Annotated in this window: 144 protein-coding genes, 5 tRNA genes and 1 pseudogene (1 of these 150 running past the window's edge); 98 read left to right on the top strand and 52 right to left on the bottom strand. The window is 69.8% G+C overall.

Features of this window, described 5'->3' with window-relative positions:
- Positions 1-52: 52 nt before the first annotated feature.
- The 3 genes from H6A07_RS01790 to H6A07_RS01780 are packed head-to-tail and all read right to left on the bottom strand — an operon-like array spanning position 53 to position 4,927.
- Positions 53-2,317, bottom strand: coding sequence for a glycogen/starch/alpha-glucan phosphorylase (locus tag H6A07_RS01790; RefSeq protein WP_204812740.1), 2,265 nt, complete (start codon positions 2,315-2,317; stop codon positions 53-55).
- Positions 2,318-2,319: 2 nt separating this feature from the next.
- Complete coding sequence (gene malQ / locus H6A07_RS01785) at positions 2,320-3,879, bottom strand: 4-alpha-glucanotransferase (RefSeq protein WP_204812737.1); 1,560 nt, start codon at positions 3,877-3,879, stop codon at positions 2,320-2,322.
- 46 nt (positions 3,880-3,925) lie between these two features.
- On the bottom strand, positions 3,926-4,927 hold the full coding sequence (locus tag H6A07_RS01780; RefSeq protein ID WP_204812736.1) for a LacI family DNA-binding transcriptional regulator: 1,002 nt from the start codon (positions 4,925-4,927) through the stop codon (positions 3,926-3,928).
- Positions 4,928-5,520: 593 nt separating this feature from the next.
- Between H6A07_RS01780 and H6A07_RS01775 the strand changes: the two genes are divergently transcribed.
- Both H6A07_RS01775 and H6A07_RS01770 read left to right on the top strand, forming a co-directional pair.
- The gene (locus tag H6A07_RS01775) at positions 5,521-7,098 is read left to right on the top strand and encodes a UDP-glucose--hexose-1-phosphate uridylyltransferase (RefSeq protein ID WP_204812733.1); all 1,578 of its coding nucleotides are present in this window, start codon (positions 5,521-5,523) and stop codon (positions 7,096-7,098) included.
- Positions 7,099-7,144: 46 nt separating this feature from the next.
- On the top strand, positions 7,145-8,392 hold the full coding sequence (locus tag H6A07_RS01770; RefSeq protein WP_204812731.1) for a galactokinase: 1,248 nt from the start codon (positions 7,145-7,147) through the stop codon (positions 8,390-8,392).
- 452 nt (positions 8,393-8,844) lie between these two features.
- Here the strand turns inward: H6A07_RS01770 and H6A07_RS01765 are convergent, their stop codons facing one another.
- On the bottom strand, positions 8,845-9,822 hold the full coding sequence (locus tag H6A07_RS01765; protein WP_204812729.1) for a hypothetical protein: 978 nt from the start codon (positions 9,820-9,822) through the stop codon (positions 8,845-8,847).
- 291 nt (positions 9,823-10,113) lie between these two features.
- Here H6A07_RS01765 and H6A07_RS01760 point away from each other — a divergent pair, with 291 nt between their 5' ends.
- Positions 10,114-12,558, top strand: a complete 2,445-nt coding sequence (locus H6A07_RS01760) for an InlB B-repeat-containing protein (protein WP_204812727.1) — start codon at positions 10,114-10,116, stop codon at positions 12,556-12,558.
- Between the two features lie 220 nt (positions 12,559-12,778).
- On the opposite strand, the gene H6A07_RS01755 is transcribed toward H6A07_RS01760, so the two are convergent.
- Together H6A07_RS01755 and H6A07_RS01750 are read right to left on the bottom strand one after the other, a co-directional pair.
- Positions 12,779-13,420: a metallophosphoesterase family protein gene (locus tag H6A07_RS01755; RefSeq protein WP_204812726.1), complete on the bottom strand. Its 642-nt coding sequence runs from the start codon at positions 13,418-13,420 to the stop codon at positions 12,779-12,781.
- 12 nt (positions 13,421-13,432) lie between these two features.
- On the bottom strand, positions 13,433-15,394 hold the full coding sequence (locus H6A07_RS01750; protein ID WP_204812724.1) for a BMP family ABC transporter substrate-binding protein: 1,962 nt from the start codon (positions 15,392-15,394) through the stop codon (positions 13,433-13,435).
- 104 nt (positions 15,395-15,498) lie between these two features.
- On the opposite strand from H6A07_RS01750, the gene H6A07_RS01745 reads away from it, so the two are divergent.
- The 4 genes from H6A07_RS01745 to H6A07_RS01730 all read left to right on the top strand — a co-directional run bounded on the left by H6A07_RS01745 (position 15,499) and on the right by H6A07_RS01730 (position 22,873).
- Positions 15,499-16,440: a CPBP family intramembrane glutamic endopeptidase gene (locus H6A07_RS01745; RefSeq protein ID WP_204812713.1), complete on the top strand. Its 942-nt coding sequence runs from the start codon at positions 15,499-15,501 to the stop codon at positions 16,438-16,440.
- 185 nt (positions 16,441-16,625) lie between these two features.
- The gene (gene gltB / locus H6A07_RS01740) at positions 16,626-21,218 is read left to right on the top strand and encodes a glutamate synthase large subunit (protein ID WP_204812711.1); all 4,593 of its coding nucleotides are present in this window, start codon (positions 16,626-16,628) and stop codon (positions 21,216-21,218) included.
- A gap of 1 nt (position 21,219) precedes the next feature.
- Positions 21,220-22,686 carry a glutamate synthase subunit beta gene (locus H6A07_RS01735; RefSeq protein WP_204812709.1) on the top strand — a complete coding sequence of 489 codons (1,467 nt, stop codon included), beginning with the start codon at positions 21,220-21,222 and terminating at the stop codon, positions 22,684-22,686.
- Between the two features lies 1 nt (position 22,687).
- Positions 22,688-22,873, top strand: coding sequence for a hypothetical protein (locus H6A07_RS01730; RefSeq protein WP_204812707.1), 186 nt, complete (start codon positions 22,688-22,690; stop codon positions 22,871-22,873).
- Between the two features lie 281 nt (positions 22,874-23,154).
- On the opposite strand, the gene H6A07_RS01725 is transcribed toward H6A07_RS01730, so the two are convergent.
- The 3 genes from H6A07_RS01725 to polA all read right to left on the bottom strand — a co-directional run bounded on the left by H6A07_RS01725 (position 23,155) and on the right by polA (position 27,378).
- Positions 23,155-24,087 (bottom strand): zinc dependent phospholipase C family protein, encoded by a 933-nt coding sequence (locus tag H6A07_RS01725; protein WP_204812705.1) that lies wholly within the window; start codon positions 24,085-24,087, stop codon positions 23,155-23,157.
- A 73-nt stretch (positions 24,088-24,160) separates the two neighbouring features.
- Positions 24,161-24,637 carry a ribonuclease HI gene (gene rnhA, locus H6A07_RS01720; protein ID WP_204812803.1) on the bottom strand — a complete coding sequence of 159 codons (477 nt, stop codon included), beginning with the start codon at positions 24,635-24,637 and terminating at the stop codon, positions 24,161-24,163.
- Between the two features lie 56 nt (positions 24,638-24,693).
- Positions 24,694-27,378: a DNA polymerase I gene (polA, locus tag H6A07_RS01715; protein WP_204812703.1), complete on the bottom strand. Its 2,685-nt coding sequence runs from the start codon at positions 27,376-27,378 to the stop codon at positions 24,694-24,696.
- A 352-nt stretch (positions 27,379-27,730) separates the two neighbouring features.
- On the opposite strand from polA, the gene H6A07_RS01710 reads away from it, so the two are divergent.
- Positions 27,731-29,821, top strand: a complete 2,091-nt coding sequence (locus tag H6A07_RS01710; RefSeq protein WP_204812701.1) for a glutamine synthetase III family protein — start codon at positions 27,731-27,733, stop codon at positions 29,819-29,821.
- Between the two features lie 101 nt (positions 29,822-29,922).
- Here the strand turns inward: H6A07_RS01710 and H6A07_RS01705 are convergent, their stop codons facing one another.
- Positions 29,923-30,660, bottom strand: coding sequence for an HAD family hydrolase (locus tag H6A07_RS01705; RefSeq protein ID WP_204812699.1), 738 nt, complete (start codon positions 30,658-30,660; stop codon positions 29,923-29,925).
- A gap of 252 nt (positions 30,661-30,912) precedes the next feature.
- On the opposite strand from H6A07_RS01705, the gene rpsA reads away from it, so the two are divergent.
- From rpsA to H6A07_RS01670, 7 genes are all read left to right on the top strand, one after another.
- Positions 30,913-32,088 (top strand): 30S ribosomal protein S1, encoded by a 1,176-nt coding sequence (gene rpsA, locus H6A07_RS01700; RefSeq protein ID WP_204812697.1) that lies wholly within the window; start codon positions 30,913-30,915, stop codon positions 32,086-32,088.
- Between the two features lie 148 nt (positions 32,089-32,236).
- Positions 32,237-32,647, top strand: coding sequence for a hypothetical protein (locus H6A07_RS01695; protein ID WP_204812695.1), 411 nt, complete (start codon positions 32,237-32,239; stop codon positions 32,645-32,647).
- Positions 32,648-32,737: 90 nt separating this feature from the next.
- The gene (locus H6A07_RS01690) at positions 32,738-33,775 is read left to right on the top strand and encodes an ABC transporter substrate-binding protein (RefSeq protein ID WP_204812694.1); all 1,038 of its coding nucleotides are present in this window, start codon (positions 32,738-32,740) and stop codon (positions 33,773-33,775) included.
- Between the two features lie 2 nt (positions 33,776-33,777).
- A complete protein-coding gene (locus H6A07_RS01685; protein WP_204812693.1) occupies positions 33,778-34,569 on the top strand; it encodes an ABC transporter permease in 792 nt (263 codons plus the stop codon).
- Positions 34,566-35,207: an ATP-binding cassette domain-containing protein gene (locus H6A07_RS01680; RefSeq protein WP_342636531.1), complete on the top strand. Its 642-nt coding sequence runs from the start codon at positions 34,566-34,568 to the stop codon at positions 35,205-35,207. Before H6A07_RS01685 ends, H6A07_RS01680 begins: the two co-directional genes overlap by 4 nt.
- Positions 35,208-35,583: 376 nt before the next feature.
- A complete protein-coding gene (coaE, locus tag H6A07_RS01675; RefSeq protein ID WP_342636534.1) occupies positions 35,584-36,180 on the top strand; it encodes a dephospho-CoA kinase in 597 nt (198 codons plus the stop codon).
- Positions 36,167-36,811, top strand: coding sequence for a lytic transglycosylase domain-containing protein (locus H6A07_RS01670; RefSeq protein ID WP_204812686.1), 645 nt, complete (start codon positions 36,167-36,169; stop codon positions 36,809-36,811). Before coaE ends, H6A07_RS01670 begins: the two co-directional genes overlap by 14 nt.
- Here the strand turns inward: H6A07_RS01670 and H6A07_RS01665 are convergent.
- Positions 36,798-39,074, bottom strand: a complete 2,277-nt coding sequence (locus H6A07_RS01665) for a tetratricopeptide repeat protein (RefSeq protein ID WP_204812684.1) — start codon at positions 39,072-39,074, stop codon at positions 36,798-36,800. The two genes, H6A07_RS01670 and H6A07_RS01665, sit on opposite strands and share 14 nt — an antisense overlap.
- A gap of 140 nt (positions 39,075-39,214) precedes the next feature.
- On the opposite strand from H6A07_RS01665, the gene uvrB reads away from it, so the two are divergent.
- Both uvrB and H6A07_RS01655 read left to right on the top strand, forming a co-directional pair.
- The gene (uvrB, locus tag H6A07_RS01660; RefSeq protein WP_204812793.1) at positions 39,215-41,434 is read left to right on the top strand and encodes an excinuclease ABC subunit UvrB; all 2,220 of its coding nucleotides are present in this window, start codon (positions 39,215-39,217) and stop codon (positions 41,432-41,434) included.
- Positions 41,435-41,453: 19 nt separating this feature from the next.
- Positions 41,454-42,605, top strand: a complete 1,152-nt coding sequence (locus tag H6A07_RS01655; RefSeq protein ID WP_204812681.1) for a DUF2974 domain-containing protein — start codon at positions 41,454-41,456, stop codon at positions 42,603-42,605.
- Here H6A07_RS01655 and H6A07_RS01650 read toward each other — a convergent pair.
- The 3 genes from H6A07_RS01650 to H6A07_RS01640 all read right to left on the bottom strand — a co-directional run bounded on the left by H6A07_RS01650 (position 42,602) and on the right by H6A07_RS01640 (position 46,430).
- Positions 42,602-44,224 (bottom strand): NAD(P)/FAD-dependent oxidoreductase, encoded by a 1,623-nt coding sequence (locus H6A07_RS01650; RefSeq protein WP_204812679.1) that lies wholly within the window; start codon positions 44,222-44,224, stop codon positions 42,602-42,604. The genes H6A07_RS01655 and H6A07_RS01650 overlap by 4 nt on opposite strands.
- A gap of 141 nt (positions 44,225-44,365) precedes the next feature.
- Complete coding sequence (locus H6A07_RS01645) at positions 44,366-45,553, bottom strand: NAD(P)/FAD-dependent oxidoreductase (RefSeq protein ID WP_342636530.1); 1,188 nt, start codon at positions 45,551-45,553, stop codon at positions 44,366-44,368.
- Between the two features lies 1 nt (position 45,554).
- A complete protein-coding gene (locus H6A07_RS01640) occupies positions 45,555-46,430 on the bottom strand; it encodes an Mrp/NBP35 family ATP-binding protein (protein WP_204812677.1) in 876 nt (291 codons plus the stop codon).
- Between the two features lie 108 nt (positions 46,431-46,538).
- Here H6A07_RS01640 and H6A07_RS01635 point away from each other — a divergent pair, with 108 nt between their 5' ends.
- The 3 genes from H6A07_RS01635 to ybaK all read left to right on the top strand — a co-directional run bounded on the left by H6A07_RS01635 (position 46,539) and on the right by ybaK (position 51,290).
- Positions 46,539-47,615: an MBL fold metallo-hydrolase gene (locus H6A07_RS01635; protein WP_204812675.1), complete on the top strand. Its 1,077-nt coding sequence runs from the start codon at positions 46,539-46,541 to the stop codon at positions 47,613-47,615.
- A 296-nt stretch (positions 47,616-47,911) separates the two neighbouring features.
- Positions 47,912-50,785 carry an excinuclease ABC subunit UvrA gene (gene uvrA, locus H6A07_RS01630; protein WP_204812665.1) on the top strand — a complete coding sequence of 958 codons (2,874 nt, stop codon included), beginning with the start codon at positions 47,912-47,914 and terminating at the stop codon, positions 50,783-50,785.
- 4 nt (positions 50,786-50,789) lie between these two features.
- The gene (gene ybaK / locus H6A07_RS01625) at positions 50,790-51,290 is read left to right on the top strand and encodes a Cys-tRNA(Pro) deacylase (protein ID WP_204812657.1); all 501 of its coding nucleotides are present in this window, start codon (positions 50,790-50,792) and stop codon (positions 51,288-51,290) included.
- Here ybaK and murJ read toward each other — a convergent pair.
- Positions 51,287-52,957: a murein biosynthesis integral membrane protein MurJ gene (gene murJ, locus H6A07_RS01620; protein WP_342636529.1), complete on the bottom strand. Its 1,671-nt coding sequence runs from the start codon at positions 52,955-52,957 to the stop codon at positions 51,287-51,289. The two genes, ybaK and murJ, sit on opposite strands and share 4 nt — an antisense overlap.
- A 179-nt stretch (positions 52,958-53,136) precedes the next feature.
- Complete coding sequence (locus H6A07_RS01615) at positions 53,137-53,409, bottom strand: ribbon-helix-helix protein, CopG family (protein WP_204812656.1); 273 nt, start codon at positions 53,407-53,409, stop codon at positions 53,137-53,139.
- Positions 53,410-53,461: 52 nt separating this feature from the next.
- Here H6A07_RS01615 and H6A07_RS01610 point away from each other — a divergent pair, with 52 nt between their 5' ends.
- Positions 53,462-53,725, top strand: coding sequence for a hypothetical protein (locus tag H6A07_RS01610; protein WP_204812652.1), 264 nt, complete (start codon positions 53,462-53,464; stop codon positions 53,723-53,725).
- A 59-nt stretch (positions 53,726-53,784) separates the two neighbouring features.
- On the opposite strand, the gene H6A07_RS01605 is transcribed toward H6A07_RS01610, so the two are convergent.
- Positions 53,785-54,240, bottom strand: coding sequence for a hypothetical protein (locus H6A07_RS01605; RefSeq protein WP_204812651.1), 456 nt, complete (start codon positions 54,238-54,240; stop codon positions 53,785-53,787).
- Positions 54,241-54,555: 315 nt separating this feature from the next.
- On the opposite strand from H6A07_RS01605, the gene hisG reads away from it, so the two are divergent.
- From hisG to H6A07_RS01390, 43 genes are all read left to right on the top strand, one after another.
- Positions 54,556-56,223 (top strand): ATP phosphoribosyltransferase, encoded by a 1,668-nt coding sequence (gene hisG, locus H6A07_RS01600; RefSeq protein WP_342636528.1) that lies wholly within the window; start codon positions 54,556-54,558, stop codon positions 56,221-56,223.
- Positions 56,220-57,605, top strand: coding sequence for a histidinol dehydrogenase (gene hisD / locus H6A07_RS01595; RefSeq protein WP_204812649.1), 1,386 nt, complete (start codon positions 56,220-56,222; stop codon positions 57,603-57,605). Before hisG ends, hisD begins: the two co-directional genes overlap by 4 nt.
- Positions 57,606-57,607: 2 nt before the next feature.
- On the top strand, positions 57,608-58,699 hold the full coding sequence (gene hisC, locus H6A07_RS01590) for a histidinol-phosphate transaminase (protein ID WP_204812647.1): 1,092 nt from the start codon (positions 57,608-57,610) through the stop codon (positions 58,697-58,699).
- Positions 58,696-59,283 carry an imidazoleglycerol-phosphate dehydratase HisB gene (gene hisB / locus H6A07_RS01585; RefSeq protein WP_204812645.1) on the top strand — a complete coding sequence of 196 codons (588 nt, stop codon included), beginning with the start codon at positions 58,696-58,698 and terminating at the stop codon, positions 59,281-59,283. Before hisC ends, hisB begins: the two co-directional genes overlap by 4 nt.
- Positions 59,283-59,963 carry an imidazole glycerol phosphate synthase subunit HisH gene (gene hisH / locus H6A07_RS01580; protein ID WP_204812643.1) on the top strand — a complete coding sequence of 227 codons (681 nt, stop codon included), beginning with the start codon at positions 59,283-59,285 and terminating at the stop codon, positions 59,961-59,963. The genes hisB and hisH overlap by 1 nt, the downstream gene beginning before the upstream one ends.
- Positions 59,964-60,076: 113 nt before the next feature.
- Positions 60,077-60,811 (top strand): HisA/HisF-related TIM barrel protein, encoded by a 735-nt coding sequence (locus tag H6A07_RS01575; RefSeq protein ID WP_204812641.1) that lies wholly within the window; start codon positions 60,077-60,079, stop codon positions 60,809-60,811.
- A 186-nt stretch (positions 60,812-60,997) separates the two neighbouring features.
- Positions 60,998-61,165 (top strand): antitoxin VbhA family protein, encoded by a 168-nt coding sequence (locus tag H6A07_RS01570; protein WP_204812639.1) that lies wholly within the window; start codon positions 60,998-61,000, stop codon positions 61,163-61,165.
- Entirely contained in the window at positions 61,155-61,814 is a 660-nt protein-coding gene (locus H6A07_RS01565) for a Fic/DOC family protein (protein WP_204812637.1), read from the top strand. Before H6A07_RS01570 ends, H6A07_RS01565 begins: the two co-directional genes overlap by 11 nt.
- A 44-nt stretch (positions 61,815-61,858) precedes the next feature.
- Positions 61,859-63,043: an aldo/keto reductase gene (locus H6A07_RS01560; RefSeq protein ID WP_204812635.1), complete on the top strand. Its 1,185-nt coding sequence runs from the start codon at positions 61,859-61,861 to the stop codon at positions 63,041-63,043.
- 194 nt (positions 63,044-63,237) lie between these two features.
- Positions 63,238-64,005 carry an imidazole glycerol phosphate synthase subunit HisF gene (gene hisF, locus H6A07_RS01555; protein ID WP_204812632.1) on the top strand — a complete coding sequence of 256 codons (768 nt, stop codon included), beginning with the start codon at positions 63,238-63,240 and terminating at the stop codon, positions 64,003-64,005.
- Positions 64,006-64,065: 60 nt separating this feature from the next.
- On the top strand, positions 64,066-64,452 hold the full coding sequence (gene hisI / locus H6A07_RS01550; protein WP_204812630.1) for a phosphoribosyl-AMP cyclohydrolase: 387 nt from the start codon (positions 64,066-64,068) through the stop codon (positions 64,450-64,452).
- Between the two features lie 2 nt (positions 64,453-64,454).
- Entirely contained in the window at positions 64,455-64,772 is a 318-nt protein-coding gene (hisE, locus tag H6A07_RS01545) for a phosphoribosyl-ATP diphosphatase (RefSeq protein ID WP_204812628.1), read from the top strand.
- A gap of 103 nt (positions 64,773-64,875) precedes the next feature.
- Positions 64,876-66,084, top strand: coding sequence for a coiled-coil domain-containing protein (locus H6A07_RS01540; protein WP_204812626.1), 1,209 nt, complete (start codon positions 64,876-64,878; stop codon positions 66,082-66,084).
- Between the two features lie 78 nt (positions 66,085-66,162).
- Entirely contained in the window at positions 66,163-67,428 is a 1,266-nt protein-coding gene (locus H6A07_RS01535) for a carboxylate--amine ligase (RefSeq protein WP_204812624.1), read from the top strand.
- Positions 67,421-69,379 carry an excinuclease ABC subunit UvrC gene (gene uvrC / locus H6A07_RS01530; protein ID WP_204812623.1) on the top strand — a complete coding sequence of 653 codons (1,959 nt, stop codon included), beginning with the start codon at positions 67,421-67,423 and terminating at the stop codon, positions 69,377-69,379. Before H6A07_RS01535 ends, uvrC begins: the two co-directional genes overlap by 8 nt.
- A gap of 224 nt (positions 69,380-69,603) precedes the next feature.
- A complete protein-coding gene (locus H6A07_RS01525; RefSeq protein WP_204812622.1) occupies positions 69,604-70,896 on the top strand; it encodes a leucine-rich repeat domain-containing protein in 1,293 nt (430 codons plus the stop codon).
- Positions 70,897-70,903: 7 nt separating this feature from the next.
- A complete protein-coding gene (locus tag H6A07_RS01520; RefSeq protein WP_204812621.1) occupies positions 70,904-71,302 on the top strand; it encodes a hypothetical protein in 399 nt (132 codons plus the stop codon).
- 104 nt (positions 71,303-71,406) lie between these two features.
- Positions 71,407-72,486: a Gfo/Idh/MocA family protein gene (locus H6A07_RS01515; RefSeq protein ID WP_204812620.1), complete on the top strand. Its 1,080-nt coding sequence runs from the start codon at positions 71,407-71,409 to the stop codon at positions 72,484-72,486.
- A 59-nt stretch (positions 72,487-72,545) separates the two neighbouring features.
- Positions 72,546-73,472, top strand: a complete 927-nt coding sequence (rapZ, locus tag H6A07_RS01510) for an RNase adapter RapZ (RefSeq protein WP_204812619.1) — start codon at positions 72,546-72,548, stop codon at positions 73,470-73,472.
- A gap of 7 nt (positions 73,473-73,479) precedes the next feature.
- On the top strand, positions 73,480-74,433 hold the full coding sequence (gene whiA / locus H6A07_RS01505; protein ID WP_204812618.1) for a DNA-binding protein WhiA: 954 nt from the start codon (positions 73,480-73,482) through the stop codon (positions 74,431-74,433).
- Positions 74,434-74,660: 227 nt separating this feature from the next.
- Positions 74,661-75,686 carry a type I glyceraldehyde-3-phosphate dehydrogenase gene (gap, locus tag H6A07_RS01500; protein WP_075279897.1) on the top strand — a complete coding sequence of 342 codons (1,026 nt, stop codon included), beginning with the start codon at positions 74,661-74,663 and terminating at the stop codon, positions 75,684-75,686.
- 97 nt (positions 75,687-75,783) lie between these two features.
- Entirely contained in the window at positions 75,784-76,974 is a 1,191-nt protein-coding gene (locus H6A07_RS01495; protein WP_204812617.1) for a phosphoglycerate kinase, read from the top strand.
- Positions 76,967-77,734, top strand: a complete 768-nt coding sequence (tpiA, locus tag H6A07_RS01490) for a triose-phosphate isomerase (protein ID WP_204812616.1) — start codon at positions 76,967-76,969, stop codon at positions 77,732-77,734. The genes H6A07_RS01495 and tpiA overlap by 8 nt, the downstream gene beginning before the upstream one ends.
- 239 nt (positions 77,735-77,973) lie before the next feature.
- Positions 77,974-78,225: a preprotein translocase subunit SecG gene (gene secG, locus H6A07_RS10150; protein WP_342636527.1), complete on the top strand. Its 252-nt coding sequence runs from the start codon at positions 77,974-77,976 to the stop codon at positions 78,223-78,225.
- 244 nt (positions 78,226-78,469) lie between these two features.
- On the top strand, positions 78,470-80,143 hold the full coding sequence (locus H6A07_RS01480; RefSeq protein ID WP_204812612.1) for an ABC transporter substrate-binding protein: 1,674 nt from the start codon (positions 78,470-78,472) through the stop codon (positions 80,141-80,143).
- 127 nt (positions 80,144-80,270) lie between these two features.
- Positions 80,271-81,308, top strand: a complete 1,038-nt coding sequence (locus H6A07_RS01475; RefSeq protein ID WP_204812610.1) for an ABC transporter permease — start codon at positions 80,271-80,273, stop codon at positions 81,306-81,308.
- 11 nt (positions 81,309-81,319) lie between these two features.
- The gene (locus tag H6A07_RS01470) at positions 81,320-82,273 is read left to right on the top strand and encodes an ABC transporter permease (protein WP_204812609.1); all 954 of its coding nucleotides are present in this window, start codon (positions 81,320-81,322) and stop codon (positions 82,271-82,273) included.
- Complete coding sequence (locus H6A07_RS01465; RefSeq protein ID WP_204812608.1) at positions 82,273-83,400, top strand: ABC transporter ATP-binding protein; 1,128 nt, start codon at positions 82,273-82,275, stop codon at positions 83,398-83,400. Before H6A07_RS01470 ends, H6A07_RS01465 begins: the two co-directional genes overlap by 1 nt.
- Positions 83,400-84,425, top strand: a complete 1,026-nt coding sequence (locus H6A07_RS01460; protein WP_204812607.1) for an ABC transporter ATP-binding protein — start codon at positions 83,400-83,402, stop codon at positions 84,423-84,425. Before H6A07_RS01465 ends, H6A07_RS01460 begins: the two co-directional genes overlap by 1 nt.
- 266 nt (positions 84,426-84,691) lie before the next feature.
- Positions 84,692-84,782, top strand: a tRNA-Leu gene (locus H6A07_RS01455).
- Positions 84,783-84,928: 146 nt separating this feature from the next.
- Entirely contained in the window at positions 84,929-87,184 is a 2,256-nt protein-coding gene (locus tag H6A07_RS01450) for a SpoIIE family protein phosphatase (RefSeq protein ID WP_204812606.1), read from the top strand.
- 30 nt (positions 87,185-87,214) lie between these two features.
- On the top strand, positions 87,215-87,970 hold the full coding sequence (locus H6A07_RS01445) for an anti-sigma factor antagonist (RefSeq protein WP_204812605.1): 756 nt from the start codon (positions 87,215-87,217) through the stop codon (positions 87,968-87,970).
- Positions 87,971-88,058: 88 nt separating this feature from the next.
- A tRNA-Gly gene (locus tag H6A07_RS01440) sits at positions 88,059-88,134 on the top strand.
- A 37-nt stretch (positions 88,135-88,171) separates the two neighbouring features.
- Positions 88,172-88,245: transfer RNA gene (locus H6A07_RS01435), tRNA-Cys, on the top strand.
- Between the two features lie 265 nt (positions 88,246-88,510).
- Positions 88,511-88,586 (top strand) — tRNA-Gly (locus H6A07_RS01430).
- Between the two features lie 87 nt (positions 88,587-88,673).
- On the top strand, positions 88,674-89,651 hold the full coding sequence (locus H6A07_RS01425; protein ID WP_204812604.1) for a putative ABC transporter permease: 978 nt from the start codon (positions 88,674-88,676) through the stop codon (positions 89,649-89,651).
- Entirely contained in the window at positions 89,648-90,850 is a 1,203-nt protein-coding gene (locus H6A07_RS01420; RefSeq protein WP_204812602.1) for an aminotransferase class V-fold PLP-dependent enzyme, read from the top strand. The genes H6A07_RS01425 and H6A07_RS01420 overlap by 4 nt, the downstream gene beginning before the upstream one ends.
- Entirely contained in the window at positions 90,850-91,896 is a 1,047-nt protein-coding gene (gene mnmA / locus H6A07_RS01415) for a tRNA 2-thiouridine(34) synthase MnmA (RefSeq protein WP_204812601.1), read from the top strand. The genes H6A07_RS01420 and mnmA overlap by 1 nt, the downstream gene beginning before the upstream one ends.
- An 88-nt stretch (positions 91,897-91,984) precedes the next feature.
- Positions 91,985-92,470: a YbaK/EbsC family protein gene (locus H6A07_RS01410; RefSeq protein ID WP_204812600.1), complete on the top strand. Its 486-nt coding sequence runs from the start codon at positions 91,985-91,987 to the stop codon at positions 92,468-92,470.
- A gap of 92 nt (positions 92,471-92,562) precedes the next feature.
- Positions 92,563-93,918, top strand: a complete 1,356-nt coding sequence (locus H6A07_RS01405; protein WP_342636526.1) for a lysylphosphatidylglycerol synthase transmembrane domain-containing protein — start codon at positions 92,563-92,565, stop codon at positions 93,916-93,918.
- A 115-nt stretch (positions 93,919-94,033) separates the two neighbouring features.
- Positions 94,034-94,108, top strand: a tRNA-Val gene (locus H6A07_RS01400).
- Positions 94,109-94,218: 110 nt separating this feature from the next.
- Positions 94,219-95,322 (top strand): DNA cytosine methyltransferase, encoded by a 1,104-nt coding sequence (locus tag H6A07_RS01395; RefSeq protein ID WP_204812598.1) that lies wholly within the window; start codon positions 94,219-94,221, stop codon positions 95,320-95,322.
- Positions 95,303-95,938, top strand: a complete 636-nt coding sequence (locus H6A07_RS01390; protein WP_204812597.1) for an Eco29kI family restriction endonuclease — start codon at positions 95,303-95,305, stop codon at positions 95,936-95,938. The genes H6A07_RS01395 and H6A07_RS01390 overlap by 20 nt, the downstream gene beginning before the upstream one ends.
- Positions 95,939-95,990: 52 nt before the next feature.
- Here the strand turns inward: H6A07_RS01390 and H6A07_RS01385 are convergent, their stop codons facing one another.
- Together H6A07_RS01385 and H6A07_RS01380 are read right to left on the bottom strand one after the other, a co-directional pair.
- Complete coding sequence (locus H6A07_RS01385; protein WP_204812596.1) at positions 95,991-98,075, bottom strand: LTA synthase family protein; 2,085 nt, start codon at positions 98,073-98,075, stop codon at positions 95,991-95,993.
- A 124-nt stretch (positions 98,076-98,199) separates the two neighbouring features.
- Positions 98,200-100,326 (bottom strand): LTA synthase family protein, encoded by a 2,127-nt coding sequence (locus tag H6A07_RS01380; protein WP_204812594.1) that lies wholly within the window; start codon positions 100,324-100,326, stop codon positions 98,200-98,202.
- Between the two features lie 205 nt (positions 100,327-100,531).
- On the opposite strand from H6A07_RS01380, the pseudogene H6A07_RS01375 reads away from it, so the two are divergent.
- A pseudogene (locus tag H6A07_RS01375) lies at positions 100,532-100,822 on the top strand (peptide chain release factor-like protein); the annotation flags it as partial.
- 10 nt (positions 100,823-100,832) lie between these two features.
- Here the strand turns inward: H6A07_RS01375 and H6A07_RS01370 are convergent.
- Complete coding sequence (locus H6A07_RS01370) at positions 100,833-101,303, bottom strand: hypothetical protein (RefSeq protein WP_204812590.1); 471 nt, start codon at positions 101,301-101,303, stop codon at positions 100,833-100,835.
- A 152-nt stretch (positions 101,304-101,455) separates the two neighbouring features.
- On the opposite strand from H6A07_RS01370, the gene H6A07_RS01365 reads away from it, so the two are divergent.
- The 7 genes from H6A07_RS01365 (at position 101,456) to H6A07_RS01335 (ending at position 107,307) form a co-directional block, all read left to right on the top strand.
- Positions 101,456-103,447 (top strand): BglG family transcription antiterminator, encoded by a 1,992-nt coding sequence (locus tag H6A07_RS01365; RefSeq protein ID WP_204812588.1) that lies wholly within the window; start codon positions 101,456-101,458, stop codon positions 103,445-103,447.
- A gap of 65 nt (positions 103,448-103,512) precedes the next feature.
- The gene (locus H6A07_RS01360; RefSeq protein ID WP_204812586.1) at positions 103,513-103,947 is read left to right on the top strand and encodes a PTS sugar transporter subunit IIA; all 435 of its coding nucleotides are present in this window, start codon (positions 103,513-103,515) and stop codon (positions 103,945-103,947) included.
- 43 nt (positions 103,948-103,990) lie between these two features.
- Positions 103,991-104,281, top strand: a complete 291-nt coding sequence (locus H6A07_RS01355) for a PTS sugar transporter subunit IIB (RefSeq protein ID WP_204812584.1) — start codon at positions 103,991-103,993, stop codon at positions 104,279-104,281.
- 55 nt (positions 104,282-104,336) lie between these two features.
- Entirely contained in the window at positions 104,337-105,629 is a 1,293-nt protein-coding gene (locus H6A07_RS01350; RefSeq protein ID WP_204812582.1) for a PTS ascorbate transporter subunit IIC, read from the top strand.
- 98 nt (positions 105,630-105,727) lie between these two features.
- The gene (locus H6A07_RS01345) at positions 105,728-106,471 is read left to right on the top strand and encodes an SIS domain-containing protein (protein WP_204812581.1); all 744 of its coding nucleotides are present in this window, start codon (positions 105,728-105,730) and stop codon (positions 106,469-106,471) included.
- Between the two features lie 73 nt (positions 106,472-106,544).
- Positions 106,545-106,895: a hypothetical protein gene (locus H6A07_RS01340; RefSeq protein ID WP_204812580.1), complete on the top strand. Its 351-nt coding sequence runs from the start codon at positions 106,545-106,547 to the stop codon at positions 106,893-106,895.
- A gap of 208 nt (positions 106,896-107,103) precedes the next feature.
- Positions 107,104-107,307 carry a hypothetical protein gene (locus tag H6A07_RS01335; protein WP_204812579.1) on the top strand — a complete coding sequence of 68 codons (204 nt, stop codon included), beginning with the start codon at positions 107,104-107,106 and terminating at the stop codon, positions 107,305-107,307.
- A gap of 123 nt (positions 107,308-107,430) precedes the next feature.
- Here H6A07_RS01335 and H6A07_RS01330 read toward each other — a convergent pair whose 3' ends face one another.
- The 6 genes from H6A07_RS01330 to H6A07_RS01305 form a co-directional block, all read right to left on the bottom strand.
- Complete coding sequence (locus H6A07_RS01330) at positions 107,431-108,135, bottom strand: helix-turn-helix domain-containing protein (protein ID WP_239470959.1); 705 nt, start codon at positions 108,133-108,135, stop codon at positions 107,431-107,433.
- On the bottom strand, positions 108,107-108,778 hold the full coding sequence (locus H6A07_RS01325) for a DUF3990 domain-containing protein (RefSeq protein WP_204812578.1): 672 nt from the start codon (positions 108,776-108,778) through the stop codon (positions 108,107-108,109). The genes H6A07_RS01330 and H6A07_RS01325 overlap by 29 nt, the downstream gene beginning before the upstream one ends.
- 216 nt (positions 108,779-108,994) lie before the next feature.
- Entirely contained in the window at positions 108,995-110,767 is a 1,773-nt protein-coding gene (locus H6A07_RS01320) for an ABC transporter ATP-binding protein (protein WP_204812577.1), read from the bottom strand.
- On the bottom strand, positions 110,764-112,500 hold the full coding sequence (locus H6A07_RS01315) for an ABC transporter ATP-binding protein (RefSeq protein ID WP_204812576.1): 1,737 nt from the start codon (positions 112,498-112,500) through the stop codon (positions 110,764-110,766). The genes H6A07_RS01320 and H6A07_RS01315 overlap by 4 nt, the downstream gene beginning before the upstream one ends.
- 120 nt (positions 112,501-112,620) lie before the next feature.
- A complete protein-coding gene (locus tag H6A07_RS01310) occupies positions 112,621-115,416 on the bottom strand; it encodes a molybdopterin-dependent oxidoreductase (protein ID WP_204812575.1) in 2,796 nt (931 codons plus the stop codon).
- 2 nt (positions 115,417-115,418) lie between these two features.
- Positions 115,419-116,231, bottom strand: a complete 813-nt coding sequence (locus tag H6A07_RS01305) for an FAD binding domain-containing protein (protein WP_204812573.1) — start codon at positions 116,229-116,231, stop codon at positions 115,419-115,421.
- Between the two features lie 411 nt (positions 116,232-116,642).
- On the opposite strand from H6A07_RS01305, the gene H6A07_RS01300 reads away from it, so the two are divergent.
- From H6A07_RS01300 to H6A07_RS01285, 4 genes are read left to right on the top strand one after another with little or no spacing between them, the layout of a single operon-like run.
- Complete coding sequence (locus H6A07_RS01300; protein ID WP_204812570.1) at positions 116,643-117,476, top strand: ATP-binding cassette domain-containing protein; 834 nt, start codon at positions 116,643-116,645, stop codon at positions 117,474-117,476.
- A complete protein-coding gene (locus tag H6A07_RS01295; protein WP_204812565.1) occupies positions 117,467-118,282 on the top strand; it encodes an ATP-binding cassette domain-containing protein in 816 nt (271 codons plus the stop codon). Before H6A07_RS01300 ends, H6A07_RS01295 begins: the two co-directional genes overlap by 10 nt.
- Entirely contained in the window at positions 118,279-119,001 is a 723-nt protein-coding gene (locus H6A07_RS01290) for an energy-coupling factor transporter transmembrane component T family protein (RefSeq protein ID WP_204812562.1), read from the top strand. The genes H6A07_RS01295 and H6A07_RS01290 overlap by 4 nt, the downstream gene beginning before the upstream one ends.
- Positions 118,998-119,534, top strand: coding sequence for an ECF transporter S component (locus H6A07_RS01285; RefSeq protein ID WP_204812560.1), 537 nt, complete (start codon positions 118,998-119,000; stop codon positions 119,532-119,534). The genes H6A07_RS01290 and H6A07_RS01285 overlap by 4 nt, the downstream gene beginning before the upstream one ends.
- Positions 119,535-119,549: 15 nt before the next feature.
- Here H6A07_RS01285 and H6A07_RS01280 read toward each other — a convergent pair whose 3' ends face one another.
- Both H6A07_RS01280 and H6A07_RS01275 read right to left on the bottom strand, forming a co-directional pair.
- Positions 119,550-120,761 (bottom strand): MFS transporter, encoded by a 1,212-nt coding sequence (locus tag H6A07_RS01280; RefSeq protein WP_204812558.1) that lies wholly within the window; start codon positions 120,759-120,761, stop codon positions 119,550-119,552.
- On the bottom strand, positions 120,758-123,727 hold the full coding sequence (locus H6A07_RS01275) for a glycoside hydrolase family 2 TIM barrel-domain containing protein (RefSeq protein WP_204812555.1): 2,970 nt from the start codon (positions 123,725-123,727) through the stop codon (positions 120,758-120,760). The genes H6A07_RS01280 and H6A07_RS01275 overlap by 4 nt, the downstream gene beginning before the upstream one ends.
- Positions 123,728-123,858: 131 nt before the next feature.
- On the opposite strand from H6A07_RS01275, the gene H6A07_RS01270 reads away from it, so the two are divergent.
- Together H6A07_RS01270 and H6A07_RS01265 are read left to right on the top strand one after the other, a co-directional pair.
- A complete protein-coding gene (locus tag H6A07_RS01270) occupies positions 123,859-125,076 on the top strand; it encodes a glycoside hydrolase family 3 protein (RefSeq protein ID WP_342636525.1) in 1,218 nt (405 codons plus the stop codon).
- Positions 125,077-125,123: 47 nt separating this feature from the next.
- Entirely contained in the window at positions 125,124-125,921 is a 798-nt protein-coding gene (locus H6A07_RS01265; protein ID WP_204812783.1) for a lectin-like protein, read from the top strand.
- A gap of 3 nt (positions 125,922-125,924) precedes the next feature.
- Here H6A07_RS01265 and H6A07_RS01260 read toward each other — a convergent pair whose 3' ends face one another.
- The 4 genes from H6A07_RS01260 to H6A07_RS01245 form a co-directional block, all read right to left on the bottom strand.
- Positions 125,925-127,838: a heavy metal translocating P-type ATPase gene (locus H6A07_RS01260; RefSeq protein ID WP_204812552.1), complete on the bottom strand. Its 1,914-nt coding sequence runs from the start codon at positions 127,836-127,838 to the stop codon at positions 125,925-125,927.
- Positions 127,839-127,912: 74 nt separating this feature from the next.
- Complete coding sequence (locus H6A07_RS01255) at positions 127,913-128,131, bottom strand: cation transporter (protein WP_204812551.1); 219 nt, start codon at positions 128,129-128,131, stop codon at positions 127,913-127,915.
- 9 nt (positions 128,132-128,140) lie between these two features.
- Positions 128,141-128,452 carry an ArsR/SmtB family transcription factor gene (locus tag H6A07_RS01250; RefSeq protein ID WP_239470956.1) on the bottom strand — a complete coding sequence of 104 codons (312 nt, stop codon included), beginning with the start codon at positions 128,450-128,452 and terminating at the stop codon, positions 128,141-128,143.
- Between the two features lie 232 nt (positions 128,453-128,684).
- Entirely contained in the window at positions 128,685-129,263 is a 579-nt protein-coding gene (locus H6A07_RS01245) for a xanthine phosphoribosyltransferase (RefSeq protein WP_204812549.1), read from the bottom strand.
- A 297-nt stretch (positions 129,264-129,560) separates the two neighbouring features.
- Between H6A07_RS01245 and H6A07_RS01240 the strand changes: the two genes are divergently transcribed.
- Positions 129,561-130,607: a hypothetical protein gene (locus tag H6A07_RS01240; protein ID WP_204812548.1), complete on the top strand. Its 1,047-nt coding sequence runs from the start codon at positions 129,561-129,563 to the stop codon at positions 130,605-130,607.
- Between the two features lie 148 nt (positions 130,608-130,755).
- Here the strand turns inward: H6A07_RS01240 and H6A07_RS01235 are convergent, their stop codons facing one another.
- From H6A07_RS01235 to H6A07_RS01225, 3 genes are all read right to left on the bottom strand, one after another.
- Positions 130,756-131,730, bottom strand: coding sequence for a hypothetical protein (locus H6A07_RS01235; protein ID WP_239470955.1), 975 nt, complete (start codon positions 131,728-131,730; stop codon positions 130,756-130,758).
- A 24-nt stretch (positions 131,731-131,754) separates the two neighbouring features.
- Positions 131,755-133,122, bottom strand: a complete 1,368-nt coding sequence (locus tag H6A07_RS01230; protein WP_204812541.1) for an APC family permease — start codon at positions 133,120-133,122, stop codon at positions 131,755-131,757.
- A 110-nt stretch (positions 133,123-133,232) separates the two neighbouring features.
- Complete coding sequence (locus H6A07_RS01225) at positions 133,233-134,255, bottom strand: hypothetical protein (RefSeq protein ID WP_204812539.1); 1,023 nt, start codon at positions 134,253-134,255, stop codon at positions 133,233-133,235.
- A gap of 97 nt (positions 134,256-134,352) precedes the next feature.
- Between H6A07_RS01225 and H6A07_RS01220 the strand changes: the two genes are divergently transcribed.
- Positions 134,353-135,309, top strand: coding sequence for an SPFH domain-containing protein (locus H6A07_RS01220; protein ID WP_204812537.1), 957 nt, complete (start codon positions 134,353-134,355; stop codon positions 135,307-135,309).
- A gap of 105 nt (positions 135,310-135,414) precedes the next feature.
- Positions 135,415-136,065 carry an HAD family hydrolase gene (locus H6A07_RS01215; RefSeq protein ID WP_204812535.1) on the top strand — a complete coding sequence of 217 codons (651 nt, stop codon included), beginning with the start codon at positions 135,415-135,417 and terminating at the stop codon, positions 136,063-136,065.
- Between the two features lie 75 nt (positions 136,066-136,140).
- Here the strand turns inward: H6A07_RS01215 and H6A07_RS01210 are convergent, their stop codons facing one another.
- From H6A07_RS01210 to H6A07_RS01195, 4 genes are all read right to left on the bottom strand, one after another.
- Positions 136,141-139,137: an ABC transporter permease gene (locus H6A07_RS01210; protein WP_204812533.1), complete on the bottom strand. Its 2,997-nt coding sequence runs from the start codon at positions 139,135-139,137 to the stop codon at positions 136,141-136,143.
- Between the two features lie 2 nt (positions 139,138-139,139).
- Positions 139,140-139,820, bottom strand: a complete 681-nt coding sequence (locus H6A07_RS01205; RefSeq protein WP_204812530.1) for an ABC transporter ATP-binding protein — start codon at positions 139,818-139,820, stop codon at positions 139,140-139,142.
- Between the two features lie 79 nt (positions 139,821-139,899).
- Complete coding sequence (locus tag H6A07_RS01200; protein WP_239470954.1) at positions 139,900-140,928, bottom strand: sensor histidine kinase; 1,029 nt, start codon at positions 140,926-140,928, stop codon at positions 139,900-139,902.
- Between the two features lie 20 nt (positions 140,929-140,948).
- A complete protein-coding gene (locus tag H6A07_RS01195; protein WP_204812528.1) occupies positions 140,949-141,629 on the bottom strand; it encodes a response regulator transcription factor in 681 nt (226 codons plus the stop codon).
- A 191-nt stretch (positions 141,630-141,820) separates the two neighbouring features.
- On the opposite strand from H6A07_RS01195, the gene H6A07_RS01190 reads away from it, so the two are divergent.
- Positions 141,821-143,629: a carbon starvation CstA family protein gene (locus H6A07_RS01190; protein WP_204812526.1), complete on the top strand. Its 1,809-nt coding sequence runs from the start codon at positions 141,821-141,823 to the stop codon at positions 143,627-143,629.
- Between the two features lie 187 nt (positions 143,630-143,816).
- On the opposite strand, the gene H6A07_RS01185 is transcribed toward H6A07_RS01190, so the two are convergent.
- Positions 143,817-145,217 (bottom strand): TrpB-like pyridoxal phosphate-dependent enzyme, encoded by a 1,401-nt coding sequence (locus H6A07_RS01185; RefSeq protein ID WP_204812524.1) that lies wholly within the window; start codon positions 145,215-145,217, stop codon positions 143,817-143,819.
- Between the two features lie 228 nt (positions 145,218-145,445).
- Positions 145,446-146,123, bottom strand: a complete 678-nt coding sequence (locus H6A07_RS01180) for a M48 family metallopeptidase (RefSeq protein WP_204812522.1) — start codon at positions 146,121-146,123, stop codon at positions 145,446-145,448.
- A gap of 132 nt (positions 146,124-146,255) precedes the next feature.
- Here H6A07_RS01180 and H6A07_RS01175 point away from each other — a divergent pair, with 132 nt between their 5' ends.
- Entirely contained in the window at positions 146,256-147,659 is a 1,404-nt protein-coding gene (locus H6A07_RS01175) for an FtsX-like permease family protein (protein ID WP_204812520.1), read from the top strand.
- 141 nt (positions 147,660-147,800) lie between these two features.
- Here H6A07_RS01175 and H6A07_RS01170 read toward each other — a convergent pair whose 3' ends face one another.
- Genes H6A07_RS01170 through H6A07_RS01160 form a run of 3 tightly spaced genes read right to left on the bottom strand, consistent with a single transcriptional unit; the run spans position 147,801 to position 152,018 of the window.
- Positions 147,801-148,472 (bottom strand): HAD-IA family hydrolase, encoded by a 672-nt coding sequence (locus H6A07_RS01170; RefSeq protein WP_204812518.1) that lies wholly within the window; start codon positions 148,470-148,472, stop codon positions 147,801-147,803.
- The gene (locus H6A07_RS01165) at positions 148,469-150,703 is read right to left on the bottom strand and encodes a hypothetical protein (protein WP_204812516.1); all 2,235 of its coding nucleotides are present in this window, start codon (positions 150,701-150,703) and stop codon (positions 148,469-148,471) included. Before H6A07_RS01165 ends, H6A07_RS01170 begins: the two co-directional genes overlap by 4 nt.
- Positions 150,704-150,734: 31 nt before the next feature.
- Positions 150,735-152,018, bottom strand: a complete 1,284-nt coding sequence (locus H6A07_RS01160) for a DUF1015 domain-containing protein (RefSeq protein ID WP_204812514.1) — start codon at positions 152,016-152,018, stop codon at positions 150,735-150,737.
- A gap of 126 nt (positions 152,019-152,144) precedes the next feature.
- Here H6A07_RS01160 and H6A07_RS01155 point away from each other — a divergent pair, with 126 nt between their 5' ends.
- From H6A07_RS01155 to H6A07_RS01140, 4 genes are all read left to right on the top strand, one after another.
- Positions 152,145-152,816, top strand: coding sequence for an HAD family hydrolase (locus H6A07_RS01155; RefSeq protein ID WP_204812512.1), 672 nt, complete (start codon positions 152,145-152,147; stop codon positions 152,814-152,816).
- Positions 152,817-152,925: 109 nt separating this feature from the next.
- A complete protein-coding gene (locus H6A07_RS01150) occupies positions 152,926-153,273 on the top strand; it encodes a phasin family protein (RefSeq protein WP_204812510.1) in 348 nt (115 codons plus the stop codon).
- Between the two features lie 6 nt (positions 153,274-153,279).
- Positions 153,280-155,127 (top strand): ABC1 kinase family protein, encoded by a 1,848-nt coding sequence (locus H6A07_RS01145; RefSeq protein WP_342636524.1) that lies wholly within the window; start codon positions 153,280-153,282, stop codon positions 155,125-155,127.
- A gap of 51 nt (positions 155,128-155,178) precedes the next feature.
- On the top strand, positions 155,179-155,769 hold the full coding sequence (locus H6A07_RS01140) for an HdeD family acid-resistance protein (protein WP_204812508.1): 591 nt from the start codon (positions 155,179-155,181) through the stop codon (positions 155,767-155,769).
- Between the two features lie 597 nt (positions 155,770-156,366).
- Here the strand turns inward: H6A07_RS01140 and H6A07_RS01135 are convergent.
- The 4 genes from H6A07_RS01135 to H6A07_RS01120 all read right to left on the bottom strand — a co-directional run bounded on the left by H6A07_RS01135 (position 156,367) and on the right by H6A07_RS01120 (position 162,282).
- Positions 156,367-157,461 carry a hypothetical protein gene (locus H6A07_RS01135; protein WP_204812506.1) on the bottom strand — a complete coding sequence of 365 codons (1,095 nt, stop codon included), beginning with the start codon at positions 157,459-157,461 and terminating at the stop codon, positions 156,367-156,369.
- 600 nt (positions 157,462-158,061) lie between these two features.
- Positions 158,062-159,996, bottom strand: coding sequence for an ABC transporter ATP-binding protein (locus H6A07_RS01130; RefSeq protein WP_204812505.1), 1,935 nt, complete (start codon positions 159,994-159,996; stop codon positions 158,062-158,064).
- Positions 159,986-161,779: an ABC transporter ATP-binding protein gene (locus H6A07_RS01125; protein WP_440589986.1), complete on the bottom strand. Its 1,794-nt coding sequence runs from the start codon at positions 161,777-161,779 to the stop codon at positions 159,986-159,988. The genes H6A07_RS01130 and H6A07_RS01125 overlap by 11 nt, the downstream gene beginning before the upstream one ends.
- A gap of 35 nt (positions 161,780-161,814) precedes the next feature.
- Positions 161,815-162,282, bottom strand: a complete 468-nt coding sequence (locus H6A07_RS01120; protein ID WP_342636523.1) for a MarR family winged helix-turn-helix transcriptional regulator — start codon at positions 162,280-162,282, stop codon at positions 161,815-161,817.
- Between the two features lie 622 nt (positions 162,283-162,904).
- Between H6A07_RS01120 and H6A07_RS01115 the strand changes: the two genes are divergently transcribed.
- Complete coding sequence (locus H6A07_RS01115; protein ID WP_204812503.1) at positions 162,905-163,738, top strand: zinc ribbon domain-containing protein; 834 nt, start codon at positions 162,905-162,907, stop codon at positions 163,736-163,738.
- Positions 163,739-163,854: 116 nt separating this feature from the next.
- Here H6A07_RS01115 and H6A07_RS01110 read toward each other — a convergent pair whose 3' ends face one another.
- Both H6A07_RS01110 and H6A07_RS01105 read right to left on the bottom strand, forming a co-directional pair.
- On the bottom strand, positions 163,855-165,879 hold the full coding sequence (locus tag H6A07_RS01110) for an ABC transporter ATP-binding protein (protein WP_204812502.1): 2,025 nt from the start codon (positions 165,877-165,879) through the stop codon (positions 163,855-163,857).
- The gene (locus tag H6A07_RS01105; RefSeq protein ID WP_204812501.1) at positions 165,869-167,725 is read right to left on the bottom strand and encodes an ABC transporter ATP-binding protein; all 1,857 of its coding nucleotides are present in this window, start codon (positions 167,723-167,725) and stop codon (positions 165,869-165,871) included. Before H6A07_RS01105 ends, H6A07_RS01110 begins: the two co-directional genes overlap by 11 nt.
- A 356-nt stretch (positions 167,726-168,081) precedes the next feature.
- Between H6A07_RS01105 and H6A07_RS01100 the strand changes: the two genes are divergently transcribed.
- The 10 genes from H6A07_RS01100 (at position 168,082) to H6A07_RS01055 (ending at position 177,060) form a co-directional block, all read left to right on the top strand.
- Entirely contained in the window at positions 168,082-169,035 is a 954-nt protein-coding gene (locus H6A07_RS01100; protein ID WP_204812496.1) for a phosphate ABC transporter substrate-binding protein, read from the top strand.
- Between the two features lie 82 nt (positions 169,036-169,117).
- Positions 169,118-170,017, top strand: coding sequence for a phosphate ABC transporter permease subunit PstC (gene pstC / locus H6A07_RS01095; RefSeq protein WP_204812494.1), 900 nt, complete (start codon positions 169,118-169,120; stop codon positions 170,015-170,017).
- Positions 170,010-170,921 (top strand): phosphate ABC transporter permease PstA, encoded by a 912-nt coding sequence (pstA, locus tag H6A07_RS01090; protein WP_204812492.1) that lies wholly within the window; start codon positions 170,010-170,012, stop codon positions 170,919-170,921. Before pstC ends, pstA begins: the two co-directional genes overlap by 8 nt.
- Positions 170,918-171,724 carry a phosphate ABC transporter ATP-binding protein gene (locus H6A07_RS01085; RefSeq protein ID WP_204812490.1) on the top strand — a complete coding sequence of 269 codons (807 nt, stop codon included), beginning with the start codon at positions 170,918-170,920 and terminating at the stop codon, positions 171,722-171,724. The genes pstA and H6A07_RS01085 overlap by 4 nt, the downstream gene beginning before the upstream one ends.
- A gap of 8 nt (positions 171,725-171,732) precedes the next feature.
- Positions 171,733-172,527 carry a phosphate ABC transporter ATP-binding protein PstB gene (pstB, locus tag H6A07_RS01080; RefSeq protein ID WP_204812488.1) on the top strand — a complete coding sequence of 265 codons (795 nt, stop codon included), beginning with the start codon at positions 171,733-171,735 and terminating at the stop codon, positions 172,525-172,527.
- Positions 172,527-173,216, top strand: coding sequence for a phosphate signaling complex PhoU family protein (locus tag H6A07_RS01075; RefSeq protein WP_204812486.1), 690 nt, complete (start codon positions 172,527-172,529; stop codon positions 173,214-173,216). Before pstB ends, H6A07_RS01075 begins: the two co-directional genes overlap by 1 nt.
- A gap of 42 nt (positions 173,217-173,258) precedes the next feature.
- Positions 173,259-173,939, top strand: coding sequence for a response regulator transcription factor (locus tag H6A07_RS01070; RefSeq protein ID WP_204812484.1), 681 nt, complete (start codon positions 173,259-173,261; stop codon positions 173,937-173,939).
- Positions 173,940-173,948: 9 nt separating this feature from the next.
- Positions 173,949-175,346, top strand: a complete 1,398-nt coding sequence (locus H6A07_RS10350) for an ATP-binding protein (protein ID WP_204812482.1) — start codon at positions 173,949-173,951, stop codon at positions 175,344-175,346.
- A 204-nt stretch (positions 175,347-175,550) separates the two neighbouring features.
- The gene (locus H6A07_RS01060; protein WP_204812480.1) at positions 175,551-176,057 is read left to right on the top strand and encodes an RNA polymerase sigma factor; all 507 of its coding nucleotides are present in this window, start codon (positions 175,551-175,553) and stop codon (positions 176,055-176,057) included.
- Complete coding sequence (locus H6A07_RS01055) at positions 176,041-177,060, top strand: DUF4179 domain-containing protein (RefSeq protein ID WP_204812478.1); 1,020 nt, start codon at positions 176,041-176,043, stop codon at positions 177,058-177,060. Before H6A07_RS01060 ends, H6A07_RS01055 begins: the two co-directional genes overlap by 17 nt.
- 60 nt (positions 177,061-177,120) lie before the next feature.
- On the opposite strand, the gene H6A07_RS01050 is transcribed toward H6A07_RS01055, so the two are convergent.
- Positions 177,121-178,614 (bottom strand): alpha/beta fold hydrolase, encoded by a 1,494-nt coding sequence (locus tag H6A07_RS01050; protein WP_204812476.1) that lies wholly within the window; start codon positions 178,612-178,614, stop codon positions 177,121-177,123.
- 148 nt (positions 178,615-178,762) lie between these two features.
- A protein-coding gene (locus H6A07_RS01045; RefSeq protein ID WP_204812475.1) for a class I tRNA ligase family protein crosses the window boundary here: on the bottom strand, positions 178,763-178,784 show its end. The gene runs 2,003 nt beyond the window's last position; only the last 22 of its 2,025 coding nucleotides appear in the window; its start codon lies beyond the right edge, outside the window — the gene reads right to left on this strand; the stop codon is at positions 178,763-178,765.

Raw genomic sequence — 178,784 nt, 5'->3', positions numbered from 1 at the left:
GGGAGGCAGGGGGTGGGGGCGGGTCCGGCGAGAAGAACGTCGCCCCCCGTCCCTACGAGAGGTGCCAGATGTCGCGGTCGTACTCGCGGATGGTGCGGTCGGACGAGAAGAACCCGGATTTCGCCACGTTCACAAGGGCCTTCTCGCCCCAGGCGGCGCGGTCCTCGTAGTCGGCGAGGCAGCGCTCCTTCACTGCCACGTAGTCGCGCGCGTCGAGCAGCGCCATGAAGTAGTCCTTGGCCACGAAGTCCCGGTAGACGCGAGTGAGGCAGCCCGCGTCGCCGCAGGCGAGGAGCTCCGGCGAGCAGATGAAGTCCAGCACCTCCGCGAGCTCGCCGTCCTGCTGCCAGTAGTCCCAGGGCCGGTAGTCGCCGCGCGCATAGAGGCCGATCACGTCCTCGGAGGAGCGGCCGAAGAGGTAGATGTTCTCGTGCCCCACGAGGTCGGCGATCTCCACGTTGGCGCCGTCGAGCGTGCCGAGCGTGACCGCGCCGTTGGCCATGAACTTCATGTTGGAGGTGCCGCTCGCCTCCTTGGACGCAAGGGAGATCTGCTCGGAGACGTCCGCTGCGGGGATGAGGTGCTCGGCGGCCGTGACGTTGTAGTTCTCCACGAAGACCAGGCGCAGCCACGGCGAGACCTGCGGGTCCTCCGCGATGAGCCTCCCCAGGGCCAGAAGCAGCGCGATCGTGTCCTTGGCCAGGGCGTAGGCCGGGGCCGCCTTTGCGCCAAAGACCATCGTGACCGGCCGGTTGGGAACGTTTCCACGCTTGATCTGCAGGTACTTCCAGATGGCGTAGAGGGCGTTCATCTGCTGGCGCTTGTACTGGTGCATGCGCTTGACCTGGATGTCGAGGACGGAGTGCGGGTCAATCTGGATGCCCTGCTCGGCGGCGAGCCACGCGGCCAGGCGCTTCTTGTTGGCCACCTTCACGTCGAGCAGGCTCCGCACGAAGACGGCGTCATCGCGCAGGGCGAGCAGGTCCTCGAGGCGCGCGGCGTCGCGCTTCCAGGCGTCGCCGATCGCGTCGGTCACGAGCTCGGCGAGCGCGGGGTTGCAGCCCATGAGCCAGCGGCGGAAGGTGACGCCGTTCGTCTTGTTGGAGAACTTGCCCGGGTAGAGCTCGGCGAAGGGGCGCATCTCGGACTCCACGAGGATCTGCGTGTGGAGCGCCGCCACGCCGTTCACCGCGTGCGAGAAGTGCACGTCCAGGTTGGCCATGTGCACGACGTCGCCGCCGTCGATCACGGCGAGGCCGTCGTTGTCCGTGCGGGTGCGGGCGAGCGCGTCCAGCTGCCGGATCACGGGCACGATGCCGGGCGCCACCTGCTCGAGGTAGCGCATGGGCCACGTCTCCAGCGCCTCGGCGAGGATCGTGTGGTTGGTGTAGGCACAGGTGCGCTCCACGATGTCGGCCGCGTCCTCGAAGGAGACGCCGCGCTCCATGAGCAGGCGCACGAGCTCGGGGATCACCATCGAGGGGTGGGTGTCGTTGATGTGGACGGCCACGTGGTCGGCCAGCTCCTCCGGCGCGAAGCCGCGCTCCTCGAGCTCCGCCAGGATGAGCTGGGCGCCGGCGGAGACCATGAAGTACTGCTGGTAGACGCGCAGCAGCCGACCGTCCTCGTCGGAGTCGTCTGGGTAGAGGAAGCTCGTGAGGCTGTGGGCCACGTCGCGCTTGTCGAAGGCGATGCCATGCTCCGGGGCGCTCGCCGGGTCCTCCACGTCAAAGAGGTGCAGGCGGTTCACCACGCCGTTCTCGTAGCCGGGGACCTCGATGTCGTACATCCGCGCGGTGAGGGGCCCAAAGCCAAAGGGCACCGAGAAGGACCTGCCGCTGTCAAGCAGCCAGGACTCGGGCTCAATCCAGGGGTTGGGCTCCTCGCGCTGGACGCCGGCCGTGAGGTCCTGCCGGAAGAGACCGTAGTGGTAGTTGAGGCCCACGCCGTCGCCGGGAAGCCCGAGCGAGGCGATCGAGTCGAGGAAGCACGCGGCGAGCCGGCCGAGGCCGCCGTTGCCGAGCGAGGGCTCCGGCTCGCAGTCCTCCACGGCCGCGAGCGAGGTGCCGTGCGCGGCGAGGACGCGCTCGACCTCGTCGGCGAGGCCGAGGTTCACCAGGTTGGCGTGAAGCAGCCGCCCCACGAGGAACTCGGCGGAGAAGTAGTACAGCTTGCGGTCGCCGGCGGCGGGCGCCAGCTCGTGCTCGACGTCGCGCGTGGCGCGCAGCAGGGCGCAGAAGACCTGCTGGTTGCTGGCGTCGTCGAGGGAGGTCCCCATGTCGGCGAGTACCTGGTTCAGGCGGTTCTCGAAGTCCATCTCTAGCGTCCTCCGTTCTTCTCGGATTTCTCGTTCTTCTCAGGCGAGCCCGCAGGCTTCGGGGCCCGCCGCGCGGGCAGGCGGTGGTAGAGCTCCATCTGGCGGTGGATGCGCGCGGCCAGCTCGTCGGTCGCAAAGTCCGGCTCGGCGCGCCAGCACCAGTTGCCGCCGAGCGTGGAGGGCGTGTTCATGCGCGCCTCGCTGCCCAGGCCCAGGAGGTCCTGCATCTGGACCACGGCGAGCTCGGAGGCGCTGGCCCAGATGCCGCGCATCATGCCCCAGCCCTCGCCCTCGGCGGCGTCCAGGTGCAGGTACTCGCGAGCGACCCGGGCGTCCTTCTCGGGCGCGGTGGCGAGCCAGCCGAGCGCGGTGTCGTTGTCGTGCGTGCCGACGTAGGCCACGCTGTTCACGGGGTACGCGTACGGGAGGTAGGTCTCGTCGCCGGCCTCGGAGTCGCGCGTGTCGAAGGCGAACTCGAGCACCTTCATGCCGGGAAAGTCCGAGTCCGCCAGGAGCTGGCGCACGGAGTCCGTGAGGTAGCCGAGGTCCTCGGCCACGATCTCGCAGGGGCCCAGGCGCTGCTCCAGGGTGCGGAAGAGCTCGATGCCGGGGCCCTTGCGCCAGCGGCCGTCCGCAGCGGTGACGGCGGTGGCGGGGATCGCGAAGTAGGAGTCAAAGCCGCGGAAGTGGTCGATCCGCAGGATGTCGTACCTACGCAGCTGCGCGGCGATGCGGTCGCACCACCACTCGTAACCGTCCGCCTTCATGCGGTCCCAGGCAAAGAGCGGGTTGCCCCAGAGCTGCCCGATCGCGGAGAAGCCGTCGGGCGGCACGCCGGCGATCTCGTCGGGGACGAGCTCGTCGTTCAGCTGGAACTGCTCGGGGCGCGCCCACACGTCCGCGCTGTCGAGCGCCACGTAGAAGGGCAGGTCACCCATGATCTGCACCCCGGTCGCGGTCGTCTCGGCGCGCAGGCGCTCCCACTGGCGGAAGAAGAGGCACTGGACGGCCTTCCAGAAGCGGACGTCGTCGGCGAGCTGGTCGCGCGCGGCCGCGAGCGCGGCGTGCTCGCGGTGGCGGAGCGGGCGCTCCCAGGTGACCCAGGAGGCGCCGCCGTGCGCGTCCTTCTCGGCCATGAAGAGGGCGTAGTCGTCAAGCCAGGCGTGCTCGTGCTCGCAGAAGGCGGCGAGCTCCGCGGCGTGCTCGCGCTCTAGACGGCGCGCCGCGTGGCGCAGCACGCCAAAGCGGTTGCGCCAGAGCGCGCCGTAGTCCACGCGCGTCGGGTCCGTGCCCCAGTCGAGCCCCGCGTACTCGCTGCGGCGCAGCAGTCCCTCCTCGGCCAGGTCGTCCAGGTCGATCAGGTAGGGGTTGCCGGCGTAGGTTGAGAACGACTGGTACGGGGAGTCGCCGTAGCTCGTGGGCACCACGGGCAGCACCTGCCACACCGCCGTCCCCGAGCGGGCGAGAAACGCCACGAAGTCTCGGGCTGCCGCACCGAGGGTGCCCACGCCCCAGGGGGAGGGGAGCGACGTCACGGGCATGAGGATGCCGCCAGATCTCACATCTCTTCCTTTCTCGAAAACTTGCCTAAAAGGGGTCAAGCCCCTTTTAGGCAACACGGACGCTCTCGCGCTCCATGAGCTCGAAGGGGACCACCTCGTGGGCCGCCGTGCCGCCGGCCATCAGGTCCAGCAGGAGCTGCGCGGCGCGCCGGCCAAGGAGCTCGGAGCCCTGACGGATGGTCGTGATCCGGGGCACGGAGAACTGCGAGAAGGACGTGTCGTCAAAGCCCACGAGGGAGAGGTCGCCCGGCACGGAGAGCCCGGCGTCGGCGATGGCGCGCAGGGCCCCGAAGGCGAGGACGTCGCCGAGCGCGAAGACGGCGGTGAGGTCGGGCGCGCGGTCGAGCAGGCGGCGCGTGGCGTCGTAGCCTGCGGCCTCGAGAAACGGGCACGGCTCGTAGTCGCGCTCGTAGTCGAGGGCGGCGCCGTGCTCGGCGAGGGCGCGCTCGACCCCGCTCAGGCGCTGAGCCGCCACGCTGTTGGCGTCGCGGTCCCCGCCGACGACGCCGATGCGTCGGTGCCCGCGCTCCCAGAGGTGCCCGACCGCGCGCGCGGCGGCGGCCTCGTTGTCGATGGTCACGCTGGAGAGGTTGGGAAAGCCGAGGTCTGCTGCCGAGTTGGTCACGAGGACGCTGGGAACCTCGATCTCATGGAAGGACTCGGCAAAGTAGCGCGGCTCGCCGCCGAGAAAGACCATCCCCTTGGGGCGTCGGCTCTGCTGGTAGTCGATCGCGGCGCGCACCTCGCGGGAGTCGTCGTCCAGGTAGGTGACCGCAATCTCCTCCTCGGCCGCGGCGAGGCTCGCCTGGAGGGGGCCGATGATGTCGTCAAAGAGGCGGTTGCCCACGCCCATCACAAAGACCACGACCGGCGTCTGCTGGCGCATCTTGAGGTAGCGCGCGTTGGAGTTGGGCTCGTAGCCGCACTCGGCCATGACCGCCAGGATGCGCTTGCGGGCGCGGTCGCTGACGTTGGGCTGGTCGTTGATGACGCGCGAGACGGTGCCCACGCCGTAGCCCGACCTCGCCGCGATGTCCCGGATGTCCATGTCGCCTCGCTCTCTCAGATTGGAAACGTTTCCAGTCGCTGAGACAGATATACCACGCGCGGGCGAGAAGAACGGCGACGTTGCAAAAAATCCGCTGGCGGGCGAAAAGCTACCGTCCGCCGGCGCGGACGGGGTGGCGCGGCCGGGCTCGTCCGCGAATCGGCGCCCTTGTCGCGGGACGTTCTAGAAATCGCCGTTCTTGTCGCAGCGCGCTCCAGGAATCGGCGCTCTTGTTGCGGCAAGCTCTAAGAATCGGCGCCCTTGTCGCAACGCATTCTAAGAATCGGCGCCCGTGCGGCAGTCGAGGCCCCTCCCGTGGTGCGCGGGCGCCGATTCTCGGACGCACCCGGAGCAACCCCGCCAATTCCCGGACGCGTCCGCGCCAACGTCCCCGATTCCCGGATCCGCCTGCGCCAACGTCCCGAATTCCCGGACCACCCCGGAACAACGTCGCCAATTCCCGGACCGGTCCGCGTGCGGGAGGCGCCGCGCCGCTGGCCGCAACCCCGCGTCCGGGCCGGTGCGGATGCGGTATCGTTTTCAAGCAAGTGAGCCGATTTGTTTCGGGCGGACGCCCGAGGAGGGAGCGCGCAATGGCCGATGATCGCTCTGGAGCGGTGGAGAGGGGAGTCGCCGATCTTGTCGCCTACGCGCTTGACCGGGGGCTCATTGGCGAGGAGGACGTGACCTACGCCGCCAACCTCATGCTCGACGCGCTCTCCTACGAGCCCGAGGGCTCGTTCGTCCCGCGCGAGGCCGTCGCTGCCGCGCGCACCGCCGAGGCGCGCCCCGAGCTCGAGGTCATTCTCGCCGGCCTGCTGGACGACGCGGTGGCCCGGGGCGTCTGCGACCCGGGCATCGCCAGCCGCGACCTCCTGGACACGCGCCTCATGGGCTGCGTCACCCCGCGCCCGAGCGAGGTCGTCCGCGAGTTCTGGCACCGCTACGACGAGTCCCCCGAGGCCGCTACGGACTACTTCTACGCGCTCGCCCAGGACACCGACTACATCCGTCGCTACCGCATCGCGCGCGACCGCAAGTGGGTCGCGTCCACGCGCTACGGCGACCTGGACATCACGATCAACCTCTCCAAGCCCGAGAAGGACCCCAAGGCCATCGCCGCCGCGCTGGAGAAGCAGAAGGCGGGCGGCGCCGAGCCCTACCCGCGCTGCCAGCTCTGCCCGGAGAACCTGGGCTACGCCGGCCGGCTCGACCACCCCGCGCGCGAGACCATCCGCCTCATCCCGCTCACGCTGGCGGGCGAGCCGTGGTACCTGCAGTACAGCCCCTACGTCTACTACAACGAGCACTGCATCGTGCTGTCCGAGAAGCACGTCCCCATGCAGATCAGCCGGACCACGTTCCAGCGGCTCTTCGAGTTCGTTGAGAAGTTCCCGCACTACACCGTGGGCTCCAACGCCGACCTGCCCATCGTTGGCGGCTCCATCCTCACCCACGAGCACTACCAGGGCGGCCGCTACGAGTTCGCGATGGCGCGCGCCGGCGTGCGCGAGAAGATCGCATTCGAGGGCTTTGACGACGTCCGCGCGCAGATCGTGGACTGGCCGATGTCGGTGATTCGCCTGGACGGCGCCGACCCCGCGCGCCTCGTGGAGCTGGCCGACAAGATCCTCACCGCCTGGCGCGGCTACACCGACGAGACCGTGGGCGTGCTCGCCGAGACCGACGGCACCCCGCACAACACGATCACCCCGATCGCGCGCCGTCGCGGGGACGACTTTGAGCTGGACCTTGTGCTGCGCAACAACCGCACCACCGAGGAGTACCCGCTCGGCATCTTCCACCCGCACCAGGAGCTGCACCACATTAAGAAGGAGAACATCGGCCTCATCGAGGTCATGGGCCTGGCGGTGCTGCCGGCGCGCCTGCTCGGCGAGATGGACCGTCTCGAGCAGGTCATCCTCGCCGGCGAGGACCCGGCGGGCGTGCCCGAGGTCGCGAGCCACGCGCCGTGGGCGGCCGAGGTACTGCAGCGCCACCCGGAGTTCCAGCCGCAGAACGTGGCCGGGGCGGACGCGGCGGTGCTGCACGCCGTGATCGAGGACGAGATCGGCCAGGTCTTTGCGCAGGTGCTCGAGTGCTGCGCGGTCTTCGCTGACGACGAGGAGGGCAGGGCGGCGTTCGCGCGCTTTGTCGCGACCGTCTGCTAGGTGGAAAAGGGACTGTCCCTTTTCCACATACGAAAGGAGATCACCCATGGGAGTTCCCACGACCGACGCGCTGACCACGGTCTACGGCGAGGACGCCGCGCGCGCCGCCGAGCGCCTCGCCGAGCTGGCCGCGCGCTATGACGAGGCCTTCGGCGCCGGCGACCCGGAGTTCTTCACGGCCTCCGGCCGCACGGAGATCATCGGCAACCACACGGACCACAACGGCGGCAAGATTCTCGCCGCCTCCATCACGATGGACAGCATCGCTGCGGCCCAGCGCACGGATGACGGCATCGTGACCATCTGGAGCGAGGGCTACCCCGAGGCCATCGTCGTGGACACCAACGCCATCGACAGGATCGCCCACGGCGGCGGCTCCACCACGCTCGTGGCCGGCATGCTCGAGGCCACCGTCAAGCGCGGCTTCAAGATCGGCGGCTTCAACGCCGTGGCGTCCTCCGAGGTCATCCCGTCTGCGGGCGTGAGCTCCTCGGCCTCGTTCGAGATGCTCGTCTGCGAGATCGTGAACCACCTCTACAACGACGACGCCATCGACCGCGCCGACTATGCGCGCATCGGCCAGTACGCGGAGAACGTCTGGTGGGACAAGGCCTCCGGCCTCATGGACCAGATGGCCTGCGCCGTGGGCGGCACGATCCTTCTGGACTTCTCGGACGGCGTGAAGTACGAGAAGGTCGACTTCGGCTTTGACGAGCTGGGCTGCGACCTCGTGATCGTGAACACCGGCAAGGGCCACGCCGACCTCTCCGCCGAGTACTCCTCCGTGCCCAACGAGATGCACGCCGTGGCGGCCGAGCTGGGTGTCAAGAACCTCTGCGACTCGAGCGAGGACGCGGTGCTCGCGCGCCTCTCCGAGCTGCGCGAGAAGTGCGGCGACCGCGCGGTGCTGCGCGCCCTGCACTACTTCGAGGAGGTCAAGCGCGTCGAGGCTGCGGAGGCCGCGATCAACGCGGGCGAGAAGGACCGCGTGCTCGACCTCATCACCGCCTCCGGCCGCAGCTCCTGGGAGTGGCTGCAGAACGCCGTGGTCCCGGGTATGCCCGAGGAGGAGCCCATCCCGATGGCGCTCGCCCTCACGGAGCTCTACCTGCGCAAGATCGGCGCGGGCGTCTGCCGTCTGCACGGCGGTGGCTTCGCGGGCGTCATCATGTGCGTGATCCCCAAGGCCGAGACCGCCGGCTACGTGGACTACATGGCCGGCTACTTCGGCCGCGAGAACGTCTACCTCACCAACATCCGCCAGACGGGCGCCGCCTGCCTGGGGAAGGCGTAGGCGGAGGCATGCTCTTCTCGACATACTCGCTCGTTCGGGCGGCGGCGCGGTCTCGGCTGCGTCGCCGCCCTTCTGTGCGGTTACATACCGGCGCACCCCGTTCGAGGCATCTTCTCGCCGAGTGTACGAAAGTCCGCGCAACGTTGCGCCAAATCGGTACTTCTCACTGACGTTTTCCCAGTTGAGAAGCTCTGAGACGGGGACGGGCGCCGGGAGTTTCGTACACCCGGCGAGAAGAGCACATGAGCCCCGTTCGCCGATGCGGTATCGAACATGTAACGTTTGTCTATTGAGCGATTGGCAGGAGGAGGTACAATTTTCGCATGTCTGAATGGCGTGGGCGGATGCACGCGTCATTCCGTTTGCTCATATGCCCGTGTTGGGGTACCGAGAGAAAGGCGAGAGACATGAGAAGAAGCATCAGGGGGGGGGTATGCTGGCTCTCGCTTGCCCTAGCAGCTAGCATGGCCCTGGGGGCGGTCCCCGCCCTCGCCGAGACGACTGCGGAAGACCTGGGCGAGGTCACGGTCGAGCAGCAGTCGGTCCCCGAGGACGAGAAGGACGTCGAGCCCCGCGCTGCGGGTGCGCTGTATGTGAGCGCCTCCGGCAGTGACGAGACCGGCACGGGCAGCGATGACGCCCCGTACGCATCGCTTGCCAAGGCGGTGGAGGAGGCGCAGAGCGGCGATACGGTCGAGCTGCTCTCGAACGTTGAGGCCAGCCGGCTTGCGCTTGTTAGCGGCAAGATCCTTACGATTGACGGCAATGGCTACGAAGTCACCCGTGCAGAAGGATTCGAACGTGCGCAGGACCAGGGCCGCGGCGGGTATCATTCCGCGATTATCGAGGTCGCTAATCAGTCTGAGCTTACGCTTGTCGACATCACGCTGAACGACAAGTTCCTTCACGAGGAGGACGACTATAGCCTCGCGGGTTCGAGTGCCGAGGACAACACCGGTAAGGTGCAGGATGGCATCATTGCATCCTACGGTGATGGCGGCTCGACCATCATCCTCGGCAACGGCGCCACGCTGAAGAACTTCGGCGGCCTTTCCGCCGTGTACATCACCGGTGAGAACGGCGAGGGCGCCACGCTTGTCATGCAGTCTGGCAGCAAGATTTGCGACGACAATCTCGGTACGCGTGCGGGTGGCTACGCTGCAGTCTTCAACCATGGCGGCACGTTCACGGCCGAGCAGGGCTCCTCGATTGAGGGCATCGACGGACGCGCGATTTTCGCCGACAACGGCGGTGTGACCACGTTCGCTGGAACCATCAAGAACATTACGTCGAGCGAAAAGGTTAAAAGCCCGGTTGACGCCGGCGTTGCATACTACGGAAGCGGTAATACCAAGTTCACCTTGGCTTCCGGCGGTGTTATCGAGAGCATAAACTCGCACGACAACACCGGGTCGGATTCTGTGCTGCACCTGATTAGCTGCACCTTTACGACGGAGCAGGGCTCTGAGATTCGCAACATCTCGCCTTCCGGGATTGCCGACATGAATGGTGCGACGGTTGATCTCGGCGGTTCTATCTCGAACGTGAATGCTAAGGACGTACTTTTCCGTATGCGCGGTACGCAGGGTGCGTTCTATCTTCGTAAGACGGGCAGCATTAAGGAGTGCGCAGCGGACACTGCCGTTGTCTATTTGAACGGCGGCAAGCCAACCGTCGAGATCGCTGGCACTATCGAGGATGTCAGCCCAACGGTGTTTTTCATGTCTAACAACGGTTCGCGCAAGGACGGCAGCATTACGCTGACGGAGACGGGCGTTATCACGAACGTCACCGGTTACGGTATGCGACTCGAGGATCCGTCCAATGTAACTATTGCCGGTACGATTACCAACTGCTCGAGCTATGCCCTACAGTATTACCCCAAGAGCAACCAGTCACTATTGACGATTAAAAGCACCGCAACCATCGAGGACAACAACGATGGTGGGGCTCAGGTTCGTGCGCAGAACACGCTTCCTGCAACCGATGCGCAGGAGCACATCGTGCTTGAGCCGGGTGGTCTTGACGGCAACACTACGGTTGACCTTACTGCTTTTGACGTGACGCTTGATTCCGATTACGAGAACATCAAGCTTGGAAATGCGAGCAGCTCGGCGGCAACTGCCATTAAAGATGCCGTTGCAAGCCAGTGCGCCGATTGGACCGTCGTCGGGTCGAGTGCCGCTTGGGTTCAGCCGTCGACAAGCGAGGTGCATTTTACTGCGTCCCGTAGTTCCTACATGAAGAAGACTGCCCTGTTCGCTGCGCTTATTCCCCTTAACGAGGACGGAACGCCGGTCAGTGGGGCAGAGGTCATCCTTCAGGAGGTCGAGAACTCCGATCCCGTTGATGTGACGCTTACAGGTCTTACCGCTGGCCAGTCTTACGCGATGATGTTCGTCAACAACAATGAGTACACGCTCGCACCTGACGACGTCACCATCTATACCGGCGGTGGTCAGGGTCAGGAGACCTCGGACAACGGCTTTCCTGCGCTGACGCTCACAAACTGCTTGGATGACATTGAGACGCTTGAGGTGGATGGCCAGCCGGTCGACTCCGGCGACCTCATGGGCGAGCTGCTCCAGCTCTTCACGGTGACCTACACCGACGCCGAGGGCAACCCCGTCACCAATGACGCCGAGGCCGGCGAGTACACCATGACCCTCCAGTGGGCCAAAGGCGAGCATGAGGTTCGCATCAACGGCAACGACGTTGCGGACGAGTTCGGCACGGGCGTGCTTACCGTGCGCTATGTCGAGAACATCGACGAGGCCATCGACGGCACGAACACCCACGAGCTGCTGGACGACGAGCCGACCGAGCTCGTGGAGCATGCCGAGGCCATTGCCAACGAAAGCCCGCTGCCGGGGTTGTTTAAGACTGAGTTCTACACCAACGACGACGAGGACCGCCAGGTCGCGGCCGACGGCATCCAGATCCTTGACGACGACCTCCTCGTCGACGAGGACGGCACCGACCGTCAGTACCTTCTCGAGCAGCGCGCCGTCGACGAGGGCGTCCTTCCCGCGCTGGGCGAGGGTCAGGCCTATCGCTTCGACTTCCACTACCTCGACCTCGTCGACGCCTACAACGGCAACGCCTGGGTCTCCGCCAGCTACGGCACCACGGTGTACCTGCCGTACCCCGACGAGATGACCTATGACGAGGCGAAGTACATCAACTTCACCGTGGTGCACTATCCCGAGCTGCACCGCGAGTACGGATTCTCCGGCGAGGCCGAGGTCGTGCCCGCCATCGAGGCCTGCGTCCCCGAGGTCGTCGAGGCTGAGTGCACGCCGCAGGGCATCAAGTTCAACGTTCCTCGTGAGGGCTTCTCGCCGTACGCCATCGTGTGGCAGACCGACGCCCGCACCATCACCGCCAAGGCCGACGAGGGCAGCACGGTGACCCCGGCGGGCACGTTCACCGTCTCCGTCGAGGAGGGAAAGACCTTCTCCATCGAGGCGAAGGAGAACTACGCCATCGCCGACGTCACCCTGAACGGGGTCTCGGTGCTCGATCAGGTGAAGGACGGAACCTTCACCGTCCCGGCGAGCGAGGAGAACCAGGAGCTCGTGGTCACGTCCCGCTCGACGCTCCACACCATCACCGCCACGGCGGGCGAGGGCGGCACCATCACGCCGTCCGGTGACGTGACGGTGTCCGAGGGCGACGGCCAGACCTTCACCATCACGCCGAACGAGGGCTACGCCATCGCCGACGTCAAGGTCGACGGCGAGTCCGTGGGCCGGGTGGACTCCTACGCCTTCGACGGCGTGACCGAGGACCACAGCATCGAGGCCACCTTCGAGACCGAGTCCGCAGCTCCCCACGAGCACGTCTGGTCCGACTGGAAGTGCGACGGAGAGACCCACTGGAAGGTCTGCGAGGTCTGCGGCGCCGTCTCCGAGAGGGCGGAGCACACCTTTGGCGACTGGGAGCAGGTGAGCGGGGCCACCGAGTCCGAGAAGGGCCAGTGGGTGCGCACCTGCACCGTTTGCGGCTACGAGCAGCATGGCACGACGCCCGCGACGGAACCCGACGGCTCTGGCATGCCGGGGACTGGCGACCGCACCCCGACGGTGCTGACCGGCGTCCTGGCGGCGTGTGGCGCGGCGCTGGTGGCGGGCACGGTGATCTACCGCAGGCGTCACGACGGCTAGCGGCAGACGTCCCTGATACCAGGAGCGGCCTCGTTCCCTCACGGAGGGAGCGGGGCCGCCTTCTTGTGCCGTCGTTCTTCTCAGTCGCACGTTCTTCTCGCCAGATTAACGCGCTCGATCAAGCACAACCTTCTATATCTGCAGATAAAAATAACGCGCTCGTACAATCGAGCGCGTTATTTTGTCGAGAGGAACCTGCGGCTGAGAAGAACGCGCGCCCCTACACGTTCTCGGGGCGGAAGAGGCCGCGGCGCTCGGGGATCGAGTCGTCGGGGAGGTCCAGCAGGTAGGAGCCGCAGGCGTTGACGATCGTGGCGCCGCTGGGGTGCTCGCGCACGCGCTCGATGCGGCCGTACTCCATGTGGACGTGGCCGTGCAGCAGGTAGCGCGGCCGCACGCGGTCGAGCAGTCGGTCGAACGCCTCGAACCCGCGGTGCGGCAGGTCGTCGAGGTCGCCGTAGCCGCGCGCCGGGGCGTGCGTCACGATCAGGTCCACCCCGCCCGAGGCCTGGGCGAGCAGCGCCATGCGCGCCGCCCTTCTCGCCATCTCCGCCTCGGTGAAGCCGTGGACCTGGTCGTTGTAGCGGATGGACCCGCCGAGCCCCATGACGCGCAGGCCACAGAAGTCGCGCACGTGGCCGTCGATGTCGATGCAGCCCTCGGGTGCGTGGCGCTCGTAGGCGGTGTCGTGGTTGCCCCATACGTAGAGCAGCGGCACGTTGGCGAGGGTGACGATGTGCTCGAGGTAGGTCGCGGGCAGGTCGCCGCAGGAGACGATCAGGTCCACGCCGGCCATGCGCTCGCGGTCGTAGTGGTCGTAGAGCCAGCTCTCCTCGGTGTCCGCTATGCAGAGAATCCTCACGTCCCGTGCCCCCTAGCGGCTCGTGTCCTTGAGCAGGACCGTCGCGGGGTCCACCGGGATCACGCCGGCGACCTCCACCTCCACGAGGCCGTCGCGGTCGAGCTCGTGCTGCTCGGGCAGGCGGCCCACCACGTTCTCGTTGAGCCAGCGCATGCGCACGATCTGCTCGCTCGTGAGCCGTCCCGCCTCCGGGCCCTGGACCACGTCGCCGCCCTGCGCCACGAGCTTGCCCGTGAACGGGTGCACGCGCCCCGAGAGCACCGACTGACGCAGCACGTCCACGAGCATGCGCTGCCCGCGCGGCAGCTCGTCGGAAAGGCTCACGTCCAGTACGCCGGCGGACATGCCCCACCAGTAGTTGAGCGACTGGCCCGCGACCTTCTCGCCCTCCCGCTTCCAGGTGTCGTTGCGGATGGAGCGGACCAGCATCTCGTAGTAGCGCCCCCACTTCCAGACGGGCTCGGCGAGATGGGTCTCCGCGCCGCTCTCCTCCACGCGGTAGAGGCCCCAGGACTCCTTGGGCGCGAGCGGGTTGGCGTAGTCGCGCCCGGAGATGATGTGGACGCCCTCCTCCTTGAGCTCGCGGCGCCAGTCGTAGTCCTTGGCCGAGAACCACTTGAGGTGGACCGTGACGTAGGGGTCCACCATCTGGGCGCCGATCGCGAAGGCGTTGATCTCCGCTACCGTGGAGAAGACCGGCGACTCCGCGACGTAGCCCACCTTGTGGTGGCCCGCCAGGCTCGCCGCGAGCGCGCCGAGCAGGAACTTGGCCTCGTACATGCGACCGTAGAAGCCGCGCACGGCGCTGTGCGAGAGGCTCACGGAGCAGTTGAGGTAGGCCGGCCCGGGGTGCTCGGCTGCGGCGCGCGTGACCTGGCGCATCTGCGAGGGCGAGCAGGTGATCACGAGGTCCGCCCCGTGCCCCACGGCCTCCTCGACGGCCTGGTCGAAGGCGGCGTCGGAGCTGCGGTCGGTGAAGGCGCGCGTCTCCACGGTGCCGCCCAGGCGCTCCTCGAGCCTTCGGCGGCCGCGCTCGTGCAGCGAGATCCAGCCCGATGAGAGCGGGTTGCGGTCGTAGATGAAGGCCACGCGGAAGGGCTTGGCGAGCACGGCCTTCTTGGCGAGGTTCTTGAGCTTGGGCAGCGGCGCGGTGTGCTCGGTGTTGGGGTCCTCGAGGTAGGCCCGAGCGCCCTCGCCCTGCGTGACCACGAACTCGCCCCAGACCTTGCCGACCTCGGCGTCCACCTGCGACGGCGTGAGGCCGCGCGCGTGCGAGAAGCCATAGATCGTGATATAGGTAAGCAGGGCGTCGCCGATCTGCAGGTCGAGCGCGTCGCCGCCCCGGGCGCGCCACGACGCGGAGAAGCTGTCGAAGAGCGAGCGCAGGTCGCGCACGTCGTCCTCGGGCCACGGCTCGTCGAGGTCGCGGTCGAGAAGGGCCGCGAGGCGCGCGTAGAAGCCCTCCTCGGAGGAGATGATGCCGTAGATGGGGCACACGCGGTAGAAGCGCGTGAACTCGTGATAGAGGCGCAGGGCCTTCTCGTCGGAGGGCATGGGCGTCACGCGCGTGATGTTTGCCAGGATCGTGGGCATGCCCAGGTAGCGCGAGACGCTCACGCGCTTGTTGCCCTCCTGCACGTAGAAGCGCTGCAGGTACTCGAAGACCACGATTGGGTCGCGCAGGCCCTCGGTGCGCTGGGAGTCGATGAGGTCGCTCCACTTCATCGCGAACTCGGAGGTGGGCTCGGCGATGGGAAGAAAGCCGCTCGAGAACATGTTCTGGCGGCCGCGCGTCTTGGTGCCGGCGATGAGCGAGAGGTCTATCTCCGTGAGGCCGACGGGAACCTCGCCCTGGTAGCCCTGGTTCTTGAGGATGTCGTCGAGGGCGGGGGGATAGGGGTAGCGACCGGCGGCGACGTCGCGCTCCACCTGCTTGAGGCCGAGCTTGCGTGCCTTGGCGTAGTCCTCGAGCATGGGGCTCCCTTCGTGGGCGGGACCGTTCTCACCCATGGTAGCGAATCGCCCGGACATCAATGCCCGGCACAACGGGTATGCTTGCGATATGACGGGAGGTCCACATGGCGCTCATCAGGACGCACAGGCAGGGGTGGGCGATCGCGCTCACGGCGGTCGGGTTCCTCGCGCTCTTCGTCGCGCCGAGCGTCCCGATGCTGCCCCTCCTGCTCGACCAGGCGCTGCAGCGCTTCCTGCTGTTCGCGCTCGTGGCGGCGTTCGTGGCGCTGCTCGGCGGCGGCCGCGCGCTCGTGCCGAGCGTGGCGGGGCTGCGCCGCGCCCTGCACGAGGGGCGCTACCCGGTGCTGCTCGCCCTGGGGCTGTGCGTCCTTGAGGTGACGGCCCTGCTCCGCGCGGCGGGTGCGGGCGAGGGAGCCTCCGTCTCCCCCTCGTGGGCGGCGGACCTCGTGGCGACGGCGCTGCTGTGCGCGGGCGTGGGCCTCTACGAGGAGGCGCTCTTCCGGGTGCTGCTCCTCGGCGGCCTGCTCTCGCGGCACGGGGGGACGCGCAACGGTGTGGTGGCGTCGGTGCTGGTCTCGTCCGTGGCCTTTGGCGCGGCCCACGTCGCTCTGTCCGCGTCGCTCGACCCGATCACGCTGGCCCAGATGCTGCTCAAGACCGCGCAGGCCGCCTTCATCGGCCTTCTGCTCGGCACCGTCTACGTGCGGACGCACAGCCTCCTCGGCGTCGCCGCCCTCCACGCCCTCGGGGACTTCCTGCTCATGGCGCCGCTCGCCGTGCTCGGTGGGCTGGAGGACTCCCTCGGGGGCTACGTGAGCGGGGGAGAGGGCGCCCTCGCCGTGGTCGCGGGCCTCTCGCTCGTGGCGAGCTACCTCGTGGTCGTGGCCCTCTACGTCCCGGCGGCGGTGCGCGCGTGGGAGCTGCTCGGGACCGCGCCGGTGCCGGAGGCGGGCCCGCTCTCGGAGAGCTGGGCCCCGCGTGCCGACGACGACGCGCGCCTCGCGGCGACCGACGACGCGCGTCCCGTCCGTCCGCGCGGGCTGTGAGCCCATCCCGTCTCGTCGCCCGCCGCCGGCCCAGCTCCGCGTTTCGCGCCCGTTACCGGAGCGCGTCGCGCGCGTGACCGCCGGGAAACGCGCGCGTGGCGAGCGCGTAGCAAGTTCGTCTCGCTTTTCTCGCCCGCCGACGGCGCGCCGTAGACTCGCCCTTGGAACCGAACGAGGGGAGTCACATGGAAAGCGGCCTCTATCGCGAGAGCTACGAGCATGACGCCTGCGGCATCGGCGCCATCGCACACCTGCACGGCGTCCGCAGCCACCAGACGCTCGACGACGCGCTCTCGGTGCTCGTGAACCTCGAGCACCGCGGCGGCAAGGGCCTCGAGAAGAATACCGGCGACGGCGCGGGCGTGCTCTTTCAGCTGCCGCACCGCTTCTTCCGCAAGGAGGCGCAGAAGGAGGGCCAGCTCCTGCCCGACGAGGGTGACTACGGCGTGGCCATGCTGTTCCTGCCGCACGACGACCCGGCGGGCGTCACGGCGGCGCGCCAGGTCTTCGAGCGTGGCTGCGCGGAGTGCGGCGTGCCGCTCATGTTCTGGCGCGCGGTGCCGGTTGACCCGCACGACCTGGGATCCACGGCGCAGGCCTGCATGCCCACGATCTACCAGGCGTTCCTGCGCCGCCCGGAGGACGTGGCGCGCGGCCTGGACTTCGAGCGCCGCCTCTACGTCTGCCGCCGCACGATCGAGCGCGCCGCCGACGCCACGCCCGCGCTCGCCGGCAAGATCTTCTACGTCTGCAGCATGTCCAGTCGCACGATCGTCTACAAGGGCATGCTCGTCGCCACCCAGATGCGTCGCTTCTACCTGGACCTGAACGACGCCGCCGTGGAGACGGCGCTCGCCCTCGTGCACTCGCGCTACTCCACCAACACGACGCCCTCCTGGGAGCGCGCGCACCCCAACCGCTACATCATCCACAACGGCGAGATCAACACCCTGCGCGGCAACGTGAGCTGGATCCGCGCGCGCGAGCCGAGCCTCTACTCCCCGGCGCTGGGCGCGGACCTGGCGCGCGTGCTGCCGATCATCAACCGCGAGGGCTCGGACTCCGCGATCCTGGACAACGTGCTCGAGTTTCTCGTCATGAACGGACGGCCGCTCGACCGCGCGGTCTCGCTCATGATGCCGGAGCCCTGGGACAAGAACCCCGCGCTCAGCGACAAGCGCCGCGCCTACGACGCCTACCAGTCCATGCTCATGGAGCCCTGGGACGGCCCCGCCGCGATCGTCTTCACCGACGGGCGCACGCTGGGCGCCGCGCTCGACCGGAACGGCCTGCGCCCCGCGCGCTACTACGTGACGCGCGACGACCGTCTGATCCTGGCCTCCGAGGTGGGCACCATCGACGTCGAGCCCGCCAACATCCTGCGCACGGGCTGTCTCGGCCCCGGCGAGATGCTCGAGGTCGACCCCGTGGCCGGCCGCGTCATCGGCAACGACGAGATCCGCGACCGCCTGGCCGGCGAGAAGCCCTACCGCGACTGGCTCGACGAGGAGACAATCGACGTCGCCGACCTGCCGGAGCCGCAGCCGGCGGAGGCGGAGGTGCCCGTGCCCGCCGACGCCCCGTCGCTCGCGGCGCGCCTCGCCGCCTACGGCTGGCACTACGACGACGTGGACGAGGTCGTGCGCCCGATGGCCGAGAAGGGCGCGGTGCCGCTGGCCTCGATGGGCGTGGACGCGCCGCTCGCCTGTCTCTCCACCAAGACGCGCTCGTTCTTCGACTACTTCAACCAGCTCTTCGCCCAGGTGACCAACCCGCCGATCGACGCCCTGCGCGAGAGCCTCGTCACGAGCACGGTGCTCTACCTCGGCAACCACGGCAACCTCCTCGAGGACTGCCGCGACTCCTGCCGCCTGGTGCGCCTGCCCGGCCCCATGCTCTCCCGTGCCGACTTCGAGCGCATCCGCGCGATCGACCGCGCAGGCTTCCGCGCGGAGACGGTGCGTGCGGTCTACCCGGCCGGCGGCGGCGAGGGCGCCCTCGAGCACGCCCTCGACGAGCTGGCCGTCGCGGCCGAGAAGGACGTGCGCTCCGGGGCCAACATCGTCGTGATCTCCGATCGCGCGGGCGCCGGCGAGACGCCGATCCCGTCGCTTCTGGCCCTCGGGTGCGTGCACAACCACCTCATCCGCTGCGGCCTGCGCACCCGCGCCGACCTCGTGGTGGAGACCGGCGACGCCATCTGCGCCCACGACTTCGCCTGCCTGGTCGGCTACTCGGCGAGCGGCATCTACCCCTACCTGGCGCACGACTGCATCGCCGACCTCTGCGCGCGCGGCGAGCTCTCCCTCGCTCCCGAGGAGGCCTGCGCCCGCTACGACCGCGCCGTCACGGCGGGCATCGTCTCCATCATGTCCAAGATGGGCATCTCCACGATGCAGGGCTACCACTCCGCGCAGATCTTCGAGATCCTGGGCCTCTCCGACGAGCTGGTCGAGAAGTACTTCACGTTCACGGCCACCCGCGTGGGCGGCCTCACGGTGGCCGACCTCCAGCGCGAGCTGGACGCCCGCGCCGCCGCGGCCCGCGCCCAGGCTGCCTCGCCCGCGCCCGACCAGCTCCCCACGCTCGGCCTCACCAAGTGGCGCCCGGGCGGCGAGGAGCACCTCATCGACCCGAAGGCCATCTACCTCCTGCAGCGCGCCTGTCGCGAGGGGGACTACGGCCTCTTCAAGGAGTTCTCCGCCTGGGTGCATCGCGGCGGGCGTGCCGTCACCCTGCGCGACCTCATGGACTTCTCGCCCGTCGGCGCGCCCGTGCCGCTCGACGAGGTGGAGCCCGCGAGCGAGATCGTCAAGCGCTTCAACACCGGTGCGATGAGCTACGGCTCGATCTCCCGCGAGCAGCACGAGTGCCTGGCCATCGCGATGAACCGCCTGCACGGGCGCTCCAACACCGGCGAGGGCGGCGAGGACCCGGCCCGCGAGACGGCGCTCCCGGGCGGCGACTCCGCGTGCTCGGCGATCAAGCAGGTGGCCTCGGGCCGCTTTGGCGTGACGAGCCGCTACCTCTCGAGCGCGATCGAGATCCAGATCAAGATGGCCCAGGGCGCCAAGCCCGGCGAGGGCGGCCACCTGCCCGGCCGCAAGGTCTATCCGTGGATCGCCGAGGTGCGCCAGTCCACGCCGGGCGTGGGGCTCATCTCGCCGCCGCCCCACCACGACATCTACTCGATCGAGGACCTCGCCGAGCTGATCTTTGACCTCAAGAACGCCAACCCCGGCGCGCGCATCTCCGTCAAGCTCTGCGCGCTCGCCGGCGTGGGCACCATCGCCACCGGCGTGGCCAAGGGCGGGGCCGACAAGATCCTCGTCTCCGGGCACAACGGCGGCACGGGCGCCGCCCCGCGTGACTCGATCTACCACGCGGGCATCCCCTTTGAGATCGGCCTCGCGGAGACCCAGCAGACGCTGCTGAGAAACGGCCTGCGCTCCCGCGTGGTGCTGGAGACCGACGGCAAGCTCATGAGCGGGCGCGACGTGGCGATCGCGGCGCTTCTCGGCGCCGAGGAGTTCGGCTTCGCCACGATGCCGCTCATCGCCTGCGGCTGCCTCATGCAGCGCGACTGCCAGCGCGACACCTGCCCGGCGGGCATCGCCACGCAGAACTGCGCGCTGCGCGGCCGCTTCGCGGGCCGGCCCGAGCACGTGGTGAACTACCTGACCTTCGTGGCCGAGGAGCTGCGCGAGGTCATGGCCGAGCTGGGCTTCCGCACGGTGGACGAGATGGTGGGCCGCGCGGACTGCCTGCGCCAGGTGCCGGTCGCCGGGGAGGCCAACTGGAAGGCCAACCGCCTGGACCTCTCCGACCTTCTCGCCTGCGCCGAGCCCGAGTTCGGGCGGCACGTCCCCGGCGCGGACGGCCGTCACTTCCTGCCCGAGATGGGCCCGGACCTGGAGCTCGACCGCACGCTCGACGCCACGCTCTTCGTGCCCTACACGGCCGAGGCCCGCGCGCACCTCACGCCGGTGCGCTTCCGCGCGGACATCGACAACGTCAACCGCTGCGTGGGCACGCTCCTGGGCAGCCACGTCACGCGGGCGCACCCGGAGGGCCTGCCCGAGGGCTCGATCACGGTGGACTGCGAGGGCTCGGCCGGCCAGAGCTTCGGCGCGTTCCTGCCGGCGGGCGTCACGCTCAACGTCTCCGGCGACGCCAACGACTACTTTGGCAAGGGGCTCTCGGGCGGCGTGCTGTCCGTGCGCCCGGCCGACGGCGCCACCTACAAGTTCGACGAGAACGTCATCGTGGGCAACGTGGCCTTCTACGGCGCTACGAGCGGACGGGGCTTTGTGAACGGACTCGCCGGCCAGCGCTTCTGTGTGCGCAACTCCGGCGCCACGGTGGTGGTGGAGGGCGTGGGCAACCACGGCTGCGAGTACATGACGGGCGGCTGCGTGGTGGTGCTCGGCGAGGTCGGCGCCAACTTCGCGGCCGGCATGTCGGGCGGGGTGGCCTACGTCTACGACCGCTTCGGCACGCTCGCGCGGCGCTGCAACACCGAGCTCGTGAACCTTGAGGAGCCGGACGCCCAGGACCTCGAGCTCGTGCGCTCGCTCGTGGAGGAGCACGTGCGGCGCACGGCGAGCCCGCGCGGCATCAAGCTGCTGTACCAGTTCGACGAGGCGTCGGCACACTTCGTGAAGGTGATTCCGCGCGACTACGAGCGCGTGCTCGCGCTGGTCGCCGAGGCCAAGGCTGCGGGCGCCACCCACGAGCAGGCGCTGAACCACGCATTCGACGCGATGAGGGAGGCCTAGGATGGGCAAGCCAGGAGCGTTTCTCACGGTGGGCCGGCGCGCCCACGACCTCAGGCCGGTCGCGGAGCGCACGCGCGACTGGGACGAGCTCTACGTGGAGCCGGACGAGGGCGTGCGCCGCGCGCAGGCGAGCCGCTGCATGATGTGCGGCGTCGCGTTCTGCCAGGCGGGCTTCGGCTTTGGCGGCGCGCGGCCGAGCGGCTGCCCGCTGCACAACCTCATCCCCGAGTGGAACGACCTCGTCTATCGGGGCCTCTGGCGCGAGGCCGCCGACCGCCTGGCGCTGACGTCGCCGCTGCCCGAGTTCACGAGCCGCGTGTGCCCGGCGCTCTGCGAGGCGGCCTGCAACCTGGGCTGTCACGGCGAGCCCGAGACGATTCACGACAACGAGCGCGCGATCTCGGACTGGGAGTGGGCGCACGGCGGCCCCCGGCGTTTCTCGCCCGCCGCACCGGACGCCCCGCGCGTGGCCGTGGTGGGCTCCGGGCCGGCCGGCCTTGCGGCGGCGTGGGAGCTCGCCCGGCGCGGGGCCCGCGTGACGGTCGTGGAGCGCGCCGACCGCGCGGGGGGCCTGCTCACCTACGGCATCCCCAACATGAAGCTCGAGAAGGACGTGGTCGCGCGCCGCGTGGCCCTCATGGAGGAGCTGGGGATCGAGTTCCGCCTGAACACGGACGCGGCCGAGAAGGACGTGGCGTCGGCGCTGCTTGCGGAGAGCGACGCCGTGGTCGTGGCGGCGGGCGCGCGCGTGCCGCGCGGCCTTGCGGCGAAGGGCTTTGACGCCGGCCGCGCGGCCGGCGGCGTGGTCTGGGCCGTGGACTACCTCGAGGCCGCCACGAGGGCGCTCCTCGACGGCGGCGAGCCGGCCGTGAGCGCGGCCGGGCGTGACGTGGTGGTTATCGGCGGCGGAGACACGGGCAACGACTGCCTGGGCACCGCCGTGCGCCAGGGCGCCCGCAGCGTGGCCCAGCTGGAGTTCCTGCCGCGTCCCGCCGAGCCGGGCCCGGGCGTCACGCGCTGGCCCGAGTGGCCCGCCACGCTCAAGACCGACTACGGCCAGGCCGAGGCCATCGAGCTCATGGGCGGTGAGATGCGCTCCTGGGGCGTGGACACGCTCGAGGTCCTTCTCGGCGCGGACGGCGCGGTGCGCGGCCTCGCCGTGGCCGACCTCGACTGGTCCGCCGGGCGCCCGGAGCGCGTGGAGGGCTCCGAGCGGGAGATTCCCGCGCAGCTCGTGCTCGTGGCGTGCGGCTTCGTGGGCCCGGAGCGCGGCGTGCTCGACGCTTTTGGCGTGGGCGCGGGCGAGCGCGGGCTGCCCGTGGTGGTGGCGGGGACGCATCGCGCCGCCGCCGAGGGGACGCCGGTCTACGTGGCCGGCGACGTGCGGACCGGCTCGTCGCTCGTGGTGAGCGCGATCGCCGACGCGATGTCCTGCGCGGGCGAGGTCGCCGAGGCGCTGGGGCTCTGACATGGGCGGCGCGGACGACAGGGGGGCCGGCATCGTCTGGCTCGAGGACGGCCGCGAGGTCGCCTTCGAGCCGGCCGGCGCCCGCCGTCCGTGGCTCGAGGAGTCGTCCGACTGGGGCGACGCCCCCGCCGCGCCCGAGGGGACCAAGCGCCCCGACGAGGAGCCGCCCGAGCTCGTCTGGCTGTGAGGGGCCGAGACGTCCTTCTCGCCCGCCGTTTCCGGTTCCGCCCCCGCACCCCGTTGCCCGTCACCCTACGTCGCCCCCCGGCTTGTCTGGGCAAACATCTGAAACTAACGGCTTTCAGGTTGCTTATGTGGGTCGCTCTGAGCCGGGGTTCTTCTCGCCAGCCGGGTTATCTGGGTCGAGATGATTCCAAATCTTTGCCCAGACAAGCCCGCGACGAAACGGGTCGCAGGCCAAAAGGGGCCGCAGGCCGAGAAGAGCCTGGGGCCGAGAAGAACCTCGGGTCAGTTGTCGGTGCCGGGGCGGCCGGAGAAGTCGAGGCCGGCTACGAGGTCGCGCAGCCGTCCCTCGTCTCCGCGGACGAAGGCCTCGGCGAGCGCGGGGTAGGCGAGCCGCGCCTCGTCGAAGAGGTCGGCAAAGCTGTCCGTGCGCGTCGCGCCCGTGAACGGGTGACGCCAGGCGCCGCGCTCGAGGTTGGCCGCCGCGCACTCGTCCGTTCGCCGCACGTAGTGGGCGGACGCCTGGAGGATCGAATGGGGCCGTACGAGCCGCTCCGTCGCGCCCAGAAGCCGCGCGCGCGCCGAGCCCGCCGGCTCGATCGCGCGGTAGAGGAGCTCGTAGTCGCGCACCGCCGCCGCATACTCGCCCGCGCCGACGGACGTCCCGTAGACCGAGAGCGCCACCTGCGAGAGCAGGGCCCCGCCCACGCGCTCGGTCCGCGCGGTGCGCATGAGGTTGCCGGCCGGCGGGCGCTCGTCGGTGGTGGCGCGTCGCTTCTCCCACAGGATCCAGGAGTCGAGGTCGGACTCGATGACGGCGTGGATCTCGCGGCCGGCTCCCTCGAGCCCGGCGCCCGCCGCCTCGAGCGCGCGCTGCTGTGCGACGATGAACGGGTGCGCCGCGCGGTCGAGCGCGTAGTGCCCCACGATGCCGAGCGCGAAGGCCCGCCCGACGCGCTCGTCGGCGCGGGGGAGGTGCGCCACCCCATCGCGCAGGGCCAGCAGTGTGCGCGTGACGCGCCCGCCCTGGATCTGCCGCGCGAGCTCGTGGCAGGCCGCAGCGCGGGAGGGGAGCGTCGAGAAGCGCGCGTAGAGCGGGTCGGGCCCCTGGTTGCCCAGCAGGAAGGCGAGCAGCTCCTCCTCGCCGGTGACGAGGCCGGCGGGCAGCCCGGAGACGATGTCCTCGCCGAAGATGTGGTGCGTGATGAGCGCGGGCATGGCTTCCCTTCCGACGCGTGGTTCTTCTCGGCAGCACCACTAGGGTAGCGCAATGGGGCGCGGGCGCGCGGGACTACCCCTCGAAGCCGGCGTCCTCCAGAAGGCCCGTCCCGTCGGCTGCGGCCGTCGCCAGCTCGTCGCAGCGCTCGTTCTCGGGGTGGCCCGCGTGGCCCTTGACCCAGACCCACGTGACGTCGTGCGGCTCGGCCGCCGCGATCAGGCGCCGCCAGAGGTCGACGTTCTTCACGGGCTGCTTGTTGGCCGTCTTCCAGCCGCGCCTCTGCCAGCCGGGAATCCACCCCTTGTTGAAGGCGTTGACCACGTACTGCGAGTCTGTCGTCATCGTGACCGCGCACGGCCGGCGCAGCGCCTCGAGCGCCGCGATCGCGCCCATGAGCTCCATGCGGTTGTTCGTCGTGCGCCGGTAGCCGGCCGAGAGCTCGCGCTCGTGGGCGCGCCCGTCGGGGTCGGTGTAGCGCAGCACGGTCCCGTAGCCGCCCGGGCCCGGGTTGCCGCGTGAGGAGCCGTCCGACCACGCCTCCACCCGCATTCTGTCAATCGGGGACTGTCCCCGATTGACAGACGAGAACTCAGTCCAGCTCGCCACTACTTGGCCTCCGCCCAGTTGGCGCCGTAGGAAACCTCGGCCACGAGCGGCACCTTGAGCTCCACGACGCCCTCCATCGTCTCGCGCACGAGCGCGCTCACAGCCTCGAGCTCCGCCTCCGGGACCTCCAGGTCCAGCTCGTCGTGGATCTGCAGGACGAGCTTGGAGGCCAGGCCCTCCTCGTGCAGGCGCCGCTCCACGCGCACCATCGCGATCTTGATGATGTCGGCGGCGGTGCCCTGCATCGGGTGGTTCATCGCCGTGCGCTCGCCAAAGGCCACGAGCTGGCGATTGCGCTGCTGGAACTCCTTGATGTGGCGCTTGCGGCCGTAGAGCGTGACCGCGTAGCCCAGCTCGTGCGCGCGCCGGACCGCGTCGTCCAGGAACGCGCGCACGCCGGGGTAGGCCTCGAAGTAGCGGTCGATCATCTCCTGCGCCTCGGCGCGCGGAATCTTGAGCGAGCTCGCCAGGCCAAAGGCCTGCTGCCCGTAGACGATGCCAAAGTTCACGGCCTTCGCGCGGCTGCGCAGCTGCGGCGTCACCTCGTCGAGCGGCACGCCAAAGACGCGCGCGGCCGTGGCGGCGTGGAAGTCGCGCCCCTCGCAGAAGGCGGCGATCAGGTGCTCGTCCCCGGAGAGGTGTGCGAGCAGCCTGAGCTCGATCTGCGAGTAGTCGCAGGCGAGAAACACGCTGCCCTCGGGCACGGTGAACGCCTGGCGCACGCGGTGGCCAAGCTCCGAGCGCGTGGGGATGTTCTGTAGGTTGGGGTCGGAGCTCGAGAGGCGCCCGGTGGCCGTGACCGTCTGGTTGAGCGTGGTGTGCACGCGCCCGTCGCCGCGCACGAGCGCGGGCAGGGCGTCGAGGTAGGTGCTCTTGATCTTGGAGCGCTCGCGGTAGTCCAGCACGTCGGCCACGATCTCGTGCTCGGCGGCGAGGTCGGCGAGCACCTTGGCGTTGGTCGAGTAGTAGCCGCGCTTGGTGCGCTTGAGCCCAAAGGTGGGCAGCCCCAGCACGTCGAAGAGGACGTGGGAGAGCTGCATGGGGGAGTCGATGTTGAAGGGCTCGCCGGCCGCGGCGTGGATCTTCTCGACCATGCCGGAGATCTCGGCGCCGAGCTCGGCGGACTGGGCGGCCAGCACGCGCGTGTCAACGGCCAGGCCAACGCGCTCCATCTCGGCGAGCACGGGCAGAAGCGGCATCTCCATCTCGTCGAAGAGGCGCTCGGAGCCGTCGGCGGCCAGTCGCTCGCGCAGCGGCCCCACCAGGTCGCGGGCGCGCACGGCGTCGAGCGCGGCCTCGGGGAGCTCCTCGGTCGCGGCGGGCAGCACGCGGCTCAGGTAGGTCTCGGCGAGCTCGGCGGGCGAGAAGGACCCGCGCTCGGAGTCCAGCAGGTAGGCGGCCACGGCCACGTCAAAGACGCGGGCCGGGTCCACCTCGCGCGGCGCCAGGCGCTCCGGCTCGCTGGAGTCGACGGGGGAGAGGACGTGCAGGAGCGCCTTGACGTCGGCGGCGGCAAGGCGCCCCGCGCGCAGGAGCCGCTCGAGCGCGTCGTCGGCGTCCGGGCCGTCGAAGCGGCAGATCTTCTCGCCCGCCGCCGCCCAGAGGGTGTGGGCCGTGCCAAAGAGCGCGCCCTCCGCGCGGTCGTCGTCGAGCGCGCAGCCGACCCAGGCGCCCTCCGCGATCGCGGCCTCCAGCGCCGAGGCGGCCTCGTCGCCGGAGACGGGGTCGGGCAGCGGGGCCGCCGGCGCCTCCTCGGCCTCGCTCTCGCCGAGCGCCGCGCGGGCCTCCGCCACGGCGCCCTCGCCGGCCAGCCGCACGAGGCGCGTGGTCATGCCGGTGAAGCCGAGCGCGGAGAAGGCGCGGGCCACCTCGGCGGGGTCGAAGGTGGGGAAGCGCGCGTCCGCGAGGTCCAGCTCGATCGGGGCGTCGGTGCGGATCGTGGCCACGCGGCGGCTCAGCAGCGCGTCGTCCACGTGCGCGCGGAGGTTCTCGCCCATCTTGCCCTTGACCTCGTCCGCGTGGGCGATGACCTCGTCGAGGCTGCCGTACTGCACGATCAGTGCCGCCGCCTTCTTGGGGCCGATGCCGGGCACGCCGGGGATGTTGTCGGAGGAGTCGCCCTTGAGGCCGTAGAAGTCCGGCACGAGCTCCGGCGTGATGCCGTGGTAGAGGTCCTCCACGCTCTCCGGGTCCATGATCTTGACCTCGGAGACGCCCTTCTGGGTGGAGACGATCTTCACGTGCTCGGTGGAGAGCTGGTACATGTCGCGGTCGCCGGTGAAGAGCAGCATCTCGTAGCCCGCCGCCTCGCCGCGGCGCGCCAGGGTGCCGAGGATGTCGTCGCCCTCCCAGCCCTCGAGCTCGGCCACCGGCACGTCGAGCGTGCGCAGCAGCTCCTTCACCATCGGGAACTGCTCGTGGAGCGCTGGGTCCATCGGCGGGCGCTGGGCCTTGTACTGGGGCAGCATCTCCATGCGCACGCGCGGCTTGCCCTTGTCGAAGGCGCAGATCACGCCGTCGGGGCGGAAGGTGTCCACCATCTTGATGAACATGTTGAAGAAGCCGAAGAGCGCGCCCGTGGAGCGGCCGTCTGGCGCCGTCATGGGCTGGCGGATCGCGTGGAAGGCGCGGTGCATGAGCGAGTTGCCGTCGATGACGGCGATGGTGCGGGCGACGTCTGACATGGGTCCTCCTCGTTGTCGTCACCTGATTGTAGGCGAGAAGGGCGACACAAACCCCCGGCGCCGCGCGCCCCGCGTTCTTCTCGTCCGTCCGCAAACCTCACAGGTGGTGCGAGTTTTCACGCCCTTACTTGGCTGACATAATCTCTAACTTGACACAAGAAGCACCACCTGTGAGGTTTTCACCCGCCGGGCGAGAAGGGCGCCCGCGCCGGGGCTCAATCTTCTCGCCATGAAATGGCTTTGAAGTTGCAACCAAACCACACCGCGCGCTTCACGCGGGCGCAACGGCTGTGAAACAATGGCCTCGTAGAGTATTCGGCCGTAAGCCACGACGCCAAGAGAAGGGGCGCACATGGGCAAGGACAGGGTCTCTCAGGAGTTCGGCAGCCTGCTGTTCACCGACGCGGTGATGCAGGAGCGGCTCCCCAAGCCGACGTACAAGGAGCTCCGCCAGGTCATCGACGACGGCAAGCCGCTCGACCTGGACATCGCCAACGAGGTCGCGCACGCGATGAAGGAGTGGGCGCTCGAGAAGGGCGCCACGCACTTCGCGCACTGGTTCCAGCCGCTCACGGGCATCACGTCCGAGAAGCACGACAGCTTCCTCACGCCGATTAACGACGGCACGATCCTGATGTCCTTCTCGGGCAAGGAGCTCGTCCAGGGCGAGCCGGACGCCTCGAGCTTCCCGTCCGGCGGCCTGCGCGCGACCTTCGAGGCGCGCGGCTACACCGCCTGGGACCCCACGAGCCCGGCCTTCATCAAGGACGAGGTTCTCTGCATCCCCACGGCCTTTGTCTCCTACACCGGCGAGGCGCTCGACAAGAAGACGCCGCTCCTGCGCTCACAGGTTGCTCTGGAGCAGCAGGCCAAGCGCGTGCTCGCGCTCTTTGGCCGCGAGCCCAAGCGCGTCTTCACCACGATCGGCCCGGAGCAGGAGTACTTCCTCGTGAAGGAGGAGGACTACGAGAAGCGCCCCGACCTCATCTACTGCGGCCGCACGCTCTTTGGCTGCGAGCCGGTCAAGGGCCAGGAGCTCGAGGAGCACTACTTCGGCGCCATCCGCCCCACGGTCAACGACTTCATGAAGGAGGTTGACGACGAGCTCTGGAAGCTCGGCATCCCGGTCAAGACCAAGCACAACGAGGTCGCGCCCGCCCAGCACGAGCTCGCGCCGATCTTCGAGCAGGGGTCGCTCGCCATCGACGACAACCTCCTCACGATGGAGAAGCTCAAGCTCATGGCCACGCGCCACGGCCTGGCCTGCCTGGAGCACGAGAAGCCCTTCGAGTACGTGAACGGCTCCGGAAAGCACAACAACTGGTCCATCTGCGCCGACGGCAAGAACCTGCTGGAGCCCGGCGCGGTGCCCTCCGAGAACCTGCAGTTCCTCGTCTTCCTGGCCGCGCTCGTGGCCGCCGTCGACGAGCACGCGGACCTGCTGCGCATGAGCGTGGCCTCCGCCGGCAACGACCACCGTCTCGGCGCCAACGAGGCGCCCCCGGCGATCATCTCCATCTTCCTGGGCGACCAGCTCCACGAGATCGTTGAGGCCCTGATCAACAAGGAGGAGCCGGAGGTCCACGAGGCCGAGCGCATGGACCTGGGCGTGCCCGCCCTGCCCGACCTCCTGCGCGACTCCACCGACCGCAACCGCACCTCGCCCTTCGCCTTCACGGGCAACAAGTTCGAGTTCCGCATGTGCGGCAGCCAGCAGAACCTCGCCGACCCCAACGTGGTCCTCAACACTGCGGTGGCCGAGCAGTGCGACCGCTTTGCGACCAAGCTCGAGGGCGTGCCGGCCGAGGAGTTCACCAACCTGGCGATGCGCTGGGTGCGCCACACCCTGCGCGACCACCAGCGCGTGCTCTTCGAGGGCAACGGCTACTCCGAGGAGTGGGAGGCCGAGGCCGAGCGCCGGGGCCTGCCCAACCTCAAGACCACGCCGGACGCGCTGCCCTGCATGATCAAGCCCGAGAACGTGGCGTTCTACGAGAAGTACCACGTGCTCGATGAGGCGGAGATCCGCGCCCGCTACGTCTCCAAGGCCGAGCAGTACGCCAAGCTCCTCAACATCGAGGCCAACACGATGGTCTACATGGCGCGCCACCTCTACGTGCCGGCGCTCTCCGACTACTCCGGCGACCTCGCCACGAGCGTGGCCACCAAGGCGGAGATCGGGATCGACGCCAAGGTCGAGAAGGACCTCGTGCGGGAGCTCACCGAGGGCATCGCGCGGATCGACGTCGCCGCGGCCGACCTCGAGGCCGCCAACGCCGCCGCGCGCGAGGTGGAGGACCCGCAGGCCCGCTGCGACGCCTACCGCGACGAGGTGCTGCCCGCGATGGACGCCCTGCGCGCGCCGGTCGACGCGATGGAGCAGATCTGTGGCGCCGACTACTGGCCCGTGCCCACCTACAACAAGATGCTCTTCTGGGTGTAGAGACTGGCCGCAACCCGGTTCGGGGCGCCCGGCGCGTGCGATGCGCGTCGGGCGCCCTCGTTCTTCTCGGCCGGCGGCCTTGCTGTGAGCGGTGGGCGCCCCTACGCGTCCTGCTCGTTCAGGCGGGCGAGAAGATCGGGCAGCTCGCGGGCGAGCCGCTCCATGGGGCCACGCCAGACGGCGTCCTTCGGCCGGGCGTGGCCCACGTAGGCCGTGCGCAGGCCGCAGCTCGGGCGCACGATGTCGCGCACGGCGTCGTTTCCCACCATGAGGCACTCCTCGAGGCGCACGCCCAGCTGGTTGGCGAACTCCTGGTAGTAGCGCACGCTCGGCTTGCAGCGCGTGGAGTTGGCGTAGGTGGAGATGAGCGCGAAGTCCTCCTCGGCCACGCCGGCCCAGCCCATGCGGGCGCGGTCGCAGGCGAGCGAGAAGGTCGGGTTGGTGGCGAGCGCGCAGACGAGCCCGGCGTCATGGACGGCCTCGATCGCCGCGCGGGCGCCCTCGACGGGCCGCGCGCCTACGAGCCCGCCGGAGAAGCCGGGCACGATCTGGGACTCGTAGTAGGTCATGAGGTCGGCGATCACCGGGTCGTCGAGCGGGATGCCGGTGGCCGCGTAGAAGGTCTGGTCAAAGAGCCGCTCGTTGGTGAGGGAGTCCTCGCGGTCCTGGGCGTCCATGGCGAGAAACGCGCGGACGTAGGGGACGCCGAGCGCGACGGGGCTCGTGCGGGCGGCGCTCGCGAGCAGGCGCGTGGCGCCGGCGACGTAGCGGGCGATGAACGCGGCGAGGTTGAGCCTCAGCAGCGTGTCGTCCAGGTCGAAGAGCACCGCCTTGATCACGCGCGCCTCCCTTCTCGCCCGTGCGGCCGTCCGGCGAAATCCGCCCACAGAAAATAGAGAATACCCGTTCCTCACGCTTGAAAAACAGGTGAGACAAACGCTATTCTAATGCGCGTGTGGGCAGAGGGCCCGCACGACCGTATCTGTCGGCCCCCGAGAGCATGTAAGTTTCCACGTAGACGCCACGATTTCAGGCACTGCAGGCAGCGACCATGACGACCGGGGCCCCGAAAGTTCGAAAGGGGTCCACTTTTGAGTGAGATTCAGAACTCGTCCATCTTTGCGCTGGACGACATCTCCGACGAGGAGATGAGCAACCTCATCGACGGCACCGTGACCGACTTCGACGAGGGTGGTCTGGTTACCGGCACCGTCGTGAAGATCGAGCGCGACGAGGTTCTGCTTGACATCGGCTACAAGTCCGAGGGCGTCATCCCCTCCCGCGAGCTCTCCATCCGCAAGGACGTCAACCCCGCCGACGTGGTCTCCATGGGCGAGGAGATCGAGGCGCTCGTCCTTCAGAAGGAGGACAAGGAGGGCCGTCTGGTCCTGTCCAAGAAGCGCGCCGAGTACGAGCGCGCCTGGAACGCCGTGGAGGAGAAGTTCAACTCCGGCGAGACCGTCGAGGGCGAGGTCATCGAGGTCGTCAAGGGCGGCCTGATTCTCGACATCGGCCTGCGCGGCTTCCTGCCCGCCTCCCTCGTCGACCTCCGTCGCGTCAAGGACCTCAACGCCTACCTCGGCACCCGCATCGAGGCCCGCGTCATCGAGATGGACCGCAACCGCAACAACGTCGTCCTCTCCCGCCGCGTCGTCCTCGAGGAGGCCCGCAAGGCCGAGCGCCAGGAGATCCTCTCCAAGCTCCAGGTCGGCATGCGCCTCAAGGGCACCGTCTCCTCGATCGTCGACTTCGGCGCCTTCGTCGACCTCGGCGGCATCGACGGCCTCGTGCACATCTCCGAGCTCTCCTGGAACCACGTCAACCACCCCTCCGAGGTCGTCAAGGTCGGCCAGGAGGTCGAGGTCCAGGTGCTCGACGTCGACCTCAACCGCGAGCGCATCTCCCTCGGCCTCAAGCAGACCACCGAGGACCCCTGGCGCACGCTCGTCAAGAAGTACCCGGTCGACGCCATCGTCGAGGGCACCGTCACCAAGCTCGTCACCTTCGGCGCGTTCGTCGACCTCGGCGAGGGCGTGGAGGGCCTCGTGCACATCTCCGAGATGGCCAAGCAGCACGTGGACCAGCCGTCCCAGGTCTGCTCCGTGGGCGACACCGTCCAGGTGAAGGTTATGGAGATCGACCTCGACCGTCGTCGCATCTCCCTGTCCATGAAGGCCGCCGCCGAGACCCTCGGCACCGAGGTCGAGGTCAAGCCGCTCCCCGAGAGCGACAAGCCTGCCGAGGACGAGGAGTCCGTCGAGGAGTAGTCCTTCTCGCCAGCGCGTTTTCTGAGAGCGGGGTCGCCTTCGGGTGGCCCCGCTTCTTCGTGGACAAGGGACGCGGGCGAGAAGGACGTGTACGCGCGACGAAAATGGGGTATGAGAGACTCGTTGGACGTCGCGAAGGGAACGGAACATGGCAGCAGGGGACTGGCAGCGCAAGGTGGCGGAGTGGCTGAGGGGACGGCAGGGGCCGGACGACCTGGCGGTCTTCTCGGTTGACCTCGCTGTCGTGATCGTGCTCGTGAACGTGTTCGCGCGCACGGGCTGGCTCGGCTGGGTGGCCCTCGCGCTCGTCGCGTACGCGATGTTCCGCATCCAGTCGAGAAACCTCGCGGCCCGCTCCCGCGAGAACGCGGCGTTCCTCAAGGCGCTCGGCCCCGCGCGCCCCTGGCTGCAAAACCCGCGCGCGGCGTGGGGCGAGCTGCGCGCGTACAAGCACGTCCGGTGCAGCTCGTGCAAGCAGAGGGTACGTGTGCCGCGCGGCAAGGGCAAGCTCCGCGTGACGTGCCCGCGCTGCAAGACCAAGTTCGAGGTGCGCTCGTAGGCCGCTCGGCGGTCGGCGCCCGGCCAGCGGGCGCGGCGAGCCCCCGAGTGCTATCGTGCTAATGGCATATCGACGACAGGGAGGCTCACCATGAGAGTTGACAGAAGGACGTTCCTCAGGATCGCCGGGGCCGGTGCGGCCTCGCTCGCGCTCGTCGCCTGCGACGGTACGGCCTCCGAGGACCAGGACCAGACCGCGACCGAGGAGGAGCCCGCCGCCGACCCGGTGGCCGTGCGCACCTCTGCCCTCAAGGGTCCGACCGCCATGGGCCTCGTCAAGTTCATGAGCGAGGCCGACGCCGGCGAGCTCACGGACAACGACTACGAGTTCCAGATCGTGGCCTCGCCGGACGAGGTGACCCCGCTCATCGCCAAGGGCGAGGTTGACATCGCGGCCGTGCCCGCCAACCTCGCGTCCGTCCTCTACAACAAGAACGACGCCGGCGTGCGCGTGATCGCGATCAACACCCTCGGCGTCCTCTACATCTGCGAGCTGGGCGACGCCATCCAGAGCGTGGCAGACCTCAAGGGCAAGACGATCTACGCCTCCGGCAAGGGCTCCACGCCCGAGTACGGCCTCCAGTACGTGCTCGAGAAGAACGGGCTCACCGTGGGCGAGGACGTGCAGATCGAGTGGAAGAGCGAGCACGCCGAGTGCGTGGCCGCGCTCGCGTCCGCCTCGGGCGAGGCCGTGGCGATGCTCCCGCAGCCCTTCGTGACCACCGCTCAGGTCCAAAACGACAAGATCCGCGTGGCGCTCGACCTCACCGAGGAGTGGGACAAGGTCCAGACCGGCGACGAGAAGAGCTCCATGATCACCGGCGTGGCCATCGTGCGCTCCGAGTTCGCCGACGAGAACCCCGCCGCCGTCGACGCCTTCCTCGGCCACTACGCCGAGTCCGTCGACTACGTGAACAGCGACGTCGAGGGTGCCGCGCAGCTCGTGGGCGACTACGACATCGTGCCGGCGGCCGTGGCCGAGAAGGCCATCCCCGAGTGCAACATCGTCTGCGTCACCGGCGCTGATATGAAGGAGCAGCTCTCCGGCTACCTGGCGGTCCTCGCCGACCAGAACGCCGAGGCCGTGGGCGGCTCGCTGCCCGGCGACGACTTCTACTACGGCGCCTAGGCTTGTCCGGCGCCAGCGACAGGGGAGACGAGAAGGGCGGGCGGCTCCGGACGTGGGCCGTCCGCCTCGTCTGCGTAGCCTTCTGGCTCGCGGCGTGGGAGGTCGCGGCGCGCGCGATCGACGCGCGGATCATCCTCGTGGGGCCGCTCGAGGTGCTGGCACGCCTCGCGGAGCTGGCGGGGACGGGGGAGTTCTGGGCATCGGTGGGCGTCTCGCTCGGACGGATCGGCGCCGGGTACGTGGCAGCGGTCGCGGCCGGCACCGCGCTCGCGGCGCTCGCGAGCCGCGTCCCGGTCGTTCGCGAGCTGCTCGCCCCGCTCATGGGCGCGATGAAGGCGGTGCCGGTGGCGTCGTTCGTGATCCTCGTGCTGCTGTGGGTGTCCTCGCGCTATCTCTCGGTCGTGATCGCCCTGGTCATGGCGCTGCCCGTCGTCTACACCAACGTGCTCGAGGGCATCCGTCAGACCGACCCGCGCCTGCTGGAGATGTGCGACGTCTTCCGCGTGCGCGGCTGGGACCGCGTCCGGCTGGTCTATGCCTCGCAGGTTCTGCCGTACTTCCGCGCCGCCGTGACGCTCGCGCTGGGGCTCTCCTGGAAGGCGGGCATCGCGGCCGAGGTCATCGGCCTGCCGGACTTCACGATCGGCGAGCACCTCTACGACGCCAAGGTCTACCTGGACACGCCCGACCTCTTTGCCTGGACCGTAGCGATCGTCGTGGCGTCCGTGGTGCTGGAGGCGCTCGTCACGCGCGGCATGGGACGTCTCATGGCTCGATGGGAGGCGCGACCGTGAGCGGGGGGTCCGCAGGCGGCGATCTTACGCTCGAGCTCCGCGCCGTCGAGAAGAGCTATGGCGAGCTGCGCGTCCTCAGGGGCGTGACCGCGCGCTTCGAGCCGGGGCGCGCGCACGTGCTCATGGGCCCCTCCGGCGCAGGCAAGACCACACTTCTGAGGCTGCTCGCGGGACTGGAGCGGCCGGACGCGGGCGAGGTCGTTCGCGGCGCGGGCGTGCGTCTCTCCATGACGTTCCAGGAGGACCGCCTCTGCGAGAACCTCACGGCCACGGCGAACATCCGCCTGCCAAGGGCGCGACTTTCCGGCGAGGCGCTCGCGCGCTTCCTCGCGTACGAGCGGGAGGCGCTCGCGGCCTGCGGGCTGCCCGTTGACGCGCGGCCCGTGCGCGAGCTCTCGGGCGGCCAGCGCCGGCGCGTGGCGATCCTGCGCTGCGTGCTGGCCGACGCCAACACCCTCCTCTTCGACGAGCCGCTCAAGGGCATGGACGAGAAGACCGTGGACGCCGTCATGGCCTTCGTGGGGCCGCTCCTTGCGGGGAAGACCGTCCTCTGGGCCACCCATGACGCGCGCGAGCTGCGCTTCTTCGACGGTCCCACCCTCTGGCGCGTCGAGGGCGGCCGCGTCTCCGCCTGCTAGCGCCGCGCGCCGATGCGCCTCCCTGCTCCACGAATCGCCGCCCTTGCCGCGGGGATTCTAGGAATTTCCACCCTTGTCCGGCGTCGATCTAGAGAATGCCGCCCTTGTCATGAGGCGTTCTAAAAAACGCCGTCCTTGTCTGGACTTTGGCCGCTTCAACCGGACAAGGGCGGCGATTACTAGAGTGACCTTTGGCAAGAGGGGATTTTCTTAGAACGCGCTCGGACAAAGGGGGCGTTTTCTAGAGACCATTGCGACAAGGGCGGCGATTCGCAGAAAGAGTGGGGACAAGGGCGGAAAATTCTAGACGTTCCGCCCTGCCGCGCATGTGCGATGATGGGTCCACGGTCCGAGAGGGAGGTCTGGGTTGTACACGGTGTTTCTCGCTGGGGGGACGGCGTCGGGGAAGTCGACGGTCGCGCGTGAGCTCGAGCGGCTCGGCGCGTGGCGCATCGACCTCGACGAGGTCTCGCGCGCCGTGCTCGCGCCGGGGACCGAGTGCCTGGCGGAGGTGTGCGACGCCTTCGGCGACGACCTCGTGGACCCGGAGACCGGCGAGCTCGACCGCGCCCTTCTCGCCCGCCGCGCCTTCGCGGACGCGGAGTCCGCCGAGCTGCTCGAGCTGATCGAGCTGCCCCACATCCGCGCGATGCTCGCCCGCATGCTCACCTCGGGCATCTGCGGCCAGCGCGAGCCGGTGTGCTGCGTGGTCGAGGTCCCGCTGCTCGACCGCGTGAAGCCCATGCTCGACCTCGCCGACGAGGTGGTCGCGGTGACATGCCCGCTCGAGGTCCGCCGCACGCGGGCGCAGAGGCGGGGCATGGACCCCGAGGACTTTGACCGGCGCGTGGCGCGCCAGCCCTCCGAGGAGTACCTGCGCTCCCACGCCACGACCGTGATCGACAACACGGCGGGCGAGAAGGACCTGCTCGAGCGGGTCCGCGCCTGGTGGGACGGCCATGGCTGGGCGTAGGCCGACGCCGCGCCGGAGGGCGCGCCCCACGCCCCGCAGGAGGGGCCGGCACGAGCGCCTCGCACGCTGGTATCGCGTGGTGCCCGTCGTCCTTCTCGCCGTCACGCTGGCCGTCGTGGCCGTGGTGGCCGCGACGCCGACGAGCCTCGGCCGCTACCTCGTCTATCCAGTGCACCACGCGGAGGCGATCGAGGAGGCGAGCGAGCGCCACGGCGTGGACCCGCTGCTCGTCTGCGCGGTCATCCAGTGCGAATCCGGATGGGACGAGGACGCGGTGTCCCCGGCGGGCGCGGTCGGCCTCATGCAGCTCATGCCGGTGGCGGCGGAGACCATGGTGGCGCAGGGCGTCGTGGACCCCGACCGGTGGGACCCTGCGCGCCTCGCGGACCCGGAGGTCAACATCGAGTACGGCTGTGCGACCCTTGCCTACCTGCAGGAGCACCTCTCGAGCATCGACGAGGCGATCGCCGCCTACAACGCCGGCATCGGCACCGTCCGGGGGTGGATCGCCGAGGGGCGCTCGATTCCCGAGGACATCGAGTACGCGGAGACGCGCGCCTACGTGGAGCGCGTGCGCGAGGCCTACGAGGGGTACCGGCGGAGCTATCCCAACGGGATCACGGGCGCATGAGCGAGCGACGGACGTCAAGCAGGGCGTCGTCGCGGACGAGCTCGCAGAGGTTTCCCGCGAGCGCGTAGGCGACGGGGAATATGCCGGCGTCGGTGGTGGCGACGAGGGCGTCGCGCGTCTGCCGGCGCATCTCGGCCACCCCTCCTACGGGCAGTCCGCCCCGGGTGAGCGCGGCCGTGACGTCGTCGTCGGGAAGCCTCTTCAAGTCGCCGTTTGCCGAGAGAAGGTCGTCCAGCTCCTCCTGCGCCAGCTCGGCCACCTCCGGGTGCAGGCTGATGGCCCGCTGGTAGCAGGCAACCGTGAGGTCGCCGCGCCCGAGCTTCCACTCCATGAAGGCGAGCCGATAGAAGCAGATGGCCAGGTCCCGGGGCGTCGAGGCGAAGCCGATCGTCTCCCTGAGGAGGTCGGCCGCCTCGAAGATGCGCGACTGGTCCTCCAGGACCCTCACCTTCATGAGCGCCGCGTCGGGGGTGACGGGCGCCACGCGCATGAGCTCCTCGGCGTGCGGCATCGCCTCCTCGGGCCGTCCGAGCAGGTTGAGGGCGCGGGCCGCGAGCGAGTGCGCCGCGTAGTACTCGTCGGGGACGAGCCGCACGGCGCGCCCGTCGTCCCGGAACGTGAGGTTGTAGCGGACGCGCTCGGGAAACGAGTTGAAGTAGCGATACACCGACGCGGTGTCGTCAAGGTAGATGCCCATGCCCGTGACGGGGGAGAGCGCCGCCTCGAGCTCGGCGAGAAGCTCCTCGAGCCGCGCGGGCGAGCACTCCTGAGCGAGCGCGGCGCGTGCCCGTTCCGTCACCGTGGCCAGCTCGCTCCCGTCGACGAAGAGCCGTCCGAGCTCGTCGGTTGCGGAGACGTCGACCCTGCCGTCGACGAGCGCCTTGCTCACGCGTCCGCACGCCTCGGCGACCGTGACGTCGGTCGTCCGGTCACGGAGCTCCACGAGAAGCATGACGGCTCCCTGCGTCGTGTCGCCGAGCTGCGGGGCCAGCTCCCGCCAGGCGCGGGCGCGCCCGGCCTTCTCCATGATGCCGAGGTCGGCGGCGCGGCGCGCCCCGCAGGCCTCGAGGAGCCGCCTCCCGGCGGGCGCGACGTCGAGCTCCACCTCCTGGTAGCGCTCCGGGGGAAAGAGCCGCTCGTCGTCGGGGGCGAGGTGGGGCTCCAGGGGTTCGGGCGCCCCCTCCGTCCCCGTGCGCGCCCGCAGGGCCGGGTCGGCGGGCAGGACCTCGACGTCCGTGCCCATGAGGCGGTCAAGCCGCTCGAGGGCCCCAGCGTCAAGGTCGAGCGAGACGAGCGTCTCGTCGTCACCATGGCCGCAGCTCACCACGACGCGCGTGAGCGCGGGGGAGGAGGTGAAGGCCGCCCGGGCCACCGCGAGCGCGACGCGCGCGGCGTAGCCCGTGAGAATCCGAACACGGGATGCCTCGTCCGCACTTACGGCCGAGAGGCACGCGGGTCCCGGCACGGTCAGGCGCGCGCAGAGGAGGCCGCACGCGACGTTCGCGTTGAAGGCGAGTCCCATGCGCACCGGCAGCGGCAGGTTCTCGAACGCGTCCGAGAAGCGCGCCCGGCAGGCCCACTCGCCGCGCGCGTCCGTCCCCTCGGTCAGGAAGTCCAGGAGCTCGCCGGCGGGGTCGTTCGCATCGTGCGCACGGGGGCGCAGGAGATGGGCGCCGGCGAGGACGGCGCGGGTGCGCTCCTCGAGGGCGGCCCCGGGCAGGCCGGGCCGACCCGCGAGGTCCTCGCTCAGGTTGAGCGCCACCTCGAGCGCCACGACGCGCTCGTGCGCCGTCTCGTCCGCGCCTGAGGGCTCGAGGAGCCACCAGCGGCCGCTGCGGTGGAGACGGTGGGCGCGTGCGACGGGAGAATCCGGCCAGTCCATGAGGCCCGTGCGGCGCAGCAGCTCCGGCAGCTCCCCGAAGCCGTCCCCGCCGTGGGCGACGATGTCGCGCAGCGTGGCCACGACGTCGTCGCTGTGGGCGAGCATGCCCTCGAGCACGGGCGCGCCCGAGGCGGTCCCGGCGGCGCCGGGCGCGGACGTGTCCTTCTTGCCCCGCGTCCCGTCCGAGCACAGGCGATAGAGGCCGTAGAGGGCCGCGAAGGCGCCCACGACGAGCACGCGCGCGCCGGCGCGCTGGTCGAGGCTGCCGGCGTCGTCGAGCGAGATGAGCAGCAGGAAGCCGGCGGCCGCGATGAGCGCGCCCACGGCGACCAGGGCGACGCCCGTCCGGTCCGGGCGCGACGTTCTTCTCGGCCTTCCCATGAAGCCCTCCGTTCGCGTGACTGACCCGATTCTACATGAAGGGCGGACACAAATCAGAAAGAATAAGAACACGTGTTTGTATTGCGAGAAATGGGGTACACTGCTGGAAACGACGAGAGGGGGCCGTGGTGGCGGAGGCGATGCAGACGGGCGTGCCGGAGCGCGTGGGCGGCGAGCTGGTGCGGTTTGGGCGCGAGGGCGCGGGCGAGCCGCTGACGGTCGTCTCGCCCTACGAGCCGGCTGGCGACCAGCCCCAGGCCATAGAGAAGCTGGCGGACGGTGTGGAGCGGGGCCTGCGCTACCAGACGCTCATGGGCGTCACGGGCTCGGGCAAGACCTACACGATGGCCAAGACCATCGAGAAGCTCAACCGTCCCACGCTGATCATGGAGCCCAACAAGACGCTCGCCGCGCAGGTGGCGAGCGAGATGCGCGAGCTCTTTCCCAACAACGCGGTGGTCTACTTCGTCTCCTACTACGACTACTACCAGCCCGAGGCCTACGTTCCCCAGACGGACACCTACATCGAGAAGGACGCCTCGATCAACGAGGAGGTTGAGAAGCTCCGTCACCAGGCCACCTCGAGCCTGCTCTCGCGCCGGGACGTCATCGTTGTGGCGTCGGTGAGCTGCATCTACGGCATCGGCAGCCCGCAGGACTACGCGGGGCTCGCGCCCAACGTGAGCAAGGACGAGCCGCTCGAGCGCGACGACCTCATCCGAGCGCTCATAGACATTCAGTACGACCGCAACGACTACGACCTCTCCCGAGGCACGTTCCGCGTGCGCGGGGACACCGTGGACGTTTATCCGCCCTACGCGGAGAACCCGCTGCGCATCTCCTTTTTCGGCGACGAGGTGGAGCTCATCGCCGAGGTGGACGGCGTCACGGGCGAGCTGGTGCGCGAGTATGACGCGATCCCCATCTGGCCCGCCTCGCACTACGTGACCGAGCGCCCCAAGGTCACGCACGCGCTCGAGACGATCAACGAGGAGCTCGAGCAGCGCGTGGCCGAGCTCAAGGCCAACGACATGCTGCTCGAGGCCCAACGCCTCGCCCAGCGCACGAGCTACGACCTCGAGATGCTCGAGACGATGGGCTACTGCAATGGCATCGAGAACTACTCGCGCCACCTCGACGGGCGCAAGGCGGGCGAGCCGCCCTACACACTCATCGACTACTTCCCCAAGGACATGGTCTGCATCATCGACGAGTCCCACGTCACGGTCCCGCAGATCCGCGGCATGTACGAGGGGGACCGCTCTCGCAAGGTCACGCTCGTCGACCACGGCTTCCGCCTGCCCTCCGCGCTCGACAACCGGCCGCTGCGCTTTGACGAGTTCGAGGCGCGCGTGCCGCAGTTCATCTACGTCTCGGCCACGCCCGGAGACTACGAGGAGTCGGTCTCCCAGCAGCAGGTTGAGCAGATCATCCGTCCCACGGGCCTGCTCGACCCCAAGGTGGACGTGCGTCCGGTGAACGGCCAGATCGACGACCTCATCGGCGAGATCAAGGAGCGCGTGGCGAAGAAGGAGCGCGTCCTCGTGACCACGCTCACCAAGCGCATGGCGGAGGACCTCACGGACCACCTGCTCGACGAGGGCGTTCGCGTGAACTACATGCACTCGGACACCGCCACGCTGGACCGCGTGGACATCATCCGCGACCTGCGCGTGGGAAAGATTGACGTGCTCGTGGGCATCAACCTCCTGCGCGAGGGCCTGGACATCCCCGAGGTCTCACTCGTGGCGATCCTGGACGCGGACAAGGAGGGGTTCCTGCGCAACCGGCGCTCGCTGATCCAGACCATGGGCCGCGCGGCGAGAAACGCCCAGGGCGAGGTCATCATGTACGCGGACACGATCACGGACTCCATGCGCGCCGCGATAGGGGAGACCAACCGCCGGCGTGCCCTGCAGGAAGCCTTCAACGAGGAGCACGGCATCGTGCCGCGCACGGTCAAGAAGTCGATCACGGACGTCTCCTCGTTCATCTCCGAGGCCGAGGCCACGCTCGAGGGCAAGACGCGCGACCGTCACGGAACGGGCAGCCACGGGGCCTTCGAGAGCCTCTCGGCGCACGAGGAGAGCGAGCAGACGGCGCGCTCTGTGGCCGCGGAGCTCGCGAGCCTCTCCAAGGAGGAGCTCGCCGACGTGCTCGACGCGCTCGAGGAGGAGATGGCCGCCGCGTCCGAGGCGATGGACTTCGAGGCCGCCGCGCGCATCCGCGACCAGATCGTGGAGATCCGCACGCGCGTGGAGGGCGGCAGCGCCGACGAGGTGATCGAGCGCCTCAAGGCCGGTGCCCGCAAGGGCAGCGCCCACGCCACCCGCCGCCGCTACCGCCCGCGGAAGAAGTAGGGGCACCATGGAACCTGGCATGGGACGGAGCGAGAAGAGCCTCTTCGGGTACCTCGCACGCGAGTTCGAGACCTTTGACGAGCGCCCTCTGGGCGAGGTGGACAGCCTCGTGCTGGCCTGCCTCTCCTACTATCGCTGGCCGGGCGAGGAGGTGCGCGGCCCGGAGGGACTGCCGGTGCGCGAGCTCTTTCGGGCCGAGTGCTTCGACGACATGACGAGGGGGCTCTGGGATCCCAACGGGCTCGTGCGGCTACTCGCGTCCGTCGCGGCGAGCCCGCGCTTCCGTGACGTCCGCGTCTGCGGCTACGTCGACGACTTCGACGAGTCCGCCGAGAAGCAGTTCTCGGCCTGCACCCTGCGTTTGCCCGCAGGCGGCACCTACGTCTCCTTCCGCGGCACGGACAACACGGTCGTGGGCTGGAAGGAGGACTTCAACATGGCGTTCGAGACGGGCGTGCCCTCCCAGCGTGCCGCGCTCGCCTATCTCGAGAGCGTGGCGTCCCTGGTGGAGGGGCCGCTCTATCTGGGAGGTCACTCCAAGGGAGGCAACCTTGCGGTGTACGCCGCCGTGTGCTGCCCGGAGGCGGTGGCGGCACGCATCACGAGGGCCTTCTCGCATGACGGGCCCGGCTTCACCAAGGAGGCGTTGGCGGATGCCAGCTGGCTGCGGCGTGCGCACCTCGTCTCCAAGACCGTCCCCCACTCGTCCGTGATCGGGATGCTCTTCGAGCGCCAGGAGGACTATGCCGTCGTGGCGTCATCCACGAGCGGCCTCATGCAGCACGACCCTTTCTCGTGGGTCGTCGAGGGCACGGGTTTCGTGTCCGAGGAGGCCATCGGGCACGGCGCGCGCCTCGTTGACAGGACGCTCAACGAGTGGATCGCGCGCATGACTCGGGAGGAGCGGGCGGCCTTTGTCGACGCGCTCTTCTCGGTCATCGGCGCCGCCGGGGCGGATACCTTTGGGGAGCTGGAGGGAAGCTGGCAGACCTCCGTTCCCGCGATGCTGCGCGAGCTCGGTGGCCTTGCGCCCGAGGAGCGCGGTGCGATCACGCGCGCCTTGGTGCTGCTCGTTCAAGCCGTCATGCCGGACGTCGAGCTCCCGCAGCTGCCCGAGTTCGAGCTCCCGGACCTCACGGCCCTTCTCCCCACGGGGACGTCGAAGGACTAGAGGCTCGCCACGATCTTCTCGGCGGCGAGGATGCCGTCGGTGGCGGCGCTCATGATGCCGCCCGCGTAGCCGGCGCCCTCGCCGACGGGCCAGAGGCCGCGCACGGAGAGGCTCTGGCCGTCGTCCCCGCGCGTTACGCGCACGGGCGAGCTCGAGCGGGTCTCCACGCCGGTGAGCACGGCGTCGGGCGCGTCAAAGCCGCGCAGTTTGCGCCCGAGGGCGGGGATCGCCTCTCGCAGCGTCTCGGCCACGTACGGAGGCAGGCAGGGAGCGACGTCGCCCCAGGCGACTCCGCGCGGGTAGGTGGGGGCCACGCGACCGCCGGACGAGCTGGGCGCGCCCTGGAGGAAGTCGCCGACGAGCTGCGCGGGCGCCACGTACGCGCCACCCCCTGCCGCAAAGGCCGCCCGCTCGCAGGCGCGCTGGAGCTCCACTCCGGCGAGCACGTCGTCGCCGGGCAGGTCCCCGGGGAAGACGTTGGCGAGCAGGCCCGAGTTTGCGTTCGTGCCGGCGCGGTCGGAGAGGCTCATGCCGTTGGTGCAGACGCCGCCCGGCTCGCTCGCGGCAGAGACCACGTAACCGCCGGGGCACATGCAGAACGAGAACGCACTGCGCCCGGAGGGAAGGTGGCAGGAGAGGCTGTAGGGGGCCGCGCCGAGCGCGGGATGGCCGGCGGCGGGCCCGTAGAGCGCCCGGTTGACGTCCGCCTGGAGATGCTCGATGCGCACCCCCATGGCAAAGGTCTTGCGCTCCATGGTGACGCCGCGCTCGCGCAGGAGCTCGAAGACGTCGCGCGCGGAATGGCCGCAGGCGAGGACCACGCAGCTCGCGTCCACGCGCTCCTCCCGCTCCGTTCCCTCCTCGCCTGTGGTCACGAGCGTGATGCCGCGCACGCGTCCGCCCGCGACGTCGAGGTCGCTCATGCGGCAGCGGGTGCGGACCTCGCCGCCCGCCTCCTCGATCTGGCGGACGATGTCGGTGACCACGCGGGGGAGCACGTCGCTTCCTATGTGGGGCTTGGCGTCCCAGAGAATCTGGGGCTGAGCCCCGGCCGCCGCGAAGGTCTCGAGGATGAGGCGGTGCGCGGGGCTCTTGGTGCCGGTCTGGAGCTTGCCGTCCGAGAAGGTCCCCGCGCCGCCGACGCCGAACTGGATGTTGCTCTCGCAGTCGAGCTCGCCGGTCTCGTTATGCCGGCATACGGCCTCCGCGCGCCGCGCGGCGTCGTCGCCGCGCTCGACGAGCAGCGGCTCGAGGCCGGCGCGCGCGAGAGAGAGCGCGCAGAAGAGCCCCGCGCAGCCGGCGCCCACGACGACGGGACGCCCTGCGGGGCGCCGCGTCACGGGGGCGGGGAAGGCGAACGGCGTCTCGTCCACGATGCGGACGCTCTTGTCGGCCGGAAGCCGCGTGCCCCCCGCGAGCTCCGCGCGCAGCGTGAAGGTGAGCTGGACGTTGCCGCGCCTGCGGGCGTCGATCGAGCGGCGGCGGCGCTCCACGTTCACGAGGTCCCTCTCGTCCACGTGCAGCTTGCGCGCCAGCGCGCGCCGACACGCCGCCAGCTCGCGCTCGTCGGTGCCGTCCAGCGCCCTGAGCGGCACGCGTATGCCTGAGACCTCGATCATCCGTCCTCCCGTTGCTCTCCCGTCAGCTTACCGTGCCGCGCACCCTGCCAGTTTCTCGAGACGGAGCATCTGCGGAAAACTGTCCGTAAAAATGGCGGCATTTTCCGCAGATGCTCCGCCTCGGCGAGCGCGCCCGGGGACTCAGCCCGTTGCCGCAGCGCCCGCCGCGGCGCCTGCCACGAGGCCGCTCTTCCATGCCCAGGCGAGGTTGAAGCCCCCGCAGGCGCCGTCCACGTCGAGCGCCTCGCCGCAGGCGAAGAGCCCGGGCGCCGCGCGCGCCATGAGCGTCGCCGGGTCGAACTGGCTCGTGACCAGCCCGCCGCGCGTCACCTGCGCGCGCTCCTGCTCGGCCGGGCCGCGCACGACGAGGCGCAGGTCACGGGCAAGCTCGAGCGAGCCCCCCAGCGCCTCGGCGATCACGGGGTCGAGAAGCCCGGCGAGCCCGCCCGCCCTCTCGGCGAGCCGCCGCGCCCGGTCCCCGTCGAGCCCGTCCGTCAGGTCGAGCGCGATCACGTCGCCCGCGCGCGCGACGCGCGAGAGGTCGAAGACCGCGATCCCCGAGAGCCCGTAGCCGCGGAAGAGCACCTCGCCCTCCTCGCGGGCCACCTCGGCGCCGTCGCACAGGAGCCGCGCGACCACGTGCGCGCGCCGGCCGTCCAACTCAGCGAGCGACACACCGTCGGGACTCTCGCACGCGAGCGGGCAGAGCACCGGCTCGTAGGGCGCGCACGCAAGGCCCAGCGAGCGGGTGAGCTCCTCGCCGCCGCCAACCGCGAGCACCAGGGAGCGTGCGGTCAGCGCGCCCGAGCTCACGCCCGCATACGAGACGCGCCAGCCGTCCCCCTCGCCTGCCAGGCCGACGACCTCGCGCGCGGCCGCCAGCACGGCTCCGGCCCTCCGGGCGCGCCCGAGCAGCACCGCGCGCACCGAGGCCGCCTGGCGCGAGAGGGGATAGAGGCGCCCGCCCTCCTCCTCGGCCCAGGCGAGGCCGCATTCCCCGAAGAACCCCAGCACGTCCTCGTCAAAGCGCGGCCCGCAGACGGCCTCGACGAACGCCGGGTCGTTGTAGCGCTCCCACGCGAGCCGCGCGTTGGAGAAATTGCAGCGGCCGTTGCCCGTGGCGAGGATCGTGCGCCCGCACTCGGGTGCGTGCTCGAGCACCACGACGGACGCGCCCGCCCCTGCGGCCGCGATCGCCGCCGCGAGGCCGGCCGCCCCGCCGCCGACCACGCAGACGTCGCAGCGCGCGGGGACGCGCACGGCCCCCGCAGCGGCCAGCGCCTCCTCGCGCGCCCGCGACCTCGAGGTTCTTCTCGGCCCGCGCGCCACGTTACTTGTCCTGGCCGTGCAGCGCGTCCATGAACTCGGCGGTGCGCACGACGGCCTCCACGGCGTCCGGCAAGAGGCCCTCGGGGAGCTTGCCCTCGAAGGTGCCCGTGTCGCAGGCCTCGGCGAGCGCGGCGTCCATCGGCAGCTGCCCCAGCGCGTCCACGTCGAAGGCCTGGGCGGTCTCCGCGAGGCGGCTCGGGCCGTAGGGGTAGATCCTCTCGCCGCAGTGCGGGCACTCCACGTAGGCCATGTTCTCCACGAGGCCGAGCACCGGCACGTTCATCATGTTGGCCATGTTCACGGCCTTGCCGACGACCATCTGCACCAGGTCCTGCGGCGAGCTCACGATGACCACGCCGTCCACGGGCAGCGACTGGAACACGGTGAGCGCCACGTCGCCCGTCCCCGGGGGCATGTCCACGAGCAGGTAGTCCAGCTCGCCCCAGGCGCAGTCCTCCCAGAACTGCTTGATCGCGCCGGCCACGACGGGACCGCGCCAGAGCACCGGATCGCTCTCGTGCTCCAGTACGAGGTTGGCGCTCATGACCTTGATGCCGCCCTTCGTGAGCACGGGGACGATGAGGTCGTCCACGCCGCGGGCGCGCGCGTCTGCGAGACCCATCATGCGCGGGATCGAGGGACCGGTGATGTCGGCGTCGAGGATGCCCACGCGAGCGCCGCGCCGCGCGAGCTCCACGGCCAGGATGCCGCAGACGAGCGACTTGCCCACGCCGCCCTTGCCCGACATCACTCCGATGACGTGGCGGATGTTGGAGTAGTCGTTCTGCTGGAAGCCGGCCGGCTCCTGGGGCTGCTTCTGGCCGTGCAGCACCTCGTCGACCTCCTGGCGAAGCTTGTCCTGCTCGTTCTGGTCCATGCCGTTCCTCTCGTCGTGGCCCGTGTTTGCTCGTGTCAATTCTAACCAAGGTCCCCCGGATGGGGCATACTGGCGAGAAGAACGGTGTCGCTCGGAGGGAGGCCGCACATGACAGGCGACGTACGCGACGCGGACTGGGGGCAGGGCTGCGGCGAGAACTGCTTCACGCTCGACGGGGACGGCTTCACCTGCCACCGGGTGCTCGAGGAGCCCGAGGTCTGGCGCGTCGAGCTGCTCATGCACGACACCTTCCTGCCGTCGGTGAACGCCTTCGTGGTCCGCGACGGCGACGAGACGCTCGTCGTGGACTCCGGGACGCCGGACGACTTCAACGACACGCGCCTCATGCGGGCGCTCCTGGGCCTGGGCGTGGACGCCGAGGACGTCAAGGTCTTCTTCACGCACGCCCACATCGACCACACCGGGCTCGCGCGCGAGCTCGCCGCCGCGGGCGCCCGCGTGGTGGTCCCGGAGGGCGTGCTCGCCGACATGCGCCGCTTCGCCGTGCCGGCCTGGCGCGAGACGATGGTGCGGCGCCTGTGCGCGGAGGGCTTTCCCGCCGTCGAGTCCGCCGAGCTCGCCGACGTCATCTGGGATCACGCGCGCAACTTCGAGGCCGAGAAGATCGCGTTCGAGACGGTGGCGGCCGGCGCGGCGCTGCGCTGCGGGCGCTGGGAGCTCGAGGTCGTGCCGACCCCCGGGCACACGCCGGGGCAGTGCGCGCTCTGGGAGCCGCGCACCCGCACGGCGTTTCTCGGCGACGCGGTGCTCTTCCTGTGCTCCACGTGCATCGGCTTCTGGGACGAGGGCGAGGACCCCATCGGGGAGCAGGTCGCCACGCTGCGGCGGCTCGCCGCGTGCGGCGTCGAGCACGCCTTCCTGGGCCACGGCCTGCAGGGCGGCCCGCTCGCCGTGCGGTGCGAGAAGAACGCCGACCACCACGAGCGCCGCAGCGCCCGCGCGCTGGAGGCGATCCGGCGCGAGCCGGGGCGGGCGGGCCGCGAGCTGGTGGGCGAGATGGGCTGGCGCCTGCACCCGCAGGACTGGGCCGCCACGCCGGCGCTCACGAGGTGGTTTCTCGCCTCCGAGAGCGTGGCGCACCTCGATCACCTCGTGGCGACGGGCGCCGTCCGCCGCGAGCCCGACGCCGCGGGCGTGCACCGCTACGTCGCTGCGGAACGGTAGGTTTCTCGGGGCGCCCCGGTGTTCCTCCGGGAAGTGCGCTGCGCGGAACTTCCCTGCGGAACACCGGGACGCCTACGGCAACCAATCTTTCGCAGCGAGCGGCGACGACGGGGACGCCCGGCTCGCGGCGCCCGGCGCGCCACTTCGGTGCTGCTCGGTACCTAGTTGTTGGAGGTGATGGGCTGGGGGCATTCCGTAGGGAGGTTCCGCGAAGCGCACCTCCCGGAGGAATGCCCCCAGCCCCCACGGGCTACAATTACAAGGTTGGTCCGGCCGGCACATCCGAGGAGGGTCCCATGGCCCACGATTCGATCGTCATCCGCGGCGCGCGCGAGCACAACCTCGCCGACGTCGACGTTGACATACCGCGCGACAAGCTCGTCGTCATCACCGGCCTCTCCGGCTCCGGCAAGTCCAGCCTCGCCTTCGACACGATCTACGCCGAGGGCCAGCGCCGCTACGTTGAGTCGCTCTCCAGCTACGCGCGCCAGTTCCTGGGGCAGATGGACAAGCCGGACCTGGACTCCATCGACGGCCTCTCGCCGGCGGTCTCGATCGACCAGAAGACCACGAGCCGCAACCCCCGCTCCACCGTGGGCACCGTGACGGAGATCTACGACTACCTGCGCCTGCTCTTCGCCCGTGTGGGCACGCCGCACTGCCCCGAGTGCGGGCGCGTGATCGAGCGCCAGACCACCGACCAGGTGGCCGACAAGGTCCTCGAGCGCGCGCAGGGCCGCCGCGCCCTGGTGCTGGCCCCGGTGGTCCTCGACCGCAAGGGCGAGTACACCAAGCTCTTCGAGGACCTGCGCCGCGAGGGCTTCAGCCGCGTCCGCATCGACGGCGAGGTGCGCGAGCTCGGCGACGAGGAGATCCGCCTGGAGAAGAAGAACCGCCACAACGTGGAGGTGGTCGTCGACCGCATCGTGGTGCGCGAGGGCTCGCTCGGCCGCATCGCCGAGGCCGTGGAGCAGGCGACCAAGCTCGCCGCCGGCCGCGTGGGCTTCTACCTCCTGCCCGACCGCGACGACCCCGAGCGCCTGCCCGGCGAGCTCCTCAGCTACTCGCTCGCCCTGGCCTGCCCCGAGCACGGCCACTCGATGGACGACCTCCAGCCGCGCGATTTCTCGTTCAACGCCCCCTACGGCGCCTGCCCGGACTGCGACGGCCTGGGCTTTCGCAAGGTCGTGGACGCCGAGGCCCTGATCGAGGACCCCACGCTCTCCGTCGCGGGCGGCGTCTTCGGCAGCCTCTTCGGCCACTCCAACTACTACCCGCAGGTGCTCGCCGCCGTCTGCCGCCACCTCGGCGTCTCGGAGGAGACGCCCTGGAAGGACCTCCCCAAGAAGGTCCAGTCCGCCCTTCTCGACGGCCTGGGCACGACTAAGGTCCGCGTGGACTACCTCACGCGCGACGGCCGCAACACGCACTGGTTCACCTCGTTCTCCGGCGTGCGCACGATCCTCTTTGACAAGTACCAGGAGACCACCTCGGAGACCATGCGCACGCACCTGGAGAAGTACATCCGCGAGGTGCCCTGCTCCACCTGTCACGGGGCCCGCCTCAAGCCGGAGATCCTCGCCGTCACGGTGGGCGAGAAGAACATCTGGGAGGTCTGCGAGCTCTCCTGCCGCGACGCGCTCGCCTTCTTCGAGGCGCTCGAGCTCACCGACCGTCAGCGCTTCATCGCGGGCGCCGTGGTGAAGGAGATCGTCGCGCGTCTGCGCTTCCTCGTGAACGTGGGCCTGGACTACCTCACGCTCAGCCGCGCCGCGGCCACGCTCTCCGGCGGCGAGGCCCAGCGCATCCGCCTGGCCACCCAGATCGGCGCCGGCCTCATGGGCGTGCTCTACATCCTCGACGAGCCCTCGATCGGCCTGCACCAGCGCGACAACAACCGCCTGATCGAGACCTTGAAGCGCTTGCGCGACCAGGGCAACACCGTGATCGTGGTCGAGCACGACGAGGACACGATCCGCGCCGCAGACTACGTGATCGACATGGGCCCCGGCGCCGGTGAGCTGGGCGGGCGCGTGGTCGCCGCCGGTACGCCGGATCAGATCGCCGCCTGCCCGGACTCCATCACGGGCGCCTACCTCACCGGCGCCCGCCAGATCCGTCTTCCGGAGAAGCGCCGCAACCCGCGCAAGGGCGCCATCAAGATCGTCGGCGCCTCGGCCAACAACCTCAAGAACGTGACCGCCAAGGTGGAGCTGGGCACGCTCACGGTGGTCACGGGCGTCTCGGGCTCGGGCAAGAGCTCGCTCGTCACCGACACGCTCGCGCCCGCGCTTACCAACGCGGTGCACCGCTCCAAGCGTCCCGTGGGCCCCTACAAGAAGCTCGAGGGCGTGGAGAAGATCGACAAGGTCATCGACATCGACCAGTCGCCGATCGGGCGCACGCCGCGCTCCAACCCGGCCACCTACATCGGGCTCTGGGACGACCTGCGCGCGCTCTTCGCGTCGCTGCCGGAGAGCCGCGCGCGCGGCTACAGCCCGGGGCGCTTCTCGTTCAACGTGCCCGGCGGCCGCTGCGAGGCCTGCAAGGGCGATGGTCAGATCAAGATCGAGATGAACTTCCTGCCGGACGTCTACGTGCCCTGCGAGGTCTGCCACGGCAAACGCTACAACCGCGAGACGCTCGAGGTCCTCTACCATGGCAAGTCCATCTCGGACGTGCTGGACATGACCGTCCATGAGGCGTTGGCCTTCTTCGCCAACATCCCGCGCATCAAGAACAAGCTCCAGACCCTCTATGACGTGGGCCTGGGCTACATCCACCTCGGCCAGCCCGCCACCACGCTCTCCGGCGGCGAGGCCCAGCGCGTCAAGCTCGCCAAGGAGCTGCACCGCCAGCAGACCGGCAGGACCTTCTACATCCTGGACGAGCCCACCACGGGCCTGCACTTCGAGGACGTGCGACAGCTCGTGGAGGTGCTCGAGAAGCTCGTTGACGCCGGCAACACGGTGCTGGTGATCGAGCACAACCTCGACGTCATCAAGATGGCCGACCGCGTGCTCGACATGGGCCCCGAGGGCGGCGACGGCGGCGGCATGGTGGTCGCCTACGGCACGCCCGAGAAGGTCGCGGAGGTCCCGGAGAGCTACACGGGCCAGTTCCTGCGCGAGATTCTCGCGCGCGACCGCGCCCGTCAGGCGGGGGAGTAGGCCCGTGGCGCGCCGGGAGAAGTTCCAGAAGACCAACGCGATGCGCGAGCTGGAGACGGCCGGCGTGCCCTTCTCGCACGTGACCTACGAGGTCGACGAGACGGACACCTCGAGCGAGCTCGGGCTGCACATAGCCCAGATGCTCGGCGAGGACCCGGCGGCGAGCTTCAAGACGCTCGTGTGCGTGACGCCGGCGGGCGGCCACGTGGTCTGCTGCCTGCCGGTGGCCGACGAGCTCGACCTCAAGAAGGCGGCTGCGGCGGCGGGCGAGAAGAGCCTCAGCCTGATGCATGTGCGCGACCTCGAGCCGGTCACGGGCTACGTGCGCGGCGGCTGCTCGCCGGTCGGCATGAAGAAGCGGTTTCCCACGCTCATCGACGAGACGGCCCAGCTCTTCGACGAGATCCACGTCTCGGGCGGGCGACGCGGCCTCAGCCTCACGCTCGCCCCGGACGACCTCGCGCGCTTCTGCGACGCCGCCCTCGCCGACATCGTACGGGGCTAGCGCCGCAGGACGCGCCGCGCCAGGCGCCGGATCATCTCCGCCTCCGGCACGTGCAGGAGCATGCCGCCGCCGTAGGTGACGAGGAGGGCGGGAACCCCCGCGAGCACGCAGTAGGCGGCCGAGCGGAGGAGCGAGCCCATGCAGTCCCCGACGACGGAGTCGAGGACGCGCAGAATGAGCGCCCCCACCAGTGCGCCCGCCAGGCCGAGCGCGAGCGCGCGCAGGGCGGAGGCAAGGAGGCCGCCGAGCCCGATGTGCCCGAGCGCCCGGTGAAGGCTCGCGAACATGACGACGCAGAGTGTGACGAAGAAGAGGGTCGAGGAGAAGGCGACGAAGTTCAGCCCGACGACGGGGGTGAACACCAGCAGCGTTACCACTTGGACGACGGCGGCCGCCGCGTTGGCAAAGGCGCACAGCATCATGCGCCGCATCGCCGAGGCGACCTTCTGCAGGTACATATAGACCGCGTAGAAGGGGAGCGAGATCGCGTACACGGCGAGATAGGAGGCCGTCATGGCGAGGGCCTCCTCGGAGAAGCTGCCCGCCGCGAGGATCGATATGAGGGGCACCGAGAAGACGATCAGGTAGAGCATGAAGGGGACCGAGAAGAACAGGATCTGCCCCGAACCCGAGACGATGCCGCGCGCGAATGACGTGCGGTCGTCACGTGCCCAGTAGTCGGAAAGCTCCGTGAACATGGCCGTGGTGATGGGGACCGTGAGGATGGAGTAGGGCAGCGTATACCACAGGCGCGAGTAGTAGGTGATCGAGGCGCCCGTGGCCTCGACGGAGAGCGCCGAGGTCGACTGGACCGAGGTGGTGACGAACGAGGCGACCACCACGGCGACGGAGGGGACGCCGATCCTGAGGGTCTCCTTCAGCAGAGGGTCGTGCAGGTCGATGCGGAAGCGCAGGCGGATGCCGTGGCGAAGCATCGGGGGGATCTGCAGGACGACCTGGACGGCCACCCCGAGCGGGTTGCCGAGCGCGAGCATGAGGAGCGCGAGCTGGGGGTTGGAGTCGGCGAGCGCGGCGTAGGCCAGGAAGGAGGCGGTGGTCACGAAGTTGTTGAAGATGGGAGCCGCCTGGCCCCAGAAGTAGTCGCGCTCGGCGTTGAGCACACCCGAGAAGATCGACGACAGGGCGTAGAGCACGACCTCGATCACGAAGAACCGGAAGAAGTAGACCGCGAGGTCGAAGTCGAACTCGTCGGTCGCGGTGAACGACTGCGTGTAGACCATCTGCGCGGCAAAGACGAACCCCAGGACGGCGACGGCGCCCATGACCACGAGCACGATGGAGACGAGGTTGGAGGTGTAGGCGCTCGCCCCCTCGGCGCCGGCGCGCTTCTTGACCGTCATGTAGACCGGAAGGAACGCCGTGGTCAGCATGCCGGCGGCGACGAGCTCGTAGAGCTGGTTGGGGAGGTTGTTGGCCACGGAGTAGCAGCTGGCCATCACCGTGACGCCGATGGCGTAGGCCTGGCCCCAGGTGCGCAGGAACCCGGTGAGGCGGCTCACGATCACCAGGACGCTCATCAGCGCCGCGCTGCGGCCGACCTGCTCCTGCGTGGCCGGCTCCGACGGGCCCTCGGGACGGGGCGTCCCGGCGTCGGCGGCCGTGGCCTCGACGGGCGTCGAGGACCTCATGTGCTTCGGCTGATACACGGACCCGTGGCCCACCTCTCGTCCCCCTTCGCGTCGGCGGCACAACGTTTTCATAGTGCCACCAACGCCCCTGCGGGCGAGGTCGCGGCCGAGAAGTACGGCCAGACTCCACACACGGCGCCCCGAGCCGGCTCCGGAGGGCACAGGACCGCTACGTCTCCTCTCCGGGTCGCATGAGGCTAGGCGCCGTCCTCGTCGAGGTCGCGCTCGATGAGCTGGCGCAGTCGCTGTGAGCGCGTCTGACCGTTCCTGGCCGCCTTCGCGTCAAAGGCGCGCACTTCCGACTCGGGCACCCTGACCCCGATGAGCTTGAGCTGCTCCGAGCTTATGCGCGGGCGCCCCACCAGCACGCGGCCCCATCTTCCAGGGAGCTCGCCGCGCTCGAAGCGCTCAGCCAGCTCTTCGATGTCCCGGTCGGTGAGGGCGTCGCCTCCCTGCGTGATGTACTCCACGATGCGCCTCCTCCAGTTCGCGCAGCACCTTCTTCGTCGGCGGGGTTCGGGCATGGTAGACCAGCGTGACCCCGTCCTCCAAGACGGTTCCGATCATTTCCAGAGCTCGACCGCGTCCGTCGTATCCCAGACCGACGAGCGTCGGTCGTGGCAGGTCGGCGCCGACGCGCTCGCCGATGGCGAAGGCGTCGAGCCAGGCCGTCCGCACGTCGAGGTCCGTGAGTTCCGGATGACGTCGATGGATGCGTTCATGGATCAGGATGAGTTCCTTCCTCATGGCGCACCTTTCGTTAAACAGAACGTTATACAAAAATAGAAGGAGGTGCAAGGGCAAGCCCGGCGGGCGGCGAGTCGCTGCCGCCCGCCGGGACCCGCTCAGTTGTGCACCACGAGCTCCTCGACGTGGCTGATGAAGATTCTCACGCCCCGTCCCGCGTCGGCCCCGAGCAGAAGGCCGCTCTCCGCGACCGAGGGCCGACCTCCCGTCCAGTCGTCCTCGGCGCCCGAGTCGCCCTCGTCCTCCCCCTCGCGCTCCCGGAGGTTCTCAAGGAGGGTCCGCTCGGCGTCCGTCACCTCGTCGGGGTCGTCCTCGCCCTCCTCGACCGTGGGGTCCGGCATGGAGACTCCGAGCGCGTAGACGTCGCTCAGAATCTGCTGCCGGCGCTCGATCGTGCGGTCGAGCACGAGGTTGCGGACCGCCTCGATCGTCTCGGGCTCGTCCACCTCCTCGGGCCTGAGCGCGATGACGATGGTGTCCTCAGGCGCGTCGTCCACCTCCCCCAGGCCTCCGCACGTCACGATCACGCGGGCCTCTTTCCAGTGCAGTGCCATCCTGTCTCCCTTCTCTCGCCCTATGGGGGTGCCGAGCGTAGCAGGGGAGGGCGCGACCCCGTCTTACGGGTGGCCGACGGGTGACTAACGGCGCAGCTTGGGCGTGGCGTGCACGCTCGTTGGTTCGAGAAGTTGTAGGCATGAGGCCTCTTCTCGCCCGCCGGCGGCGCGGCTTTCGCCCGTGGAGGATTTCGGCTCGTCTCCCGGCGCGCGGGGTGGCGCGGGCTCGTCCGTCCGCCGCCTTGCATCGTCACTTTAGTGTGCTAAAGTAGTCGGGGCAAAACCGAGACGGGTCCCGGCCCGAAGGGAGCACCTGTGATCGCAAAAACGCCGCGCGGATTCCGCGACATCCTTCCCCAGGAGGCGCTCGCCCGCGAGCGCATCTCCGACGTCGTGCGGGGGTGCTTCTCCGAGCACGGCTACCTCCCCGTGGAGACGCCGCTTCTCGAGGAGCGCTCCGCCCTCGAGCGCGGGGGCCGCATCAAGGACTCCGCCTTCCAGCTCTTTGACACCGACCAGACGCTGCTCATGTTGCGCCCCGACCTCACGCTGCCCGTCGCTCGCCTCGTGGCCGGCCGCGTGGCTGCCGGGGACCTCCCGGCCCGCCTGCGCTACAGCGCCCCGGTGGTCCGCGAGGAGCCGAGCCTGCGCGGCCAGCCGCGCCAGTTCACGCAGCTCGGCGTCGAGCTCGTGGCGCAGGACGGCACCGCCTCGGAGGCCGAGGTCGTGCGCCTGCTCGCGGAGACCCTCTCCATGCTCGAGGTTCCCGCGTGGCGCATCGTCTTCGGCTCGCCCGTGCCCGTGACGGCCCTGCTCGACGCCTGCTCGCCGAGCCCCGCGTTCTCCGAGCGCGTTCGCGACCTCGTCCACGAGTCCGACCTCGTCACGCTCGACGAGGTAATAGCCGCCGAGAAGGACCTCGACCCGACGGCCGGCCGCGCCCTCTCCGAGGTCTGCCGCATGGGCGGCGGCATCGAGGTGATCGCCCGGCTCGACGCCCTTCTCGCCGACGCCGGCGTGCCCGCCGCCGCGCGCGGCACCGCCGAGCTCGCGGCGCTCGCCGAGGAGCTCTCCGACCTCTTCGAGGCGGGCCGGCTCTCCTTTGACTTCTCGATCATCAACTCGTTCGACTACTACACCGGGATCATCTTCAAGGGCTACGCCGAGGGCATCGCCGCGAGCCTCGCCTCGGGCGGCCGCTACGACGCGGTCCTCGCCAACCTGGGCCGACCGGGCCTCGTGGCCTGCGGCTTCGCGCTCTCGCTCGAGCGCCTCCAGGAGGTCCTCGGCGAGCCGGGCGAGTCGGGCGTGGTGACGCCGGGCGTGCGCCTGGCCGAGCGGCCGCTGCGCGTCGCGGTGCCCAAGGGCTCGCTCTTCAAGGACACGGTGCGCGCGCTCGCGGCGGCGGGCCTGCCCACCGCAGAGCTGGAGAACCCGGGCCGGCGCCTCGTCGTGCGCGAGGGCGACGTGGAGTACGTGATCGTGCGCGCCCAGGACGCTCCGGCCTTCGTGGGCCACGGTGGCGCCGACTGCGGCTTCTGCGGCACGGACTCGCTCGTAGAGGCCGACCTCGACCTGCTCCAGCTCGTGGACATGGGCTACGGCGCGTGCCGCTTCGTCGTGGCGGAGCCGGCCGGCAGCGCCGGGGAGGCCGAGCGCAACTACGCCTGGCGCGGCACCGTGCGCGTGGCCACCAAGTACCCGCGCATCACGCAGCGCTACTACGACTCGATCGGCCAGCAGGTGGACATCGTCACGCTGCACGGTAACATCGAGCTGGGCCCGATCGTGGGCATGACCGACCGCATCGTGGACATCACCGCCACCGGCACCACGCTCGCCGAGAACGACCTCGTGATCGTCGACGAGGTCATGGCCTGCTCGGCGCGCTTCTTCGCCGGACCGGCGGCGTACCGCTGCGACCGCAGGATTCGCGACCTCGCCGCCCGTCTCGCCGAGGTTAGGAAGGGGAGTGCGTCATGAGGACGGTAACGCTCGAAGGGGGCGCGCGCCTCACCCAGGCCGACCTCAACCGCTCCGGGGTCCTCCCCGCCGAGGTCATGGACGCCGCCGAGAAGATCGTGGACGACGTCCGCGCGCGCGGCGACGCGGCGGTGCGCGACTACTGCCTGCGCTTCGACGGGGCGTGCCCGCGGGACTTCCGCGTGCCGGACGAGCTGGTGCGCGGCGCGCTCGACGTCGTGCCGGCGGAGTTCCTGGCCGCGCTCACCCGGGCGCGCGACCAGATCCGCGACTTCCACGAGCGCGAGCGCGAGCAGTCCTGGTTCACCACCCGCGCGGACGGCACGATGCTCGGCGTCAAGGTGACGCCCGTGGCCTCCGCTGCCGTCTACGTGCCCGGCGGCCGCGCCCAGTACCCCTCCACGGTCCTCATGGACACGATCCCGGCCAAGGTCGCAGGTGTCCCGCGCGTGGTCATGGTGACGCCGCCCCAGGCGGACGGCACGCTCTCCGCCTACACGCTCGCCGCTGCGGCGCTCGCGGGCGTTGACGAGGTCTACGCCGTGGGCGGCGCCCAGGCGATTGCCGCCGTGGCCTACGGCACCGAGTCCGTCCCGGCGGTCGAGAAGATCGTGGGGCCGGGCAACGCCTACGTGGCGGCCGCCAAGCGCTACGTCTCCGGCGACGTCGGCATCGACATGGTGGCCGGCCCCTCCGAGGTCTGCGTGCTCGCGGACGTCGAGGCCGCACCCGAGGTGGTGGCCGCCGACCTCATGGCCCAGGCCGAGCACGACCCGATGGCGAGCTGCTACCTCGTGACCTGCGACGCCGGCCTCGCCGAGCGCGTGGGGGCCGCCATCGAGACGCTCGTCTCCCAGAGCCCGCGCGAGAAGATCACCCGCGCGAGCCTCGCCGAGCGCGGCGTGGTCGTGGTCTGCGACACGCTCGACGCCGCCGTGGACGCGATCAACGTGATCGCCCCCGAGCACCTGGAGCTTCACTGCGCGGACGCGCTCGCCCTGCTCGGCCGCGTCCGCAACGCCGGCGCGATCTTCGTGGGCCCCTGGAGCTCCGAGCCCCTGGGCGACTACGTGGCCGGCCCCAACCACACGCTGCCCACCGGCGGCACCGCGCGCTGGGCCAACCCGCTCGGCGTCTACGACTTCCAGAAGCGCTCGAGCGTGATCTGCTACACGCCCGAGGGCCTGCTCGCGGACGCCCCCGCCACGCAGACCATCGCCCAGGCCGAGGGTCTCTGGGCCCACGCGCTCTCCGTGGGCATCCGTCGCCGCCTGGCCGAGGGAGGCGACCTCGACGTCGTGGACGTCCATCGCGTGGCCTGGCCGGAGGCGCTGTCGGCGCCGGTGGGCGTCCCGCTGCCCGGCTTCGAGCGGAGGAACTAGCCATGGCAAAGAAGTGCCTCGACGTGACGGCGCGCCTGCGGCCCGCGCTGCACGGCTTTGAGCCCTACGACCCGCGCTTCTCCCCCGTGCGCGTGAATCTCTCCGCGAACGAGAACACGCACCCGCTGCCGGCCGAGCTCGTCGAGGCCGTGCGCGACGCCGCGACCGCCACGCCGCTCAACCGCTATCCCGACCCGATGGCCAACGCCCTGCGCGACGCCCTGGCCGCGCGCCACGGCACGGACCGCGCCCACGTGATCGTGGGCAACGGCGGCGACGAGCTGCTCTTCAACCTGCTCTTCGCCTTCGGCGGCCCCGGGCGCGCGGTCGTCACGTGCCCGCCGGACTTTGCCGAGTACGCCAACTTCGCCGCGATGTGCGAGACGCCGGTCGTGGCCGTACCCCGCGACGCGGAGGACTTCTCCGTGGACGCCGAGGCCCTTCTCGCCGCCGCGCGTGGCGCGGCCCTCGTGATCCTCACGTCGCCGAACAACCCCACGGGCGGCCTTGCGGACCGCGCGCTCGTGGGGCGGCTGCTCGCCGAGACCGAGGCACTCGTGCTCGTGGACGAGGCGTATGTGGAGTTTGCCGGCGAGGACAAGAGCCTCGTGCCGCTCGTGGCGGACAATCCGCGCCTCGTCGCGCTGCGCACGCTCTCCAAGGCCTTCGCCCTCGCCGGCCTGCGCGTGGGCTACCTCGTGGCGGATCCGGCCGTCGTGGACGCCCTCGGGGCTGTCCGGCAGATATACTCGGTAGACGTGCTCGCGCAGGCGGTCGCGCTCGCCTTCGTGGAGCGGCGCGACCTCCTCGTCCCCGTGGTGGCCGACATCGTGGCCGAGCGGGAGCGGCTGGCCGCCGGGCTCGCGGGGCTGCCCGGGGTGCGCGTGTGGCCCTCCGCCGCCAACTTCGTGCTCGCGCGCGTGCCGAACGCCCACCGCACCTGGGAGCGGCTGCGCGACGAGCACTCGATCCTGGTGCGCGACTTCAGCTCCGCGCCGGGCACGCAGGACTGCCTGAGGCTCACCGTGGGCACGCGCGAGGAGAACGACGCCCTTCTCGACGCGCTCGCGGTGCTCACAAGGGAGGAATCATGACAAGGACCGCAAAGGCCGTGCGCGCCACGTCCGAGACGGACATCGGGCTCTCCGTGGACCTCGACGGCACAGGCGCCTACGACGTCGAGACCGGCGTGGGCTTCTTCGACCACATGCTCTGCGCGTTCGCGCGCCACTCGCTGATCGACCTCACGGTGCGCGTCAAGGGCGACACCGAGGTCGACGACCACCACACCGTGGAGGACACGGGCATCGTGCTTGGCCAGGCCCTGCGCGAGGCGCTCGGCGACAAGCGCGGGGTGCGCCGCTTCGGCTCGGTCCTGGTGCCGCTCGACGAGGCGCTGGTCCTGGCCGCCGTGGACCTCTCCGGGCGCGGCGGGCTCTACTGGGACGTGCCGATCGGTCCCGCCAAGGTGGGCACCTTCGACACCGAGCTCGCGCAGGAGTTCTTCGTCGGCCTCGCGCGCGAGGCGGGCATCACGCTCCACCTGCGGCTCGTTTGCGGCGAGAACGCGCATCACATCATCGAGGCCACGTTCAAGGCGGCGGCGCGGGCCCTGCGCGCGGCCGTCGAGAGCGACCCGCGCGTCGACGGCGTCCCCTCCACGAAGGGGGCGCTCTGATGGCGGCCAGCGGCACGGCGGCGCCGATCGTCGTCGTTGACTACCACAAGGGCAACCTGCGCTCCGTCGAGCGGGGGCTCGCGGACGCCGGCGGGACAGTCCTCGTGAGCGACGACCCCGCCACGATCGCCGGCGCGGCGGCGCTCGTGCTGCCCGGCGTGGGGAGCTTCGGCGACGCGATGGCGTACCTGCGCGAGAGCGGCGAGGACGAGGCGATTCTCGCCGCCCTGCGCCGGGGCGCGCCGTTTCTGGGCATCTGTCTGGGGCTGCAGCTCCTCTTTGACTACGGCACCGAGTCGGGCGACGGCGCGCCGGCCGCAGGCCTCGGCGTGCTGTCCGGCGGCGCCACGCGCCTGGAGTCCTCGCGCCTCAAGGTGCCCCACGTGGGCTGGGACGAGCTCGACCTCACGCCGCTCGGTCGCACGTGCCCGCTCTTCGAGGGCGTGGCCGAGGGCGCGCACGTCTACTTCACGCACTCCTACGCGCTCGCCGACGACGTGCCGGCCGAGGTCGTGACCGCGCGCACGCACTACGCGCGCAGCTTTGCCTCTGCGGTCTGGGACGGCGCCAACACCTACGGCGTGCAGTTCCACCCCGAGAAGAGCTCGGCGGTGGGCCTCCAGATCCTGCGCAACTTCGTCCGGCTGGCGGGCTCTGAGGGGAGCGCCCGCCCTAATTAACGTACATAATTTGCAATGTGCGTTATTTTTCCCTGCGGATATGTGTAGTTGAAGCAAAATATGTACGTTGTTTGCGACGGTCCGTCCGGCGACGCGACAAGGAGGAGCGCAACATGATCCTGTTCCCGGCGATCGACCTGGTGGGCGGGCGCGTGGTGCGGCTCGCGAACGGCGAGCGCTCCCGCATGGACGTCTACTCGGACGACCCGGCGGCGGTGGCCGAGAAGTTCCGTGACGCCGGGGCGAGCTGGGTGCACGTGGTGGACCTCTCCGCCACGCTCGAGGAGGACGAGGCGGCCCGCGCGGCCAACGACGCCGCGATCCGCGCGATCTGCGCCGTGGACGGCATCTCGGTGGACGCCGGCGGCGGGGTGCGCTCGATGGCGGCCGTGGAGCGCCTGGCCGCGCTCGGCGTGCGGCGCATCGCCATCGGCACGGCTCTCGTGCGCGACCCGGCCTTCGCCGAGTCGGCGGCCCGCGAGTTCGGCGAGCTCGTCGTGGCCGACGTCGCGGCGCGCGACGGTCAGGTGCGCGTGAACGGCTGGCGCGAGGGCGCGGCGCTCTCGGCCGACGAGCTCGTGGCGCGCCTCGCCGAGCTGGGCTACCGCCACCTGGTCTTCACCGACGTCGCGCGCGACGGCATGCGCTGCGGCGTCGACGCTGCGGCCTATCGCCACGTGGCCGAGGTCGCGGGCTTCCCCGTGGTAGCCTCGGGCGGCGTCGCGAGCCTGGACGACCTCCGCGCGCTCGCGGCCCTCGGGCCGGACGTCATCGAGGGCGCCATCACCGGCCGCGCCCTCTACGAGGGGTCCTTCTCGCTCGCGGACGCCCTCGCGGCATGCCGGTAGCGCACCCCTCGCGCTTTGCGTTCGAGGGCGTCTCATCCTATACAATCGACGTAGAGCCGGCGCTTGCTCGTAGTTTGCCTCAGGTTGGCCTGGACTCGAGTCGCTCAAAACGAAAAACGGCCCTCCCTGGGGACGTGCTCATATAGAGGGTATGAGGGGTTGACAGCTGTGGACCGCAGAAGACTTATGGAAGAGGCCATTCATTCGGGAGAGATGGAGGGCGCATACGTTTCCGATGAGTTCCGTGAGGACGCGGATGAGTACGTAAAGGGTGACATCTCCATCGAGGACCTGATGAAGAGGACAAAACGTCGCTGGAGAATTGACCGTAGGGAGTCCGCGCATGCCGGATAAGTTCGTCGACCCCTACCTCGATCCCGAGACCGGCGTTCTGAGCAACCTCGTTGGGGCAAGGACCTACGACGACCTCGCCCGAGCGGAGGGGGAGTTTGCATCGCTGCGAATGGGCGAGCTGATTGAGCGCGGGGATTTGCATCCTGCTGGCACGCTGGATGATTTCTGCCGCATTCACCACGCATTGTTCCAGGACATATATGCGTGGGCGGGGTGCGTCCGCACGGTCGAGATTCGCAAGAACGTGGACGGGGCGGAGTTCTTCTTGCCGTCGACCAACATCGCCATGGGAATGGAGTGGTCCCGCTCCGAGCTCCTTGGAGACAAGATGCTCAAGGGGCTGGAACGCTCGGCGTTCCTTGAGCGGCTTGCGTATCACTATGACAACTACAACTTCGTTCATCCGTTTCGCGAGGGCAACGGCAGGACACAACGTGTGTTCTGGACGTTGCTCTGTCACGATGCGGGATACGACCTTGACTGGCGGCTGGTCTCCGGCGAGGAGAATGACGAGGCGAGCCGCTCGGCGGCGGAGGACAGGGACTACTCACAGCTGATTCGCATGTTTTCCAAGATCGTCACACCGTGTGACCCGTCAGCTCCCATCAACCGAGAGCTCCTTGCCGCAAATCATCTGCATGAGGAGTGACGTTGCCAGAAACGGTGCTCGGGAGAGACGCGAGGGAGGTAGCCATGCAGTACCGCGTGAACCCCAGAAACGGCGAGCGCATCTCGGCGCTCGGGCTCGGGTGCATGCGCTTTCCGGGCGCGCTCGGCCGTCCCGACGCGCGCCAGGCGCGCCAGATCATCGCCCGTGCGGTCGAGCGGGGCATCAACTACCTGGACACTGCCTACCTCTACCCGGGCAACGAGGCCTGCGTGGGCGCCGCCCTCGAGGAGCTGGGCGTGCGCGACCGGGTGCTCGTGGCGACCAAGCTCCCGCACGGCTCGGTCCGCACCGCCGCCGACCTCGACCGCATCTTCGACGAGCAGCTGCGCCGCCTGCGCACGGACCACGTGGACTACTACCTCATCCACAACGTCACGAGCCCCGGCCAGTGGGAGCGCCTGCGCGGGCTGGGCGTCGAGGGCTGGGTCGCCCGCCAGCGCGACGCGGGCCGCATCCGGCAGATCGGCTTCTCCTACCACGGCAGCGCCGGGGACTTCCCCGTGGTCCTGGACGCCTATGACTGGGACTTCTGCCAGATCCAGTACAACTACGCGGGTGAGAGGTACCAGGCGGGCACCGCCGGCCTGCGCGCCGCAGCAGCGCGCGGCCTCGCGGTCTTTGTCATGGAGCCGCTCCTGGGCGGCCGCCTCGCCGACCGCCTGCCCGACCGTGCCCGGCGCATCCTCGACGCGGCCGCCACGCCCGAGCTGGCGACGCCTGCGGCCTGGGGCCTCAGCTGGGTGTGGGACCACCCCGAGGTGACGATGCTCCTCTCCGGCATGGCGGCGCCCGAGCAGGTCGAAGAGAACGCCGCCGTCGCCGAGCGGGCCCTCCCCGGCTCGCTCACGCCCGAGCAGCACGAGGTCATCGCGCGCGTGGTCGCCGAGTTCGAGCGCGCCAACCGCGTCCCCTGCACCGGCTGCAACTACTGCATGCCCTGCCCGCACGGCGTGAACATCCCAGGGTCCTTCTCGGCCTACAACGCGAGCTACGCGCACAGCTGGTTCACCGGCGCGTGGCAGTACTACGCCGCGAGCGCGGTCCGCACGGCGGAGCCCAGGCTCGTGAGCAACTGCGTCGGCTGCGGTGCCTGCACGCGCAAGTGCCCCCAGCACATCGACATCCCCGCGCTCCTCGCCGACGTGGGCCGCCGCTTCCAGCCGGGGCCCGTCGGCTGGGCCCTCAGGGCCTGGGCCCGCCGCCGCTGATCGTCCATGTTACGACCCGGGAGCGAGACGCCCCCTCACCCCCAACCTTCGGTAAGCTTGCCAACATGGACCCTCCGTGCGGCTGGGGCCTCGCCGTTCTTCTCGGCAGGGCGAGTCGCGCAGCGAGCGAACGCAGTGAGCGCCGAGCCGTGCGAGAGGTGCGGCGAGGCCCCGGACGGACCCGAAAGGAAGCCATGCTGACCAAGCGCGTCATCCCGTGTCTGGACGTCAAGGACGGCCGTGTGGTGAAGGGCGTCAACTTTGTGGGCCTGCGCGACGCGGGCGACCCCGTGGAGCTGGCCCGCAGATACGACCGCGAAGGCGCCGACGAGGTCGTCTTCCTGGACATCACCGCCACCTCCGACGATCGCGCCACCACGATCGAGCTCGCCAGCCGTGCCTCGGCGGAGCTGCGCATCCCCTACACGGTGGGCGGCGGCTTCCGTGACGTGGCGGGCTGCCGCACGATGATCGCGGCGGGCGCCGACAAGGTCTCGCTCAACTCGGCCGCCGTGCGCGACCCGAGCCTCATCACCGCCGCTGCCACCGCCTTTGGCTCCCAGGCCGTGATCTGCGCGATCGACGCCAAACGCGTGGGGCGCGAGGACCGCTGGGAGGTCTACCTGGCGGGCGGCCGAAAGGCCACGGGCATCGACGCGGTTGCCTGGGCCGAGGAGGCAGCCCGGCGCGGCGCGGGCGAGATCCTGCTCACGAGCATGGACCGCGACGGCACCAAGGACGGCTTTGATCTCGCGCTCACCCGCGCGGTCGCGCGCGCCGTGCCGATCCCGGTCATCGCGTCGGGCGGCGTGGGCACGCTCGAGCACTTCGCCGAGGGCATCCTGGAGGGGGAGGCGGACGCGGTCCTGGCCGCGAGCGTCTTCCACTTTGGCACGTTCACGGTTCGCCAGGTCAAGGAGTACATGGCCAGCCAGGGCATCCCGGTGCGCCTGGACTTCTGAGGTCCTTCTCGCCCAGCGGGTTTGCGGTCTCTGAAGTCAGACGAAAAGAGAGGGGACAAGATGGGAGATCAGTATGCGGGCGAGAAGGTCGAGCCGCTGGCGGCGGACGTCGCGAACGTGCGCTTCGACGAGCGCGGGCTGGTGCCCGCCGTGGTGCAGCAGGCGGGGACCGGCGAGGTCCTCATGGTGGCGTGGATGAGCGCGGAGTCGCTCGCCCTCACGCTCGAGACGGGGACCACCTGGTTCTGGAGCCGCAGTCGCTCCGAGCTCTGGAACAAGGGCGCCACCAGCGGCAATATGCAGCAGGTGCGGCGCGTGCTCGTGGACTGCGACGCCGACACGCTGCTCGTGGAGGTGGACTCGCCGGGGCCGGCGTGCCACACGGGGCACAGGAGCTGCTTCTTCCGGGAGCTTGTGGGAAACACGGACGAGAAGGACGGGGAGTAGACATGGGTGAGCGCACGGAGAACGTGGTCAACGGGGACCTGGGGGAGACCGTCGCCGGCCTCGCAGCGGTGATTCACTCCCGGGTTGACGCCTCGCCGGAGGAGTCGTACACGGCGCGGCTGCTCCAGGGCAAGGAGGACAGCCTCCTCAAGAAGCTCACCGAGGAGGCGACGGAGGTCGTGATGGCGTGCAAGGACCGCGACCACGACCACATCCGCTACGAGACCGCCGACCTCGTCTACCACCTGCTCGTCACGCTCGAGCGCTACGGCGTGACGCTCGAGGAGCTCGCCGGCGAGCTCGACGCCCGCAGGCACTAAGGGTCGCGCCCGCGCGTCTTTATGGATTGTGGAATGTTCCTCGTCGCGGGGCAGACTTGCTATGATGGCTAGAAGTCCTACATCCGCCACGGGAAGGTACTACATGAACCACATACGAGCTTTTTCCGCGTGCGCGCCCTCGCATCGTATCGCGCGTGGGGTCTTTACCGGGTCCATCGCCGTCGTCCTCGGCCTTTCCGGCATCTTCTCCGCACCCGCCGTCGCGGGCGCGGCCACGTCCGACGAGATCTCCGGGGAGCTGGCGACGGCCCAGCAGAAGCTCGACGACCTCACCTTCGAGCTCGAGCTCGCCCAGGCCAAGGCCGACGAGACCGAGACGCAGCTCACCGACACCCAGGATCAGATCTCCCAGCTCGAGGACCAGATCGCCGAGACCACCGAGGAGCTCGAGGACGCCCGTGCGGCGCTCTCCGACCACGTCTCCGACTTCTACAAGAGCGGCGGCGTCCTCTCCCTCACCGACCTGGTGCTCTCCTCGGGCTCCTTCGAGGAGCTGACCTCCAACATCTACTACGCCGGCAAGGTCGTCGACGCGGAGAACGAGCAGATCCAGAGCGTGCAGCAGCTCCAGGGCGAGCTCGAGGGCCAGCAGTCCGAGCTCTCCGAGCAGGAGAGCGAGCTCCAGGACCTGCTCGAGCAGCAGGAGGCCGACGCCGCGAGCCTCGCCTCGGCCCAGAGCGAGGCGCAGTCCTACGTCGACGGCCTCTCGAGCGAGCTCCAGGAGGCCCTCGCGGCCGAGCGCGCCGCCGAGGCCGAGCGCCAGCGGCAGGAGGCCGAGAGCATCGTCGCCGAGGACCCGCAGCAGCCCGCTCAGGGCGGCTCCGGCGGCGGCACCCCCTCCGGCGGTGCCCCGTCGGGCGGCGGGACGACCTCGGGCGGCGGCTCCTCGCAGGGGGGCTCCGGCAGCCTCTCCTCCTCGCAGCGCTCCACGATCGTGAGCGCGGCCAAGTCGCAGCTGGGTGTCTCCTACGTGCTGGGCGCGTGCAGCCCCGGCGTCGCCATGGACTGCTCGGGCCTCTCGAGCTACGCCTACGCGCAGGCGGGCATCTCCATCCCGCACCAGTCCGGCGCGCAGTACCGCATGGTCGTCAACGCCGGCAACCTCAAGTCCAGCGCCTCGTCGCTCTCTGCCGGCGACCTCGTGTTCTATCAGAGCGGCGGCGTCATCTACCACGTTGCGGTCTACATCGGCGGCGGGATGGTGTGCCACGCCAACGGCTACGGCTCGGGCGTCGTGATCACCTCCGTGTTCCTTGACAGCGGCTTCTGCGGAGGCGGGAGCCCCGTCTAGGGTTCTGACAGGCAGGTGCTGTCGGGCGGCGTGCCGTTTTGCGGCGCGCCGCCCCTGTTGACAAGATGAAGGGTGAGTATGAGCGTGAAGTTCCTCTCCGGTGAGGCCGAGGTTCGGGAGCGTCTGGTCCCCGTCGTCCTGGGCGCGGACATCCTGGGCTACAGCTACGTGCGCTGCTTCCACGAGACCTACGGCCTGCGCTCCATCGTGCTGGCCACGGCCGACGTCAAGGCCACGTCCTCGAGCCGGTTCTGTGACTATCGCATCGTCGACGGCGTGGACTCCGACGAGGTCCTTCTCGCCACGCTGGCGGGCATCGCGGACGAGCTCGATGGCCGGGGGAAGGTGGGCATGCTGGTCGGCAGCGGCGACTGGTACGCGCGCACGCTCTCGGCCCACAAGGTCGAGCTCTCCGAGCGGTTCTTCGTGCCCTACATCGACTTCTCGCTCCTCGACGACATCACCCAGAAGGAGCGCTTCTACGCGATCTGCGAGGAGCTGGGGATTCCCTATCCCAAGACGCTGCTCTTTGATTGCGCGGACCGGACGGCCCGCATCGATGCCAGCTCCCTGCGCTTCCCCGTGATCGCCAAGCCGTCCAACTCGGCGCGCTACCACTACGCGGAGTTCCCCGGCAAGAAGAAGATCTTCGAGGTGCGGACCCCCGAGGAGCTCGAGGAGATCTACCGCAACCTCCAGGCATCCTGCTACGACCGCGAGCTCATCGTCCAGGACTTCATCCCCGGGGGCGACGACGGCCTGCGCTCGATCACGATTTACGTCGACGCCACGGGCACGCCGGCCATGACCTGCATGGGGCGCGTCGTGCTGCAGGACCACGCGCCCCTTGCCATCGGAAACCCCGTCTGCATCCTCTCCGAGCGCGTCGAGAAGACCATCGAGGAGGCCTGCCGCTTCCTTACGCACGTGGGCTACCGAGGCTTCGCCAACTTTGACGTCAAGTATGACCCGCGTGACGGCGAGTACAAGTTCTTCGAGGTCAACACGCGCCCCGGGCGCAACACGTTCTACGTGGACCTCGCCGGGTCCAACTTCGTGCGCCTCATGGTGGAGGACTTCGTGCTCGGTCGCCGAATCGAGCCGCAGGACGCGACCAGGCCCTTCCTCTACACGTGCGTCCCGCCCTACGTGGTCAGGCGCACGGTGGCCGACCCCGAGCTGCGCGAGCGGACCCTGGAGATGTACCGTCGCGGCCTCGCCAAGTGCCCGCTCTTCTACAAGCCCGACACGCTCTCGCACGCGTTCTGGGCGGCGGTGACCTACTACCACCAGATCACCAAGTTCAAGCGCTACGTGTGGGACGCCGAGCCGCTCGATGTCTAGGCAGCAGGCGGGGGGCGCCCCCGGGGCCGACGACCACCTCGCCCTTCTCGCCGCCCGGGTGGCGCAGGTCCCGACCGACCCCGGCTGCTACCTGTGGAAGGACGCGAAGGGCGAGGTCGTCTACGTCGGCAAGGCCAAGAACCTGCGCGCGCGCATGCGCCAGTACGTGACGCTTCAGGACGACCGCGAGAAGATCCCGCTCATGATGCAGGTGGTCCGCGACTTCGACTACGTGGTCGTGGGCTCCGAGCACGAGGCGCTCGTGCTGGAGCGCAACCTCATCGCGCAGTACCACCCCTACTTCAACGTCGACTACAAGGACGACAAGAGCTACCCCTTCATCGCCATCACCGAGTCCGACGTCTTCCCCGCGATCAAGTACACGCGCGAGAAGCACCGCAAGGGCACGCGCTACTTCGGCCCCTACACCGACGCCCGCGCCGCGCGCGAGACCATCGACACGCTGCGTAAGGTCGTGCCCATCTGCATGGCCACCTGCGCGGAGTGGAAGCGCGCCAAGCGCGTCCTGGACCGCGACCCCTCGCAGGCCGCCGTCGCCAACATGGTGCTCGCGCAGCGCTGCCGCCCCTGCTTCGACTACCACGTGGGGCGCGGCCCGGGCGTGTGCGCCGGCATGATCGACACCGTGGAGTACGCGCGCCACGTGCGCCAGGTGGAGAGCTTCCTTGCCGGCAACCGCCGCCAGATCGTCGGCGAGCTGACCGACCAGATGCACGAGGCGGCCGCCAACCTCGACTTCGAGCGCGCGGGCCGGCTCAAGGCGCGCCTCGACGGCCTGGACGCGCTCGACGACCGCCAGCAGGTGGTCTTCTCGTCAAACGTGAGCGCGGACCTCATCGGCTTCTACCGCGAGGAGACCATCAGCTGCGCCTGCGTCTTCGTGGTGCGCGAGGGCCGCACCGTGCGCTCGGTCGAGTTCATCCTGGACAAGGGCCTCGACGTGGGCGAGGAGGAGCTCGTCGGCGGCTTCGTGAAGCGCTACTACGACGAGACGGCCGACGTCCCGGCCGAGGTGGACCTGGACTGCGAGCTCGCCGACGCCGAGGTCATCGAGGGCTGGCTCGCCGAGAAGCGCGGTCACGGCGTGCGCCTGCACCGCCCGCAGCGCGGCGAGAAGCGCCACCTGCTCGACATGGCCGCCGCCAACGCCCGCCACGCGCTCATGCGCTACATGGTCAAGACCGGCTACGCCGACGAGCGCACCAACCGGGCGCTGCTGCAGCTGGAGAGCGCGCTCGCGCTCGACGCTCCGCCGATGCGGATCGAGTGCTTCGACATCTCGACGCTCCACGGCCACTTCACCGTGGCCTCGATGGTGGTCTTCACCAACGGCCGGCCGGACAAGTCCCAGTACCGCCGCTTCAAGATCCAGACGCCGCTCACCGAGGCCAACGACTTCGTCTCCATGCAGGAGGTGCTGGGGCGGCGCTACGCCCCGAAGCGCATGGCCGACGAGCGCTTTGGGTCCCGTCCGGACCTGCTTGTGGTGGACGGCGGCAAGCCGCAGCTCACGGCCGCGATGGAGCAGCTCGCGGAGCTCGGCCTGGACATCCCGGTCTGCGGACTGGCCAAGTCCGACGAGGAGATCTTCGTGCCCTGGGACGATACGCCGGTCGTGCTGCCGAGCGGCTCGCCCTCGCTCTACCTGATCAAGCAGGTACGCGACGAGTCCCACCGCTTCGCGATCACCTTCCACCGGGAGCTGCGCGACAAGGCGATGACGCGCTCGGCGCTCGACGACGTCCCGGGCGTGGGCCCCAAGCGGCGGCGCGCCCTCATGAGGCGGTTCGGGTCCATGAAGCGGCTGCGCGCCGCGAGCGAGGAGGAGATCGCGGCCACGCCGGGCGTCCCGGCCGAGGTGGCGCGCGCCGTCTGGCAGACCCTGCGCGCCGCCGAGGAACTTGCCGAGAAACCCGTGGAAGGGGAGTAGCGAGCCGGGGTCCTTCTCGCCCGCCCGCCTTCGTGCCCCTCTCTCAATTACGCACAAAATCGTACATGTGCGTTGTTTCCACCTGCGGATATAAAAGCTTGTGCTTGATTCTGTGCGTTAATCGATGACGCGCTCGCGTGGACGCGCGGTCGAGAAGTTGCGCAACAGCCGCGTTGGGGCCGCACGCTAGAATGGGGCGAGCAATCGGACCGAGAGGGGTGCCCATGAGGTGTGCAAGCTGCGGAAGCACCATTCCTGACAACGCGAGGTTCTGCACGCGCTGCGGAGCGGCCGTCGCAGCCGGGTCCCATGCGGATGACCCCACGAGCCTCGGCCAGGGCACGTCTGGCGAGAAGTACGAGAAGCCCGCACGCCCCGGCCGCCGCCGGGCGGCGCTCGTCGCGGCCGCGGTCGTGGTGGTCGTCGCGGCGCTCGGCGTGGCCGCGTGGCTCCTGCTGCCGCACCTGCTCGGTCCCAAGATCGTGCTCGACCTCCAGGACGTGCCGGACGAGGCCTTCCGAGCCTACCTCGCGCAGAACGTGGACGTCGACGGCAACGGCGGGATCGACCAGGAGGAGGCTGACGCCGTCACGGCGATCGGCGACGCCTCGGCGGACGCGGTCGCGGGCAACGGCCTTGCCGGCCTCGGCGTCACCAGCCTGGAGGGCATCTCGACCTTCTCCAACCTCGCGCAGCTCGTCTGCGCCGGCAACCAGCTGACGGAGCTGGACCTCTCGGGGCTGACCAACCTCACGGCGCTGGACTGCTCCTCCAACCAGCTGGCGAGCCTCGACGTCTCCGGCCAGGCAAACCTCGCCGACCTCGACTGCTCCTCCAACCAGCTGACGGGCCTCGACCTCTCGGCCAACGGTGCCCTCGCGTCCGTCAGCTGTGACGGAAACGCGGGGCTTTCCTCCCTCGCGCTGCCCAAGGGCGACGTCCTGGGGACGGTGAGCGCCACCGGCTGCGGCCTGGAGAGCGTCGACCTCGCCGGCCTGTCCGGCCTCACCGACGTTCGCCTCGACGACGCCGTCCAGGTCTCGGGCGACGCCGCGACCGTGGACGACCAGACCCGTGACAACCTGGAGCTCCTCGCCGCGCTCTACAACTTTGGCGTGGAGCCCCGGGCCTGGCAGCAGACGATCTCCGTCGTCCGGGCACAGGCGGGCGACGTGACCGTCGACGCCCAGCTCGTGGCAATCGCGCTCACGCTGAGCGACACGTTCGCTCTGACGCACGGCGAGACGGGCCAGAGCGTCTCGGGCGACCCGCTGGGCGTGGCCGAGTCCCATGACCCCGGCTGGAGCTACACCCTGACCGACGACGGCGTGCGCGCGATTCTCTCGACCTACTACGGCTCGGCGCCCGATGACCTCTCCTACCTCCACAACGCCACCGACGCGCTCCTCTACGACGAGTCCACGGGCACCTGGACTGTGCGCGTGGGTACCGCCCCCCGTCGGCGAGACCGTCTGGACGGGCAACTTCACCTCGTATGGCACCTACCTCGCCTATGACCTGGCGATGCTCACCCTGCCTGGCACCGACGCGCCCCGCCTCTGCTACTACCACGTGGTCGCGCAGCGGAGCGACGCCAGCGTGCTCGGGTACCGTATGGTCTCGCTCGCGGCCGCGGGCGACCTCTCCGCGAGCTTCCCCGAGGCGGTGGCTGCCTACGACGACGCGATGTCGACGCCGGTCGTGCTCAGCGGGGAGTGGGACCAGCAGGGGACCACGCGCAACGTCATGTTCAATCCGGACGGGACCTGTTGGGTCAACATGGAGGAGGGACGCTGGACGAGCCCGGACTCCACGACCGTCATCGTTCTGGAGCCCGTGGAGATAACCTTCACGTACGACCCGGTCACGACCGACATGGTCGACCAGGACGGCAACGTGTGGTCGCACTACAGTTACATGTGAGTCATCTCTGCATGACATCATGAAGACGCGCGACAAAAACGGGGGCCGGCGGGGGATAATGGGCGAGAAGCCCGGAGAAGCCGTCTGACCTCAAAGGAGGCCCCATGCCCGAGAAGACCGCCGTTCCGCTCGACGCCGCAACCGCTGCCGCTGCCGCCTACGAGGCCGTGAAGGGCCGCCCGTTCCCGGACGACATCTTCACCGCGCCGCAGCTCACCTGGGCCGTCATCGGCTGCGGGGTGATCGCCAACCAGATGGCGGACGCCCTCGCCCTGGCCGGTCGCCGCATCCACGGCGTCGCCAACCGCACGCACGAGAAGGCCGTCGCCTTCGCGGAGCGCCACGGCGTCGAGCGCGTCTACGACACGGTCGAGGACCTCTACGCCGACCCGGCGGTGGACGCCGTCTACGTCACCACGCCGCACAACACGCACATCCGCTACCTGCGCGGCGCCCTCGCGGCGGGCAAGCACGTGCTCTGCGAGAAGTCCATCACGCTGAACTCCGCCGAGCTCGACGAGGCGCGCGAGCTGGCCGCCAAAAACGGCGTCGTCCTCATGGACGCCACGACGATCCTGCACATGCCGCTCTACGCCGAGCTGCTCCGCCGCGCCCGCTCCGGGGAGTTCGGCCGCATGCGGCTCGCGCAGGTCAACTTTGGCAGCTTCCGCGAGTACGGCGACTACTCGAGCCGCTTCTTCAACCCCGCGCTCGCCGGCGGCGCCCTACTCGACATCGGCGTCTACGCGCTCACCATCATGCGCGTCTTCATGGAGAGCCAGCCCACCGAGGTGGTCTCGCTCGGCAACCTCGCGGCGACCGGCGTGGACGAGGAGGGCGGCATCGTCTGCCGCAACGCCGAGGGCCAGCTCGGCGTGGTCTCGCTCACGCTGCACGCCAAGCAGCCCAAGCGTGCCGTCGTCGCCTTCGACCGCTGCTACCTCGAGGTGACGGGCTACCCCCGCGCCGACCGCGCGCAGATCGTCTGGACCGACGACGGCCGCACCGAGGAGGTGGCCGCCGGCGAGGAGGCCTACGCGCTCTGCTACGAGATGGCCGACCTCGAGGCCGCGGTGGCGGGCGACGCCGAGAAGCGCGTCCTGCTCGACTACGCCGCCGACGTCATGGAGCTCATGACGCGCCTGCGCGCCGACTGGGGCGTCGTCTACCCCGAGGAGCGGTAGCGCTCGGGCCTCGCGCCGGGCGGCGGGGTATACTAGGCGGGAGCCGAGAGGGGGGTCCCATGTCAGCAGACGGCCAGCAGATGCGCGCCGCGGAGGGTGCCGCGCGCGTGCCCGACGTCGTGGTGATCACGGGCATGAGCGGCTCCGGGCGCACCCAGGCCCTCCACGTCTTCGAGGACATGGGCTACTACTGCCTGGACAACCTGCCGCCGCGCCTGCTTCTGCAGCTCGCCGAGCTCGTGGGCATCAACTCGGGCGTGGGGCGCCACCTCGCCGTGACCTGCGACCTGCGCAGCCAGGGCCTCTTCGACGAGTTCGCGGAGTCCGTGACCCGCCTGCGCGAGCACGAGATCTCCTGCAGTGTGGTGTTTCTCGACACCTCCGACGAGGTCCTCATGCGCCGCTACGACGAGAACCGCCGCCGCCACCCGCTGGCCGCGCCGGGGGAGCCGCTCGGGCGCGCCATCGCCCGCGAGCGCGCCCAGCTCTCCGCCGTGCGCGACGCCGCCGACCTCGTGATCGACACGAGCCGCCTGCGCACCCGCGAGCTGCGCGCCCGCCTGCGCCGCGCCTTCTCCGAGCTCACCGACCAGCAGCTCATGGAGGTCTCGGTCTTCTCCTTCGGCTTCAAGCACGGCATGCCGGTCGAGGCGGACCTGATGATCGACGTGCGCTTCCTGCCCAACCCCTTCTACGACCCCGTCATGCGCACGCTCACGGGCAAGGACCAGCTGGTCGCGGACTTCGTGCTCAACAACCCCACGACCGAGAAGTTCATGGAGGCGTGGCAGCGCCTGCTCGACGTGGCCATGCCCGGCTACGTGACGGAGGGTAAGAGCCACCTCTCCATCGCCGTGGGCTGCACCGGCGGCCAGCACAGGAGCGTCGCCATCGCCGAGGCCACGGCCGCCTACCTCGAGAAGGGCGGCTACCACGTGAGCATCTCGCACCGCGACCTCGCGCTCGCCAACGTCCGGACGAGCTAGGGGCGCCATGTCGTTCACCGCCGAGGTCAAAGACGAGCTCTCCCGCGTGGAGCCCCCCTCGCGCGCGGCCGAGCTCGCGCAGCTCTCCGCGCTCGTGCGCATCTGCGGCACGCTGTCGTTCCACGGGTCGGGGCGCTACTCCATCCGCGTGGCCACCGAGACGGGCGCCGTGGCGCGCACGGTGATCAAGCTCACGCACAAGCTCTTCGACCTGGAGACCTCGCTCACGGTGCGCCGCTCGGTGCTGCACAAGACGCGCAACTACCTGATCGAGATGCCCGTGCAGGAGGGGCTCGACGCGGACCTTGTGCGCATGGGCATCCTCACGCCGGGGCGCGGCCTGAGCCCGGGCGTCCCCGCGGCGCTCGTCGCCAGCCCGGAGGCGCGTTCCGCCTACGTGCGCGGCGCCTTCATGGCGGGCGGCTTCATCGCGGACCCGCGCGGCGAGTTCCACCTGGAGATCGCGGTGACGGGGGAGGACTACGCGGCCGACCTGGTGCGCCTCGTCGGCTCGCTCGGCGCGGCCGCGCGCCTGAACCGGCGGCGCGGCGCCTTTGCCGTCTACCTCAAGAGCTACGACGACGTGAGCGCCCTGCTGCGGGGGATGGGCGCGCTCAGGACGGCGCGCTTCGTGGAGGTCGCGCGCGCCAAGAAGTCCGTCAAGAACGACGTCAACCGGCGCGTCAACGCCGAGATGGCCAACCAGGCGCGCTCGACGGGGGCGGCCGCCGAGCAGCTCGAGCTGATCGAGCGGGCGGAGCGCAGCGTCGGGCTCTCCGCGCTGCCGCCGGCGCTGCGGGAGTTCTGCCGCGCCCGGAGGGCCAACCCCGAGCTCAGCCTCGCGGCGCTCGGCGAGCGGCTCGACCCGCCCGCGTCCAAGTCCGCGATGTACCACCGCTTCCTGCGCCTGCAGGCGCTCGTGGAGGAGGCCGAGCGAGCGGCCGAGAAGAGCGCGGAATAGCGGCCGCACGTCCTTCTCGCTGCGCCCCGCACGTAGCCCCGTACGGGAACCATCTCACGTCAGCCGCCAAAATCTGAGCGCCCACCGCTCAAATTGCCGCCGTGTTTCAGATTGCGTTGTATGGTCCGTCTCGTGTGGGGTACACTATCGCTTGGCAAGGGCACGACGCCCATGTGTGCTTTGGTCCGCCGGGGAGGAGCCCCGACGGCCCCGTGAAAGGAGAAAGCATGGCAGTAAAGGTTGCTATCAACGGCTTTGGTCGCATCGGCCGTCTGGCGTTCCGTCAGATGTTCGGTCACGAGGGCTCCGAGATCGTTGCCATCAACGACCTCACCTCCCCGGACATGCTTGCCTACCTGCTGAAGTATGACACCACGCAGGGCAACTACGCCCGCGACCACAAGGTCGAGGCCGGCGAGGACTCCATCACCGTCGACGGCAAGAAGATCACCATCTACAAGGAGGCCGACGCCTCCAAGCTCCCCTGGGGCGAGCTCGGCGTTGACGTCGTCCTCGAGTGCACCGGCTTCTACACCTCCAAGGCCAAGGCCCAGGCCCACATCGACGCCGGCGCCAAGAAGGTCGTCATCTCCGCTCCCGCGGGCAACGACCTCCCCACGATCGTCTACAACGTCAACCACGAGCAGCTGACCGCCGATGACAACATCATCTCCGCTGCCTCCTGCACCACCAACTGCCTCGCCCCGATGGCCAAGGGCCTGAACGACTTCGCCCCGATCGTCTCCGGCATCATGACCACCATCCACGCCTACACCGGCGACCAGATGCCGCTCGACGGCCCGCAGCGCAAGGGCAACAAGCGTCGCTCCCGCGCCTGCGCGCAGAACATCGTCCCCAACTCCACGGGTGCCGCCAAGGCCATCGGCCTGGTCCTCCCGGAGCTCAACGGCAAGCTCATCGGTGCCGCCCAGCGCGTCCCGACGCCGACCGGCTCCATCACCAACCTCTACTGCGTGGTTGACAAGGTCGTCACCAAGGACGAGGTCAACGCCGCGATGAAGGCCTACGCCGAGACCATCCCCGAGACCTTCGCCTACAACGAGGACGACATCGTCTCCTCCGACATCATCGGCGAGACCCACGGCTCGATCTTCGACGCCACCCAGACCATGGTCCAGGACCTCGGCAACGGCCAGAGCCTCGTTCAGGTCACCTCTTGGTACGACAACGAGAACTCCTACACCTCCCAGATGGTCCGCACCATCAAGTACTTCGAGAAGTTCGTCGCGTAGCAACCGCTTCGCATCAGCTTCGCTCAGGGGTGCGGTCGCAGCTCACAGGGCCGCGGCCGCGCCCCTTTTCCGTAAGGTCCCGTAAGAAGGAGTGAACATGGCCTTCACCAAGAAGACCGTCCGCGACGCCGACGTCGCGGGCAAGCGCGTCCTCATGCGCGTGGACTTCAACGTCCCCCTGAAGGACGGCGTCGTGACCGACGACACCCGCGTCCGCGCCGCCATCCCCACGATCAAGTACCTCAAGGACAAGGGCGCCAAGATCATCCTCATGAGCCACCTCGGCCGCCCCAAGGGCGACGGCCCTGAGCCCGCCTTCTCCCTGAAGCCGGCCGCCGACAAGCTCGCCGAGCTCACCGGCTATGACGTGAAGTTCGTCGACGACACCTACGGCGAGAAGGCCAAGGCCGCCGTCGACGCCCTCCAGGACGGCGAGATCCTCGTCCTCGAGAACGTCCGCTTCGACAAGCGCGAGAAGAAGAACGACCCCGAGATCGCCAAGATCCTCGCGTCCTACGGCGACATCTTCGTGCTCGACGCCTTCGGCACCGCGCACCGCGCCCAGGGCTCCGTCGTGGGCCCCGCCGCGTACCTGCCCGCCTACGCCGGCTTCCTGCTCGAGAAGGAGGTCGACACCCTGACCTCCATCTTCGCCGAGCCCGAGCGCCCCTTCGTCGCCATCGTCGGCGGCTCCAAGGTGTCCTCCAAGATCGGCGTCCTCGATCACCTGATCGACTCCGCCGACACGCTGATCATCGGCGGCGGCATGGCCTACACCTTCTTCCTCGCGCAGGGCATGTCCGTCGGCATGTCCCTCAAGGAGGAGGACTGGGTCGAGCGCGCCGGCGAGATGCTGAAGAAGGCCGAGGAGAAGGGCGTCAAGATCCTGCTCCCCGTGGACAACCGCGTTGCCGACCACTTCGGCGAGGACGCCGTGCCGGAGATCGTCGCCTCCGACGCCATCCCCGACGACCGTGAGGGCATGGACATCGGTCCCGAGACCGAGAAGCTCTACGCCGAGGCCATCAAGGGCGCCAAGACCGTCTTCTGGAACGGCCCGATGGGCGTCTTCGAGTTTGACAACTTCGCCCACGGCACCGAGGCCGTCGCCCGCGCCATCGCGGACTCCGACTGCACCTCGATCATCGGCGGTGGCGACTCCGTCGCGGCCATCAACAAGTTCGGCCTGGCCGACAAGATGAGCTGGATCTCCACCGGCGGTGGCGCGTCCATGGAGCTCGTCGAGGGCAAGGCCCTGCCCGGAGTGGAGGCGCTTCTCGATGCGTAAGAGGATGATCGCTGGCAACTGGAAGATGAACAAGACCTACAGCGAGGGCGTCGTCCTCGCCCAGGGCCTTGCCGACGAGCTGGCCGGCGGCACCGGCGACGTTGACGTCGTCGTCTGCCCGCCCGCCGTCGACCTCAAGGGCGTCTCCGAGGTCATCGAGCAGACGAGCGCCCCGTTCGCGCTCGGCGCGCAGAACGTCTACTGGGAGGAGTCCGGCGCCTACACCGGCGAGACCGCTCCCAACATGCTCGAGGCCGTGGGTGCCACCCACTGCATCATCGGTCACTCCGAGCGCCGCGACTACTTCGGCGAGACGGACGAGGACGTGAACAAGAAGGCCAAGGCCCTCATGGCTCACGGCATCGTGCCCATCTCCTGCTGCGGCGAGTCCCTCGAGGTCCGCGAGGCCGGCAAGCACGTCGAGTTCGTCGTCGACCAGATCAAGAAGGACACCGAGGGCCTCACGATCACCGACCCCTCCAAGTACGTGATCGCCTACGAGCCCATCTGGGCCATCGGCACCGGCAAGACTGCCACGGCCGACGACGCCCAGGAGGTCTGCGGCGCCATCCGCGCGACCCTCGTCGAGGTCTTCGGCGAGGAGGTCGCCCAGGGCATCCGCGTCCTCTACGGCGGCTCCGCCAAGCCCGAGAACATCGCCGGCTTCCTGGAGAAGGAGGACGTCGACGGCGCGCTCGTCGGCGGCGCCTCCCTCAAGGCCGACAGCTTCGCCGCGATGGTCAAGAGCGCCATGGCGTAAAACTTGCTCAAAAGGGGTCAGACCCGTTTTAGGCAACTTTTTGGGGTCCGGGCTTCGGCTCGGGCCCTTTCTGTGGCGTAATTCGTATATTGGATACCCGAAAAACGGAAAAGGCGCAGGTCGAGAAGAACCGTGCCGCAGGAATGCGCGTCGAGTGTACGAAATTCCTCCCTGGAGCAGCGACCACGGCGGTGTGCTACCATAACCACTTGCTATGCAGCTGTCCTGAAGGAGCCCCTGTGAACCCGCTCAACATCGTCCTCACCGTTCTGCTCTTCCTCTCCGGCGCCCTCACCGTGATTCTCGTGCTCATGCACTCCGGCAAGGGCACCGGCGTCTCCGAGATGATCGCCTCCTCGCTCTACAACTCCGGCACCGGCTCGGGCGTGCTCGAGAAGAACCTCAACCGCCTCACGGTCATCACCGCGACGGTCTTTGTCGTCTGCGTCGTCGTCATGGCCGTGACGTTCCCGACCGGCAGGCTCGGCTAGCGCGCAGCACAGCGCCGCCCCGCGCCTGCGCCCAGGCGTCGCCCAAACCACAACAGATTGCGCCCCCGGACGCCCGTTATGCGGCATCTGGGGGCGTAAACGTTTCAGATGCGTGTCGGGACGGCCCTCCGATGCTTTTTTAGGGTAAAGTAAGCAGCCGTCAAGGTGGGCGCATCAGATGCCCACCCAGGCCGAGGGACGGGGCAAACGGTTTGCCCGCCTCGTTTACAGGAGGAGGAAAAGTATGGCTCAGGAGAAGATGGGTGGTGTCACTCGTCGCTCGTTCGTGAAGGGCGGCATCGCCGCCAGCGCGCTCGCGGCGCTTGCCGGCTGCGGCCAGAAGGGTGGCGGCGGCGCCGCCGAGGGTGGCGCCACGGGCGGCACCCTGCGTTACTACATCAACAACCCGGTCTGCATCGAGCCCTTCAACCTGCAGGAGGACCAGGGCACCCAGGTCGGCTTCCAGCTCTTTGACTCGCTGACGCAGTACGACTTCCAGAACAGCGAGCTCGTCCCGCTGGCCGCCGAGAGCTGGGACGTCAACGATGACGCCACCGAGTTCACCTTCCACCTCAAGGCCGCCAAGTTCCACGACGGCACTGACGTCAAGGCCGCCAACTGGAAGTACGGCTGGGAGCGCATCGTCAACCCCGCCACCAACCCCGACAGCCCGTCGGTGATCGGCTACCACCTCGCCATGATCGAGGGCTACGACGACCTCGCCGCCGGCAACGCCGAGGAGATGACGGGCCTCTCCTGCCCTGACGACTCCACGCTCGTCGTCAAGCTCTCCTACAGCTACGCTGACTTCCCCTACGTGGCCTCCCACCCGGCGCTGGCCCCCATCCCCGACTGCGCCAAGGACATGGACCAGGTCGACTTCGGCCTCGCGCCCGTGGGCAACGGCCCCTTCAAGATGGACGGCGAGTGGGTCGACGGTCAGTACATCAACATCGTCCGCTTTGACGACTACTACGGCGACAAGGCCATCCTCGACGGCGTCAACTTCATGATCCAGAAGGACGTGGAGACCGCCTACAAGGAGTTCCAGGCCGGCAACCTCGACGTCTCCGACGTCCCCGTGGCCTCCCTCAAGTCCGCTGCCGAGCAGTACGGCGAGTCCGAGGACGGCTACACCATGACCCCGGGCCACCAGTTCCTCAACGGCACCGAGCCCTCCACGTACTACCTGACCTGCAACGTGGTCGACGGCCCGTTCGCCGACGTGAACCTGCGTCACGCCGTGTCCCTGGCCATCAACCGTCAGGCCATCTGCGACACGCTCTTCAGCGGCTCCCGCACGCCGGCTGACAACATCGTCCCGCCCGGAATCGACGGCTACGAGGAGGGCGCGTGGGAGTACTCCCGCTACGACGTTGACGCCGCCAAGGAGATCCTCGACCAGTACTATCCCGCCGACGCCGACGGCAACCGCGGCCTGAACCTCGAGATCACCTCGAACCAGGACGGCGGCCACAAGGAGGTCATGGACTCCATCATCTCCGACCTCGCGGCCGTGGGCATCACCTGCGTCGCCAACACGCCGGACTGGGCCACCTGCCTCGACCTCTACCAGAAGCTGGACTACCAGTTCGGTCGTCTGGGCTGGGTCGCCGACTACCCGATCATGGACAACTTCCTCTACCCGCTGTTCTACACCGGCAACGGCGACAACCGCGCCGGCTACAGCAACCCGGACGTCGATGAGAAGCTCATGGCCGCCCGCTCCACCGTTGACGACGCCGAGCGCAAGGCCGCCCTCCAGGCCGTCAACAAGGAGATCGCCGAGGACATGCCGGTCATCCCGATCATGTTCTATACCCACACCATGGTCGGCGGCTCCAACGTGGCCACGCTGTACCTCGACCCGCAGAAGAAGGCCGACCTCTCCAAGGCCCAGCTCGTCAGCGCCGAGTAGCTTTGGCGAAGCGTAGCTTTGGTGAAGAAGGGCTTCTAAAGATATAATTTCGATTATATCTGTGCAGGGCGCCCGTCCTCGTGGATGGGCGCCCGCTTTTGATGGATTAGGCAGCAGGGAGTAGTCTATGGGGAAATACATATTGAAGCGCGTGCTTCAATTCATCCCTGTCTTCATCGGCGTGACGATCATCTTGTTCGCCATGAAGGCAATCGTGCCCGGTGACCCGATCTCGATGATCACCGGCGGTCGTGCCGTACCCGAGCAGACGCGTCTTCAGCTCGAGGTGCAGAACAACATGATCTACGGCAACGAGAACGGCCAGCCCATCTACGACGAGAACGGCGACACCATTCCCGTTCCCGTCTGGGAGCAGTACATCCGCTACATGGATGACCTTCTCCACGGCGACCTCGGCACCTCCTACTCCAAGAAGCGCCCGGTCACGGACATCTTCGCCGAGAAGTACCCCTACACCATCAAGCTCGCCGCCTGCGCCATCTGCCTCGAGGCGGTGATGGGCATCGGCGCCGGCCTCATCTCGGCCGTCAAGCGCTACTCGTTCTGGGACGTCCTCGTGACGCTCGTGACCTCGGTGCTCGTGGCCGTCCCGGCGTTCTGGCTCGGCATGATCTTGCAGCTGATATTTGGCATCTGGCTCAAGGACCTCACGGGCGGGGCCTTCTCGATGCCCATCTCCGGCGCCGGCAGCCCGAGCTCGCCGTACCAGGACTGGATGCACTACATCCTCCCGGCGTTCACGCTGGCCTCGGTCTCCACGGCCTACACCGCGCGCATCATGCGCTCGCAGCTGCTTGACGTCCTCAACCAGGACTACATCCGCACGGCCAAGGCCAAGGGCCTCTCCAACCGTGCGGTCATCCTGCACCACGCCCTCAAGAACGCGCTCATCCCCGTCGTGACCTACATCGGCATCGACTTCGGTGCGATGATGGCGGGCGCCATCCTCACCGAGACGGTCTTCAACTGGCCCGGCGTGGGCTACGAGATCTACCGCGCCATCTCGGCGCGCGACTGGCCGCTCGTCATGGGCGGCGTCACGATCATCATCGTGGTGGTCATGATCATCAACCTCATCGTCGACATCAGCTATGCCTTCCTTGATCCTCGCATCAGGCTGGGTAGCAGCAAGAGCGAAGACTAGGAGGGCGGAACATGCTGTATCCGAGTCCCACCCAGCGTCTGGGGATGGAGGCCACGGCGGACGCCGCGGCTCAGGAGCACGACAAGGGCAGCGGCACGTCGCGCACGCTCTGGGGCGACGCCTGGAAGCGCCTGCGCCAGAACAAGCTCGCGATCATCGCCGCGTGCTGGATCATCTTCGTCGCCCTCGTCGCCATCACGGCCGACCTCTGGGCGCCCCAGCTGCTCGGCTCGCCCACGGCGGCCGACACCACGCAGATGGCCACGCAGTCGCTGCTGCCGCCGTCGCTCGACCACCCGTTCGGCACGGACGTCACCGGTCGTGACATCCTCGTCCGCGTGATCTACGGCGCGCGCATCTCGCTGACCATCGGTCTTCTCGCCACCGCGATCTCCACGGCCATCGGCCTCGTGATGGGCGCCCTCGCCGCGTACTACGGCGGCATCTGGGACACCATCATCATGCGCGCAGCGGACATCTTCCTGGCCTTCCCGTACGTGCTCTTCGTCCTGTGCCTGATCGCGGCCCTGGGGCAGAGCATCACGAACGTCTTCGTGGCCATCGGCATCCTGGGCTGGCCGAGCATCGCCCGCGTCTTCCGCTCCGCGATCCTCTCGGTCAAGGAGAACGACTACGTGGACGCCGCCCGCGCGATGGGCGCTTCCGACGCGCGCATCATCGCCCGCCACATCTTCCCCAACTCCGTGGCCTCCATCGTGGTCTACGCGACGATGAACATCGGCTCCGCCATCCTGTCCGAGGCGGCCATCTCCTTCCTCGGCATGGGCGTCCAGCCGCCCAACCCCTCCTGGGGCATCATGATCCAGGACGGTCAGGCCTACCTCATGACGGCGCCCTGGCTCATGATCATGCCGGGTCTCGCGATCCTCTCTACCGTGCTCGCCTTCACGCTGCTCGGTGACGGTCTGCGCGACGCCCTCGACGTCAAGATGAAGGATGCATGATGGCAAAGAAGAAGAACGATTACGTCGACCTCAAGACGCAGCCCATCCCCGAGGGCCAGCACCTGCTCGAGGTCGACAACCTCAAGATGTTTTTCCACACCGAGGACGGCGTGGTCAAGGCCGTCAACGGCGTCTCCTACACGCTCGACCGAGGCGAGACCCTGGGCGTGGTGGGCGAGTCCGGCTCCGGCAAGTCCGTGACGCACATGACCATCATGGGCCTCATCGACATGCCCCCGGGAAAGATCGAGGGCGGCGACGTCCGCTACCGCGGCCGCTCGCTTCTGGAGATGAGCGAGCAGGAGATGCAGCACATCCGCGGCAACGACATCGCGATGATCTTCCAGGACCCCATGACCTCCCTGAACCCGGTCTACAAGATCGGCCGTCAGGTGGGGGAGGGCCTGCGCCTGCACCGCGGCTACTCCAAGAAGGAGGCCCTCGCGCGCGCGACCGAGCTCCTGCGCCTGGTGGGCATCCCGTCCCCGGAGAAGCGCGTCAACGAGTACCCGCACCAGTTCTCCGGCGGCATGCGCCAGCGCGTCATGATCGCCATGGCGCTGGCCTGCGACCCTGACATCCTCATCGCCGACGAGCCCACCACGGCCCTGGACGTGACCATCCAGGCCCAGATTATCGAGCTCATGAAGGAGATGCAGGAGAAGAACGGCAACGCGATCATCATGATCACCCACGACCTGGGCGTCGTCGCCGACATGGCCGACAAGATCATGGTCATGTACGCCGGCCGTCCCGTGGAGTTCGGCACCGCCGACGAGATCTTCTACGAGAGCCGCCACCCCTACACCTGGGGCCTCATCCGCTCGATCCCCGAGCAGGCGATCGACGAGAAGAAGCCGCTCACGCCGATTCACGGCAACCCGCCGTCGCTCGTGAACCTGCCCTCCGGCTGCCCGTTCGCGCCGAGGTGCCCCTACGCCGTGGACATCTGCCACCAGAAGGAGCCCGAGCACATCGTCACCGAGTCCGGCCACTACTCGGCCTGCCACTTCGCGGACGACCCCGAGTTCCTCAAGTTCGCGCCCGACACGTCGCGTTCGCGCGGCAAGATCGCCACGGGCATGCCCGACACGCTCGACGTGACCCCGAAGGGAGGCGAGGCCTAATGGTCGACACCACGAAGGAGCCGCTGCTCAAGGTCGAGCACCTTTCCAAGGAGTTCCCCGCCGAGGCGGGCATGATCGCCGGGCGCTTCTCCAAGCGCGTGGTCTCCGCCGTCAAGGACATCTCGTTCGAGATCTACCCCGGCGAGACCTTCGGCCTGGTCGGCGAGTCCGGCTGCGGCAAGTCCACCACCGGCCGCTCGATCATGCGCCTCACCAACCCCACGGCGGGCCACGTGTACTTCCAGGGCAAAGACGTCGCGAAGATGAACAACAAGGAGCTCAAGGCCATGCGCCGCGAGATGCAGTTCGTCTTCCAGGACCCGCAGGCCTCGCTTAACCCGCGCATGACGATCGGCGAGATCGTCTCCGAGCCGATGACCATCCACGGCATCGGCACCAAGGAGGAGCGCATCGAGCGCGTCCGCGAACTGCTCGACGTCGTGGGCCTGAACCCGGAGCACATCAACCGCTACCCGCACGAGTTCTCCGGCGGCCAGCGCCAGCGCATCGGCATCGCCCGCGCCTTCGCGCTGCGCCCCAAGCTCATCATCTGCGACGAGCCGGTCTCCGCGCTCGACGTGTCCATCCAGGCGCAGGTGCTGAACCTGCTCAAGGACTTGCAGGACCACTTTGGCACCGCGTACCTCTTCATCGCGCATGACCTCTCCGTGGTCCAGCACATCTCCGACCGAGTGGCGGTGATGTACCTCGGCAAGATCGTGGAGATCTCCGACTGGAAGACCCTCTACACCGAGCCGCACCACCCCTACACGCAGTCGCTGCTCTCGGCCGTGCCGGTGCCAGACCCGGACGTCCAGAAGACCCGCAAGCGCATCATTCTGCCGGGCGACCCGCCCTCGCCGATCGACCCGCCGACGGGCTGCCGCTTCCACACGCGCTGCCCGATCGCCCAGGCGCACTGCTCCGAGGAGGAGCCGACGCTGCGCGAGGTCGCCCCGGGCCACCTCTGCGCGTGCCACTGCGCGGCCGTGAACCCGATCAAGGAGACCTCGATCGAGCTGTAGCCGCACGCTTGTATTGCGTTCCCGTGGAGGCGGGGTCGGGTTCGTCCCGGCCCCGCCTTTCTCGTGCGGCCGTGGCGCTGCGCTGCCGGCTCAGGTGGAGCAAACCGACGTTCTTCTCGCCAGACTGCGTACAAAACGTCTGAATGGCCCACCTGAGCGCTGTCGGCGGAGCGCACCGGCGCCGGCCGAGAAATTCCTCAAAATTGGGGCTTGCGCGTGGGAGGGGACTGGTGCATACTACTCCTTGCGCGAAAGCGCAGTGACAAGTCGGAGTGGCGGAATTGGCAGACGCGCTAGCTTGAGGTGCTAGTGACTGACTAAAAGGTCGTGCGGGTTCAAGTCCCGCCTCCGACACCACGAAAGCAGACGGGCCCCGTAAGGGGTCCGTTTTCGTATAGGTACGGCCTGCTCCCAAGAATCGGTGCCCCTGTACGGCGAGAAGAACGTTGCCCCCTGCGCGCCGTGGTACGCTAGCCAAAACGGACCGCGTGGAGGGGGCCTGCATGGCACAGGGCGCACTGAGCCGGCGCGTCGAGGGCATCGGGGAGGGGAGCGTCGTCGGGACGCTCGCCAAGCTCCTGCAGCTCAGTTGCGAGGCCGTGCTGGTCTTTGACGGCTCCGGGCGCGTCCTTCTGGCCAACGAGGAGGCATCCGAGCTCTTCCGCGCCCCCGAGGGGCTCGTGGGCTCCGACGTCCGCCTGCTCTTCCCCACGGGAGACGAGGGGGACGCCGCGGGGCCCTTCTCGGCTGCCGCGCTGCCCTTCCCGGTCGACGGGACGGCGGCGCGTTCCGTCTGCGCCGGCGCCTCGGGACGGGCCGTCTCCGTGCGCGTGCGCTGCGACACCGTCCGCGCCCCGGGCGAGACGTACCTGCTGCTGGCGCTCCCCGCAGACACGGGCGAGCTCGCCGACCGCGAGACGGAGCGCACGATCGCCGACCTGCGCCGCGCCAACCACCGGCTCTCGGGCACGCTGAACATCGTCCTGGACACGATCGACGCCGACGACCTCCAGGCGCTCTTCGGGCGCGTCCTCGAGGAGATCACGGACACCATGGAGGCCGACGGCACCCTCGTCTACCTCTCCGAGGCGGACGGCTTTCGCCTGCGCGGCGTCTCGAGCTCGCTGCTCGAGGAGCGCCCGGCGCGCTTCATGCCGTTCGGGCGCAGCATCGAGCGCGTCGCGGTGCGCGACGGGCGGACCGTGCGCCTGCGCGTGGTCGCGCCCGACGCGGGTGCGCTGCGACAGGGCCGCCTCACCGCGCGCGACGTCGTGAACGAGGAGACCCACGAGGTCCTGCGCGTGCGGACCTCGATGCTGCCGCCCTTCACGAGCTTCATGGTCGTGCCCGTGTGGTTCGGCGGGCACGTCATCTCGATCATCGAGGTCGGCTGGAGGCGCCTGCGCCCGATGCCCAAGGAGGACGCGCGCCTGCTCGACTCCGTGGCGCACTACCTCTCGGTCCAGCTGGCGAGCGCCTTCACCGCGCTCCGGTCGCAGCGGGCCGACGAGCTCGCCTCCCTCGAGACCGAGCTGCGCGAGGAGCTCCTCGACGCCGCCACGGCGGGGGAGGGGGCCGGCGCGCTCGACCGCCTGGACGACGTCCTGCGCGAGGTCGCCGACGAGCTCGACGCGGCCCTCGTCCCCGTGCACGCGGGCGGCGACGACGCCCTCGCGGTGGCCGACCTGCCCCTCAACGGCCCCCGGGAGCTCCCCGTCCGCCTGCGCGAGCTCACGGCCGACCACGCCTTCGACGGCGTGGCGGTGGTGCCGGTGCCCCCTGAAAGCGAGCTCTCCGCCACCCTGCGCGACCTCGGCGAGCCGTGCGTGGGCGCCCTGCTCGACCTCGGCGAGCCGGCGGGGCCGCAGCGCTACGCCCTGCTGCTGCGCCCGGACGGCGCGGAGCCGCTCGACGAGCTGGAGGCGGAGTTTTTGGCCGACCTCGTCTCGGACGTCTGCGACATCGCGCGCGGCGAGGCGGCGCGCGAGCAGGACAAGCGCATCGCGCAGGCGCTCCAGACGGGCATGAGAAACGAGCTGCAGGACGTGGACGGCATCACCGCCGAGGCGGTCTACTCGTCGGCCACGGCCTCGGCCTCGGTCGGCGGCGACTTCTACGACCTGATCCGCCTGCCGGGGCGGCGCGCCTGCGTGATCATGGGCGACGTCTCTGGCAAGGGCGTGGAGGCCGCCTCGGTCTCCGCCGCCGTCAAGACCGCGCTTGGGGCCTACGCCTGGGAGGGCCTCGCGCCCGCGCGCATGGTCCGCTCGCTCAACGAGTTCCTCCTGGGCTTCTCGCGCCTCGAGACCTTCGCCACGCTCTTCGTGGGCCTGATAGACCTCGACGGGGGTACGATCCGCTACTGCTCAGCCGGCCACCCGCCCGCGTTCATGGTGAGCGCCGACGCGAGCGAGATCTCCGCCCTGAACGTCCAGTCCGGCGTGGTGGGGGCCTTCCACGACATCGCGTACCAGGACGGCGTCGCCCGCATCCACGCAGGGGACGTGCTGCTGCTCTACACCGACGGCACGACCGAGGCGCGCGACCCGTCGGGGGAGTTCTTCGGCGAGGACGGCCTGCGCGAGGCGGCGATGCGCGAGTCGGCGGGCGAGAAGCCCTTCGAGGGCTTCGTGGAGCGCCTGCTGGCGACGCTCGACGCCTTCACCGGCAACCGGCTCGAGGATGACGTGGCCATCGTGGCGCTGCGCTTCGACGAGGTGGGGCTCGCGCCGGCCGAGAAGGGCGGCGCGCGGCGTTAGGCATCCGGCCGCGCGGGGAATAAGGACCACATGTCCGGCTCCGTGAACATAGCCATCGTTCCCGTGGAGGGAGACCTCGACGTCACGAGCACGCCCGCCGTGCGTCGGCGCATCGAGCGCCTCGCGGCGCACGGCTGCCGGCGCATCTTCGTGAACATGGCGGACGTGGGCTACGTGGACTCCGCCGGCCTGGGGCTCATCCTCTCGGAGCTGCGCCACCTGCGGCGGCTGGGCGGCCTGCTCTCGCTCATCAACGTCTCCGACCAGTTGTACCTTGCGCTGCGGCGCATGCGCATGCTCGACTTCATGCCCGTGCGGCGCGCCCGCGCCGTCTCGCGGGTCACGAGCCTCGACCCCTCGGTGCTCCCGCTGCGGCGCATGACGTTTCGCGTGGACGAGCGCACGCTCTCCGAGGCGCGCGAGCGCGTGGGCGAGCTGCTGGCCACGATGCCCTTCTCGCCGGACGACGTCTTTGACATGAAGCTCGCCTGCGGGGAGGCCCTCGGCAACGCCGTCGACCACACCTGCGAGGGGGGCGTGCTCGTCACGGTGGTGGCCTATCCCGACCGGGCGCTCGTGGAGGTCTCCGACTGCGGGTGCGGCTTCGAGGTCCCCGACGACGGCGAGCTCCCCGAGACGGGCGCGTTCGCCGAGCGCGGGCGCGGGATCAAGCTCATGCGCCTGCTCGTCGACTCGGTGAGCATCTCGCTCAAGCGGGCGGGGGAGGGGACCGTGGTGCGCCTCGTGAAGCTGGTCCGGCCCGAGAAGCGCGCCCCGGCATGCTAGGCACGCTGCGGATTCATCGTTTCTCCATCTCCGGGCAAACCAAGGCTTGCGCGAGCGGCCCCCGGCCCGTATAGTATTCCCTGCTTTTGCGGGCTTAGCGCAGTTGGTAGCGCGCAACCTTGCCAAGGTTGAGGTCGCGGGTTCGAACCCCGTAGCCCGCTCCATGCACCCTCCGGCCGATTCCCTCGGCCTTTTTCATACGGCGAAGTGGCCAAGTGGTAAGGCACGGGCCTGCAAAGCCCTGACCCCCGGTTCGAATCCGGGCTTCGCCTCCAGAACGTGACGGGCGCCCCCAGTGGGCGCCCTTTTCCGTGCCGCTGCGGCTGATGCCCCTCTGCTCCCGCGATTAACGTGCTCAATCATACAAGCGCGTAATTTCCACCTGCTGATATAGAAAGTTGTGCTGAATCGAGCGCGTTATCTCGGGCGAGATGGACGGTGCGGCCGAGAGGGCCGCGCCGGGCGAGAAGAACGTCGGGCCGCCGTCCAAATTTTCGCTTGCGTCCGGGCGGACGTTCCCGTATCATTACTCCTTGCGTCGCGGGCTTAGCGCAGTTGGTAGCGCGCAACCTTGCCAAGGTTGAGGTCGCGGGTTCGAACCCCGTAGCCCGCTCCAGAAACTCTCGAGGGCCGGTCATGTACCGGCCCTCTTTGTTATGCTTGAGGGGTTGTCGCACGACCGTTTCGAGGAGCCGCTGCACCCATGTTTCTCTCCCTCATCTTCGTGGCGTTTCTCTTTGCCGTGATCCAGGGGTTCGTGCGCGTGGTCGTCTTCTTCTGGGAGTGGCTGTCGCGCGGGGACCAGCTCGGGGAGGAGAGCGTCGAGCGCGCCGAGAGCGCCCTCGAGGAGTCCGAGGACGTCCTCGAGCGCGAGCTCGCCCGCGCCGAGCGTGAGCGCGGCCTGGGGCGCCTGTTCGCCCGCTGGCACGCCTCGCACGAGGCCATCGACGAGTACCTCGACCACCTGCATCTGGGCTGGTACCAGGCCGTCATCATCTTCTTCCTCGGCTCGATGGCGGGCCTGCTCATCGAGGAGGTCTGGATGCTCGTGAGCTCCGGCCTCACCGAGAGCCGCGTGGGCCTCGTGTGGGGGCCCTTCTCGCCGCTCTACGGCCTGGGCGCGGTGCTGCTCACGTGGATGAGCTTCTTCCTGCGCTCGCGCGGGGCGCGCGGCTGGCAGGTGTTTCTCGTCTCCGCGCTCGTGGGCGGCGTGCTGGAGCAGTTCGCGGGATGGTCCATGTCCACGTTCTTTGACGCGGAGTCCTGGACCTACCTCGGGCTGCCCGACCACATCACGCAGTGGGTCGCATGGCGCTTCCTCGTGGCGTGGGGCGTGCTGGGGCTCGTGTGGTGCCGCGCCGTCATGCCGCGCCTGCTCTACCAGATCGGCATGCCCACCACGCGCCGCCAGGCGGTCTTCGTGACCCTCGTGGCCATCTACCTGGTGGCTGACGTGGCGATGACGCTCGTGTGCTTTGACCGCAAGACCGCGCGCGACGCGGGCGTGCCGCCGGCCAACGCCTTCGAGCAGTGGGTGGACACCAACTACGACGACGAGTTCATCTCGAGCCGCTTCCAGAACCTCAAGATCGGCGACCGGCGCGACCTCGTGGACGAGAACGGCAACATCGTGCTGGACGAGAACGGCAACGCGGTGAGCCGGGGCGGTGAGCGCCCGTGACGCGCGAGGTCTACCTGGACTACGCGGCGGCCACGCCGGTCGACCCGGAGGTCGCGGCCGTGATGGTGCCCTACCTCACGGAGCGCTTCTGGAATCCGTCGGCGCCCTACGCGCGCGCCCGCGAGGTGCGCGACGACGTGGAGCGCGCCCGCGGCACCGTGGCGCGGCTCATCGGCGCGCGCCCGGACTGCCTCACGTTCACGGCGGGCGCCACGGAGGCGAACAACCTCGCCTTCGCGGCGGTGGAGGGCCACGTGGTCGTGGACGCGATCGAGCACGAGAGCGTGCTCGCCTGCGCCGGCACGCACGCCCGTCGCACGGTGCGCGTGGGGCCGGACGGCCTCGTGGACCCGGCGGCGGTGGCGCGCGCGATCCGGCCGGACACCGAGCTCGTTTCGGTGGAGCTCGCCAACGGCGAGATCGGCTGCGTGCAGCCCGTGCGGGAGATCTCGCGCGTGGTGGCGGCCGAGCGCGCGCGGCGCCTGGAGGCCGGGGAGACGACACCCATCTACCTGCACTCGGACGCCTCGCAGGCGGCGGGCGCCCTCTCGGTGAACGTGGCCACGCTGGGCGTGGACCTGCTCACGCTCTCCGCCGCCAAGATTTACGGCCCCAAGCAGGTGGGCGTGCTCTGGGCCTCCGAGGACGTGCGGCTGCGCCCGCTCGTCTACGGCGGTGGCCAGGAGGGCGGTGTGCGCTCGGGCACGGAGAACGTGGCCGGCATCGTGGGGTTCGCGAGGGCGCTGGAGCTCGCGAGCGAGCGGCGCGGCGAGGAGGCCCGTCGGCTCGCGGGCCTGCGGGAGCGGCTGCTGGAGGGGCTTCTCGCCCGCGTGCCGTCAATGGTGGTGAGCGGTCCTGCGAACCCCAGGCGGCGGCTGCCGGGCCTGCTGCACGTGTCCTTCTCGGGCGTGGAGGCGCGCCGGCTCGTGATTGCGCTCGAGCGCGCGGGGGTCTCCGTGGGCACGGGCTCGGCCTGCGCGGCCAGCCGCATGCGCGTGAGTCACGTGCTGGAGGCCATCGGCATGCCGCGCGCGCTCGCGGAGGGCAGCCTGCGCCTCACGCTGGGGCGCGGCACCACCGAGGAGGACGTTGACTACGCCGCGGGCGCCATCGCGGAGGCCGTGCGGGCGGAGGCGGCGCGCACGGGCCTTACCGACGCGGGCATGGCTGCGCTCGCCGGCGACTGGGGGCACCGCTGATGGCGCGCGTCTTCTGCGGGCTCTCGGGCGGCGTGGACTCCGCGCTCGCGGCGGCGCTGCTGGTGGAGGCCGGCCACGACGTGACGGCCGTCTACATGCGCAACTGGTCGCGCGACCTGCCGGGCTTTCGGTGCCCGTGGGCGCGCGAGCTCGCGGACGCGGAGCGCGTGGCCGTGACGCTGGGGATCGACCTCGAGGTCTGGGACTGCGAGGCCGAGTACAAGGCCACAGTCGTGGACTACCTCGTGGACGCCTACGCGCACGGCCGCACGCCCAACCCGGACGTCATGTGCAACCAGACGGTCAAGTTCGGGACCTTCCTCGAGCGCGCGCTCGCGGCCGGGGCGGACTTTGTGGCGACGGGCCACTACGGGCGCGTGGAGCGCGGCGAGGACGGGCGCACGCGCCTGCTGCGCGCCCGCGACGAGCACAAGGACCAGACGTACTTCCTCTGGCGCGTGGGCGAGGAGGCCCTGGCGCGCACGCTCCTTCCCGTGGGCGAGATCCGCGACAAGGCCGAGGTGCGCCGGATGTGCGCCGAGCGCGGCCTGGGCGTGGAGAACAAGCCGGACTCCGACGGCATCTGCTTCGTGGGGCCGGTGGGCATCCGCACGTTTCTTCTGGACGCGCTCGAGCGGCGCGCCGGGGACGTGGTGGAGTGGGAGACCGGGCGCGTGCTCGGGCGCCACGACGGCGCGTTCCTCTTCACGGTGGGGCAGCGGCGCGGCCTTGACCTCGGCGGCGGTCCCGCTCGCTACGTGGTCAGGACGGACGTCGAGAAGAACGTGGTGTACGTGACGGCGGACCGGATGAGCCCGGCGCTCTTCACGCGGGAGATGGCCCTTGACGACGTGCGCTGGATCTCCGGCGAGGCGCCCGCGCCGGGCCGCTATCTGGTGCGGACGCGCCACACGGGGGAGCTCCGCGAGGCGGAGCTCGATGGCGCCGTGTTGCGCTTCGAAGAACCGGTGCGCCGCGTGGCGCCCGGCCAGTCCGCCGTGGTCTACGATGGCCCTCGCTGCCTCGGCGGCGGCATCGTCTGTTAATTGGGGACAGTCCCCAATTAACAGAAACGATTGATATAACTAATTTGTGGGAATTGGGGACTGTCCCCAATTAACAGGGGGGGGAGCCATGTCGATCGAGAGGGCCCGCGCGCACCTCGCGCAGTTCGGCGCGGACGCGCGCATCCGCGAGTTCGAGGAGTCGAGCGCCACGGTGGAGCTCGCGGCGGCGGCCGTGGGCACCGAGCCCGCGCGCATCGCCAAGACGCTCAGCTTCATGGTGGGGGGGACGCCCACGCTGATCGTCTTCGCCGGAGACGCCCGCGTCAACAACCCGGCCTTCAAGGCGACCTTCCACACCAAGGCCAAGATGCTCACGCCCGACCAGGCCGAGCAGCTGATCGGCCACGCGGTGGGCGGCGTGTGCCCGTTCGGCGTGGAGCCGGGGGTGGACGTGTTTCTCGACGAGTCGCTCAGGCGCTTCGAGACCGTGTGGCCGGCCGCCGGCAGCTCCAACTCCGCGATCGAGCTCACCCTGGACGAGCTCGAGCGCTTCTCCGGCGCACGGGGCTGGGTCGACGTGGCCAAGGGCTGGAGAGACGAAGAATTGCCGTAGACGCGCCGCCGGCGGGCCGCGAGCGCGCGCTCCCCTTCCCCGCGCGTTACACTTGACTGACTGGACCCATGACGCACGCGACGGGAGCGCACGTGGCAGCAGACGAGAAGAGCCCCAAGAAGGCCAGCGCGGCGGCCAAGACCAAGAAGGTCCCGCTGAAGGTCTCCGCCGTGCGCACGGTCTCGCCCGAGGACAGCGCTGCCGACAAGAAGTCAATGGGGCAGGTGCGCACGACCTTCATCTTCCTGGGCTTCGTGGCACTGGCCTATGCCGCCTACCTGGTCTTCTCCGGTCAGGTCGACGAGTTCGTGACGTCGCTCGCCGGCGTGGACCTGACCTGGATCGCGGCGGGCGTGGTCTGCTTCCTCTTCTACTACGTCTTTGGCGTGCTGGCCTATGCGCTCTCGATCATCGCTGACCCGGACAACCCCGTGGGCATCCGCGACCTCATGAGCGTGGAGGCCTCCGGCGTCTTCTTCATGCGCCTGACACCCAACAGCGCGGGCGCCCCGCCGGCGCAGATCTACCGCCTCACGCGCGCGGGCCTGTCGGTGGGCGAGGCGAGCGCCCTCAACTTCACGCGCACGGTGCTCTACGAGGCGGGCGAGGGCGTCTTCGCGGCGATCATGCTCGTCTTCTGCGGGGGCTACTTCTACGAGACCTTCGGCGACGTCACGCTGATCGGCCTCTTCCTCTTTGGCTTCAAGGTGGTGCAGGTGGGCGCGATGCTCTTCCTGTGCCTGTTCCCCAAGCCGGTCGTGGCGATCGGCAACTGGGCGCTGCGCTTCGCCAACCGGCGCGGCTGGCTCAAGGACGAGAAGTACGAGAGCGCTTACGAGATGGTCAACACGCAGGTGGTCAAGTTCTCTGCCGCCTTCAAGCGCTCCGCGAAAAACGTCCGCGAGATGCTGCTCACGATGGCGGTGACGCTGCTGCAGCTCGGCTGCATGTACGCGCTGCCGTGGTTCGTGCTGCGCTCCTTCGGCGAGCCGGCGGACTTCCTGATCTGCCTGGCGTCCGGCTCCATGCTGGAGCTGCTGATCAACGCGGTGCCGCTGCCGGGCGGCGCGGGCGGCGCCGAGGTGGGCTTCGCGATCCTGTTCCAGGGCATGTACGGCGTGCACACCACGGCCGGCTTCGTGATCTGGCGCGCCGTGGAGTACCTGCTGCCGGTGCTGATCGCCGCGCCGTGCATGGGCATGCGCTCCAAGAGCGGCGAGAGCCTCAACCGCCGCTGGAACCGCGCGCGCAAGAAGATCGTGGGCCTCGTGAGCGGGCGGGGCTCCGGCAGGCGCGTGGCGGCGCGCGGCGGCGTCACCGTGAGGCCCGGGGCCAAGAAGAAGGTCGTGGTGTCCGGCGGCGGCGCGAAGGCGGGCGGCTCCGACGTCCAGGCGCGCATCGCAGCCGGCAAGGCGGCCGCCGCCAAGAAGGACGCCGCCGAGAAGTAGGGGCGCGGGCGTTTTGGCCGATCTCTCAGAATCTCGAAATTTGTGCTTGCGCTCCGGGCGGGTTCCTTGCTAATATATCCCTCGCGCTGCGGTCCCCAAGCAGTGCGGAACATACGGGCGTTTAGCTCAGGGGGAGAGCGCTTCCCTGACACGGAAGAGGTCACAAGTTCAAATCTTGTAACGCCCACCAAACTCTCGCAGGTCGGAGGCAGCTGCTTCCGATCTGTTTTTGTACGCGCCCTCTGTCCGGGGCCTCACGTATGATGGAGCTGGTTCGGTCCGCGTGGATGGAGGCGAACGATGGACGCCAACGGCAACCTCACCGCCGTCGAGCTTTTCGCCGGCGCTGGCGGCCTTCTGCTCGGCACCTCCCTTGCGGGGTTCAGGCACCTTGCCGCCGCCGAGTGGGAGCACAACTGCTGCAACACCCTTCGCCTCAATCAGGAGAAGGGCTACCCTCTCATCGACGGCGACATGCGGATCATCGAGGGCGACGTCCGCGACGTGGACTGGTCGTTTCTGCCGGACGACATCGACCTTCTCGCCGGCGGGCCGCCCTGCCAGCCGTTCTCCCTGGGCGGGCTGGCCCGCGCCGAGGCCGACAAGCGCGACATGTTCCCCGCCTACACCGCCGTCCTCGCCGAGCTGAGGCCGCGTGCGTTCATCTGCGAGAACGTCAAGGGGCTCACGCGCGAGTCCTTCCATCAGTACTACGAGTACATCCTCCTGCGGCTCCAGCACCCCTCGCTCTCCAGGCGAGCGGGGGAGACGTGGGAGCAGCACGCCGTCCGTCTGTCCCGCACCCATACGAGCGCCGACCATGAGGCCGTGCGGTACGAGGTCGTCCCGACCGTCATCGACGCCGCCGACTACGGCGTGCCCCAGCATCGCCATCGCGTCATCATCGTCGGCTTCCGCTCCGACGTCGAGGCCTCCTGGGCCTTCCCGGAGCGCACCCACGGGCGCGGCCGGCTGCCGTGGGTCACGCTCGGCGAGGCGATCGAGGGCGTCCCCGCGCTCAACAACGAGTCTCGCGGCGGCGAGGCCCGGTCGTATCCCGGTCACACCGGCTCGCCGCTCGACAGGCCCAGCAAGACCATCAAGGCGGGCGTCCACGGCGTCCCCGGCGGCGAGAACACCATCAGGTTCGACGACGGCTCGCTGCGCTACATGACCGTGCGCGAGGCCGCGCGCGTCCAGACGTTCCCGGACGGCTACGAGTTCACAGGCGCATGGAGCGAGGGCATGCGCCAGATCGGCAACGCCGTTCCCGTCGAGCTCGCCCGGGTGGTCGCCTCCTCCGTCGCGTGCGCCCTGCGCGAGGACACGGCGCGCAGGTGGTTCGACGACGCCCTCACGTCCGGGCCGTGCGAGGAGGTCAGACATGAAGCCGCGCTCGTATAACCCGCTCGACTACGCCTCCCTCTCGGAGTCGCTCGCCCGCGAGCTGATGAGCTCCGAGCTGATGCCGCTCGCCGACATCGAGCGGTTCTACGGGGACGGCGTCTACGCCCTCTTCTACAGCGGCGACTTCCCCGCCTATCGGGAGCTCTCGGGCGTCAACCTCGCCGACCCCGGCACGTTTCCCATCTACATCGGCAAGGCGAGCCCCAAGACCCTGACGGGCAACGAGCTGGACACCAGCGCCGTCGACACGCCGAGGGCCGGCACCCGTCTCTACGACCGCGTGGCGAGCGACCATCGCGCGTCGATCGAGGCGGCCACCAACCTGAGGGTCGAGGACTTCTCGTGCCGCATGCTCGTCCTCAACGCGGTCTGGGTGCCCCTCACGGAGTCGGCCCTCATCGCCCGCTACGTGCCGGTGTGGAACTCGATCGTGCCCGGCTTTGGCAACCACGCTCCCGGCAGGGGCCGCGCCGCGGGCAAGATCTCCCGCTGGGACATCCTCCATCCGGGGCGGGGTCGTGAGACCGCGACGGCGCCGACGGTCACCTTCGAGCAGATCTGCGAGGAGGTCGAGGCGGCCATCCACGAGCGCGTCAGGCTGCTCGGCCTCTAGGGAAGCGCAGGACCCCGCCCCCTGAGCGCACGCCCCGGGCGCGCCGCGCGGGCTAGCTCACGAGCCGGCCGAACTCCAGGTACGTGATCGTCTGCAGGTCCGCGTAGGCCTCCGACACCGTGGCCGCCTCGTCGAGCGGGACCCAGGTTCCCTCGAGGTCGCGGACGCCCATGGCAGTGACGGCCGGGAGCGTCTCGCTGGCGACCACCTGGGCCTTCTGAAGGTCGGTCATGGGGGCTCCCACCGCGTCGAGCGCGAGCGCCGTCACGTACGAGATGCCCGCGTCGCGCGTGGGGCTGTCCTGGTCCGCGCCGGCGACGTCGTAGTTGGCCCAGACCATGTAGGTGGTCTCGTAGAGGCGCGTCTCGTGCTCGTAGCCGCTCTCCCCGGGATGGAGGGCGTCGTTGACGAAGGGCGCACAGTACGGCTCGTGGTCGCCGAGAAAGACCACGACCACCGGGCGGTCGAGCTCCTCGAGCTCGGCGAGAAACTCCTCGAGCGCGCGGTCGGACTCCTCGATGCAGGCGAGGTACTCGCTGAGCTGGGCGTTCTCCTCCTCGGTGAGCCCGTCGATGGAGTATTGGGGCACCTCTCCGAGGTTGTTCTGCGCGTAGCCGGAGTGGTTCTGCATCGTGAGGTCGAGGACGAACTGCGGCTGGTCGCTCGACTCCAGCACCTCGAGCACCTTGTCGTAGGTGGCGGCGTCGGAGACGCCGCTGTGGAACCACTCGTCGCCCGCGAAGTCCTCGGCGGAGAGGTAGGTGTCAAACCCGAGGCCCGCGTAGGCGGTCAGACGGTTGTAGTTGTTGGGGTTGTTGGGGTGCATGGCCGTGGTCGCGTAGCCGAGGTCCCTGAACTGCTGGACCACGCTCGGCCCCAGGCTCAGGTCATAGAGGGAGAAGGGGTACTTCCCCTCGCCCACGTAGGCGAGCGAGACGCCAGTGAGCAGCTCGAACTCCGAGTTCGCGGTGCCGCCGCCTGTGGTGGAGACGGAAAGCGCGCCGCGCAGCAGGTCGTCGTCACGGGAGTTGTAGCGCTCGGGGCCGGCGTAGCCCCACGGCTCGCCGCCGAGCGAGTTGAGGTCGGCGAAGGTCTCGTTGACCACGTAGACGACCGAGGGCTGCAGCTCGCTGAACTGCTCCTCGGCTGCCTTGCGGCTCTCCGAGGCGCCGCGCGTCTCGTCGTAGGCGGCGACGTAGGAGGCCTCGAGCTTCTCGGCGGCCTCGTCGGAGTAGCCCTCGGGCACCTCGATCGCGAGGTCCTGCGTCACGGCGACGAACGCGGGGAGAAACCCGTGCGTGTGGTAAGTCCAGACCGTGTTCCAGTAGCTGATCTCCACCCCGAGGTCCTCGTAGGACGGCAGCGCCACGCCGAGCGCGACGGCGAGGGCGCAGGCGAGGCCGGCGGCGACGTTGCGCAGCGCCGTGTGGGGGTGCGCGTCGGCCTGCGCGGCGGGGAAGACGGGCATGAGCGAGCTCACGGCCACGCAGAGCAGCCAGCACGAGAGGCCGAGAAGAACCTGCCCGCTGACCACGTAGACGTAGCCCCCGCTCACGGCGGCGGCGGTGCCGAGGACGAGCAGGTCGGTCGGCAGGATCGCGGCGCCCTTGAAGGACATGACGAAGAACTCCGCGATGCCGACAATGACGAGGACCGTGGAGAGGGCCGCGACGCCCGCGCCGCGCCGCTGGAGGAGGAAGTAGAGCGCGAGGTCGGCCCCCAGGATGAGCGCGCACTCCAGCAGCGCGAACTGGGGGAGGATCGTGTCGGCGTCAACGGCGGAGGGCAGCTCGAGCGCGACGAAGGCGAGCGCCGTGCAGAGGAGCAACGAGCCGACGAAGGCGGCGGCGCGCACGCGAGCCCCCTTGGCGGCGAGCGCCGACCGCACGCGGTCGCGCCCGAGCGCGCACGCGCCCGCGACGAGCGCCGCCGCGCAGAAGGCCACGATCTCGGCGCGTCCCTCGTGGTAGAGGTCGAGGCCGAGCCACGCGGCGAGCCACACGAGCGCGAGCACGGGCACGGCGAGCCACGCGACGGTCGCGGGGCGCGGCCGCCCGTCGCGGCGGGCGAGCAGGACCGTGCCGGCGACGAGTGCGGCGAGCGAGAGCAGGGGGGCGAGGAGGCGAAGGCTGATCATGGGGCTTTCCTGACGACGGGTTTACGAACCCCTTATCATACGGGACCCGTGTCAAAAACGTGTGCAGGCTCGCCCGCGCGCGTCGCCCCGATGCGCCCGGACCGCGCCGTCCTTCTCGCCCGTGCTATCCCAGCTCGCTCGCGAACTCGAGGTAGGTGATCTGCGCCATGTCGTCATAGGCTGAGGGCAGCGCGTCCTCGTCGTCGATCGCGACCCAGGCCCCGTCGTCCAGCTGGGCGCCCGCCAGGCTCAGCAGGGGAATCTCCTCGCTGGCCACGAGCTGCGCCTTCTGGAAGTCCGTGAGCGGCGCGCCGATGGCCTCGAGCGTCGCCGCAGAGAGGTAGGAGATGCTTGCGTGCGCACGCCCGTCGCCCTGCGCGCCTGCGACTCCGGCCACGTCGTAGTTGGTCCAGACGGAGTAGGTGGTCTCGTAGAGGCGCCGGTTGCGCGTGAGGGCGTCCTCGTTGGTGCCGTAGAGGGCGTCGCAGAGGTCCCGCGAGAGCTTGGGCTGATGGTCGCCAAAGAACACGACGATCACGGGCCGGTCGAGCCCCTCGAGCTCGGCGAGGAACTCCGCGAGCGCGCGGTCGGACTCCTCGATGCAGGCGAGGTACTCGCTGAGCTGGGCGTTCTGCGCCTCGTCGAGCCCCTCGACGGCGTACCGGGGGACCTCCCCTATGTTGTTCTGGTCGTAGCCGGAGTGGTTCTGCATGGTGACGTCAAAGATGAGCTGGGGGCCGTCGTCCTGCTCCAGCAGCTCGAGGACCCTGTCGTAGGTCTCCTCGTCCGAGACGCCGCTGTGAAACCGCTCGGCGCCCTCGAAGTCGTCGATCGTGAGGAAGCGGTCGAAGCCGAGCGCCTCGTAGACGCGGCCGCGGTTCCAGTTGCTCGTGAGGTTGGGGTGGATTGCGGTGGTCGCGTAGCCAAGCTCGGAGAACTGGCGCACCAGGCTGGGCGCCCCGGAGAGGTCGTAGAGCGAGTAGGGGTACTTACCGTCGCCGAGGTAGGGGAGCGAGACGCCGGTCAGGAACTCGAACTCCGTGTTGCAGGTCGCGGCGCCGTGGACGGAGACGAGGAGCTCGCCGGTCATGAGGCGGTCCGTGGCCGCGTTGTAGCGCGTCGGCCCCTCGTAGCCCCAGGAGGCGCCGTCGAGGAGGCTGAGGTCGGCGAAGGTCTCGTTCATGATGCAGACGACCGTAGGCCGCAGCTCGTCGAACTGCGCCTCGGCTGCGGCGCGGCCTGCGTCTAGGCCGCGGGTCTCGTCGTAACGCGCGGCGTAGGAGCGCTCCAGTTCGGCGGCGCCCTCGGCCGCGTAGCCCTCGGGCATCGGCACGGGAAGATCCTGCGCGACGGCGACGAACGTGGTGAGGAAGCCCTGCCGGCGGTAGTAGTCGAGCGAGTACCAGTAGTACATCCCCAGGCCCAGGTCGTCAAAGTAGCTGGGCACGGTGACGCCGGTGACGAGCGCGGCGAGAAGGGCGGCGGAGGCGGCGAGGTTGGCGCCGACGCGCCGGGCGCGGGCACGGAGGGTCGTCGCCCCCGGCGCCGCCGGCACTACGAGCGCCGAGGCCGCTGCGGCGAGCAGCAGGCAGGCGAGGCCGAGGATGACGCCCCCGTCCACGGCGTAGACGTAGCCGCCGCTCACGGCCGCCGCAGTCCCGAGAACGAAGAGGTCGTTGGGCAGGATGGCGGCGCCCTTGAAGGTCGCGACGAAGAACTGCGCGAGGCCGACGAAAAAGCAGGCGCCGACCCCCAGCGCCACGCCCGCGCCGTGCCGCTGGAAGAGGAAGAGCAGGCACGCCAGCGCCGCGAGGATGAGGAGGCACTCGATCAGGGCAAACCTACGGACCATCTCGGGCAGGAGGGTGTTGTAGGGCAGTTCGAGCGCCAGGAAGCCGAGCGCCGTGCAGGCGAGAAGGACGCCCGTGCCGAGAAGGGCGCGCACGAGCCGGACCCGCGCGCCGCGCCGCTCTGCCCACGCGTCGACGGCCGCGAGCGCCCGGCGGCGGCCCAGCGCCGAGGCGGCCGCCACGAGCGCCGCGCCGTCCAGCGCGACCAGCTCGGCGGCACCGCCCCGGTAGAGCCCGAGCGTGCACCACGCGCAGGCGGCCGCGAGCGCGACGAGGGGCACGGCGAGCCAGCAGAGGTCGCTCAGGCGCGGCCGGCTCCCGGCGCGGGCGAGGCGGAGGGCGGACACGACGACGGCGGCGACGGCCGCCAGGGGAACGAGGGCCAGAGGCGATGCGGGCATGGGCGTCCTTGTGGTCAGGTTACTGAAAACTTGCGGGAGGGCCCATGATACGGGCTCCGCGTCAAGAACGTGCGCAGGCCGGGCGACCCGCGTCCGGCGGCTCTGCTAGGATGGCCCCATGAGCGGAGCAGACCTGACATATCGCGACTACGCCGCCTTCGCGCGGATGAGCGCCGAGGAGATCGCGCGCGACTGCGAGGTGCAGACGTTCCATGCCTCGGGCCCCGGGGGCCAGGGCGTGAACACGGCCGACTCCGCCGTGCGCATGCGCCACGTGCCGACCGGGATCGTGGTGGTGTCGCGTGAGGAGCGCAGCCAGCTGCGCAACCGCGAGCGCTGCGTCGAGAAGATCCTCGAGGCCTGCCGCCGGCGCTCCCGCCCGCCGCGCCCGCGCAAGAGGACGCACGTCTCCGCCGCGCAGAAGCGCAGGCGGCTGGAGGCCAAGCGCGCCCGCAGTAAGGTGAAGCAGCTCCGCCGCCGCGTGGAGGGGGAGTAGGGCCCGGCGCCTATCCCACGCTTCCGAGCCAGCGGCGCACGTCGGACCCTGCGGTCACGAGCAGCACCGCCCCGGCGACCGCCGCGACGGCGGAGAGCGCCCAGAGGTCGAACGCGACGTCGAAGGGGGCCAGCTGCACGGGGAACATCACCCGCCCGCCGACCTCCGGGTCCAGGCCGAGCATCGTGAGCACGAGGGTCGCCACGGCGACAAAGACCGCGAACACGGCGGCCATGCCGAAGAGCATCCGGCTCATGAGCGCCACGCTCGTCCGCGACGCCTCGCGCGCGGCCTCGCTTCTGTGCGCGAGGGCGCGCAGGTTGAGCGCGCGCCGGCGCATGACCAGGTAGCCCGTCAGCACCACGAACGCGAGTATCAGGTAGAACAGAGCGAAGATCCCCACGCAGGGGTTGAGCGCGCAGAGCAGCATCGCTCCGCACAGAAGGCCGAACCCCGCCCAGAACGTCCGTGACTGTCGCATGTCCCCGCCCCTCTCGCCGTGGTCGTCTCACACATGGTAGCCCCGGAGGCCCCCGCCCCGGGGGCAAGTAAGATAATTGCCGCAGCCGCTGCGCCCTTTTGCCATTGAAGCGCCCCGTGCCTCCCGCCACGATGGATTCGAGGAGGGCCGAGATGATCGAGCTGAGCAGACGACAGAAGGCGTGCCTGCGGTACCTGAGCCGACGGGACGACCACGTCACGACCGCCCTTCTCGCCCATCGTCTGGGCGTGTCGGAGCGAACCGTGCGCTCCGACCTCGGCGTCGTAGGGGCGTACGTGCGCGAGCGGGGTGCCGAGCTCGACCGCGTCCCGGGCCTCGGGGTTCGCGTGGTGGCCGGAGACGCCGCCCGCGACGCCCTTCTCGCCGCGCTCGACGAGCCCGACACCGCCTATCCGGACCGCGAGGACCGCGTCGTGGCGGCGGCGGTCCTGCTGCTCGTGCGCCCCACGGTCACCTTCCAGCAGATCGCCGAGCTCTGCGGCGTGAGCAGGCAGACCGTCGTCGCGCAGTGCGACGACGTGGCCGCGCTCTTCGGGGCGTCGGGCATCGAGCTCTGCCGCGAGCAGGGCGTGGGGTCCTTCCTGCGGGGGCCCGAGCTCGAGATGCGCCACTGCCTCACGAGGCTCGTCACCCGCGAGGACGCGCGCGACGTCGCGCGGCCGATCGCGCGCCGCGAGCTCGCGCCCGACCACCTCGCGCGCGCCGAGCGCCTGGTCGCGGACATCGAGCGTCTTCAGGGTGCCTCCTTCGTCGACGGCGACGCGCTCGTCATCTCCCTTGCGTACGCGATCGAGCGCGTCGCCGCCGGCAGGGTCATAGCCGAGTCGGCCGCCGTCCCGCAGGCCCCGGCCGCCCCGGCGGACGAGGTCGCGAGCGCCCCGGAAGCTACGGACGACCTCTTCCTCCGCTCGCTGAGCGAGCTCTTGTGCGACGCCTTCGACCGGCCGCAGGAGCGCCGCTACGCGGGCTCGCTCGTCTTCGCGCAGCGCACCACGAGCGTGGGCGCCATGCACCGCGTCCCGCCCGCGACCGACGACGAGGCGGCCCAGATCTCGCGCGACCTCATCGCGGCCCTGCGCGAGCTGCACGTGATCGACGAGGGCGCCCTCCAGCACCTCATCGACGGCCTCACCACGCACCTGCGCGCCGCCATCTACCGGTGCCGCAACGACATCCAGGTGGAGAGCGAGCTCCCGCGCCAGCTCATGGCCTCCATCTCGCTGCTCTACGACTTCACGCGCGAGCAGATGCGCCTCGCCGAGCGGCGCTACGGCATCAGCCTCAACGAGGCGGAGATCGCCTACGTCGCGATGTACCTCGACGCCATCTACGAGTCGAGCGCCCGGGACTCCGTGGTCCTCAAGGTGCTCTTCGTGTGTCCCTTCGGGCTGGCGTCGAGCTCGGTGCTCATGACGCGGCTCTCCTACGCGCTCGCGGAGTGCACCGTCGTGGGGCCCATGACCGAGGCCGAGGCGCGCGACTACGTGGCGAGAAACCCCGTGGACCTCGTCGTCTCCACCACGGACTGCCGTCTGCCCGACGTCCCGGTGATGACCGTGGACCCGCTGCTGCGCCAGTCGGAGATCGAGCGCGTCAAGAGCCAGATCATGCAGCTCTCCTACTCCAAGGTCTGCTCGCACTTCCTGCGCTCGTACGCGACCACGGGACCGGACGAGGACGTCATGCACCACGTGCGGGACTTCGTGCGCCCGGAGGACGTCCGCGTGGGCGTGGACTGCGACGACTGGCGCGAGGCCATCAGCGTCGCCGCCCGGCCGCTGCTGGAGCGCGGCGCCATCGAGGAGCGCTACGTGGAGCGCATGGTCGCGGCGGTCGAGGACTTTGGCCCCTACATGGTGCTCACGCCCCGCACGGCGTACGTGCACGCGGGCATGGCCGACGGCGCGCGCGAGAACTGCGCCTCGGTGCTGGTGCTGAGCCATGACGTGCCCTTCGGGCCGCGCGGCGAGAAGCCCGTGCGCTGCGTCGTCGTCCTCGGCATCCACGACGCCGAGCGCAGCCTCCTTCTGGGCCTCGCCCCGATCTTCGAGCTCGACCAGACCATACGGGCGCTCGGGCGCGCCGACCTCACGGCGTCCGAGCTGCTCGACCAGCACGATTGACGACGTCCGACGGACATCTGACAGGCATCCGACAGCCATCCGACAGAAGGGAGAAGGAAGGGAAGATGAGCGATTCGATCGCACGCGACTGCGTCAGGACCGGCCTGCGCGCCGGCTCGTGGCAGGACGCGATCCGCGCCGCCGCCGCCCCGCTCGTCGAGCGCGGCAGCGTCGAGGACGGCTACGTGGACCGCATGATCTCAAGCGTCGTGGAGCTCGGCCCCTACATCGTGCTCATGCCGGGGTTCGCCCTCGCGCACGCGGCGCCGGGGGAGGACGTCCACCGGAGCGACCTCTCCGTCGCGCTCTTTGACGACGAGGTCTTCTTCGGCTCCGACAACGACCCGGTGCGCGTGGTCATGTGCCTCGCCTGCGTGGACCGGGAGTCCCACATCGCCCGGCTGCAGGCGGTGGCCGAGAAGCTGCTCGACGACACGTTCGTGGTGCGCATGGTCGCCTGCCGGAGCGACCAGGAGCTCTACGAGCTCGTCAACGCATAGGAAGGGAAGCGGCCCGCAGGGCCACGAGAGAAGGGAGTCACCTATGGCGGTGCCAAAGATCCAGACGGTCTGCGGTTACGGGTGCGGCTCGTCGCTCATGCTTCGCATGAACGTCGAGAAGATCGCCAAGGCCAACGGCTACGAGGTGGAGGCGTTCTGCGGCGACGTGGGGACCTGCTGCGGCAACGACTGCGACGTCATCTTCATCTCCAAGGAGCTCGGCGAGCGTATCGAGGGCCGCGCCAAGGTCCCCGTCGTGGAGTTCGACAACTTCATGAACAAGGCCGAGGTGGAGGAGAAGACCCTCGCGTACCTCGCGTCGTTCGGCAAGTAGCGGGCGGCTCGCGCGGCCCTGCGGGAGTCCCGACATCTGAGAGAAAGGAACGATGATGCCAGCCTGGCTCAACTTCATCATCAACGAGATCTTCGGACAGGGTGCCATCTTCCTGGCGCTCATCGCCATGATCGGCCTGATCCTCCAGAAGAAGTCCTTCTCGGAGATTGTGCGCGGCACGCTCATGACCGCCATCGGCTTCTTCGTGCTCAACACCGGTACCGGCCTCATCACCGGCAGCTCCATCGACGGCATCGCCACGGCGTTCAACACCGTCATGCCGCAGGCCGTCGAGTCCACCACCGTCGACATCGGCGGCGAGTTCGGCACCGAGATCGGCATCGTCATGATCGTGGCCTTTGCGATCAACGTGATTTTTGCCCGCTTCACCAAGTGGAAGTCCATCTTCCTGACGGGCCACATGCTCTACTGGTTCCCGTACGTCTTCGTCGCCGCCGGCGTGGGCGCGGGCCTCTCCGGTGCCCCGCTGATCGCGCTCGCCGCGATCTTCACGGCGCTCTACATGATCATTTCCCCGAACCTCATGAAGCCGTTCGTGAAGAAGGTCACCGGCGACGACTCGTTCACGATCGGTCACCCCACCACCTGCCTCTCGGTGATCTCCGGCCTGCTCGCTCGCCTCGTCGGCGACCCCAGCCATTCCACCGAGGACATCAAGTTCCCCAAGTCCCTGGGCTTCCTGCGTGAGATCTCCATCACCGGCTCCATCGCGATCGCGATCAGCTATATCGTGATGTTCTTCATCCTCACCGCCAACGGCTACGACCCGGCCGTCGTCTGGGGCTACGCCGAGGGCACCACGGGCATCTTCACCTACATCTTCACGCACGCCATCTACTTCGGCGTCGGCATGACGATCATGCTCCAGGGCGTCCGCATGCTCATCGCCGAGATCGTCCCTGCCTTCCAGGGCATCGCCGAGAAGGTCGTCCCCGACGCCATCCCGGCCCTCGACTGCCCGGTCATCTTCCCCTACGCCCCCAACGCGCTGCTGATCGGCTTCATCGTGGCCCTCATCACCTCCACCGCCACGATCCTGATCACCGGCTCCATGGGCATCTTCCCGACCGTCGTCATCCCGCTGATCTCCACCTGCTTCTTCGAGATCGGCTGCGCGACGATCGTGGGCAACGCCGAGGGCGGCATTCGCGGCGCGATCGTGGGCGCCGCCGTCTGCGGTATCCTCGCCGTCCTGCTCGTCGGCTTCGGCGCGTACTTCTTCAACAACACGATCCAGTCCTGGATGCTCGTCTACGGTGGCCAGGACTTCGACCTGTGGGGCATGGTCTGCGGTGCCGTCGCGCGTCTGATCGCGGGCGTCGCGTAGCCGCCTCGCTCCAAGCCGAGCCGGCCCCGGAGGACGGGGCCTGCGGGGCGCGCACGGACGGGGTTCGTGCGCGCCCCTCTTCCAGAAGGGGGAAGCACATGCGCTTTGACTACATCGACATCGTGCGCGGCCTGATCGACACGATCGAGGAGCGGGAGCACGAGCACATGGAGCAGTGCGTCGAGCTGCTCGCCGAGTGCGTGACGGGTAAGCACGCCATCTACACCTTCGGCGCGAGCCATGCGGGCATCCTCTCCGAGGAGATGTACTACCGCGCCGGCGGCCTCATGCTCATGAACCCCATCTTCGGGCGCGAGATCATGCTCGACACCACGCCAATCACCCACACGAGCCATATGGAGCGCCTCGTGGGCTACGGCACCCAGCTCGCGCACGACCAGGCGGACTTCCGCCCCGGCGACGTCCTTATCGCCCACTCCGTCTCTGGGCGCAACCCCGTGACGATCGAGGTGGCCATGGCGGCCCGTGACGCCGGCGCGAAGGTCATTGCGATCACCAACCTGACCTACTCGCAGTCGGTGACCTCCCGCCACCCCTCGGGCCTGCGCCTGTTCGAGCTTGCCGACGTCGTGCTCGACAACCACGGCGAGGTCGGCGACGCGGCGGTGGCGATCGAGGGGCTCGACCAGCGCGTGTCGCCCACGTCCACCGTGGTGGGCGCGATCATGCTGAACTCTATCGTCGCGGCGCTCGTCCAGCGTCTCGTCGACGAGGGCATGGAGCACCCGCCGGTGTTCTACAGCGCCAACCTTGACGGTGGCGACGAGCTCAACCAGCGCCTCGTCGACGAGTACCGCGACTGCATTCACTACCGCTTCTGATCGTTTTGGTGGCGGCCCCTCGTCCTTCTCGGCTATGCTCATGGAAACGCCAACCGAGAGGAGAGGAGCCGCCATGCCCGTCGTCCACACCTACTGCTCCGCGCCGATCGCGCCCGCCGCGCGCGAGGCACTGAAGGCCGCCTACGGCAGCGCGATCGGGAACGTCCCCGGCAAGTCCGAGGCGTGGCTCATGTGCCTCTTCGAGGACGAGACGCCCATCTACTTTGCCGGGGACGACGCCGCGCCGTCCGCCCTCGTTGACGTGAGCGCGTTTTCCCGCGCGGAGGTGCCGCCGAGCGCGTGGGAGGCCTTCACCGAGGAGGTCACGCCCGTCATCTGCCGCGAGCTGGGTGTGGACGCGTCCCGGCTCTACATCCGCTACGGCTGGACGCCCGACTTCGGCTGGAACGGGTCCAACTTCTGATGGCCGAGAAGAACGACGCGGCGCCATGCAGGTTATGCGCAATGCCGGAGGTTATGCGCAGCGCCGGGGCGCCGGGTTCTTCTCAGTAGGTTTCTTACCTGCATCTATGCAAATCGAAACCGTGCGCATACCCTTGTGGGGTGCGCACAACCTCAGCGACTGCGCATAACCTGCGCGATGACCGTCCGTCTGACGAGAGGGGCTAGCGATGGGCGAGAAGAACGACGCGGCGCGCCTGGCTGCCTACGACAGCTTCGCCACCGACGTGCGCGACGAGCTCGCGGCCACGAAGGCGCGCATGGACGAGCTCGCGGCGGCGGGCAAGGTGAAGACCGCCACGTACCGCCAGCTCTTCGCCGCGCGCATCACGCTCAAGGAGATCGACGCCCGCCTTCGCGAGCGCGGCCTGTAGCGCGCCCCTGCGGCGTCCGCACCGCCCTTTCCGCCGAGACGGAGCATCCGCGGAAAATCGGCCCTCTGGGAGGCTCCGTTTTCCGCGGTTGCTCCGTCTCGGCGGGAGTGGGGCGCGGCGGGATTAGGCGACGTCCTTCTCGTCCGCCGGCTCGGGCTCCAGCAGGTCCTCCAGGGGACAGCGGAGGGCGCGCGCGAGGGCGAGGAGGGTGGTGGCCCGCGCGTGATTGACGTTCTTGTTGCGCTGCTCGTACATCTGGATTGAGCGCACGTCCACTCCGGCGACCCGTGCGAGCTCGGCCTGCGTGAACCCGACGGCGCGGCGGATGCGGGCGAGGTTGGTGGGGCGGATGCGAGCGCGGACGCGCTCCGCCACGAGGGCGGAGAAGCGCTCCTCCGAGGCCTCGTGCCAGGGGTCGTACAGCCCGGCCAGCTCGTCGAAGGGCAGCGCAGCAAAGAGCTGGCGAAACGTGAGGTTCAGGCGCCACTGGGCGTAGGCCGCGACCCATCCCGCCCAGTAGGGGGCCGTCCTCTCGCAGTGCCAGCGCGGGGCGGGAAACGCCGAGACGTCCGTGTGCCCGAGCTCGCGGCTGAGGTCAAGAAAGAGCTCGACGCCCGACCTGCCGGACACGACCCAGGGAGCCCCGCGCTCGAAGAGGCGCCCCACGGCGCTCTGGGCAAACAGGCCGGCGACGAGCGGACCCTCAGCCCCGTAGTCGTTCACCGCGTAGTCGAAGAACCCGGCGAGGGCCGTCATCGCGTCCTCGAGGTACGCCTGCGGATAGGCCCGCGCGCTCGCGTTATTCGTACAGGCGTGCATCATGGACATCGACTCCTCCCACGATGAGGTCGCGCAGGTAGACCCCGTCCCGGTCGAAGGCGTTCGCGATGGAGGCGTAGCGCTCGCGCGCGTCTCGGTCGCGCTCCATGCGAAGGGCGTGATAGGGCACGTACGGGACGGGCGCTGCCTCGAGAAAGACGAGACGGTCGAAGGCCCGCTCGCTCACGAGCGCGACCTGCTCGCCGAGCTTTCCGAGCCGCATGGCATGGGCGAGCTGGGAGACCGAGATGGTGTTGTTGAGAAAGGCCCGTGCGAAGGAGAAAGAGGAGTCGTCGGCGCGCGGCCCCCTGATGACGTCATGGCCGTCGGTGTCGGGGAGGAAGCGGTCGAGCAGGAAGGCGCGCCCCTCGCGCGCCACGGGGTTGGAGAGGTCGACGACCCTGTTCTTGAGCAGCACCGCAAGCCAGGACAGGATGGTGAGCTTCGGGTCGGCGAGGTCGAGCGTGCGGAGGTCACGGTCGTCGAGCGCGTAGTGGTTGGCAAAGCCGTCGTGCTGGACGGGGCAGGCCCACTCGCGCGCGAGCTCGGGGTGCTGCGTGCAGTAGAAGCCCGGCCCGTAGTCGTTGTGCGGGCGGCAGAGCGCGAGCGCGGGGCGCTCCACCATCTGCTGGGACCCATGCCAGAGCTCCATGGGCGCCGCCTTTCTCGTCGGGTACTATCACTAGAGTGATAGTACCCGAACGCGGATGTTCCATACACGAGAAGGACGCGTCGCTGCCGCCTCGCGGCGAGACAGAGAAACCGCCGAGACGGAGCATCTGCGGAAAACGGAGCCCCCAGAGGGCCGATTTTCCGCGGTCGCTCCGTCTCGGCGATGGCCGGGCAACGGCCGGGCGGCGTCCGCCGATCACTCCGTCGGCGCGAACTGGGCCTCGTAGATGCGGCGGTAGCGCCCGCCGGCGGCGAGCAGCTCGTCGTGGGTGCCGCGCTCGGCGATCACGCCGTCGGCCACCACGCAGATGAGGTCGGCGTCGCGCACGGTGGAGAGCCGGTGCGCCACCACGAAGCTCGTGCGGCCCTCCATGAGGCGCGCGAGCGCCCGCTGGACCAGAAGCTCGGTGCGCGTGTCGATGTTGCTCGTCGCCTCGTCGAGGATCAGCATCGCCGGCCGCGCCAGCATGACGCGCGCGATGCACAGGAGCTGCCGCTGCCCCGCAGAGAGCGAGGCGCTCCCGTCGAGCACCGTGTCGTAGCCGGCCGGCAGGCGGCAGATGAAGTCGTCCGCGTAGGCCTCGCGGCAGGCGGCGCGTACCTCCTCGAGCGTGGCGTCGGGCCGGCCCATGCTCACGTTCTCGCGCACCGTGGCGCGGCGCACCCACGTGTCCTGCAGCACCATGCCCCAGCCGGCGCGCAGGCTCTCGCGCGTGAGGTCGCGCACGTCGTGGCCGTCCACGCGCACGGCGCCCGCGTCCACGTCGTAGAAGCGCATGATGAGGTTGATGAGGGTCGTCTTGCCGCAGCCCGTCTCGCCCACGAGGGCGATGCGCTGGCCCGGGCGCACGGAGAGGTCCACGTCGCGCAGGACGGGCCGGCGCGGATCGTAGCCAAAGGCCACGTGGTCGAGCTCCACCTCGCCGCGCGGCTCGGCCAGCACGGCGGCACCCGGGGCGTCCGGCTCCTCGGCGGGCACGTCCAGCAGGGCGAAGAGCCGCCGCGCGCACGCGACGGAGTTCTGGAGCTCGGTGGCCACGCCGGAGATGTCGTTGAAGGGCTTGGCGTACTGGTCCGCGTAGCCGAGGAAGGCCGAGAGCCCGCCCACGGTGATGCCGCCGCCCATGGCCACGAAGGCGCCAAAGATGCCGATCGCCGCGTACACGAGGGCGTTCGCAAAGCGCGTGGTGGGGTTCACCAAAGACGAGAAGAACACCGCCTTGAAGCTCTCCTGGCCGAGTGCCGCGTCCGTCTCGGCGAAGCGCTCGTGGACGGCGTCGGCCATGTCGAAGGTCTCGATCGCCGAGATGCCGCCGACCATCTCCTCGACGTAGGCCGTGAGCTCGCCGCGCAGCCGGGTCTGGCCCGAGAAGTGCTTGGCGCTGTGCGTGGCGATGAAGCGCGCGGTGAAGATCGAGATGGGCGTGAGCAGCGCCACCACGGCCGCGATGGCCGGGTTCAGCGCAAACATGAAGACGAGCGTCACCACGATCGTGAGCACGCCGACGGGCAGCTGCTGGAAGGCCATGAGCAGGCCGTTCGTGAGCATGTCCGCATCCGTGACGATGCGCGCGGCGAGGTCGCCGTGGCCGTGGGAGTCGATATAGGAGAGCGGGAGCTCCTGCAGGTGGTCGAAGGCGCGCCGGCGCAGCGTGAGCGCCGCGCCGAAGGCGAGCCGGTTGGTGACGGCCGTGAGCGACCACTGGCAGATCGCGGTCGCGCCGAGCGTGACGGCGATCCAGGCGAGCGCGCGATAGAGGCCGGCAAAGTCCACCTGCCCGACGCCGACCACGCAGTCGACCGCCCGGCCCGAGAGCACGGGCAGCGCGAGCGTCCCCACGACCACGGCCACGGAGAGCGCCCCGGCCGCGACGAGCGAGGCGCGACGCGCCGAGAAGAGCGCGAGCACGCGACGGACGGTGTCGGACGTGGTGGGCCGGGGCCTGGGCCCGAGGTTCTTCTCGCTCATCGCGCCACCTCCTCCTCGGTGAGCTGGGACTCGCAGATCTCGCGGTAGACGGGACAGCTCGCGAGCAGCTCCTCGTGGGTGCCGAGGCCCACCTGGCGCCCGCCGTCGAGCACGAGGATCTGGTTGGCGTGGCGCACGGCGGTCACGCGCTGCGAGATGGTGACCACGGCCGTGCCCGCGCAGTCGCGGGCGATCGCGCGGCGCAGGGCGGCGTCGGTGGCAAAGTCGAGCGCGGAGGAGGCGTCGTCGAGGATGAGGACGCGCGGGCGGCGCACGAGGGCGCGCGCGATCGTGAGGCGCTGGCGCTGGCCGCCGGAGAAGTTGCGCCCGAACTGCTCGACCTCCGCGTCGAGGTCGCCGGCCTTGCCGGCGACGACTCCTGTGGCCTGCGCGGTGGCGAGCGCCGAGCGGAGGTCCTGCTCGTCCGCCTCGGCGCTTCCCCAGCGCAGGTTGGAGGCGATGGTGCCCGAGAAGAGCGTGGCGCCCTGCTCCACGAGCGAGACCCGGCGGCGCAGCGCGTGGCGCGTGAGGTCGCGCACGTCGCTGCCGCCGACCTTGACCTCGCCGCCCGTGACGTCGTAGAAGCGCAGAGCGAGGCTCGCGAGCGTGGACTTGCCGGAACCCGTGCCGCCGATCACGCCGAGCGTGGCGCCCGGGGCGAGCGAGAAGCTCACGTGGGAGAGGGCGTCGCCGGCGGCGCCGGGGTAGGAGAAGCTCACGTCGTCGAAGGCGAGCGCGGGGGCGCCCGGGCCCGCGTCCGGCGCGGTGTCGAGCGTGCCGTCCGCGAGGGTGGGCGCGGTCTCAAAGACCTCGTTGATGCGTTTGGCGCAGGCGGATGCCTTGGCGAGAAGGACGATGAGGTTCGTGAGCTTGAGGAGCTCGACGAGCGCCTGGCTCACGTAGCTCACGAGGGCCACGAGCTGGCCCTGCGTGAGGTTGCCGACGTTCACCTGCGCCCCGCCGAACCACAGAAGCGCGATGAGGCCGCAGTTGACGACCGCGTAGGTGAGCGGGTTCACGAGGGCGGAGAGGTCGCCGGTCGTGACCTGGCGGTCGCGGACGGCGGAGGCGGTCGCGGCGAAGTCGGCGCGCTCGCCGGCCTCGCGGCGGAAGGCGCGCAGGACGCGGACGCCCTCGAGGTTCTCGGAGACGCGGAGCTGGACCTCGTCGAGGCCGCGCTGGATGGCGCGGTAGCGGCTCGCGGTCAGGCGCATGAAGCCGAGGACGAGCGCGCCGGCCACGAGCACGGCGACGAGCAGTGCCGCGCCCTCGACGCCGTCCACGAGAAAGGCCGCCACGACGGTGCCGAAGGTCACGAACGGCGAGCGCAGGATCAGGCGGAAAAACATGTTGAGGCCGTCCTGGACCTGCTGGGAGTCGTTGGTGAGGCGCGTGACGAGGCTCGCGCGGCCGAGGCGCTCCACGTCCTCGCGCGAGAGGGAGAGCACGTGGGCGAAGAGGTCGTCGCGCAGCGCGGTGCCGAAGGAGGCGGCGAGCCGCGCGCTGAAGAACTGCGCCGCGACGGCGACGACCCACGCGAGGACGCCCATGACCACGAGCAGCGCGCCGTGGGCGAGCACGTAGCCGGCGTCGCGCGCGGGGATGCCGACGTCGATGACCTGGGCCATCACGAGCGGGACGAGGAGCTGGAGGAGGGCCTCCAGCATCTTGAAGAGCGGCGCCAGCACGCACTCGGCGTAGTGGCCCGCGAGGTAGCGCCTGAGCTTGAACATCCGACCTCCGAGAAGAACGTCCAACCGCACAAGTGTAGCGCGGGCGCCCCTTCGGCCGGTCGAGCTTGCGAAGTCATGACAGTTGCCTAAAAGGGGTCAGACCCCTTTTAGGCAACGCGGCTACTTTGCTGCCAGCACCTTGCTCGGCAGGATCGGCAGGTCGCGGACGTAGCGGCCCGTGGCGTGGGCCACGGCGCTCATGACCGCCGGCGAGGGCGTGTTGATGACGACCTCGCCGATGGACTTGGCGCCGAAGGGCCCCGTGGGCTCGAAGCTCGGCATGAACTCCACGCGCGGCTCGGGCACGTCCAGACGGGTGGGAAGGTTGTAGGTCATGAAGCTGCCCGTGCGCAGGTTGCCCCGCTCGTCGCGGGAGACGTCCTCGGTGAGCGCCATGCCGATGCCCTGGACGATGCCGCCCTCGGCCTGCACGCGCGCGAGCGCCGGGTTGATCACGGTGCCGCAGTCCACGACGGCCGCGTAGTCGGTCACGCGCACGAGTCCGGTGGCCTTGTCCACCTCCACCTCGGCGACGCCGGCCATGTAGGGCGGCGGCGAGGTGGGCTGGGCGTTGGTTCCGTGGCCCTCGAGCATGCCGGGGTTGAGGCCAAAGCCGATGAGCTTGTTGGCGAGCGCCGCCACGCTCATCTCCTGCGCGGCGCCGTCCGCGCCCACGCAGCGCACAGACTCGCCGTCAAACTCCACGTCCTTCTCGGCTACGCCGAAGACGCGCGCCGCCTGCTCGCGGATTTGCCGGATGAGGTCCTCGGCCGCGCGCACGACGGCGCCGCCCGTGGTGTAGGTGCCCGAGGAGGCGTAGGCGCCGGTGTCGAAGGGGGAGGTGTCGGTGTCAACGCCCTTGGTGACGATGCGGTCCACGTCGCAGCCGAGCGCCTCGGCCGCCATCTGCGCGAGGATCGTGTCCGCGCCGGTGCCCACGTCGGTGGCGCCGATGGAGAGCACGTAGAAGCCGTCGTCCTCCAGGCGGATGTCCACGTTGGCGATGTCCACCATCGCGATGCCGGAGCCCTGCATCGTGAGGGCCACGCCGAGCCCGCGGACCTTCTCGCCCAGGTCCTCGCGCAGGGGTCGGTCCTTCCAGCCCACCATCTCCATCGCGCGGCCCAGGCACTCGTCGAGCCGGCAGCTGTGGAGCGGCTCTTCGTTCAGCTGCCAGAGGGTCTCGCCGGGCTTCACCAGGTTCTTGAGGCGCAGCTCGCACGGGTCCATGCCCAGCTCGTCGGCCATCTCGTTCACGGCGGACTCCACGGCAAAGCAGCCCTGCGTGGCGCCGTAGCCGCGGTAGGCGCCGCCCGGCGTGGTGTTGGTGTAGGCAACGTCGTAGGTGAAGCGGCTTGCCGCCACGTGGTTGTAGATCGGCAGCGCCTTGCCGCCCACGAGCGTCACCGTGGTGGTGGCATGGTAGCCGTAGGCGCCGGCGTTGGAGAGCGCGTGGAGGTCGATGGCCGTGAGCGTGCCGTCGCGCCGCGCGCCCACGCGCACCGTGAGGATCATCTCGTGGCGCGTGTTGGAGCAGCACATGGTCTCCTCGCGCGTCTGGACGCAGATGCAGGGGCGGCTCGTGGCCATCGCGGCGAAGGCGGCGAAGGGCTCGTTGCAGCCGCTCTGCTTGGCGCCGAAGCCGCCGCCCACGCGCGGCTTGATGACGCGCACCTGGCGCTTGGGGATGCCGAGGGCGTTCGCCACCTGGCGGCGGATGTGGAAGGGCACCTGCGTGGAGCTGACCACGGTCACGCGGCCGAAGGCGTCGGTGTAGGCGAAGGAGCGGAAGGTCTCCATCATGGCCTGCTCGGTGGCCTGTGTGCGGTAGGTGCGCTCGATCACCACGTCGGAGGCGGCGAAGGCGGCGTCCAGGTCGCCGTGGACGCACTCGCCGTGCGCCACGAGGTTGCGCGCCGGGTCGCCGGACGTGTCGCCGCCGGGCGCCCAGTCGTCCTCGTCGTGGACGACGGTGGCGTTGTCCAGCGCGTCCTCGACGTCCAGCACGGCGGGCAGCTGCTCGTAGGTGACCTTTACGGCCTTCATGCCGGCCGCCGCCGCGGCCTCGGTCTCGGCCACGACGATCGCCACCTCGTCGCCCACGTAGCGCACGTGACGGTCGAGAAGCACGGTGTCGTAGGGGCTCGGCTCGGGGAAGGACTGACCGGCCAGCGTGAAGCGGTGGTGCGGCACGTCGTCCGGGCCAAAGACGGCCACCACGCCCGGAATCTCGAGCGCGCGGCTCTTGTCGACGTCCGTGACCAGCGCGTTGGCGTGACGGCTGCGGACGAGCCGCACCACGAGGGCGTCCTCGGGCGCGAGGTCGGCCGTGTAGACGGGCGCGCCGGCGAGAAGCGCGGCGGAGTCCTTCTTGGCCACGGGGCGCGCGATCTGGTCGTGCCTCTCGCCCGACTCCGTGGTCGGGTCGTCCGGGACCTCGCGCGGCGGCAGCGCGCCGCCGTTTTTGTGCCGGGCGAGGAAGCGGCGGATCGCGCGCATCTGGCTCGCGTAGCCGGAACAGCGGCAGAGGTTGCCGGAGAGGTAGCGGCGGGCGGTCTCGTCGTCCGCGCCCGGGTGGGCGGCGTCGAGCGCGAGCACGGCCATCTCGAGGCCCGGCGCGCAGAAGCCGCACTGCTCGGCGCCCTCCTCGGCGAGGCACTGGGCCAAAAGCTCGCGCCGGCCGTCGCGCATGCCCTCGAGCGTGGTGACCTCATGGCCGTCAACGCGCGCCATGAGGACGGAGCAGGAGAGCACGGGCTCGCCGTCCATGAGCACGGTGCAGAGGCCGCAGTTGGAGGTCTCGCAGGCGCACTTCACGGACTTCGCGCCGTGCGCGCGGCAGAAGTCGAAGAGCGTCATGTCCGGGCGGACGTCCTCGGTGAGCGTCGCGCCGTTCAGGGTGAGGGTGATCTGCATCCTTAGGCCTCCTTATCGGCGCGGGGCTTGGCAGCGGCGCGCTCCACGGCGCGGCGAACGAGGGCGGGCGCGACGGTGCGCCGCCAGGCGTCGGTGCCGCGCAGGTCGGAGCCAAAGTCCAGGCTCTCAGCCAGCTCGCAGACGCCGTCCAGCTCCGCCGGCGAGAACTCCGCGCGCAGCGGGACGCGCTCGCCGCCGGTGATGAGCGCGGCCTTCTTGGGACGCGCGCCCACGGTGACGTGCCAGGAGCCCTGCCAGCAGGCGGCCGCCGCGTTGAGCGCGGAGAAGTCCGTCGCGGCGTTGCGGACGGACTCGAAGGCGGCCCGGTAGCGGTGTTTGCGCACGACGACGTGCGTAAGGATGTCGTTTCTTGCCCCGCGCTCCACGAACGGGACGATCGGCATGGTGCCCGCGCCCTCGAGCTCCACCTCGGTGTCGAGCGCCAGCAGCGCCGTGACCACGTCAGAGAAGCCCATGCGCGCGTAGAGCGAGCCGCCCACCGTGGCGAGGTTGCGGAACTGCGTGCCCACGATGTCGCGGACGGCCTCGGTGAAGACGCCGCAGGTGGCGGCCTGGAAGCGCTCGTGGCCCTCCAGCTGGGCGAGGGTCACCATCGCGCCGATGCGGAAGGCGTCGTCGGTCTCCTCGATGCGATCGAGCCCGCAGCCGGAGAGGTCGATCCCCAGCGGCGAGGTGCGGTCGGCCAGGCGCAGCCACATCATGCCGCCGATGACGGTGGCCTGCCGGTTCTCCCGCAGGAGCTCCAGGGCCTGCCGCGCGCTGCCGGGGCGGACGTACTTCTCGAAGGTGAGCACGTGTCCTCCTTGGTTTTCTCGGTGATGCGTCAAGGATACCGCAGGTGGGCGACACTTTAGCGCGCAGCGTTGCACATTCGGCGCTATAACGCTGCGGGGCGGGCGGATCCGGGAATGGACGGGCTTGTTCCGGGTGCGTCCTGGAATCGGGGACCGTGCGCGCGGGCGGCGTGGCGGCGCTGCGCAAGGTCGGGGATTCACGGATAAACGTGGTGCAAGGCAAGCGATTCCGGGACGTGGCTGCGACAAGGTCCCGGTTTCCCGGACGCGCGCGGGACAATGGCGGCGGTTTCTAGACTGGGTCGGGACAACGGCGACGATTCCTGGGCGCAGATGCGGACGCGGCCACGCACGCGCGCCCCCGATGCGGGTAGAATAGTCGACGTTTTGTCAACAACGTGCCGCCGGGAGGTGGGGGAGACGGGCGAGAAGATCGTGGAGGCGCGCGGGGTCAGCCATGCGTACGTGCCGGGCCGGCCCACGCTGCGCGACGTCTCCCTCGACGTGGCGCCCGGCGAGCTCGTGGCGATCGTCGGCGAGAACGGCTCCGGCAAGACCACGCTCGCGCGCCACCTCAACGCGCTCGTGCCGCTGCAGGCGGGCGAGCTCACCGTGGCCGGCATCGACGCCGCCGACCCCGCGCGCGTCTGGGAGCTGCGCCGCGCGTGCGGCATGGTCTTCCAGACCCCCGAGAACCAGTTCGTCTCCACGTCGGTGGGGGAGGACGTGGCCTTTGGGCCGCGCAACTTCGGCGCGGGCGAGAAGGACGCCGGGCGCGCGGCGTCCGCGGCCCTTGCCGCCGTGGGGCTCGCGGGCTTCGAGCGGCGCGACGTCCACGCGCTCTCCGGCGGCCAGCAGCAGCGCGTGGCGCTCGCCGGCGTGCTCGCGTGCGGCCCGGACGTGATCGTGCTCGACGAGGCCACCTCGATGATCGACCCCCAGGGGCGAGACGAGCTGGTCCGGGCGGTCCTGCGCGCGCGGGCGGAGCGCGGGGCCACCGTCGTCTGGATCACGCACGACATGGAGCTCGCCGCCCGCGCCGACCGCGTCGTGGTCATGCGCGCCGGTGCGGTCGTCGCTCAGGGCGCGCCGGAGCGGGTGCTGGCCGATCGCGCGCTGCTGGAGGGTGCCGGCCTGGAGCCGCCGCTCGCCGCGCGCGTCTGGGAGGGGCTCGTGGCGCGCGGCGTCGTCTCCGGACCCGCGCCGGTCACGGTCGAGGGGCTGGTGAGCGCCCTGTGCGCGTGACGCTCGACAACGTGAGCCTCGCCTACGAGGGCTCGTCGGGCGAGCGGGTCCGCGCGCTCGATGGCGTCACGCTCGAGCTCTCGGGCGGCGTCTGCGGCCTCATGGGCCGCACGGGCTCCGGCAAGACGACGCTGCTCGAGGTCATGGCGGGCGCGACGCCGCCCGATTCGGGCCGCGTCGAGCGGAGGGCCGAGAAGGACGGCGGGGTCGCGCTCGTGTTCCAGCTGCCGGAGCGGCAGTTCTTCGAGGCGACGGTCGAGCGCGAGGTCACCTTCGGCCTGCTCGCGCGCGGCGTGCCGGCTGCCGAGGCCCGCGCGCGGGCGTCGCGCGCCCTCGCGCTCATGGGGCTCGACCTGGCCGAGCTCGCGCACCGTTCGCCCTTCTCGCTCTCCGGCGGGCAGCAGCGCCGCGTGGCCCTGGCGTCCGCGCTGGCGCTCCGTCCCGAGCTGCTGCTGCTCGACGAGCCCACGGCCGGGCTCGACCCGCGCGCCCGCCGCGCCTGCCTCGACGCCGTGCGCGCCGCGGCGCGGGCGGGCGCCACCGTCGTCGTGGCCAGCCATGACGCCAACGCGCTCGCCGAGGTGGCCGACCGGCTCGTGACGCTCGAGGACGGGCGCGTGACGCTCGACGGCCCCGCCCGCGACCTGCTCGCGGACGCGCCGCTCATGCGCGCGCACGGGCTCGAGCCGGCCTGCGCCGCACGCGCCGCCTCCGCCCTGCGCCGGGCGGGCGTCGCCGTGCCGGGCGCCCCGCTCACGGCCGACGAGCTCGCCGCCGCCATCGCGGCCGGGAGGCGCGCCCGATGAGGGCCGCGGGCGGATACGTGTGGGCGGACTCGCCGCTGCACCGGGCCTCGGCCTCGGTCAAGCTCGCGGGCCTCGTCGTCGCCGTCGCGCTCGTGGTGCTGGCGACCACGCCGGCCCAGCTCGCCCTCGCGGCATTTGGCGTCGCGGCGCTCGTCGCCGTCTCGCGCGTCAGCTGGGGGGTCGTCGGGCGCCCGCTCTGGGGCCTCCGCTGGTTCCTGCTCGTCGTGCTCTGCCTGAACGCGCTGCTCTTCTCGTCCGCCGACCCGCTCCTCTCGCTGGGTCCCGTGCACCTCACGGCGGCTGGGGTCGCGCAGGGCGCCCGCGTGGTCGTCCGAACGGCGCTCGTGGTCGCCCTCGGCGCGCTGCTCACTGCGACCACGCTCCCGCAGCAGGTCACGGGAGGGGTGCGCGACCTGCTGCGCCCGCTCGCGCGCCTCGGCGTGCCCACCGAGGCGGCCGCGCTCGCGGTCGGCGTGACCGTGCAGTTCGTGCCCACGCTGTTGCGCGAGAGCCGCCAGCTCATGCGCGCGCAGGCGCTGCGCTGCGGCGACGGGGCGACGCGTGGTATTATGCGACGCGCCGTCAGCTATGTTCGGCTACTCGTCCCCGTCTTCGTCGCCGCGTTCCGCCGCGCGGACGAGCTGTCCGTCGCCATGGAGGCGCGCGGGTACCGCCTCGGCGGCCGTGCCGCGCGCGCCCGAGAGGAGAGGTGCCCATGAGCCCCGTCAAGAGAGTCGTCGTCGCGGCGGTCTGCGCCGCGCTCGGCATCGTGCTGCCGATGGCCTTCCACGCGATCCCCGGCGCCGGCAACGCCTGGCTGCCGATGCACGTCCCCGTGATGATCTGCGGCCTCGTGGCCGGGCCTGCCCCCGGCGCCGCCGCCGGCCTCCTTGCGCCGGTGCTCTCGAGCCTGCTCACCGGCATGCCCGCCGCGCCCATCCTGCCGTCGATGGCCTGCGAGCTCGTCACGTACGGCCTGGTCTCGGGCCTGCTCTCGGCCCGCGTGCGCACGGGGCGCCTGCCGCTCGACCTCTACGTCTCGCTCGTCGGTGCCATGGTCTGCGGCCGCGTCCTGGGCGGGGCGCTGCAGGCGCTGATCTTCTCGGCCGGGTCCTACTCGCTCGCGGCGTGGGCCGCGGGCTACCTGCTGACCGGCCTGCCGGGCATCGTGCTGCAGCTCGTGGTCGTGGTGCCGGTCGTCGTGGCGCTTGAGCGCGCGGGGCTGGTGGCCCCGCGCTATCCCGAGCGGTAGCGCGCCGCCCGTCCGCTACGCCCGCTCGGCCGCGGCGGCGCGGAGCGTCCGGCGCACCACCGACGCGCACCAGATCGCCCCGGCGCCGGCGACGGCCCCGCCGACCACGCCGAGCGCCCCGATGCCCATGCTGTCGCAGACCGCCCCGCCCACGGCCGAGCCCGCGCCGATTCCCACGTTGAAGAGGCCGGAGAAGATCGACATCGCGACCGCGGAGGCGTCCGGGGAGGTGGTGCGGATGATCTCCGCCTGGACGGCCACGTTGTAGGCCGTGGCGCAGGCGCCCCACAGGGCGCAGACCGCAAACGGCCCTCCGGCCAGCCCCGAGAGCGGCAGCAGCAGGAAGAGCGCCGCTGTGAGGCCGCAGATCGTGGCCGTGAGGAAGGCCTGGCGATGCGCGTCGAAGAGGCGTGCAAAGAGCCAGCTGCCCACGAGCCCCGCCGCGCCAAAGACGGTGAGCGCCGCGGTGACGAGCCCGCCGGGCATCCCCGCGACCTGCCGGAGGAAGGGCTCGACGTAGCTGTAGGCGGTGTAGTAGCCCGTGGCAAAGAGCACCGAGCAGAGGTAGAGCGCCATGAGCGGGCGGTTGCGGGCGAGCTCGGGCAGGCGGGAGAGGGTGAAGGGCGCGCCGGCGCCCAGGCGCGGGAAGAAGGCGAGAAGCCCGACGAGGGCCACGAGCGCCAGCGCCCCCATGCAGACGAACGTCATGCGCCACCCGAGGGCGAGCCCCAGGGTCCGTCCCATCGGCATGCCCAAGATCATGGCGACCGAGGTGCCGGTGATGATCATGGACATGGCGAGCGAGGCGTGCTCCGGAGCGACCGCGCGCACCGCGAACGGCGTGGCCACGGACCAGAACACGGCATGCGTGGCCGCGACCAGGAGGCGGGCCGCCACGAGCAGCTCGAAGGTGGGGGCGGCCGCGGAGGCGGCCTGCCCCGCGCAGAACAGGGCGAGCACCGTCACGATGAGCGGGCGGGGCGCCAGGCGGCTCGCCGCGAGCATGAGCGGCAGCGACAGCAGCGCGACCGCGGCGGCATAGACGGAGACCATGAGCCCGGCGCCGGACTCGCTCAGCGAGAAGGACCCCGCGATGTCCGTGAGCAGGCCGATGGGCACGAACTCAGAGGTGTTGAGCAGAAACGCCGAGAGCGTGAGGGCGAGCAGCGGCAGCAGCTCGCCCGCGGCCAGGGGCGTCCCGCGCCGAGCGGAGGGGGAGCGGGTCATGAGCGGCTCCTTCGGTCGCGGTCGGGGTGCGCCTCGGGGCCGGGCTCCACGCGCACGCTCGCCTCGCCGCGCCCGGTGCCCTCCACGAGGCTGACGGGCCTGCCGCAGTCGTTGCCCCAGCCGAGCTGCGGGTACCACCACTGCTGGTCGATCACGAGGCGCGGGCTCCTTCCGGAGAGCTCCACGCGCGCGGCGGCGCGGCCGTCGGAGAGCGCGCTCACCGTCTGCTCCCCGGACGAGAAGTGCACCGTGTAGCTGCGGATGTTCTCGCGCAGCGCCTTGAAGTCGCTCGTGGCCACGCGCCAGCCGTCGCCCTCGGGCCCCGTGAGGTAGGCGTCGAACATGTCCTGCTCCCAGGGCCAGCTCGGAAGCGCCCCGTAGCCGGCGGCGATCGCCTCGGGACAGACCCGCCGCGCCGTGCCCGCGCCGCGCGCGATGTGGCCCTCGGGATAGCGGGCGTAGGGCGCGTCGCGCAGCCAGCTCACGGCGTCGGCGTCATCGGGGAGGTCAAAGGCGACGCCCATCTCGGACATGCGCGAGGCGTCGAGGTTGGTCTCGCGCGTGTGCCAGCTCACGTCCATGCGGCCGTCGCCGAAGACCCGGCACACAAACTGCAGCGGCACGCGCGTGCCGTGACGACCCTGGAGCACCACGGTGACGTGGTCGCCCTCGACGGCCGCCCACGGCGCGTGCGTCACGGTCCAGGGGCGCGAGAGCTCGACGCCCGTGAGATGGAGCCACGGGCCGCCCGTGAGGACGACGCGGCCCCCCGCCTCGGCCCGGTCGAGCAGGCCGGTGCGTCGGGAGAAGCGGTAGCACGCGCCGTTGGCGCAACTCACGCGTATCTCATCGGGCGTCACGTCGAGCGCGGGCGCCTCGCGCCGCCCGGCCGCAGACGCCGGCTCCGGGCGCCCCGCGAGCGCGAGGACCTGCTCGTCCACGACGCGGCCGGCGAGGCTCCAGGAGAGCCCGACCTCGCGCACGCCCTCCCAGACGCCGCGCACGACGAGCAGGCCCTCGTCGTGCGGGGCCACGTCGGGCACGACGGCGCCGGCGGAGGGGCGCCCGTCCACCGTGACCGCGAGCCGCAGCTCCGAGAGCGGCGTGTGGTCAAACCAGTTGGCCACCGGCACCAGGAGCTCGTCCCCCCGCACGTGGAAGCGCCGCTCGTCGACGCGCACCGGCGAGAAGGCCTTGCGAACGAGGAACGCCTCGGGCTTGGGGCGCCTGTGGCAGTCGAGGATCGCGCCCCACTCCCCGTATCCCGGCCAGGCCCCGCGCGAGTGGCGCTGCCAGCGCGCGCCCACGCCCTCGGGCAGCGGGAAGACGTCGTCGATCGCGCTCCAGAGGTCGCAGCCGAGCGCCCCCGGGGTCTTGAAGACCCGCTCCCAGGCGCGGCGCAGGTTGTGGCCCCAGAAGCTGCGGACGTTGGGGTCGCGCCGGAGCTCGTCCATGTCGTAGCAGGGCACGTGGGCGAACTCGTCGTGCAGCACGGGGAGGTTGGAGTCGCCCAGGAAGCCCTCCGTGCTCTCGTAGTGGCGGCTGATGATGTCGTAGGGCAGCGGCAGCGTCTCCACCGTGTAGGGGTAGCTAAAGATGACGGGCCTCGTCGGGTCGGCGCGCTTGACGTGGTCGTAGGCGCGGCGGAGTCCCGGCGTGCGGTCGAAGGCCGACTCGTTGCCGACGGACCAGATGATGACGCTCGGGTGGTTGCGGTCGCGCTCGACCATCTCGGCCGTGGGGAGCACGAACTCGTCGGCCGTCGCGTGAATGCCCTTGCCGCCCGTGCCCTGGAAGCAGACGCTCGTCTCCTCCTCCACGTACATGCCCAGCTCGTCGCAGGCCTCGAGGAAGTGGCGCGAGGGAGGGTAGTGGGAGGTGCGCACGTGGTTGACGTTGGCGTCGCGGTAGGCCGCGACCTCGGCGAAGTCCTCCTCGCGGGTGGTCGAGCGGCCAAAGCGGTCCGAGACGTCGTGGCGGCAGACGCCGCGCAGCTTGACCTCGCGACCGTTCACGTAGACGCGGTTGGGCGCCGTGCCGCGCGCCCCGCCGTAGGTGACCTCGCGAAACCCCACGCGCTCGCGCACGCGCTCCACGACGGAGCCGTCCCTCTCGACCGATGCCTCCAGCAGGTAGAGGACGGGATGCTCGGCGTCCCACTTCCGCGGGGAGGCCACGGGCAGCTCGAGGTCGAGCGTGCCGTCCGCCGCCGGCACGGCCCCGGCGCGGGCGACGTCCTCGCCGTCCGGGCCGCGAAGAAGGAGCGAGAGGCGCGCGGCGGGGTCGGAGAGGACCGCGCGGACGCGCAGGGTCGCGTCGACGAGGCGCCCGTCAAAGACGGTCTCCACGCTCAGGCGGACGAGATGCGCCGCGGGCAGGGCGACGAGCGTCACGTCGCGCAGGATCCCGCCCACGTTGTGATGGGCGTAGCAGCTCGCCCACGAGGCGTCTCCCCGGACGAGCCCCTCCGGGTTGCGCGTTCCCGGCTCGCTCCCCTCGACGTCGGCCACGCCCACCACCAGCTCGAAGGTCCCTCCGGGGCGGGCGACCTCGGTGACGTCGCAGTGCCAGGTGGTGAACCCGCCCACGTGGGCGCCCACGAGCCGGCCATCCGCCCAGACGCGCGCGGCGCTGTAGACGCCGTCAAAGCGTACGAGAACGCGGCGGCCCGCATAGTCCGCCGGCACGCTCACCGTCCGTCGGTAGTAGTGCTCGACGTTGTTCCGGATGTCAAAGCCCTGCATCGCCAGCTCCGAGGGCACGGCCACGCCGACCCAGCCCTCGGCGGGCAGCGAGGTCGCGTCGAGGTCCTGACACGGCGCGTCCAGGGCGGGCGCGAGGTCGTGCGCGCCGGGCAGGAACTCCCAGGTCCCGCCCGAGCGGTCGTTGAGGTCGATCGCGGGCTCGGCGGTGCCGGCGACTTCGGCGGGAAGAGGGGCAACCGCGGGTTGAGGAAGAGCGGCCACTGCTACTCCTTTGCTTGGTGAGGGCACGTGAGCATGGCCGGCGGGCGGGACGCGGGCGCGGGGCGGTTCCGGCCGCGGGTCCGATGCCCCTATACTATAGGTGCCCGACAAGAACGAGGAAAGGTGTCTTCGTGCCCGACCCGCGCCTGCTCACCCGCCGCGAGGCCCTGACCTCGGCCGCCGCGCTCTCCGTCCTGACGCTCGCCGGCTGCTCGGACGCGCCGTCCGCGTCCGCAGGGGGCGAGCGCGCCACCGTGAGCGACCGTCCCGCCCCCGGCGCCGCCGGCCAGGGCGACCTCGCCGCCCGGGTGCGCGCGGCGATGGACGCGCTGACGCTCGAGCAGAAGGTCGCGCAGCTCTTCGTCGTGCGCCCCGAGGCGCTCACGGACATGGGCCAGGTCACGGCGGCCGGCGAGGCCACGCGCGCCGCCCTCGCGGAGCTGCCCGTCGCCGGCATCTGCTACTTCGCGCCCAACCTGCTCGACCCCGACCAGACGCGCGAGATGCTCGCGAACACGATGGCGTACGGCCGCGAGGCCAACGGCCTGCCGATGTTCCTGTGCGTGGACGAGGAGGGCGGCACGGTCTCGCGCGTGGGCGGCAACCCGGGCTTTGACGTGGAGAACGTCGGCGACATGTGCGACGTGGGGGCGACCGGCGACACCGAGCATGCCCGCGAGGTGGCCGAACACATCGGCACCTACCTCGACGAGCTGGGCTTCAACGTGGACTTTGCGCCGGACGCCGACATCGCCAACAACCCGGACGGCACGATGGGCCTGCGCTCCTTCGGCGCCACCGCCGACGTGGTGGCCCCGATGGTGGCGGCGCAGGTGCGCGGCTTCACGGACGCCGGCATGCTCTGCGCGGCCAAGCACTTCCCGGGGATCGGCGGCGCGGCGGGCGACAGCCACGACGGCTCGATCTACTCCGAGAAGACCCTCGACGAGATCCGCGCGGAGGAGCTGCGCCCCTTCGAGGCGGCGATCGAGGAGGACGTGCCGTTCGTCATGGTCGGCCACCTCTCGCTGCCCAACGTCACCGGCGACGACGACCCCGCCTCCATCTCGAGCGAGATCGTGACCGACCTGCTGCGCGACGAGCTCGGCTACCAGGGGATCATCATCACCGACTCCATGGGCATGGGCGCGGCGACCGAGGCGGTCGGCGTGGAGCGCGTCGCCGCCGCGGCGCTCCTGGCGGGCGTGGACATCGTGCTCATGCCGGCCGACCTGCGCGCGGCCTACCAGGGCGTGCTCGACGCCGTCGCGTCCGGGGAGCTGAGCGAGGAGCGCATCGACGAGTCCGTCGAGCGCATTCTCACGGTCAAGCTCGGCCGTCTGGAGTAGCATCGCCATAGAGGACGGCTCGGCGCGGACGAGAAGGGCGTGGCGCGATGTTCTGTACGAACTGCGGTCAGGAGAACAAGGACGGCGCGAAGTTCTGCACGGGATGCGGCGCGCCGCTCGTGACGGAGGAGCCCCTGGCCGGGTTCGACCCCGGCCCCGAGCCCTGGCCCCACCCCTCGACGCCCCACCGGATGCACCCGGGCGCCGTGGCGGCGATCGTGGTCGCGGTCCTTCTCGCCGTGGCGGGCGCCGCCTGCGGCGTGATGTTCGCCCTGAAGGTGGGGCCGTTCGCCGAGGCGCCGCAGCCGGCGGCGACGCAGCCCGCCGCCACGCCGGAGGAGACGCCCGCGCCCGGGTCGGGGTCGGAGGGGACGTCCGAGCCCGAGGCCAAGACCGAGCCGGCGCCCGAGGCCGAGCCGGAGCCGGACCCCGAGCCCGAGACGGTCACCGTCAACCACTACCAGCTCGTGCACGAGTGCATGACGTGGGACGAGGCGCGCCAGTACTGCGAGGACAACGGCGGCCACCTGGTCACGATCTCGAGCGCCGACGAGCTCGACGAGGTGCTCTCGCAGCTTCCCGCCGAGGGGCTCGTGTCCTGCTGGATCGGGGCGTACCGGACCTCGGACGGCGGCTGGGCCTGGGTGGACGGGTCGGAGTTCTCCTACGCGTCGTGGGCCGCGGGCGAGCCCAACAACGACGGCGGTACCGAGAACTACGCGACCCTGCTCAAGGTCGACGGCTCGTGGGCCATGTACGACGTCCCCGGCAACGTGAGCGGCTTCTACCAGGACGACAAGATCGGCTTCGTCATGGAGACCGAGGAGCAGGTTCCCGTCAGCTAGCCGCTAGCGCGCCCGCGCGACCCGCATGCAGCGCATGGCGTTCAGGATCGCGATCATGGCCACGCCCACGTCGCCAAAGACCGCGAGCCACATGTTGGCCACGCCGAACGCCGCGAGCACGAGGATGAGGAGCTTCACGCCCAGCGCGAAGACGATGTTCTGCCACACGATGCGCATGGTCTTGCGCGCGACGCGCATGGCGGCCGCGATCTTGGAGGGGTGGTCGTCCATGAGGACGACGTCGGCGGCCTCGATCGCGGCGTCGGAGCCCATCGCGCCCATCGCGATGCCCACGTCCGCGCGCATGAGGACCGGCGCGTCGTTGATGCCGTCGCCCACGAAGGCCAGGCGCGCGCCGTCCTTCTCGCCCGCGAGCAGGGCCTCCACGGCCTCGACCTTGTCCTGCGGCAGGAGCTGCGCGTGCACCTCGTCGATGCCCAGGCGCGCGGCCACGGCCTCGGCGACGTCGGCGCGGTCGCCGGTGAGCATGACGCAGCGGCGCACGCCCGCGGCGTGGAGGTCGGCGATCGCCTCGGCGGCGTCCTCCTTCACCACGTCGGCGATCACGATGTGGCCCACGTAGGTGCCGTCGACGCTCACGTGCAGGATCGTGCCCGTGAGGTGGCAGTCGTGCCAGCGGGCGCCGTGGTCCGCCATCAGGCGGTCGTTGCCCACGAGGACCAGGTGCTCGCTCACGCGCGCGCTGACGCCGTGGCCGGACTCCTCTCGGACCTCGTCGATCTTCTCACGGTCGATCTGGCCGGAGTAGGCCGCGCGCACGGAGACGGCTATGGGGTGGTCCGAGAAGGACTCGGCGTGGGCCGCCATGGAGAGCACGTAGTCGGGGTCCACGCCCGCCTCGGGGTGGATGGCCACGACGTCGAAGGTGCCCGAGGTCAGCGTGCCCGTCTTGTCAAAGACCACGGTGTCCACGCGGGAGAGCAACTCGAGGTAGTTGGAGCCCTTGACGAGGATGCCCAGCCGCGACGCCCCGCCGATGCCGCCGAAGAAACTGAGCGGTACGGAGATGACGAGCGCGCACGGGCAGCTCACCACGAGGAAGGTGAGGCCGCGCAGGACCCAGTCCGACCACGCGCCCGCCCCGGCGAGCGGCGGGATCACGGCGAGCGCGAGCGCGGAGAGCGTGACCGCCGGCGTGTAGACGCGGGCGAAGCGCGTGATGAAGTTCTCGGTGCGGGCCTTCTTCTCGCTCGCGTTCTCCACGAGCTCGAGGATGCGCGCGACGGTGGACTCGCCGTAGGGTTTGGTCGTGCGGACGCGCAGGACGCCCGTCATGTTGACGCAGCCGGAGATGACGTCCGCGCCCGGCTCCACGTGGCGCGGGACGGACTCGCCGGTGAGCGCGGCGGTGTCGAGCTGGGAGACGCCCTCGACGACCTTCCCGTCGAGCGGCACGCGCTCGCCGGGCTTGACCACGATCACGGTCCCGGGCGCCACCTCGGCGGGGTCCACCTGGGCGAGCGCGCCGTCCTTCTCGACGGTGGCGTACTCCGGCGCGATGTCCATCATGGCCGCGATGGAGGCGCGGCTCTGGCCCACGGCATAGCTCTGGAAGAGCTCGCCCACCTGGTAGAAGAGCATGACGGCGGCGCCCTCGGCCATGTGGGGGTCGGTGTCGGGGAAAAGGACCATCGCAAAGGCACCGAGCGACGCCACCGACATCAGAAACGCTTCGTCGAAGGGGTCACCGCGCCGGATGTTGCGCGCCGCCTCGAGCAGGGTCTTGTAGCCGGCGACGAAGTAGGGGACGAGGAAGAGGGCAAAGCTCGCGTAGACGTCACCCGGCGTGCCGAAGAGCGTGGTAAGAAGGCCGCTCCCCTCGACGGCGAGCGCCGCCGCAAAGAGGACGAGCGCCAGGACGATGCGGTTGCGCCACCGCTTCTGCTTCTTGTTCATAGCAGCTCCTCTGTAAATTGGGGACAGTCCCCATTTCACATAAAAGGTTTCTGCTAATTGGGGACTGTCCCCAATTAGCAGACGATCTCGCAGTCGGGCTCGACGCGCGCGGCGAGGTCGACCACGCGCGCCAGCACGTCGTCGAAGCGGTCGTCCGCAGCGGTGAGCGTGAGCTTCTGGGTCAGGAAGTTCACGGAGACGGCCTCCACGCCGTCGAGCCTGGCGATGGCGTCCTCGAGCTTGCCCGCGCAGACGGCGCAGTCAATCTCGTCGAGCCTGAATGACTTTCTCATCGCGTCTCCTTACTCGCAGATGTGGGACATGCCCTGGCTGAGCATGGTGTAAACGTGGTCGTCGGCGAGCGAGTAGAGCACGTTGCGGCCGTCGCGCTGGAAGCGCACCAGGCGCGCCTGCTTGAGCGTGCGCAGCTGGTGGGAGACCGCGCTCTGCGTGGAGCCGGTCTCCTCGGCGATGTCCGCCACGCAGAGCTCGCGGCCCATGAGGGCGTAGAGGATCTTGATGCGGGTGGTGTCGCTGAACACCTTGAACAGGTCCGCGAGGTCGTAGAGCAGCTCCTCGTCGGGCATCTCGGTGGGGGTGGGCTCCTCGGGCATGCGCGCTCCTCTCGTTTGCGTGTGCATATGATTATATGAGCATACGTTCATATGTCAACGGAGTTTTTCCGCCGCCCGAGCACTCAATACGCGCTTTCCGACGGAAGTGCGGCCCAAAACGTTGGCAATCGCGTATCGCCAACTACAAATACGCGATTTCCTACGGAATATGGCCCCAAAACGTTGGCTGTTGCGTATTGCGACAGGGCGAGAAGAACGCCCCGCCGCAGCCCTACGCGAACTCGATCTTTCCGGTCTCCGCGTCCATCGACTTCACGATGGCGAGCGACTCCACCTGGTAGCCGCGCTTCCGCAGCCCGTCGCCGCCCGGCTGGAAGCCCTTCTCGATGGCGATGCCGATGCCCTCCACGATGACGCCCGCCTCGTCGCAGATCTCCAGCAGGCCGTTCATCGCGCAGCCCATGGCCATGAAGTCGTCGATGATCAGCACGTGCTCGCCGCGCGTGAGGAAGCGCTTGGCAACGATGACCTGGTACTCGCGGCCCTTGGTGTAACTCCTGATGTTGGTGCGGTACTGCTCGCCGTCGAGGTTCTTGGACTCGGTCTTGCGAGCAAAGACCACGGGCACGCCGCCGAAGTGGGTCGCCGCCACGCACGCGATGCCGATGCCGGAGGCCTCGATCGTGAGGATCTTGTCGATCCGCTTGCCGGCAAAGAGGCGCGCCCACTCGGCGCCCATGTGGTCGTAGAGCGCCACGTCGCACTGATGGTTGAGGAAGTTGTCGACCTTGAGGACGTTGCCCTCGCGCACGATGCCGTCTTTGCGGATGCGGTCCTCGAGCTCGATCATGTGCCTGCCCCTCTCGTGTGGTGTTGGCGTTCCGTCCATTATGCACGCTCTGCGCGCGTTTGGCCCCGCTCACCTGAAAACTCGTCCATGATTGTTTGCCGGGACGTCGGTACCGTTCGCCGATTTTTGGTTTCCGTAAGCGTGTTGCACGTATCTGACAGGTAGCTCCGTGCAAGAGAACCTTGCTCTTATCGGCCATATTGCAAAAAATATCGAAACGATAAACATTTTGCGCAAGCGCCTTCCCCGCGCCGACATGCCGTCCGTGCCAGAATGCCTCCCACGAGGGGAGGCGCCATGAGCGAGAAGGTCGACCGGGAGCTGGGCGAGCTGTTTGCGGAGGCGGAGGCGCGCGGCGCGTGCATGAGGCCGGAGACGGAGCGCATCCGGGCGGCGTGCGCCCGCCGCGCGAACGAGGACGGGGAGCTCGTCTCGCCCGCGCATGGGCTCTATGCGCGCCGTGCGTGGTGGGAGGCGCTCGGCTATTCCGCCCAGACGCTCGCCATTATGCGCTCCCTGCAGCGCGCCCACCCAAACTGGGTCTTCTGCGGTCCCTCCGCGGCGCTCGCGCTCGGCTGCGAGGTGCCCTATGCCTGGCAGCGCCCGCTTCACGTGATGCTCGAGAGCGGGTCCGTCTCCGCCCCGACGGCACTCATGACGCATCATCGGCTCGCGCTCAACGCGGATGACGCCCGGGAGAGGCCGATTGAGGCGCGCGGCCTGCGCGTCACGCCGCCTCTCCGCACGACCCTCGACAGCCTGCGGTGGATGAGCTTCCGCGAGGGCATGGTGGTCGCGGACTGGGCGATGGGTGCGCGTGGCGTTGCGTGGCGCGACTTCGTCGAATACGCCTACCACCTGATTGGCTCCTGTCGCGGCGTCAAGTCAGCCCTGTCGACGTTCGCTCGCGCCACCGGGCTCGCCGAGAGCGGCGGCGAGTCGATCGCGCGGGCCGTGATGATCGAGGAGGGCTATCTGCTGCCGGCCCAGCAGGTGGAGGTGCCCGACCCGCTGCACCCGGGACGGACGTTTCGCGTGGACTTCGTCTGGGTGCGCGCCGACGGCCGCGTGATTGTGGGCGAGTGCGACGGCCTGCGCAAGCTGCTCGACCCCACGATGACGCGAGGACGCACGCCGCAGCAGGTTCTTCTCGACCAACGGAAGCGCGAGGGGCTCATCACCGCCTACGACGTCTCCGTCCTGCGCTTCACCTACGAGGAGGCCGCCGGGGTGAGCGAGCTCGTCAGCAAGCTCGAGCTCTACGGCGTGCCGCGTCTGGGCTCACCGCTCGCGCCCGCAGGTCCGACGACGCTGCCGGACTGGAGCGTGCTGCTGCGACGGTAGGTGCGAGCCAGCAATACGCGATTCCCAACGAAATGGGGCCCCAAAACGTTGGAAATCGCGTACTGCCAATTGGGAATACGCGAAAACCAACAGAATCGGGGCCAGAAACGTTGGAAAACGCGTATTGCGCGCGGGCGAGAAGAACGTGCTACCCGCGCTTGCGGCCGAAGAGCGGCAGGCGCGGGAGGAGCCCGCGGTAGGGGCTCACGAAGTCCTCGTCGCCGATCTGCTCGGCCTTCTCGACCTCGGGCGAGACGCTCTCCACCACACCGTTCGGCACGTCGGCCACCGGCATGTCGGTGATGTCGGGCACGGGCACGCCCGCGGCGGCGGGCGCCTCGTCGCCGGCGGCCCCCGCGGCGGCCTCGGCCTTCTCGCGGTAGCGGACCATCATGTCGCGCTGGAGCTCCACGACGCTCGGCGGCGCCCAGATGAGCGCGTTGGCGCCGGCGGCGACGGTGGCCGCCGCGGTGTCGTCGTCGCGGCCACCGGTGGCGATGATCGGCAGCGCGGGGAAGGCGGCCCGCAGCGCCGCGATGACCTCGGGCGTGCGCCGCCCGGCCGCCACGTTGATGATGCGCGCGCCGGACTGGATCTTCTCGACCGCCCCGTTGTCAAAGCGCGTGATCGTGGCGATCACGGGGATGTCCACGGTGGAGGCCACCTGCGCGACCATCTCCGGCGTGGCGGGGGAGTTCAGGACCACGCCCGCCGCGCCCTGCATCTCCGAGACGGCGGCGAGTTCGGCGGCGCGCCGCCCGGTGGTGGTGCCGCCGCCCACGCCCACGAAGAGCGGGGCCTCGGCCACCGTGAGCAGGGCTTGCGTGATGGCGGGCTGCGCCGTGAACGGGTAGACGGCAAAGATCGCGTCCGCGTTGGAGTTGCGGATCGCGGCGACGTCGGTGGAGTAGAGGAGCGTCCTGATGCGCCGACCAAAGAGCGTGAAGCCGCTGCACGCCTCGTAGTTGTCCGGTACGCGCAGCGGCGCCTTGCGCAGGCGCCCCTCGATCGGCGCGGGGCCGTCGGCGGCGGGGACGAGCTCGTGCGAAGCGTGCCCCACCTCGAAGATGCCCGCGTGAATGCCCCGCTCAGGGGCCGTGCTCTCGTTGGATGTGTCCTGCATGGGTCTCTCGAACCTCCGGAATCGTCAGCCACTCTTTTGTTCCCCGTCGCGCCCGTCCCTATTCACGAGGAGCAGGGCGAGAAGAACGCCGAGCTCCAGGGCGGCCAGCGCCGCGCGCGCCGGCTCGGCGAGCCCCGAGAGGCCCACGACCAGGCAGCATGCGGTCGCGAGCACGGGGGCCACGCGGCCGCGCAGCGCGCCCGCCCCGCCCTCGCCGCGCAGGCGCCACGCGCCGGCGAAGAAGGGGAGCATGAGCAGCATCGTGAGGCAGACGCTGACCTCGGAGACGTCGCCGTTGGGGACGAGGCCGCCGGCCTGCGCGAGCGCGTGGATGGCGCTCCACGCGAGCATGCAGCCGGTGGCCGCGAGGGCGCTGTTGACGGGGCGGCCCGAGCGCGGGCTCTCGCGGCGGAGCCAGGCGCCCGCGCGGCCGGGCACGTCGCCGCGCTCCCCGAGCGCGCGGGGGAGTCGCTGCAGCGAGAGGACGAGTCCATTGCCGGTCCCGAGGACGGCGAGCAGCGCGACGAGGTTGGGCCAGGCGGCCGCCCGCTCGCCGAAGAGGCGCGAGAAGAGCAGCGAGAGGCTCGCGTCGCCCGCCCCCATGACCGTGGCGGGGCCGAGCGTGACGGAGAGACCCACGAAGTAGGCGAGGTAGAGGGCGAGGATGGCGAGCGGGGCCGCGACGAGGGCAATCGGGAGGTTGCGCCGGGCGCGGCGCAGCTCCGGGGCGATGGAGGTCGCGGCGGGCCAGCCGTCGAAGGAGAAGGCGACCGGCGCGGCGGCGCCGAGCCAGGCGAGCCCGCCGCCCGCGCCGTCCGTGGCGCCCGCCGCGACGGCGCCCGTCTGGGCGCGACCGGCGAGCACGGCGACGAGCCCGACCAGCCCCACGACGACGAGCGGCGCGACCTTGACCACGGTGAGGGCGTTCTGCGTCCAGCCCGAGGCGCGCGGCGCGAGCGCGTTGGCGAGCGAGCAGGCGAGCATGAGCGCGAGGCCGATACCCATCTGGTTGGCGAGGGTGCCGGGCAGGCCGAGCACCATGCACGCGTAGACGCCGGCGACCCAGAAGATCACTGCGGAGATGGACGGCAGGTAGAGGAAGGCGAAGTGCCAGCCGATGAGCCGGGCGAAGCGCGGCGAGACGAAGCGCTCCGCGTAGGCCACGAGCCCGCCGGCGCCGCCCTCGCGCGCGGCGAAGAGCGAGAGGCAGAGGCCGCCGAAGACGATGTAGGTGGCGGCGAGGCAGAACATGGCCACCCCGGCGCCCACGCTGCCGCCGGAGGCCACGAGCACGTTGTCGGACTTGAAGAAGATGCCCGAGCCGATGCAGATGCCCATGATGAGGCAGATCGCCGTCATCAGTGAGTAGCGTCCCGTGCCGTCGCGCGTCATGTCGCCTCCCGTCCCAATCCGTTTCCGGCCGGAACATGGTAGCCCGCGCGACCGGGCCGCGCGCCGCGACGCGCGCGTTCTCGCAGAAACTGCGTTTGGCCTCGTCGGCGCTAGAGGAGGTAGAGCGCGCTCCGGAAGGCCTCGTCGAGCGACTCCTCGTCGACGGTCCAGACGCCGTCAATGCGCGTGAGCTCGACGCTGACGAACGAGTCATGCGGGGACCCGGCGGCCCGCTCGCAGGCGTCCTGCCAGAGGGTGGCGACCTCCGCGCGCTGCTCCTCGCTCAGCGGGGCCGGCTCCTCGCCGTCCCGGACGATGAGGCCGCGCTCGCCGAGATAGCTGGAGAGCTCCGTGTCCGCCTCGCTGATGATGCCAGAGAGGTCGCGCGCCTCGGTGTCGAAGTAGGCCGAGCCCGTTCCGTCGTCGTAGGCGTAGACGCTGCTGAGCTCGTAGGTGGTGTCCGTGAGCGCCCACGTCGCCCAAGCGTCGGCGTCGATACCGAGCTCGGCGGCCGTGCGGCCCTCCCAGAACTGGAGCTCCTCGTCGAGGTAGGCGGCGACGCGGTCGTGCAGGGGCCCGGCGGCAGGGTCGGCGAGAAGCTCGTCCAGCCGCCGCTCGACGGCCTCGCCCGCCGCCCGGTCGAGCTCGTCGGCGGTGTCACGCCAGTCGGTGTCGCCGTCGGAGACGTAGTCGTCGAAGGTGACGCCGTCGCCGTCCAGGAATTCGTTGATGCTGTCCGAGAGGCTCGTCCCCTCGGTCGCGACCCACTCAACGAACGCCCCGCCGAGGGCGATGACGACGAGGACCATGCTGACGATCAGGGCCGCGCACCCGCAGCCGCGGCGGCGCCTGTGCATCGGGTGTCGGACGCCCCTGCGAGCGGGTGTGCCCTCGGTCGACGGCGCATCGTAGCCGTGAGCGCGCGTGGTGGGCGCCCGGTAGTTGTCGTCCCGCTTGTGGGGCTCGCCGCCCGGCTCGCCGTGCGGGGCGTAGTCGGGCTCCTCGCCGCCCCCGACGCCATCGTGGCCCTCGTCGCCCGTCCACGTCAGCTCGTCACCGGGCATGACCGGGTCGCCGGCGCTGAAGGGGTCCACCTGGGCGTCGTCCCGGTCCGAGAACGTGAAGCGTGGCATGCTGACCCCCTTCTTACGGCCTTTTGCCCTTCCCAGTATATTGTCGTCACGGTGGATGGGTATGCTAGGGGAACGTAAGCCGTTCTAGGGAGCGCATATGTTTGAGGGTCTTCTCGGTTTTCTCGTCGCCCTGGTCGTGGTCTTCGTGATCGTGGGCATCGTCACCGGCAACCTGTTCTACGTGGTCAAGCAGCAGCACGCCGTCATCATCGAGCGGCTGGGCAAGTTCTACCGCATCGTGGGCGCGGGCTTCCACGCCAAGATCCCGTTCGTGGACCGCAAGGCCGCGACGGTCTCCCTGCGCACCATGAAGAACGGCTTCAACATCGACGTCAAGACCGAGGACAACGTCACCATCGGCCTCGAGATCTCCGCGCAGTACCACGTGAGCTACGAGACGGGCGCCATGCCGCAGCAGTCCGGCGTCTACAAGAGCTACTACATGCTGCAGCAGCCCGTGGCGCAGATGCGCGACTTCATCACCGACGCGCTGCGCTCGTCGATCCCCGTCTACACGCTGGACGAGGTCTTCGCCAAGAAGGACGACATCGCCAAGGACGTCAACGCCACCGTGTCCGAGCAGATGGCCGCCTATGGCTTCACGCTCGTCTCCACGCTCATCACCAAGATCGCGCTGCCGGCCGAGGTCGAGGACTCCATGAACCAGATCAACGCCGCCCAGCGCACCAAGGCCGCGGCGCAGGACCTCGCCGAGGCCGACCGCATCCGCCGCGTGACCGAGGCACAGGCCGAGGCCGAGGCCATGGAGAAGTCCGGCGAGGGCATCGCCAACCAGCGCAAGGCCATCGCCGCCGGCATCTCCGACTCGCTCGCCACGATCCAGGAGACGGGCGTCTCGGCCGCCGAGGCCAACCAGCTCTTCATGTTCACGCAGTGGACCGAGATGATGGGCGAGTTCGCCAAGACGGGCAAGGCCGCGACGGTCGTGCTGCCGAGCGACTTCACGCAGACGGCGGGCATGTTCGAGCAGATGCTCGCCGCCGGCGCCGCCGGGCGCGACGCGAGCGTCCCGCCGGCCCGTCCGCAACAGTAGGGGAGCGACCCGGGTGACGCCCCTCTCGTCCGTTCCGCGCGGCGAGAGGGGCGCTTTCGTATACAATGCGGCGTCGGAACGGACGGCGCGACGGAGAGGACGCTGATGCCCACGCCCCAGGCAGTGATCTTTGACATGGACGGCACGCTCATCGACACGGAGCGGGTGAGCCAGACGGCGTGGCGTCGCGCGGCGGCCGATCTGGGGCTCGACGTCCCGGGGCGCATCTGGAACGCCTTCGTGGGCTGCAGCATCCCCAACGCGCGCGCGATGATCAACGAGGAGTTCGGCGACGAGCGCCTCACCGACCGCCTCTTCGCTCACCAGCGCGAGCTCTTCTTCGCGCTCGAGGACGAGATCCTCGCGCCGCGTGAGGGCGCGCTCGAGGCGCTGCGGGCGCTCGCCGAGGCGGGCGTCACGCTCGCCCTCGCCACGACCACGGAGCGCGCGCACGCCCAGAAGGAGATGGACCGCTTCGGCATGACGCCGTTCTTCTCGGCCATGACCTTCGGCGACGAGATCGAGCGTTCCAAGCCCGCGCCGGACATCTATCTGGAGGCGGCGCGCCGTCTGGTCGTCGCGCCCGAGGCGTGCGCGGCGGTGGAGGACTCGATGAACGGTGCGCGTGCGGCTCTCGCGGCGGGGATGGTCACCTACCTGGTCCCGGAGTGGGCAGAGGCCGACCCTGACGTGACCGCCCTGTGCGCCGCGGTGCTCGACGGCCTGGCCGAGCTCCCCGCCGCGATCCTGGGGTAGCGGCGGCCCCTCGTTCTTCTCGCCTCATGCAAACGGCCCCGGCCCGCGAGTCGCCGCAGGCCGAGGCCGCGCCGCCTACAGCGCGTCCGCCCGCAGCGCCTCCACGAGGTTCATCGCGTGCGTCTTGTGGAGGGCGTAGGCCGCGCTCGCCGCCAGCACGGCGACCACCACGGCAAAGGCCAGCGCCACGTGGCCCCATGGCATCTCAAAGGCGAGCGTGGAGATGGAGCTGGAGAGCGCCGAGAAGAACCCCAGGTTGACGAGAGCCGCCAGCGCCACGCCGCCTACCAGGCCCTTGCACGCGAAGTCCGCGCACTCGAGGAAGATCATCCGGCGGAAGCTGCGCCGCCCCATGCCCACGGATTGCAGCGTCGCAAACTCGCGCGTGCGCAGCATGAGCCCGGAGGCGATGGTGTTGAAGACGTTGGCTACGGCGATCGCCATCGTGATCGCGATGAAGCAGTAGAGGAAGACGTTCACGGTGAAGGTCGTCGCGTTGTACTGGCGCAGCATCTCGACAAGGTTCGTGACCTGCACGCTGCTGACGTCGTCACGCCCGCCGAGCCGCTCCTGGATGCCCTCCACCACGGCGTCCTCGTCTGCGCCCTCGGCAAAGCTCGCGTAGAACTGGGTGAGCGAGTTGCGCAGCTCGTTCGCGAGGTTGCTTCCCACCACGGCGCTCGTCGGCATCACGAAGTTGAGGCTGCTCGAGTCCGCCACCATGAGGTTGCCCACGGGAAAGTGCGCGCCGAGGTCGTCCGTGTAGGCGGTCACGGGCACGCTCACGGTGTCCAGCCCCAGCTCGTCGGCAGGCGAGAAGGACGTGTCCTCGTAGGTCTGCTCGTCCGTGGTGATCAGTCCGTAGGTCCCGTCAGCGCTCATGCCGAGCCACTGGTTGTCCGCGAGGGCGTCTGGCTGGACCAGCACGTCGATCGTCGTGGCGTCCCCGGTGAGGGGCGCCACCGTGCCGTAGGTCCTGCCGTTGTTGGCGTTCGTGGCGTTGAAGGCTACGCAGCCCAGGTGCGTGGGGTCCGCCGCGTCGCCGGTGAGGCCCTGGTCCGCAGCGAACGCGCGCCACGTGGCGTCGTCCAGGAGCCAGAAGCTGGCGTTGCCGTAGCCCTGGCGGTCCAGCTGGAAGACGCCGTAGGGGGCGCTCTCGTCATAGGTGTCCACCGCGTCCCACCTGACGTCCATGGGGTCCACGTGCACCGAGCCGTACGCGCGCACCATGCCGCTCACGTCCGTGACGCCCGGCACCTGCGCGATGTCGGCCGTGATGTCGGCCAGGTCGGCGCCGGCGTCTGCGGCGACCGCGCTCGTGGTCGCGGGGGTGTTGACGTAGACCTCCAGATCCGCGCTGCCGTCGTAGTCAACGTAGCTCGTGACGCTCTCCAGGTAGTCGCTGACCAGCCCGGCCGTCACGAGCAGCGCCACGGAGATCGCGAGCGCCACGGCGGCCGTGCGGGACTTGGACGCGGAGACCGCGAGCGTGCGTCGGGCGAGAAACGCCGGCATGCCGCCAAGGCGCGCCGCTAGGCCGCGCGGGCGCCGGCCGTCCGCGGCGAAGTCGTCCATCGCGGCGCGGCGGCGCCGGAACACGCGCAGGAGGCGTCTGCTCGGCCGCACGTCCTGGGCCTGCCGGATGGCGTCCACGGCCGAGACGCGGCTCGCGCGCAGCGCCGGGACGAGGGCGCTCACCAGAAGCGCCAGCGCGCCGAGCGCCACGGCGAGGACGAAGTCCGTCGGTCGCAGGACGAGGCCCACCGTGACGCCGTTGCCCACGATCATCGACCAGCCCTCGGCCGTGAGCGCAAAGGCCGCGGCCGCCCCGCCCACGCCGAGCGCCACGCCGAGCGGGATGCCGAGGAGACCGATCACGGCCGCCTCGGTGTAGACCGTGCGGCGGAGCTGCCGGCGCGAGGCCCCGAGCGAGGCGAGCAGGCCAAACTGCCGCGTGCGCTCGGAGATGGAGATCGTGAACGCGTTGGAGATGAGCGAGACGGCCGCCACCACGATCACCGCAGCGAGCACGACGGCGAACATCTGGAGCGAGCTGGTCATCTGCCGACCGGTGTCGAGCCCCTGGTACGTGAGCAGGCCGTCGTTGCTGACCCAGTCGCCGTCCACGCCGAGGATGCGCTCCATGAGGTCGGAGAGCTCGTCCTTGGAGGCGTAGCCGGTGGTCGAGAAGAACGCGGTCGTCACCACGTCACCGGAGGCGGTGGCTGCGGGCTCGTCCCCGTTGACGTAGGCCACGCTGCCGTCCGAGAAGGACGTGTTCACGAAGCCGACCACCGTGTAGGTGCGCGGCGCGCCCACGTCGGTCAGGGTCTCGAGGGGCTTCTCGGCGTCCGAGCCGGCAGCGTCGCCCCCGTCCGTGCCGGAGCCGTAGTCAATCTTGTACGCCTGTCCGGAGGCGATGGGCGTCTCGGGCTCGTCGAGCCAGACGCGCCGGCCGGCCGCAAGCGTCACCTTGCTGCCGAGCGCGAGCTCGCCGTCCGAGGTGGCGCCGCCGTCCACGCCGCTCACCTGCGAGGCGCCGGCGGTGAGCTTCTCGCTGCGCAGGTAGGCGGGAAGGGCGATCTCACCGCTCTTCTCGGGCAGGCGGCCCTCCTCGACCTCGGGCGCAGGGTAGACCGGGTAGTCCGTGTCGCCGGCGGCGCGCGGTGTGTCCGCGCTCTCTACGGGCAGGTCGTAGAGGCCGAGGTAGGTGCCCGCGTAGCTGGCGTTGTCGGCCGAGAGCGCGGCGGCGCCCAGGTCGCGGCGGGTGGCGAGGCGGTCCAGGTGGTCGCCGGCGAGCGTGCGCAGGTTGCCGAGCGTGGCGTCGTCGGTGGTTCTGAACGACTCCTGCCAGACGCCGTCCGTCGAGCGCACGTAGTTCACGAGCGCCGCCTGGAGGCTCGTGACGCTCGCGAGCACGGCCATGAGCAGGCCCGTCGCCAGCGCGACGCCCACGATCGTGACCATGGTCCGCACGCGGTTCGCGCGCAGGGAGCGCAGCGTGAATCGGGTGAAGACGTTGACGTGGAAAAGGGACAGTCCCTTTTCCACGTTCCGGAAGTGCTTGGCCATGGCTACCTCGCCCTCGTGTCGGAGGCGACGCGGCCGTCCTCGAGCGCGATCACGCGGTCGGCCGAGAGCGCGATGTCCTCGTCGTGCGTAATCACGATCAGCGTCTGGCCGAGCTCGCGGTTGGAGCGGCGCAGCAGGGCCATGATCTCGGCCGAGTTCTTGGAGTCGAGGTTGCCGGTGGGCTCGTCCGCCAGCACCACGGCCGGCGCATTCATGAGGGCGCGCCCGATGGCCACGCGCTGCTGCTGGCCGCCGGAGAGCTGGTTGGGCAGGTGGTGCTCGCGTCCCTCGAGGCCGAGCGTGCGGATGAGGCCCGTGAGGCGCCTCTCGTTCACCGCGCGGCCGTCCATGAGCACGGGCAGGCACATGTTCTCCACCACGTCCAGCACCGGCACGAGGTTGTAGAACTGGTAGACCAGGCCCACCTCGCGCCGACGGAACACGGCGAGCTGCTCGTCGGTGCGCTCGAAGACGTTCTCGCCGTTCAGAAACACCGTGCCGGACGTGGGCCGGTCCACGCCGCCGATCATGTGCAGAAGCGTCGACTTGCCCGAGCCCGAGCTGCCGATGATGGCCAGAAACTCGCCGGACGCCACCGAGAAGCTCACGTCGTCGAGCGCGCGCACGGCGGTGTCGCCGCTGCCGTAGGTCTTGGTCAGGTGCTCTATGCGCAGAATGTCCATGCCGCCTCCTTGTCCCTGCTGACGATTCTATGGTGGGGGAGGCGGCCTGCGCCCGCGTGACGCGCGGGTGACTGATCCGTCACACGGTCGCCCTGAAGAAGACGAGGTCGAACGCCGCGCCTCCGTCGGCCGCGCGGCCCGCGCGGATGGAGCCGCCCTGCGCGCAGACGAGGCTCCTCGCCAGCGCGAGCCCGATGCCCACGCCGCCGGGGTCGACCTCCGACCCGGCGTCCCCGCCCCGATAGAAGCGCTCGAAGACGTGCGGCAGGTCCTCGGGGGCGATGCCGGGGCCGGTGTCCTCCACGCGCACGCGGAAGGCGAGCGCGTCCTCGCTCGCCCGCACGCTCACGCTCCCGCCCGCCGGCGTGTGCTCCAGGCAGTTCTTGAGCACGTTCTCGAGCGCCTCGGCCGTCCAGGCGAGGTCGCCCACAAAGCCGGAGTCCGGCTCGACCTCGCGCACGAGCTCCACGCCCGCGAGGTCAAAGGCCACGGCGAGCGGCTCGGTGGCGCGCTCGACGAGCTCCTCGCCGTCGACGCGCCCGCGCGCGAAGCTCACCACGCCCGCGTCGATGCGCGCGAGCTTGAGCAGGGACGAGACGAGCCATTCCACGCGGTCCTCGAGCCGCTCCATCGTGCGCAGGCGCTCGACCTCGCCCGGGTGCCCGCCGTCCGCCACGAGCGCGCCGCGCGCGAGCGCCGTCATGAGCGAGAGGCTCGTGAGCGGCGTTTTGAGCTGGTGCGATATGTCGGCGAGCGCGTCGGCGAGCGCGTTTCTCTCGCGCTCCAGGTCCTCGTTGGCAAGGGTCAGGCGGCTGCGCATCTTGTCCAGCTCGGAGGCCAGGATCGCGAGCTCGCCCTCGCGCATCCGCTCGAAGCTCACGTCGCGCTCGCCGTGCAGCGCGGCGTCCACCTGCGCGGCCATGCGCGCGATGGCCCGGTAGCGCCTGCGCGTGGCCGCCAGCGTGACGGCGAGAAGGACCGCGGCGCACGCGGCGCACACGGCGGCCGCCTCCGGCCCCGCGAGGGCCCACGACGCCGCCGCGCCCGCCCCGCCCACGGCGAGAAACGCGACGACCAGACGACGTACCTCGGGGTTTCTCAGCAGCATGTCCTTCTCGCCCGCCCCGTCTAGCCCTCGGCCCGGTAGCCCAGGCCGCGCACGGTGACGATCAGGCGCGGGTCGGCCGGGTCGTCCTCGAGCTTGTCGCGCAGGCGCTTGATGTAGACCGAGAGCGTGTTCTCCTCCACGTAGGCGCCTGCGTCGTCCCAGAGGGCGTCGCGGATCATGTCACGGGTGACGACCTTGCCCGCGTTCTTGGCAAAAAGCAGGAGCAGGCGGTACTCCAGGGCCGAGAGCGGCACCTCGCGGCCGTCCTTCTCGGCGCGGGCGCGGTCGAGGTCGATGGTCACGGGGCCGAGGCGCGCCACGGAGCGCTCCGGGCGCGCGCGGCGCAGGGCGGCCTGCACGCGGGCCACGAGCTCGCGCGGGCGGAACGGCTTGGCGATGTAGTCGTCCGCGCCGAGGCCGAGGCCCGTCACGGTGGAGAGCTCGTCGTCGGCGGCGGTGAGAAAGATCACCGGGACCTCGGGCGTCACGTGCTTGATGGCGTTGCAGACGGCAAAGCCGCTGCCCTCGGCGAGCGTCAGGTCCACGAGCGCGAGCGCGATGTCGGCGCCCGGCGCGCAGGCCAGCTCCACAGCGCCGGCCTGGGTGGGGGAGGAGACCACGACGTAGCCCTCGCCGGCGAGCAACTCGGAGAGCCCCTCGACGATCAGCGGGTCGTCCTCGGCGAGCAGGATGCGCAGCATGGCCTTCCGTCCTTCCCTCGGGTCCTGTCACGAGTATACGAGGCGCCCCGGACACGATCTTGTGACGGTTCCGTCACGCGGCTCCTGTGAACGGTATGTTTCATGGCGGTTAGCGGTAGGCGACTATGACGGAATCGTGAAGCCGGAAGGCGCACCATGGACAGCGCTCCAACGATTCAAGGGAGGGAAACATGAACGGAATCGTCATCGTGCTCGTCGCGGCCGTGGTCCTGGTCGCCGGGTACCTGGTCTACGGCCGCTGGCTGGCCAAGTCGTGGGGGATCGACCCTGACGCCCTCACGCCGGCGCGCCGCATGGAGGACGGGAAGAACTTCTCGCCCGCGTCGCGCTTCACCGTGTTCTCGCACCAGTTCAGCTCCATCTGCGGCGCCGGCCCCGTCACGGGCACCATCCAGGCCATGATGTTCGGCTGGCTGCCGGTGCTGCTGTGGGTGCTCGTGGGCGGCATCTTCTTTGGCGCCGTGCACGACTTCGGCGCGCTCTACGCGTCCATGAAGAACAACGGCAAGTCGCTCGCCCAGCTCATCGAGAAGTACATCGGTCGCACCGGGCGGCGCCTGTTCCTGCTCTTCAGCTGGCTCTTCACGATCATCGTGATCGCCGCCTTCGTCGACATGGTGGCCAACACCTTCCAGGCGACCTACGCCGCCGACGGCTCCGTCGACGTCGCCGCCTCCTACTTCGGCGGCGCTGCGGGCACGATCTCGATCCTGTTCACCTTCGTGGCCATCGCCTTCGGCTGGATCAACCGCCGCTTCGGACTCTCCGGGTGGAAGGAGCTCGTCCTGGCCGTGGTGCTCTTCGTGCTGATGTTTGCCGTGGGCATGCAGATCCCGCTGTACCTGAACAAGCTCGGCTGGTTCGCCGTCATCACGGTCTACCTGCTCTTTGCCGCCGCCATGCCCATCCAGACCCTCAAGCAGCCGCGCGACTACCTCACCTCCATCATGATGATCGTCATGATCGCGTGCGCCGTGGTGGGCATCGTCGTGCTCGGCGTCAACGGCCAGGCGCAGATGAACGCGCCGATGATCGCCGACCTCGGCGCGCTCGCGGACGCCGGCAGCTACGTCTTCCCGCTGCTGTTCGTCTCCGTGGCGTGTGGCGCGCTCTCCGGCTTCCACAGCCTCGTCTCCACCAACACCTCCTCCAAGCAGGTCGAGAAGGAGACCGACGCGCTGCCCGTCGGCTACGGCGCCATGGTCGCCGAGTCCTTCGTGGGCGTGCTCGCCATCGTGGTGGCCGCCATCACGTTCGGCAAGATCGAGGGCACGCCCTTCCAGGTCTTCTCGCAGGGCGTCGCCGGCGGCATGACCACCTTCGGCGTGGACGCCACGCTCGCGAACGTCTTCATGACCATGTGCGTCTCCGCGCTCGCGCTCACCTCGGTCGATGCTGTGGCCCGCATCGGCCGCCTCTCGTTCCAGGAGTTCTTCGCCAAGACCAACGACGCGGCCGAGGAGGCCGGCGCCGACGCCACCGGCGTGGTCAAGGTCGCGTCCAACACCTGGGTCGCCACCGTGCTCACGCTGGCGCTGGGCCTCGCCCTCGCCTTCGGCGGCTACAACAACATCTGGGCCCTCTTCGGCGCGTCCAACCAGCTGCTCGGCGGCATGACGATGATCATGCTCGCGGTCTTCTGCAAGTGCACCGGCCGCAAGGGCTGGATGCTCTACGTGCCCGTGGCCTTCCTGCTCGTGTGCACGTTCACCTCGCTCGTGCAGAGCACGATGGGCTGCGTCGCGGCCATCCAGGCCTACGGCGTGTTCGGCGTGATGCCCACCTCGGCGACCGACCCCACGCTCATCTCGGTCGCGGCCACCAAGGGCCTGCAGCTCGTCTTTGCGATCCTGCTCATGGTGCTCGGCCTCATCGTGGCCTACAACTGCCTGAAGGAGCTCTTCGGCAAGGCGGCGGGGTCGCTGCCCGACGAGGAGCCGGAGTGGTCCGAGCTCGGCCGTAAGAACTGCGGTCAGTAGGTCGTTCCGCACAACACGCGACGACGGGGCGGGGACGTTTGTCCGCGCCCCGTCGTTGTCGTTTCCGCCTGTGCCCGATAGAGGGGAAATGTGCGTCCGATTCGGCACGGGGGCGGCGCCCGGGCGAGAAGAACGTCCGCCCGCCGTTGCCTAAAAGGGGTCTGACCCCTTTTAGGCAACCACAGCGCTACTGGATGCCCGGGACGTGCGGAATCGTGGCGAATCCGGCCTCGAGCTCCTCGTCGGTGGGGACGTGGTCGCTCATCTCGCCGCGGTTGTACTTGTCGTAGGCCACCATGTCGAAGTAGCCGGTGCCCGTGAGGCCAAAGAGAATCGTCTTGGCCTCGCCGGTCTCGCGGCACCTCTCGGCCTCGCGCATAGCCACGAGGATGGCGTGCGCGCTCTCGGGCGCGGGCAGGATGGTCTCCAGCTTGGCGAACTTCTCGCCCGCCTCGAAGACCTCGGTCTGGCGCACGGCGACGGCGTCTAGGTAGCCGTCATGTTTGAGCTTGGACACGATCGGGCTCATGCCGTGGTAGCGGAGTCCCCCCGCGTGGTCGGGGCTCGGGATGAAGCCGTTGCCGAGCGTGTACATCTTGCAGAGCGGGCAGGTCTGGCCGGTGTCCGCGAAGTCGTAGGCGTAGCGGCCGCGCGTGAGCGAGGGGCAGCTCGCGGGCTCCACGGCGATGAAGCGCGTGTCGGGGCGCTTGCCGGTGAGCGTGTCGCGCATGAAGGGCGCGATGAGGCCGCCGAGGTTGGAGCCGCCGCCCGCGCAGCCGATCACGACGTCCGGGTACTCTCCGAGCTCGCGCAGGGCCTCGTAGCTCTCGAGGCCGATGATGCTCTGGTGCAGCACCACCTGGTTGAGGACGCTGCCCAGCTGGTAGCGGCCTCGGTTCTCCGGCACGTGAAGGGCGCGCTCCACGGCCTCGGAGATCGCGGTGCCGAGAGATCCCGTGGAGTCGGGGTGGTCGGCCAGGATGCGGCGGCCGACCTCGGTCGTGGCGCTCGGCGAGGGCGTCACCGAGGCGCCGAAGGTCTCCATGATGTTGCGACGGAACGGCTTCTGCTCGTATGAGCACTTGACCATGAAGACGTCGAGGTCAAGCCCGTAGTGCGCGGCGGCCTCGGCAAGCGCGGTGCCCCACTGGCCGGCGCCCGTCTCGGTGGTGATGGTGGAGAGGCCCTGCGCCGCAGCGTAGTAGGCCTGCGCGAGCGCGGAGTTGAGCTTGTGCGAGCCGCTCGTGTTGTTGCCCTCGAACTTGTAGTAGATGTGCGCGGGCGTGTCCAGGGCGCGCTCCAGGTTGTAGGCGCGGCAGAGCGGGCTCGGGCGGTAGACCTTGTACATCTCCAGCACGGGCGCCGGAATCTCGAAGTAGCGGGTGTCGTCGTCGAGCTCCTGGTCGATGAGGGCGTCGGCAAAGACGGGGGCGAGGTCGGCGTGCGTGGCGATGGCCCCGTTGGGCAGGCGCATGGGCTCGGGCTTCTCGGGCATGTCGGCGCGCAGGTTGTACCAGGCCGTGGGAATCTGCTGCTCGCTCAGGTAGGTGCGGTAGGGGGCGGTGGCGGTTGCGGTGGGGTCGGTCATGACGCGCTCCTTTCGTGGTTGCTTGCGTCGCGGCGCACAAGAAAAGGGCCCCCGGAACTGAGTCCGAGGGCCCTTTATGTATGCGCGAGTGGCCTCGTCAGTCCGAGAAGGGGGTCGTCCTTGTCCACCACCACGCGCGAGCGCCAGCGAGCTGCTGGGCGTCGAGAAGATCGATGTGCGCGAGACGGGACATTGACTGCCTTCCTTTCGGAGACGATTGGGGGCAGCTTACTCGGTGACTGTTTCGTGCGTGTTACGAATTGGCGTCGATTCGGAGGCGGCGAGCTCGCGCGCAGAGTGGCGCAGCAGGGCCCGGGCGCCGGCCTCGTCCGGGTACGCGCGGGCGAGAAGGACGTGGAACCGCTCGTTGTGGCTGGGCTCCAGCAGGTGCGCGAGCTCGTGGGCCACGACGTAGTCCAGGCAGGTGGGCGGGTAGGCGGCGAGGCGCACGTTGATGCGGATGCGGGCGGTCCGGGGCGTGCACGAGCCCCAGCGCGTGGACATGTTGCGCAGCTGCCAGCCGGCGGCCCGCACGCCGAGCGCCGCCTCCATGCGGGCGGCGACCTCGGGCAGGCGTGCGGCCAGCTCGGCGCGCCAGAGCTCGTCCGGGGCGGTGCCCTCGGGCAACGGAGCCAGGCGGCCCCAGAGCGGGACGAGGCCGTCATCGGGCTCCTGGGCTGCGGCGCGTTCCTCTCGGCGCCGCACGTGGGCGCGGAGCCACGCCTCGTGCGCGTCCAGGAAGCGCTGCGCCTCGGCGAGCGTGCAGCGCTCCGGGACGGAGAGGTGCGCCGAGCCGTCCGCGCGCACGCGCAGGTTGAGCCGTCGCACGCGCTTGCGCTCGACCTTCACGGGGAGGTCGGGCGTGCCGCCCGCAAGGAGGGTCCTGGTTGTGGTTCTTCTCGCCATGCGCCGCATTGTAGCGCGCCGGCCCGCGCTCCCTTGCGAAAGCCTTAGCTGGCGATAAGCCCGGTCGATGGCGCGGCCGCCCGGCGAGAAGGACCATGGCGTCGTCCGCCCACGCACGAAGGGAGCCCGCCCATGCCGCTCACCGTCCGCCTCGCGATCGGAAACGTCTTCCGCAGCGCCCGGGACTACGCGGTCTACCTGGTCACGCTCGCGTTCGCCACCTGTCTGCTCTATGCGTTCAACGCCTCGGGAGACTACCTGCTGGCGATGCCCCTCACCGCCGACCAGCTGGCCGTCATCCACAAGGCGCGCGACGTCACGGGTGCCTTCTCGGTCTTTGTGGTGCTGGTCTTTGCCGTGCTCGTGGCGTACGCGAGCCGCTTCATCGTGCGGCGCCGCTCGCGGGAGTTTGGCCTCTACGCGCTCCTGGGGATGCGCGCGCCGGCCATCGCGGCGGTCCTCGTGGCCGAGGGCGCGCTCGCCGGCGTGGCGGCGCTCGCCTGCGGCGTGGCCCTCGGCGCGCTGGCCTCGCCCGCGTTCGGCGGAGTGGCGGCCTTCGTCTTTGGCGTGCCGTGGCGGCTCGCGTGGTCCTTCTCGCCGGCGGCGGCGCTCGATACCTGCGGCTGGTTCGCCGCGATCGAGGGGCTTGCCGTGGCGCTCTCCGTCGCCTACGTGCTGCGCCGCCCGCTCGTGGAGCTCGTCTGCCGCGACCGCGCGCCGGAGCGCCTGGCCCTCGCCGGCCGCCCCGCCACGCGCGCGCAGCTCGCGCTGGCCGTGGTCCTGCTCGCCGTGGTGTGGGGCAGCTGCGCGGTGATGCCCGGGCTCTTTGTGCTGGCCATCCTGCCGATGGGCTGGGCCGCCTACGTGGCGACCTCGCTCGTCTTCCGCGTGGCGGCCACCTGGCTGCCCGCCCGCGTGCGCCGCAGCGCGCGCTACTGGGACGGCCTCCGCGCGTTCACGCTGCGCCAGCTGGAGGCCCGCGTCTCCTCTACCTGCCAGGCGCTCTCGTGCACCTGCGTGCTCATGGCCTGCGCGGTCTGCATGATCTGCGCGGGGCTCGCGTTCTCGGTGGGGCAGCGCGCGGCGGGCGTGCCGGATGCGGGCGCGCCTGCGGAGGCGAGCCTCGCGCCGATCGGCTACGTGGGCATCTTCTACGGCGAGGCCTTCCTCGTGGCGGCGGGCGCCGTGCTCGCCCTCCAGCAGCTCGCCCAGGCCGTAGACGGCCGGCGCGCCTACGCCACCCTCGCCGAGCTTGGCGCCGACCGCCGGTCGCTCCGCGCCGCGGTGCGCGACCAGGTCCTGGCGTCGTTCGCGCTGCCCGCAGCGATGGCGGCGGCGCATGGCCTCGTGGGGCTCGCCCTGGTGCGCCAGCTCGCACGCGGCGTGCCCGACGAGGCGTTTCTCGCCATCGCGGCACTCTCGCTCCTGGGCACGCTCGCCCTTCTCGGCCTCTTCTGCGCGCTCTGCGTCCGCGAGTGCCGCCGTGTGCTGCTGGGGGACGAGCCGCCGCGACGTGGCGCCGGAAATTCCGAGTAGCGCGCGCCATACGTGTACCTGAGGCGTGCGTAACTCGGGACTTTTGTCCGGATGACCGCGAATCCCGAGGAGCGCGCGGCGAGAGGAGCGCGCAACTCGGGATTTCTGGCAAAAGGGCGCACGCGGCGGGCGAGAAGGACCTCAGCCCGCGAGCCCCTCCCAGCCGTCGACCCACAACTCCGCCGCCCGCCGCAGCTCCGCGACGGGCTGGCGCGGGTCCGACGTCCGCACCGCGACCGCGACCATCCCGGCTCCCGCCGCCGCGCGCACCCCCGGCAGGATGTCCTCGAAGACGGCGCACCCCTCCGGCGCCGCCCCCAGCCGCCGCGCCGCCTCGAGGTAGATGTCCGGGTGGTCCTTGCCGCGCGCCACGTCGCAGCTGCAGACTACGGCGTCAAAGAGGGCGTCCACGTCCACGTGGCGCATCGAGCGCAGGACGTGCGGGTCGTTGGAGGTCGCCACCGCCAGGCGCACGCCCCGCCCGCGCAGCGCCCGCAGGTAGGCCTCCGCGCCGGGGTGCAGGGCGACCTCGGTCTCGTAGAGCGCCGAGCCCAGCCGGCGCCACTCGTCGGCGATGGCCTCGGGCTCCTCGCGCAGCCGGTAGCGCTCGACGCACCAGCGCGCCCCGGCGTCAAAGCCGAGCGTTGAGATCGTGGCGGCGGCGTCCTCGTCGAAGGGCAGCGCGCGCGTGGCAAAGAAGACCTCGTCCACGCGTCGCCAGACGTGCGAGGACTCCGCGAGAGTGCCGTCGAAGTCAAAAATCGCGGCCGAGAAGGACGGCGGCCAGAGGCTCGCCCGCGCCGCCGCGCTCACCGGTCGGGCTCGTCCTCGAGCGAGCGGAGCACGCCGAAGAGCACGTCGTCGCGCAGCGACGAGCACAGGGAGCGCACCACGTCGCGCCCGACGCCAAAGAGCTCGGCGTCCACGGCCGCGCGGCTCGCCTCCATGAGGACCGTCGTGACCTCCTCGGTCGGGGCGAGCGGGATGTCTTCTGCCGCGAGGGCGCGCTCGACCTGCTCGGCGGTGAGCGACGACTCCGAGGCGCCGCTCACGTGCCCGATCAGCGCCACGACGGCGAGCCCCGCCACGAGCACGGGGGCCCCGAGCCGGTTGCACGCGAGCTGGTAGCACGCCTGGGCGGCGAGCACGTGGCCCTCCTGCCACTGGAGCTGCGCCATGCGCAGGTAGCCGATCCCGACGGTCTCGGGGTCGTGGGCGAGCGCGAGGAGGCGCCGCAGCTCGTCGGCCGCCGCGCGTGCGTCGCCTGACGCCTCGAGGCACTGGGCGAGGTGCAGGCTCGTCTGCGTGGACAGCGGCGACAGCTCCCGGGCGAGCCGCGCGTGCGCGAGGGCCTCGCCGACGTCGCCGCGCGCGAGGGCGCACGCCGAGACGATCAGGTGCCCCTCGAGGTAGGCGTCGGGCACGAGCCGGCAGGTCTCGCCCGGTGGCGCCACGAGGCGGTCGTAGAGCACGCGGTCGGCGTACGTCGCGAAGGAGCGCCAGACGAGCCCGTCGCCGTCCGCGTAGCGCCCGGCCTTGTCCGCCTCGCGGAGCGCCTCGCGCGCCCTGGCCTCGGCCTCCTCCCCGTCGCGGGCGGAGAAGGCCTCGCGCGCACGGTCCACCCCGCGCTCGAGCGGGCTGCCCGAGACGAAGGCCTCCACGATGGCCAGCGGGTCGTCCTCGAGCGTCCCGTCGATGAGGGCGCCCACGCAGCGCAGCGCGGCGTCGCGGACATCGTCCGGGGCCCCCTCGGCGGCCTCGAGCAGCGCGCGCACGTTCTGCTCGGTCGTCTCGCCGAGCGAGCGCACCAGCTCGTCGGCCGCCCGCCGGCGCGCGGCGGCCTCGTCGACGCCGAGGTCGCGCACCGCGTGCGCCCCGAGCTCGTGGGCAGGTCCCGGGGCGAGCTCGCGTCCCGAGAGCTCGACGGGCTCCCAGCGCCGCGCGGGGCAGAGGCGCTCGTCGTCGAGCGAGAAGGCCGGGCGCACGGGTTCCAGCGCGAGGTTCTTCTCGTCCATCTGCGCTCCGGCGGCACGCATGAGCGCCCACACGTCGAGCGACCCCTCCAGGTCGACGCCCTCCAGCAGCGCCCTCGTGAGGCGCGCGGAGTAGCGGCAGACGTGGCTCTGGGGCCCGTCCTCCACGCCGGCCACCCAGACCTCCTCGAGCTCGGGGGCCACGAGCAGCGCGTAGGAGGCGAGAAGGACGCCCAGCCGCAGGTCGTAGTCGCTCGCCGCGCGGCGGCGCATCTCGGAGGTGGCGGACACGACGCCGAGGCCGTCGACGTAGCTGGTGGCGGGCCAGGCGGCGGGCGGCACGAGGTCGACCTCGAAGGCGGCGCGCCGGTCGCGCACGTTGACGCGGTAGCGCGCCGTGAGGCGGTGGGGGAGCCGCGCGGACTCGATCGCCTCGGAGAGGGCGAGGCGCACCTCCCACTCGCCGCGGGCGGGGCCCTCACGGCGGCGGGCGAGGAGGGGCGCCTGGGAGACGATCGAGCGGGCGCAGCGCGCCTCGAAGCGCACGAGGTCCTCCAGGCTCGCGGCGTCCGGGTCCTCGAGGGCGAGGGAGGCGAGCAGCGCGCCGTTGAGCGCGGCCTCCGTCCTCAGCACCCGCAGCTTGGCGGGATAGGGGAGCTCCTCGTCGGAGATGCGCAGGTAGAAGAGGCCCGAGGTGTGCGGGCGGACGACCCTGACCGTCGGCGCGCCGCCGGGCTCGTCGTCCTCGATCCCGGCCTCCTGGAGCCGCTCGGCGAGGTAGGTCTCGAGCGCGCTCGGGGCCGGTCCCGTCCCGGAGCCGGCGGCGCGCCCGCGCACGTCGTCCGTGAAGCGCCGCAGGGCGCGCAGGGGGTCCGTCGAGGCGGCGAGCGACGCGGAGAGGGCGTCGAGGTCCAGGTGGGAGGGGCCCGCGCCCGCGCCGGTCGCGGTGCCGGCCAGGGGCGCGCGGTCCTTCTCGCCCGCCGCGTCTGTGGCGTCCGGGTCGGTGCCGACGAGCGCCGCGAAGAGGCGCCCGAGCCTGCCGTGCTGCTCGCTTCTCTCGTCCTCGCTCATGGCACCTCCTCTCGCCGCGCCGTCTCTCCCCTTACTTATTCCCCTCGATCGCGTGGCGCGCACCGTCGATGATGGACTCTCGGTGGTTGACGCGGCGCACGAAGAGGCCGCTCAAGAGCTTGGGCTCGAACCACGTGGACTTGGGGGGCATGGTGAGGCCGGCGTCGGCGACGGCCATGACCTGGGCCACGGAGGTCGGGTGCAGGGCGAAGGCCACGCCCTGCCCGCCGGCGCGCCGCTCGAGCTCGTCGGCGCCCGCATTGCCCACGAAGGAGATGCGTGGGTCGGACGTGGGGTCCGCGACGCCCAGGACGGGGCCGAGCACGAGCTCCTGGAGGGCGGACGCGTCGAGCGCCGCCGCGGGGTCGCCTGCGGCCGGCGCCGGAAGGGAGAGCTCGCGCCACGCGCCGAAGGCGTACATGTCCACCCGCCCGGGCGCCCCGGGCCGCTCGCCCGCCGGCCGGCGCGGGCCCACCGTCACTCCGCGCCCCTCCAGCGCGCTCACGAGGGCGGCCTCGTCGTGGCCCGCCGTGTCCGCGACGACGCGGTCGTAGGCGCGCACGCCGAGCTGGCTCGCGGGGAAGAGCGCGCCGAGGAAGTAGTTGTAGGCCTCCGCGCCGCTGCAGCGCCCGCCCTCGGCCGTGCGCGCCTCGCGGCACGCCCGCTCGGCCGCAGCGATGCGGTGGTGGCCGTCGGCGACGTAGGCGCGCTCGACGTACTCGAGCATGAGGCGGAGCGACTCGACCGCCGCCGGCCGCGCGACGCGCCAGACGGTGTGCTCCACGCCCGCCCCGTCGACGAGCTCGTAGAGGGGGTCGGCCGCCTTGGCGGCCTCGACGAGCGCGCCGAGCACGGGGTTGTCGCGGTAGGTGAGCAGGGCCGGGCTCGTCTGGCAGCAGGTCGCCGCGATGTGGCGGGCGCGGTCCTCGACCTTGTCCGGCCGCGTGAGCTCGTGGCGGCGGATGACGCCGTTGGTGTAGTCGTCGACCGAGAACGCAGCGACGATGCCGGTCTGCTCGCGGCCGTCCGCGCGCAGGCGCCAGAGGTAGAAGCACGGCGTGCCGTCGCGCAGCAGCGTGCCGTCGCCCACGCGGGCGGCGAGCAGGTCGTGGGCGCGGGCGTAGACGTCGTCGGCGCGGGCGTCGTGGTCGGGCGGGAAGCCCGTCTCCGGGCGGTCGATCTCCAGGAACGAGCCCGGGTGCGCGGCGACGTAGGACCGGGCGCCGGCGTCGTCGAAGACGTCGTAGGGCGGCGCGGCGAACGCGGCGGCGCGCTCGGGGCGCGGCCGGTAGCAGGTGATGGGCTCGACGTGCATGGGGCCTCCTTCTTCGTGCGTGCAGCCATCATAGCCGACAGACTTGCCTAAAAGGGGTCAGACCCCTTTTAGGCAAGTGGCGCGGACGTGCTACCCTTGCAACAGCCACGCGAGGAAAGGGGAACCATGGCGCTCTCGGACGCGACCGCAGCGGGCAGGAGGCTCGTGATCTTTGACTTTGACGGCACGCTGGCAGACACCGTGCCGGGCATCGTGCGCACGGCGCGCGCGGTGCTCGTGGACCACGGGCTCGACGACGAGGCCATGGGCGACCTCACGCGCCTCGTGGGCCCGCCGTTCCCCCAGGCCTACGAGTGGGTCTACGGCTTCTCGCCCGAGGAGGCGGCGCAGATCACCGCCGAGTACCGGGCGCTCTACAGCGAGATCGGCCCGTCGGCGTGGCCGCTGTTCCCCGGCGTGCGGGAGATGCTTGCCCGCCTGCGCGCCGCCGGGCGCCTCACCGCCGTCGCGTCGTCCAAGCAGCAGCGCCTGATCGACCGCGCGCTCGCGGACAACGACCTCGCGGGCCTCTTCGACCTCGCGCTCGGCAAGACGAGCGACGCGCAGGGCGACAAGGTCGCGCTCATCGCCCGCGTCATCGAGGAGCTCGGCGCCACGGCCGACGACGCCGTCATGGTCGGCGACCGCCACCACGACGTCGAGGCCGCCGCGGCCTGCGGGGTGCCCTGCGTGGGCGTCACCTACGGCGGGACCGGCACGGTCGACGAGCTCATGGGCGCCGGCGCGTGCGCGTGCGTGGACTCGGTGGAGGAGCTGGGGCGCGTTCTTCTCGGCTGACGCCGCGCCCCGTGCCGACCGCTCGGGGCGCCCGGGGAGAAAGACGCGCCGCGTTGCGGGTAGAAGGGTGAGCATGGGGCGCACGCCCCGAACCGACGGAAGGAGAGACATGGCCGACTTTGACCTGACCGAGGGCCTGCGCAAGATGTTCCTTGCCGGCGTGGGGGCCGTGGCCACGGGAGCCGAGAAGACCCAGGAGGTCGTCGAGGAGTTCGTGAAGAAGGGGGAGCTGACCGTCGAGCAGGGCAAGACGCTCAACCAGGAGCTCACGCACAAGGTCAGGGAGGTCGTCGAGAACACCTCCGACAGCGCCCTGCGCGCCCGCCTCGGGGCCATGACGGCCGAGGAGCGCGCCGCCTTCGCCGAGAAGGTCGCCGCGATGTCCGCCGAGCTCGACGCCTCCGCCGTGAAGGTGGACGTCGAGGACGCCGACGGGGACGCGGCAGCCGCCGAGTAGGCCGACGTGGCGCACGACAAGAACGACGACTCGGTCCTGGACGACGCGCCCGAGCGGGCGGCGGCGGACGAGGGCCCGGAGGCCGATCGCGCCGCCGGGCAGGGGAGCGCCCCGGCGTCCGGGGACGCCTCGGCCCGCGCCGCGCGCTCGGCCCAGGAGCTGCTCGACGCCTGGTACGAGAAGGTGAGCCACGAGGCGCTCGTGGGGGACCGCCAGACGATCGGCCTCTTCGGCGGGCGCAGCGACGACGAGGCCTCCCTCACGCGCGGCTCGCGCCTCGCGCGCATCGGCGAGATCATCCAGATCGTGCGCCGCTATGACATCTTCCACGGCCTCACGCCCAAGGGCCTGCGGCGCATGCTCGAGGAGCTGGGGCCCACCTTCGTCAAGGCCGGCCAGATCCTCTCCATGCGCTCGGAGATCCTGCCCGAGAGCTTCATGCGCGAGCTCTCCCGCCTGCGCACCGACGTGGAGCCGATGGACCGCGACGCCGTGCTCGACGCCCTGCGCGCCGAGTACGACGAGCCGATCGAGGAGATCTTCGACGCCATCGACGACCGGCCGCTCGGCTCGGCCTCGGTGGCGCAGGTCCACAAGGCGCGCCTCGTGACCGGCGAGCTCGTCGCCGTGAAGGTGCAGCGCCCGCACGTCCAGGAGATCATGGCGCAGGACATCTCGATCATGCGCTCGCTCGCGCGCCACGCCATGCGCTTCATGGGCGACGAGCAGTTCCTGGACCTGCAGTCCGTGGTGGACGAGCTGTGGCAGAGCTTCCGCGAGGAGACCGACTTCCTCGTCGAGGCGCGCAGCCTCGAGGAGTTCCGCCGCAACAACGCCGGGTGCGCCTTCGTGGACTGCCCCAAGCCCTACCCGGCGCTCTGCACCCGGCACGTGGTGGTCATGGACTATGTGGAGGGCATCCCGATCAACGCCACGGCGCGCCTGGTGGCCGAGGGCTACGACCTCTCCGAGATCGGCACCAAGCTCGCGGACAACTACACGAGCCAGATGCTCGATGACGGCTTCTTCCACGCCGACCCACACCCGGGCAACCTCGTGGTCGTGGGCGGCAAGATCGTCTACCTCGACCTCGGCATCATGGGGAGGCTCTCGAGCCACGACCGCTCCGCGATGCGCGACATGGTGACGGCCGTCGCCGCCTGCGACTCGGCGCGGCTCGCCGAGGGCCTGATGCGCTTCTCGGTCTCCGACACCTCCGAGGTTGACCAGGCGCACCTGCTCGCCGACCTGGACGCGATCGTGGCGGACTACGGCCTGGCCGACCTCTCCGACCTCGACGTCGGCGCGTTCCTGAACTCGCTGATCTCCATGGCGCAGAAGGACGGCATCGAGCTTCCGAGCTCCGTGACCATGCTCGCCCGCTCGCTCGTCACGCTCGAGGGGACGGTGCACGCCCTGCTGCCGGACACCTCGATCGTGGAGATCATCAGCGCCCACCTGCGCGCGCACGACAGCGCCGGCGAGCTCGCGCGGCGCGAGGCGAGCCGGTTCGCGCGCGAGTCCGTCGCGGCGGCGCACGGCCTGCTCGGCGCCGCGAGCGACGCGGGCCTCGCGATGCGCATGCTCACGCGCGGCCAGCTGCGCGTGAACCTCGACCTCGCCGGCACGGCCGACCCGCTCGAGGACCTCGCGCGCATCGCCAACCGCCTCACGATGAGCGTCATCGTCGCGGGCCTGTTCATCGGCTCGTCGGTGGTCTACTACGCGCGCATCCAGCCGGTCATCTTTGGCATCCCGATCATCGGCTTTTTGGGCTACGTCGCGGCGTTCGTGCTCGGGGTCTGGGTGGCGGTCGACATCATCCGGGAGAGCCGCCGGCGCCGGAGGCGCTAGGAAACGCGGTATCGGCGGCCCGAGAGGGGCCACCTGTTCGAGGGAGGTTTCATGAATCGCTACGACTCTGACTTTGACCACGTCGGGGATTTCGTCGAGCGCTGGAACGCGGGCGTGCGGCGCGCGCGGGGATGGACCGTCGCCATCGGGGCGCTCCTGCTTTTGGCGGGCATCGCGAGCGCCGCGGCGCCGCTCGGCGTCTACGCCCTCGTCCAGGGCCTCGTGGCCGCCGCGCTGCTCGTGGGCGGCGCCGCGCAGATCGTGTCCTACGCGCGCACGCCCGAGCTCTTTCGCAGCCCCACGATGCTCGTGATGGGGGTGCTCAACGCGCTTCTCGGCGTCATGCTGCTCGCGCTTCCGTCCTACCTCACGGCGGGCACGGTCGGGTTCCTGCTCGCGTTCCTGTTCATCATCTCGGGCGCCGAGCGCGTCACCCACGCGCGTCGCCGGCGCTACTTCGGCCTTCCCGACTCCGGGCTCACCACGTTCACGGGCGTCCTGAACATCGTCTGCGGCGTGGCCTTCCTGTTCATGCCGGCGCTCTCCGGGATCGTCTTTGCCTACGTGGTGGCGGCGTACCTGGTCGTGAGCGGGCTGAGCCTGATCGCGGAGGGCCTCTCGATGCGACCGATCGACCGGTAGCGCTGCTGTCCGGTCTGCGTGCGCCCCGGAACCGCCGGACCTGCTCCGCCGCGCTCCGCGAATCGCCGCCCTTGCCGCAGGCACTCCAAGAATCGCCGTTCTTGTCGCAGCGCGTTCCGAGAATCGCTGCCCGTGTCTTGTGGGCTTCCAACAATCGCCGCCCTTGTCGCGGGTATATCTAAGAAACGCCGACCTTGTCCCGACCCACCCTAAGAAACGCCGACCTTGTCCCGACCCACTCTAAGAAACGCCGACCTTGTTCCGACCCACTCTAAGAAACGTTGCTCTTGTCGCAGCGCGTTCCGAGAATCGCTGCCCTTGTCGCAGGCGCTTCTAAAGAATGTCGCCCTTGCCCCAGTTCGTTCTGGGAAACGCTGACCTTGTCCCAATCCCTTCCGATAAATGGCGCCCTTGCGCGCCGCCGATGCATTCGGGCTGCGCAAGGGCGTCGATTCTTAGAACGTCGTGGGACAAGGGCGGAGTTTCTTAGAGTTGGCCGGTACAAGGGCGCGGATTCCCGGAACATGCGGGACAAGGGAACCGATTCCTAGGAGCCCGTGCGACAAGGGCGGCGATTCTCGGAAGATGTCCCCGCCGTCAGTCGACGCCGTACGCCTCGACTGGCACCATCTCGATGACGGGTTCCTCGGGCCGCCCCTCGGCCGCCGCGCGCCGCGCGCGCTCGCGGGCCCGGCCGTTCCAGTGCACGCCGTCGATGAGCTCGAGCTCGTCGTGCAGCCACGCGCGCAACGCCCTTCGCCGCGCCGCCTCGTCGCGCGTGAGGTGCGGCGGGCACATGCCGAGGTCCGCCCTGACCCGGGAGACGAGGTCGTCCATGTAGTCCAGGTCGTCGTAGAGCCCCTTGGTGAGGACGTAGTTCTTGAAGTCGACCGCCAGCATCTCGTTCTGGCGGCGGGCGTCGCGCTCGATGCCAGCGGGCGTGGCGTGGACGCCCCCGTTGTAGTCGAAGGAGACCCCGGAGAAGGGCGCGTCCGGGCTCGTTGCCCCGAGCAGGACGTCGGGCTTGCGCACGCCGGGCCCGAGCGCCAAACCGATGCGCATGACCTCGAGCGGCGCGTTCATGGAGAGGACGCGCAGGTGGTAGCCGCCGCGCGCCGGTTTGAGTCCCAGGCGCATCGAGAGGCGCGTCTCGTAGGGGGAGGCCGAGCGCTCGCACGCCATCTTGAGCGCGGCGCGGACCTGCGCCGTCCCGGGGACGGGGCCGAGCGCGTCGAGGTGGGCGAGGACGCGCTCGCGGGTCGTGAGCGGCCTGCGGCGCTGGAACATACCGTCCTCGCGGTCGGGGGCGATGGCGTAGGTGCCGAGAAGCTCGCCGAGAAGAAAGACGAGCTCCAGATGGGTGAGCGAGGGGGCCATCTGGACGACGAGCTGCTCGGGGGCCGTGCAGTAGAGACCGTCGGAGAGCCTGATTGCGGAGTCGGGGGGAAGGGGGACCTGCGAGCGGTGCACGCACGCGAGTCGGGGAGGGACGCGCCGCCCCCTTCGCTCTGCCACCACGTGGAGCGGGCAGGTGAGCTGGGGAAGGCGCACGAGGGCGGATCTGACCTCGGCCTCGGCGGGCGAGGTCTCGGGCAGCGGGACGCTGACGCGCTCGCCGCGCTCGAGCGGCCCCCTCAGGGTGGCACTCCTGAGCGCCTCGAGTGCGGTGGTATGTGAGAGCAGAATGGGCATGGGAAAACCCTAGCGCACTGCCGTCGGCGCTGAGGCACGTTTGGAAAAACGTCGCTCGCTGGCTGACGGCTGACTTTCCGCTCACTGACGCACGGGCCGTTTGCCCAGATGGGGACACTCGTCGGACACCGTATCGGGGAGCTGCCCCGCGCCGGTGGACGTCCGCTCGCCCGGGGATGCGCCGCCGTTCGCCGTTGGCGCCAAAAAGGGGTGGTCTGCCCTGGTTCGGGGTGGTCTTGGGTGGTTCGTCGTTCTTCTCGCCCGCGTCGTGGCTGGCGTCCGGGAATTGCCGGCCTAGTCCCAGCGCGTTCCGAGAAATGCGGCACTTGTCCCGATCCACTCTCAGAATTGCCGGCCTTGTCCCGTGGCGTTCTAAGAAAGTCCGCCCGTGCGCAGCTGGAGCGTGTCCAGACTGCGCACGGGCGGAGATTTTCGGACGAGAGTGCGTCACGGGCGCGACTTTCTAGAGCACGCTGCGACAAGGGCGGTGATTTACGGAACGCCCCGCACCAACCGCGCCAATTCCCGGAGCATCCCGCGCCAACTGCGGTAATTCCCGGAACGAACGTGGCCCCGGCACGCCGCCGGGGCCACCACGCGCTACTCGAGCTCGAACGCGCCGGTGTAGAGCTGGTAGTACGTGCCCTTCTTGGCGATCAGCTCGTCGTGCGTGCCGCGCTCGATGATCCGGCCGTGGTCCAGCACGATGATGACGTCGGAGTTGCGGACCGTGCTCAGCCGGTGGGCAATCACGAACGTCGTGCGCCCGGTCATGAGCGCGTCCATGCCGCGCTGGACGATGGCCTCGGTGCGCGTGTCGATCGAGGACGTTGCCTCGTCGAGCACCATGACCGGCGGGTCGGCCACCGCCGCGCGTGCGATCGAGAGCAGCTGCCGCTGACCCTGCGAGAGCGCCGCGCCGTTGTCCGTGAGCATCGTGTCGTAGCCCTCCGGCAGGCGCCGCACGAAGTCGTCCGCGCCGGCCAGCCGCGCGGCGGCGACGCACTCCTCGTCCGTTGCGTCGAGGCGCCCGTAGCGGATGTTGTCCATGACGGTTCCGGTGAAGAGGTTCACGTCCTGCAGGACCACGCCGAGCGAGCGCCTGAGGTCCGGCTTCTTGATCTTGTTGATGTTGATCCCGTCGTAACGGATCTTGCCGTCCTCGATGTCGTAGAAGCGGTTCAGCAGGTTGGTGATCGTGGTCTTGCCCGCGCCCGTGGCGCCCACGAAGGCCACCTTCTGGCCGGGCTTGGCGTAGAGCGAGACGTTGTGCAGCACGGTGTGGCCCGGCTCGTAGGCAAAGTCCACGTCGAAGAGGCGCACGTCGCCGGCGAGCGGCGTGTAGGTGACGGTCCCGTCAGCCTGGTGCGGGTGGCGCCACGCCCACTGGCCGGCCCAGTCGTGGTCGCGACGGTCGCACTCGCGCACGGTGCCGTCGCGCCCGATCGTGCAGGCCACGAGCTCCACGTAGCCCTCGTCCTCCTCCACGGGCTCGTCGAGCAGCTCGAAGATGCGCTCCGCGCCGGCCAGGCCCATGACCACGGAGTTCACCTGGTTGGAGATCTGGCCGATCTGGTTGGCGAACTGTTTGGTCATGTTGAGGAACGGCACCGCCACGGCAATGGAGAGCGGCAGGCCGGAGAGCGACGGGTTGGGGATGCCCGTCACCAGGAAGACGCCGCTCGCCACGGCCACGATCACGTAGAGCAGGTTGCCCGCGTTCATGAGGATCGGCATCAGCGTGTTGGCGTAGGAGTTGGCCGCCCGCGCCGCCGCCTCGAGCTCGTCGTTCAGCTCGTCGAAGGCGGCCTCGGTCTGGCGCTCGTGGCAGAACACCTTGACGACCTTCTCGCCGTTCATGACCTCCTCGACGTGGCCCTCCACGGTCGCCACCGCGCGCTGCGTGCGCAGGAAGTTGCGCGCGGAGCGCCCCGCCAGCGTCTTGGCGAGAAGCGCCATCACCACGGCGCCGCCCACCACGACGAGCGTCAGCGGCAGGCTGTAGTAGACCATGATGCAGCCCACGGAGATCAGCATGAGCGTCGTCAGGAACAGCTGCGGCAGCGACTGCGCGATCATCTGGCGCAGGGCGTCCACGTCGTTGGTGTAGTAGCTCATGACGTCGCCGTGCGGGTGCGTGTCGAAGTAGCGGATCGGCAGGTCCTGCATGTGGTCGAACATGAGGCAGCGGAACTTCTTGAGCGCGCCCTGGGTGAGGATCGCCATGAGCTGCTGCCACACGGCGTTGCAGACGAGGCTCGCCAGGTACATGACGGCAAGGATCGCGGCGTTGGTGAAGACCTGCGGCTGCGCGGCCGCCCAGTCGCCGCTCTCCCAGAACTCGCCCACCACGGTGAGGCAGCGCTCCATGAAGATGTTGGGCGTCGCCTGGACCACGCACTGGACGAGGATGCAGACGGCCACGGTCGGCAGCATCACGGGGTAGAACTTCCGCAGCATCTTGAGGACGCGCAGCGCCGTGCGCCCGATCGACTTGGGGGCGCGCCCGCGCGCGGTCGTGGGCTTATCGGCCATCCTCGCTCACCTCCAGCTCGTCGAGGTTCTTCTCGTCGTGGCTCTGCTTGTTCTGCGAGAGGTAGACCTCCCGGTAGATCGCGTTGCGGCGCAGCAGCTCCTCGTGGGTGCCCACGTCGTTGATGCGGCCCGAGTCCATGACCACGATGCGGTCGGCGTCCTCCACGCTCGAGGTGCGCTGGGCGATGATGATCTTGGTGGTCTCGGGCAGGTAGCTGCGGAAGCCCTCGCGGATGAGCCTGTCGGTCTTGGTGTCCACGGCGCTCGTGGAGTCGTCCAGGATGAGGATCTTCGGGCTCTTGAGCAGGGCGCGCGCGATGCACAGGCGCTGCTTCTGGCCGCCGGAGACGTTGGTGCCGCCCTGCTCGATGTGGGTGTCGTAGCCGTCCGGGAAGGTGCGGACGAACTCGTCGGCCTGGGCCAGGCGCGCCGCCTCGACGATCTCCTCGTCCGTGGCGTCCTGCTTGCCCCAGCGCAGGTTGTCCTTGATCGTGCCGCTGAACAGCACGTTCTTCTGCAGCACCATGGCCACGGCGTTGCGCAGGGTCTCGAGGTCGTAGTCGCGCACGTCCACGCCGCCCACGCGCACGGTGCCCTCGGTGACGTCGTAGAGGCGCGGGATGAGCTGGACGAGCGTGGACTTGGCCGAGCCCGTCGAGCCGATCACGCCGATGACCTCGCCGCTCCTGATGTGGAGGTCGACCTCGCGCAGGGCCTCGTGGTCCTTGTCGCCCCTGTAGGAGAAGCCCACGTGGTCGAAGTCGATCGAGCCGTCCGCCACCTCCGTCACGGGGTCGGCCGGCTCCTCGATCGTGGTTTTGGCGTCGAGCACCTCAAAGATGCGGCGCGCGTTCTCCTCGGACATGACGACCATGGCAAAGATCATCGAGAGCATCATGAGGCTCATGAGCATCATGAAGCCGTAGGTGATGAGCGACGAGAACTGCCCCACGTCCAGAAGCTCGCCGCGCGTGGAGACGATCGCGTAGGAGCCCACGTAGATCACGAAGACCATGACGGTGTAGACGCAGAAGTTCATGATCGGGGCGTTGAGGGCCAGGATGCGCTCGGCGTGCGTGAAGTCGCGCTGGACCTCGCTCGCGGCGGCGTCGTACTTCTTTTTCTCGTAGTCCTCGCGGACGTAGGATTTGACCACGCGGATGCCGGAGAGGTTCTCCTCGGCGCGCTCGTTCAGGGCGTCGTACTTGCGGAAGATGCGGCGGAAGATCGGCGTGACCTTGCGCACCACAGCGAGAAGGGCCACGGCCAGTACCGGGATCACCACGACGAAGACCACGGCCAGCCAGCCCGCCATCGTGTAGGCGGCGATGAAGGCGCCGATCAGCATGAACGGGGAGCGGATGGCGGTGCGGATGAGCATCATGTAGGCCATCTGCACGTTCATGACGTCGGTGGTGAGGCGCGTCACGAGCGATGAGCTGGAGAAGCGGTCGATCACCGCGAAGGAGAAGGTCTGGATGTTGTAGAACATGTCCTTGCGGAGGTTCTTGGCAAAGCCGACGGAGGCCTTCGCGCAGGTGAGGCCCGCCGCGGCGCCAAAGGCGAGCGAGACGAGCGCCATGAGGGCGAGAAGCCCGCCCGTGGTGAGGATCTGGTTCAGGTCCGCCCCGGCCTTGATCGCGTCGATGAGGTCGGCGGTGAGCAGCGGGATCAGCACCTCAAAGACGACCTCGCCCAAAACCAGCAGGGGCGTGGCGAGCGCGGCGCCCTTGTACTGGCGGATGCTCCCCATGAGCCGGTGCATGATCTGGGGATAGGTCATGTGCGCGGCGGTCTTCTCGAACTGCTCTTCGGCGGCTAGTTCCTGGCGCATGCGGCCTCCTCTCGGCTCTGCGTCTCGATGCCCTCCCAGTGCGCGGCCACGCGGCTCAGCAGGTCGAGCAGGCGCTCGGCCTCGTCGGCCGTCAGGCAGTCGAACGCGCTCCGCTCGAACGCTCGGCGGCTCTCCACGAAGGCCCGCGCCCGGCGCTCGCCCTCCTCGGTGAGCGTGAGCGTGAGCTGGCGACGGTCGGTCTCGGAGCGCTCGCGGGAGAGCAGCCCCTCGGTCTCGAGCTTGGTCACGACCTCGGAGAGCGAGGCGGACGTGATGCACGACGCCTCCTGGAGGTCGCGCTGGGTCATGTGGCCGTCATGGGCGAGCAGCTGCACGAGGATGTGCTGCTTGCCGTTGCGGCCGCCCCAGTGCTGGTGCAGGTAGTAGCCAAAGTAGCCGAGCTTGTGCAGGATCTGCAGCTCGGTGCTCTCCGGCGTGGCTGGTTCGCACACGATGGGCTTCCTTTCGTTGGTTCGGACGTACCCACTGTGCGCCCCGGTCGGGAAGATGTCAAGGTACCTTGCGAACTCGCTCCAGGATTTCCGTTTCTTGGCGCGAGCCGTTCCAGGAAAGGCCGACCGTGCGCAGGTCAGGCGAGAAGAACGTGCGCCCGTCGCCGGGTTTGTTCGGGAATCGCCGCCCTTGTCGCACGCGCGTCCAGGAATCGGAGCCCTTGTCGCACGCGCGTCTAAGAATTGGCGCCCGTGCGCGTCCGCGTCTTGAAATTGGCGCCCTTGTCGCGCGTGCGTCTAGGAATCGCCGCCCGTGCGCGCACGGAGGCGCCTTCAGGTGCGCACGGGCGCCGATTTCCGGATCGTACGTGCGCACAGGCCGGGATTCTTGGACGCGCCGGGACAAGGGCTAGCATTTCTAGAAGCGAGAAGGACAAAGGCGGAAGTTCCTAGAACCGCGCGCGACAAGGGCGGCGATTCCCGGAACGAGGCCCTTTCGGACGCAACAGGTCGCGTGGGGCGGTCCGTGCCGTTAGGACACCAACCTCTTTTTGTTTGCTTATTTTTTTTTTCAATGACTTTCATCATGGGGAAAACTGGCTCCTCGAGATGGGAGGTCCTCATGTTCTGTCCCACGTGCGGCAGGGAGCTGCCGGAAGGTTCCCGGTTCTGCCCGGGGTGCGGGAAGGCGGTCGGGAATGGGGCATCGGGCTCCGCCCCGCCGGCGCCCAGACGGTCAAAGCGACTGCTCGTCTTCGGTGCCGTTGCCGTTGCGGCGGTGGCGATCGCCTCCGTCGTCGCCCTCCTCGCCACGGGAGTGCTCGGCAGGGGAGAGGCAAAGCTGCCGAACGGTAGATACGAGCTGTACGGATTTATTCCGTACACCTTTGTGGTCAGCGAGGGCGACGGAGGACAAACCATAGCGTTCGTCTATCCAAACGACGTCAACGACACGGTCATGTTCTCCGGGAGGCTCGTCGAGGATGGCTCGAACGACCTCGGTCCCATCTGGCGCGTCGAGGACGTCACGTTCCCCTCAGGGGATGCGTGGAACGTGGAATCCGTCCGCGTCCAGCTTCCCGAGGGCGCGGCGGAGGGCGACCCCACCGGCAGGTGGTATGTCGAGTTGACCTCCCAGGACGGCGTTGCATACGTCGTCGCCCAGATCGACGAGGACGGGACCGCGAGGTCGCTCAACTCCCTGGTGCCTCCGGAGGCGGCCGAAGCAGGTACGTGCATTCTGGACGAGGCCCAGTCCATCGACGAGGTCTACTCTGGCGTCTACCAGAACTACCCGTACTACTATTCGACCGATTACGGCTTTGACACGACGTACACCCTGCGGAACGTCCCCAACGCCGATCCCTCGATGCACGTTTACTACGTCGAGGACCCAAACGGGGACCTCGCCGGCATCGTGAGCATAGCCCTCGAGGAGCAAGCCACCACCAAGTAATCCCTCGGCACCAGCCCCGGCACAGAGACGCCCGACCCGGCGTTCCGGAGAGAAGTTTCGCGAAGCGCACTTCTCGGAGGAACGCCGGGTCGGGCTTCCCGGATTTGTGACGACGGCTACTCCAGCTCGAAGGCTCCCGTGTAGAGCTGGTAGTACGTGCCGCGCTTGGCGATCAGCTCGTCGTGCGTACCGCGCTCGATGATGCGGCCGTGGTCGAGCACGATGATCGCGTCGGAGTTGCGCACGGTCGAGAGCCGGTGGGCGATCACGAACGTGGTGCGCCCGGTCATGAGCGCGTCCATGCCGCGCTGGACGATCTCCTCGGTGTGGGTGTCGATCGAGGAGGTGGCCTCGTCGAGGATCATCACCGGCGGGTCGGCCACGGCGCAGCGCGCGATCGAGAGCAGCTGGCGCTGGCCCTGGGAGAGGTTGGAGCCGTTGTCCGTGAGCATCGTGTTGTAGCCCTCGGGCAGGCGCTTGATGAAGCCGTCCGCGCCCACCAGGCGCGCGGCCGCCATGCACTCGTCGTCGGTGGCGTCGAGCCGGCCAAAGCGGATGTTGTCCATGACGGTGCCCGTGAACAGGTTCACGTCCTGGAGCACGATGCCGAGCGAGCGCCTGAGGTCCGGCTTCTTGATCTTGTTGATGTTGATGCCGTCGTAGCGGATCTTGCCGTCCTCGATGTCGTAGAAGCGGTTGATGAGGTTCGTGATCGTGGTCTTGCCCGCGCCCGTGGCGCCCACGAAGGCGATCTTCTGGCCGGGCTTGGCCCACACGCTCACGTCGTGCAGGACGGTGTGGCCCTTGCGGTAGGCAAAGTCCACGTCGAAGAGGCGCACGTCGCCGGCGAGCGGCGTGTACGTCAGGCTGCCGTCGCCGTGCGGGTGGCGCCACGCCCACTGGCCCGCCCAGTCGCCGGAGCGGCGGTCGCACTCGTGGACGGTGCCGTCGCGGTCGATCGTGCAGGCCACGAGCTCCACGTAGCCCTCGTCGTGCTCGACGGGCTCGTCCATGAGCTCGAAGATGCGCTCGGCGCCGGCCAGGCCCATGACCACGGAGTTGATCTGCTGGGAGATCTGGCCGATCTGCCCGGCGAACTGCTTGGTCATGTTGAGGAAGGGCACCGTGACGGCGATCGAGAAGGGCAGGCCCGAGATCGAGAGGTTGGGCACGCCGGCCTCGATGAACACGCCGCCGACGAGCGCCACGACCACGTAGATCAGGTTGCCGAGGTTCATGAGGATCGGGCCGAGCGTGTTGGTGTACATGTTCGCCGCGCGGCTCGCCTCGAAGAGGCGCCGGTTGCGGACGTCAAAGTCCTCCTGCGCGGCCTGCTCGTGGCAGAACACCTTGACCACGCGCTGGCCGTTCATGACCTCCTCGACGTGGCCCTCCACGATGCCGATCTCGCGCTGCTGCGCCACGAAGTTGCGGGCGGAGCGGCCGACGAGCTGCTTGGTCATGTAGGCCATGAACAGCACGCCGGCCACGATGACCAGGCACATCCACACGCTGTAGTAGACCATGACGGCAACGACCGAGCAGCACGTGACCAGGGTGAGCGTGATGTTGGGCAGCGACTGGCCGATCATCTGGCGCAGGGCGTCGATGTCGTTGGTGTAGTGGCTCATGATGTCGCCGCGCTGGTGCTGGTCGAAGTAGCTGATCGGCAGGTCCTGCATGTGGCCGAAGAGCCGCTCGCGGAACTTCTCGAGCGAGCCCTGCGTGATGACGGCCATCGCGCGGGTCCAGGTGAAGTTGAGGACGAGCGAGACCGCGTAGATGCCCACGAGCGTGAGCACGAGCGAGCTCACCTGGCCGGCCACGGCCTCCCAGTCGCCGCCCTCCCAGTTGGCGGTCACGATCTCCAGCGTGCGCTGCATGAACGTGGCGGGTAGGGCCGAGAGCACGGCCGAGACCACGATGCACAGGATCACGAGCGGCAGCATCTTGGGATAGAACGAGAAGAGCGTCTTGATGAGGCGCCCCAGCGTTCTGCCGCGGCCGCCGCGCCGGCGCGGACGCTCGACCTGGCGGCCGGCGACGTTCTGGCGCTCCGGCTCGCGCTCGGGCTCGGTCGGCTGGTTGGAGCCGGTGACGCTTACGAGGACGTTCTCGGCGGAGTTGCTGCTAGCGGACATCGGCCTCACCTCCCTTCGCGGCCGCGGCGGGCGCGGGCGCGTCGTCCTTCTCGGCGTCCGCGCCCTTCTCGGCCTCCTGGCTCGTGCGGTTCTGCGCGAGGTAGGTGTCGCGGTAGAACGGGCAGCTCTCCATGAGCTCGTCGTGGGTGCCCAGGCCCGCGATGTGGCCGTTGTCGAGCACGAGGATGCGGTCGGCGTCCATGACCGAGCTCGTGCGCTGCGCGATGATGATCTTGGTGGCCTCGGGCAGGTAGGACTTCAGGCCCTCGCGGATGAGCGCGTCGGTCTTGGTGTCCACGGCGGAGGTGGAGTCGTCCAGGATCAGCACCTTGGGGTGCTTGAGCAGGGCACGCGCGATGCACAGGCGCTGCTTCTGGCCGCCGGAGACGTTGGTGCCGCCCTGCTCGATGTAGTAGTCGTACTGCTTGGGCAGCTGCTGGATGAACTCGTCGGCCTGCGCGAGCTTGCAGACCTCCACGAGCTCGTCGTAGGTGGCGTCCGGGTTGCCCCAGCGCAGGTTCTCCTTGATGGTGCCCGAGAAGAGCACGTTCTTCTGCAGGACCACGGCCACGTTGTTGCGCAGGAACTCCAGGTCGTAGTCGCGCACGTCCACGCCGCCGACCTTCACGGAGCCCTCGGTCACGTCGTAGAGGCGGCTGATGAGGTTCACGAGCGAGGTCTTGGCAGAGCCCGTGCCGCCCATGATGCCGATCGTCTCGCCGCTCTTGATGTGCAGGTCGATCTCCGCGAGGGCGCGGTGCTCGGCCTTCTCGGAGTACTTGAATGTCACGTGGTCGAAGTCGATCGAGCCGTCGACCATCTCGGTCTCGGGGTGGGCCGGGTTCTTGATCGTGGGCTCGGTGGTGAGGACCTCGCAGATGCGCTCGGCGGACTCCTGGGCCATCGTGATCATGGCGAAGACCATCGAGACCATCATGAGGGCCATGAGGATCATGAAGCCGTAGGTGGTGAGCGCGGAGAGCTGGCCCACGTTCAGCAGCTCGCCCCGGCTGGAGATGATGAGGTAGCTGCCGAACTGCAGCACCACGGCAAAGACGGCGTAGACCGCGAAGTTCATCATCGGCGTGTTGAGCGCGAGGATCTTCTCGGCCCGGGTGAAGTCGGCGCAGACGTCCTGGGCGGCGCGGCCGAACTTCTCCTTCTCAAAGTCCTGGCGCACGTAGCTCTTGACGTCGCGCATGCCGGTGACGTTCTCCTCGATGGACTCGTTGAGGGCGTCGTACTTGTGGAAGACCGAGCGGAAGATTGGGTGCACGGTGCGCACGACCTTGTAGAGGCCAAAGCCCAGGATCGGCACGATGATCACAAAGACGAGCGCCAGCGGTCCCGCCATGATGAAGGACATGACGATGCCCGCGAGCAAAAGGAACGGGCAGCGGATGGCGGTGCGGATGACCATCATGTAGGCGAGCTGCACGTTGGTGATGTCGGTGGTGAGGCGCGTCACGAGCGAGCTCGACGAGAACTGGTCGATGTTGGCAAAGCTGAAGCGCTGCACCGCGGCGAAGACGTCGTGACGCAGGTTCATGGCCAGGCCGCACGAGGCCTGGCTGCACGTGACGCCGGCGCCGATGCCAAAGGCGAGCGACGCGAGGGCCATGGCCACGAGGACGCCCGCGTAGGGCAAAAGCTCGGACAGGCCCGCCCCGGCCTGGATCGAGTTGATGAGCTGGGCGGTCACGAACGGGATCGCGACCTCCATCACGACCTCGCCGGAGACGATGATCGGCGTGGCGATCGACGCCCCCTTGAACTCGCGGATGCTGCCGCCGAGGGTGCGGATGACCTCGCGGCCCGTGAGCTCCTTCTCCTCTTTTTTCTTCATGTGACTCCTTTCGACAAGGGGTCATTGTGAGGCGGCGTGGGAGAGATTTCAAGGTACCTAGCGATAAGTTGCACGGTACCTGACAAACCATTCACAAACGCGGGCGCGCCCCGGGCGAGAAAAACTTCGTAAGGTTCCGGCGAACGGTAGAACCTGCAGGTGAGAAGAGCCGGCGAACGGCGGCCTTACAATCGCGCGCCGTTTGTAAGGTCCTCTGTAAGCCAAATGTAAGGGACGGTCAGGCCGCCGTAATGCATCGGAAATACGGCCGAAAAGGACGCGACGCGCTCCTAGGATTCTCGCTGAACCGGTCGGGGCCCACGGGCGTCGGCCACATCCACGGGAAAGGATTATTCATGTCCAAGCTTGATCTCACGCGTCGTCAGTTCGTTGGCATCGCCGGTGGCGTCGCCGCCGTCGCCGGCCTCGCCGCCTGCGGTGGCACCCAGCAGCCCGCCGCCGAGGGCGACGAGGGCGCCGGCTCCGCGGACGCCGCGCTCGCCGGCTCCATCTCCTGCTCCGGCGCCACCTCCTTCCAGCCGCTCGTCGAGAAGGCCGCCGATGCCTTCATGGAGGCCAATGGGGACGTCTCCATCGCCATCTCCGCCGGCGGTTCCGGCCAGGGCCTCTCGCAGGTCGCCGAGGGCTCCGTCCAGATCGGCCGCTCCGACGTCTTCGCCGAGGAGAAGCTCGAGGCCGACCAGCTCGAGAACCTCGTCGACAACCAGGTCTGCATCGTCGGCATGGGCCCGATCGTGAACGCCAACGTCGACGTTGACGACATCACCACCGACCAGCTCAAGGGCATCTTCCTCGGCCAGATCACCGACTGGTCCGAGGTGGGCGGCACCGCGGGTGCCATCCAGGTCATCCAGCGCGAGGCCGGCTCGGGCACCCGCGCCACCTTCGAGAACGCCGTCCTCGCCGGCGAGACCGCCCCGGATAGCTTCCGCCCGGTCGCCGAGGTCGACTCCTCGGGCACCGTCGTCGAGCAGGTCGCCGCGACCGAGGGCTCCATTTCCTACGTCGCCTTCAACTACATGGAGTCCGACGGCATCAAGGCCCTCTCCGTTGACGGTATCGATCCGACCCAGGAGAACGTCGAGTCCGGCGACTTCAACATCTGGGCCTACGAGCACATGTACACCCGCTCCGACGAGGACGAGGCCACCGCTCCTGTGACCAAGGCCTTCATCGAGTTCATGCTCTCCGAGGACTTTGCTTCCACCGTGGTGGAGGAGGGCTTCATCCCCATGGGCGACATGAAGGTCCAGAAGGACGCCGAGGGCAACGTCACCCCGGTCGCCTAGGCGAAAGACCTCAGTTCCCCTGTCGGCGGCGCCCCCCATGCGCGGGGGCGCCGCCGCCCCCTGACGAGAAAGGCTCTCCCACATGGCACATCTCATGCCCAAGCGGAGGCTCGAGAACATAGGCCTGGGCATCACGGGCTTCTGCGTCGCCCTTGTCGCCCTCGTCGTCGTCACGCTGATCTTCATGGTGGCCCAGCAGGGCCTCTCCACGTTCTTCGTCGACGGCATGGACCCGATCGCCTTCTTCACCGGCCAGAACTGGATTCCCGAGCAGGAGCGCTACGGCGCGCTGCCCATGATCGTGGGATCCTTCGCGGTCACCCTGCTCTCGACCGTCTTCGCCCTGCCCATCGCGATCGGCTCGGCCATCTTCGTCGTGGAGGTCGCGCCCGGCTTTGGTCGTCGCGTCTTCCAGCCGGTGATCGAGCTGCTCGTGGGCATCCCGTCGGTCGTCTACGGCGTCCTCGGCCTCTATGTGATCAACTCCCTCATCAAGGCCATCTTCGGCGACGCTGCGGCCACCGGCGCGGGCATCCTCTCCGGCTCGATCGTGCTCGCCATCATGATTCTGCCGACGATCACCACGCTCTCGATGGACGCCCTGCGTGCGGTGCCCAACCAGTACCGCGAGGGTTCCTACGCCCTCGGCTGCACGCGCTGGCAGACCACCTGGCACGTGGTGCTCAAGAGCGCCACGCCGTCGCTGATGACTGCGGTCATCCTCGGCATGACGCGCGCCTTCGGCGAGACGCTCGCCGTCCAGATGGTCATCGGCGGCGTCGAGCGCTCCATGCCCACCGGACTTCTTGACCCGGCCTCCACGCTCACGGCTGCGCTCACGGCCGGCCTCTCCAATGCGGTCTCGGGCTCCGAGTACTACCACGCCCTGTGGACGCTCGGCCTGCTCCTTCTCGTCATGTCCCTCATTTTCATCATGATCATCCACCTCATCGGACGGAAGGGGGCGAAGGCGAATGGCTAATCGCTCCCTGGACGCCCACGTCGCGCGCATCGACCGTCAGGACAAGATCGCGACGGGCATCCTCACCGTGATCGTGGGCCTGGTCATCCTGCTCGTCGTCGCGATCATCGCCTACATCGTCGGACGCGGCGCCGGCCGCGCGCTCACGCCCGGGTTCCTCACCAACCCCTACAACAGCAAGGTCATGCCGGGCATCCTCTACCAGCTGTGGGACTCCTTCTACCTGCTGCTCGTGACGCTCGTCATCTCGGTGCCCATCTCGCTCGGCGCGGCGATCTTCCTTGTGGAGTACGCGCCGGACAACTGGGTGACCTCCGCCGCCAAGACCGCCATCGAGACGCTCTCGAGTCTGCCCTCGATCGTCGTCGGCATGTTCGGCTCGCTGTTCTTCGTGGTGACGCTCGGCTGGGGCATCTCGATCATCGCCGGCGCCTGCGCCCTCACGATGTTCAACATCCCCATCCTCGTCCGCACGATCCAGCAGGCGCTCGAGGACGTGCCACGCAGCCAGCGTGACGCAGCGCTCGCGATGGGCCTTACGCGCTGGGAGACCACGGTCAACGTGCTGCTGCCGGCCGCCATGCCCGCGATCGTCACCGGCATCGTGCTCTCGGCGGGCCGCGTCTTCGGCGAGGCGGCGGCGCTGATCTTCACCGCCGGCTCCGCGCCCGCGCGCCTGAACTTCGGCTCCGTGAACTTCCTGAGCCCCACGAACCCCTTCAACATCTTCCGTCCGGCCTGCTCGCTCGCCGTCTACATCTGGCGCCTCACCTCCGAGCCCACGGACGGCTCCACGGAGATCGTCTGGGGCACGGCCACGATCCTGCTCGTCTGCGTGCTTCTGTTCAACATCCTTGCCCGCCTGCTCGGCAAGTTCCTCTCGAGGAGGCTGACCGCCGAATGACCGACACCACCACCCAGGCCACGGCCGCGCCCGAGAAGGACGTCCCGCTGATCCGAACCCAGGACGTGACGGTCACCTACGACCTCACGCACGAGGCCCTCCACGCCACCTCGCTCGACTTCGAGGCCGGCGAGGTCACGGCGCTCATCGGCCCCTCGGGCTGCGGCAAGTCCACGTTCCTGCGCTGCCTGAACCTCATGAACCGCGAGATTCCGCGCTGCGCGATCGGCGGCAAGATCTTCTACCACGGGCACGACATCAACACGCCCAAGGAGAACCTCTTCGAGCTGCGCAAGTCCATCGGCATGGTCTTCCAGCAGCCGACGCCCTTCCGCAAGTCCATCCGCGAGAACATCCTCTTCGCGCCCAAGAAGCACGGGCGCCTCCACGGCAAGGACGAGGAGGACGAGCTCGTCGAGACGTCGCTCAGGCAGGCGGCGCTCTGGGACGAGGTCAAGGACAAGCTCAAGCAGTCCGCCCACGCCCTCTCCGGTGGCCAGCAGCAGCGCCTCTGCATCGCGCGCACCCTGGCGATGAAGCCGGACGTGGTGCTCTACGACGAGCCGTGCTCGGCCCTCGACCCCATCTCGACCTTCACGATCGAGGAGACCATCCGGTCGCTCTGCGACACGGGCCTCTGCCAGATCATCGTCACGCACAATATGGAGCAGGCTACGCGCGTCTCGGACCGCACCGCCTTCTTCTACGTGGGCGACATGATCGAGACGGGCACCACGCAGCAGATCTTCTCGGATCCGCACGACCAGCGCCTCGTCGACTACCTGACGGGCCGCTTCGGCTAGGGAGGAACATGGACACACAGCTTAACGAGGGCGTCTATCGCTCCCTGGACAGCGCCGAGACCGCGATCAGCGTGCGCGACTTCGACCTGTGGTACGGGGACTTCCAGGCGCTCAAGAAGATCAACCTGGAGATTCCGCGCAACCGCGCCACGGCCTTCATCGGCCCGTCCGGCTGCGGCAAGTCCACGCTGCTGCGCACGTTCAACCGGATGTGCGACTTCGTGGAGTCCGTGCGCACCGAGGGCACGATCGAGTTCGACGGGCGCGACATCTTCCAGATGGACGCCAACGCTCTGCGCGTCTACGTGGGCATGGTCTTCCAGCACCCCAACCCGTTCCCGATGAGCATCCGCGAGAACGTCCTCTACGGGCCCCGTCGCATGGGCCGCCTCTCCAAGGGCGAGGCCGACGAGATTCTCGAGCGCTGCCTCACGCGCGCGGCGCTCTGGGACGAGGTCAAGGACAGCCTCGACAAGAGCGGCCTGGGCCTCTCCGGTGGCCAGCAGCAGCGCCTCTGCATCGCCCGCGCCCTCGCCACCGACCCGGAGATCCTGCTCATGGACGAGCCCACCTCCGCGCTCGACCCCATCTCCACGAGCATGGTGGAGGAGCTCATGAGCGAGCTCTCGGAGGACCACACCGTGGTCGTCGTGACCCACAACATGCAGCAGGCCGCCCGCGTGGCCGACAAGACCGTCTTCTTCTACCTCGGCGAGCTCGTCGAGGAGGCGCCCACCCGCGAGTTCTTCGCCAACCCGCGCGAGAAGCGCACCCAGGAATACCTATCAGGGAGGTTCAGCTAATGTCCGCAGCAACCCGCTCCAAGTTCACCAAGCAGCTCGACGACATCGAGGAGTACCTGAGGCGCCTCACCGAGAAGTGCGCCGCCGACGTGCGCGCCTCCGGGCTCGCCGCCACCGGTGACAAGGGCGCCGCCGAGGGCGTCATGTCCGGCCGCAAGAACGAGGACCGCCTGCGCAACGCGATCGAGGAGAACTGCCTCGACGTGATGCTGCTCCAGCAGCCGCTCATCGGCGAGGACCTGCGCTTCGTCTCCGGCGCCTTCCGCATCGTCTCCGACCTCACGCACATCGACGGCATGACGCGCGACATCGCCTTCCTCGTGGAGGAGATCCCGGACAAGGCCTCCAAGAAGCTCTCCGCCGAGTTCACCGAGATGTCCGAGTGCGCCGCCTCGATGGTCGAGCAGGCCGGCGCCGCCTTCGCCGCCGCCGACGTCGAGGGCGCCCAGAAGGTCGTCGAGGAGGACAACCGCGTCAACGAGCTCTATGATGAGGTCGAGAAGAAGCTCGTGGGGCTCATCCGCGACGGCAAGTCCTCCGCTCAGTACCTCCCCGAGCTGCTGATGGTGGCCAAGTACTTCGAGCGCATCGGCGACCTCGCCAAGCGCGTGGGTGCGTGGGCGATCTTCCGCGTCACCGGCGAGCACGTGGTGGCCGAGAAGGCGAGCCAGCAGCGCGCCGAGCGCTAGGATAGGCTGGGAGAGACGACAACGAGACGGGAGAGGGAAGCGTTGGTCTACTACGTCGAGGACGACAAGAACATCCGGGAGCTCACGGTTTACGCGCTCGGCCAGGGCGGCATCGAGGCCCGGGGCTGTGCCGACGACGCCGAGTTCCGTCGCGCCTGCGCGGAGCGCACCCCCGACGCCGTCCTTCTCGACATCATGCTCCCCGACGCGGACGGGCTGGAGATCCTGGCCCGTCTGCGCCGCACCCCCGGTCTCAAGAACGTGCCCGTCATGATGCTCACCGCGAAGGACACCGAGCTCGACACCGTGCGCGCGCTCGACGGCGGCGCGGACGACTACCTCTCCAAGCCCTTCGGCATGATGGAGGTCGTGAGCCGCACGCGCGCGCTTCTGCGCCGCGCCGGGCGCGGCGCCGCGACGACCGAGCAGCCCACGTCGCTCACCTGTGGCGACGTCACGCTCTGGCCCGAGCGTCGCGAGGTCAGCGTGGGGGGTCGCGAGGTCCAGCTCACGATGCGCGAGTTCGACCTGATGGAATTCCTCATGCGCTCCCCGGGCGTGGTCTTCTCACGGGAGACGCTGCTCCAGCGCGTGTGGGGCTGGGACTTCGACGGCGGTTCGCGCACCGTGGACGTGCACGTCCAGCAGATCCGCGCCAAGCTCGGCGCATCGTCCGACCTGATCGAGACCGTGCGCGGCGTGGGGTATCGCATCCGGGGGTAGGGGGACGGCGTGGTCAGACAGCCCGGGGCCAAGGGGTCACTCTCGCACCGCATGTTCATGGCGTTCGTCGCGGCCTGCGCGTGCGTCGCCATCGTCGTGACGGTGGCCGCCTCCCTCATCTATCAGAGCGCCTTTCTCGCCGACGAGCACGAGCAGCTCGCCGGCGAGTGCCGTATGCTGGCCTCGTTGCTCGACGGCGCGGACGACGACGCCGCCGCGCTCGCCGCGCTCGACCTCGGCGACGTCCGCGCGACGCTGATCGACCCCGACGGCACGGTGACCTTCGACAGCCTGGCGGACGCCTCCGAGCTGGAGAGCCACGCCGACCGTCCTGAGGTGCTCGCCGCGCTCGCTGACGGCACGGGCTCGTCGGAGCGCGCGAGCGACACTGCGGGCTACATGAGCCTCTACGAGGCGGAGCGGCTCGACTCCGGCCAGGTGGTGCGCCTGTCGGTGGACCGGGCCGGCGTGGTGGCGTTCCTTTTCCAGGACCTCGTCCTTCTCGTCGCGCTGGCGGCGCTTTTGGTGGGGGTGAGCTGGCTCGTCTCGCGCTGGCTCTCGCGCCGCTTTGTCCGGCCTATCCTGGAGATTGACCCGTCGTCGGGCGACGGGGTGGCCCCCTACGTGGAGCTCGACCCGCTCGTGAACCGGCTGAACGAGCAGCACGAGGCGCTCGTGCACCGCATGAGCCAGATCCAGGACGCCGCCGACCTGCGCCGGGAGTTCACCGCCAACGTGACGCACGAGCTCAAGACGCCGATTGCCTCCATCTCCGGCGCCGCCGAGCTCATCCGCGACGGCATCGCCCGACCTGAGGACGTGCCGGGCTTCGCGGGGCGCATCTACGACGACGCGCGCCGGCTCTCGAGCCTGGTGAGCGACATCCTGACCCTCTCCAAGCTCGACGAGGCCGAGCGCGCGGGCGAGGGCGCGCGCGAGCTCTTCGGCCCGTCCGAGAGCGTGAACCTGCTCGCCGTCGCGCGCGACGTGGCCGACCGCCTGGCCCCCAAGGCCGAGCGGGCGCAGGTGGACCTCTCCGTCGAGGGCGTGTCCATGATTGTGCGGGGCAATCCGCGCCTGCTCGACGAGCTCGTGAGCAACCTCTGCGACAACGCGATCCGCTACAACCGGCCGGGCGGCAAGGTCTTCGTCTGGGTGCTGCCGGGCGAGGGAGGCGGCGCGCGGCTGCGCGTGTCCGACACCGGCATCGGCATCCCCGAGGCGTCGCAGGACAAGGTCTTCGAGCGCTTCTACCGCGTGGACAAGGGGCGCAGCCGCGACATGGGCGGCACGGGCCTGGGCCTCGCGATCGTCAAGCACGCGGCCGCCTACCACGGCGCCACGCTCACCCTGGAGAGTGAGGTCGACAAGGGCACCACGATCACCGTGACGTTCCCGCGCGCGTAGCGGGAGGGCGTTCTTCTCGCCCGTCGTTCCGCCGTGCTCCCGCCGAATAACGTACTAAATCGTACAAGTACGTTATTTCCAACTGCGGATATAGAAAGCTGTGCTTGATTCTGTACGTTAATTCGCCGACGCGGCGTCTCCCGCTGTCAGGTTTTGCCTCCCCGTGCGTATCGTAGGTAGAGGGAGAAGGACGGGAGGTGTGCGATGCGCGAGCGACGGCGGGCGGAGCGCCTGGTCGGGACCTACGCCGACCTGATCCTGCGTGTGGCCTACACCTATCTGGGCTCGCGCGCGGACGCCGAGGACGTCTGCCAGGAGGTGCTGCTGCGGCTGGTGCGTCGCGACGAGCCCTTCGAGAGCGCCGAGCACGAGCGGGCCTGGGTGGTCCGCGTGACCGCCAACCTCTGCCGCGACCTGCTGCGCCGGCGGTCCTCCCGCCCCACGCTCGGGCTCGACGAGGTGCCGGAGCCTGCGGCGGGCGAGCCGGCCGACGAGCTTGCGGCCACGGCGCGCGTCCTGCGCGCGGTGATGCGCCTGCCGCTCGTCTACCGCGAGGCCATCTTCCTCCGCTACTACGAGAACTACTCGATCCAGGACATCGCTCGGACGTGCGGCTGCGGCGAGGACGCGGCCGCCGCGCGCCTGAGCCGCGGCCGCGCGAAGCTGAGGGAGCTCTTGAAGGGGGATGGTTGCGATGAGGGAGACGTTTGACGAGTACCGCACGGAGCTCGACGACCTGTCTTTCTCGCCGGGCGAGAAGGACGAGCTGGTCAGGGGGATGCTCGGCGCCTCCGCGCCGCGCCGGGCGCGCTGGGCGCCGCGCGCGGCGGTGGCGGCGGGGGTGGTCCTGGCGCTCGGCGTCGGCGTGGCGACGGCCTACGCCACCGGTGCGCTGTCCGCTGCGGGCGAGCTCATCACCGACGTGTTCGGCGCGGGGTCGGCGCAGACCGAGACCATCGGGCGCGCCGCGCAGCCGGCGGGCGCGAGCGCGACGGCGGGAGGCGTGACCGTCACGGCCGACGCCGTGCTCGGCGACGACACGCACTACGTGATCGTCTACAGCCTGACGCCCGACGACCCGACGCTCTTTGCGGACGTGCCGCGCGGCGAGGGGACGGTCCTTCTCGACTTCTCCAACATAGCGATCCCGGAGAACGAGGGGGCGATCGGCGGCGGCGTGGGCGCGTACTTCTACGACGCCGACCCGGACGACCCGAGCGTGCAGTACGTCCAGCAGTGCTGGGCGCAGACCGCGGGCGGACTTTCGGGGACGAGCGCGCACGTGAAGTTCGTCGACCTCTGGGTGCTCGACCCCGAGACGCTCAAGCCCACGGGCGAGCCGCTCGCGACGGGCACGTGGGAGCTGGACGTGCCGCTCGACTACGAGAGCTCCGCGATCGAGCTGCCCTCCGGCCAGACGGTCGACTACGAGGGCGCCACGGTCACGGTGACGGAGCTCTCCGTCTCGCCGCTCGGCGTCGTGATCTCCTACGACCTGGAGGGCACGCCGGACTCCGACTTTGACTCCCCGCAGTTCAACCTGCCCGTCGTCGTGAACTTTGCGGACGGGACGAGCTTTGACGCCACGCTGTCCGGCGGCTACGGCGACGAGGGCCACGTCACGAAGGGCGACACGTTCGACCGGATCGTGAACGTCGAGGACATCGTGAGCGTGACGGTGGGCGACGTCACGGTCGAGGTCCCGCACGCGTAGCGACTCCGCGTGCGCCCGTTTCCGGCGCCGGCCTCCCTGCGGGGCCGGCGCCCTTTGCGCCTAGGCGTCGAGGCGCAGCTCCCAGAGGTTGGTCCAGCCGGGCATCGGCAGCTCGGGGTAGGGGAGCCAGATCGGGCGGTGGCGCGTGAAGCCGCAGCGCGTGTACATCGCGTTGGCCTCGACGCTCTGGACCGAGGTGTTGAGCCGGACCGCGCGGGCGCCCTCGGCGCGCGCCTCGTGCGCCGCGGCGTCGAGCAGGGCGACGGAGACGTGGCGGCCGCGCGCCGCCGGGTTCACGGCGAGCAGGTGGAGCCCCCGCACCGCGCACGCGGGCAGGTCCTCCCAGTCGGGGCCGCCCGTGCCGGAGCCGTGGCCGGGGGCCGTGCCGTCACCCATGTCCGCGTCCGCGTCCATCGCCACGGCGCCGAGAAGAACGGCGTCCTCGCGGGGCGCGCCGTCACGGACGGCCGCGGCGTCGAAGGCGCCCCAGTAGGAGCCCGCCGCGAGGAGCCCGCGCGCCATGCCGGCGGGCGGCCAGACCTCGGGGACCCAGCCGCAGGTGCCGCCGGCGGCGCAGACGTTGACGTACAGCTCGTCGAGCTTCTCGGCCCAGAGGCCCGAGACGGGCAGGCGTACCACGGCGACGTCGGCCGGCACGTCGGCGCGCCCCTCGTGGCGCACGTCGTTGCGCCCAATCGCGGCGAGAAGCTCGCGCGCCACGGCGGCCGGCGCCATCTTGGGGAGGTTGTGGTCCACGCCGGGCTCCACGACCTTGGTCGCGCCTGGGATGGCGGCCACGATGCGGTCGGTCTCCTCGGGCAGGATCTCGTCGAACTCGCCGACCATGACGGTCACGGGGCAGGAGATGCGCGCGAGCGAGGCCGCCTCGATCTGCGGCTGCTCGACCATGAGCTGCAGGAGCTCCGCGATGCGGGCGGACTCGGCGGGGGAGGGCACCGGCGTGCCGTCCTCGAGCGTGACGCCCTCCTCGCCCTCCTCGGCCCAGCGGCGGTTCTCGGCGGCGGCGTAGGCCATCCAGTCCGTGTCCTCCTTGGGGAGGCCCGCCGGCGTGAGGTTGGCGCCGAGCGCGGTCACGGAGAGCACGTGCTCGCCCCAGTCGCGGGCGAGGAGGAGGCCCAGGATGCCGCCGTCGGAGAAGCCGAGGACGTGGACCTGTGGCACGCCGAGGCGCGAGCAGACCTCGCGGGCGTCGGCGGCCATGAGCTCGTACGAGAGCGGGGCCGTGCCGCGCGTGCTCTGGCCCTGCGCGCGGGAGTCAACGGCGATGACGGCGCGCCCGCTCGCGCAGACGGCGTCGATCACGGGGCCAAAGATACCGTGCTCCTCGCCGTTGCCGTGCAGCATGAGGACCGGCGGCACGGCCAGGCCGAGGCCAAACGGCGTGCCCGGCTCGTCGACGACCCCGGCGGGCGCGTAGGTCCAGGCCACGATCGTGGCGCCGTCGGCCGTGGGCACCTCCACGCGCGCGGCGAGCGCGGTCTGCGGGAGGGCGTACGGGCGCGGAACGTGCACCGGCGGCGGCGTGACGGTCATGGGTGAATCCCTTCGCCGAAGGTCAATCGAACGGGCTTGCGGGGCGAGAAGGTCCGGCGCTCGGACAGCTTGCCGCAAAGAACGCGGCAAGAACTCGCGGCGGACCTTCTCGTTCCGCAAGCCCTGCCCAAAGGTTCTTCTCGACTGGCTACTTCTTGAGCTGCGACGGG

Origin of the sequence: Olsenella uli (genome assembly GCF_016899935.1) — a bacterium.
GTDB lineage: Bacteria > Actinomycetota > Coriobacteriia > Coriobacteriales > Atopobiaceae > Thermophilibacter > Thermophilibacter uli_B.
This window is presented reverse-complemented; position numbering and strand designations above follow the sequence as displayed.

What these genes read in the sequence shown, in the direction of transcription:
- H6A07_RS01790 (WP_204812740.1), bottom strand. Translation starts at nt 2,317, where the DNA reads ATGGACTTCGAGAACCGCCTGAACCAGGTACTCGCCGACATGGGGACC.
- H6A07_RS01780 (WP_204812736.1), bottom strand. Translation starts at nt 4,927, where the DNA reads ATGGACATCCGGGACATCGCGGCGAGGTCGGGCTACGGCGTGGGCACC.
- H6A07_RS01775 (WP_204812733.1), top strand. Translation starts at nt 5,521, where the DNA reads ATGGCCGATGATCGCTCTGGAGCGGTGGAGAGGGGAGTCGCCGATCTT.
- H6A07_RS01770 (WP_204812731.1), top strand. Translation starts at nt 7,145, where the DNA reads ATGGGAGTTCCCACGACCGACGCGCTGACCACGGTCTACGGCGAGGAC.
- H6A07_RS01760 (WP_204812727.1), top strand. Translation starts at nt 10,114, where the DNA reads ATGTCTAACAACGGTTCGCGCAAGGACGGCAGCATTACGCTGACGGAG.
- H6A07_RS01750 (WP_204812724.1), bottom strand. Translation starts at nt 15,394, where the DNA reads ATGCTCGAGGACTACGCCAAGGCACGCAAGCTCGGCCTCAAGCAGGTG.
- H6A07_RS01745 (WP_204812713.1), top strand. Translation starts at nt 15,499, where the DNA reads ATGGCGCTCATCAGGACGCACAGGCAGGGGTGGGCGATCGCGCTCACG.
- gltB (WP_204812711.1), top strand. Translation starts at nt 16,626, where the DNA reads ATGGAAAGCGGCCTCTATCGCGAGAGCTACGAGCATGACGCCTGCGGC.
- H6A07_RS01735 (WP_204812709.1), top strand. Translation starts at nt 21,220, where the DNA reads ATGGGCAAGCCAGGAGCGTTTCTCACGGTGGGCCGGCGCGCCCACGAC.
- H6A07_RS01730 (WP_204812707.1), top strand. Translation starts at nt 22,688, where the DNA reads ATGGGCGGCGCGGACGACAGGGGGGCCGGCATCGTCTGGCTCGAGGAC.
- H6A07_RS01725 (WP_204812705.1), bottom strand. Translation starts at nt 24,087, where the DNA reads ATGCCCGCGCTCATCACGCACCACATCTTCGGCGAGGACATCGTCTCC.
- rnhA (WP_204812803.1), bottom strand. Translation starts at nt 24,637, where the DNA reads ATGCGGGTGGAGGCGTGGTCGGACGGCTCCTCACGCGGCAACCCGGGC.
- polA (WP_204812703.1), bottom strand. Translation starts at nt 27,378, where the DNA reads ATGTCAGACGTCGCCCGCACCATCGCCGTCATCGACGGCAACTCGCTC.
- H6A07_RS01710 (WP_204812701.1), top strand. Translation starts at nt 27,731, where the DNA reads ATGGGCAAGGACAGGGTCTCTCAGGAGTTCGGCAGCCTGCTGTTCACC.
- H6A07_RS01695 (WP_204812695.1), top strand. Translation starts at nt 32,237, where the DNA reads ATGGCAGCAGGGGACTGGCAGCGCAAGGTGGCGGAGTGGCTGAGGGGA.
- H6A07_RS01690 (WP_204812694.1), top strand. Translation starts at nt 32,738, where the DNA reads ATGAGAGTTGACAGAAGGACGTTCCTCAGGATCGCCGGGGCCGGTGCG.
- H6A07_RS01670 (WP_204812686.1), top strand. Translation starts at nt 36,167, where the DNA reads ATGGCTGGGCGTAGGCCGACGCCGCGCCGGAGGGCGCGCCCCACGCCC.
- H6A07_RS01665 (WP_204812684.1), bottom strand. Translation starts at nt 39,074, where the DNA reads ATGGGAAGGCCGAGAAGAACGTCGCGCCCGGACCGGACGGGCGTCGCC.
- uvrB (WP_204812793.1), top strand. Translation starts at nt 39,215, where the DNA reads ATGCAGACGGGCGTGCCGGAGCGCGTGGGCGGCGAGCTGGTGCGGTTT.
- H6A07_RS01655 (WP_204812681.1), top strand. Translation starts at nt 41,454, where the DNA reads ATGGGACGGAGCGAGAAGAGCCTCTTCGGGTACCTCGCACGCGAGTTC.
- H6A07_RS01650 (WP_204812679.1), bottom strand. Translation starts at nt 44,224, where the DNA reads ATGATCGAGGTCTCAGGCATACGCGTGCCGCTCAGGGCGCTGGACGGC.
- H6A07_RS01640 (WP_204812677.1), bottom strand. Translation starts at nt 46,430, where the DNA reads ATGGACCAGAACGAGCAGGACAAGCTTCGCCAGGAGGTCGACGAGGTG.
- H6A07_RS01635 (WP_204812675.1), top strand. Translation starts at nt 46,539, where the DNA reads ATGACAGGCGACGTACGCGACGCGGACTGGGGGCAGGGCTGCGGCGAG.
- uvrA (WP_204812665.1), top strand. Translation starts at nt 47,912, where the DNA reads ATGGCCCACGATTCGATCGTCATCCGCGGCGCGCGCGAGCACAACCTC.
- H6A07_RS01610 (WP_204812652.1), top strand. Translation starts at nt 53,462, where the DNA reads ATGGTAGACCAGCGTGACCCCGTCCTCCAAGACGGTTCCGATCATTTC.
- H6A07_RS01605 (WP_204812651.1), bottom strand. Translation starts at nt 54,240, where the DNA reads ATGGCACTGCACTGGAAAGAGGCCCGCGTGATCGTGACGTGCGGAGGC.
- hisD (WP_204812649.1), top strand. Translation starts at nt 56,220, where the DNA reads ATGAGGACGGTAACGCTCGAAGGGGGCGCGCGCCTCACCCAGGCCGAC.
- hisC (WP_204812647.1), top strand. Translation starts at nt 57,608, where the DNA reads ATGGCAAAGAAGTGCCTCGACGTGACGGCGCGCCTGCGGCCCGCGCTG.
- hisB (WP_204812645.1), top strand. Translation starts at nt 58,696, where the DNA reads ATGACAAGGACCGCAAAGGCCGTGCGCGCCACGTCCGAGACGGACATC.
- hisH (WP_204812643.1), top strand. Translation starts at nt 59,283, where the DNA reads ATGGCGGCCAGCGGCACGGCGGCGCCGATCGTCGTCGTTGACTACCAC.
- H6A07_RS01575 (WP_204812641.1), top strand. Translation starts at nt 60,077, where the DNA reads ATGATCCTGTTCCCGGCGATCGACCTGGTGGGCGGGCGCGTGGTGCGG.
- H6A07_RS01570 (WP_204812639.1), top strand. Translation starts at nt 60,998, where the DNA reads ATGGAAGAGGCCATTCATTCGGGAGAGATGGAGGGCGCATACGTTTCC.
- H6A07_RS01565 (WP_204812637.1), top strand. Translation starts at nt 61,155, where the DNA reads ATGCCGGATAAGTTCGTCGACCCCTACCTCGATCCCGAGACCGGCGTT.
- H6A07_RS01560 (WP_204812635.1), top strand. Translation starts at nt 61,859, where the DNA reads ATGCAGTACCGCGTGAACCCCAGAAACGGCGAGCGCATCTCGGCGCTC.
- hisF (WP_204812632.1), top strand. Translation starts at nt 63,238, where the DNA reads ATGCTGACCAAGCGCGTCATCCCGTGTCTGGACGTCAAGGACGGCCGT.
- hisI (WP_204812630.1), top strand. Translation starts at nt 64,066, where the DNA reads ATGGGAGATCAGTATGCGGGCGAGAAGGTCGAGCCGCTGGCGGCGGAC.
- hisE (WP_204812628.1), top strand. Translation starts at nt 64,455, where the DNA reads ATGGGTGAGCGCACGGAGAACGTGGTCAACGGGGACCTGGGGGAGACC.
- H6A07_RS01540 (WP_204812626.1), top strand. Translation starts at nt 64,876, where the DNA reads ATGAACCACATACGAGCTTTTTCCGCGTGCGCGCCCTCGCATCGTATC.
- H6A07_RS01535 (WP_204812624.1), top strand. Translation starts at nt 66,163, where the DNA reads ATGAGCGTGAAGTTCCTCTCCGGTGAGGCCGAGGTTCGGGAGCGTCTG.
- uvrC (WP_204812623.1), top strand. Translation starts at nt 67,421, where the DNA reads ATGTCTAGGCAGCAGGCGGGGGGCGCCCCCGGGGCCGACGACCACCTC.
- H6A07_RS01525 (WP_204812622.1), top strand. Translation starts at nt 69,604, where the DNA reads ATGAGGTGTGCAAGCTGCGGAAGCACCATTCCTGACAACGCGAGGTTC.
- H6A07_RS01520 (WP_204812621.1), top strand. Translation starts at nt 70,904, where the DNA reads ATGCTCACCCTGCCTGGCACCGACGCGCCCCGCCTCTGCTACTACCAC.
- H6A07_RS01515 (WP_204812620.1), top strand. Translation starts at nt 71,407, where the DNA reads ATGCCCGAGAAGACCGCCGTTCCGCTCGACGCCGCAACCGCTGCCGCT.
- rapZ (WP_204812619.1), top strand. Translation starts at nt 72,546, where the DNA reads ATGTCAGCAGACGGCCAGCAGATGCGCGCCGCGGAGGGTGCCGCGCGC.
- whiA (WP_204812618.1), top strand. Translation starts at nt 73,480, where the DNA reads ATGTCGTTCACCGCCGAGGTCAAAGACGAGCTCTCCCGCGTGGAGCCC.
- gap (WP_075279897.1), top strand. Translation starts at nt 74,661, where the DNA reads ATGGCAGTAAAGGTTGCTATCAACGGCTTTGGTCGCATCGGCCGTCTG.
- H6A07_RS01495 (WP_204812617.1), top strand. Translation starts at nt 75,784, where the DNA reads ATGGCCTTCACCAAGAAGACCGTCCGCGACGCCGACGTCGCGGGCAAG.
- tpiA (WP_204812616.1), top strand. Translation starts at nt 76,967, where the DNA reads ATGCGTAAGAGGATGATCGCTGGCAACTGGAAGATGAACAAGACCTAC.
- H6A07_RS01480 (WP_204812612.1), top strand. Translation starts at nt 78,470, where the DNA reads ATGGCTCAGGAGAAGATGGGTGGTGTCACTCGTCGCTCGTTCGTGAAG.
- H6A07_RS01475 (WP_204812610.1), top strand. Translation starts at nt 80,271, where the DNA reads ATGGGGAAATACATATTGAAGCGCGTGCTTCAATTCATCCCTGTCTTC.
- H6A07_RS01470 (WP_204812609.1), top strand. Translation starts at nt 81,320, where the DNA reads ATGCTGTATCCGAGTCCCACCCAGCGTCTGGGGATGGAGGCCACGGCG.
- H6A07_RS01465 (WP_204812608.1), top strand. Translation starts at nt 82,273, where the DNA reads ATGGCAAAGAAGAAGAACGATTACGTCGACCTCAAGACGCAGCCCATC.
- H6A07_RS01460 (WP_204812607.1), top strand. Translation starts at nt 83,400, where the DNA reads ATGGTCGACACCACGAAGGAGCCGCTGCTCAAGGTCGAGCACCTTTCC.
- H6A07_RS01450 (WP_204812606.1), top strand. Translation starts at nt 84,929, where the DNA reads ATGGCACAGGGCGCACTGAGCCGGCGCGTCGAGGGCATCGGGGAGGGG.
- H6A07_RS01445 (WP_204812605.1), top strand. Translation starts at nt 87,215, where the DNA reads ATGTCCGGCTCCGTGAACATAGCCATCGTTCCCGTGGAGGGAGACCTC.
- H6A07_RS01425 (WP_204812604.1), top strand. Translation starts at nt 88,674, where the DNA reads ATGTTTCTCTCCCTCATCTTCGTGGCGTTTCTCTTTGCCGTGATCCAG.
- mnmA (WP_204812601.1), top strand. Translation starts at nt 90,850, where the DNA reads ATGGCGCGCGTCTTCTGCGGGCTCTCGGGCGGCGTGGACTCCGCGCTC.
- H6A07_RS01410 (WP_204812600.1), top strand. Translation starts at nt 91,985, where the DNA reads ATGTCGATCGAGAGGGCCCGCGCGCACCTCGCGCAGTTCGGCGCGGAC.
- H6A07_RS01395 (WP_204812598.1), top strand. Translation starts at nt 94,219, where the DNA reads ATGGACGCCAACGGCAACCTCACCGCCGTCGAGCTTTTCGCCGGCGCT.
- H6A07_RS01390 (WP_204812597.1), top strand. Translation starts at nt 95,303, where the DNA reads ATGAAGCCGCGCTCGTATAACCCGCTCGACTACGCCTCCCTCTCGGAG.
- H6A07_RS01385 (WP_204812596.1), bottom strand. Translation starts at nt 98,075, where the DNA reads ATGATCAGCCTTCGCCTCCTCGCCCCCCTGCTCTCGCTCGCCGCACTC.
- H6A07_RS01380 (WP_204812594.1), bottom strand. Translation starts at nt 100,326, where the DNA reads ATGCCCGCATCGCCTCTGGCCCTCGTTCCCCTGGCGGCCGTCGCCGCC.
- H6A07_RS01370 (WP_204812590.1), bottom strand. Translation starts at nt 101,303, where the DNA reads ATGCGACAGTCACGGACGTTCTGGGCGGGGTTCGGCCTTCTGTGCGGA.
- H6A07_RS01365 (WP_204812588.1), top strand. Translation starts at nt 101,456, where the DNA reads ATGATCGAGCTGAGCAGACGACAGAAGGCGTGCCTGCGGTACCTGAGC.
- H6A07_RS01360 (WP_204812586.1), top strand. Translation starts at nt 103,513, where the DNA reads ATGAGCGATTCGATCGCACGCGACTGCGTCAGGACCGGCCTGCGCGCC.
- H6A07_RS01355 (WP_204812584.1), top strand. Translation starts at nt 103,991, where the DNA reads ATGGCGGTGCCAAAGATCCAGACGGTCTGCGGTTACGGGTGCGGCTCG.
- H6A07_RS01350 (WP_204812582.1), top strand. Translation starts at nt 104,337, where the DNA reads ATGCCAGCCTGGCTCAACTTCATCATCAACGAGATCTTCGGACAGGGT.
- H6A07_RS01345 (WP_204812581.1), top strand. Translation starts at nt 105,728, where the DNA reads ATGCGCTTTGACTACATCGACATCGTGCGCGGCCTGATCGACACGATC.
- H6A07_RS01340 (WP_204812580.1), top strand. Translation starts at nt 106,545, where the DNA reads ATGCCCGTCGTCCACACCTACTGCTCCGCGCCGATCGCGCCCGCCGCG.
- H6A07_RS01335 (WP_204812579.1), top strand. Translation starts at nt 107,104, where the DNA reads ATGGGCGAGAAGAACGACGCGGCGCGCCTGGCTGCCTACGACAGCTTC.
- H6A07_RS01330 (WP_239470959.1), bottom strand. Translation starts at nt 108,135, where the DNA reads ATGTCCATGATGCACGCCTGTACGAATAACGCGAGCGCGCGGGCCTAT.
- H6A07_RS01325 (WP_204812578.1), bottom strand. Translation starts at nt 108,778, where the DNA reads ATGGAGCTCTGGCATGGGTCCCAGCAGATGGTGGAGCGCCCCGCGCTC.
- H6A07_RS01320 (WP_204812577.1), bottom strand. Translation starts at nt 110,767, where the DNA reads ATGAGCGAGAAGAACCTCGGGCCCAGGCCCCGGCCCACCACGTCCGAC.
- H6A07_RS01315 (WP_204812576.1), bottom strand. Translation starts at nt 112,500, where the DNA reads ATGTTCAAGCTCAGGCGCTACCTCGCGGGCCACTACGCCGAGTGCGTG.
- H6A07_RS01310 (WP_204812575.1), bottom strand. Translation starts at nt 115,416, where the DNA reads ATGCAGATCACCCTCACCCTGAACGGCGCGACGCTCACCGAGGACGTC.
- H6A07_RS01290 (WP_204812562.1), top strand. Translation starts at nt 118,279, where the DNA reads ATGAGGGCCGCGGGCGGATACGTGTGGGCGGACTCGCCGCTGCACCGG.
- H6A07_RS01285 (WP_204812560.1), top strand. Translation starts at nt 118,998, where the DNA reads ATGAGCCCCGTCAAGAGAGTCGTCGTCGCGGCGGTCTGCGCCGCGCTC.
- H6A07_RS01280 (WP_204812558.1), bottom strand. Translation starts at nt 120,761, where the DNA reads ATGACCCGCTCCCCCTCCGCTCGGCGCGGGACGCCCCTGGCCGCGGGC.
- H6A07_RS01265 (WP_204812783.1), top strand. Translation starts at nt 125,124, where the DNA reads ATGTTCTGTACGAACTGCGGTCAGGAGAACAAGGACGGCGCGAAGTTC.
- H6A07_RS01260 (WP_204812552.1), bottom strand. Translation starts at nt 127,838, where the DNA reads ATGAACAAGAAGCAGAAGCGGTGGCGCAACCGCATCGTCCTGGCGCTC.
- H6A07_RS01255 (WP_204812551.1), bottom strand. Translation starts at nt 128,131, where the DNA reads ATGAGAAAGTCATTCAGGCTCGACGAGATTGACTGCGCCGTCTGCGCG.
- H6A07_RS01250 (WP_239470956.1), bottom strand. Translation starts at nt 128,452, where the DNA reads ATGCCCGAGGAGCCCACCCCCACCGAGATGCCCGACGAGGAGCTGCTC.
- H6A07_RS01245 (WP_204812549.1), bottom strand. Translation starts at nt 129,263, where the DNA reads ATGATCGAGCTCGAGGACCGCATCCGCAAAGACGGCATCGTGCGCGAG.
- H6A07_RS01240 (WP_204812548.1), top strand. Translation starts at nt 129,561, where the DNA reads ATGAGCGAGAAGGTCGACCGGGAGCTGGGCGAGCTGTTTGCGGAGGCG.
- H6A07_RS01235 (WP_239470955.1), bottom strand. Translation starts at nt 131,730, where the DNA reads ATGCAGGACACATCCAACGAGAGCACGGCCCCTGAGCGGGGCATTCAC.
- H6A07_RS01230 (WP_204812541.1), bottom strand. Translation starts at nt 133,122, where the DNA reads ATGACGCGCGACGGCACGGGACGCTACTCACTGATGACGGCGATCTGC.
- H6A07_RS01225 (WP_204812539.1), bottom strand. Translation starts at nt 134,255, where the DNA reads ATGCCACGCTTCACGTTCTCGGACCGGGACGACGCCCAGGTGGACCCC.
- H6A07_RS01220 (WP_204812537.1), top strand. Translation starts at nt 134,353, where the DNA reads ATGTTTGAGGGTCTTCTCGGTTTTCTCGTCGCCCTGGTCGTGGTCTTC.
- H6A07_RS01215 (WP_204812535.1), top strand. Translation starts at nt 135,415, where the DNA reads ATGCCCACGCCCCAGGCAGTGATCTTTGACATGGACGGCACGCTCATC.
- H6A07_RS01210 (WP_204812533.1), bottom strand. Translation starts at nt 139,137, where the DNA reads ATGGCCAAGCACTTCCGGAACGTGGAAAAGGGACTGTCCCTTTTCCAC.
- H6A07_RS01205 (WP_204812530.1), bottom strand. Translation starts at nt 139,820, where the DNA reads ATGGACATTCTGCGCATAGAGCACCTGACCAAGACCTACGGCAGCGGC.
- H6A07_RS01200 (WP_239470954.1), bottom strand. Translation starts at nt 140,928, where the DNA reads ATGCTGCTGAGAAACCCCGAGGTACGTCGTCTGGTCGTCGCGTTTCTC.
- H6A07_RS01195 (WP_204812528.1), bottom strand. Translation starts at nt 141,629, where the DNA reads ATGCTGCGCATCCTGCTCGCCGAGGACGACCCGCTGATCGTCGAGGGG.
- H6A07_RS01190 (WP_204812526.1), top strand. Translation starts at nt 141,821, where the DNA reads ATGAACGGAATCGTCATCGTGCTCGTCGCGGCCGTGGTCCTGGTCGCC.
- H6A07_RS01185 (WP_204812524.1), bottom strand. Translation starts at nt 145,217, where the DNA reads ATGACCGACCCCACCGCAACCGCCACCGCCCCCTACCGCACCTACCTG.
- H6A07_RS01180 (WP_204812522.1), bottom strand. Translation starts at nt 146,123, where the DNA reads ATGGCGAGAAGAACCACAACCAGGACCCTCCTTGCGGGCGGCACGCCC.
- H6A07_RS01175 (WP_204812520.1), top strand. Translation starts at nt 146,256, where the DNA reads ATGCCGCTCACCGTCCGCCTCGCGATCGGAAACGTCTTCCGCAGCGCC.
- H6A07_RS01165 (WP_204812516.1), bottom strand. Translation starts at nt 150,703, where the DNA reads ATGAGCGAGGACGAGAGAAGCGAGCAGCACGGCAGGCTCGGGCGCCTC.
- H6A07_RS01160 (WP_204812514.1), bottom strand. Translation starts at nt 152,018, where the DNA reads ATGCACGTCGAGCCCATCACCTGCTACCGGCCGCGCCCCGAGCGCGCC.
- H6A07_RS01155 (WP_204812512.1), top strand. Translation starts at nt 152,145, where the DNA reads ATGGCGCTCTCGGACGCGACCGCAGCGGGCAGGAGGCTCGTGATCTTT.
- H6A07_RS01150 (WP_204812510.1), top strand. Translation starts at nt 152,926, where the DNA reads ATGGCCGACTTTGACCTGACCGAGGGCCTGCGCAAGATGTTCCTTGCC.
- H6A07_RS01140 (WP_204812508.1), top strand. Translation starts at nt 155,179, where the DNA reads ATGAATCGCTACGACTCTGACTTTGACCACGTCGGGGATTTCGTCGAG.
- H6A07_RS01135 (WP_204812506.1), bottom strand. Translation starts at nt 157,461, where the DNA reads ATGCCCATTCTGCTCTCACATACCACCGCACTCGAGGCGCTCAGGAGT.
- H6A07_RS01130 (WP_204812505.1), bottom strand. Translation starts at nt 159,996, where the DNA reads ATGGCCGATAAGCCCACGACCGCGCGCGGGCGCGCCCCCAAGTCGATC.
- H6A07_RS01125 (WP_440589986.1), bottom strand. Translation starts at nt 161,779, where the DNA reads ATGACCTATCCCCAGATCATGCACCGGCTCATGGGGAGCATCCGCCAG.
- H6A07_RS01115 (WP_204812503.1), top strand. Translation starts at nt 162,905, where the DNA reads ATGTTCTGTCCCACGTGCGGCAGGGAGCTGCCGGAAGGTTCCCGGTTC.
- H6A07_RS01110 (WP_204812502.1), bottom strand. Translation starts at nt 165,879, where the DNA reads ATGTCCGCTAGCAGCAACTCCGCCGAGAACGTCCTCGTAAGCGTCACC.
- H6A07_RS01105 (WP_204812501.1), bottom strand. Translation starts at nt 167,725, where the DNA reads ATGAAGAAAAAAGAGGAGAAGGAGCTCACGGGCCGCGAGGTCATCCGC.
- H6A07_RS01100 (WP_204812496.1), top strand. Translation starts at nt 168,082, where the DNA reads ATGTCCAAGCTTGATCTCACGCGTCGTCAGTTCGTTGGCATCGCCGGT.
- pstC (WP_204812494.1), top strand. Translation starts at nt 169,118, where the DNA reads ATGGCACATCTCATGCCCAAGCGGAGGCTCGAGAACATAGGCCTGGGC.
- pstA (WP_204812492.1), top strand. Translation starts at nt 170,010, where the DNA reads ATGGCTAATCGCTCCCTGGACGCCCACGTCGCGCGCATCGACCGTCAG.
- H6A07_RS01085 (WP_204812490.1), top strand. Translation starts at nt 170,918, where the DNA reads ATGACCGACACCACCACCCAGGCCACGGCCGCGCCCGAGAAGGACGTC.
- pstB (WP_204812488.1), top strand. Translation starts at nt 171,733, where the DNA reads ATGGACACACAGCTTAACGAGGGCGTCTATCGCTCCCTGGACAGCGCC.
- H6A07_RS01075 (WP_204812486.1), top strand. Translation starts at nt 172,527, where the DNA reads ATGTCCGCAGCAACCCGCTCCAAGTTCACCAAGCAGCTCGACGACATC.
- H6A07_RS01060 (WP_204812480.1), top strand. Translation starts at nt 175,551, where the DNA reads ATGCGCGAGCGACGGCGGGCGGAGCGCCTGGTCGGGACCTACGCCGAC.
- H6A07_RS01055 (WP_204812478.1), top strand. Translation starts at nt 176,041, where the DNA reads ATGAGGGAGACGTTTGACGAGTACCGCACGGAGCTCGACGACCTGTCT.
- H6A07_RS01050 (WP_204812476.1), bottom strand. Translation starts at nt 178,614, where the DNA reads ATGACCGTCACGCCGCCGCCGGTGCACGTTCCGCGCCCGTACGCCCTC.